163 protein-coding genes (2 of these 163 cut by a window edge) are annotated in these 230,686 nt (G+C 74.0%); 67 read left to right on the top strand and 96 right to left on the bottom strand.

Annotation, left to right across the window (positions count from 1 at the left end):
• On the bottom strand, positions 1-980 hold the 5' portion of the coding sequence (gene fadI / locus rosag_RS02725; protein ID WP_284348483.1) for an acetyl-CoA C-acyltransferase FadI. The gene continues 337 nt to the left of window position 1, outside the view; 980 of the gene's 1,317 nt are visible here — the first part of the coding sequence; it begins with the start codon at positions 978-980; its stop codon lies beyond the left edge, outside the window.
• 143 nt (positions 981-1,123) lie between these two features.
• Here fadI and rosag_RS02720 point away from each other — a divergent pair, with 143 nt between their 5' ends.
• Positions 1,124-2,062: an EamA family transporter gene (locus rosag_RS02720; RefSeq protein WP_284348482.1), complete on the top strand. Its 939-nt coding sequence runs from the start codon at positions 1,124-1,126 to the stop codon at positions 2,060-2,062.
• 86 nt (positions 2,063-2,148) lie between these two features.
• On the opposite strand, the gene rosag_RS02715 is transcribed toward rosag_RS02720, so the two are convergent.
• On the bottom strand, positions 2,149-4,998 hold the full coding sequence (locus tag rosag_RS02715; RefSeq protein ID WP_284348481.1) for a DNA/RNA non-specific endonuclease: 2,850 nt from the start codon (positions 4,996-4,998) through the stop codon (positions 2,149-2,151).
• Between the two features lie 289 nt (positions 4,999-5,287).
• On the opposite strand from rosag_RS02715, the gene rosag_RS02710 reads away from it, so the two are divergent.
• Positions 5,288-6,925: a glycerol-3-phosphate dehydrogenase/oxidase gene (locus rosag_RS02710; RefSeq protein ID WP_284348480.1), complete on the top strand. Its 1,638-nt coding sequence runs from the start codon at positions 5,288-5,290 to the stop codon at positions 6,923-6,925.
• A 6-nt stretch (positions 6,926-6,931) separates the two neighbouring features.
• On the opposite strand, the gene rosag_RS02705 is transcribed toward rosag_RS02710, so the two are convergent.
• The 3 genes from rosag_RS02705 to rosag_RS02695 all read right to left on the bottom strand — a co-directional run bounded on the left by rosag_RS02705 (position 6,932) and on the right by rosag_RS02695 (position 8,894).
• Positions 6,932-7,507, bottom strand: a complete 576-nt coding sequence (locus rosag_RS02705) for a hypothetical protein (RefSeq protein ID WP_284348479.1) — start codon at positions 7,505-7,507, stop codon at positions 6,932-6,934.
• Positions 7,508-7,614: 107 nt separating this feature from the next.
• Positions 7,615-8,040, bottom strand: coding sequence for a hypothetical protein (locus rosag_RS02700; RefSeq protein ID WP_284348478.1), 426 nt, complete (start codon positions 8,038-8,040; stop codon positions 7,615-7,617).
• Positions 8,037-8,894, bottom strand: a complete 858-nt coding sequence (locus rosag_RS02695; RefSeq protein ID WP_284348477.1) for an MBL fold metallo-hydrolase — start codon at positions 8,892-8,894, stop codon at positions 8,037-8,039. The genes rosag_RS02700 and rosag_RS02695 overlap by 4 nt, the downstream gene beginning before the upstream one ends.
• Before the next feature lie 257 nt (positions 8,895-9,151).
• Here rosag_RS02695 and rosag_RS02690 point away from each other — a divergent pair, with 257 nt between their 5' ends.
• On the top strand, positions 9,152-9,619 hold the full coding sequence (locus rosag_RS02690) for a GreA/GreB family elongation factor (RefSeq protein WP_284348476.1): 468 nt from the start codon (positions 9,152-9,154) through the stop codon (positions 9,617-9,619).
• 60 nt (positions 9,620-9,679) lie between these two features.
• Here the strand turns inward: rosag_RS02690 and rosag_RS02685 are convergent, their stop codons facing one another.
• Positions 9,680-10,780, bottom strand: a complete 1,101-nt coding sequence (locus tag rosag_RS02685) for an LOG family protein (RefSeq protein ID WP_284348475.1) — start codon at positions 10,778-10,780, stop codon at positions 9,680-9,682.
• Between the two features lie 82 nt (positions 10,781-10,862).
• Here rosag_RS02685 and rosag_RS02680 point away from each other — a divergent pair, with 82 nt between their 5' ends.
• Positions 10,863-12,341 carry an alkaline phosphatase family protein gene (locus rosag_RS02680; RefSeq protein WP_284348474.1) on the top strand — a complete coding sequence of 493 codons (1,479 nt, stop codon included), beginning with the start codon at positions 10,863-10,865 and terminating at the stop codon, positions 12,339-12,341.
• Here the strand turns inward: rosag_RS02680 and rosag_RS02675 are convergent.
• From rosag_RS02675 to rosag_RS02620, 12 genes are all read right to left on the bottom strand, one after another.
• Positions 12,338-12,943 carry an ANTAR domain-containing response regulator gene (locus rosag_RS02675; RefSeq protein ID WP_284348473.1) on the bottom strand — a complete coding sequence of 202 codons (606 nt, stop codon included), beginning with the start codon at positions 12,941-12,943 and terminating at the stop codon, positions 12,338-12,340. The genes rosag_RS02680 and rosag_RS02675 overlap by 4 nt on opposite strands.
• Positions 12,944-13,090: 147 nt before the next feature.
• Entirely contained in the window at positions 13,091-14,527 is a 1,437-nt protein-coding gene (locus rosag_RS02670) for an NAD(P)/FAD-dependent oxidoreductase (protein WP_284348472.1), read from the bottom strand.
• A 69-nt stretch (positions 14,528-14,596) separates the two neighbouring features.
• A complete protein-coding gene (locus rosag_RS02665; RefSeq protein WP_284348471.1) occupies positions 14,597-16,279 on the bottom strand; it encodes a sodium:solute symporter family protein in 1,683 nt (560 codons plus the stop codon).
• Between the two features lie 10 nt (positions 16,280-16,289).
• A complete protein-coding gene (locus tag rosag_RS02660) occupies positions 16,290-16,436 on the bottom strand; it encodes a hypothetical protein (protein ID WP_284348470.1) in 147 nt (48 codons plus the stop codon).
• Positions 16,437-16,459: 23 nt separating this feature from the next.
• Positions 16,460-17,548, bottom strand: a complete 1,089-nt coding sequence (locus tag rosag_RS02655; protein ID WP_284348469.1) for an ABC transporter ATP-binding protein — start codon at positions 17,546-17,548, stop codon at positions 16,460-16,462.
• A gap of 409 nt (positions 17,549-17,957) precedes the next feature.
• On the bottom strand, positions 17,958-20,549 hold the full coding sequence (locus tag rosag_RS02650) for a PIG-L family deacetylase (protein WP_284348468.1): 2,592 nt from the start codon (positions 20,547-20,549) through the stop codon (positions 17,958-17,960).
• Positions 20,550-20,723: 174 nt separating this feature from the next.
• Complete coding sequence (locus rosag_RS02645; protein ID WP_284348467.1) at positions 20,724-23,495, bottom strand: 2-oxoglutarate dehydrogenase E1 component; 2,772 nt, start codon at positions 23,493-23,495, stop codon at positions 20,724-20,726.
• Positions 23,496-23,675: 180 nt separating this feature from the next.
• Positions 23,676-25,373 (bottom strand): PAS domain-containing sensor histidine kinase, encoded by a 1,698-nt coding sequence (locus rosag_RS02640; RefSeq protein WP_284348466.1) that lies wholly within the window; start codon positions 25,371-25,373, stop codon positions 23,676-23,678.
• A gap of 59 nt (positions 25,374-25,432) precedes the next feature.
• Positions 25,433-26,836: an ATP-binding response regulator gene (locus rosag_RS02635; RefSeq protein ID WP_284348465.1), complete on the bottom strand. Its 1,404-nt coding sequence runs from the start codon at positions 26,834-26,836 to the stop codon at positions 25,433-25,435.
• Positions 26,833-27,429: a chemotaxis protein CheB gene (locus tag rosag_RS02630; protein ID WP_345784813.1), complete on the bottom strand. Its 597-nt coding sequence runs from the start codon at positions 27,427-27,429 to the stop codon at positions 26,833-26,835. Before rosag_RS02630 ends, rosag_RS02635 begins: the two co-directional genes overlap by 4 nt.
• A gap of 79 nt (positions 27,430-27,508) precedes the next feature.
• Complete coding sequence (locus rosag_RS02625; RefSeq protein ID WP_284348463.1) at positions 27,509-28,357, bottom strand: CheR family methyltransferase; 849 nt, start codon at positions 28,355-28,357, stop codon at positions 27,509-27,511.
• Between the two features lie 163 nt (positions 28,358-28,520).
• The gene (locus rosag_RS02620; protein WP_486666786.1) at positions 28,521-34,595 is read right to left on the bottom strand and encodes a hybrid sensor histidine kinase/response regulator; all 6,075 of its coding nucleotides are present in this window, start codon (positions 34,593-34,595) and stop codon (positions 28,521-28,523) included.
• 665 nt (positions 34,596-35,260) lie between these two features.
• On the opposite strand from rosag_RS02620, the gene rosag_RS02615 reads away from it, so the two are divergent.
• Entirely contained in the window at positions 35,261-36,403 is a 1,143-nt protein-coding gene (locus rosag_RS02615; protein ID WP_284348461.1) for an Ig-like domain-containing protein, read from the top strand.
• A 189-nt stretch (positions 36,404-36,592) separates the two neighbouring features.
• On the opposite strand, the gene rosag_RS02610 is transcribed toward rosag_RS02615, so the two are convergent.
• Complete coding sequence (locus rosag_RS02610) at positions 36,593-37,798, bottom strand: THUMP domain-containing class I SAM-dependent RNA methyltransferase (protein ID WP_284348460.1); 1,206 nt, start codon at positions 37,796-37,798, stop codon at positions 36,593-36,595.
• Between the two features lie 74 nt (positions 37,799-37,872).
• Between rosag_RS02610 and rosag_RS02605 the strand changes: the two genes are divergently transcribed.
• On the top strand, positions 37,873-39,960 hold the full coding sequence (locus tag rosag_RS02605; protein ID WP_284348459.1) for a poly(ethylene terephthalate) hydrolase family protein: 2,088 nt from the start codon (positions 37,873-37,875) through the stop codon (positions 39,958-39,960).
• Between the two features lie 278 nt (positions 39,961-40,238).
• Here the strand turns inward: rosag_RS02605 and rosag_RS02600 are convergent, their stop codons facing one another.
• The 3 genes from rosag_RS02600 to msrP are packed head-to-tail and all read right to left on the bottom strand — an operon-like array spanning position 40,239 to position 42,840.
• Positions 40,239-41,171: a PorV/PorQ family protein gene (locus rosag_RS02600; protein ID WP_284348458.1), complete on the bottom strand. Its 933-nt coding sequence runs from the start codon at positions 41,169-41,171 to the stop codon at positions 40,239-40,241.
• Positions 41,172-41,215: 44 nt separating this feature from the next.
• Positions 41,216-41,878 (bottom strand): protein-methionine-sulfoxide reductase heme-binding subunit MsrQ, encoded by a 663-nt coding sequence (locus rosag_RS02595; RefSeq protein ID WP_284348457.1) that lies wholly within the window; start codon positions 41,876-41,878, stop codon positions 41,216-41,218.
• Positions 41,878-42,840, bottom strand: coding sequence for a protein-methionine-sulfoxide reductase catalytic subunit MsrP (msrP, locus tag rosag_RS02590; protein WP_284348456.1), 963 nt, complete (start codon positions 42,838-42,840; stop codon positions 41,878-41,880). The genes rosag_RS02595 and msrP overlap by 1 nt, the downstream gene beginning before the upstream one ends.
• Positions 42,841-43,025: 185 nt before the next feature.
• On the opposite strand from msrP, the gene rosag_RS02585 reads away from it, so the two are divergent.
• A complete protein-coding gene (locus tag rosag_RS02585; RefSeq protein WP_284348455.1) occupies positions 43,026-45,335 on the top strand; it encodes a S46 family peptidase in 2,310 nt (769 codons plus the stop codon).
• Positions 45,336-45,574: 239 nt separating this feature from the next.
• Here rosag_RS02585 and rosag_RS02580 read toward each other — a convergent pair whose 3' ends face one another.
• Positions 45,575-46,828, bottom strand: a complete 1,254-nt coding sequence (locus rosag_RS02580) for a PRC-barrel domain-containing protein (RefSeq protein ID WP_284348454.1) — start codon at positions 46,826-46,828, stop codon at positions 45,575-45,577.
• 26 nt (positions 46,829-46,854) lie between these two features.
• Entirely contained in the window at positions 46,855-47,079 is a 225-nt protein-coding gene (locus rosag_RS02575; protein WP_284348453.1) for a hypothetical protein, read from the bottom strand.
• Positions 47,080-47,382: 303 nt separating this feature from the next.
• Between rosag_RS02575 and rosag_RS02570 the strand changes: the two genes are divergently transcribed.
• Positions 47,383-48,885, top strand: coding sequence for a RecQ family ATP-dependent DNA helicase (locus tag rosag_RS02570; protein ID WP_284348452.1), 1,503 nt, complete (start codon positions 47,383-47,385; stop codon positions 48,883-48,885).
• Between the two features lie 37 nt (positions 48,886-48,922).
• Here the strand turns inward: rosag_RS02570 and rosag_RS02565 are convergent, their stop codons facing one another.
• Positions 48,923-49,345, bottom strand: a complete 423-nt coding sequence (locus rosag_RS02565; protein WP_284348451.1) for a hypothetical protein — start codon at positions 49,343-49,345, stop codon at positions 48,923-48,925.
• 73 nt (positions 49,346-49,418) lie between these two features.
• Positions 49,419-50,747 (bottom strand): hypothetical protein, encoded by a 1,329-nt coding sequence (locus tag rosag_RS02560; RefSeq protein WP_284348450.1) that lies wholly within the window; start codon positions 50,745-50,747, stop codon positions 49,419-49,421.
• Between the two features lie 182 nt (positions 50,748-50,929).
• On the opposite strand from rosag_RS02560, the gene rosag_RS02555 reads away from it, so the two are divergent.
• Positions 50,930-52,021, top strand: coding sequence for a mechanosensitive ion channel family protein (locus tag rosag_RS02555; RefSeq protein WP_284348449.1), 1,092 nt, complete (start codon positions 50,930-50,932; stop codon positions 52,019-52,021).
• Positions 52,022-52,036: 15 nt separating this feature from the next.
• On the opposite strand, the gene rosag_RS02550 is transcribed toward rosag_RS02555, so the two are convergent.
• From rosag_RS02550 to rosag_RS02535, 4 genes are all read right to left on the bottom strand, one after another.
• The gene (locus rosag_RS02550) at positions 52,037-52,471 is read right to left on the bottom strand and encodes an OsmC family peroxiredoxin (protein WP_284348448.1); all 435 of its coding nucleotides are present in this window, start codon (positions 52,469-52,471) and stop codon (positions 52,037-52,039) included.
• Positions 52,472-52,544: 73 nt separating this feature from the next.
• Positions 52,545-53,687, bottom strand: a complete 1,143-nt coding sequence (locus tag rosag_RS02545; protein ID WP_284348447.1) for an ABC transporter permease — start codon at positions 53,685-53,687, stop codon at positions 52,545-52,547.
• Positions 53,684-54,448: an ABC transporter ATP-binding protein gene (locus tag rosag_RS02540; protein WP_284348446.1), complete on the bottom strand. Its 765-nt coding sequence runs from the start codon at positions 54,446-54,448 to the stop codon at positions 53,684-53,686. Before rosag_RS02540 ends, rosag_RS02545 begins: the two co-directional genes overlap by 4 nt.
• Complete coding sequence (locus rosag_RS02535; protein WP_284348445.1) at positions 54,445-55,419, bottom strand: HlyD family secretion protein; 975 nt, start codon at positions 55,417-55,419, stop codon at positions 54,445-54,447. The genes rosag_RS02540 and rosag_RS02535 overlap by 4 nt, the downstream gene beginning before the upstream one ends.
• Before the next feature lie 528 nt (positions 55,420-55,947).
• Between rosag_RS02535 and rosag_RS02530 the strand changes: the two genes are divergently transcribed.
• The 6 genes from rosag_RS02530 (at position 55,948) to rosag_RS02505 (ending at position 60,954) form a co-directional block, all read left to right on the top strand.
• Complete coding sequence (locus tag rosag_RS02530; protein ID WP_284348444.1) at positions 55,948-56,949, top strand: L,D-transpeptidase family protein; 1,002 nt, start codon at positions 55,948-55,950, stop codon at positions 56,947-56,949.
• Between the two features lie 41 nt (positions 56,950-56,990).
• Positions 56,991-57,443, top strand: coding sequence for a SufE family protein (locus tag rosag_RS02525; protein WP_284348443.1), 453 nt, complete (start codon positions 56,991-56,993; stop codon positions 57,441-57,443).
• Positions 57,444-57,531: 88 nt separating this feature from the next.
• Positions 57,532-57,888: a CDGSH iron-sulfur domain-containing protein gene (locus rosag_RS02520; RefSeq protein ID WP_284348442.1), complete on the top strand. Its 357-nt coding sequence runs from the start codon at positions 57,532-57,534 to the stop codon at positions 57,886-57,888.
• A gap of 36 nt (positions 57,889-57,924) precedes the next feature.
• Positions 57,925-58,752: a lysophospholipid acyltransferase family protein gene (locus rosag_RS02515; RefSeq protein ID WP_284348441.1), complete on the top strand. Its 828-nt coding sequence runs from the start codon at positions 57,925-57,927 to the stop codon at positions 58,750-58,752.
• Between the two features lie 25 nt (positions 58,753-58,777).
• The gene (locus tag rosag_RS02510) at positions 58,778-59,872 is read left to right on the top strand and encodes an NAD-dependent epimerase/dehydratase family protein (protein WP_284348440.1); all 1,095 of its coding nucleotides are present in this window, start codon (positions 58,778-58,780) and stop codon (positions 59,870-59,872) included.
• A complete protein-coding gene (locus rosag_RS02505; protein ID WP_284348439.1) occupies positions 59,872-60,954 on the top strand; it encodes a dihydrodipicolinate synthase family protein in 1,083 nt (360 codons plus the stop codon). The genes rosag_RS02510 and rosag_RS02505 overlap by 1 nt, the downstream gene beginning before the upstream one ends.
• A 167-nt stretch (positions 60,955-61,121) precedes the next feature.
• On the opposite strand, the gene rosag_RS02500 is transcribed toward rosag_RS02505, so the two are convergent.
• A complete protein-coding gene (locus rosag_RS02500; protein ID WP_284348438.1) occupies positions 61,122-61,499 on the bottom strand; it encodes a hypothetical protein in 378 nt (125 codons plus the stop codon).
• Between the two features lie 174 nt (positions 61,500-61,673).
• Between rosag_RS02500 and rosag_RS02495 the strand changes: the two genes are divergently transcribed.
• On the top strand, positions 61,674-63,569 hold the full coding sequence (locus rosag_RS02495) for a M2 family metallopeptidase (protein WP_284348437.1): 1,896 nt from the start codon (positions 61,674-61,676) through the stop codon (positions 63,567-63,569).
• Between the two features lie 79 nt (positions 63,570-63,648).
• Positions 63,649-64,722, top strand: coding sequence for a Vgb family protein (locus tag rosag_RS02490; RefSeq protein ID WP_284348436.1), 1,074 nt, complete (start codon positions 63,649-63,651; stop codon positions 64,720-64,722).
• Between the two features lie 16 nt (positions 64,723-64,738).
• Here rosag_RS02490 and rosag_RS02485 read toward each other — a convergent pair whose 3' ends face one another.
• A complete protein-coding gene (locus rosag_RS02485) occupies positions 64,739-66,085 on the bottom strand; it encodes an aminotransferase class V-fold PLP-dependent enzyme (protein WP_284348435.1) in 1,347 nt (448 codons plus the stop codon).
• Between the two features lie 68 nt (positions 66,086-66,153).
• Between rosag_RS02485 and rosag_RS02480 the strand changes: the two genes are divergently transcribed.
• The 6 genes from rosag_RS02480 to rosag_RS02455 all read left to right on the top strand — a co-directional run bounded on the left by rosag_RS02480 (position 66,154) and on the right by rosag_RS02455 (position 71,273).
• Positions 66,154-66,624, top strand: coding sequence for a hypothetical protein (locus rosag_RS02480; protein WP_284348434.1), 471 nt, complete (start codon positions 66,154-66,156; stop codon positions 66,622-66,624).
• 95 nt (positions 66,625-66,719) lie between these two features.
• Entirely contained in the window at positions 66,720-68,489 is a 1,770-nt protein-coding gene (locus rosag_RS02475; protein WP_284348433.1) for a sensor histidine kinase, read from the top strand.
• 18 nt (positions 68,490-68,507) lie between these two features.
• Positions 68,508-69,239, top strand: a complete 732-nt coding sequence (locus rosag_RS02470; RefSeq protein WP_284348432.1) for a response regulator transcription factor — start codon at positions 68,508-68,510, stop codon at positions 69,237-69,239.
• Positions 69,240-69,291: 52 nt separating this feature from the next.
• The gene (locus rosag_RS02465; RefSeq protein WP_284348430.1) at positions 69,292-69,609 is read left to right on the top strand and encodes a putative signal transducing protein; all 318 of its coding nucleotides are present in this window, start codon (positions 69,292-69,294) and stop codon (positions 69,607-69,609) included.
• Positions 69,593-70,660 carry a TolB family protein gene (locus tag rosag_RS02460; RefSeq protein WP_284348429.1) on the top strand — a complete coding sequence of 356 codons (1,068 nt, stop codon included), beginning with the start codon at positions 69,593-69,595 and terminating at the stop codon, positions 70,658-70,660. The genes rosag_RS02465 and rosag_RS02460 overlap by 17 nt, the downstream gene beginning before the upstream one ends.
• 7 nt (positions 70,661-70,667) lie before the next feature.
• Entirely contained in the window at positions 70,668-71,273 is a 606-nt protein-coding gene (locus rosag_RS02455) for a YigZ family protein (RefSeq protein WP_284348428.1), read from the top strand.
• Between the two features lie 138 nt (positions 71,274-71,411).
• Here rosag_RS02455 and rosag_RS02450 read toward each other — a convergent pair whose 3' ends face one another.
• From rosag_RS02450 to rosag_RS02435, 4 genes are all read right to left on the bottom strand, one after another.
• Complete coding sequence (locus tag rosag_RS02450) at positions 71,412-72,419, bottom strand: hypothetical protein (RefSeq protein ID WP_284348427.1); 1,008 nt, start codon at positions 72,417-72,419, stop codon at positions 71,412-71,414.
• Positions 72,420-72,507: 88 nt separating this feature from the next.
• Positions 72,508-74,298 carry an acyl-CoA dehydrogenase C-terminal domain-containing protein gene (locus rosag_RS02445; RefSeq protein ID WP_284348426.1) on the bottom strand — a complete coding sequence of 597 codons (1,791 nt, stop codon included), beginning with the start codon at positions 74,296-74,298 and terminating at the stop codon, positions 72,508-72,510.
• A 161-nt stretch (positions 74,299-74,459) separates the two neighbouring features.
• Entirely contained in the window at positions 74,460-75,212 is a 753-nt protein-coding gene (locus tag rosag_RS02440; protein ID WP_284348425.1) for an Ig-like domain-containing protein, read from the bottom strand.
• A 66-nt stretch (positions 75,213-75,278) separates the two neighbouring features.
• A complete protein-coding gene (locus rosag_RS02435) occupies positions 75,279-75,488 on the bottom strand; it encodes a hypothetical protein (protein ID WP_284348424.1) in 210 nt (69 codons plus the stop codon).
• Between the two features lie 180 nt (positions 75,489-75,668).
• Here rosag_RS02435 and rosag_RS02430 point away from each other — a divergent pair, with 180 nt between their 5' ends.
• Together rosag_RS02430 and rosag_RS02425 are read left to right on the top strand one after the other, a co-directional pair.
• Complete coding sequence (locus rosag_RS02430; RefSeq protein ID WP_284348423.1) at positions 75,669-76,946, top strand: VanZ family protein; 1,278 nt, start codon at positions 75,669-75,671, stop codon at positions 76,944-76,946.
• 90 nt (positions 76,947-77,036) lie between these two features.
• Positions 77,037-78,623: a M20/M25/M40 family metallo-hydrolase gene (locus rosag_RS02425; protein WP_284348422.1), complete on the top strand. Its 1,587-nt coding sequence runs from the start codon at positions 77,037-77,039 to the stop codon at positions 78,621-78,623.
• Between the two features lie 78 nt (positions 78,624-78,701).
• Here the strand turns inward: rosag_RS02425 and rosag_RS02420 are convergent, their stop codons facing one another.
• From rosag_RS02420 to rosag_RS02395, 6 genes are all read right to left on the bottom strand, one after another.
• The gene (locus tag rosag_RS02420; protein ID WP_284348421.1) at positions 78,702-79,292 is read right to left on the bottom strand and encodes a DUF5715 family protein; all 591 of its coding nucleotides are present in this window, start codon (positions 79,290-79,292) and stop codon (positions 78,702-78,704) included.
• 125 nt (positions 79,293-79,417) lie between these two features.
• Positions 79,418-80,023, bottom strand: a complete 606-nt coding sequence (locus rosag_RS02415; RefSeq protein WP_284348420.1) for a DedA family protein — start codon at positions 80,021-80,023, stop codon at positions 79,418-79,420.
• Between the two features lie 161 nt (positions 80,024-80,184).
• Positions 80,185-83,364 carry an efflux RND transporter permease subunit gene (locus rosag_RS02410; protein WP_284348419.1) on the bottom strand — a complete coding sequence of 1,060 codons (3,180 nt, stop codon included), beginning with the start codon at positions 83,362-83,364 and terminating at the stop codon, positions 80,185-80,187.
• A 22-nt stretch (positions 83,365-83,386) separates the two neighbouring features.
• On the bottom strand, positions 83,387-84,601 hold the full coding sequence (locus rosag_RS02405; RefSeq protein WP_284348418.1) for an efflux RND transporter periplasmic adaptor subunit: 1,215 nt from the start codon (positions 84,599-84,601) through the stop codon (positions 83,387-83,389).
• A complete protein-coding gene (locus rosag_RS02400) occupies positions 84,598-86,433 on the bottom strand; it encodes a TolC family protein (RefSeq protein WP_284348417.1) in 1,836 nt (611 codons plus the stop codon). The genes rosag_RS02405 and rosag_RS02400 overlap by 4 nt, the downstream gene beginning before the upstream one ends.
• Positions 86,434-86,438: 5 nt before the next feature.
• Positions 86,439-87,170, bottom strand: a complete 732-nt coding sequence (locus tag rosag_RS02395) for a TetR/AcrR family transcriptional regulator (protein WP_284348416.1) — start codon at positions 87,168-87,170, stop codon at positions 86,439-86,441.
• Positions 87,171-87,365: 195 nt separating this feature from the next.
• On the opposite strand from rosag_RS02395, the gene rosag_RS02390 reads away from it, so the two are divergent.
• The 4 genes from rosag_RS02390 (at position 87,366) to rosag_RS02375 (ending at position 96,141) form a co-directional block, all read left to right on the top strand.
• Positions 87,366-88,772, top strand: a complete 1,407-nt coding sequence (locus rosag_RS02390) for a cytochrome P450 (RefSeq protein WP_284348415.1) — start codon at positions 87,366-87,368, stop codon at positions 88,770-88,772.
• A gap of 2 nt (positions 88,773-88,774) precedes the next feature.
• On the top strand, positions 88,775-89,785 hold the full coding sequence (locus rosag_RS02385) for an NAD(P)H-quinone oxidoreductase (protein WP_284348414.1): 1,011 nt from the start codon (positions 88,775-88,777) through the stop codon (positions 89,783-89,785).
• Positions 89,786-90,072: 287 nt separating this feature from the next.
• Positions 90,073-93,315 carry a fused MFS/spermidine synthase gene (locus rosag_RS02380; protein WP_284348413.1) on the top strand — a complete coding sequence of 1,081 codons (3,243 nt, stop codon included), beginning with the start codon at positions 90,073-90,075 and terminating at the stop codon, positions 93,313-93,315.
• 318 nt (positions 93,316-93,633) lie between these two features.
• Positions 93,634-96,141 carry an alpha/beta hydrolase family protein gene (locus rosag_RS02375; protein ID WP_284348412.1) on the top strand — a complete coding sequence of 836 codons (2,508 nt, stop codon included), beginning with the start codon at positions 93,634-93,636 and terminating at the stop codon, positions 96,139-96,141.
• Positions 96,142-96,171: 30 nt separating this feature from the next.
• On the opposite strand, the gene rosag_RS02370 is transcribed toward rosag_RS02375, so the two are convergent.
• The 3 genes from rosag_RS02370 to rosag_RS02360 all read right to left on the bottom strand — a co-directional run bounded on the left by rosag_RS02370 (position 96,172) and on the right by rosag_RS02360 (position 98,204).
• Positions 96,172-96,471, bottom strand: a complete 300-nt coding sequence (locus rosag_RS02370) for a hypothetical protein (RefSeq protein WP_284348411.1) — start codon at positions 96,469-96,471, stop codon at positions 96,172-96,174.
• Positions 96,471-97,199: a DUF4142 domain-containing protein gene (locus rosag_RS02365; protein ID WP_284348410.1), complete on the bottom strand. Its 729-nt coding sequence runs from the start codon at positions 97,197-97,199 to the stop codon at positions 96,471-96,473. Before rosag_RS02365 ends, rosag_RS02370 begins: the two co-directional genes overlap by 1 nt.
• 240 nt (positions 97,200-97,439) lie before the next feature.
• A complete protein-coding gene (locus tag rosag_RS02360) occupies positions 97,440-98,204 on the bottom strand; it encodes a DUF4142 domain-containing protein (protein WP_284348409.1) in 765 nt (254 codons plus the stop codon).
• Positions 98,205-98,566: 362 nt separating this feature from the next.
• Between rosag_RS02360 and rosag_RS02355 the strand changes: the two genes are divergently transcribed.
• Positions 98,567-99,535, top strand: a complete 969-nt coding sequence (locus tag rosag_RS02355) for a glycoside hydrolase domain-containing protein (protein ID WP_284348408.1) — start codon at positions 98,567-98,569, stop codon at positions 99,533-99,535.
• A 419-nt stretch (positions 99,536-99,954) separates the two neighbouring features.
• Here the strand turns inward: rosag_RS02355 and rfaD are convergent, their stop codons facing one another.
• Positions 99,955-101,004: an ADP-glyceromanno-heptose 6-epimerase gene (gene rfaD / locus rosag_RS02350; protein ID WP_284348407.1), complete on the bottom strand. Its 1,050-nt coding sequence runs from the start codon at positions 101,002-101,004 to the stop codon at positions 99,955-99,957.
• Between the two features lie 266 nt (positions 101,005-101,270).
• Between rfaD and rosag_RS02345 the strand changes: the two genes are divergently transcribed.
• A complete protein-coding gene (locus rosag_RS02345; protein ID WP_284348406.1) occupies positions 101,271-101,570 on the top strand; it encodes a hypothetical protein in 300 nt (99 codons plus the stop codon).
• Positions 101,571-101,598: 28 nt separating this feature from the next.
• Complete coding sequence (locus tag rosag_RS02340; protein ID WP_284348405.1) at positions 101,599-102,153, top strand: RNA polymerase sigma factor; 555 nt, start codon at positions 101,599-101,601, stop codon at positions 102,151-102,153.
• 16 nt (positions 102,154-102,169) lie between these two features.
• Here the strand turns inward: rosag_RS02340 and rosag_RS02335 are convergent, their stop codons facing one another.
• From rosag_RS02335 to rosag_RS02325, 3 genes are all read right to left on the bottom strand, one after another.
• Positions 102,170-104,239, bottom strand: coding sequence for a tetratricopeptide repeat protein (locus tag rosag_RS02335; RefSeq protein WP_284348404.1), 2,070 nt, complete (start codon positions 104,237-104,239; stop codon positions 102,170-102,172).
• A 1-nt stretch (position 104,240) separates the two neighbouring features.
• Positions 104,241-105,383 carry a glycosyltransferase family 2 protein gene (locus tag rosag_RS02330; RefSeq protein ID WP_284348403.1) on the bottom strand — a complete coding sequence of 381 codons (1,143 nt, stop codon included), beginning with the start codon at positions 105,381-105,383 and terminating at the stop codon, positions 104,241-104,243.
• A gap of 321 nt (positions 105,384-105,704) precedes the next feature.
• Positions 105,705-106,868: a hypothetical protein gene (locus rosag_RS02325; protein ID WP_284348402.1), complete on the bottom strand. Its 1,164-nt coding sequence runs from the start codon at positions 106,866-106,868 to the stop codon at positions 105,705-105,707.
• A gap of 193 nt (positions 106,869-107,061) precedes the next feature.
• On the opposite strand from rosag_RS02325, the gene rosag_RS02320 reads away from it, so the two are divergent.
• Positions 107,062-108,342 (top strand): ABC transporter permease, encoded by a 1,281-nt coding sequence (locus rosag_RS02320; protein WP_284348401.1) that lies wholly within the window; start codon positions 107,062-107,064, stop codon positions 108,340-108,342.
• Positions 108,343-108,425: 83 nt separating this feature from the next.
• Here the strand turns inward: rosag_RS02320 and rosag_RS02315 are convergent, their stop codons facing one another.
• The 3 genes from rosag_RS02315 to rosag_RS02305 all read right to left on the bottom strand — a co-directional run bounded on the left by rosag_RS02315 (position 108,426) and on the right by rosag_RS02305 (position 114,069).
• Positions 108,426-108,728 carry a hypothetical protein gene (locus rosag_RS02315; protein ID WP_284348400.1) on the bottom strand — a complete coding sequence of 101 codons (303 nt, stop codon included), beginning with the start codon at positions 108,726-108,728 and terminating at the stop codon, positions 108,426-108,428.
• A gap of 158 nt (positions 108,729-108,886) precedes the next feature.
• Positions 108,887-111,145 carry a S9 family peptidase gene (locus tag rosag_RS02310; RefSeq protein ID WP_284348399.1) on the bottom strand — a complete coding sequence of 753 codons (2,259 nt, stop codon included), beginning with the start codon at positions 111,143-111,145 and terminating at the stop codon, positions 108,887-108,889.
• A 311-nt stretch (positions 111,146-111,456) separates the two neighbouring features.
• A complete protein-coding gene (locus rosag_RS02305) occupies positions 111,457-114,069 on the bottom strand; it encodes an ATP-binding protein (RefSeq protein WP_284348398.1) in 2,613 nt (870 codons plus the stop codon).
• Positions 114,070-114,331: 262 nt separating this feature from the next.
• On the opposite strand from rosag_RS02305, the gene rosag_RS02300 reads away from it, so the two are divergent.
• Positions 114,332-116,005: a PAS domain-containing sensor histidine kinase gene (locus rosag_RS02300; protein ID WP_284348397.1), complete on the top strand. Its 1,674-nt coding sequence runs from the start codon at positions 114,332-114,334 to the stop codon at positions 116,003-116,005.
• A 270-nt stretch (positions 116,006-116,275) separates the two neighbouring features.
• Here the strand turns inward: rosag_RS02300 and bla are convergent, their stop codons facing one another.
• The 3 genes from bla to rosag_RS02285 all read right to left on the bottom strand — a co-directional run bounded on the left by bla (position 116,276) and on the right by rosag_RS02285 (position 119,900).
• The gene (gene bla / locus rosag_RS02295; RefSeq protein ID WP_284348396.1) at positions 116,276-117,127 is read right to left on the bottom strand and encodes a subclass B1 metallo-beta-lactamase; all 852 of its coding nucleotides are present in this window, start codon (positions 117,125-117,127) and stop codon (positions 116,276-116,278) included.
• Entirely contained in the window at positions 117,124-119,184 is a 2,061-nt protein-coding gene (locus tag rosag_RS02290; RefSeq protein ID WP_345784812.1) for a DEAD/DEAH box helicase, read from the bottom strand. The genes bla and rosag_RS02290 overlap by 4 nt, the downstream gene beginning before the upstream one ends.
• Before the next feature lie 269 nt (positions 119,185-119,453).
• Positions 119,454-119,900, bottom strand: coding sequence for a four-helix bundle copper-binding protein (locus rosag_RS02285; protein ID WP_425607472.1), 447 nt, complete (start codon positions 119,898-119,900; stop codon positions 119,454-119,456).
• A 204-nt stretch (positions 119,901-120,104) separates the two neighbouring features.
• On the opposite strand from rosag_RS02285, the gene rosag_RS02280 reads away from it, so the two are divergent.
• Complete coding sequence (locus rosag_RS02280) at positions 120,105-120,329, top strand: hypothetical protein (RefSeq protein WP_284348393.1); 225 nt, start codon at positions 120,105-120,107, stop codon at positions 120,327-120,329.
• 237 nt (positions 120,330-120,566) lie between these two features.
• Positions 120,567-122,621 carry an Ig-like domain-containing protein gene (locus rosag_RS02275; RefSeq protein ID WP_284348392.1) on the top strand — a complete coding sequence of 685 codons (2,055 nt, stop codon included), beginning with the start codon at positions 120,567-120,569 and terminating at the stop codon, positions 122,619-122,621.
• Positions 122,622-122,704: 83 nt separating this feature from the next.
• On the opposite strand, the gene rosag_RS02270 is transcribed toward rosag_RS02275, so the two are convergent.
• From rosag_RS02270 to rosag_RS02250, 5 genes are all read right to left on the bottom strand, one after another.
• On the bottom strand, positions 122,705-123,235 hold the full coding sequence (locus rosag_RS02270) for a hypothetical protein (protein ID WP_284348391.1): 531 nt from the start codon (positions 123,233-123,235) through the stop codon (positions 122,705-122,707).
• A complete protein-coding gene (locus tag rosag_RS02265; protein WP_284348390.1) occupies positions 123,225-123,380 on the bottom strand; it encodes a hypothetical protein in 156 nt (51 codons plus the stop codon). The genes rosag_RS02270 and rosag_RS02265 overlap by 11 nt, the downstream gene beginning before the upstream one ends.
• A gap of 183 nt (positions 123,381-123,563) precedes the next feature.
• Entirely contained in the window at positions 123,564-127,337 is a 3,774-nt protein-coding gene (locus rosag_RS02260) for a PAS domain S-box protein (protein ID WP_284348389.1), read from the bottom strand.
• A gap of 177 nt (positions 127,338-127,514) precedes the next feature.
• Complete coding sequence (locus rosag_RS02255) at positions 127,515-130,205, bottom strand: sensor histidine kinase (protein WP_284348388.1); 2,691 nt, start codon at positions 130,203-130,205, stop codon at positions 127,515-127,517.
• A gap of 82 nt (positions 130,206-130,287) precedes the next feature.
• On the bottom strand, positions 130,288-132,690 hold the full coding sequence (locus tag rosag_RS02250) for a GAF domain-containing sensor histidine kinase (protein ID WP_284348387.1): 2,403 nt from the start codon (positions 132,688-132,690) through the stop codon (positions 130,288-130,290).
• 177 nt (positions 132,691-132,867) lie between these two features.
• Between rosag_RS02250 and rosag_RS02245 the strand changes: the two genes are divergently transcribed.
• On the top strand, positions 132,868-134,022 hold the full coding sequence (locus tag rosag_RS02245) for an NAD-dependent epimerase/dehydratase family protein (protein WP_284348386.1): 1,155 nt from the start codon (positions 132,868-132,870) through the stop codon (positions 134,020-134,022).
• 199 nt (positions 134,023-134,221) lie between these two features.
• Here the strand turns inward: rosag_RS02245 and rosag_RS02240 are convergent, their stop codons facing one another.
• Together rosag_RS02240 and rosag_RS02235 are read right to left on the bottom strand one after the other, a co-directional pair.
• Positions 134,222-134,851: a hypothetical protein gene (locus tag rosag_RS02240; RefSeq protein ID WP_284348385.1), complete on the bottom strand. Its 630-nt coding sequence runs from the start codon at positions 134,849-134,851 to the stop codon at positions 134,222-134,224.
• Positions 134,848-136,002 (bottom strand): glucosidase family protein, encoded by a 1,155-nt coding sequence (locus tag rosag_RS02235; protein WP_284348384.1) that lies wholly within the window; start codon positions 136,000-136,002, stop codon positions 134,848-134,850. The genes rosag_RS02240 and rosag_RS02235 overlap by 4 nt, the downstream gene beginning before the upstream one ends.
• Positions 136,003-136,108: 106 nt before the next feature.
• Between rosag_RS02235 and rosag_RS02230 the strand changes: the two genes are divergently transcribed.
• Positions 136,109-137,458 (top strand): MFS transporter, encoded by a 1,350-nt coding sequence (locus rosag_RS02230; RefSeq protein ID WP_284348383.1) that lies wholly within the window; start codon positions 136,109-136,111, stop codon positions 137,456-137,458.
• An 11-nt stretch (positions 137,459-137,469) separates the two neighbouring features.
• Positions 137,470-138,396: a hydroxypyruvate isomerase family protein gene (locus rosag_RS02225; RefSeq protein WP_284348382.1), complete on the top strand. Its 927-nt coding sequence runs from the start codon at positions 137,470-137,472 to the stop codon at positions 138,394-138,396.
• Positions 138,397-138,581: 185 nt separating this feature from the next.
• Here the strand turns inward: rosag_RS02225 and rosag_RS02220 are convergent, their stop codons facing one another.
• The 4 genes from rosag_RS02220 to rosag_RS02205 form a co-directional block, all read right to left on the bottom strand.
• On the bottom strand, positions 138,582-139,784 hold the full coding sequence (locus rosag_RS02220) for an ankyrin repeat domain-containing protein (RefSeq protein WP_284348381.1): 1,203 nt from the start codon (positions 139,782-139,784) through the stop codon (positions 138,582-138,584).
• A 202-nt stretch (positions 139,785-139,986) separates the two neighbouring features.
• Complete coding sequence (locus rosag_RS02215) at positions 139,987-141,081, bottom strand: FHA domain-containing protein (protein WP_284348380.1); 1,095 nt, start codon at positions 141,079-141,081, stop codon at positions 139,987-139,989.
• Positions 141,072-142,373: a S1 family peptidase gene (locus rosag_RS02210; RefSeq protein ID WP_284348379.1), complete on the bottom strand. Its 1,302-nt coding sequence runs from the start codon at positions 142,371-142,373 to the stop codon at positions 141,072-141,074. Before rosag_RS02210 ends, rosag_RS02215 begins: the two co-directional genes overlap by 10 nt.
• A 492-nt stretch (positions 142,374-142,865) precedes the next feature.
• Positions 142,866-144,272 (bottom strand): MFS transporter, encoded by a 1,407-nt coding sequence (locus tag rosag_RS02205; RefSeq protein ID WP_284348378.1) that lies wholly within the window; start codon positions 144,270-144,272, stop codon positions 142,866-142,868.
• Positions 144,273-144,376: 104 nt separating this feature from the next.
• On the opposite strand from rosag_RS02205, the gene rosag_RS02200 reads away from it, so the two are divergent.
• Entirely contained in the window at positions 144,377-146,200 is a 1,824-nt protein-coding gene (locus rosag_RS02200) for an alpha-amylase family glycosyl hydrolase (RefSeq protein ID WP_284348377.1), read from the top strand.
• A gap of 254 nt (positions 146,201-146,454) precedes the next feature.
• Here the strand turns inward: rosag_RS02200 and treF are convergent, their stop codons facing one another.
• From treF to rosag_RS02150, 10 genes are all read right to left on the bottom strand, one after another.
• The gene (gene treF, locus rosag_RS02195) at positions 146,455-148,146 is read right to left on the bottom strand and encodes an alpha,alpha-trehalase TreF (RefSeq protein ID WP_284348376.1); all 1,692 of its coding nucleotides are present in this window, start codon (positions 148,144-148,146) and stop codon (positions 146,455-146,457) included.
• A gap of 154 nt (positions 148,147-148,300) precedes the next feature.
• Complete coding sequence (locus rosag_RS02190; protein ID WP_284348375.1) at positions 148,301-149,716, bottom strand: alpha-amylase family glycosyl hydrolase; 1,416 nt, start codon at positions 149,714-149,716, stop codon at positions 148,301-148,303.
• A gap of 32 nt (positions 149,717-149,748) precedes the next feature.
• Positions 149,749-151,626 (bottom strand): PTS sugar transporter subunit IIBC, encoded by a 1,878-nt coding sequence (locus tag rosag_RS02185; protein ID WP_284348374.1) that lies wholly within the window; start codon positions 151,624-151,626, stop codon positions 149,749-149,751.
• Positions 151,623-154,250 (bottom strand): phosphoenolpyruvate--protein phosphotransferase, encoded by a 2,628-nt coding sequence (gene ptsP / locus rosag_RS02180; RefSeq protein WP_284348373.1) that lies wholly within the window; start codon positions 154,248-154,250, stop codon positions 151,623-151,625. Before ptsP ends, rosag_RS02185 begins: the two co-directional genes overlap by 4 nt.
• A gap of 33 nt (positions 154,251-154,283) precedes the next feature.
• On the bottom strand, positions 154,284-157,685 hold the full coding sequence (locus rosag_RS02175; protein WP_284348372.1) for a VCBS repeat-containing protein: 3,402 nt from the start codon (positions 157,683-157,685) through the stop codon (positions 154,284-154,286).
• Positions 157,686-157,690: 5 nt separating this feature from the next.
• A complete protein-coding gene (locus rosag_RS02170) occupies positions 157,691-159,760 on the bottom strand; it encodes a glycoside hydrolase family 97 protein (protein WP_284348371.1) in 2,070 nt (689 codons plus the stop codon).
• A 168-nt stretch (positions 159,761-159,928) separates the two neighbouring features.
• A complete protein-coding gene (locus rosag_RS02165; protein WP_284348370.1) occupies positions 159,929-161,302 on the bottom strand; it encodes a vanadium-dependent haloperoxidase in 1,374 nt (457 codons plus the stop codon).
• A 2-nt stretch (positions 161,303-161,304) separates the two neighbouring features.
• Positions 161,305-164,715: a VCBS repeat-containing protein gene (locus rosag_RS02160; RefSeq protein ID WP_284348369.1), complete on the bottom strand. Its 3,411-nt coding sequence runs from the start codon at positions 164,713-164,715 to the stop codon at positions 161,305-161,307.
• Positions 164,716-164,847: 132 nt separating this feature from the next.
• Positions 164,848-166,428, bottom strand: coding sequence for a RagB/SusD family nutrient uptake outer membrane protein (locus tag rosag_RS02155; RefSeq protein WP_284348368.1), 1,581 nt, complete (start codon positions 166,426-166,428; stop codon positions 164,848-164,850).
• 26 nt (positions 166,429-166,454) lie between these two features.
• A complete protein-coding gene (locus rosag_RS02150) occupies positions 166,455-169,556 on the bottom strand; it encodes a SusC/RagA family TonB-linked outer membrane protein (RefSeq protein ID WP_284348367.1) in 3,102 nt (1,033 codons plus the stop codon).
• Between the two features lie 661 nt (positions 169,557-170,217).
• Here rosag_RS02150 and rosag_RS02145 point away from each other — a divergent pair.
• The 12 genes from rosag_RS02145 (at position 170,218) to rosag_RS02090 (ending at position 184,171) form a co-directional block, all read left to right on the top strand.
• Positions 170,218-172,674 carry a hypothetical protein gene (locus tag rosag_RS02145; RefSeq protein WP_284348366.1) on the top strand — a complete coding sequence of 819 codons (2,457 nt, stop codon included), beginning with the start codon at positions 170,218-170,220 and terminating at the stop codon, positions 172,672-172,674.
• Between the two features lie 168 nt (positions 172,675-172,842).
• Positions 172,843-174,669 carry a methanol/ethanol family PQQ-dependent dehydrogenase gene (locus tag rosag_RS02140; protein ID WP_284348365.1) on the top strand — a complete coding sequence of 609 codons (1,827 nt, stop codon included), beginning with the start codon at positions 172,843-172,845 and terminating at the stop codon, positions 174,667-174,669.
• Positions 174,650-176,530, top strand: coding sequence for a PQQ-dependent dehydrogenase, methanol/ethanol family (locus rosag_RS02135; RefSeq protein WP_284348364.1), 1,881 nt, complete (start codon positions 174,650-174,652; stop codon positions 176,528-176,530). The genes rosag_RS02140 and rosag_RS02135 overlap by 20 nt, the downstream gene beginning before the upstream one ends.
• Before the next feature lie 193 nt (positions 176,531-176,723).
• Entirely contained in the window at positions 176,724-177,488 is a 765-nt protein-coding gene (locus rosag_RS02130) for a substrate-binding domain-containing protein (RefSeq protein ID WP_284348363.1), read from the top strand.
• Between the two features lie 20 nt (positions 177,489-177,508).
• Positions 177,509-178,084, top strand: a complete 576-nt coding sequence (locus tag rosag_RS02125) for a c-type cytochrome (RefSeq protein WP_284348362.1) — start codon at positions 177,509-177,511, stop codon at positions 178,082-178,084.
• Entirely contained in the window at positions 178,084-179,037 is a 954-nt protein-coding gene (gene coxB, locus rosag_RS02120) for a cytochrome c oxidase subunit II (protein WP_284348361.1), read from the top strand. Before rosag_RS02125 ends, coxB begins: the two co-directional genes overlap by 1 nt.
• A 2-nt stretch (positions 179,038-179,039) precedes the next feature.
• The gene (ctaD, locus tag rosag_RS02115) at positions 179,040-180,974 is read left to right on the top strand and encodes a cytochrome c oxidase subunit I (protein ID WP_345784809.1); all 1,935 of its coding nucleotides are present in this window, start codon (positions 179,040-179,042) and stop codon (positions 180,972-180,974) included.
• 23 nt (positions 180,975-180,997) lie between these two features.
• Positions 180,998-181,621, top strand: coding sequence for a cytochrome c oxidase subunit 3 (locus tag rosag_RS02110; protein WP_284348359.1), 624 nt, complete (start codon positions 180,998-181,000; stop codon positions 181,619-181,621).
• Positions 181,621-182,034 (top strand): hypothetical protein, encoded by a 414-nt coding sequence (locus rosag_RS02105; protein ID WP_284348358.1) that lies wholly within the window; start codon positions 181,621-181,623, stop codon positions 182,032-182,034. Before rosag_RS02110 ends, rosag_RS02105 begins: the two co-directional genes overlap by 1 nt.
• Positions 182,031-182,435: a c-type cytochrome gene (locus rosag_RS02100; RefSeq protein WP_284348357.1), complete on the top strand. Its 405-nt coding sequence runs from the start codon at positions 182,031-182,033 to the stop codon at positions 182,433-182,435. Before rosag_RS02105 ends, rosag_RS02100 begins: the two co-directional genes overlap by 4 nt.
• Before the next feature lie 3 nt (positions 182,436-182,438).
• A complete protein-coding gene (locus tag rosag_RS02095; RefSeq protein ID WP_284348356.1) occupies positions 182,439-183,341 on the top strand; it encodes a cytochrome c oxidase assembly protein in 903 nt (300 codons plus the stop codon).
• Positions 183,338-184,171, top strand: a complete 834-nt coding sequence (locus rosag_RS02090) for a formate/nitrite transporter family protein (RefSeq protein WP_284348355.1) — start codon at positions 183,338-183,340, stop codon at positions 184,169-184,171. The genes rosag_RS02095 and rosag_RS02090 overlap by 4 nt, the downstream gene beginning before the upstream one ends.
• A 210-nt stretch (positions 184,172-184,381) precedes the next feature.
• Here rosag_RS02090 and rosag_RS02085 read toward each other — a convergent pair whose 3' ends face one another.
• The 4 genes from rosag_RS02085 to rosag_RS02070 all read right to left on the bottom strand — a co-directional run bounded on the left by rosag_RS02085 (position 184,382) and on the right by rosag_RS02070 (position 187,900).
• On the bottom strand, positions 184,382-185,143 hold the full coding sequence (locus rosag_RS02085; protein WP_284348354.1) for a DUF4142 domain-containing protein: 762 nt from the start codon (positions 185,141-185,143) through the stop codon (positions 184,382-184,384).
• Positions 185,144-185,217: 74 nt separating this feature from the next.
• Positions 185,218-186,036: a LytR/AlgR family response regulator transcription factor gene (locus tag rosag_RS02080; RefSeq protein WP_284348353.1), complete on the bottom strand. Its 819-nt coding sequence runs from the start codon at positions 186,034-186,036 to the stop codon at positions 185,218-185,220.
• The gene (locus rosag_RS02075) at positions 186,033-187,175 is read right to left on the bottom strand and encodes a sensor histidine kinase (protein WP_284348352.1); all 1,143 of its coding nucleotides are present in this window, start codon (positions 187,173-187,175) and stop codon (positions 186,033-186,035) included. Before rosag_RS02075 ends, rosag_RS02080 begins: the two co-directional genes overlap by 4 nt.
• Before the next feature lie 47 nt (positions 187,176-187,222).
• Positions 187,223-187,900 (bottom strand): hypothetical protein, encoded by a 678-nt coding sequence (locus rosag_RS02070; RefSeq protein ID WP_284348351.1) that lies wholly within the window; start codon positions 187,898-187,900, stop codon positions 187,223-187,225.
• Between the two features lie 154 nt (positions 187,901-188,054).
• On the opposite strand from rosag_RS02070, the gene ppc reads away from it, so the two are divergent.
• The 4 genes from ppc to rosag_RS02050 all read left to right on the top strand — a co-directional run bounded on the left by ppc (position 188,055) and on the right by rosag_RS02050 (position 194,201).
• A complete protein-coding gene (gene ppc / locus rosag_RS02065; protein ID WP_284348350.1) occupies positions 188,055-190,853 on the top strand; it encodes a phosphoenolpyruvate carboxylase in 2,799 nt (932 codons plus the stop codon).
• 235 nt (positions 190,854-191,088) lie between these two features.
• The gene (locus rosag_RS02060) at positions 191,089-191,508 is read left to right on the top strand and encodes a P-II family nitrogen regulator (protein ID WP_284348349.1); all 420 of its coding nucleotides are present in this window, start codon (positions 191,089-191,091) and stop codon (positions 191,506-191,508) included.
• Positions 191,505-192,848, top strand: coding sequence for an ammonium transporter (locus tag rosag_RS02055; protein WP_284348348.1), 1,344 nt, complete (start codon positions 191,505-191,507; stop codon positions 192,846-192,848). The genes rosag_RS02060 and rosag_RS02055 overlap by 4 nt, the downstream gene beginning before the upstream one ends.
• Before the next feature lie 99 nt (positions 192,849-192,947).
• Positions 192,948-194,201, top strand: coding sequence for an ROK family transcriptional regulator (locus rosag_RS02050; RefSeq protein ID WP_284348347.1), 1,254 nt, complete (start codon positions 192,948-192,950; stop codon positions 194,199-194,201).
• Between the two features lie 398 nt (positions 194,202-194,599).
• Here rosag_RS02050 and rosag_RS02045 read toward each other — a convergent pair whose 3' ends face one another.
• From rosag_RS02045 to rosag_RS02030, 4 genes are all read right to left on the bottom strand, one after another.
• Positions 194,600-194,968, bottom strand: a complete 369-nt coding sequence (locus tag rosag_RS02045; RefSeq protein ID WP_345784808.1) for an acyl-CoA thioesterase — start codon at positions 194,966-194,968, stop codon at positions 194,600-194,602.
• A gap of 76 nt (positions 194,969-195,044) precedes the next feature.
• Positions 195,045-196,208, bottom strand: coding sequence for an iron-containing alcohol dehydrogenase (locus rosag_RS02040; protein WP_284348345.1), 1,164 nt, complete (start codon positions 196,206-196,208; stop codon positions 195,045-195,047).
• A 40-nt stretch (positions 196,209-196,248) separates the two neighbouring features.
• Positions 196,249-196,848, bottom strand: coding sequence for a Spy/CpxP family protein refolding chaperone (locus rosag_RS02035; RefSeq protein ID WP_284348344.1), 600 nt, complete (start codon positions 196,846-196,848; stop codon positions 196,249-196,251).
• Between the two features lie 84 nt (positions 196,849-196,932).
• The gene (locus rosag_RS02030) at positions 196,933-197,529 is read right to left on the bottom strand and encodes a hypothetical protein (protein ID WP_284348343.1); all 597 of its coding nucleotides are present in this window, start codon (positions 197,527-197,529) and stop codon (positions 196,933-196,935) included.
• A gap of 186 nt (positions 197,530-197,715) precedes the next feature.
• Here rosag_RS02030 and rosag_RS02025 point away from each other — a divergent pair, with 186 nt between their 5' ends.
• Positions 197,716-198,927, top strand: a complete 1,212-nt coding sequence (locus rosag_RS02025) for a sensor histidine kinase (protein ID WP_284348342.1) — start codon at positions 197,716-197,718, stop codon at positions 198,925-198,927.
• Positions 198,917-199,756: a LytR/AlgR family response regulator transcription factor gene (locus rosag_RS02020; protein WP_284348341.1), complete on the top strand. Its 840-nt coding sequence runs from the start codon at positions 198,917-198,919 to the stop codon at positions 199,754-199,756. Before rosag_RS02025 ends, rosag_RS02020 begins: the two co-directional genes overlap by 11 nt.
• A gap of 72 nt (positions 199,757-199,828) precedes the next feature.
• On the opposite strand, the gene rosag_RS02015 is transcribed toward rosag_RS02020, so the two are convergent.
• Positions 199,829-200,449, bottom strand: coding sequence for a Spy/CpxP family protein refolding chaperone (locus tag rosag_RS02015; RefSeq protein WP_284348340.1), 621 nt, complete (start codon positions 200,447-200,449; stop codon positions 199,829-199,831).
• A 283-nt stretch (positions 200,450-200,732) separates the two neighbouring features.
• Here rosag_RS02015 and rosag_RS02010 point away from each other — a divergent pair, with 283 nt between their 5' ends.
• From rosag_RS02010 to rosag_RS01990, 5 genes are all read left to right on the top strand, one after another.
• Positions 200,733-201,542 (top strand): intradiol ring-cleavage dioxygenase, encoded by an 810-nt coding sequence (locus rosag_RS02010; RefSeq protein ID WP_284348339.1) that lies wholly within the window; start codon positions 200,733-200,735, stop codon positions 201,540-201,542.
• A gap of 10 nt (positions 201,543-201,552) precedes the next feature.
• On the top strand, positions 201,553-203,622 hold the full coding sequence (locus rosag_RS02005) for an Ig-like domain-containing protein (RefSeq protein ID WP_284348338.1): 2,070 nt from the start codon (positions 201,553-201,555) through the stop codon (positions 203,620-203,622).
• Positions 203,623-203,866: 244 nt separating this feature from the next.
• Positions 203,867-204,640: a neutral zinc metallopeptidase gene (locus rosag_RS02000; protein WP_284348337.1), complete on the top strand. Its 774-nt coding sequence runs from the start codon at positions 203,867-203,869 to the stop codon at positions 204,638-204,640.
• A 144-nt stretch (positions 204,641-204,784) separates the two neighbouring features.
• Entirely contained in the window at positions 204,785-205,867 is a 1,083-nt protein-coding gene (locus rosag_RS01995; RefSeq protein ID WP_284348336.1) for a serine/threonine-protein kinase, read from the top strand.
• A 231-nt stretch (positions 205,868-206,098) separates the two neighbouring features.
• Complete coding sequence (locus rosag_RS01990; RefSeq protein ID WP_284348335.1) at positions 206,099-207,505, top strand: 1-acyl-sn-glycerol-3-phosphate acyltransferase; 1,407 nt, start codon at positions 206,099-206,101, stop codon at positions 207,503-207,505.
• A gap of 125 nt (positions 207,506-207,630) precedes the next feature.
• Here rosag_RS01990 and rosag_RS01985 read toward each other — a convergent pair whose 3' ends face one another.
• Positions 207,631-209,046: an MFS transporter gene (locus rosag_RS01985; RefSeq protein ID WP_284348334.1), complete on the bottom strand. Its 1,416-nt coding sequence runs from the start codon at positions 209,044-209,046 to the stop codon at positions 207,631-207,633.
• Positions 209,047-209,230: 184 nt separating this feature from the next.
• Between rosag_RS01985 and rosag_RS01980 the strand changes: the two genes are divergently transcribed.
• Positions 209,231-210,154, top strand: coding sequence for a DoxX family protein (locus rosag_RS01980; RefSeq protein ID WP_284348333.1), 924 nt, complete (start codon positions 209,231-209,233; stop codon positions 210,152-210,154).
• A gap of 210 nt (positions 210,155-210,364) precedes the next feature.
• Here rosag_RS01980 and rosag_RS01975 read toward each other — a convergent pair whose 3' ends face one another.
• Complete coding sequence (locus rosag_RS01975) at positions 210,365-213,007, bottom strand: protein kinase domain-containing protein (protein WP_284348332.1); 2,643 nt, start codon at positions 213,005-213,007, stop codon at positions 210,365-210,367.
• Complete coding sequence (locus rosag_RS01970) at positions 212,997-213,641, bottom strand: ECF-type sigma factor (protein WP_284348331.1); 645 nt, start codon at positions 213,639-213,641, stop codon at positions 212,997-212,999. Before rosag_RS01970 ends, rosag_RS01975 begins: the two co-directional genes overlap by 11 nt.
• A 138-nt stretch (positions 213,642-213,779) precedes the next feature.
• On the opposite strand from rosag_RS01970, the gene rosag_RS01965 reads away from it, so the two are divergent.
• A complete protein-coding gene (locus rosag_RS01965; RefSeq protein ID WP_284348329.1) occupies positions 213,780-214,304 on the top strand; it encodes a hypothetical protein in 525 nt (174 codons plus the stop codon).
• Positions 214,305-214,549: 245 nt separating this feature from the next.
• Here the strand turns inward: rosag_RS01965 and rosag_RS01960 are convergent, their stop codons facing one another.
• Genes rosag_RS01960 through rosag_RS01950 form a run of 3 tightly spaced genes read right to left on the bottom strand, consistent with a single transcriptional unit; the run spans position 214,550 to position 219,689 of the window.
• The gene (locus rosag_RS01960) at positions 214,550-216,145 is read right to left on the bottom strand and encodes an N-acyl-D-amino-acid deacylase family protein (RefSeq protein WP_284348327.1); all 1,596 of its coding nucleotides are present in this window, start codon (positions 216,143-216,145) and stop codon (positions 214,550-214,552) included.
• 8 nt (positions 216,146-216,153) lie between these two features.
• Positions 216,154-217,488, bottom strand: coding sequence for a M14 family metallopeptidase (locus tag rosag_RS01955; protein WP_284348326.1), 1,335 nt, complete (start codon positions 217,486-217,488; stop codon positions 216,154-216,156).
• Complete coding sequence (locus rosag_RS01950; RefSeq protein WP_284348325.1) at positions 217,485-219,689, bottom strand: penicillin acylase family protein; 2,205 nt, start codon at positions 219,687-219,689, stop codon at positions 217,485-217,487. The genes rosag_RS01955 and rosag_RS01950 overlap by 4 nt, the downstream gene beginning before the upstream one ends.
• 318 nt (positions 219,690-220,007) lie before the next feature.
• Between rosag_RS01950 and rosag_RS01945 the strand changes: the two genes are divergently transcribed.
• Entirely contained in the window at positions 220,008-223,136 is a 3,129-nt protein-coding gene (locus tag rosag_RS01945; protein ID WP_284348324.1) for a SusC/RagA family TonB-linked outer membrane protein, read from the top strand.
• On the top strand, positions 223,136-224,533 hold the full coding sequence (locus rosag_RS01940; protein WP_284348323.1) for a RagB/SusD family nutrient uptake outer membrane protein: 1,398 nt from the start codon (positions 223,136-223,138) through the stop codon (positions 224,531-224,533). The genes rosag_RS01945 and rosag_RS01940 overlap by 1 nt, the downstream gene beginning before the upstream one ends.
• 64 nt (positions 224,534-224,597) lie before the next feature.
• Here rosag_RS01940 and rosag_RS01935 read toward each other — a convergent pair whose 3' ends face one another.
• The 5 genes from rosag_RS01935 to rosag_RS01915 all read right to left on the bottom strand — a co-directional run.
• Positions 224,598-225,698 carry a hypothetical protein gene (locus rosag_RS01935; RefSeq protein WP_284348322.1) on the bottom strand — a complete coding sequence of 367 codons (1,101 nt, stop codon included), beginning with the start codon at positions 225,696-225,698 and terminating at the stop codon, positions 224,598-224,600.
• Between the two features lie 131 nt (positions 225,699-225,829).
• Complete coding sequence (locus tag rosag_RS01930; RefSeq protein WP_284348321.1) at positions 225,830-227,569, bottom strand: family 43 glycosylhydrolase; 1,740 nt, start codon at positions 227,567-227,569, stop codon at positions 225,830-225,832.
• A gap of 259 nt (positions 227,570-227,828) precedes the next feature.
• Entirely contained in the window at positions 227,829-229,157 is a 1,329-nt protein-coding gene (locus rosag_RS01925) for a hypothetical protein (protein ID WP_284348320.1), read from the bottom strand.
• An 84-nt stretch (positions 229,158-229,241) separates the two neighbouring features.
• A complete protein-coding gene (locus tag rosag_RS01920; protein ID WP_284348319.1) occupies positions 229,242-230,204 on the bottom strand; it encodes a DPP IV N-terminal domain-containing protein in 963 nt (320 codons plus the stop codon).
• 86 nt (positions 230,205-230,290) lie between these two features.
• Positions 230,291-230,686: the final stretch of an ABC transporter permease gene (locus tag rosag_RS01915; protein WP_284348318.1), read on the bottom strand. It continues 2,271 nt past the right edge of the window; the window shows 396 of its 2,667 coding nt (coding positions 2,272-2,667); its start codon lies beyond the right edge, outside the window; it ends in the stop codon at positions 230,291-230,293.

The raw sequence follows: 230,686 nt of genomic DNA, 5'->3' as shown, positions 1-230,686 counted from the left end.
GGCATCGCCAGCACGGGCCCCTGCAGCAGCTGCTCGCCCGGGTCGAGCGCGGCGTACGCGTAGCTGCGGATGTAGGCGAGCGGCTCGTAGCCGAGCGCCTCCGCCCTGTCCTCGCGCATCAGCAGCACCGCGCTCGCGCCGTCGGTCAGCGGCGACGCGTTGCCGGCGGTCACCGAGCCGTACCTGCGGTCGAACACCGGCGGCAGCGTCGCGAGCTTCTCGAGCGACGTGTCCTCGCGCACGCCGTTGTCGCGGTCCATCACCGCGCCGCCCGGCAGGTAGAGCGGCATGATCTCCTCCAGCAGCCGCCCGTCGCGCGTGCCCTGCGCCGCCAGCCGATGCGAGCGCAGCGCCCACGCGTCCTGGTCCTCGCGACGGATGCCGTTCAGCTTCGCCATCTTCTCCGCGCTCTGCCCCATCGTCTCGCCGGTGGACGGCTCGGCGATCGCGGGCGTGACGGGCACGAGGTCCTTCGGGCGGATCGTCGCCAGCGTGCGCACGCGCCCGCCGATCGACTTCGCCTTGCTCGCCGCGACGAGGATGTCGCTCATGCGGCGCGAGTGCAGCACCGGCACCTGCGACAGCGACTCGGATCCGCCCGCGATCGCGCAGTCGAGGTGGCCGAGGATGATCTGGTCGGCCGCGTCGGTGATCGCCTGGTTGGCGGAGGCGCACGCGCGGCTGACGGTGAAGCTCTGGATCCCCTTCGGCAGCTGCGGCAGCAGCGAGATCTCGCGCGCGATGTTCGGCTCCTGCACCGCCTGGATGACCGTGCCGTAGACGATCGCCTGCACCTCGCGCCCGTCGAGCTCCGTGCGCGCGAGCAGCTCCGCCACGCAGCGGCGCCCCAGCTCGGTCGCGCTGTGGCCGGCGAGCGTGCTGCCCGCCCGCGCGAACGGCGTGCGCAGCCCCGCGACGATGGCGACGCGGCGGCCGGGGGCGCCGTACGCGACGGGCTCGAGGAGGTTCGGATCGGTCATGGGCGCAAACGTAGTGGCCCGCGGCGCGGTCGCCACCGGCGGCGCGTGCGCTTGCACACGTCGGGCCGAAGATCGCGCGCGCGTGCGCCGTGCATGGCGCGTCCCGCGGCGGGCGGGGCTTCACGGCCCCGCTACCTTGCGGCGTGCCGACCTCCGAGCGCCCCACGCGCGCCCAGCTGCTGCTGGCCTTCGCGATCGTCTACGTCGTCTGGGGCTCGACGTATCTCGCCATGCGCGTGGCCGTGCGGCACATGCCGCCGTTCCTGATGGGCGGCGTGCGCTTCGTCGTCGCGGGGCTGCTGCTCGCGGCGTGGGTGGCGTGGCGCGAGCGGCCGGCGTGGCCCACGCGGCGCACCTGGTCGTGGGCCGCGCTCACGGGCGCGCTGCTCTTCGTCGGCGGGAACGGCGGCGTGGCGTGGGCCGGGCGCACGGTGCCGTCGGGCGTGGTGGCGCTGCTCGCCGCGTCGCTCGCGATCTGGATGGTGCTGCTCGACTGGCTGCGCCCCGGCGGGCGGCGTCCCACCGCGCTCGTGCTGGCGGGCGCCGCGCTCGGCCTCGCGGGCGTGGGGCTGCTGGTGGGCCCCTCGCGGCTGTCGGGCGGCGCCGGCGGCGTCGATCCGTTCGGGAGCGCGCTGGCGCTCGGCGGCTCGCTGACGTGGGCCGTCGGCTCGCTGCTCATGCGCCACCGGCACGCGCCCGCGTCGCCCTTCCTGGGCAGCGCGCTGCAGATGCTGTGCGGCGGCGCGATGCTGCTCGCGCTGGCGGCGCTGCACGGCGACCTCGCGCCGGGCGCGATGGCGTGGCTCAGCGCGGGCGACGCGGGCACCACGAGCGCGCTCGGCGCGCTCGGCTACCTGATCGTGTTCGGCTCGCTGATCGGCTTCACCGCGTACATCTGGCTGATGCGCCACGCCGCGCCGTCGAAGGTCGCGACGTACGCCTACGTGAACCCCGTCGTCGCGGTGCTGCTCGGCTGGGCGCTGGGCGGGGAGGCGATCGGCGCGCGCACGATCGCGGCGTCGGCGGTGATCGTGGCGGCGGTCGCGCTGATCACGGTGGGGCGCACGCGCGCGACGGCCTAGCGACGCCTGACGCACGAACGACGGGGGCCGGCGCTCGATGAGCGCCGGCCCCCGTCGTTCGTGCCGGTGCGATCGTCAGGCGTCGTTCAGGCGCCGGCGCTCGCGATCACGCGGCGGGCGTAGTCGATCAGCGCCGCGGCCTTCGCGTCGGCCAGGCGGCCCGACAGGCGCATCGCCTCGACCTCGTTGACGAACGCCTGCAGGATGCCGACGCCCGACGGGCGCTCCGCGTCCCTGTCGATCTGCTGCGCCGCCGCGCGGAGCTTGGCCGCCAGCGAGTTCGCCTCCGCGCGCTCCAGCGTGCCGTCGGTGCCGAGCGCCTGCACCATCGCGGCGAGGTTGCTGGTGCCCTCGCCAGCCGTCTCGACGGTCACCGTCGCCGTGCGCGTGCTCGTGCCGGCGTCATCGTCGGTCACCGCGACCGTCACCGTGAAGGTGCCGGCCGTGGCGTACACGCTGGAGAGCGCGAACGTCTTGCCCGAGAGCGTCAGCGGCGTCGCGCCGGCGCCCGCGCCGTAGTTCACGGTCGCGGTCCACGTGTCGGCGCCCGGGTCCGCGAACGAGCCCGTGGCCGTGTACGTCTCGCCGCGCAGGATGGTCGCGCCGGCGAAGGCGGTGACGACGGGCGCCACGTTCGCGACGGTGATGGTCTTCGTCGTGGTATCGGCGCGGCCAAACCGGTCGGACACGATCAGACGCACCGTGAAGGTGCCGTTGTCGGCGAAGGTGTGCGTCGCCGTCGATTGCACGCCAGCGGGCTGGCCGTTGATCGTCCAGAGGAAGCCGAGCGCGTCGTCGAGCACGCCCGCCGTCACGTCGGGATCGGTCGACGTGCTGGTAAACGTCACGGCCGTCCCCTCGACGCCTGCGGCGGGACCGCTGAACGCGGCCGTCGGCGCACGGTCGCCCGACTCCAGGATGGCCTCGAGGTGGTTGGGAAGCGCCGCGAGGAGGTCGTAGCCCGCGATCGCCTCGACAGCATCGACCGTAGTCGTGAACTTCGTCCAGTCGTCGTTGAGGCTGACGTTGGGATCCGCCGGATCATTCGGGATGTTGATCGCGAGGACCTGGACGTCATTCACCTCGTCCACCTGCTGCAGCGTGCCGTTGCGCGGCATCACGACCGCGATCTTCCAGGTCGATGCCGGAATCGCGACGCGGCCCTGGCTCTTCAGCGTCCCGATCGTGGCCTGCGAGCCACCCGCGACGATGAAGATCTCCTTGTTCTGGTTGCGCGCCAGACCGTCGAGGTGGTCCTCGAACTCGCCCCACGGCCCCTGGTTGTTCTTCCCCGACTGCGGGATGATGTTCGAGAGGTAGAACGTCACCGCGTTGTCGTAGTTCGCCGCCGTTCGATCCGCCGAGCGGACGACGTGGCCGCGGTCGTAGCCGCTGCCGGCGTAATCGAGCACCGAGGCCGTGTCGCCGCCCACGCGGATCACCGCGGTGTCCGCCGTGAAGCACTCGCACCGCTCACCCGGCGGGCCGAAGTGCGAGGCCTCGAGGTTCCACGACACCCAGTTCGGAATGCGCTTGCTGCTGTTGTACGACAGCACGTACTCGCGACGAGCGATGATCAGGTCGTCGGCGGCGTTGCCGTCGACGGGTCGGCCGAACTCCTCGTGGTTCTGATAGCTCGTCCCCGGGACCGTCACACGCGCGGCCATCGGCAGCGTCCAGGTCTCGGTGAATCCGCTGGCGGTGGTAGCGCGGAAGACTGCGTTGCCCACACCCACGGCGATGAACACGCCGCTCGTCGGGTCGATCGTCGCGATCGCGGGCGTGTCGCTGGAGTAGGTGATGGTGGTGGCGATCACCTGCCCGTTCGCGTCGCGCGCCTCGGCGCGCAGACGGTCCGAGAAGCCGACCGGCACGGCCGGATCGCTCGTCCGGCTGCGCGAGAAGAACCAGAGGTCCGTCACGCCTGGCACCGCGACCGTCAGCGAGGCCGCGGCGCTCGTGACGCTGCCCGCCGTCGCCGTGATCTGCGTGGTGCCCTCGGTCAGCCCCTGCGCGACGCCATCCGCGTCGATGGTCGCGACCGTGGCGTTCGTGCTCGCCCAGGTGAACGCCGTGGGCACCGCGCACCCTGCAGCGTCGCGGGCCGTGGCCACGAACGTGCGCGTCGTGCCCGGCGCCACCGTCGCGCTCGACGGCGCGATCTGCACCGTGGCGATCGCGCCCGGGGTGCACGGCACCACGGTCGCGTAGTTGCCCGTGCCAGGCGTGCCACGACCGTTGGTGCCGATCACCGCTGCCGTCGACGTCACCCAGAGCGAGCCGGCGCCCAGCATGTACCGGCGGCCCGCAGCGACGCTCGTCAAATGGTTGGCGGGGAGCTCCCGCGAGGCACCACCCGGCGGCGACCCGGTCGCGGGCGTGCCCGACGTCCGATCAGCCCACGACACGGAATCGACGTTGACGTAGTTAGTGGTCGACGAGGCTGGTTCCGGGCGCTGCAGCTGCAACCAATCAGTGTTGCTGTTGTTGAGCTGGATCCCGCCCGGCAACACGTAGGTGACGTTCGTGATGCCGCCCGTAAACGTCGGATCGGTGCTGCGCGCGAGGACCGCGTAGCCGCCGGACGGCACGTCGATGGGGGTCGGCGAGGTGATGACGTGGGTCTCGCTACCCGTGGGACCGCTGCGGATCCGCCAGCCGTTCAGCCGAACGCTGGTAGTGCCCGCATTGAAGATCTCGAACCACTCACCGTTGGCGTCGGTAGCCGTGTTCGGATCCGCCATCACTTCGGTGATGAAGAGCAGCGGCTCGTCGGCCGCGGCCGTCGCGAGATTACGCGACGCCGCGCCAGGCTGAAGCTCCGGAGCGACGGCGCGCTCGGCCGGCGCGCAGCCGGCGAGCAGGGTGCCGAACACGGCGAGGGCGGCGGCCGGGCGAAGGGCCGCCGACCCGCGTCGGACGAGGCGAGTGGGCATGGGAGGCAACGAGATGTGGTCGGCACCCACCAGGACGGCGGGTGTCGGAGGCAGCCAGTCTAGCCGCACGATGCGCGCTCGCCATCGTGCAGCCGTCACGACTCGGCCACGACCGGCCAGCGCCCGTCGCAAGCCTTTGCGCGGCCGGCACTTGGTCCGTTCATGACGAGGTCGTGACGAAAGAACGTATGTTTTGCGGCGCCGCGCGGCAACCACGCTTCGTGGTCCGGTCGCCACATGTGGCCCACCATCCCCGGCCGGGCTCGCTTCTCGCGGATAGCCTGCCTCCGTGACCGACCGCGCCGCCGCCCTCTCTACCCTCGCCACCACGCGCTTCGACCTCCTGGTCGTCGGCGGCGGGATCACCGGCGCGGGCGTCGCCCGCGACGCCGCCCTCCGCGGCCTCCGGGTCGCCCTCGTCGAGCGCGACGACTTCGCCGCCGGCACCTCCAGCCGCTCCTCGCGCCTGGTCCACGGCGGCATCCGCTATCTGGAGCACGGCCACCTGGGTCTCGTCTTCGAGGCCAGCCGCGAGCGCCGCATCCTGCTGCGCACGGCGCCGCACCTCGTCCGCCCGCTCGCGTTCACCTGGCCCGTCTACCGCGGCGCCCGGGTCCCGCGCTGGCAGCTGCTCGCGGGCCTCGCGCTCTACGACGGCCTCGCGCTGTTCCGCAACGTGGCCCTGCACCGCCCCCTGGGCGTCGGCGGCGTGCTGGCGCGCGAGCCGGCGCTGGCGCGCGACGGGCTGCTGGGCGGCGCGACCTACTGGGACGCGGCGACGGACGACGCGCGCCTCACGCTCGCGACCGTGCTCGACGCCGTGCAGGCGGGCGCCTGCGTCCTGAACCACGCCGAGGTGCGCGCGCTCGACCTGCCCTCGCGCGACGGCGATCCGGTGCGCGTGCGGGTCGTCGACGCGCTCACGGACGCGACCGTCGAGGCGACCACGCGCGTCGTCGTCAACGCGGCCGGCCCGTGGGGCGACGCGGTGCGGCGGATGGTCGAGCCATCCGGCGCGAACGGCGTGCTGGGCGCGAAGGGCGTGCACGTCGCGGTGCCCGCGTCGCGCGTGGGCAACCACGGCGCGGTGACGCTGCTCTCGCCGGTGGACGGACGCGTGATGTTCGTGCTGCCCGCGGGCCCCTGCACCATCGTCGGCACCACCGAGACGCCGGCCGAGCGCGGGCCCGACGAGGTGCGCGCGACGGAGGCGGACGTCGCGTACCTGCTGCGGTCGGCCAACGGCTTCTTCCCCGATGCGCGGCTGGAGCGCGCGGACGTGATCAGCGCGTGGGCCGGCATCCGCCCGCTGGCGGCGGCCGCGCGCGGTGCGCAGCGCAGCGGCGGCACGACGGCGACGTCGCGCGAGCACGTCATCGAGCGCGATCCGCGCGGCCTCGTCACCGTGAGCGGCGGCAAGCTGACGACGTACCGCGCGATGGCGGCGCAGGTCGTGGATGCCGCCGCGCCGCTGCTCTCGGGGAGGGACGTGCGCCGCCGCTCGCGCACGCACGCGCGTCCGCTCCCCGGCGGCGTGCTCGCGCCCGACGAGCAGCGGCAGGCGCGCATCGCCATCGGCGACGACCTGGTAGCCGACCGCCTCGTGCAGGCGCACGGCTCCCGGTGGCGCGACGTGTGGGCGCTCGCGGCGCGCGAGCCGCGGCTGGCCGCGCGCATCGACGCGGCGCTGCCGTACGTCGGCGCGGAGCTGGTGCACGCGGTGACGCGCGAGCTGGCGTGCACGCTCGCCGACCTGCTCGTGCGCCGCACGCCCGTCGCGTTCGAGACGCGCGACGCGGGCCGCGCCGCCGCGCGCGTCGCGGCGCCGCTCGTCGCGCCGCTGCTGGGCTGGGACGACGCGGCGGTCGCGCGGGCGCTGGCCGACTACGACCGCGAGGCCGCGCGGCTGTTCGGCGTCGATCCCTAGCGCTTCCTACAGCGAGAGCGTCGCGGCGACGGCGACCCCCGGATGGTGCGGGGACACGCGAAGGCCCACGCGCGCCCGCGCGGGCAGCCGGACATAATCCCAACGCTCCGCCGACCGCCCGCCCAGGACCGCGCCGCCGACCAGGCCCGCGCTGCTCCCGAGCAGGAAGCCGATGGCAACTCCCTTGTAGTCCGGCGCGCAGCATCCTCCGCGTTCGGTGTAGACCGCGTTGCCGAGGTAAATGCCCGCTCCGCCGCCGATGAGGAAACCGAGCGCGCCGCCCTTCAGCCGTCCGAACGCGCGTGTCCCCCGGCTGACCTCGAGGCTGCGGACCGCGGCGCGGCTGAGCCCCACCGTGTCGCCATTCGCGTCACGGCGCACGAACAGCGTGTCGGCACGTGGCGGAAGGACGGTGCCAACGATGCTCTGGCGCGTCGACGTGCCGACTCGGACACGTCGTCCGGTCAGGTCGGGCCACCCGTTGGCCTTGTCGGGCCGCACCGGCGAGGGCTGCGCATGCACCGACGGTAAAGCGATGATCAGTGTCGTGAAGGCGACGGCGACGAGCGGAGCGCGGGGCATGGGAGCTCCTGTGAAGGCGCGACCGGCGGGGCACTCGCGGCACTCGAAGGACGTCGCGAGCATCGCACCTGTGGATGGGTGCGTCAATGCCCGGCGTTCGCGACGCGCTAGGGCGCGCGCAATCGGCCCGCGTCCGAGCGGCGCGTACCGCCGTCCGCGAGGCGCGCGCGCACCGACCACTCCCACGTCGCGCCCGCGGGCGGCCGCAGCGTGTCGGGCAGCGCCATCGTCGTGTCGCGCGTCGCGGCCGCGTGCACGACGTCGCCCGCGGCATCGAGCACCTCGACGTGGTAGCGCGTCGCGCCCGGCACCGCGCGCCACGTCAGCCGCGCGCCGGCGCCAGCCGTCACGTCCGCGTCCAGCAGCGCGATGCGGTCGGCGGCCAGCGCGGCCGCGCGCAGCGTCTCCGCGTCCACGGCGTTGGGCGACGCGTGCCACGCCTGCCACCACGCCCCACCGCCGAGCGCCGCCGCGAGCGTGAGCGCGACGACGAAGAACGCGCCGGGGCGCGTCCAGATCGGCGCGCGCGTCATCCCGCGAGCCGCGCGCGGCGCACCGCGCGCACGAGGTTCGTGCGCGAGTACTCGCCGCACGACACGATCCCCGTCAGCTCCTCGCGCCCGAGGACGTGGTCGCGGATGCGGCGCGCGGGCCAGCCCGCATCGAGGAGCCGCTCGACCGCGGCGATGGTGTCCTCGATCCAGCCCGCCTTCGCCTCCAGCGCGGGCACCGGGTCGGCGACGAGGCCGCGGTGCGCATCGAACAGGCGGCGCGGGCGCAGCGCGGCCGCCATGCGCAGCGAGCGCGCGAGCGCGTGCGGGTCCTCGTAGCGGTGCGCGATGCGCACCTTCACACCCAGAAAGAGGTCGCCGCCGAACAGCGTCTCGCGCTCGGCGTCCCACACGACGTGGTGGTCGGCGGAGTGGCCGGGCGTCGCGAGGAGCACGAGCGGCGCCGGATCGAACGGCGCGACGTCGCCGCGCAGCGGCTCCATCGCGCCCCACGTCACGCGGCGGTAGAGCGCGATCGGCGCGACGTCGGCGACGGCCGCGCGCGTGGCGGCGCCCATCGCCAGCGGCACGCCCAGGCGCGCCAGCCGCGCGACGTTGCCGGCGTGGTCCTCGTGCGCGTGCGTGAGGATCGCGCCGACGAGCGCCTCGCGCGGCGCGCGGCCGCCGTGCGCGGCCTCCACCGCGCGCAGCAGCGCGTCGCCGGCCCGCGCGAAGCCCGTGTCCACCAGCACGGAGCGCGTCTGCGCACCCGTGCCCCGCGCGACGAGGTACGCGCTGGCCGAGTAGCCGACGAGGCGCCCGGCGGGCGATGCGAAGGCGAGGCGCGTGACGTCCTCGTGGCGCTCGATGCGCGGCGTGCGAAGCTCGTGGAGCATGCGGGACACGCTAGGGCCCGCGGGGCCCGCCGGGAAGCGGCGCGTCGCGACGCCGGGCGGCCGCGGCGCGACCTTTGCGCCTTCCGAGGCCAGCGCTAGATTGCGGGTCCTGGGGACGGCGCCCGGCCACTCGCGGTCGGGCGCTCCCCTTTTGCCGTTCCCGGATCTCCGAGGCGCGATCCCGCGCTCCAGTCGCCCGGGACCACGGCCCGTCTGTCTCGATGGCGCGCCGCGGCGGCGCGCAGGCTGGTATCCCGATGATCGAAGAACTGAAGCGGAAGCTCGCGAAAGAGGCGGAGCAGCTGCAGCACGAGCTGAACGTCACCCTGCCGAACGAGATCCGCACCGCGGTCGAGCACGGCGACCTCAAGGAGAACAGCGAGTACAAGGCGGCGCTCGAGCGGCAGTCGTTCGTGCAGGCGCGCCTCGGCCACCTGCACGCGCGCCTCAGCAAGCTCTCGTCGGTGGACCCCGCGCAGATCCCCGAGGACCGCGTCGGCCTCGGCTCCATCGTCGTCGTCCAGGACGAGAAGGGCGGCCCGCCCGAGACGTACTCGCTGATGTTCGGCGACGCGGTCGAGTTCCAGGAGGGCCACGTCAGCATGGGCTCCGCGATCGGGCGCGCGCTGCTCGGCAAGGCCGTCGGCGAGGTCGCGATCCTCAAGCTGCCCGCCACCACGCGCCGCCTGAAGGTCGTCGAGCTGACGACGATCCATCAGCAGTAGCGCGCCTCCGGGCGCAATGACCCGAGGCGCCGAGAGCAGTGCTCTCGGCGCCTCGTCGTGTCAGGGGACGTCGCGATGCCCGGTGCGCCCCGCCCCGTCGCCGCTCGTCTCCGCGGCCCGCTGGCGCTGCGCGCCGTAGGCCGCGACCACGGCCTCCACCGCCTCGCGCGGGTCGTCGGTCATGATCATGAGATCGAGGTCGCCGGGCGAGATCTTCCCCTCCTGCAGCACGCGCGTCTGCAGCCAGCGCACCAGCCCCGCCCAGTAGTGGCGCCCGAAGAGCACGACCGGGAACTGGTACATCTTGCCGGTCTGGATCAGCGTCACCGCCTCGAACAGCTCGTCGAGCGTGCCGAAGCCGCCGGGGAAGATGATGAACGCGACCGAGTACTTGATGAACATCGTCTTCCGCACGAAGAAGTAGCGGAAGTTGACGAGCGTGTCGACGTAGGGATTGCTCCCCTGCTCGAACGGCAGCTCGATGTTGCAGCCGATGGAGTGGCCGCCGGCGGCCTTCGCGCCCTTGTTGCCGGCCTCCATGATCCCCGGCCCCGCGCCGGTGATGACGTCGAAGCCCGCCTCGGCCAGCAGGCGCCCGACCTCCACCGCCGCGTGGTACTGCGGATCGTCCGGACCGGTGCGCGCGGAGCCGAAGATCGTCACGCCGCGCCGCACCTTGCTGAGCGTGTCGAAGCCCTCGATGAACTCGCCCATGATCCGCATCACGCGCCACGTGTCGGTGCGCGTGAAGTCGGGCGTCTGCACGCGGCCGTCGGGCAGCGCGAGCAGCTTCTCGTCCTCGGTGACGACCGGGTAGTCGCGGATCGACTCGTCCACCACGCGCGACGCGCCGGTGGAGCGCGGCGCCGGCCCGTCCTTCTGCGTCGGCGGCGTGCGGCCCGCCTTGCGGTGGCCCTCCTCGGTGCGCCGCTGCAGCCCCTCGCGGGCGTTCTGCTCCGCGGCCGCGAGCACGTCGGGGCTCGCGTGCTTGCCGCTGGCGGTGCGGGGCTTCTTCGCCGCGCCACGTGACGCCGTCTGCGACGCCGTTCGCGACGCCGTTCGCGACGCCGTGCGCGTCGTCTCGCGCGCCGGCGCCTTCTTCGCGGTCTTCGCGGCCGAGCGCGTGGTCGCCGGCCGGCGCGTCGTGCTAGGTTTCTTCATCGGTCTCCTGGCAAGTGCGGGAACACGTTACGCCGCCCGTCAGGAACCGCGCCACCTCCTCGCCCCGCCGCCCCGCCCGCCGTTGTCCCTGGTCGTCATCCTCGTCGCCGACGGCGCGCGCCCCGACGCGCTCGCGCACGCCCTCGACGACGGCTCGCTGCCGTCACTCGCGCGGCTGCGCGCGGAGGGCGCCTACCACACGGTCGCGACCGCGTTCCCGTCGGTCACCGGGCCTGCCTACGCGCCCTTCCTGATGGGCCGCTTCCCCGGCCCCATCGGGCTGCCGGGGCTGCGCTGGTTCGACCGTGCACGCACGCGCGCCACCTGGCCCGACGCGACGCGCAGCTACGTCGGCGCGGAGATGCGGCACGTGGACCGCGACCTCGCGCCCGACGCCCCGACGCTCTTCGAGCTGGCGCCGCCGGGGCTCGCGGCGCTCAACGTCATCGGCCGCGGGCTGGCCGCGCGCGACCGCATGGCGCGCGGCGCCGGCTTCGCGCTGCGCGCCGCGCGCACGCACTTCAGCGGCAACGTCGCCGGCTGGCTGCAGATCGACCGCGACATCGGCGGCCAGGTCGCGCGCCGCGTGCGCGACGCCCACGCCGCCGGAAACGGCGCGCCGCGCGTGGTCTTCGCCGCGCTCACGGGCATCGACAAGACGTCGCACGCCGCCGGGCATGGCGCCCCCCTCGTCGCCGGCGCGATGCGGATCGTCGACGAGGTGGCGGCCGAGCTGCGCGCCGACGCGGAGCGCGGCGGCTGGTGGCGCGACATGCACCTGTGGGTCGTCAGCGACCACGGGCACTCGCCGGTCAGGGCGCACGACGACCTGGCCGACTGGTTCCGCGCGCGCGGCCACCGCACGGTCGCGCACCCGTTCACCGCCGCGCCGCGCCGCGAGGTCGCCGTGATGGTGAGCGGCAACGCGATGGCGCACGTCTACCTGGAGCTCGCGCGTCGCGAGCGCCCGTGGTGGCCGGCGCTCGCGCCGCGCTGGGACGCCGCCGTGCGCGACCTGCTGCTCCGCCCCTCGGTGGACCTCGTGCTGCTGCCGCACGACGCCGACACGTGCGAGGTGCGCGGCCGCGGGCGCGGCGCCGCGCTCGTCACGCGCACGCTCGACCCGTCCGCGCCCGCGTCGCCCGCCGGCGCGGGCTCGCCGCCGGCGCACGCATTCCGCTACGCCTACCGCCCGCTCGACGGCGATCCGCTGGGGCTCGGCGGACCGCTGGAGTCGCTGGACGCCGACGCGGCCTACGACGCCTGCGCGGCCGGCGACTACCCCGACGCGCTGGTGCAGATCGCCCACCTCGCCGGCGCGCCGCGCTCGGGCGAGATCGTCGTCTCGGCCGCGCGCGACTGGGACCTGCGCTCGCGCTACGAGCCGATCCCGCACCTCTCGTCGCACGGCGCGCTGCACCGCGAGCACATGCTGGTGCCGCTGCTCACCAGCCGGCCCGTGGCCCGCACGCCCCGCCGCACCGTCGACGTGATGCCGAGCGCGTTGCGGGCGCTCGGGCTGCCGGTGCCGGCGGGGCTGGACGGCGAGTCCTTCCTCTAAGACCGCGAGCCGACGCCCGGCTCCGAGTCGAGCACCGCCTGCGCGATCGCGACCATCGGCATCGAGCGGTCCTGGCTGGAGCGCTGCAGGATGCGGTACGCCTCGGGCTCCGAGCAGCCCGTGCGGCGCATCAGGATCCCCTTCGCGCGCTCGATCACCTTGCGCGCCTCGAGCTGCGCCTTGAGATCGGTCGCGTCCTGCCGCGCCTGCGCGAAGGCGCGCGCCTGCTGCGCGGCCATGCGGATCTGCGAGTCGAGCATCTGCGGCGGCGTGGGCTTGGGGAGCATCATGATGGTGCTCAGCCCCGGCACGTCCTCGTTCCGCACCGACAGCGTCTCGTCGGCGGTGATGAGCACCACGGCCACGTCGGGCAGCTCGGTCGCGATCTGGCGCGCCACCTCCACGCCCGACCCGTCGGGCATGTGCACGTCCAGCAGCATGACGTCGGGCTTCACGATGCGGGCCTGCGCCAGCGCCTCGGCGCCACTGCCCACGTCGGCGACGACGGCGTGGCCGAACTTGGTGAGCAGCTCGACGAGGAGCTCGCGCGTGGGCGCTTCGTCCTCGGCCAGCAGGACGCGAATCGGGGCCGTATCGGACATGGCGGTGAAACGGACGGGAGGTGCGGGATCACGGTGCCGTGAGGGCGGCGAGCCGCGCGCAGCGTCGCGCCGGCTCCGGGCCCGGCTCGATGGTGCCCGATTCGCCGCCGTTCGGCAAGTACGGCGGTGCACGTGACGCAGATTCCCCTACTTCCAGCCCGGGATCGGCGGCGAGGCGGCGGGCGGCTCGGTGGGCGTGCCCGTGCTGTCGCGGCGCGACATCTCGCCGCTGATGAGCCGCACGCCGCGCTGCCAGGTGAAGTAGGCGTACATCCACTGCACCAGCACGCTCACCCGGTTGCGGAAGCCCACCAGGTAGAGGATGTGCACGAAGAGCCAGAGGAACCACGCCAGGTAGCCCTCCAGCTGGAGCTTCCCGAACGCGGCGATGGCGCGGTGCCGGCCGATGGTCGCGAGGTCGCCCTTGTTGAAGTAGCGGAACGGGCGTCGCGGCTCGCCGCGCAGCGTCGCCAGCAGGTTCTTCGCGGCGTGCTCGCCCATCTGGTTGGCCGCCGGCGCGACGCCGGGCACGGGCTTCCCCTCGCTCGTGACGGTCGCCATGTCACCGACCACGAACACCTCCGGCCGGCCCGGCACGGAGAGGTCGGACTCGACCTGCACGCGGCCCGCGCGGTCCACCGGCACGCCCAGCTGCCGGCCGAGCGGCGACGCGGCGTTGCCGGCCGCCCAGAAGACCGTGTGCGTGGGGATCCGCTCCTCGCCGACGTAGACCGCGTCGCGCTCGACGCGCGTGACGATCGACGACAGGCGCACGCGCACGCGCAGCTCCTCGAGGTCGCGCAGCGCCTCGCGCTGCAGCTTCTCGGGGAACGCCGCCAGCACGCGCGGGCCGCCCTCCAGCAGCACGACCTGCACGTTGCACGTGTCGATGTTCCGGAAGTCGGCGCGGAAGGCGCGCGCGGTGTCGGGGATCATCCCGGCCAGCTCGACGCCCGTGGGCCCGCCGCCGACGATCACGAACGTCAGCCACGCGGCGCGCTCCTCCGCGGTCGCGGCCTTCTCCGCCTCCTCGAACGCCGTCAGGAAGCGCCGGCGCAGCTCGTACGCGTCTGCGATGCTCTTGAGCCCCGGCGCGACCTCCTCCCACTCGTCGCGCCCGAAGTACGAGTGCCGCGCGCCCGCCGCGAGGATCAGGTAGTCGTACGAGAGCGTCCGCCCCTCGTCGAGCGTGAGCGTACGCGCGTCCGGATCGACGTGGCGCACCTCGGCCATCAGCACGGTCACGTTGCGCTGCTTGCGCAGCACGTAGCGGATCGGGATGGTGATGTCGCTCGGCGCCAGCACCGCGGTCGCCACCTGGTACAGCAGCGGCTGGAAGAGGTGGTGGTTCGTGCGGTCGACGAGCGTGACGTCGACGTCGGCCCTGCGCAGCGCGCGGGCGGCGCGCAGGCCGCCGAAGCCGCCGCCGACGATCACGACGTGCGGGCGGCGCGTGGCCGCGGTGCCGGCACTGGCGACGCCGGCCGGGCGGGCGACGGCAGCCGGGAGGGGCGCGCCGACCGGCGGCGCGTCGAGCCCGTCGGGCGCGTTGGCGACGCGCGGGGACGAGGAGGAGTCGGTCACGGCAGTGCTCCCGGCCGGCGGACCGGCCACAGCGGGGCGATGCCTGAAAGCTAGCGGATCAGGAGCGCGTCAGGCGGCGGGCCGGCGGGCCGGCACCACGACCCCAAGCAACACCCCGACCACCACCACCGTCACCGCGCCGATCACGTTGTGCCAGAGGAACGACACGCTCGGCGCGCCGAAGTTCACCGCCGCCACCGCCGACATCCCGGCGATCAGCCCGACGAACGCGCCCAGCGCGCGCGCCTGCGGGATCATCGCCAGCAGGAAGACGCCGAGGATCGACCCGTAGAAGAACGAGCCGAACCGGTTCACGACCTCGATCAGCGAGCCGAGGCTGACCGCGTAGGTCGCGACGATGCAGGCGAAGACGCCCCAGGCCGCCGTCGCGAGCTTGGAGACGTTCAGGAAGTGCGCGTCCTCGCCCTCGGGGCGCACCCACCGCCGGTAGAAGTCGATGACGGTGGACGTCGCGAGCGAGTTGAGCTCCGCGGCGATGCTCGACATCGCGGCCGCCATCACGCCCGCCACGAACAGCCCCGCGAGGCCGAGCGGGAGCTGGTCGAGGACGAAGCGCGGGATGATGTAGTTCACGTCGCGCGACGGCTCGCCGGTCACGCGCTCGGCCAGCTGCAGCGCCTCGCCGCGCACCGCGGTCACCGCCGACTCGCGCTCGCGCAGCGCGGCGGCCGCGGGCGACTCGGCGCCGTCGCCCGCCTGGCGTGCGGCAGCGAAGGCGCGCGCCGCCACCTGCCGGTCCGCGAGCGCGGTCGCGTAGCGCGACTCGAGCGCCTGGAACTCCGCCGGCTGCGCGGCGCGGGCGCGGCGCTCGTGCGCGGGGTTGTAGAGCAGCGGCGGCGTCTGGAACTGGTAGAACACGAACACCAGCACGCCCACGAGCAGGATCAGCGCCTGGAGCGGGATCTTCCAGTACGCGCTCATGAGCAGCGAGCTGCGCGCCTCGTCCACCGAGCGGGCGGTGAGGTAGCGCTGCACCTGGCTCTGGTCGGTGCCGAAGTACGACAGCATCAGGAAGGTGCCGCCGACGATCCCCGACCAGACGGTGTACGTGTCGGTGAGGTTGAGCGAGAAGTCGAACACGCGCATGCGGCCCGCGGCGCCGGCGATCGCCAGCGCGTCGCCGGTCGGCACCGGGATGCGCGCCACCAGCACGACGAAGATCGCGAGCACCGCGACGACGATCAGCACCATCTGCTTCACGTCGGCCCACGTGACCGCCTGCACGCCGCCGAGCACCGTGTAGATGACGGTCGGGATCCCCATCAGCGCGACCGACCAGCCGAGCGGCCAGCCGAAGATCGCGGAGAAGACGACGGCGGGCGCGGCGATGATCGTGCCGCACGACATCCCGCGCGAGACGAGGAAGAGGAACGCCGTCAGCGACCGCGTCCTCGCGTCGAAGCGCCGCTCCAGGTACTCGTACGCCGTGTAGACCTTCGCGCGGTGCAGGAAGGGCACGAGCGTGACGCCGAGGATCACCATCGCCAGCGGCAGCCCGAAGTAGAACTGCACGAAGCGCATGCCGTCGGTGGCGCCCTGCCCCGTCGTGCCGATCATCGTCACGGCGGAGAGCTGCGTCGCCATGACCGAGAGGCCCACGGCCCACCAGGGCAGGCTGCGGCTGGCGAGGAAGTAGCCGTCGAGGTTGTGCGTGTCCCGCGATCGGCGCAGGCCGTCGCCGACGACCCACACGAGGTAGACGACGACGATCAGCCAGTTCAGCCAGTGCACGGGGCGGCGGTCAGACGGTGTAGTGGCGCTGCGCGAGCCAGAGCACGACGAGGGTCACGACCTGCACGGCCATGACGCGCACCAGCGTCGCGCGAAAGCGCGCGGCGTCGTCGGGCGGCGTGGGATCGTCCGCGGAATCGTCGGCGGGATGGGTCATGGGCGCCTCATGTCGCGGCCAATCTACGTATCGGCCCCGACGACGGCGACCTGCGCGGCCGCGAGCCGCACGCGCACCGTGTCGCCCTCGCGCACGCCACGGTCGGCGCTGGCCACCTGCACGGTCACGCCGCCGTCGAGCGCCACCTGGTGGACGGTGGTGCCGCCCGCGAAGCGGCGCGACGTCACGCGCCCTGGCCAGGCCGCATCGGCCGCATCGGAGGCCAGCGCGAGCTGCTCGGGGCGCAGGACCGCCAGCACGCGATGCGCGCGGCCGTCGGCCAGCCCGTCGGCCATGCGCGCGGCCGCCCGCTGCGCGACGCCGCCGAGGGTGATGGTCACGTCGGGTGCCGCGTCCGTACCGTTCGCCAGCGTCGCCGGCACCAGCGCGCCGCGCCCGATGAACGCCGCCACCGCACGCGACGCCGGCCGGTCGTAGAGCGTCTCCGGCGTGCCGACCTGCAGCAGCCGTCCGGCCTGCAGCAGCGCCACGCGGTCCGCGACCGCGAACGCGTCCTCCTGGTCGTGCGTCACGAAGAGCGCGGTCACGCGCTCGCGGTGGAGCAGCGCGCGCAGCTCGTCGCGCGTCGCCACGCGCAGCGTCGGGTCGAGGTTCGAGAGCGGCTCGTCGAGCAGCAGCACGCGCGGCTCGATGACGAGGGCGCGCGCCAGCGCGACGCGCTGCTGCTCACCGCCGGAGAGCGCCTGCACGCGGCGCGCGCCCGTGCCGGCCAGCCCCACCGCCTCGAGCGCGCGCTGCGCGCGCGTGCGCCGCTCCGCGCGCGCGACGCCGCGCGCCTCGAGCCCGAACGCCACGTTCTCCTCGACCGAGAGGTGCGGGAAGAGCGCGTAGTGCTGGAACACCATCCCGCAGCCGCGGCGCTCCGGCGGCAGGCGCGTGACGTCCGCGCCGTCGAGCAGGATGGCCCCGGCGTCGGGCCGCTCGTAGCCGGCCACGAGGCGCAGCGCCGTCGTCTTCCCGGACCCCGACGCGCCGACGATCGCCAGCAGCTCGCCCGGCGCCGCGTCGAGCGTCACGTCCGACAGCGCGTCGCGCTCGGCGCCCGCGTATCGGTGCGTGACACGAGCGAGCTGCAGCGCGGACGCGGTCATCGGCGGCGGGCCGCGCGCGGCGTGCCGCGTGCGGCGTGCTGCGTGCCCTTCGAACCACCGACGGGATGACACGATGACCAGGAGGCCCCCTGTGGCGCATCGTTCCATGCGCCAGCGCGGAAGCTCTTCGTCATCCGGTCATCCTGTCCGATGTCGTTCAGGGCCCGGTGCGCCAGCGCCTGTGGCCTGTTGGAGGGATGCGGCTGCTCCGGATGGAGACGGATGCTGCGGATCGCTCCGCGCGGCGGCGAGGTCCCGTGCGCTCCGAGGAGCGATCCGGACGATCCGTTCCGATCCGAGACATCCGCGTCCTCCCCAGGAGGCCAACAGGTCCGGCGCACCGACGCGTCCCGAGGGCGGTCACGCAGCACGATGCACGACGCACCCAGCCAGCCTCGCGAGCCCCGGCTCACGGCGCGGCGTCCGCCTTCGCGTCCAGCAGGTTCACGAACAGCCGCGCTGCGCCCGGGTTCCCCGCGGGCAGCTGCCGGAAGAGCGCGAGCGTCACGTAGACGTAGGTCCCGCGGCCGACCGGCGCGACGAGCAACGCGCCGCGGCTCTCCGGCTCGCCCGGGTCGTGCGACTCGATCACCGGATGGAACGCCGCGTCCCACGTCGTCGGCACGTACGTCGCGCGCTCCTGCACCCAGCCGTTCCAGTCGGCGGGCCCGATGCGGTTGGGCGTCGTCAGCACGCGCGCCGCGGCATCGAGCGCGGCGACCGGCGCCTCCTCGATCGTCACGCGGCGCACCGGCCGGTCGAGCGTGATCGCGTACGGCAGGAGCCCCGGGCGCAGGTACTCGTACGTCCCGAACTGCACCACCAGCGTGCCGCCCGCGCGCGCCCAGTCCAGCAGCCGCTGGTTGGTGGCCGCCAGCGCGTCGCTCGCCTCGTAGGCGCGCGGCCCGACGACGATCGTCGTGTAGCGCGACAGGTCCACGTCGCCCACGGTCGCGGCGTCCAGCACCGTCACGTCGAGGCCGAGCTGCGCCAGCATGGGCGCGACGTTGTCGCCGACGCCCGGGACGTACGCGATGCGCGCGCGCTGCGGCAGCGCCACGCTCACCGCCTGCAGCGTCACCTCGGCCGGCCGGTACAGGCGCTGCGGCCGCACGTGCGCGTAGTCCACCAGCTGGTAGCCCTCGGCGTAGCGCTCGCCGTTCGACTCCGCCACGGCGCGAACCGGATGGGCGCCCGCGCGCAGCGTGCCCCGCACGCGGAACGCGACGGCCGCCTGCGCACCGTACTTGGGCAGCGCGACGGTGCGCGCCGCGCTGTCGGCGGTGAGGCCGGCGGGCAGCGTCAGGCGCACGGTCGCCGTGCGGGCGCTGCTGTCCGCGGAGCGCAGCCGCACCAGCACCGTGCGGTCGATGGCCACGCCGGCGCGCGCGTACTCGATCGCGCGGTCGAACGTCACCGAGATCGCCGGCACCGCCGCCGCCGGCCGCGCGACCTCGCCGAGCACCGGGTCCACCGCGCGGTGCACGACGGGCGCCTCGGCCACCGTCACGGCGCCGTCCACCTCGACGCGCGCGACGACGTCCGCGGCGCTCGTCTGGCGCCACTCCTCGGGCGTGGCGGCGCCGCCGCCGATCGTGAACACGTCGCCGGCGCGCGGCGTGCGCAGCCACCACGGGCGCGTCGCATCCGTGGGCGTGATGGTGCCGCTGCGCGACTCGGCGCCGCCGGGCGCGACGACCACGCCCTCGGTCCCCGCCAGCAGGTCGGGCGCGCGCTCCAGCCCCTCCAGCTGCAGGCTGCGCACGCGCACCGGACGCGGGCCGCGGTTGTACACGGTGACCGTCACGCGCGCGGGCTGGCCGAGCACGAGGTGCTCGCGCGCGACCGTGGCGTCGATCTCGATGCCCGCGGCCAGCTGCACCGCGCGGTGCAGGCGCTGCAGCGTCGTGCGGCGCGCGGTCGCGAGGTCCGCGTCCGCCGCCGACCCGCCGCCCTCGCACGGGCTCGCGCACACCGCCTCCAGCAGGCGCTCGGCGCGCGCCAGCGAGGGGAGCAGCGCCTCGGGATGCCGCACGTCGAGCGCCGCGCGCGCCGCCGCGAACGCCGCCGGCAGCGAGTCCAGCGCCGCGCGTCGCGCGGGCTGTGCGACCACGCCGCGGAAGCGCGTCCAGGACGTGTCCATGCCGAGGAAGAGCGGTGCCTCGCCGTTCGTCGTCGCGGCGGTGGCGCCCGCGCCGTCGCGCGACGCCTCCAGCTTCATCGACACGGTCCACGCGCCCTTCCGCTGCTGCCCGCCCTGCCCCTGCGACTTGTGCTGGTCGCGGCTCACGACCGCGAGCTCCGCGTACGAGCGCCCCATCAGCGGATCGAACGCGCCCGCGTCGTAGCGGTGCGTCGCGCCCTCGTGGTTGCGGTAGCTGGTGTTGCGGTAGAACGCCTGCGGCGCCCACGCGGGCCCGAAGCCGCGCGTCGGGAAGCGCGCCGTGTCGGCGGCCGCGTCGTACGCCTCGCGCGCCAGGATGCCGCTCGCCTGGTGATGGCCGTGCCCGTCCGCCGGCGTGCCGCTGAAGATCGCGATCATCACGTGCGGCCGCGTCGCGCGCACCACGCGCACGACGTCGCCGAGCACCGAGTCCTTCGGCCAGTGGCGGAAGGTCTCCTCGGCGCTCTTGGAGAAGCCGAAGTCGAACGCGCGCGCGAACCACTGCCGTCCACCGTCCAGCCGCCGCGCGGCCAGCAGCTCCTCGGTGCGGATCGCGCCCAGCGCCTCGCCCAGCTCGTTGCCGATCAGGTTCTGGCCGCCGTCGCCGCGCGTCAGCGAGAGGTACGACGTCTCGACGTGGCGCGCGCGCGCGAGCCAGGTGATGAGGCGCGTGTCCTCGTCGTCGGGATGCGCGCCGACGATGAGCGCGCGCGTCGTGACACCGAGTCCTGCAACCGTGCTGGCAACCGCGGCGGCACCGCGCTCCTGCGCGCCGGCGAGCGACGCCGGCACTGCCAGACAGAGTGCGAGCCGGCGGGCGATCGATGCGAACGTCATGATGTTCGGGAATGGCGGAGAACGATGTTGCGGAGAACGATACGGCGGAGGACGATGGAGCGTGAAACGAGAAGGCGGACCTTCGCTTGAAGCTTCAAGCGCGAAGGGTCCGCCTTTCCGTTTCACGCCGTATCGGTTTCCGCCGTATCGGTTTCCGCCGTTCCGTCCTCCGCCTTATCGAGCCGACGCCTTCTGCTTGGAGGGTTCGGTGATCGCCAGCGCTTCCGCCACGATCCGCGCCTGCTCCGCCTTGTGCGCCGCCTCGTAGCCCTCGGCGGGGCTCGCGCGCTCCGGCCGGCCGACGTAGCCGAGCGACGCCGACGCGGGCAGCAGCGCGCGCAGGCGCGGCGCGACGAACGTCCACGCGCCCATGTTCTGCGGCTCCTCCTGCGCCCACACGACGTCGGTCGCCCTGCCGTAGCGCTCGAACAGCGCGCGCAGCGCGTCGGCCGGGAACGGGTACAGCTGGTCCACGCGCACCACCGCGACCGAGTCGGGCACCGGCTGCGCGGTCACGTCGTACCACATCTTCGCCGTGCACAGCACCACGCGGCGCACGCGCTCCGGCGCGGCGGCGGCGAGGTCCACCACCGGCTGCCATGCGCCCTCCGCCAGCTCGCTCAGGCGGCTCGCCGCGGCGGGGAGGCGCAGGAGCGACTTGGGCTGCATCAGCACCAGCGGGCGGCGCGGCTGCCGCTTCGCCTGCAGGCGCAGGATGTGGAAGTACTGCGCCGGCGTGCCCGGATAGGCGACCGTCATGTTCCCCTCGGCGCACAGCTGCAGGAAGCGCTCGAGGCGCGCCGACGAGTGCTCCGGCCCACCGCCCTCGTAGCCGTGCGGCAGCAGCAGCACGAGCCCCGAGTCCTGCGACCACTTGGCGCGGTCGGCGACCAGGAACTGGTCGATGATGACCTGCGCGACGTTCACGAAGTCGCCGTACTGCGCCTCCCACAGCGCCAGCGTGTCCGGCGCCGCGACCGAGAAGCCGTAGTCGAAGCCCATCACCGCCGTCTCGGTGAGCGGGCTGTTGTAGACCTCGAATGCCGCGCCGCGCTCGCGCAGGCTGGCGAGCGGCGTGTGCTTGTTGCCCGTGTTCGGATCGTGCAGCACCGCGTTGCGGTGGCCGAACGTGCCGCGCTCCGCGTCCTGGCCCGTGAGGCGCACGCCCGTGCCCTCGGTGACCAGCGACGCGAACGCCAGCGCCTCCGCCTGCCCCCACTCGATCCCGCCCTTGTCGCCGAGCGTCTCCGCGCGGCGGGCGAGGATCTTGGCGAGGCGCGGATGCGGCGTGAAGCCCTCGGGATACGTCAGCAGCTCGGTGTTGAGCGCCGTCAGGCGATCGGCCGGCACCGCGGTGACGACCGGCGGCGGCGGCGCGGCGGGCGCGCCCTCGGGCGAGTCGTCGTGCGCGGCCGTCGCCTGCTGCTTGGTGCGCTGGTGCGCCGCCTCGAAGACGGCGCGCACCTCGCGGTCGACCGCCTCCACGTCGTCGCCCGTCAGCAGCCCCTCGGCCACCAGGCGGTTTCCCCACACCTGGCGCGGCGTCGGGTGCTTGCGGATCACGTCGTAGAGCTTGGGCTGCGTGAACGCCGGCTCGTCGGTCTCGTTGTGGCCCCAGCGGCGGTAGCCCACGAGGTCGATCAGCACGTCCTTGCGGAACGCGTCGCGGAACGCGATCGCGATGCGCACGGCGATGATGCACGCCTCCGCGTCGTCCGCGTTGACGTGCAGCACCGGGATGTCGAAGCCCTTCGCGAGGTCGCTCGCGTAGTGCGTCGAGCGCGAGTCGATGGGATCGGTCGTGAAGCCGACCTGGTTGTTCGCGATCAGGTGCAGCGTGCCGCCCACGCGGTAGCCCGCGAGGCGCGACATGTTCAGCGTCTCCGCCACCACGCCCTCGCCGATGAACGCCGCGTCGCCGTGCACCGCGATCGGCAGCACGAGGCGCTCGTCGCGCTCCCACGGCGTGCCGGGCAGCCGCTGCGCCGCGCGCGCCACGCCGTCGATCAGGCAGCCCACGAACTCGAGGTGGCTCGGGTTGGGCACGAGCAGCAGCGCGACGTCCTGCCCGTCGACGGCGCGCGTGCCGCGATAGCCCATGTGGTACTTCACGTCGCCCGTCTCGCTCTCGCTGGCGGCGTCCGGGTGGCGCCCCTCGAACTCGCCGAACAGCGCCTCGTACGGCTTGCCCATGACGTGCGTCAGCACGTTGAGGCGGCCGCGGTGCGCCATCCCGATCACGACCTCGCGCGCGCCGCGACGCGCGCCCTGCGCGATCGCCTCGTCGAGCATCGGCACGAGCGCGTCGGTCCCCTCGATCGAGAAGCGCTTCTTCCCCTGGTACGCGAAGCCGAGGAAGCGCTCCAGCCCGTCGACCTCGGTGAGGCGGCGCAGCACCGCCCTGCGCTCGTCGGGCGTCAGCGGCGCGGTCAGCTCCTCGGCGCGCAGCATGCGCCGGAACCACTCGCGCTCCGCGTCGGCGGCGAGGTGCGAGTACTCCAGCGCGAGCGCCTTCGAGTAGCGGGAGCGCAGCATCGCGACGACGTCGGCCGCGGTCGCGAACCGCCCGTCGTCGAAGCCGAGCGCGGTCGCGGGCACGAGGGCGAGGTCGGCCTCGGTGATCCCGTAGTACTCGGGCGTCAGCTCGCGCGCGCCCAGCGGCGCCGACCCGAGCGGATCGAGCTGCACGGCCATGTGCCCGTGCTCGCGGATTCCCTGCACGAGCGCCGCGGCCGCGGCGGCCTTGCGCAGCAGGTCGGGATCGGCCGCGCCGCCCCCGGCGGCTCCCGTCGCGCGCGCGCCGCCGACGATGCCGGCCAGCGCCTCCGCGGTCTGGAAGTACTGGCGCCAGGACTCGTCCACCGACGCCGGATCGCGACGGTACGCCTCGAAGGCCTCGGCGATGTAGGCGTCGTTGAAGACGCTCGTGATGGCTGGAGAGCTCATGCCGCAAAATAACTGGTGAGGCGGAGGACGATACGGCGGAGGACGGAACGGCGGAAACCGATACGGCGTGAAACGGAACGGCGGACCCACCAGCTCGAAGCTTCGAGCCTGGAGGGTCCGCTTCATCGTTTCACGCCGTTCCGTCGTCCGCTTCACCGTCCTCCGCCGTTCCGTCCTCCGCTAATGGGGAGTCGTCGGGAGCACGAGCGTGAACGTCGACCCCTCCCCCACCACGGAGTCCACCGTGATCTCCCCGCCCAGCAGCTGCGCCAGCCGCTGCGAGATGTGGAGACCGAGGCCGGTGCCGCCGTACCGCCGGGTGAGGCCCGTGTCGAGCTGGCTGAACGCCCGGAACAGGCGCGGCCGGTCGGCGTCGGCGATCCCCACGCCGGTGTCCGCGACCGCGAGCCGCACGTGGCCGTCGTCCGCGCACACCGTCAGCGACACGCGCCCGCGGTCCGTGAACTTCACCGCGTTCGCGCCCAGGTTCACCAGGATCTGCCGCACCTTGTCCGGGTCCGTCGTCAGCGGCGGCGGCAGCGGCGGCACCTCGACGCGGAACTCCAGCCCCTTCTGCTTCGCCAGCGGCTCCACCACCGCCACCACCGACTGCACCACCTCGGCGACGTCCACGGGGATGCACCGCACCAGCTCGCGCCCCGCCTCCAGGCTCGAGAAGGTGAGGATCTCCTCGATCATCGCCGTCAGCTGGTGGGTCACGCCGCGCATGCGCTCCACGACGTCGTGCTGGTCGCTGGTCAGCGGCCCCAGGATCTCGTCGGCCAGCAGCTCGCCGTAGCCCGTGAGCGCCGTCAGCGGCGTGCGCAGCTCGTGGCTCACCGTCGCCAGGAAGCTGCTCGACGTGCGGCTCGCGGCGTGCGCGGCCTCCACCAGCCGCGCCTTCCAGAGCGCCAGCGACGCGTGGTCTGCGACCACCCGCAGCAGCTCCTCGTCGTGCCGCCCGAACGGCGGTGCCGTCGCCCGGCGCGAGATGGCGAGCACGCCCAGCAGCTCCCCGTGCGCGGCCAGCGGCGCGAGCAGGATCGCGCCCACCGGCTGCCCGTCGGACAGCTGGCCGCAGAAGGCCGAGTCGTGCGCTTCGGAGGCCTCGACGGCGAGCAGGCTCACCTCGCCGCGCGCGCGGAACGCCTCCAGCAGCCGGCCGGTGAGCGTCCCCTCCAGCGGGAAGGTGTGGTCGAGCACCTCGGGCGGATGCCCCAGGCTGGCGATGAAGCGCCCCTCGGTCTCGCCGATCTCGGCCACCGTGGCGCCCTGCGCGTGGCAGAGCGCCATCGCCGCCTCGCACAGCGCCACCAGCAGCGGCCCCGAGTCGGCCACGGCGGCCATCGCCCGCGCCAGCTCGCGCAGCCGCTCGTTCTCCTCGCTGCGGGCGGCCAGCTCGCGCTGCTCGCGCTCGCGGCGGCCGACCTCCGTGAACAGCACGACGATCCCGCCCGCGCCGGCACCCGCCGGGTCGTCCACGGGGTAGCTGCGCGTGTCGAACCAGCCGGCCGTCGGCCCGCCGATACGCTTTGGCAACGGGACCGAGCGGAGCTCCATCTGCGCGCGCTTCTCCATCGTCGCGTGCCAGGCCGCGTCCACGGACGAGCCGGCGAGCGTCGGGAACACGTCCCACACCGGGCGCCCCACCATCTCGGCGCGCGGGGTGGCCGTGATCCGCTCGGCTGCGGCGTTGACGTAGGTGAGGCGCCAGGCGGCGTCGAGGACGAACAGCCCCTCGCCGATGCTCTCCAGCAGCCAGTCGGACGCGGCGTGCAGCGCCGGCGGCGTGCCCGGCTCGGCGAGCGCGGCCGTAGAGGGGGCGGCCGGGGGGCCGTCCGCGTCGTGCGACCGCGCGTTCTGGTCGAAGCTCGTCACGATCCTACGTTACGCCGGGCGCGGGTGGGACGTTGCTGCGTGCAAGTGCCGCAGGCCGGCTATTCGGCGACGCGCGGCGCCCGGGCGGGCAGCTGCAGACGGAAGGTACTGCCGTGCCCCAGCTGCGACTCGGCGGTCAGCTGGCCACCCAGCAGCTCCGCGAGACGCTTCGAGATCGGCAGGCCCAGTCCCGTACCCGTGGGCTGCCCGGTGTTGCCGCTGTGCGCGAGCTGGACGAACTCGTCGAAGATGCGCGGCAGGTCGTCGGGGGCGATGCCGGGCCCGTGGTCGCGGACCGCGAGCTCCAGCCCGCCGTCCTCGCGCGGGTGGCTCGTGACCGCGATCGGCTTGCCGGCGCCGAACTTGATCGCGTTCGAGAGCAGGTTGAGCAGGATCTGCCGCACGCGCCGCGGATCGGTGTCGAGCGTGACGTGCTGGGCGTCGTGCAGCAGCGTCAGCTCGCTCCCGTGCTCGTCGGCCATCGGGCGCACGGTGACGAACAGGTCCTCGATCAGCGCCGGGAACGCCGTCGGCTGCACCGACAGCTCGAACTTCCCCGCCTCGATCTTGGACAGGTCGAGGACGTCGTTCACCAGCTCCAGCAGGTGGCGCGCGGCGTGGTGCGTGCGCGCGATGCCGTGCTGCTGCTGGTCGCTCAGCGGCCCGTAGATGCCGTCGAGCAGCAGCGTGTTGTAGCCGATGATGGCGTTGATCGGCGTGCGCAGCTCATGGCTCATCGACGCGTAGAAGCGGCTCCGCGACGCCATCGCGCGCTCCAGCGCCGCCTGCCGCGCCTGCAGCTCCTCGTTGAGCCCCTTCAGCTCCGCGTTCAACGCCTCCAGCTCCGCCGCCGTGCGCGCCTCCTGCTCCAGCAGGCGCGCGCGCATCGAGAGCTCCAGCTCGCGCCGCTCGCTCTCGCGCAGCGCCTGCTCCTGCCGCCGCAGCTGCTCGCGCTTGTGGTGCATCTCGACGAACACCGAGACCTTGGAGCGCAGCACCTCGGGGTTGAACGGCTTGAACAGGTAGTCCACCGCGCCGACCTCGTAGCCGCGGTAGACGTACGCGTCCTCCTTGTTGATCGCGGTCAGGAAGATGATCGGGATCGCGCGCGAGCGCTCGCGCGCCTTGATCAGCTCCGCGGCCTCGAAGCCGTTCATCCCCGGCATCTGCACGTCGAGCAGGATGAGCGCGAAGTCCTGCACCAGCAGCCGGCGCAGCGCCTCCTCGCCCGACGTCGCGCGCACCAGGTGCTGGCCCAGCGGCTCGAGGATCGCCTCCAGCGCCAGCAGGTTCTCCGGCCGGTCGTCGACCAGCAGGATGCTCACGGGCTCGGGCGGCTCGCCGGCGTGCGGGTCGAGCAGCGGGCCCCACTCGGCCGTCGTGGCCAGGGAGGCCGGCGTCTGGGACGCCTGCGGGGCCGGGGGCAGGTCCACCTCGAGATCCTGCTCGACGTCCTGGCTCACCGCGCCTCCCACCGCGCGCGCGCCCGCTGGCTGTCCGGCGTCGTCGCCAGCGCGGCGATCCGGGCGGCGATCTCCGGCAGCGGCGCGACGCTCCACCGGTCGCGCGGCGCGCCGTCGAGCGCGCGCAGCCCGGCCTCGGGCATCGTGCGCACCTCGGCGGTCGCCGGGTCCTGGACGATCGCGCGGCCGCCCTTGTCGACGATGTGGCGCAGCCCGCGGGCCCCGTCGTCGTTGGCGCCGGTCAGGAGCACGCCGATGGCCGCCGCGCCGCCGCTGTCGGCGGCGCTGGCCAGGGCCACGTCGATGGACGGGCGGCTGTAGCGCACGGCGGCGTCCATCGAGAGCGAGAAGTGGTCGTCGTCCACCAGCAGATGATAGTCGGGCGGCGCCACGTAGACGTGCCCCGGGAGGATCGGCTCCTTGTCCTCGACGTCCCGGACGTGGAGCGTGGTGACGCTCTGCAGCAGCCCCACCAGCAGGCCGTCGCTCTCCTTCGCCCGGTGCTGGACGATGGCCACGGGGGTGTCGAAGTCCCGCGGGAGCGCGGCCAGAATGGTACTCACGGCGTGCAGCCCGCCCCAGGAGGCGCCGATGATGACCAGCGGCCGGGCCCCGGCCCCCGTCTCGGCCGCCGTCGACGGCGGCCGCCCCGTCGCCCGCCCCCGCTCCACGTCACCGCACCTTGCGGTAGACCTTCTCGGCCGGCGCGAGCTGCTCGAAGCACTCCTCGAAGGCCGAGAACCGCAGCGTCTCCTTCCCGCCCAGCGCCAGCACGCCGAACTTGGCCAGGCTGTCGTAGAAGAGCCGGTGGACGCGCGTCTGCAGCGACTTGTCGAAGTAGATGAGCACGTTCCGGCAGAGGATCGCGTTGAACTCGCTGAACGAGCGGTCGGTGACGAGGTTGTGCTGCGCGAAGACGACGTTCCGCAGCAGCGCCGGGTCGAACAGCGCGCCGTCGTAGCCCGCCGTGTAGTACTCGGAGAACGAGCGCCGCCCCCCGGCCCGGATGTAGTTGTCCGTGTACTCCTGCATCCGCTCGAGCGGGAAGATCCCGGCCCTGGCCTGGCGCAGCACCCGCTCGTTCATGTCGGTGGCGTAGATGCGGGCCCGGTCGTACAGCCCCTCCTCCTCCAGGAGGATCGCCATCGAGTACACCTCCTCCCCCGTCGAGCACCCTGCGTGCCAGATGCGGAAGAAGGGATACGTGCGCAGCAGCGGGACGACCTTCTCCCGGAAGGCGAGGAAGAAGTTCGGGTCCCGGAACATCGCGGTGACGTTGACCGACAGGTCGTCCAGCAGCCGGTCGAGCACCTCCGGGTCGTGCAGCACCGCCGCCTGCAGGTCGCTCACCGTCTCCAGCCGCTCCGCCTGGATCCGCTTCCACGCCCGCCGCCGCAGCGACGCGTACGCGTAGCCGCGGAAGTCGAACCCGTAGTGCCGGTAGACGGCTTCCAGCAGCAGCTCGATCTCGAGCCGCTCCAGGGCGGGGTCGTAGGTGGTGGGGGCGGAGGGCAGAGTCATGAACTGCGCGTTGCTGCGGAGGACGGAACGGCGGAGAACGGAACCGCGTCGAACGGAACGGCGGAGTACGCAACGGCGGGGCCGCCGGCTCGCCCCACCGTCTCACGCCCTTCCGTCATCCGCTCCACCGTCCTCCGCCATTCCGTCCTCCGCCTCACCGACCTTACCGGTAGAGCCAGACGCGCAGCAGCGACAGCAGCTGCTCCTGGTCCACCGGCTTCGTGATGTAGTCGCTGGCGCCCGCCGCGATGCACTTCTCGCGGTCCCCCTTCATCGCCTTCGCCGTCAGCGCGATGATCGGCAGCGACCGGAACTCCGGCTGCTGGCGGATCGCCCGCGTCGTCTCGTAGCCGTCCATCTCGGGCATCATCACGTCCATCAGCACCAGGTCGACCTCCTGCGGGTGCTGCCCCAGCCACGCCAAGGCGTCCTTCCCGTTCTCGGCGAACGACACCTCGACGCCGTGCTCCTCCAGCATGCTGGTGAGCGAGAAGATGTTGCGCACGTCGTCGTCGACCACGAGCACGCGCTTGCCGTGGAACACCGCGTCCGCCGTGTGCAGCCGCTCCAGCATGCGGCGCTTCTGCTCCGGCAGGTTCGCCTCCACGCGGTGGAGGAAGAGCGCCGTCTCGTCGAGCAGCCGCTCCGGGCTCTTCACGTCCTTGACGATGATCGTCTCGGCGTACTTGCGCAGGCGCGTCTCCTCGGCCGGCGAGAGCGCCTTCCCCGTGTAGACGATGATCGGCAGGTCGTGCCGCGACTCGTCGCCCTTCACCTTCTCCAGCAGCTCGAACCCGTTCATCTCCGCGAGGCCGAGGTCGAGCACCATGCAGTCGTACGGCGTGCGCGCGAGCTCCTCGAGCGCCGCCTCGGCGCTGTCGACCGCGGTGATCTCGACGTCCTCGTGGCCGATCAGCGCCACGATCGCCTCGCGCTGCGCCGCGTCGTCCTCGACGACGAGCAGCCGCTTCACGCGCGCGTCCAGGAAGCGCGAGATGCGCCCGAACGCGTCGTCCAGCGCCTCCTTCGACACCGGCTTCTCGAGGTAGGCGATCGCGCCCGCCTTGAGGCCCTCGTGCCGCCGCTCCACGCCCGAGATGATGTGCACCGGGATGTGGCGCGTGTCGGGGTGCTTCTTCAGCCGCTCCAGCACCGCGAAGCCGTCCACGCCCGGCATGTCGATGTCGAGCGTGATCGCGTCCGGCTGGTACTGGTGCGCCAGGTCCACGCCCGTGCGGCCGTCGAGCGCGACCAGCCCCTTGAAGCCCTTCTCGCGCGCCATCTCGAGCAGGACCTTCGCGAAGCTCATGTCGTTCTCCACCACCAGCACCACCGTGTCCCCCTCCTGCACCGCGTCGCGGTCGTCCTCGGCGGGGTTCGGGAGGTCGGTGGTGAGCGGCGCGCGGCGGTCGTCGTCCTCGTCCACGTCGCGGTCGGGTGCCAGCGTCGCCGTCCCCGAGAGCGCGTCGTCGTCGTCGGTCATCCCGCGCCAGCCGATGTCCTCGGGGGCCGACGCCTCCACGCTACCGGCGGCACCGGTGCCGCCGCCGCCGGTCAGCCGGCGGCGCGCCAGCGCGCGCGCGCCCGGCGACTCGAGCTTGGGCATCAGGCCGCCCGTCGGGCCGCCGCGCACCGGCGTCGGACGCCGGCCGGCCGCGTGCTGCTCCGCGTCCGGATCGACGTAGGTCGCCGGCAGGAACAGGGTGAACGTGCTCCCCTGCCCCGGCACGCTCTCGACGCGGATCTCGCCGCCCAGCAGGCGCGCGATCTCGCGGCTGATCGAGAGGCCCAGGCCCGTGCCGCCGTACTTGCGGCTGGTCGTGCCGTCGGCCTGCTGGAACGCCTCGAAGATCAGCTGCTGCTTGTCCTTCGCGATGCCGATGCCCGTGTCCGCGACCGCGAACGCGAGCACCGTCTCCGCGCGGTCCAGGATGCGGTTGGCGAAGCGGCGGCCCGTCTCGGCGCGCCGCACCGTGAGCGTGACCGCGCCGTGCTCGGTGAACTTGAACGCGTTCGAGAGCAGGTTCTTGAGCACCTGGTTGAGCCGCTGCCCGTCGGTGACGAGCGACTCCGGCGTGCCGGGCAGCATCTCGACCTTGAACTCGAGCCCCTTCGACTCCGCCACCGGGCGGAAGGTGCGCTCCGCGAAGTCGCGCACCGAGTCGATGCGCACGTCCGTCGGCACGACCTCCATCTTCCCCGCCTCGACCTTCGACAGGTCGAGCACGTCGTTGATGAGGTTGAGCAGGTCCGAGCCGGAGCCGAGGATCGTGCGCGCGAACTCGACCTGCTTCGGGTTGAGGTTCCCTTCCTTGTTCTCGGCCAGCAGGCGGGCGAGGATCAGCAGCGAGTTGAGCGGCGTGCGCAGCTCGTGGCTCATGTTCGCCAGGAACTCGCTCTTGTACTTCGAAGAGAGCGCCAGCTGCGACGCCTTCTCCTCGAGCGCCTGCCGCGCCGCCTCGACCTCGTTGTTCTTCTGCTCGACCTTCTTGTTCTGCTCCGCGAGCAGCGCGGCCTTCTCCTCCAGCTCCTCGTTGACCTGCTGCAGCTCCTCCTGCTGGTCGCGCAGCAGCTCCTCGGACGCGCGCAGCGACTTGGCCTGCGCCTCCAGCTCGGAGTTGGACTTCTTCAGCTCGTCCTGCTGGCGCCGCAGCTCCTCGGACTGGCTCTGCAGCTCGTGCGTGAGCTGCTGCGACTGCTGGAGCAGCTCCTCCGTGCGCATGTTCGCCTGGATCATGTTCAGCACGACGCCGATCGACTCCTGCAGCTGGTCGAGGAACGTCTGGTGGATCGTGCTGAAGGGGAGGAAGCTCCCCAGCTCGACGACGGCCTTCACGTCGCCCTCGAACAGGATCGGCAGGACGATGATGTTGCGCGGCGGCGCCTCGCCCAGCCCCGACGTGATCGTGATGTAGTCGTCGGGGACGTTCGTGAGGAGGATCGGCTTCTTCTCCAGCGCGCTCTGGCCGACCAGGCCCTCGCCCAGGTGCCAGACGTTGCCCAGGTGCTTGCGCGCCTTGAAGGCGTAGCTGGCGATCAGGCGCAGCGCGCTGCCGCCGTCCTCCTGCTCGACGATGTAGAACGCGCCCGTGCGCGCCTGCACCAGCGGCGTGAGCTCGTTCATCACGAGGCGCGCGACCGCGTCGAGGTCCTTCTGGCCCTGCATGAGGCGGCTGAAGCGCGCGAGGTTGGTCTTGAGCCAGTCCTGCTCCTCGTTGCGCTCGGTCGTCTCCTTCAGGTTGGCGATCATCTGGTTGATGTTCTTCTTCAGCTCATCAACCTCGCCGACGGCGGGCACCGTGACCATGCGCGACAGGTCGCCGCGCGTCACGGCGGTCGCGACCTCCGCGATGGCGCGCACCTGCACCGTCAGCGAGCTCGCCATGGCGTTCACGTTGTCGGTGAGCGCCTTCCACGTGCCCGCGACGTCCGGCACGACGGCCTGGCCACCGAGCTTGCCCTCCGTGCCCACCTCCTTCGCGACGCGCGTCACCTCGTCGGCGAAGACGCGGAGCCGGTCCACCATGTCGTTGATGGTGTCCTTCAGCTCGAGCACCTCGCCGCGCGCCTCGACGGTGATCTTCTGACTCAGGTCGCCGTTCGCGACGGCGATCGTGACGTCCTTGATGTTGCGGACCTGGCCCGTGAGGTTCTGGGCCATCGTGTTCACGTTGTCGGTCAGGTCGCGCCACACGCCGGCGGCGCCGATCACCTTCGCCTGGCCGCCCAGCTTGCCCTCGGTGCCCACCTCGCGCGCCACGCGGGTCACCTCGCCCGCGAAGGCGTTGAGCTGGTCCACCATCGTGTTGATCACGTCCTTGATCTGCAGGATCTCGCCGCGCACGTCGGCGGTGATCTTGCGCGTCAGGTCGCCGCGCGCGATGGCGGTGGCGACGCCCGACACGTCGCGCAGCTGCACGGTCAGGTTGCCGGCCAGCTGGTTCACGTTGTCGGTCAGCTCCTTCCACGTGCCGGCGACGCCCTGCACCTGCGCCTGGCCGCCCAGTCGGCCTTCCGTGCCCACCTCCTTCGCGACGCGCGTGACCTCGTCGGCGAAGGTGCGCAGCCGGTCGACCATCTGGTTGATGGTGGTCTTCAGCTCCTGCATCTCACCGCGCGCCTCCACGGTGATCTTCTGCGTCAGGTCGCCGTTGGCGACGGCCGTCGTGACGTAGGCGATGTTGCGCACCTGGTTGGTCAGGTTGCTCGCCATGGCGTTCACGTTGTCCGTCAGGTCCTTCCAGGTGCCGCTGACGCCTTCCACCTTCGCCTGGCCGCCGAGCACACCTTCCGTACCCACTTCCTTCGCGACGCGCGTCACCTCGGCCGAGAAGGCGGAGAGCTGGTCCACCATGACGTTGATGGTGTTCTTCAGCTCGAGCACCTCGCCCTTCACGTCCACGGTGATCTTCTTCGACAGGTCACCGCGCGCCACGGCCGTCGTCACCTCGGCGATGTTGCGCACCTGCGCGGTGAGCGAGCCGGCCATGAAGTTCACCGTGTCGGTGAGGTCCTTCCACGTGCCGGCCACGCCCTGCACGTTGGCCTGACCCCCCAGCCGTCCCTCGCTGCCCACCTCGCGCGCCACGCGCGTCACCTCGGCGGCGAACGAGTTGAGCTGGTCGACCATCGTGTTGATGACCTCCTTGATCTGGAGCACCTCGCCGCGCGCCTCGACCGTGATCTTGCGCGACAGGTCGCCCTGCTGAATCGCGCTCGCCACGCCGGACACGTCGCGCAGCTGCACCGTCAGGTTGCCGGCCAGCTGGTTCACGTTGTCGGTGAGGTCCTTCCAGGTGCCGGCGACGCCGGGCACGCTCGCCTGACCACCCAGGCGCCCTTCCGTGCCCACCTCGCGGGCCACGCGCGTCACCTCGCTGGCGAAGGCGTTGAGCTGGTCCACCATCGTGTTGACGGTGTTCTTGAGCTCCAGCACCTCGCCGCGGACGTCCACCGTGATCTTGCGCGACAGGTCGCCGCGCGCCACGGCCGTGGTCACCTCGGCGATGTTGCGCACCTGCGTGGTGAGCGACGTCGCCATGAAGTTCACGCTGTCCGTCAGGTCCTTCCACGTGCCGGCGACGCCCGGCACGCTCGCCTGGCCGCCCAGCACGCCCTCCGTGCCCACCTCGCGCGCCACGCGCGTCACCTCGCTCGAGAAGCCGTTGAGCTGGTCCACCATCCGGTTGATGGTGTTCTTCAGCTCGAGCACCTCGCCGCGCACCTCCACCGTGATCTTCTGACTCAGGTCGCCGTTGGCGACGGCCGTCGTCACGAGGGCGATGTTTCGCACCTGGTTCGTCAGGTTGCTCGCCATCGCGTTCACGTTGTCGGTCAGGTCGCGCCACGTGCCGGCGACGCCGGGCACCTGCGCCTGACCGCCCAGGCGTCCCTCGGTGCCCACCTCGCGGGCCACGCGGGTCACCTCGTCGGCGAACGTGCGCAGCTGGTCCACCATCGTGTTGATGGTCTCCTTCAGCTCGAGCACCTCGCCCTTCACGTCCACCGTGATCTTCTTCGACAGGTCGCCGCCGGCGACGGCCTTCGTGACCTCGGCGATGTTTCGCACCTGCGTCGTGAGCGACGAGGCCATCGCGTTCACGCTGTCCGTCAGGTCCTTCCAGGTGCCGGCCACGCCGGGCACGTTGGCCTGACCGCCCAGCCGCCCTTCGGTGCCCACCTCTCGCGCCACGCGCGTCACCTCGGACGCGAAGGCGCGGAGCTGGTCCACCATCTTGTTCACCGTCGTGCCGATGCGCAGGAACTCGCCCTGCACGGATCGGCCGCTCATCTCGAGCACCATCTTCTGCGACAGGTCGCCCTCGGCCACCGCGCTGAGCACGCGGCCGACCTCCGTCGTCGGCTGCAGCACGTCGGCGATGAGCGCGTTGAGCGCGTCGACCGTGACGCCCCAGCCGCCGGTCGCGCCGGGGAGCGCCACGCGCTCGCCCATCTGCCCCTCGCGACCCACCGTGCGGCTGACGCGCACGATCTCGTCGTTCAGCCCCGAGTGCAGCCCGGCGACGTCGTCGAACAGGTCGAAGATCTCCGCGATCTCCGGATCGTCCGAGCGGCCCAGGCGGAAGGTGAAGTCGCCGTCGCGCAGCCGACGCAGCCCCTCGCGCAGCCGGTCGAGGTCCGAGTCGCGGCCGCGGCGCGTGACCGTCGCCCCGCCGTTGCCGCGCCGCGCGCCGCGCGCGGACGGCGCGTCGGTCGCGACGGTGGCGGAGACCGTCAGCTCGGCCGGCGCGACGGTCGCGGGCCGCGCCGGGCGCCGCGCGGCGCCGGAGCGGCCGTTGCCGTTGCCATTGCCGTTGCCCGCGCCGTTGCCGTCGCCCTGCGCGGCGGCGCCGCGGCGTCGGCCGCGAGCGGGCGTCTCGGACGCACCGCCGTCACCGGCGTCGGTCGCGGCCGCCGAGCGCGGACGCACCCGGATGGCGGCGGAGGGACGTGCGGCACCGGAGCGAGACTTCTGCTTGCGGGCAGGGGACTTCTTGGCGGAGTTGCGTGGACGCACGGTCGGGTCCGGGGCAGGATGCGCGGGGCGGGAACGCCCGAGGCCGACCGCCTGGCGGGGCGGCCGGTAAGACGGAAGGCGGCGGGAAAGCTAAGCTCCCACCGAAACATGCGGCGCGATCCGGCCTCAGCAAGAAGAACGCCAGTCGAGGCCGCTTCAAACCGGGATCCGTCGCATTCAAAGGAACATGCGTGACCGCACGCCCGTGCCCAAGGTACCAGCAGCGAGAGCGTGCGTTCCGCATCCGGCGGCCGGCGCGCCACCCTCGGGGCGGCGCTGCCGCCCGTCGTCGCCCTGCCGCCGCGCGCAGGCGCCCGTGCAGGCAGCCGCCGCGTAGGGGGCGGGCTGCGCGGGGTTGCACCGCCGAAGGCCGACCCGAGGTGACCATGCGCTCCGCCTTCCGACCCCTTCCGTCCTGCCCGCTCGCGCTCGCGCTGCTCCTCGGCGCGGCCGCGTGCCGCGACGGCGAGGTGACGCCGCCCGACTCGCCGCCCACGAGCACCGTCTCCGGCTCGCCGCGCGACAGCACGCCGGCGGCGCCCGTGCCGAACGCGGTCGCCGGCATCCGCATCGCGCCGCGCGCGCTGGAGGTCGTGCCGGGCGCGCGCGCGGCGGTCAGCGTCCATCCCGTGAACGCGCAGGGGCTGCCGTCGCTCGCGTCGCTGGCGGGGCCGGTCCGGTGGCGCGTCTCGAACGTCGCGGTCGCGACCGTCAGCGACTCGGGCTTCGTGCACGGCGTCGCGGTGGGCAGCACGACGCTGTACGCGAGCGCGGGCGAGCTGCGCGACTCGATCGTCGTCACGGTCACGCCGGGCACGCCGCGTCCGCCCGTCGGCCCGGCGGTGGCACTGCGGCTCTTCCCGCGCACGCTGACCGCCGCGGTGGGCCGCGGCGCGTGGGTGCAGGCGCAGCTGGTGGACGCGAACGGCCAGCTGACGCCCACGCGCGGCCGGCAGGCCGAGTGGCACGTGCAGGACGCGGCGATCGCGCGGCTGACGTTCACGTCGGCGGCGAGCGACACGGCGATCCATGCCACGCTCACGGGCGTCGCGGCGGGCACGACGTGGCTGCACGTGGCGGTGGACGGGATGCGCGACTCGCTCGCGGTGACGGTGCTGCCGGCGCGCGACAGCATCCCGCGCACCGACACGCTGCCGCCCGCTCCGCCGCCCGCGCCCGTCGCGCGCTTCACGCTGACGACGATCGCGCTCGGCCCGGGCGCGCCGCCGGCCGCGGGGACGCGCGACACGGCCGTCAGCGTGCGGCTGCCGGGCGCGCAGGTGGAGCTGTTCCGCTACGAGCGCACGGCGTCCACCCAGCCCGCCGACTCCCTCGGCACGCGCGTGCTGGTCGGCACCGCGACGACGGACGCGCAGGGCGAGGCGCGGTTCGCCGATCTGCCGAGCGCGTTCTATCGCGTGCGCATCACGCCGCCCGCGGGATCGGGGCTCACGCCCGCGTTCACCGAGTTCGGCCCACCGCGCATCGCCGAGTACCGCATCGGACTGTTCCTGCCGCGACAGCCCTGAGGACGGCTCCGCGCGCCGGCCCCCTGCGGCTCTTGGGGGAATAACGGATGCTCCGGATCCCGACGGATTCTTCGGATCGCTCCGCGTCGTGCATGGGACGTCGCCGCCACGCGGAGCGATCCGAAGGATCCGCTCCGATCCGGAGCATCCGTATCCGCTCCAAAGGCCAAAGAGAGTCCGGCGCGTCGCTCAGGCGGGTCGCGTGTCCTGCGCCGCGTCCGCGGGGACGGTGCCGACCAGCACGCGCACCGGGATCCCGCCGTTGGTCGTGCGCAGCGCGGGCGACAGCGGCAGTCGCAGCTGCCGCTCCAGCGCCGGATCTGGACCGAGCAGCGCGACGCGCCACCCGGGTGCCACGACGCGCAGCACGTCGCCGAGCCGCGCCCACAGGTCGCGCAGCGCACCGCTCTCGCCGACGCGCTTGCCGTACGGCGGATTCGCCACCACCCAGCCCGGCTGCTCGTCCGAGAGCGCCAGCGACGACAGCGCGCGCTGCGTGAAGCGCACGTCCGCCGCCACGCCCGCCCGCACGGCGTTCTGCGCGGCGGCGGCGATCGCGCCCGCGTCGCGGTCGCTCCCCTCGATCGTCGACGGCGCGTGCGGCTTCGCGCGCGTGTCCGCGTCGGCCAGCAGCTTCGCCCAGCGCGCGGCGTCGAAGTTCGGCCACCGCTCGAACGCGAAGCGGCGATGGCGGCCCGGCGCCAGGTCGCGCGCGATCAGCGCCGCCTCGATCGGCAGCGTGCCCGAGCCGCAGAGCGGATCGACGAAGGGGGCCGAGCCGTCGTAGCCGGCGGCGAGCAGCATCGCGGCGGCGAGCGTCTCGCGCAGCGGCGCGCGCCCCACCGCCTGCCGGTAGCCGCGGCGGTGCAGCAGCGCGCCCGAGCTGTCGACGCTCACCGTGCACTCGTCGTGGAGGAAGCGCACGACGATCAGCGGCGCGAGCGCGTCGTCGCCGGCGTCGCTGCTCTCGCCCGCGTCCTGCTCATCCTCCGTCTCGGCCGCCGATGCGAAGCCGCCGCGCCCGCCCACGCGGTGCGCGATCGCGTCGGCCACGCGGCCGGCCACCGCGTCGGAGTGGTAGAGGCGCGACTTGCGGCAGGTCACGCGCAGCCGCGGCGTCACGTCGGCGGTCACGAACGTCTCCCACGCCAGCGCGCGCGCCTGCCGCTCCAGCTCGCGGAAGTCGGTCGCGCGGAACTGCCCCAGCCGCACGAGCACGCGGCTCGCGGTGCGCAGGCGCAGGTTCGCGCTCCAGACGCCGGTGTCGTGCGCGGCGAAGGCGACGCCGGCCTCCTCGACCGCGGTGGGGCGCAGGCCGATCGCGCGCAGCTCGTCGGCGACGAGCGGAGCGAGGCCGGGCGCGGCGACGGCGAAGGCGGCATGGGGGCGGGTCATGCGCGCAAGCTAACGCCCTCGCCGACGGGTCTCCGCTGCGGGCCAACCCGCGGCACGGATGGTACATTGGCGCCATGACCCCGTCCTCCGCCCCTCGCGCCGCCGGCGCCGCGCTGCTCGCCCTCGTGTTCGCCGGTTCGCTCGCCGCGTGCGCCGCGCCGCTGACGCTCGCGAAGGACGACGCGGCGACCGTGCTCGCCCGCCAGACGCTCACCGCGCCCGACCCCGGCGCGCGCGGCCCGCTGGCGGTGCGCACGCTCACCTACGGCAGCGGCACCGACCGCCGGCGCGCCGGCTTCCGCGATTCCGTGACGATGAAGACGCGCAGCGTCGACGCGTCGCCGTTCGTGTCGATGGAGCCCGCGATGGCGGCGTCGCGCAAGAAGTACTGGGGCTTCGACGCGAAGGCGTTCCCGATCAACGGGCGCGTGTGGTATCCCGAGGGCCCGGGTCCCTTCCCGCTCGTGCTGGTGGTGCACGGCAACCACGACCCCAAGGACTTCTCCGATCCCGGCTACGCCTACCTCGGCGAGCACCTCGCGTCGCGCGGCTACATCCTGGCGAGCGTCGACGAGAACTTCCTCAACGGCGCGCTGCGCAACGAGAACGACGCGCGCGGCTGGATGCTGCTGGAGCACCTGAAGGCGTGGCGCCGCTTCGCCGACAGCGTGGACAGCCCGCTGCGCGGCAAGGTCGACCTGCGCAACATCGCCCTCATGGGGCACTCGCGGGGCGGCGAGGCAGTCGCGGTGGCCGCGGCCTTCAACCGCCTCAGGCACTACCCCGACGACGCGACGGTCACCTTCGACTACGGCTTCGACATCAAGGCGCTGGTGGCGATCGCGCCCATCGACGGGCAGTACCGCCCCGCCGGCCAGCCGACGCCGCTGGAGAACGTGAGCTACCTGGTGGTGCACGGCTCGCACGACGGCGACGTGTCGTCGTACAGCGGGCTGCGGCAGTGGGACCGCGTGCGCTTCACCGACGGCGGGCCGTGGTTCAAGAGCGCGGTGTGGATGTACCGCGCCAACCACGGCCAGTGGAACACGAACTGGGGCAACAAGGACAACGGGAAGCTGAGCGCGCGCAACCTCGACCTGCGCGGCCTCATCGCGCCGGAGGCGCAGCGGCAGATGGCGCTGGTGTTCATGGGCGCCTTCCTCGACGCGTCGCTCAAGGGAAAGCGCGAGTACCTGCCGCTCTTCCGCGACCACCGCGCCGCGGGCCAGTGGCTGCCGAAGGCGATGTACCAGACGGCGTACGCCGACGCCTCGATGCACCCGATGACGGCGTTCGAGGGGCGGATCGACGTCACGCGCGGCGCGGCGCCGGGGATCACGCTGCGCGGCGACAGCCTCTCGACGTGGCGCGAGAACGAGGTGCCGATGCGCTGGCGCGACAACACCTACCGGATGTGGGGCGCGTGGCTGGGGTGGAACAACGCGCCCGCGCCGGCGCGCCGCCCCGCGGGCGACACGACGCGTGCCCGCTCGACCGCGATGCAGGCGGCCGTCTCGACGTCGGGCGCCGGCCGCGCGCGGCCCGATACCGCGAAGCCCTCGGGCGCGAAGCGCGCGCCCGCGACGCTCGAGGTCACGCTCCCCGACTCGCTGCGCCGCGCCTGGGGCGTGGGCGCGCAGTCGGCGGTGGTGCTGACGCTGGTGCCGACGCGCGACGTGCCGGGGCCGCGCAAGACGGCGCGCGACAGCACGCGCCGCGACACGACGTCCGCGCGCCAGGCCGCGCGCCGCGGGCCGACGCCGTTCGCGCGCCTCGCGAGCGTGGGCCGCGCGGTGGTGCGGCGCGTGCCGGGCCTCCGCCCGAAGGCGAAGGTGACGCCGCCCGACACGACCCCGCTCGACCTGACGGTGGAGCTGGTGGACGCCGCGGGCCACGTCGCGCCGCTGTCGCTCGCCGCCTACGGACCGGTGCGCCGGCCGCTCGAGATCCGCGTGCTGCGGCGCCCGGAGCGCGACCGCGAGAACTTCCGCACGACGTTCGAGCTCGTGCCGCAGACGTTCGTCATGCCCGTGCAGGACTTCGCGGCGGCGGCGCCGGGGTTCGATCCGGGTTCGGTCAGGGCGGTGCGCCTGAAGTTCGATCGCACGGAGAAGGGCACGGTGATCCTCACGTCGCTCGGGATCGGGGCTGCCAGGCCGTAGGCGTTTCGCAGGGTGGTTCGCGCGCGGCGGGGCGGCGGGCACGGGCTGCGGCTCCCACTGATCGCGGCCGCTGCGGAGCCACGGCACTGCGTGCCTGTCTCCTTGCTGCGATCAGAGGTCGCCTCCGCCCGCACCCGCCGTCCCGCCTCCACGCGTCGTCGCGGCGCCCTGTGGCTCGGCGCTCGGCGCTCGGCGCTCACCGTCCCCTTCGGCGTGGGCTGGACATGCGCACGCGCCGGTCGCGCCAGCTCGGAGCGCGGTGCCGCTCGCCACTGGAGCTATCGCACGCGCAGCCCGATCCGGTGCGCGTCCCGCGCCACGAACGGCTCGTACGCGTAGTCCAGCGACACGCGGTCGCGCGTGAGGCCGAAGCCCGCGGTCACGGGGCGCTCGCCGGGCGCGAGGGTGCGGCGGGCGCCGACGCGGGCGGTGATCGCGTAGCCCTGCAGCGGCACCAGCGACAGCTCGCCGCCGCCGGCGACGGCCACCTCGCCGCCGCGCAGCACCGACACCGCGGCGCTCGCGCCGACGTCGAGCCACGGGTTGAGCGGATAGCCGGCGCCCGAGAGGCCGAGCGTCACGCGCGTCGGCAGCGGGGCGCGGGCCCCGGCGAGCTGCAGCCCCGCGCCCAGGTGCTGCACCGCGAGGCCGACGACGACGTTGTCGAACAGGAAGCCCTTCGCGAGACCCACGTCCGCCGACACGGTGCCGTCGCGCGCCGCGCCCAGGCGCTCCTCCGCGTAGCGAAGCACAGCGCCCGCGCGCACGCCGAGCATCGGCCGCGCGTAGCCGATGCTGGCGGCGAGGCTGGACGCGGTGACGGGGCCGCGCGTCGGCAGCGCGCCGGTGGCGTCGCGCGTCGCGTCGGGAAGGCCGCCCGCCGTCGCGCCGTAGTCCAGGTACTGCACCGCGAGCCCGGTCGTGCCGCGCAGCGCGGACAGCGTGCTGGCGAGGACGCCCATGGTGCTCGCGGCGCCCCAGCGCTGGCCCTGCGCGCTCGCGCCGCGCGACCACGCGAGCAGCGCGGGGTTGTACAGCTGCGACTCGGCGTCCACGGCGACCGGCTGGCCGCCGCCCATCGCGAGCGCGCGCGTGCTCACGGGCAGGCGCAGGACGAGGGGCGCGCCGGTGTCCTGCGCGGCGGCCGCGGACGCGACGAGGGCGAGCGCGGCGACGGCCGCGGCGTGGCGCGGCGAGAGGTGGGCGGGCATGCGGGTAGGATGCGCCCGCGCGCGCGCGTCCGCTACGTCGCCCGTTACGCCGCGCGCTCCCGCAGCGGGCGCACCGCGGCGGCGCGGCGCTGCCACGCCCGCACGCCGCGCCAGGCGAACAGCGCCACGAACACCAGCGAGAACAGCAGCGGGTCGGTGATGTCCTTCTTCTGGCTCCAGAAGTAGTGCAGCATGCCGAGCGCCGCGACCGCGTAGGTCGCCTTGTGGAGCCGGTTCCAGCGCTTCCCGCCCAGGCGGCGGATCATCCCCTTCGTGCTGGTGAGCGCGAGCGGCACGAGCAGCAGCCACGCCACGAAGCCGACGACGAGGTACGGGCGCTTCACGATCTCCGTCGCGACCTCGCCGAGGTTCATCTCGAGGTCGAGCGCGTAGAACACCGCGAGGTGCGCGCTGGCGTAGAAGAACATGAAGAGGCCGAGCATGCGCCGGTACGGCGCGAGCCAGTTCCACCCGGTGAGCTGCCGCACCGGCGTCACCGCCAGCGTGAGCGCGAGGAAGCGGATCGCGGTCTCGCCGGTGGCGTGCTCGATCCCCTTCACGGGATCCTTGCCCAGATCGCTCGACCGGAAGTTCCAGGCGAGCCAGAGCTGCCAACCCAGGTAGAGGGCTGGCGCCGCGCTGGCGAGGAAGATCGCGAGCCAGACGAGCCGCTTGCGGAGCTTCGGCGCGAGCGCCGTCGTCGCCATCAGAAGTCCCGCCGCAGATCCATCCCGCTGTACAGCGACGCCACCTGCTCGCCGTAGCCGTTGAACGGGAGCGTGGGACGGCGGCGGAACTCGCCGATGCGCCGCTCGCGCGCCTGCGACCAGCGCGGATGGTCGACGGCCGGGTTCACGTTGGCGTAGAAGCCGTACTCGTTCGCCGCGGCGTCGTTCCACGTCGTGCGTGGCTGCTTGTCGGTGAGGCGGATCTTCACGATCGCCTTGATCCCCTTGAAGCCGTACTTCCACGGCACCACGAGCCGCAGCGGCGCGCCGTTCTGGTTCGGCAGCGCCTTCCCGTACATGCCGGTCGCGAGGAGCGTCAGCGGATGCTGCGCCTCGTCCAGCCGCAGCCCCTCCTTGTACGGCCACGGGAGCACGCCGCCGCGCTGCCCCGGCATCTGCTTCGGATCGTAGAGCGTCGTGAACTCGACGAAGCGCGCCGACGGCAGCGGCTCGACGCGCGCGAGCACGTCGCGCAGCGGCACGCCGAGCCACGGGATCACCATCGACCACGCCTCGACGCAGCGCATGCGGTAGACGCGCTCGATGGGCGTGAGGCCCTTCAGCAGGTCGTCGAGCGCGTACGTCGCCGGCCGCTTCACGAGCCCCTCGACGACGACGGACCAGGGCCGCGTGCGCAGCGCCCCCGCGTTCGCCGACGGGTCCTCCTTGTCGGTGCCGAACTCGTAGTAGTTGTTGTACGTCGTCGCCGTCTCGTACGGCGTGCGGTCGTCGGGGAGCGGCTGCGCGCCGCGCTCCACCTCCCCGTTCGCCTCGCGTACGTCGCCGGGCGCGCACGCGGAGAGCAGGCCGGGCGTCACTAGCCCCGTCGCGAGCCCGAGGCCGAGCGTGCCGGCCGCCCCCAGGAAGCGGCGCCGGTCGTGGTACACGCCCTCCGGGGTGATCTCGGCGGAGGGGATGTCGTCGGGGCGGCGGATGAGCATGACGGTCGGGGCGCGGGCGCGATTGTCGCGGAGACCGGCGCGGGATCCGGCCGGTCGGGAGACGACCTCCCCAAAGGTACAGGGTGAACCTCGTGCGGGTTCCCGGGTCTGAGAAGCTCACGGCGGCTCATGCAGGCACGGCCACGTCCTCGGCGGCCGGCCCACGCCCCATTCCGGAGGAGACCATGCGTCATCCCGCGCTCGCCGTGCTGTCCGCGCTGGCGGCGGCCGTGGCGCTGCCGGCCGCGGGTCCGGCGCGCCTGGCCGCGCAGCAGGGCACGCCGACTCCCGTCACGAAGGAGGCGCCGGCGGCGCCCACGACGCAGCCGCCGCTCACGCCCAACCCGCGGCTGCGCCCCCGCCCCGCCGCGCCGCTGCCACGTCGTCCGCTCCCCGACAGCGGCAGCCGACTGGCGCCGGCGCCCACGAGCGCCTCGGCGACTGGGCCGGCCGCGATCGACCCCGCGAAGCCGATCCCCGAGTTCGGCACGATGTGGACGTTCGACGCGCCGCCGCTCGCGTACTGGAAGGCGCGCTACGACTTCGCGCCCGACCAGGCGTGGCTCGACCACGTCCGCCTCTCGACGATGCGCATCCCGGGCTGCTCGTCGTCGATCGTCAGCGCCGACGGGCTGCTGATGACGAACCACCACTGCGGGCGCGCGTGGGTCACGCAGGTGTCGCCGAAGGACACCAACTACCACGCGACCGGCTGGGCCGCGCGCAGCAAGGCGGAGGAGAAGCGCGTCCCCGGCGCGTACGCCGAGCAGCTGCAGTCGATCGAGGACGTGACGGACCGCGTGCGCGCGGCCGTCACTGCCTCCGCGCCCGCGCGCCAGGTGGAGCAGCGCGACAGCGCGCTCGCGCGGCTGACGCGCGAGTGCCAGGAGCAGACGCGCCTCACCTGCCAGACGGTCAGCTTCTACCAGGGCGGCATGTACTCGCTGTACCGCTTCAAGCGCTACGACGACGTGCGGCTGGTGATGGTGCCCGAGGAGCAGATCGCGTTCTTCGGCGGCGATCCGGACAACTTCACGTATCCGCGCTGGAACCTCGACGTCACCTTCTTCCGCGTCTACGAGAACGGGCAGCCGCTGCGCACGCAGCACTTCCTGAAGTGGAACCCGCAGGGCGCGCAGGAGAACGACGTCGTGTTCGTCGTCGGCAATCCCGGGTCGACCGGGCGGCTGCTGACGATGGCGCAGATGGAGTACCTGCGCGACGTGCAGTATCCCGCGCAGCTGGCGGGCTACGAGCGGCAGATGGCGGCGCTGCGCGAGGTGATGAAGACGGCGACGCCGGAGCAGAAGCGCACGCTGGAGAACCAGCTCTTCTCGCTCGCCAACTCGCACAAGGCGGTGACGGGCTACCGCAGCGGGCTGCTCGACTCGACGATCATGGCGAGGAAGCGCGCGTTCGAGGCGGACTTCCGCGCCCGCATCGCGGCCGACGCGGCGCTGCGCGCGCGCTACGGCAGCGCGTGGGACGAGATCGCGCGCGCGCAGCAGGCGCGCGCACGGGTGTTCGACCGCGCGACGTACCACGGCTTCGGCGGCGGCTCGACGCTGCTCTCGGCCGCCGGCCACCTGGTGCGCATCCCCGCGGAGGCGAACCGGCCCGACTCGGCGCGGCTGGCGGCGTATCGCGGCGCGGCGCTCGAGCGGCTGCGTGCGCAGCTCGCGGGTCCGCTCCCCGTCGACAAAGCCGCGGAGAAGCTGTTCCTCGCCGCGCAGCTGGACGCGGCACGGAAGGCGCTGCCCGCCAACGATCCGTTCCTGGCGGCGGTGCTGCGCGGCCGCAGCCCCGAGGTCGCGGCCGAGGCGCTGGTGGACGGCACGCGGCTGGACGATCCGGCGGTGCGCAGGCAGCTGCTCGACGGCGGCGCGGCGGCGGTGGCGCAGTCCACGGATCCGCTCATCGTGGCCGCACGCGCGATCGACCCGCTGGCGCGGCGCGCGCTCGCCGAGACGACGCCGCTGGACGCCGCGATCTCGGCCAGCGCGGAGCGCATCGGGCAGGCGATCTACGCCGCGTACGGGAAGGCGCTGCCGCCGGACGCGACGTTCACGCTGCGCATCAGCGACGGCGTGGTGAAGGGCTACCCGAGCAACGGCACGCAGGCGCCGTGGAAGACGACGTTCTACGGGCTGTACGGCCGCGAGACCGCGTTCGACGGGCAGCCGCCGTTCGACCTCCCGCCGCGGTGGCGCGAGCGGAAGGACCGGCTGGACATGGCGACGCCGTTCAACTTCGTGTCGACCAACGACATCATCGGCGGCAACTCGGGGAGCCCGGTGATCGACCGCCAGGGGCGCGTGGTGGGGCTGATCTTCGACGGCAACATCGAGTCGCTGCCGAACCGGTTCATCTTCACGGACGCGGTGGCGCGCTCGGTGAGCGTGCACGCGCGCGCGCTGACGGAGGCGCTGCGGAAGATGTACGACGCGGTGTGGATCGCGGACGAGCTGGAGGGACGCACGACCGCGTCGCGCTGATCGATGCGCCGGATCCGGAACGGCGAACGGCTTCGACAGGATTGGACGGATTCGACGGACAAGAGCCGGATTACGCTCCGCGTGGTGCATGGGCCGTCGCCGCCAGAGGGGAGGTAATCCGGCTCTGGTCCGTTCAATCCGTTTGAATCCCGTCCGACGCCGTTCGGGTCCGGCGCGACGAGGGGCGGCACCGCGTCGCGCGGCACCGCCCCTCGTCCTAGTGCATCCGTCACGAACGATCAGCGCACGTCCGGCCGCCGGTCGTCGTAGCGGCGGTAGCGCACCTCGCGCCGGTCGTCGAGCGTGCGGTCGAGCGTGCGGTCGCCCGCATCGTCCAGGCGGCGCGACGCGTCCATCGGATCGAGCGTCCGGTCGGTCGCCCCCACGTCCGCCGGATCGTCGGCCGAGAGCGGGTGGCGCGAGACCACGCGGTCGAAGCCGATGCGCCCGCTGCCGTACTCCGGGCCGTAGACCTCGTCCGGGCGCCCGTAGTCGCGCGGCGTCGTGCCGCCCTCGTAGCGGACGCCGCCCACGGGCGTGCGGTCGTCCACCGTCGCCCCCTCGTCGATGCGCACGCGGCCGTCGAGCTCCCGCGGGTCGATCGCGCCGTCGGGATGCAGCGTGCTCGCGTCGTCGGTGCGCGCCACGCGGCGGTCGGCGTCCAGCCGCTCGCGCTCGTAGCGTTCCCGCTCCAGGCGCTCACGCTCGTGGCGCTCGCGATCGACGTCGGCCATCGCCGACGCCCCGGTCGTCATCGGCGGCACCGCGTCGCGGTCCAGCAGGCGGCGCGGCTCGTCGAGCCGGTCGCGGTCCGTGCGCGGGTCGACCGTGCGGCCCTCGACCGGGCGGCCTTCCATGATCGCGTCGATGCGGCGCGACTCCTCGAACGCCGGGCCCGAGCCGACCGCGCCCGCGGCAGCTCCCGCGGCGGCGCCCGCCGCCGCGGCGCCGAGCGTCCGGTCGTCGCGGCGCGGGGCGGCGTTCAGATCGGCGCGCGGCTCGACGCCGAAGCGCAGCTCCTCGTCGCCGCGGCGCAGCCGCCAGCCGGTGTCGCGGTCGACGCCGCGGTCGCCGTAGGCGCGCACGTAGTCGTCGTTGAAGCGGCGCACCTGGTCGTCGCTGATCGCGCCCGTGCGCGGCAGGCCGGGCAGCAGGTCGTCGCTCTGCTCCAGCTCCCGCGCGTCGAGCACGACGCGCTTCGCCGCGTGGTCGATCCACGCCGCGCGCACCGGCGCCAGCGTGTGCTGGTCGCCGCGCCGCAGGTCGATGTCGAGCATCACGACCTCGCGCGCCTCCACGTCCACCAGCAGGTCGCGCACCTTCCCCAGCTCGCGCCCCGTGGACGCGAACACCGTCCACCCGACGATGTCCGGCTCGCCGTCGGCGACCTTGAACTTGAGGTCACTGAGCCGCTTGAGCTCGCGCGCGCGGCGCGGGTCCGGCCCGACGCTCGCCTCGTCGCGCAGCCCGCGCGACGCGTGGTCCCGTGCCATGTCTCCTCCCGTGTATGGACGGCGCGTCAGGCGACGCGCATCAGGGTCGCCGGGCCGGCGACCGGCGCATCGGCCGGCGCGGCCGGCGGCAGGACCTGCTGCGGCAGCGCCGACGTCGCCGGGGTCGTCTCGACCTGGTTCACGCCATCGTTGTTCAGGTACCAGAACACCGCCGCCGCCACCGCGAGCGCGAGCAGCACCCACACCCAGGCCATGCTGCGCCGCTTCGGCTCCACGCGAATCTCCGCCATGATCCTCTCCTCGGTTCCGTCCCGGTCAGCGTCCGCTCCCGTCCCGCGGGAGGACGCGGTCCCGCGTCCGTGTCTGTGATCGAGCAGCGGGACACGCCAGTGCAACGCCGGGGCCAGCCCCGCGGCGCATCCGGAAGGCGGGACGCGTCGGAACGCCGTCCGTGCGCGCGGGTACGGCCGGAGTGCGCGGTGCTTAGGCCCCGCGCGCGGCGGCCCCGCGTCTTCCGGCGCGGCTGGGCCCGTCCGGTCCGATTCCTGCCCCTGGGCTCGTACATGACCCCGACGGACGCCCTGGCTCCGGCCATGCCTACTGGCCGTGAGCTGACGCGCGCGCGTGCGCGCAAGATCCTCGCCGATCGCTTCGGCTTCGACGACTTCCAGTACCGGCAGTACGAGCCGATCCAGACCGTGCTGCAGGGACGGGACACGCTCGTCGTGATGCCCACCGGCAGCGGCAAGTCGCTCGTCTACCAGTTCCCCGCGCTCGTGCTCGAGGGGCTGACGCTCGTCGTCAGCCCGCTGATCGCGCTCATGAAGGACCAGCAGGACAAGCTGGTGGCGCAGGGCGTCGACGCGCTCGCGTTCCACTCGCACCAGACGACGCGCGAGACGCGCGACACCGAGCGCGCGATCGCGGAGGGCGAGGGCGACATCCTCTACGTCACGCCGGAGCGCTTCAAGGACCGCGAGTTCTTCGAGATGCTCCTGCAGCGCAAGGTGAGCCTGTTCGTCGTCGACGAGGCGCACTGCGTCAGCCAGTGGGGCCACGACTTCCGGCCCGACTACCTCACCCTCGGCTCCGTCGTGAACCGGCTCGGCCGGCCGCCGGTGCTGGCGCTGACCGCGACCGCGACGGCGGAGGTGCGGGCGGACATCGTCCGGCAGCTCGGGATGCGCGACCCGCACGTGACGATCACCGGCTTCGCGCGCCCCAACCTGCGCTTCGAGGTGAAGCGCACGGTGAACGAGGTCGCGAAGGACGAGGCGCTGCGCAAGCTGCTGGAGCACACGCCGGGGACGGGCGTCATCTACGTGGCGACCATCCGCGAGGCCGAGCGGCTGCACGAGCAGCTGCGCGACCACTTCCACCGGAAGCTCGAGTTCGGGCTGTACCACGGCAAGCTGCCGCCGGTCGAGCGCAAGACGGCGCAGGACCGGTTCATGAACGACGAGCTGAAGGCGATCGTCGCGACGAACGCGTTCGGGCTGGGGATCGACAAGCCGGACATCCGCTTCGTCGTGCACTACAACTTCCCGGGCTCGATCGAGGCGTACTACCAGGAGGCGGGGCGCGCGGGGCGCGACGGCGAGCCGTCGACGTGCACGATGCTCTACCGCGTCGAGGACCGCCGCATCCAGAGCTACTTCCTCGGCGGCAAGTACCCGGAGGTGGAGGAGGCGGCGAAGGTGGCGCTGGTGCTCGAGACGTATCCCGAGCGCACGCCGGTGCACCTGGACGAGCTGGCGGAGCGCAGCGGCGTGCCGCGCCGGAAGGCGCGCATCACGCTGATGCTGCTGAAGCGGCACGGGCTGGTGCGCGAGCACCGCGGCGGCAACTGGGAGCGGCTGGCGGGGCGGCTCACGCAGGTGGACCTGAGCCACGACCTGACGGACTACGAGGAGCGCCGCGCGCGCGACCAGGCGAAGCTGCAGGCGGTGGTGGACTTCTCGCAGACGGCGCGCTGCCGGACGCGCTACATCCTCGAGTACTTCGGCGAGGAGGTGGAGGGCGACTGGCGCTGCGGGAACTGCGACGCGTGCGACGCGATGCTGCAGTGGGAGCGGCGGCAGGCGCGCGCCGACTGAGCGGAGGCTCGATCGGCGCGCACCCGACCGGCGGCCGTCACGACGCCCGCGTGAAGCCGGACGCGGCGAGCTGACGCTGCACGCGCCGCATGCGGTCGATGAAGAGGAACGCGGCGAGCAGCACGAGCGGCGTGCTGGCCAGGATCTGATTCGGACCGCCGCGCACGGAGGGCCAGGCGGCCAGCGTCGCGCAGAGCATCGCGAGGCTGAGCGCGTTGGTCCAACCGTCGTGTGGCGGCCGGGGAAGCCAGATCGGCGCCCGGCCGCCCGGCAGCGACTGCGTGACCAGGTAGGTCACGAGCGCGCCGCCCGCGCCGATGAACAGCGGCGCGCGTGCGAGCGGTGCGAGCGCGAGGACCCACCCCTCCGGGCCGAGCCAGCGCACCGCGCCCACCGCGGCACCGCATGCGCTGACGACGAGCGCGGCGAGACAGACCCACCAGTAGATGCCTCGGTTCATCGGAACCTCCCGCATTGATGCGTGGACCTGCGGTGCGCGTCGTCGCGCAGGGAGGAGGCGGCTCGCGGCGGCGTCATGCGATCCAGACGACCTTGCACCCGAGGAACTCGGTGTACATGTAGTCGCCCCACTCGTCGTAGTAGTCGATGTAGGTGCAGACCGTGGCCCAGTGCCCCGGGGCCGGCTCTCCGGTCTGACCACCACCGCCTCCGCCCGTAGCTGGCGCTTCCGGCTCGGTGCAGTCAAGAGCGAGGGGTGCCGCGGGGGGCAACGTCGGGTCGCGACGGGACGCTGGAGCGCCATCCGCCGTCCCCGCGCCATCCGCCGCGATGCCGGTGGTCGTGCAGCTGCACGGCTGCGGCGCGCTCGCCAGCAGCTTGCAGTCCAGATACGCGTCGAGCGCGATGAGCATCGTGGCGTACGCCCCAGTGGCGGCGGCGGCCGCGGTGATGCACGGCAAGCCCGTGATGACGGCGGGCGGCGTACAGGCCGCGATGGCTGATGCCGCGAGGCCGACGAACGACGTCGTCGCCCCGACGAGCGCGATCAGCTTCATCGCGCACGCCGCCTCCGCCTCCTCCTCCGTGGCGGTGCACGTCTCCTCCGCCGCGAACCGGAACGCGCCCGCGAGCTCCAGCCCCGCCAGCCCCACCGGTCCGAGCCCCACGCTCCACGGCGCCGCGACGCCCTCGCGCACCGCCGCGACCACCGGCGACGGCGGCACGTAGCCCGGCTTCGGGTTCGCGCAGCTCACGCGCGGCAGCACCTCGTCGCCCGCGGCGCGCGCCAGCGCCGACCGGTCGACCGCCAGCGTGCGCCGACTCCCGTCACCGACGGCCACGTCCTCCTGCGACACCAGCCGCCAGCTGCCGCGGTGGCGCGCCCACTCGGTGCTCGTGCGGCTCACCAGCCGTCCCGCCGACCAGACCTCGAGCGACGCCCAGGGCTCGTCGCCGCGGCCGCGTGCGATCACCGTCAGGTCGCCGACCTTCGACTCGCGCTGCCACGCCGCCGCGTTCGTGCACACCGCCGACGCGGTGCGCGCCGGGAGCTGGAGCACCACCGTCGGGACGAAGCTCGCCGCCGTCTCGGGCGTGAGCGTGTTCGGCGCCGTCCCGCGCAGCGTCACGACCCCCGCCCGACGCGAGAGCGCCGCCTCGGCCACCGACCACGACTCACGACGCTCCGTGCGCCCACGTCCCTTCGCGCCCTGCGCGGACGACGTCGTGCGACGCACCACCAGCGTGCCCGGCGCCGCCGGGGCCTCGTGCCGCACCGGCGCCGCGGCCACCCGTGCCGACGCCGGGCGCGCGACGGGCGCCGTCGACGGCTCGTCCGCGCACCCCGCCAGCACCGCGACGAGCGCGAGCCAGGCGCTCGCCGCCCGTGTGCCTGGCGGCACACTTCCGCTATCTCTCCCTGACATCTCGACCTCCGGGTCGCGCGTGGATGCAGCCACGCCACGTCCACGTGGGAGCGTCCGCCGGCTGCGGCTCCATGATCCGCCACCCGGCGCCGCACCCGATAACGCGCGCGACGCACCGCCACTCGGCCGAACGCGCCCCGAATCCCGACGCTGCCCGCATGACGCTCCGCCAGCTCCTCGCCCGCGAGTTCCTCGGCAACCCCGTCGGCGGCTGGGCCCTGGCCGCCGCGCTGCTGCTCGGCGTCTTCTTCGCGCTCGTGTTCGCGCGGCGCTTGGTCGTGCGCCGGTTGGAGCGGTCGGCCGCGGCGACCGAGACGATGGTCGACGACGTCGTGCTCGACGCGCTGCGCCGCACGCGCAAGTCGTTCCTGTTCGTCCTCGCGCTGGCCGCCGCGTCGTTCGCGCTGGAGATCCCGCCGGCGCAGCGCACGCTGATCGAGAAGCTGGCGAAGCTCGTCTTCCTGCTGCAGCTGGCCAGCTGGGGGAGCGGCGCGATCGCGTTCTGGCTGCTGCGCGTGACGCGCGCCCGCGCGGGGACCGACCGCGCCAGCGTGACGACGCTCAACGTCGTCGCCGTCATCCTGCGCATCGTCCTCTGGACGCTGCTCTTCCTGCTCGCGCTGCAGTCGTTCGGCGTCGACGTCACGGCGCTCATCACCGGCCTGGGCATCGCCGGCGTCGCCGTCGCGCTGGCCGTGCAGAACGTCCTCGGCGACGTGCTCGCGTCGCTGTCGATCGCGCTCGACAAGCCGTTCGTGATCGGCGACGCGATCACCGTCGACACCTTCCAGGGCACCGTCGAGCACATCGGGCTCAAGACGACGCGCATCCGCTCGATCACCGGCGAGCAGATCGTCGTCTCGAACGCGGAGCTGCTGAAGGCGCGCATCCGCAACTACCAGGGGCAGACGGAGCGGCGGGTGCTGTTCACGCTCCTCTTCCCGCTCGAGACCCCGCCCCAGTCGATGGCGCGCGTGCCCGAGATCGTGAAGGAGACGATCCTCGCCAACGCGCCCGTGCGCTTCGACCGCGCGCACTTCAGCGCCATCACCGACCAGGCGCTGGCGGTCGAGGCGGTGTACTTCGTCCTCGACGCGAACTACGTGCTCTACATGGACATCCAGCAGCGGATCAACCTCACGCTGCTGGAGCGGCTGGCGGCCGAGGGGATCCGGCTCGCGGTGCCGACGCGGTCGGTGGTCGTGAAGGGCGGCGCCGACGGCGAGGTGCAGGCCGCCGCCGGCGCCTGAGGGCGGCCAGGCCGCTCAGGACTCGTCGAGCTTCGCGTCGAGCTCGATCTCGACGTTCCCCATGAGCGCCGTCGAGACCGGGCAGCTGCTCTTGGTCGCCTCCGCGACGTCCTTGAAGGCATCGCGGTCGGCGCCGGGGACGCGCGCCGTGCAGTCGAGCTTCATGCGGGTGATCTTGAAGCCGTCGCCCACCTTCTCGATCGTGCACGCGGCCTTCGTCTCGATCTTCTCGGGCGTCATGCCCGCCTGCGCGAGCGCGAGGCTGAGCGCCATGCTGAAGCAGGCCGCGTCGGCGGCCGCGAGCAGCTCCTCGGGGTTGGTGCCGGGCGTGTCGCCGAAGCGCGTGCCGAAGGAGTACTCGCCGCCGACGGCGCCGCTCTCGCCGCTGAAGGTGCCCTTGCCGCTGCGGAGGTCGCCCGTCCAGGTCGCCGAGGCGTGACGCGTGGGCATGCCGTGATCTCCTTGCCGTGGTCGTGGTGATGGGGGTCGCGCTGCCGGCGCAAGAATGCGGCCGGCGCACCCCTCAGTCCAGCGTCTTGCTGAACCGCCGCACGCTCACCGCCAGGATCCCGACCGCGAACGCGGCCAGCACCGCCGCCTCGCGCCAGAGCGCCTCCAGCCCCACGCCGCGCAGCAGGATGCCGCGCAGGATGCGCAGGTAGTACGTCAGCGGCAGCGCCAGCCCCACCCAGCGCGCGACGTCCGGCATCGCCTCGCGCGGGAACATGAAGCCCGACAGCAGGATGTTGGGGAGCAGGAAGAAGAAGCCGACCTGCATCGCCTGCCCCTGCGTGCGCGCGAGCGTCGACACCACGAGCCCGAGCCCCAGGTTGGCGAGGATGAAGCCGAGCGTGAGCGCGTAGAGCAGCGCCAGCGAGCCGCGCACCGGCACGTCGAACAGCAGGTGCCCGAGCAGCAGCACGACGCTCATCTGCACGTAGCCCACGAGCACGAACGGCGCGACCTTGCCGAGCATCAGGCTCCCGCGGCCGATCGGCGTGACGATGAGCTGCTCCAGCGTCCCGCGCTCGCGCTCGCGCACGATCGCCATGCTCATGATGAGCAGCATGGTGAGCGAGAGCAGCACGCCCACGAGGCCCGGCGCGATGTAGATCGCGCTGCGCAGGCCGGGGTTGTACCAGGGGCGCACGCGCACGTCGAGCGCGGGCACGGCGGGGCGCCCCGCGCGCGCGGCGACGATCTCCGCGCCGTGCGCCGCGCCGACCAGCGCCGCGCCCGAGAGCGCGGCGCTCGACGCCATCGGATCTGCGGCGTCGACGATGACCTGCACCGGCGCCGGCCGGCCGCGCAGCAGGTCGCGCGCGTAGTCCGGCGGCACGACGACCGCCGCGCGCGCCCGCCCCGCGCCGATCGCCGCCGCGACGTCCGCGCGGCCGCGCGCCTGGAGCGCGACGTCGAAGGTGCCGCTCTGCACCAGCGCCTCGACCAGCGCGCGACTCTGCGCGGTGCGCGACTCGTCGAGGACCACCGTCGGCAGGTGGCGCACCTCGGTGCGGATCGCGTAGCCGAACAGCACGAGCTGGATCGCCGGCAGCCCGACCATCATGCCGAGCGTGAGCCGGTCGCGCCGCATCTGCACGAACTCCTTGCGCAGCATCGGCCAGAACGCCGACGCGGCGAGGCGCGCGCGGAGCGTCGCGATCACCGCGCCGCCTCCTCGCGCGCCAGCTCGCGCTCCTGCAGCAGCACGAAGACGTCCTCCACCGTCGCGAGCCCGAAGCGCGCGGTGATCTCGTCGCCCGTGCCGACCGCGATCAGCGCGCCGCGGGCCATGAACGCCAGCCGGTCGCAGCGCGCCGCCTCGTCCATGTAGTGCGTCGTCACGAGCACCGTCGTCCCCGCGGACGCCAGCTCGTGGATCGTCGCCCAGAAGCGCCGGCGCGCCGCGGGATCGACGCCGGCCGTCGGCTCGTCCAGGAACAGGAGGCGCGGGCGGTGCGCCGTCGCGCACGCGAGCGCGAGCCGCTGCTTCCATCCGCCGCTCAGCGTGCCGGCGAGCTGCCGCTCGCGCGCGCGCAGCCCGAGCCCGTCCAGCAGCTCGCCCACGCGTGCGGCGCGCACCGCGCCGCGCAGCCCGTACACGCTCGCGTAGAAGTCGAGGTTCTCCGCCACCGTAAGGTCGTCGTACAGCCCGAACTTCTGCGACATGTAGCCGATGACGCGCTTCACCGCCTCGGGCTCGCGCGCGACGTCATAGCTCGCGACGGTGGCGCTGCCCGCGGTCGGCGCGAGCAGCCCGCACAGCATGCGGATCGTCGTCGTCTTCCCCGAGCCGTTGGGACCGAGGAGGCCGAACACCTCGCCGCGCCGGACGTCGAGATCGAGCCCCTCGACCGCGACCAGCGCGCCGAACGTGCGCCGCAGCCCGCGCGTCTCGACGACCGCGTCGCCGCTCGTGCCGCTCACGGCGCGGCCGTGGCCGGAAAGGTCACGGTCACCGGCAGCCCCGCGCGCAGCGCGCCGGTGGTGTCGGCGATCGCCACCTTCACGCCGAACATCAGGTCCGCGCGCTCCTCCTCGGTGAGCGCGACGCGCGGCGTGAACTCGGCGCGATCGCGGATCGAGACCACGCGGCCGGGCACCGCGCGCGCCTGCCCGTCGGCGCGCACCTCGGCGGCCGCGCCGACGCGCAGCCGCGGCACGTCGGTCTGCGCGACGTACACGCGCACCCACGGCCGGCGCGGCTCGCCGAGCGTGATCGCCGGCATTCCGGCGGGGATGATCTCGCCCGGCTCGGCCGCGCGCACGAGCACCGTGCCGTCCACCGGCGCGAGCAGCGTGAGATCGCGCGCGGTGGCCTCCGTGCCCGACGCGACGGCGCGCGCGCCGGCCAGCTCCGCGCCCGCCGCACGCACGCGCTCCCGCCGCGGGCCCGCGCGGAGCAGCCGCAGGGTCGCCGCCGCCGCATCGCGCCGCGCGGCGGCCACGCGCGCGGTGGCGCGCGCCGCGTCGAGCACCTGCCGGCTCACGGTGCCCGCCTCCGCGAGTGGGGCGAGCCGCGCCGAATCCGAGGCCGCACGCGTCGCCTCGGCCGACGCGGCGCGCAGGTCGGCCTCCGCGCGCGCCAGCTCGGCCGCCCGCGCCCCGGCTTCCAGCTCCGCGAGCTGCGCGCGCGACGCGGCCACGCGCGCCTCGCTCTGCTGCAGCGCGGCGTCGAGCGCCGGCTGCTCCAGCACCGCCAGCGTGTCGCCCATGCGGACGCGCGCGCCCTCCTCCACCAGCACGCGCGCGACGCGGCCCGCGGCGAGCGGCGCGACCTCCACCTCGGTCCACTCGACCGTCCCGCTGGCGACGATCGGCCCCGGCGCGCCGTCGCGGCGACAGCCGGCCATCAACGACACGACCAGCGGCACTGCGAGTGACCAGCGGCGTCGCATGCGATCCTCGGCGGTGGGATGCGAGGAACTTCCGAGGCGCGGGGGCCGGCGTCAATCGTGGCGGGCGGATGCCGGAGCCCCCACGGCGGTGCTGCGTGCTGCGTGCTGCGTGCTGCGTGGTCCGCCTCATTGGGCCGGACCCTTCTGCCTATTGGGGAGGACGCGGATGCTTCGGATGCAGCGGATGCTTCGGATCGCTCCCCGTGGCGGCGAGGTCCCATGCACCACGAGGAGCGATCCGAAGGATCCGTTCCGATCCGGAGCATCCGTATCCTCCCCAACAGGCACCATCTCCGCGGCGCGCCAAAGCGTCCCGAGGCCCTGCACGCAGCGCGCAGCACGCAGCACGCAGCCGCCGACCAAGGTTGCAGCCTCGATGGCACGCGCGTCGTGCGCCCGGGTGGAACGGCCGTTGCCCATGTCCCCCGCCCCGGCACGACCTGATTGACAACCGACGACGTGGAGGCGGCGCGCATGGAGCGCTCCCTGTGGAATCATGCGCGCACCACGCGTGCGCGGACGGCATGCATGTCATGGATGGCGGCGGCGCTGACGGCGGCCTGCGCGCTGGCGCCCGCGCGCGCGCTCCCCGCGCAGGCGCTCGACGCGAGCGCGATCGGCGGCGGCGCCGCGACGGCGACGCTGCGCGCGCCGCTCGGCGCCACGAGCGCGCCCGAGGAGCTGCTGCAGCTCCAGACGCTGCTCGACGCCGCGGGCTTCGCGCCGGGCTCCATCACTGCCAAGTGGGGCGACAACACCCGCTTCGCCGTGCGCGCCTTCCGCGCGGCGCAGGGGCTCTCGCCCGCCGACGAGATCGACGCCGACGCGTACGCGCGCCTCGCGGAGGCGGCCGGCGCGCGCGAGCCGCTCACGTCGTACACGCTCACCGCCGCCGACGTCCGCGGCCCGTATCGCAAGCTGCCCGCGGGCACGTACGCGAAGGCGCGGCTCGACTGCCTGTGCTACCAGTCGCTGCTGGAGATGCTCGGCGAACGGTTCCACGTCGCGCCCGACGTGCTGCGGCGCCTCAATCCCGATGTGAGCTTCGCGAGCGCGGCGGCCGGCACCCAGATCGTCGTGCCCAACGTCGCCCGTCGCTCGCCCGCCGAGGTCGCGCCGCGGCTCGCGCGCATGGTCGTCGACCGCCGCGAGGGCTCGCTGCGCGGCGAGGACGCCGCCGGCCGCACGCTCTTCTGGATGCCCGTGAGCGTCGGCAGCCCCGAGGAGCCGTCGCCGAGCGGGCGGCTGAAGGTCGTGAGCATCACGCGCGACCCGCACTACCACTTCAACCCGCGCGTCCTCGGCGACGTCCCCGATTCGCGGCCCGACGCCCACCTGCCGCCCGGCCCCAACTCGCCCGTCGGCGTGCTCTGGATGCAGCTCTCCAAGGCGCACGTCGGCATCCACGGCACGGCGGAGCCGGAGCTGGTGGGTCCGGGCATGTCGCACGGCTGCGTGCGCGTGACCAACTGGGACGCGCGCTGGCTGGCGTCGGTCGCACGGCCTGGGCTGGAGGTGCACTTCCTGTGACGGCGCTTGACCGGGACGCGGCGACCGTCTTTCGTGCGGGCATGGCCGACGCCCCCGCCCCACCGCTCCCGCCCACCATCGAGCGCACGCTCGCACGCTTCCGCGCCCTCGGGCGCGAGGAGAAGATGCAGGCGCTGGTGGGCTACGCGCGGAAGCTGGAGCCGCTGCCGCCGCGCTACGCGGAGATGGACCGCGCCGCGTTCAACGTGCCGGAATGCCAGACGCGCGTGGACATCTTCCCCGAGCACCGCGACGACGGCACGCTCCACTTCTACGCCGACGTCAACGTGCGGCAGTCGCCCACCATCGCGGCGGTGCTGGCGATCACCTTCCAGGCGGTCAACGACCAGCCGCCCGAGGTGACGCTCGCGCTCCCGTCGGACTACGTGCGGCAGCTGATGGAAGGCGTCGGGCTGCACACGCGCGAGGTGGGGCTGCAGGCGATGGTGCAGCGCCTCAAGCGCCATGCGGCCGAGGCCCGCGCCGCGGCCTGACGGCCGCCGCCTGACGTCCGACCCGATCTCCGACCGACCGCGGCGCGCCCCGACGGCGCGCCGCTCCACTTTTCCGCCGCAGCATCCCATGGACCGCATCACGATCACCGTCCGCAACAACGGCTCGCTCTTCATCTCGGGCGACGACATGGCGAAGGTCCGCCTGGTCGACCACGAGGGCAACGAGATCTCCACCGAGGGGCGCAAGGCGATCTCGCTCTGCCGCTGCGGCGGGTCGACGAAGAAGCCGTTCTGCGACGGGACGCACAGCAAGATCGGCTTCGTGGGCGCGATCGCGGCCCAGCAGGCGTTCGACGCCGCGAAGGCCGCGGGCGCTCCGGCCGCCGCGGCGACCGAGGCGGCGACCACGGCCGCGGCCGCGTCGGTTCCCGCGCCCGACGCCCCGGCGGGCGGCACCCCGACCGGCGGCCCCGCGAACGGCTGACCCCGCGTCCCGGCCCGGCGCGAGTAGATTGCCCGCATGCAGCGTCTCGTCACCGCCTGGGTCTGGACCCTGTGGGTCCTGATCGTCCTCGTCGGCTTCCCGATCATCTGCCTCGTCTTCGCGTGCACGGCCCCGTTCGACAAGGGGCGGTACGCGCCGGGCCGCGTGTTCCGCTTCTTCGGAAGCCTGGGCGCGCGGCTCAACCCGTGGTGGCACTTCCACACCACGGGCGTCCGGATCGACGATCCGCGGCGGCCCTACGTCGTCGTCTCGAACCACGAGTCGTACGCCGACATCTTCCTGCTGTGCTACCTGCCGTGGGAGATGAAGTGGCTGGCCAAGAAGACGATCTTCAACATCCCCGTGATGGGGTGGATCATGCGCATGGCCGGTGACGTGCCGCTCGTGCGCGGGAACCGGGCGAGCGCGATCGGCGCGCTGGCGCGCTGCCGCGACCGGCTGGCGCGGCGCGCGTCGGTGATGGTCTTCCCCGAGGGCTCGCGCTCCAACACCGACGAGCTGCTGTCGTTCAAGGACGGCGCGTTCGCGCTCGCCGTCGAGTCGCAGGTCCCACTGCTCCCCATCGCCGTCGCGGGCACGCGCAACGCGATGGCCAAGCACTCGTTCCGCGTGCAGCGCGCGACGGCCGCCTGCCGCGTGCTGCCGCCGATCGACACGACGGGGCTGTCGTCCAGCGACGTGCCGGCGCTGCGCGAGCACGTGCGCACGCTGATCGACGGCGCGCGCCGCGAGCTGCTGGCCGAGCTGCGCGCGGGGCACCGGCTGCCGGCGCTCGCGCCCGCGCCGGAGCCCGCGCCGCTGCCGCTCGCGGCGTCGCTGCCGATGGCCAGCGAGGCGCGGTGACGGCGGTGACGCCGGCGCACGGGCGATGACCGACCCCACCGCGCGCGCCCCCGACGCGCCGGCCGCCCCGGATGCGCCGATGGAGGTCGCGCCGCCGGCGACGCTCGACGCGCTCGAGGAGCGCCTCTCCCGCCCCACGGGCGGCGTGCGCGCGGTCCTCGGCCGCTACCAGGGCGACGTCGTGCTGCTGGGGGCGGGCGGGAAGATGGGGCTCTCGCTGGCGCGCATGGTGCGCCGCGCGCTGGACGAGCTGGGCGGCGTGCAGGCGGACCGCCGCGTGGTCGCGGTGTCGCGCTTCGGCGATCCGGTGGCGCGGCGCGCGTTCGACGCCGCGGGCGTCGAGACCATCGCCGCCGACCTGCTCGACCGGCGCGCGGTGGCCGCGCTGCCCGACGCGCCGCTCGTCGTCTACATGGCGGGGCTCAAGTTCGGCACCGCCGACGCGCCGGCGCGCATGTGGGCCACCAACACGGTGGCGCCGCTGCTGGCCGCCGAGCGCTACGCGCGGTCGCGCATCGTCGCCTTCTCGACGGGCAACGTCTACCCGCGCACCGCGGCGCCGGGGCGCGGCGCGGCCGAGGACCATCCGCTCACGCCGGCGGGCGAGTACGCGAACGCGTGCGTCGCCCGCGAGCGCGTGCTGGAGTGGGCGTGCGAGCGCAGCGCGACGCCGCTGGCGCTGGTGCGCCTGAGCTATGCGGTGGACCTGCGCTACGGCGTGCTGGTGGACATCGCGCAGAAGGTGCTGCGCCGCGAGCCGGTGGACGTGCGCACGGGCTGGGTGAACGTGATCTGGCAGGGCGACGCGAACGCGCAGGCGCTGCAGGCGTTCGCGCGCTGCGACGTGCCCGCGTTCGCGATCAACGTCACGGGCCCGGACGCGCTGCCGGTGGCGGAGATCGCGCGCCGCTTCGGGCAGCGCTTCAAGCGGCAGCCGGTGATGGTGGGCCTCGTCGCGCCCGACGCGCTGCTGAGCGACACGTCGCTCGCGCAGCGGCTCTTCGGTCCGCCCACGGTGCCGACGGCGCGCCTGATCGACTGGGTGGGCGCGTGGCTGGAGGCCGGCAACCCGACGCTCGGGCGGCCGACGAAGTTCGAGGTGCGCGACGGCAAGTACTGATGAACGTCCGCCGCCACCTGCTCGACGGTCACGTCATCCCCGCGCACCCGCTCGCGCTCACGCCCACGCGCGAGCTGGACGAGCGCCACCAGCGCGCGCTCACGCGCTACTACGTCGCCTCGGGCGCGGGCGGCATCGCGGTCGGCGTGCACACGACGCAGTTCGCCATCCACGCGCCGCAGGTCGGCCTCTATCGCCCGGTGCTGGAGCTGGCGGCGGAGACGGCGCGCGACGCGCTGGCACGCGAGACGACGCCCGGCGGCGCGCCGCGCCCCTTCGTGCTCGTCGCAGGGCTCGTCGGCGACACGCGCCAGGCCGTGCACGAGGCCGAGATCGCGCGCGCCCGCGGCTACCACGCGGGGCTGCTGTCGCTCGCCGCGATGGCGGACGCCGACGACGCCGCGCTGGTGCGCCACGCGCGCGCGGTGGCCGAGGTGCTGCCGATCGTGGGCTTCTACCTGCAGCCCGCGGTCGGCGGGCGCACGCTCGTGCACCGCTTCTGGCGCGAGCTGGCCGAGATCCCGAACCTCGTCGCGATCAAGATCGCGCCGTTCGACCGCTACCGCACGATCGACGTCGTGCGCGCGGTGGCGGAGGCGGGGCGCGACGACGTGGCGCTCTACACCGGCAACGACGACAGCATCCTCGTCGACCTGCTGACGCCCTTCCCCGTGCACGCCGGCGGGCGCCGCGTGCTGCGCCGCATGGTGGGCGGGCTGCTGGGCCAGTGGGCGGTGTGGACGCGCGCGGCGGTCGAGCAGCTCGACGACGTGAAGGCCGCGGTGGCCGCGCAGGGCGCCGACGGCACGGGCGCGGTCGCTGCCGGGTGGCTGGCGCGCGCCGCCGCGCTCACCGACGCCAACGGCGCCATCTTCGACGCGCGCAACGGCTACGCGGGCTGCCTGCCGGGCATCCACGAGGTGCTGCGCCGCCAGGGGCTGATGCGCGGCGTGTGGACGCTGGAGCCGCACGAGCGGCTGTCACCGGGGCAGAGCGAGGAGCTGGATCGGGTGCTGCGGTCGTACCCGGAGTTGACGGACGATGATTTCGTCGCCGAGCACCGTGATGAGTGGCTCCGGTAGGGCGGAGGACGGAACGGCGGAGAACGGAACGGCGGAAGACGATGGAGCGTGAAACCGAACGGCGGACCCTTCCAGCTCGAAGCATCGAGCCTGAAGGGTCCGCCTTCTCGTTTCACGCCCTTCCGTCCTCCGCTTCATCGTCCTCCGCTGTTCCGTCCTCCGCCTCATCAGGCAGGCGGAATGTAGATCTGCACCTCATCCCCCGGCGTCACCACGATCTCGTCGCTCGTCGGCGTGCGCTGGTTGCCGATCGGGTCGGCGATGAAGCGCAGCGGCGTGATGCCGTTCATCAGGAACGACGGGATGCGCAGCACCTGCGTCGAGTTGCCCGTGACCGTGCCGAGGCGCACGCGCTGGCTGCCGCGCACCGCGTAGACGTTGACGTCGAGGAAGCCCTGGTTGCGCACGCGCAGCGTGGTCGGGCGCTCGTCCTGCTGCGCGCTCGCGGCGCCCTTGCGCCAGCAGCCCGTGGCCGGGAGCGTGACGCCCAGCGCGAGGACGGCCAGCGCGGCGGCGGCCGGCGTGCGGGCGAGTCGGGTGGCCATGGTGGTCGGGCGCCTCCGGGGCGCGGATGAGGAGTCGATCATCAGCCGGAAGCTCGGCCGTGTACACGCGGCGCGCCAGGGTCGCGCGACCGGCGCGCGCCGGTTTCGCGTGCCCGCGCGCCGGCGCACATTCCGTAGGACGCATACCCGCCAGCCGCCCCGATGGAGCCCTCCATGCGCCGCCACGTCGCCTTCCTGCTCGCCGCGCTCCTGACCGGCGCGAGCGCCGGCGCCCAGGCGCCCGCGTCCCCCGCACCCTCCCCAGCCGCCGCGCGCGCCTTCGTCGACTCCGCCGAGCGCGAGCTCGCGACGCTCGGCGAGAAGGCGAACCGCGCCTCGTGGGTGGCCGCCACCTACATCACCGACGACACCGAGCGGCTCTCCGCCGACGTGCAGGAGCGCTACGCGGTGGCCGCGCAGCGCTGGGCGCTCGGCACCACCCGCTTCGACGGCGTCCAGCTGCCCGCGGACGTGCGGCGCAAGCTCACCCTCCTCAAGCTCTCGCTCGTCGCGCCGCCGCCGAGCGACCCCGCCAAGGCCGCGGAGCTGACGCGCCTCGCGGTCGGGCTCGAGGCGGACTACGGACGCGGGACCTACTGCCGGCCGGGCAAGCTCGGCGAGCCGCTGCCCGCGGCCGGCGCGGCGCCGGTCGGCGCGGCACGCGGCGACTCGACGTGCTACCAGATCAACGCGCTCTCGCGCGCGCTGGTCGAGAGCCGCGACCCGAACGTGCTGCTCGACGCCTGGCGCGGCTGGCACTCCATCGCACCGCCGATGAAGGACCGCTACGCGCGCTTCGTGCAGCTCTCCAACGAGGGCGCGCGCGAGCTCGGCTTCCGCGACGTCGGCGTCATGTGGCGCTCCGGCTACGACATGCCGGCCGACGCGTTCTCCGCGGAGCTGGAGCGGCTCTGGCAGCAGGTGCGCCCGCTGTACGTCGCGCTGCACGCGTACACGCGCACGCGGCTCAACCAGCAGTACGGCGACGCGGCCGTGCCGAAGGACGGGATGATCCCCGCGCACCTGCTCGGCAACATGTGGGCGCAGGAGTGGGGCAACGTGTTCCCGATCGTCTCGCCCGCCGCCGCCGCCCCGACGGTCGACCTGACCAAGCTGCTGGCGGCGAAGGGGACGGACGTCCCCGCCATGTTCCGCTTCGGCGAGGGCTTCTTCACCTCGCTCGGCTTCGACTCGCTGCCGAAGACGTTCTGGACGCGCTCGATGCTGACGAAGCCACGCGACCGCGAGGTCGTCTGCCACGCCAGCGCGTGGGACATCGACGCGCAGGACGACGTGCGCATCAAGATGTGCGCGGAGCGCACCGGCGAGGACTTCGTCACGGTGCACCACGAGCTGGGGCACAACTTCTACCAGCGCGCCTACAAGGGGCAGCCGTTCCTGTTCCAGAACGGCGCGCACGACGGCTTCCACGAGGCCATCGGCGACGCGGTCGCGCTCTCCATCACGCCGGGCTACCTGCAGCAGGTCGGCCTGCTCGCGCAGGCGCCGAGCACCGCGTCGGACACGTCGCGGCTGCTGCAGCAGGCGCTCGACAAGGTAGCGTTCCTCCCGTTCGGCCTGCTCATCGACCAGTGGCGCTGGCAGGTGTTCAGCGGCCAGGTGACGCCGGCCGACTACAACAGGGCGTGGTGGGCGCTGCGCGCGAAGTACCAGGGCGTCGCGCCGCCGGTCGCGCGCACCGAGGCCGACTTCGACCCGGGCGCGAAGTACCACGTGCCGGCCAACACGCCGTACACGCGCTACTTCCTCGCGCGCGTGCTGCAGTTCCAGCTCTATCGCGCGATGTGCCGCGAGGCCGGGCACACGGGACCGCTGTATCGCTGCTCGTTCTACGGCAGCAAGGCGGCGGGCGCGAAGCTCGCGCGCCTGCTCGAGGCGGGGCAGAGCCGCCCGTGGCAGGAGGTGCTGTTCGAGATGACCGGCGAGCGCCGCATGGACGCGGGCGCGATGATGGAGTACTTCGCGCCGCTCAAGATCTGGCTCGACCGGCAGAACGCGGGACACCCGGTCGGGTGGACGGTGCCCGCGCAGGTCAGCCAGACGCGCTGAGGTTCCCGCGCGCCGGCGCGCGCGCCAGATTCTCCGCATCGTCCGGTCGCCGCCGTCGGCCGTCAAGCCAGGAGTCCGCATGTCCGCCACGCGCTCGTTGCACAACGCGCTCACCGCGCTCGCCGCCGCGGCGATTGCCGCCGCCCTGCCCGCCCTCGCGCCCGCGCGCGCCGCCGCGCAGGGCGCGCCGGTCGCGTCGCCCGCGGCCGATGCCGTCCCCGTGCGCGAGTGGAAGGTGCCGTGGGAGAACAGCCGCCCGCGCGATCCCATCGCCGACGCGCAGGGGCGCGTCTGGTTCGTCGGCCAGGCGGGCAACTACGTCGCGTGGCTGAATCCGGCGAACGGCGAGTTCCGGAAGTACGAGATCGACGACGGGACGCATCCGCACAACGTCGTCGTCGGCCCGGACGGCAACGCGTGGTACGCGGGCAACCGCAACGCGATGATCGGGCGGCTGGAGCCCGCGACCGGGAAGATCACGCGCTTCCCGATGCCCGACAGCACGGTGCGCGACCCGCACACGATGATCTTCGCGCCCGACGGCGACCTCTGGTTCACCGTGCAGAACGGGAACGCGGTCGGCCGCCTGACGCCGCGCACCGGGCAGATCCGCCTCGTGAAGATCCCGAAGGCGCAGTCGCGCCCCTACGGCCTCGTGCTCGACTCGCGCGGCCGGCCGTGGTTCGACCTGTTCGGCACCAACGCGATCGCGACCATCGACCCGGCGAGCATGCGGCTGCGCACCTTCCCGCTGCCGCACGACCGCGCGCGCCCGCGGCGCATCGCGATCACGTCGGACGACATGGTCTGGTACGTGGACTACACGCGCGGCTTCCTGGGGCGCCTCGACCCGCAGAGCGGCGCGGTGAAGGAGTGGCCGAACCCGGGGGGCGCCGCGTCGCTGCCGTACGCGATGACGGTCGACGACCGCGACCGCCTCTGGTTCGTCGAGACGGGGAAGCAGCCCAACCGGCTGATCGGCTTCGATCCGCGCGGCGAGCGCTTCTTCGGCCACACGACCATCGAGAGCGGCGGCGGCACCGTGCGGCACATGACCTTCGACCGCCGCACGGGCCAGATCTGGTTCGGCACCGACGTCGGCACGATCGGCCGCGCGACGGTCGGCGGCACGCGGCGCCCCGTCACCGAGTGACGGGCGCGATCTCGCGTCACGCCACGCCGGTGCGGATCGCCGCGACGACCGTCTCCACGAACGTGTCGAGCTCCTCGCGCGTCGTGTAGACGTTGGGCGTGACGCGGATGCCGCTGAACTCCGGGAAGACGATGGGCGTGGTGACGATGCGGTGCTTCGCCAGCAGCCACCCGCCCAGCTTCGCCGGGTCCAATCCCTCCACCGCGAAGAACCCGATCGCGCCCGCGCGCGCCGGGTCGTCCAGCGGCGTGAGCACGCGCACGCGGTCGCTCGCCGCCAGCAGCTGCTTCGCCCACCGGTCGCGCAGCCACCGCAGGCGCGCCGCCTTCCGCTCCGCCCCGATGGCCCGGTGGAAGGTCAGCGCGGCGGCGATCGCGTTGTGATTGGCCGCGGGGTGCGTCCCGATCTCCTCGAACTTCCGCACGTCGGCGTCCATCGCCTTCGGCGCGGCCATCAGCGGCCAGAGCTTCGGGATGCGGTCGCGCCGCACGTACAGGAAGCCCGTGCCCACCGGCGCCAGCAGCCACTTGTGGAGGCTCGTGCCGTAGTAGTCGCAGTCCAGCGCGTCGCGCGTGAACGGGAAGTGCGCGAACGCGTGCGCGCCGTCCACCAGCACCTCGATCCCCTTCGGCCGCGCGAGCTGCTGGATGCGGCGCACGGGCAGCACCTGCCCGGTGAGGTTGGTGATGTGCGGCAGCTCGATCGCGCGCGTGCGCGGCGTGATGGCGGCCGCGAAGCGCTCGACCACGTGGTCGTCGCTCGACGGCACGTCGAACCGCACCTGCTTCACGACGATCCCGTCGCGCCGCGCGCGCTGCTCCCACGCGGTCAGCATGCGCGGGTAGTTCTGCGTGCTGACGATCACCTCGTCGCCGCGCTTCAGGTCGAGGCCGAGGATCATCGTCTCGTTCGCCTCGCTGGCGTTGCGGACGATCGCCATCTCCTCGGGATCGCACCCGAGCTCGCGCGCCAGCTCGCGCCGCACGCTTTCCAGGCGCGGCTCCAGCACGCGCCACATGTGCTCGACCGGCAGCTCGTTCGAGAAGCGCAGGTCGCGGATCATCGCCTCCAGCACGTGCGACGGGGTGGGGCTCACGCCCCCGTTGTTGAGGTTGATCATCGTGCGGTCGGCGTCGAACGCGCGCTGGATCTCGCCCCAGTACGCCTCGTCGTCGGCCAGCGCGTCGGGCGTGCGACCGCCCGCGACGGCGTGCGCGTCCCGCAGCGCGCGGCCCGCGCGCGCGGCGAATGGCGGCGCGGGCGCGGCGGGGAGCTTGTGGACCAGCGGCGCCGCGAAGGGGGCGGCGGCGACGGCCCCGGCGGACAGGAGGAAGGAGCGGCGGCTGGGCATGTGGGGGCGCATGCGGGTGAGCGGTGGGCGGTCGGCCTGAGCATACCGCCCGATCGGGCGGCCGCCAGAAGGTCCACGCGATGACCGCGCTCCTCGCCGTCGACGTCGGCGTGCGCACCGGCTTCGCCTGCTGGGGCGACGACGGGCGCCTGCGCTGGTACCGCTCGCGCAACTTCGGCGCGCTGCCGCGCCTGCGCCGCGCCATCCCCGCCCTGCTGGACGAGGTGCCCGACCTCGCGCGCGTGGTGCTCGAGGGCGGCGGCCCGATCGCCGACGCGTGGACGCACGAGGCCGACCGTCGCGCGCTCACGGTCCAGCGCGTGAGCGCCGAGGACTGGCGCAGCGTCTTCCTCCTGCCGCGCGAGCACGGGGGCCGAACGGCGCAGCTGAAGACGATCTCGGACCGCCTCGCGCGGCGCGCGATCGCCTTCGGCGAGGGGCCGCGCCCGACCTCCCTCCGCCATGACGCGGCCGAGGCGATCCTCGTGGGGCTGTGGGGCGCGCTCTCGGCCGGCTGGATCCGCCGCCTGCCGCCGGACCTGCTGCGCTGAGCCCGCGCTGAGCCGGGCCGGACCGAGCGTCAGGACGCCGTGAACATCGCCCGCGCCCGCGTGCGGCGGCGCGGCGCGCGCCGTAGCTTCGCCTCATGCCCTCTCTGTTCCCGGGCGCCGGCCCCGGCCCCGAAGGCCGCCGCGTGGGCGTGCTCGTCGCGCTGCTGGTCGCCAGCTTCGCGCTCACCGCGGTCCTCGCCTGGCAGGCGATGGACGCCGCGCACTCGCACCGCGCCACCGCGGAGCGCACGCTGCGCGACTACGCGCAGTTCGCCGCGCTGCAGATGGCGTCTCGCGCGAAGGAGGGGATCTACGCCCGCGCCAGCGGCGTGCTCGCGCGTCCCACGGACCTGATGGGCGGTGAGCGTCCGGACGCCGCCGCGCGCCTGGCCGCGCAGCTGGACAGCGCGCTCGACATGCGGCACAAGAAGGGGTGCGTCGACCCGCGGCGCGGCTTCACGACCGCGGCCGCGAGCATCGGCCCGCACGACCGGTCGCGCTTCCTCTTCCGCCTCGACCTGCGCACGAACGAGCTGCGCCAGGTGCTCGGCTGCGCGGGAGGCCCGCCGCGCGACTGGCTGCGCGAGACGGTCGCGCACCACGCGCTCGGCGTCTTCCGGAAGTCGTGGGACCACGCCGACGTGGTGGCGGAGGCGGGCGGCAAGCGCTGGATGCTGGCGTACGCGGTGCGCTTCGACGACTGGGACAAGCCGGCGGCGGCGTTCGGCTTCGGCGCGCCCTTCCGCGACTTCGCGAAGCCCGTGTTCGTGGACGCGATGCGCTACGGCGCGCTGCTGCCGCCGTCGCTCGTGGGCGGCACGCCCAACGACTCGCTGCTGTCCGTGGTGGTGACCGACGATCGCGGCGCGGAGCTGTATCGCTCGGCCGTCGAATACGACTCGCCGTTCACGGCGCAGTATCGCCTGGACAAGTTCGGCGGGCTGGTGGTGAACCTCACGCTGCGCCCCGACGTCGCCGACCGGCTGGTGATCGGGGGGCTGCCGCGCCAGCGGCTGCCCCAGCTGCTCGCGCTGCTGGCGCTCACGGGCGCGCTGGTGATCGTCGCCATCCTGCAGATCCGCCGCGAGTACGCGCTGGCGCGGCTGCGCGCCGACTTCGTGAGCAACATCTCGCACGAGCTGCGCACGCCGCTGGCGCAGGTGCGCATGTTCGCGGAGACGCTGCTGCTCGGCCGCGTGCGCAGCGAGGCCGAGGGGCGCCGCTCGCTGGAGATCATCGACCAGGAGGCGCGGCGGCTCACGCACCTGGTGGAGAACGTGCTGCAGTTCTCGCGCAGCGAACGCCGCGTGACGCGCCTCTCGCCCGAGCCCACGCGCCTCGCCGACGAGGTGCGCGACACGGTGGAGGCGTTCACGCCCATCGCGCAGGCGCGCGGCGTGAGCGTCGCGTGCGAGCCGACGTGCGACGTGCACGCGTCGGTCGATCGCGCGGCGCTGCGGCAGGCGCTCCTCAACCTGCTGGACAACGCGGTCAAGTACGGCCCCACCGGGCAGACGGTACGCGTGGGGCTGCGCGCCGTGGGGCCGTTCGCGCACCTCTGGGTCGAGGACCAGGGCCCCGGCATCGCGCCGCGCGACCGCGAGCGCGTCTGGCTCCCGTTCTTCCGCTTGGAGCGCGACGCCGGGTCGGCGGTCGCGGGGAGCGGCATCGGGCTCGCCGTCGTGCGCGACCTCGTGACGCTGCACGGCGGCCGCGTGCGCGTGGAGGATGCGCCGGGCGGCGGCGCGCGCCTGCTGCTGGAGCTGCCCGCGGACGCCGCGCCGGCCGTGCCGCCCGTCGACGTTCCCCCGCACGCGATGCCCGCCCCGCTCGGCGTCGCGCGCGAGCCCCACTCCGTCTCGTGAAGCCCGCGTAGAGCGATCATGCCGCGCATCGTCGTCGTCGAGGACAATCCCGACCTGGCCTTCGGCCTCCGCAACAACCTCGAGATCGAGGGCTACGAGGTGGACGTCGCGCCCGACGGACCCGCGGGCCTCGCGGCCGTGCGCGCGGGCGCGCCCGACCTCGTGCTGCTCGACCTCATGCTGCCGGGGCTCGACGGCTTCCGCGTGCTGAAGACGCTGCGCGACGAGGGGCGCCAGATGCCGGTGCTGATCCTCACCGCGCGCGGCGAGGAGGCCGACAAGGTGCGCGGGCTGCACCTGGGCGCCGACGACTACGTCACCAAGCCGTTCGGCGTGCTGGAGCTGCTGGCGCGCGTGCGCGCGCTGCTGCGCCGCGCCGCGCGCGACTCGGCCGCCGCTGCCCCCGCGGACGCGGCGGCCGCACCGGGCGTCGCGGGCAGCACGGCCGCGGCGTGCGCGCGCTTCGGCGCGGTGGAGATCGAGCCGGCCGCGCGCCGCGTCACGCGCGCCGGTGCGGAGATCCCGCTCGCGCCACTGGAGTACGACCTGCTGCAGGCGCTCGTGCGCCGCGGCGGCGCGGTCGCGACGCGCCTCGACCTGCTGCGCGAGGTGTGGGGCTACAGCGCGGCGGTCGTCAGCCGCACGGTCGACACGCACATCGCGGAGCTGCGCCGCAAGCTGGAGGAGGATCCCGCGCGGCCGCGGCACATCCTCACGGTGCGCAAGGTCGGCTACCGGCTGCAGCCGTAGCGCGCGATCCCACCGCTGGCACTCGGCGGGGCCGCCCGACCATCTTGCGACCATGCGGTGGCGACGCGAGGACGGGGCGTTCGGGATGCCGGGGTCGAACACGGCGTGGGTGACGGTGGCGACGCTGGCGAGCGGCTTCGAGGCCGACGTCACCGTCGCCGTCCTCGGCGCGGCCGGCATTCCCGCGCGGGCGCACGGCAACGACTTCGTCGGGCTGTTCGGCCCCAACTTCCAGGGCGCCACCGCGCAGGGCGTGGACGTGCTGGTGCCGATCGACGCGCTGGACGAGGCGCGCGGCATCCTGCAGGCGGCGCGCGATGCCGCAGCGGAGGACGACGACCCGGATCGGCCGGATGCGCGCTCGGCCTGAGCGTGTGGCGATCGCGGCGGTCGCGCTCCTCGCGCTCGGCTGCGGCGACTCGACCGGGCCGGGCGGCGCCGGAAGCGACGCACCTGTCGTGGCGCGCGTCGGCATCGAGGCCGGCGCCCCGGCGCTGCTGGTCGAGGCGCCGTCGGACACGTGGCCGCGCGTGCTCGCGGCGCCGCCGGACTCCACCGGGCCCGCGCAGTCGCTGCAGGAGCCGCGCTGGCGCCCGGACGGCGCGCGGCTCGCCTTCGTCGCGGTGGCGCAGGGCGTGGGGCGGCTGCTCGTGGCGACGCCCGGTGGCACCGTCGACACGAAGGTCCGCATCGCGGCCGTCCCCTACTGGGGCACGCCGGTCGCCTGGTCGCCGGACGGCGGCGCGATCGCCGCCGCGGTGACGGCGCTGGGGGACCGTCGCGCGCTCACGACGCGCGTGGTGGCCGCCGACCTGGCGACGGGCACGACGCGCGTGCTGCACGAGTCGGGATCGGACGGCGGTCCGCGCGTCGAGCCCACGACCGCGGTGCGCTGGGCGACCGACGGTCGGGTGTACGTCGCCACGATCGTCGGTCAGACGGGACCCGACTCGCTGCCGACGCCCGTCTCGCGCGTGTGGGCGATCGACGGCGGCGGCGTCCGGCGCCTCGTGCGCGACTCGCTCGTGGGGCTCGTGCAGGACCTCGCGCCGGACGCGAGCTGGGTGCTGGCGCTGCGCCGCCGCTTCGTCTCGAGCGTGGCGCCCTTCCGCACCGCGGACGACTACCGCGAGCTGGCGCGCATCGACGTGCGCACCGGCGCGGCGACGGCGCTCGCGAGCCGCGAACGGCTGCCGGTCCCACTGCTCACGCCGGGCGACCCGCGCGTGACGAACGACCGCATCCGCTGGGCGCGCCTGAGCGCCGACGGCGCGCGCGTCGTGGTCGCGATCAACGTCGAGCAGGGCGATCCGTTCGCGACGCGGCTCGTGTATCGCGCACTGACGCGCGACGGCGCGGCGGTCGGCGACCTCCCGGGCGACCCGACGGAGGCGCCGGGCAGCGTGGCGCTGCTGCGGTGATGTACGCGTGAGCGACCGCTACCCCATCCCCGCCGGCGAGCACCGCGCACAGCAGGAGATCTCGCGCAGCCGCTTCATCGCCACCATCGCGCCCGCCGCGACGGTGGAGGACGCGCAGGCCTTCATCGCGCGCATGCGCGCCGAGTTCCCCGACGCGACGCACAACTGCTGGGCGTTCGTCGTCGGGCCGCCGGGGAGCACGGGCCGCGTGGGCATGAGCGACGACGGCGAGCCACACGGCACCGCCGGTCGCCCGATGCTGACGGTGCTGCTGCACTCGGGCGTCGGCGACGTGGCCGCGGTGGTGACGCGCTACTACGGCGGCACGAAGCTCGGCACCGGTGGCCTCGTGCGCGCGTACGGCGGCGCCGTGCAGCACGCGCTCGAATCGATGCCGCGCGCCGAGCGGGTGGAGTGGATCGACTGCGTGCTGACGATCGGCTACGGCGACGTGACCGTCGTGCAGCAGCTCATCGCGGGCCACGAGGGCCGCGTCGCGGAGGAGTCGTACGCGGCCGACGTGACGTACCGCGTGACGCTCCCCGACGCGCGGCGCGATGCGTTCGCGGCGGCGGTGCTGGACGCGACGCGGGGGCAGGCGCTGGTCGACTGAAGCGCTGCGTGCCGCGTGCGGCCCGGTCGGGTGTCATCCCGAGCGCAGCCAGGCATCCGCTCTCCGAGGCGAGAGGCGTCCCACGCGTGACGCATACCAGGTCCCTCTCCTTCGCTGCGCTCAGGATCGGGACGACATCTAGATCGAATCCGCGATCGCCGCGATCTCCTCCGCGTCGCGCCACGCGTCCGTCAGCACCTCCAGCTCGCCCTCCAGCGCGCGGCGCTCCTGCTCCTCGTGTAGCGCCATCTCCACCGCCAGGCGCTCCACCGGCGTGAGCGCGAGCGCGCCGACGCGGCGCCACTCGGCCATCACGCGCCCGCCCGGGCGACTGGAGCGCCGCGCGGCCGCGTGCAGCCAGCCGAGCGCGTCGCCGCGCTCGTCGATCGCGTGCACCGCGGCGCGCACCTGCCCCGCGCTCGCGCCCCACGCGTTCGCGCGCGCGAGCAGCGCGCCCAGCGCGCGCGTCGCCGATGCGCCGCGCAGGTCCGTCTCGCCGCCGTCGTGCTGCAGGCGCAGCGCGACGCCGTCGGCGCCGTCCTGCAGCAGCGTGCTCTCGCGCAGGTGGCGCACGCGGATGTCCGCGTCCGGCGCGCCGTCCGCCGGGTCGCCGAGCGAGACGCGCGCGATCACGCGCTCGGAGAGCAGCCACTCCTTCGCCATCTCGTAGGGCACCGTCACGCCGCCGGCGAGGTATCCGGCGACGAAGATGCCGCCCGACCAGAGGCCCGCCACGAGCGCCGGGACCGCGATCGGCGCCGCCACGACCGCCGCCGCCGCGCCCACGCCGCCGGCCGTCACCGCGCGCCGGCGGCGGCGCCCGAACTGGTCGCCGTAGCGCCACGCCGCGAACTCCGGCCGCAGCGGCCGCCCGATGCGCACCAGCTCCAGCCCCTCGCGCAGCTTCGCGAGCCCGATGTTGTCCGTCGAGACGCGCACGCGCGTGTCGCGGAACAGCCGCTCCGCGTCCTCGATCGCCTCCCAGCGCTGCTCCATGGGCGCCAGGTTCCAGCGCTCGCAGCGGCGGCAGACCGCCCACAGGCGCCCGCGGTCGGCGTCGAACGCCACGCGGCGTCCGACGGGGAACGACTCCAGCGCCTCGTTCCCGGGGAACGGCGCGTCGCAGAAGAGGCAGGCGGCGTACACGGCAGACTCGGGAGCACGAACGGGAAGCGGGGGCGTGCATCCTGTGATGCACGCCCCCGCTCATCCGCGCAAGACGCCGGCCGCCGCGTCAGAAGGCCGCGGCCTCCAGCTCCATCACCGTCGCCGCGCCGCTCTGCATCGTCGCCGCCAGCGCGTCCACCTGCGGCAGCAGCTTCGCGAAGTAGAAGCGCGCCGTCTTCACCTTCGCGTCGTAGAAGCGCGCCTCGCCGTTCGCGCTCGGCAGCCGGTCGAGCGCCACGCGCGCCATCTTCAGCCACATCCAGCCCGTCGCGACCAGCCCCATCATCCGCAGGAAGTCGGTCGCCGCGGCGCCCGCCTCGTCGGGGTTCTGCATCGCCTTCTGGATGACCGTCATGATGCTCTCCTGCGTCTTGCGCACCGCGTCGCCGAGCTGCGCGGCGAGGTCGGACACGCGCGCGTCCGCCTGCGCCTCCTTGAGGTCCGCCTGCACCAGCGCGAGGAAGCGGCGCAGCAGCCGGCCGTTCCCCTCCGGCACCTTGCGGCCGATCAGGTCGAGCGCCTGCACGCCGTTCGTCCCCTCGTAGATCTGCGCGATGCGCGCGTCGCGGACGAACTGCTCCAGCCCGTACTCCTTGATGTAGCCGTGGCCGCCCAGGCACTGCAGCGCGAGGTTCGCGCTCTCGAAGCCCGTGTCCGTCAGGAAGCCCTTGATGATCGGCGTCATCAGCGCGACCAGGTCCTCGGCCTCCTTCCGCTTCTCCTCGTCGGGGTGCTTCTCCTCGATGTCGATCAGCTGCCCGACCCAGTACGCGAGCGCGCGCTCGCCCTCGATGTACGCCTTCTGCGTCAGCAGCATGCGGCGCACGTCGGGGTGCACGATGATCGGGTCGGCCTCCTGCTCCGGCGCCTTCTTGCCGGTGAGCGCGCGGCCCTGGATGCGGTCCTTCGTGTAGGCGAGCGCGTTCTGGTACGCGACCTCCGCGAGGCCGAGCCCCTGCAGGCCGACGCCGAGGCGCGCGCCGTTCATCATCGTGAACATCGCGCGCATCCCCTTGTGCTCCTCGCCCACCAGCCAGCCCGTCGCGCCGTCGAAGTTCATGACGCACGTCGCGTTGCCCTTGATCCCCATCTTGTGCTCGATGGAGCCGCAGGTGACGCCGTTCGGCGTGCCGACGCCGCCCTCCTCGGTGGGGAGGAACTTGGGCACGATGAACATCGAGATCCCCTTCGTGCCCGCGGGCGCGTCGGGCAGCTTGGCCAGCACGAGGTGGATCACGTTCTCGGCCAGGTCGTGGTCGCCCGCGGAGATGAAGATCTTGGTGCCCGTGACCTTGTAGGCGCCGTCGCCCGCGGGCACCGCCTTCGTGCGGATGATGCCGAGGTCCGTGCCGGCGTGCGCCTCGGTGAGGCACATCGTGCCCGTCCACGTGCCGTCGACGATCTTCGGCATGAAGCGCTGCTTCAGCTCCGCGTTGCCCCACTTCTCGAGCGTCATCGCGACGCCGTGGCCGAGCTCCGGGTACATCGCGAACGAGAGGTTGGCGGCGCACATCATCTCGTTCAGCACGAAGCGCGTGAGGTGCGGCAGCCCCTGCCCGCCGAACTCCGTGGGCGCCGTCATCGCGGGCCAGCCGCCCTTCACGAACTCGTCGTACGCCTCGCGGAAGCCCTTCGGCGTCGTGACGACGCCGTTCTCGTAGCGGCACCCCTCGGCGTCGCCGCTCTGGTTGACGGGCGCGAGGTACTGCTCGCACAGCTTGGCGCCCTCCTCGAGGACGGCCAGCAGCATGTCCGGCGTGGCCTCCTCGTAGCCCGGCAGCCGCGAGAGCTGCTCGACGTCGAGGACCTCGGTGAGGAGGAAGCGGATGTCGTCGAGCGGCGCCTTGTAGGTCGGCATGGGACTCGGGTCCGGTGGAGGTGGCGATCGGCGCGCGGCGCCTGCCGAACGGTGTTCTGTGGTAATTGTGCGACCGCGACCGCCGGGCGGCAAGACGTCGCCAGGACGTCGCCAGGACGTCGCCAGGACGTCGCCGCCGGGCGGTCGTGGGTGTGCTGGCGTCAGCGCACGACGGCGAACAGCGCCGGGATCTCGACGCTCAGCGTCCGCCCGCCGGCCAGCTGCAGGATCGTGCGCGCCGTGTAGTAGCCCTGCGCGAACGGACGCACCGTGCTCCCCGCGGGGGGCGTGAAGCGCAGGCGCACGGAGCCACGGCCGATGGTCCCGGGCGCCCCCGGCTGCGCGAGCGTGAGCGTCGTGTCGCGCCCGCCGCCGGTGATGCGGAGCTGCGCTGCCTGCACCACTTGGTCGGGGAGCCGACCGGAGGCGTACTCCAGCGTGATGTCGATCGAGTCGCCCACCGCGCCGCCGTAGCGGATGGCGGAGCGCGTCGCGACGTCGGTCACGCCGACGACGAACGGCACCGTGCTCGAGTCGCCGCTGACGACGTCGAACGCCACCGACGCGAAGACGCTGGTGTCGCTGGCGGGGATCGCGACGATCTGCCCGCGCCCGCGTCCGACGGCCGTCACCAGCCCCGACGCGTTGACGGTCGCGACCGACGGCTGCGCGGCGCGCCAGCTGAACGGGGTCGCGACGCCGTTGCGCGTCAGCACCTCGCCCTGCAGCCGCGTCGTGTCGCCCACCAGCAGGTAGCGGCGCGTGGCGATGATCTGGATGCTGTCGATGCACTGCGCCCCGGAGCACGCGTTCTCGTCCGGGGCGCTGAGGGGCGTGCAGGCGGCGGCCGCGCCGGACAGCACGACGGCGAGCGCGCCCGTGCGGGCGCGGCGGGAGGCGGAGGGATTCTGCATCCTGCAACCTACCCGTCGTCCGGACGGGGAGTCACCACGGCTCCCACGCCCGGACGCCGTGCGCGCTCAGGACTCCCAGCGCGCGGCCTCGATCGCCGACCAGACGTGCATCACCCAGCCGAGCATGCCGAACGAGACCAGCCAGAAGGCGCCGGCGAGGACGAGGTGCCAGAGCGCCTTGCCGGGCCGACCCTGGATGAGCTGCCCCAGCCCGGGGATGAAGAAGCTGGCCAGGGCGGCGATGACGTTGCCGGCGGTTCCCTGTCGAACACTCACGTGCGGCCTCCCGAGTCTGACGGTGCGGGTCTGCGGCGGACGCGGACCCTACGAGAGAATCGGACCGCAGGTGACAGCGTGGCGATGAATCCGCTCGCCCCGACTCAACCCGCCGCCCTCCGGCTCCGAGACTCCCGCGGGTGAGCCAGCCTTCCGCCTCCCACGCCGCATGAGCGCCACGTGAGCGCCTCGCCCGGCCGTCCGCCCTACGGCGACACCGGCGCGCGCCTCGGCGCCGCCGTCCTCGCGTTCGTCGCCGCCATCGTCGGCGCGATCACGCTGCAGCCGTTCCGCTTCGCGTGGCCCGCGCGCCTCGCGATCATGGGCTGGGACACCGGCTTCGACGTGATCGCCAACGTCGCGCTCTTCGTGCCGCTCGGCTTCCTCTACGCGCTGACGCGCGCGGCGCGCACCGCGACCGACGCGCCGCGCACGCAGGAGGCGACGGCCCGCGCGCGCCGCCTGACGCTCGCGCTCGCACTCGCGCACGGCGCGCTGGCCAGCCTCGCGATCGAGGTCACGCAGGTGTTCGAGCCCGGGCGATTCCCGTCGCCCGTGGACGTCGTCACGAACGCGATGGGCGCGCTGCTGGGCGCGTGGCTGCACGCGCGCGCGTCGCGGCAGCTGGGCGCGGACACGCCGCTCGTCGGGCGGCTGGCGCTCGAGCTGCCGGTGATGGGGCTGCTCTACGTGTCGCTGCCGCTGTGCACCCTCGCCGCGGTGTCCGCCGCCGCGCCCGACGCGCCGCGCCTGGGCGGCGTGGCACCGCGCGCGCTCGCGCTGCTGCTGCTGGCGGCGTTCGGCGGATCGCTCGTGGGCACCGTGCAGCGGCGCCAGCTGGGGCCGGCGGGCGCGCTGGGGAAGCTGGCCGCGGTGCTCGTGGCAGCGGGCTGGTTCCTGGTGGGCGCGCTCCCCGCGCTGGCGACCGCGCCGCGCACGCTGCTGGCCGGCGTGGCGCTGGCCGGCGTGGCGGCGTGGGACCTGGCGCGCCGGGCGCCGGGCGTGCTCCCCATCGAGCGGCGCTTCGAGGCCGAGGCGCTGACGCTCGCCGCGCCGTTCTTCGCGGGCTACCTGCTGCTCCTCCCGCTCGGCGATCCGCCGGCGGGGCCGGACGTGTGGACGCGGCTGGGGATCCTGCGCCACGTCGAGTCGCTGGCGGCGTTCACCGTCGGCGGGTACCTGCTGGCCGAGGTGTGGGGCCGCCGCGAGCTGCGCTACCGGCACACCGCGTGGCGCGTGGCGATCGCCGCCGCCGCCGCGGTCACGACGCTGGCGGTGCTGCGCAAGGACCTGGGCGCGCTGCCGCCGTCGCTGCTCGCGCTCACGACGCACGTGTTCGCGGCGGCGTACGGCGGGTGGCTGTATCACCTGCAGCGCGCGCACGTGATGGCGCTGGTCACCGCGCGGCGCGCGCTCGCGGCGGCGCCGATCCGCCGGCGCGAGGCGCGCGCCGCGTGAGTGGTTCCTGAGCGACCGGGCGGGCTGGCGGCGCGCCGCGACGTGGCGTATTCACCGTCACCGCATCCCCGCCCCATCGCTCGCGCTCCCATGCGAATCGCCATCCGCTCGCTGGCCGCTCTCGGCCTCGTCGCCCTCCCCGCGCTCGCCTCCGCGCAGACCTTCCGCACCGCCGACCCGGTGATCCGCCGGATGTGGCAGGTGGGGATGGACTCGTCGCAGACCGAGCGGCTGGCGCAGGTGCTCATCGACTCCATCGGGCCGCGCCTGTCGGGGACGGCCGGCTTCGAGTCGGCCGTGTCCTGGCTGGAGCGCACCTACCAGTCGTTCGGGGTGCCGGCGCGGCGCGAGCGGTACGGCACCTGGCGCGGCTGGCGGGCCGGCCCCGTGCACCTCGACCTCATGGCGCCGCACGTGCGCTCGCTCGAGGCGCGCTTCCTGGCGTGGAGCCCCGGCACCGGCGGCCGCCCGGTCGACGGGACGGTGGTCGCGATCCCGGCACTCGCCGACGCGCAGGCCGCCGACGCCTGGCTGCGCACCGTGCGCGGGAGCTTCGTGCTCGCCTCCGCGCCCGAGCCGATGTGCCGCGCGCCCCAGGAGCTGGCGGCCAACGCGCGCGCGGCGACGGTGCAGCGGATCGCCGCCCGCCGCACCGAGCTGCAGCGCGAGCACGCGCAGCGCCTGCAGGCGCTGGCGCCGGCGGGGACCACGCCCAACGAGCTGTCGCGCGTGGTGCACGCGCGGCTCGAGGCGGCGGGGGTGGCCGGCATCCTCACCTCGCTCTGGTCGAACGGCTGGGGCGTCAACAAGATCTTCGGCGCGACGGCCGAGCGCGTGCCGACGCTCGACGTGTCGTGCGAGGACTACGGGCTGATGCACCGCCTGGCGTCGCGCGGGCAGGGGCCGCGGGCGCGCCTCACGGCGACCGCCGAGAAGCCCGCCGCCGAGGTGCCGATGTTCAACGTCGTCGCCGAGCTGAAGGGCACCGAGCTCCCCGACGAGTACGTCCTGCTCTCGGCCCACCTCGACAGCTGGCACGGTGCGCAGGGCGCGACCGACAATGGCACCGGCACGATCACGATGCTCGAGGCGATGCGCATCCTGAAGGCCGCCTATCCGCGCCCGCGCCGCACGATCCTCGTGGGGCACTGGGGCGGCGAGGAGCAGGGGACGATCGGCTCGCTCGCCTTCGCCGAGGACCATCCCGAGGTCGTGCAGGGGCTCCAGACCGTGTTCAACCAGGACAACGGGACCTGGCGCTTCGAGATGCTGGAGGGACAGGGCTTCATCGGCGCGAGCGCGAACCTCGCGCGCTGGGTGTCGCAGCTCCCGAGCGAGCTGTCGGACAGCCTGCGCCTCCAGGTGCCCGGCGCGCAGGCGAACACGGGAAGCGACCACACCTCGTTCGTCTGCCGCTCCACGCCGGCCTTCCGCCTGCAGTCGCCGTATGCGGAGTACCGGCAGTACACCTGGCACACCAACCGCGACACGTTCGACAAGATCGTCTTCGACGACCTGCGGCAGAACGCGACGACAGCCGCCATGCTGGCCTACGCGGCCTCGGAAGATCCGACGCGCACCTCGCACGACGTGGCGATCCTGCTCGGCGCGAACGGGCAGCCGCGCAGCTGGCCGACGTGCAACAAGGCGCGACGCAGCGCGGGCGCGCAACCCTGAGAAGGAAGCGGTGAGCGTCGAGCGTCGAGGGACGGCCGCTCGACGCTAGACGCTCGCCGCTCGCCGCTCGCGGCGCGCTCACGGCGCGCGGTAGACCACGACGTGGAAGTGCGCGGGATGCCGCTCCTCGGTCGCGTCCACGACGCCGCGGCGCTCGTAGGCGAGCAGCTCGCGGCGCATCCAGCCGCGGCAGCTGCCGCCCGGCGCGCGCAGGTCGAGCGCCATCCCGGTGGGGTGCACCGACTTCGCCGTCGAGTTCACGAGGCGGATCGACGTCGGGCGCATCGCGCTCGTGACGACGAGCGGCTCGCCGCACGACCGCTGGTAGCGCGCCGCGAACGTGCTCAGGAAGCTGCGCGTCAGCGGGCGCACGTACGGCGTGGTCACGCCCCTGAGCCGCACGTTGCGCGTGGCCGACAGCCGCACGTAGTCGCCCTCGCGGGCACGGCGCTCGATCTCGCGGCGCGAGCGCACGAACGGCAGCTCGCGGCGCTTGGCGGTGTGGAACGCGCGGTCGACGGCCGCGCGCGAGCCGCGCAGCGTCTGCGCCCCCAGCGTGGCGGCCGGCACGACGACCGGCGGGACGGCCGAGAGGAGCGCGCACGCCAGGAGGCGGCGCGCGACGGGAGCTCCGAGCGGGCGGAGAGCGGAGAGCTGGCGGGCGGACATGGTCGGACGGCGGACGTGACGGGGCGCACAATCCTACACCCGAAACGGGCCGGATGCGACACCGGGACGACGCGCGGCCCGTGCGCCGCGTCACGCCCCGGGCCAGCGCGCGCACTCCGTGCGGGTCAGCCCGGCGGGACCGCGGCGGCGGCCGCCGCCTCCGTCCGCCCGCGGCGCCGGCGGCGGAGCATCAGCCAGACGAGCGTCGCCAGCCCCGCCAGCACGCCCACCGCGTACTGGTCGTAGCGCCGCACGGCGTGCAGCGCGGCCACCGCCGCGTCGCCGAACCAGAAGCCGACGAGCGCGAACGCGGTGGACCAGACGATGGAGCTCAGCAGGCTCCCCAGCAGGTAGATGTCGAGCCGCAGGTGCGCGGCGCCGCACGCCAGCGGGAGCAGCAGCCGCGCGCCGAAGGCGAAGCGCACCGCCAGCGCGCTGCGCCACGGCCGCCGGCGCACCGCGCGCAGCCAGCGCTTCATGTGGCCGTTGACCGCGGGAAAGCGGCGGCGCACCCAGCGCCCGCGCCACCGGCCCAGCGCGTACAGCAGCCCGGTCGCGATCCACCCGCCCAGCGTGAGCGCGACGATCACGGGGCCGATCGCGAGCTGCCCCTGCGACGCGGTGAGCCCGCCGATCAGCGGCGCCAGCTCCTCGGTCACGATCGGGCTCGCGCCGAGCGTCGCGTAGGCCCACAGCCGCTGCGCGTGCGTCAGCGGCTCGCCGGCCGCCACGCCCAGCGCCGTGACGGCGTGCGCGGCGGCCGCGAACGGCGCGAGCGAGAGCAGGCTGGCGAGTCGGATGCGGGCCTCGGGACGGCGGGGACCCGGAAACTAGAGGGCGGGCCCGTCCATCGGACAGGCCCGCCCTCCTGATGCTCCAGCGTGCGTTCGACTCAGTCGCCGGAGACCGGCGTCGGCGTGGACGGCCCGCCCACCGGCAGGCGGTGCTCCGCGGTGCGCTGCGCCGGCCGACGGCCGAACATGCGCGACACGCGCTCGCGCCACCCGTCCAGGATCTCGTAGAAGGTTGGGATCGCGACGAGCGTCAGCAGCGTCGAGGTGATCACGCCGCCGATGACCGCGATGCCCAGCGGGGAGCGGAACTGCGAGCCCTCGCCGCGGCCGAGCGCCACCGGCAGCATGCCGGCGACGAGCGCGAACGTCGTCATGAGGATGGGGCGCAGCCGGATCGCGCCCGCCTCGATGAGCGCCTCGCGCAGCGGAAGGCCCCGCTCCTCGCGCGCCCACTTGGCGAAGTCGATCAGCAGGATGGCGTTCTTGGCCACGATGCCTGCCAGCAGGATGACGCCGATGAGCGACATCAGGTTGATCGTGTTCCGCGTGATCGCGAGGCTCAGCATGACGCCGATGAGCGACAGCGGCAGCGAGAACATGATCGCCAGCGGGTCGAGGAAGCTGCCGAACTGCACGACGAGGATCAGGTACATGAACAGCAGCGCCATCCCGAGCGCCGAGAAGATCTGCACGAAGACCTCGGCCTGCTGCTGCGCCTCGCCGCCTGTCGACACGCGCACGCCGGGCGGCGGCGTGAGCGCGTTGATGCGGTTCATCGCGTCGGTCGTGACCTCGCCCATCGAGCGGCCGGAGGTGTTGAACTCGACCTGCACGACGCGGTCGCGGTCGAGGTGGTTGATGATCGCCGGCCCGAGGCCGTCGGTCACCGTCGCCACCTGGCCGAGCGGCAGGGTGCGGGGCGCGCCGTCGGCGCCGCGCACCACCAGCGGCAGCTGCCGCAGGTCGGCCGCGCGCCGGCGCGACTCGGGCGACAGGCGCACGTACACGTCGCGCGTCTCGCCGCTCGGGTCCACCCAGTCGCCGACGTCCACGCCGGCGAACGCCGGGCGCAGCGCCTGCGCGACCTGCCCCACGGTGAGGCCGATGGAGCTGGCCAGCCCGCGGTTCAGCTCCACGTTGAGCTCCGGCTTCTGCCCCTTCGACGAGAGGCCGACGTCCACCAGCCCGGGCACCGAGCGCACCGCCTCCAGCGCCTGGTCCGCGAACTTCTGCAGCGCGTCGCTGTCGTTGCCGCGCAGCTCGATCGCGACCTGCTTGCGGCCGCCGCCCCAGTCCGTGGCGAGCACCGCGACCTTGGCGCCGCCCGTCGGGCCGAACTCCTGGCGCAGCTTCGACGAGAACGCCTCGACGCCGAACTGGCGCTGGTCCTTCGGCACCAGCTTCACGTACACCTTGCCGATGTCCACCGCGCCGGCCTCGCCGCTGCCGAGCGTGGTGTAGGTGTAGCGGACCTCCTTGTGGGCGCGCGTCAGCGCTGCGATCTGCTCCGTCTTGAGCCGCGTGTACTCGAGGTTCGAGCCCGGCGGCGTCTCGACGATGATGTTCAGCTCCGCGTTGTCGTCCTCGGGGAAGAAGCTGACGCCGACGAGCGCGTTGTCGCCGATCGTGATGGCCGGCATCGCGAGCGCGAAGAAGAACGTCGCCGCGGCCAGCATCGACACCTTCCAGCGATGGTCGAGCGCCCACGCGATGACGCCGCGGTAGCGCTCCGCCTGGCGGTCGAACCAGCGGTTGAAGCGGTCGAGCGTGCGCGTGATCGGGCCCTTCTCGTGCTCCTCCTTGTGCGGGTCGGGCCAGAAGGCCGACAGCATCGGGTCGAGCGAGAACGACACGAACAGCGAGACGAGCACCGAGGCCGCGATCGTGAGCGCGAACGGCCGGAACCACTGGCCGCCGACGCCCGGCATGAACGCGATCGGGATGAACACCGCGAGGATCGAGAACGTCGTCGCCGCGACGGCGAGCCCGATCTCGTCGGTGCCCTCGCGCGCCGCCGTGTAGTGGTCCTTCCCCATCTCGACGTGGCGCACGATGTTCTCGCGCACCACGATCGCGTCGTCGATCAGGATGCCGATCGCCAGCGACAGCCCGAGCAGCGACATCGTCTCGAGGCGGAAGCCGAGCATCCACACGGCGATGAACGAGGCGAGCACCGACACCGGCAGCGCGAGGCCCGTGATGACGGTGGAGCGCCACGAGTTCAGGAAGATGAACACCACGAGCACCGTCAGCAGCGCGCCCTCGACGAGCGCCTCCTGCACGTTGCGCACGGAGTTCCGCACGTTGACGCCCTTGTTCTTCACGACGTCGATCGTCGTGCCGGCGGGGAGCGTCGCCTTCACCTCGTCGATGCGGGCGATTATCTGGTCCGCGACCTCGGTGGTGCTGTAGCCCGTCGACTTCTTGATGTCGATGCCGACCGCCTCGCGCCCGTTGTAGAGCGCGAGCGTGCGCGGCTCCTCGGTCGCGTCGCGCACCGTCGCGACCTCGCCCAGGCGCACCAGCTGGCCGCCGCGCTCGGAGACGACGATGCGCGCGAACTGCTCCGGGTTCTCGAGGCGGCCGCGCAGCCGGATCGACCGCTCGTCGAGCGTGCCCGACACGCGGCCGACCGGCGTCGCGAGGTTCTGCAGCTGCAGCGCCTGCACGACCTCGCCCACCGACACGCCCGCGGCCTGCATGCGGTCCGGCTGGATCTCGACCGTCAGCTCGCGCTCCACCTTGCCCGGGATCGCGACCTCCGCGACCCCGGCGATGGAGCGCAGCTGCCGCGTGATCCCCGGATCGGCGAGCCGCGTCAGCTCGGCCGGCGTCAGCACGGTGGACGACACGGCCAGCGAGATGATCGGCTGGTCGGTGTCGTTGAACTTCTTGATGATCGGCTCCTCCATCTCCAGCGGCAGGTCGTTGCGGATGCCGGAGATCGCATCGCGCACGTCCTGCGTCGCCTCGGGGAGGGGCTTGTCGAAGTTGAACTCGATCATGACCGTCGCATAGCCGTCCTGCGCCGTGCCCATGACCTTCTTCACGCCGCTGATCGCGGAGATCGCCTCCTCGATGGGATCGAGCAGCTCGCGCTCGACGCCGTCGGGCGACGCGCCCGGATACGGGATCGCGACCGTGACGAACGGCGGCGCGACCTCCGGGAACTCGTCCGTCTGGAGCTTCAGCAGCGCGAACAGCCCGAACACCACCAGGGCCAGCATGGCCACCACGGTGATGATCGGTCGCTTGATCGCGAAATCGGAGATGAACATGCCCGCCTTCCGTGGTGGGGGGTCAGCGCTGCTTCGCGGGCGGTGCGGCCGGCGTCGCCGGCGCGGACGTCGTGGGGGCGGCACCCGCCGACGCGGTCGCGCGGTCGCCGACGCTCGACACGCGCACCGGCGTGCCGTTCGAGATCCCCTGCGCGGCGCCGCGCAGCACGGTGTCGCCCGCCGCCACGCCGCCGCGCACCTCGATCATCTCGCGCGCGTCGTCGCGCAGCCCGAGCTCGACGTTCACGCGCTCGACCTTGCCGCCCTTCAGCCGCACGACCGTCGGGCGCACGCCGCGCTGGTCGACCGCGTCGCCCGGCACCAGCAGCCCGTCGCGCGACTGGCTCGCGACGCGCCCCTCGGCGAACAGCCCACCGACCAGCGCGTTGCCCGCGTTCGGGACCGACGCGATGATCTGCACCTGCCGCGTCGCCGGATCGGCCACCGGCGCGACGCGCGTGATGCGGCCCGCGAAGGTGCGGTCGGGATAGCCCGTCACCGTGAACTGCACCGGCGCGCCGATGCGCACCGCGCCCAGCTGGTCGGCCGGCACGCTGCCCTCGAGCTGCATGCTGGACGGATCGACGACGCTGTACAGCTCCGTGCCCGGGCTCACGACGTCGCCCGTGCTCACGCGCTTGATGCCCACGATGCCCGCGAACGGCGCGCTGGCCGTCGCGTTGCCGAGCTGGCGCCCGGCGAGCGTGGACTGCGCGCGCGCGGCCGACAGCTGCGCCCGCGCCGACGCGGCCGCGGTGCGCGCCGCCTCGGCGTCGCGCTCGGCGATCGCGCCGGCGGCCAGCAGCCGGTTCGCGCGCTCGGCGTCGCGCTGCGCCGACTGGTACGCCAGCTCCGCGGCGGCGACGCCGGAGCGGGCGCTGATCGCCTGCTCCGCGAGCCCCGCCGTCTCGATGCGCGCCAGCGCCTGGCCGCGCGACACGCGCTGCCCCGGCTCGACGAGCGCCGCGGTGACGGTGCCCGACGCCTCGGCGCGGATGGTCGCCTGGCGCTCGGGGCGCAGCGACCCGGAGATCGCCGGCCCGCTCTGGATCGTGTCGCGCGTGACGACGGCGACGTTCTCGGGGCCGACGGTGACCGCGCTCGGCGCCGGCGCCGCCTGCGCGGTGTCCTCGGCCTTGCCGTCGCCGCCGCACGCGGCCAGCGCGCCCAGGGCGAGGACCGCGAGCGTCGAGGGAATGGATCGCGCGCCGGACGGGCGCGGGAGGAACGCGGTCATGGAGTGCCCCCGGTGGTGCCGGTTTGCTGGAAGCCGCCCGCGCGCTGGGCCGAGCCCTGCGCGCCCTGCGGCGAGTTAGAGCGCTGCTGCTGCGACGCGCCGGCCTGCGCGGCGGCGCCGCCCATGCCCTGCTGCGCGGCGCCCTGCGCCGACAGCGGCAGGTCCTTCAGGAGCGCGAGGCGCAGCCGCGCCACCTCGCGATCGCGCGCGGCGGTCGCCGCGTTCGCCTCCGCCTGCTGGAGCAGCAGGCGCGAGTCGGCCAGCTCCACCTGCGTCGCCAGCCCCTCGCGGAAGCGCACCTCAGCGATGGAGTAGGCGCGCGTCGCCTGGCTCGCGGTGCCCGCGCTGGCGCGCCACGTCGCCTCCGCCTGCGCGAGCTGCGACACCGCCAGCCGCGCGTCGAGCGCCGACAGCTCCTCCACCTGCCGCGACGTCTGCTCGGCCTCGCGCAGGTTCGCCTCGGCGATCATCTCGTCGCCGCGGATGCGGCCGCCCGTGAGGATCGGCACCGAGACCCCGAGGGCCACCGTCCAGTTGGGATAGAACTGGTTGAGCGCCGTCGGGAAGGTGATGCCCTCGCCGCTCGGATACGCGAAGCGCTGGTAGTTGGTCGTCAGCTGCACCGCGGGCAGCCGCTGCGCACGCGCCGACCGCAGCAGGTTGCGCTGCACCGTGATGTTCTCGCGCGTCTGCCGCGCGGGCGCGCGGCTGGCCGCCGCCGTGTCGGCCGCCGCCACGATGCTGTCGACCGCGGTCGCGACCAGCGGATCCTCGGCCAGCACCTCGGCCGGGTTCACGTTGACCGTGGTGAAGCGCTCGTTCGCGGCGACCGTGGCCACCGGCGCGCCGCCGCGCGTCGCGGGCGGGCGCGGCGTCGCGGTCGCGTCGGCGGTCGCGCGCGTCGGCACCGGCGCGACGTCGGGCGTCGGCAGCGCGGTCGTCAGCGACAGCGGCTCGTCGAGCGGCAGGTCGAGCAGCTGGCGCAGCCGCACGTACGCGACGTCGCGCTGCGTGCGCGCCTGGATCAGCAGCGGGCGCTGGTTGTCGCGCGCGACGCGCGAGCGCAGCAGGTCGAACTCGCTCACGTTGCCGACCTCGCGCGCGATCGCCGTCTGGCGGAAGGCGCGCTCGGTCTGCACGAACGACGACTCGCTGATCGACACCAGCCGGTCGGCGAGCGCGGCATCGAAGTACGCCTGCGCGACGTCGAGCGTGACCTGCGCGCGCGCGGCGCGCACGCCGATGTCGGCGCTGCGGCGGCCCGCGTCGGCGGCGCGCAGGCCGGCGGTGATGCGGCCGCCCGTGAACAGGTTCTGACTGCCCGTGACCCCGAGGATGATGTTGTTCGGGTTGGCGAACACGCGCGTGATGGAGCCCAGGCCGCCGTCCTGCGAGCAGCTCTGCGCCGCGGCCAGCGCGGCCGCGCGCGCGGCCGGCGAGGCGTCGGCCGGGATCTCGGGCGTGCAGAGCGCGACCGGCGCCGGCGGCGCGTTGGGATCGGGCTTGGGCGCCGAGTTGGCGAGCGCCTCGAACTGGCTCTGGAGCTGCTTCTGGTAGGCGCCGGTCGCGTTGACCTGCGGGAGCGCCTGGCTGCGGGCCTGCGCGTACTGGCCGCGCGCGCGCAGCACGCCCGCCTCGGCGACGCGCACCGCCTCGCTCTGCCGCTCGCCGAGGCGCACGGCCTCCTCGAGCGAGAGCGGGCGGGCGGCGCGGCCGGACGCGGCGGGCGTCTGCGCGGAAACGGGGACGGCCCACAGCGCGGCGCCCAGGAGCAGCGCGCGCGCGGACCGCGCCCACGACGGGTGCGGCGACGTCACGGGATTGGAAGGCATGAGGATCAGGACGCGCGGCGGCGCGCCCGCGGGCGCGGCCGGCCGTCGCCGGTCTGGAGGGCGTCGCGCTCGGTGCCGTGCTCGGTGCCGTGCTCGGTGCCGCGCGCGCTGTCGCGCTCCATGGCGCGATAGCCGACGGAGCGCAGGAAGAGGCGGACGTAGAGCGCCGGCGCCCGATCCGCCGGCTGGGGGAACATCTCGGGCATCATGTCGCGGCCCATCGCGTCGGAGAACAGCGACGCCATCAGCATCGCCCCCCCGACGAGCACCTCCTCGTACCGCGCGAGCGCGGGGCCGGTCACGGGGGCCTCGACCTCGAGGAAGCCCAGCTCCGCGAGCCGCACGAGGTACTGGCGCAGCGCGCCGTCGGCCGCGCACCACCCCGACGAGACGCAGGGCGCGACCTCGGGCCGCTGCTCCGCGTCGCTCATCGCCTGGCGGATGAGCGCGCGCGACGCGCGCAGCTCGGCCAGGTGCGCGGTGGCCCACGCGGTCAGCTCGCGCTCGGGATCGACCGGGTCGGCGGGGAGCGCCAGCGCCTCGACGGGCGCGTTCGCCCGCGCCCGCAGCGCCTCGGCGATCAGCGCCTCCTTCGAGCCGAAGGTGCGGAAGAGGGTGACCTCGTTGACGCCCGCGGCCTCCGCGATGCGCCGGGTGGTGGCGCCGCGGAAGCCGAGCAGGGCGTAGACCCGCGCGGCGGCGTCGAGGATGCGGCAGCGACTCTCGCGATTCTCCATGAGGGCGACAACGCTACGTCGGCCGGGAGCGGAATGCAAGCAAGTGCTTGCATGAACAGATGACGCGGCCCGTGGACTTCCGTAACGATCGCGCGGCCGCGGCCCGCTGGCGCGGGTCGATCGACCCAAACTCGGTCACGGACGCCCCAGCGCTCGATTGCGCCCGCCCGCCCCGCCGGCCAGCGTTGGACGGTCATGACCGCCTCCGCCCCTGCCTCCGCCGCCGCGCCCCTCGCCCTGCCGCCCGGCCCGCGCGCCCGCTACCCCGGCGAGTTCGTGTTCGCCATGGGCCGCGATCCGCTCGGCTTCTTCCGCGACCTGCAGCGCCGGCACGGCGACGTCGCGCGCTTCCGCGCGATGGGGCGCGACTTCGTGCTGCTCGCGCATCCCGACATGGTGCGCGAGGTGCTCGTCACCGAGCAGCGGCGCTACGCCCGCGGCTACCGCTACCACGCGCTGAAGCTGCTGCTGGGCGAGGGGCTGCTCACCAGCGAGGGCGCGTTCCACCTGCGGCAGCGGCGGCTGGCGCAGCCCGCCTTCCACCGCGAGCGCGTCGCGCACTACGCGCTCGCCATGGGCCGCGCGGCGGACGCGTGGCACGCGCGCTGGACCGCGCTGGCCGCCGACGCGGCCGGCACCGGCGCGCCCGCGCGCGTCGACATGGCCGACGAGATGGGGAAGCTGGCGCTCGCGATCGTCAGCGCGACGCTGTTCGGCAACGACGTCACCGACGAGGCGGACGCGGTCGCGCGCGCGCTCGACGTCGCACTGCACTCGGCGACCCCGGCGTTCGTCGCCGTCGCGCGATGGGCGCTGCACCTGCCGATTCCCGCCGCGCGGCGCTTCAAGCAGGCGCGCGCGGACCTCGACGCGGTCGTGTACCGCCTGATCGACGAGCGGCGGCGCGGCGGCGGCGACGGGCAGGACCTGCTCTCGCTGCTGCTGAACGCCACCGACACGGAAGGCGAGGACGGCGACGGCGCGCGCATGACCGACCTGCAGCTGCGCGACGAGGCGATGACGCTCTTCCTCGCGGGCCACGAGACGACCGCCAACGCGCTCGCCTGGACGTGGTACCTGCTGGCGCGGCATCCCGAGGTCGCGGAGCGGCTGCGCGCGTCGCTCGACGCCACGCTCGACGGCCGCACCCCGACGATGGACGACGTGCCGCGCCTGGGCTACGCGCGCCAGGTGCTGAGCGAGGCGATGCGCCTCTACCCGCCCGCGTACGCGATCGGGCGCATCGCGCTGGAGGACGTGACGTTCGGCGGCTGGCGCGTGCCGGCGCGCGCGGGCGTCATCGTGTCGCAGTGGCTGGTGCACCGCGATCCGCGCTGGTGGCCCGAGCCCGAGCGCTTCGATCCGGATCGCTGGGCGCCCGGCGCGGGCGCGGACCGTCACCGCTTCGCGTACTTCCCGTTCGGCGCGGGCACGCGCATCTGCATCGGCGAGCAGTTCGCGTGGACCGAGGCGCTCGTCGTGCTCGCGACGCTGGCCGCGCGCTGGCGGCCCGCGCTGGTGCCGGGTGTCGACGTGACGCCCGAGCCGATCATCACGCTCCGTCCGCGCGACGGCCTCCCGATGACGCTCCACGCCCGCTGACCATGCTCGCCGCCGTCATCACGCGCCCCGGCCCGCCGGACGTCCTCGAGCTCCGCGAGGTGCCGACGCCGGTCCCCGGCACGGAGCAGCTCCTCGTGCGCGTGCGCGCCTCCGCGCTCAACCGCGCCGACCTGCACCAGCGCCGCGGGCACTACCCCGCCCCGCCCGGCGCTCCCGCCGACGTTCCCGGGCTCGAGTACGCGGGCGAGGTCGCGGCGCTCGGCCCCGGCGCGCGCGAGTGGCGCGAGGGCGACCGCGTGTTCGGCCTCGTGGGCGGCGGCGGCCACGCGGAGTACGTCGTCGTGCACGAGCGCACGGCGGTGCGCGTGCCCGACGCGCTGGACTGGCCGGCCGCGGGCGCCGTGCCCGAGGCCTTCGTGACCGCGCACGACGCGCTGCGGCAGGCCGACGCGCGCGCGGGCGACACGGTGCTGATCCACGCGGTGGCGAGCGGCGTCGGGCTGGCGGCCGTGCAGCTGGCCCGCGTGCTCGGGCTGCGCGCGCTCGGCACCGCGCGCACGCCGGCCAAGCTGGGCGACGCCCGCGCGCACGGGATGGCGCACGGCGTCGCGCTCACGCGCGAGGTGGTCGCGGATCCGCCGTCGCTGGCGGCGGCGCTGTCGGAGCTGACGCACGCGCACGGCGCGCGCGGCGCGGGCGCCGACGTCGTGCTCGACCTTGTGGGCGGCGCCTACACGAACGCCTCGCTGCATGCGATGGCGCCGCTCGGCCGCCTGATGCTCATCGGCCTCGTCGCGGGCGCGGAGGGGACGCTCGATCTCGGCCGCATCCTGCGCGGACGCCTGACGGTGCGCGGCACCGTGATGCGCGCGCGTGCGCTGGAGGAGCGGATCGTGACGATGCGCCGCTTCGCCGACGAGGTGGTGCCGCTGCTGGCCTCCGGCGCCATGCGCCCGACGATCGACCGCATCTTCTCTTTGCAGGAGATCGTCGCGGCGCACGAACGGCTCGAATCGAACGAGACGGTGGGGAAGGTCGTGCTCACCGTGTGATTCGGAAGACGGAACGGGGGCCGCCGAACTGCGGAGGACGAAACGGCGGAGAACGATGAAGCGGAGAACGGAAGAGCGTGATACGGAAGAGCGGATGGGGGTTGAGGGTTGGTGAGGGTTCTCGCTCGTGCGGCGCGGGCAGCCGAGTGAGGCGTTAAGCTGCGGCCGGCGCTCCAGCCTCACCGCTCGCAGCGCCGCCGCATCGTCTCACGCCGTTCCGTCCTCCGCAGTTCGGTCTTCCGCCGTTCCGTTCTCCGCACTTCCCGTCTCCGCTTCACCCGGCCGTCATGCTCCCCCTGCTGTACCTCGTGTTCGTCGTCTCCGGCGCGGCCGGCCTGATGTACGAGTCGATCTGGAGCCGCTACCTCGGGCTCTTCGTCGGCCACGGCGCGTACGCCCAGGTGCTGGTGCTCGTGATCTTCCTCGGCGGCATGTCGCTCGGCGCGCACCTCGTGGGGCGGCGCTCGGAGCGGCTGCGCGACCCGCTGCTCTGGTACGCGGTGGTCGAGCTGGCGGTGGCGGTCATCGGCATCGGCTTCCACGACGTCTTCCAGTGGGCCACCGACGCCGCGTACGACGGGCTGTTCCCGCGCCTGCCGGCGGGCACGGTCGTGCTGCTCGTGAAGTGGACGCTGGCCGCGCTCCTCATCCTCCCGCAGTCGATCCTGCTCGGCGCGACCTTCCCGCTCATGAGCGCCGGCGCGATCCGCCGGGCGCCGGACCGGCCGGGCCGCACGCTGGCGCTGCTCTACTTCGCCAACTCGCTCGGCGCCGCGGGGGGCGTGCTGCTGGCGGGCTTCACGCTGCTCTCGGCCGCGGGGCTGCCCGGGACGCTGCTGGTCGCGGCGGCGTGCAACGCGACGGTGGCGGTGGTCGCGTGGCTGGTCGCGCGGCTCGCGCCGGCCGACGCCACGCCCGCCTCGGCAACCTCGACCGTACGCGAGCCCCCCCGGCTCACAGGGGTACAGCCGGAACCCGCGACCGAGCCAGTCGCCGCGACGCACGACGTGTCCGCGCCACGCGACGCGACGCCCCTGGGCCCGCCACCCGCGCTCGTGCGCGCGCTGCTCCTCGTCGCCTTCGGCACCGCCGTCGCCTCGTTCGTCTACGAGATCGCGTGGATCCGCATGCTGTCGCTCGTCGTCGGCAGCGCGACGCACTCGTTCGAGCTGATGCTGTCGGCCTTCATCCTCGGGCTCGCGCTCGGCGCGTGGTGGATTCGCGGCCGCGCCGACCGCCTCGACGATCCGCTGCGCACGCTCGGCCTCGTGCAGTGGATCATGGGCAGCCTCGCGATCGCGACGCTCCCCGTCTACGTGGGCACCTTCCACGCGATGGCCGGGCTGCTCGGCGCCGTGGAGCTGAACGAGGGCGGCTACCGCATCTTCACCGTCGTCCGCTACCTGTTCTGCCTCGCCGTGATGCTGCCGGCGACCTTCTGCGCGGGCGTCACGCTGCCGCTCATCACGCGCATCCTCATCGGCCGCGGCGCCGGCGAGCGCGCCATCGGCCAGGTCTACGCGGTCAACACGCTCGGCTCCATCGTGGGCGCGTCGCTCGCGGGGCTCGCGCTCATGCCGCTCCTCGGCCTCAAGTGGCTGCTCGTCGTCGGCGCGCTGACGGACGTCGCGCTCGGGATCTGGCTGCTGGCGCGGCACGGGGCGCTCGTCGCCGATGCGCGCGTCGCGACGCCCACGCCGACGCGCGCGCGCGCCGCGTGGCTCGACCGCACGGCGCGCGCGGGGCGCGGCGCGCTGCTGCCGACGGCGATCGTCGGCGTGGGCGTGCTGCTGCTGATCGCGACCGTGACGCCGTTCCACACCGCGGTGCTGTCGAGCGGCGTCTATCGCTACGCGAAGGTGTCCGACCCACGCGGCTACGACGTGCCGTTCTACCGCGACGGCCGCACGGCGACGGTGAGCGTGCGCCGCGCGCGCGGCTCGCGCATGCTGACGCTCGCCACCAACGGCAAGCCGGACGCGTCGCTGTCGCTGTCGTGGATCAAGCCGTCGCCGGCCGACACCGTGCGGCGCCCGCTCACCGGCGACCAGGTGACGCAGGCGCTCCTGCCGCTCGTCACGCTCGCGCACCACCCGCACGCGCGCAGCGCCGCCGTCATCGGCCAGGGCTCGGGGATGACGTCGCACCTGCTGCTCGCCAGCCGCGAGCTGCGCGCGCTCTCGACGATCGACATCGAGCCGCTGATGATCGAGGGCTCGCGCGCGTTCTATCCGGCGAACCGGCGCGTCTTCGACGACCCGCGCTCGACGTTCGTGGTGGACGACGCGAAGGCGTTCTTCGCCAGCGCGCGCCGCACCTTCGACGTCATCGTCTCCGAGCCGTCCAACCCCTGGGTGAGCGGCGTCTCGGGGCTCTTCACCGACGAGTTCTACCACCGCGTGCGCGGCTACCTCGCGCCCGGCGGCGTGTTCGGCCAGTGGCTGCACCTGTACGAGATCGACGACCGGCTGGTGCTGAGCGTGCTCGCGGCGCTGCACCGCAACTTCCCGTCGTACGAGATCTACATGGTCTCGAACGCCGACATCTTCGTCGTCGCCAGCACGAGCCCCACGCTGCGCCGCGCCGACTGGGGCGTGGTCGCGCTTCCCGACGTCGCGCACGACCTCGCGCGCACGCTGCCACTGGACTCCGCGACGCTCGACGCGATGCGCGTGCTCGACCGCGCGGCGCTCGCGCCCGTGCTCGACCGCTGGCGCGCGCCGAACTCCGACTACTTCCCGCTCCTCGACCTGGGCGCGGAGCGGACGCGCTTCCTCAAGGAGTCGGCGAGCGGCTTCCGCGCGCTGCACACGGGCCGCTTCGATCCGGTGGCCGGGCTGCGCGGCTGGCGCGTGGGCTTCGCCGACGCGACGGTGGCGCCGGTCGAGATGCCGCGCGCCGATGCCCGCGCGCGCGGTGCGGCGGTGCGGCAGGCGTGGCAGGCGTACGCGCCCGACGGCACGCCGGTGCGCGACGACGAGGCACCCTTCCTTCGCCTACCCGGCGGGGAGACGGCGTGGCTGCGCGACGCGATCTACCGGCGCGCGGCGTTCGAGGCGGTGCTTGCGTCCGGTCGCCCGCCCGCCGACTGGCACCGCTTCGTCGCGCACGCCTACGACGTGGAGGGCGAGCTGCACGGCGGCACCGCGGGCGTCGCCGACAGCGCGTTCTACGGCCGCCTGTTCGCGTACCTCGACGCTGCGCGCGCGCCGGCCGAGGTGCGCGCGTCGATCGCGTTCTTCCACGGGCTGGCGGCGCACGACTTCCGTCAGGCCGCCGACGCGGCCGACGTGCTCGTGGCCGCGCTGCGCCGCGGCGACCAGTGGGTCCGCCCGCAGCTCCTGCACGACGGCGCGGTGGTCTCGGCGATCCGTCTCGGCGACGCGGCGCGCGCGACGCGCATGCTGGCCGCCACGGCCCGCGACACGGAGCGCGACCGCAGCGACCTGCGCTCGGAGCTGTTCACGCACTGGATCGCGCACGTGGCCAGGTCGGGTGGCGCCGCGCGGCCCGCGGCCCCGATCGACTGAGCGCGGCCTCGCGCGCTTCGGACGGTTCCTTCACCGGGGCCGGGACGGCCCGGCGTGCGCCGGCCACGTCCGCGCCGTACGTTCCCGCGTCGTGTCCCGCCGCTGCCCGTCGCGCGCCGATTCCGCGGCCCGCTTCCGCGGGCCGCTTCGCGATCGGCGGCGTGCGGGCGGGGACGTACCGCGTGCTCGCGCTGCTCCCGCCCCAGCGCCCTGATCCTGGACCGCAGCGCTCCCCCGCTCCATCGCGTACCCTCTGGTTGCCGGCGCGCTCGCCCCTGAGCGGCGCCTCGCACTGTCCACCCGGACCGGACCCGCCCCATGATCGGATCCCCCCTCCCCCTGCTGACCGGGGGCGCACGCCGCACGCTGGTCGCGGGCGCCGTGCTCGCGCCGGTGCTCGTGCCCGCGCTGGCGTCTGCCCAGACGACGTACCAGCAGCCGCCGGCCCCCATCGCCCGCGCGCTCGACGCCGAGCCGCTCCCGGCCGTCAGCGTCAGCCCCGATCGGAAGTGGCTGCTCCACCTGCGCCGCCGCGGCCTCCCGTCCATCGAGGAGGTGGGCGCGCCCGAGATGCGCCTCGCCGGCCTCCGCCTCAACCCGCGCACCAACGGCGGCTCGCGCGACGTCTCGTTCACGGGCCTGTCGCTGCAGGCCGTGCAGGGCGGCGGCAGCACGCCGGCCATGCGCGCGATCACGGTCCCCGGCGCCACGGGCGACGTCCGGATGGGCACGCCCCTCTGGTCGCCCGACGGGAAGCGGATCGCCTTCACGGTGACGGCTCCGACGGCGATCACGCTCTACACGGCCGACATCCCGGCCAGCGCGAGCGGCCCCGCCGTCGCGGCGCGGCGCGTCAGTGCGCTGGCGCTCAACGCGACCACGGGCAGCCCGTGCTCGTGGGTCGGCAACGCCCGGCTGGCCTGCTTGACGATCCCCGCGGGCCGCGGCCCGGCGCCGAAGCAGTCGGAGATCCCGACGGGCCCGATCTCGCAGGAGTCCGAGGGGAAGGCCGCGCCCAACCCGACCTTCCAGGACCTGCTGAAGAGCCCCGCCGACGAGAAGCTGATGGAGCACTACCTGACGTCGCAGGTGGTGCTGCTCGGCCTCGACGGCAGCGCGACGAAGCTCGGCGCGCCGGCGCTGCGCACGCGCGTCGCGCCATCGCCCGACGGGCAGTGGCTGCTGGTCGAGACGACGCATCGCCCCTACTCGTACCTCGTCCCGCTCGGCGCCTTCCCGAGCCTGGCCGAGGTGTGGGACCTGAACGGCAGGGTCGTGCGGAAGCTCGACGACTCGCCGCTCGACGAGCAGGTGTCGCGGCGCTTCGACCAGGTGTCGCCGGGCCCGCGCAACATGAGCTGGCGCGCCGACGCGCCGGCGACGCTGGCGTGGGTCGAGGCGCTCGACGGCGGCGACCCGCAGACGAAGGCCGACAAGCGCGACGCGGTGAAGACGCTCGCGGCGCCGTTCGCGGGCGAGCCGACGGTGCACGCGCAGCTCGAGTGGCGCGGCGGCGGCATCACGTGGGCGCGCAGCGACCTCGCGCTCGTGACCGAGAACTGGCGCCGCACGCGCAAGACGCGCACGTGGGCGATCGATCCGAGCAACCCGGCCAAGGCGCCGCGCCTCGTGTTCGACCGCTCGTCGGAGGACCGCTACGGTGACCCGGGCCGCTTCGAGACGGCGCCGAACCAGTACGGCCGCCAGGCGCTGCTGACCACGAAGGACGGCCGCTTCGCCTTCCTCGGCGGCGCGGGCGCGTCGGCCGAGGGCGACCGCCCGTTCATCGACCGCTACGAGCTGGCGACGGGCAAGACCGAGCGCCTGTTCCGCTCCGCGGCGCCGTTCTACGAGGAGCCGGTCGCGGTGCTCGACCCGGAGGCGGGCGTGGTGCTGACGCGCCGCGAGAGCACGACCGAGGTCCCGAACTACTGGGCGCGCACCGTCGCCGGCAGCGCGCAGCCGCGGCAGCTGACGTTCTTCAAGGATCCCGCGCCGCAGTTCGCGGGCGTGACGTCGCAGCTCGTGACGTACAAGCGCAAGGACGGCGTCGACCTCTCGGCGACGGTCTACCTGCCGGCCGGCTACGACAAGGCGAAGGACGGCCCGCTGCCGTTCTTCCTCTGGGCGTATCCGCTGGAGTACGGCTCGGCCGCCGCGGCGTCGCAGGTGGTCGGCTCGCCGTACCGCTTCACGCGGCCGACGGGCGCGAGCCACCTCTTCCTGCTGTCGCAGGGCTACGGCGTGATGGACAACCCGACCATGCCGATCGTGGCGATGAACGGGAAGGAGTCCAACGACACGTACGTCGAGCAGCTCGTGTCGAGCGCGCAGGCGGCGGTGGACAAGCTCGTCGAGATGGGCGTCGGCGACCGCGAGCGGATGGGCGTCGGCGGCCACTCGTACGGCGCCTTCATGACGGCGAACCTCCTCTCGCACACGAACATCTTCCGGGCGGGCATCGCGCGCAGCGGCGCGTACAACCGCACGCTGACGCCGTTCGGCTTCCAGGGCGAGGAGCGCGACTACTGGAAGGCGCAGCAGCTCTACACGGAGATGTCGCCGTTCACGTATGCGAACCGCGTGAAGACGCCGATCCTGCTGATCCACGGCATGGCGGACGACAACCAGGGCACCTTCCCGATCCAGAGCGAGCGCTACTACGCGGCGCTCAAGGGCAACGGCGCGAAGGCGCGCTACGTCCAGCTGCCGGCCGAGGCGCACGGGTATCGCGCGCGCGAGAGCATCGGCCACACGCTGTACGAGATGGTGACGTGGCTCGACCGGTACGTGAAGCCGAAGCAGGAGAAGGCGACGGCGATGTGATCGGCGCGCCGCAGCACGCAGCTTCGTTATTCAGGGTCGCTTCGTCCCCGGCGGGGATACCGGCGGCGGGTTCTGCCCCTTCGTCGTGTCGAGCGGCGTGACCGCGGGATTCCCCGAGTCGCCCGCCGCCTGCGGCTGGCCGGTGCGGCCCTGCAGCCCCTGCGTGCTGTCGCCCATCGCGGGGTTGGGGCTCAGCGTCTGCTGCGTCGCGGGCGCGGCGGCGCCGGTGTCGCCATCGACCGCATGCTCGGAGCGCGCGTCCGCGCCGCCGCACGCGGCCAGCAGCGCGGCGGACAGCAGCGCGGCGATCGTCCTCGTCGTGGTCCGCATCAGCGCTTCCCTCCGGTGGTGGTCGGCAGCTGCGCCTGCACCCGGCGCGCCTCGGCCAGGTGGCGCTCGACGTCGCTCTGCATGCGACGCACGCGGTCGACGAGCGTGGCGTCGCCGGTCGCGGTCTCGGCGCGCTCCAGCGACTGCAGCGCACCCTCGTGCCCCTGCACCTGCGCGTTCATGTACGCGCGGTCGAACGCCGGCCCCGCCTCCAGCTTCTGCAGCTGCGCCATCGTCTTGGCGTGCGCGTCGGCCATCGGCACCAGCAGGTCGTTCGCGCTGTTCGTCCCCGCCGCCTCCACGCCGCGGTCGAGCGGCGCCTGCCGGTGCGCCGCGATCATCGCCTGCGCGTAGCGGCGCACCTCGGCGTTCTGCGCCTTCTGCAGCGCGAGCTGGCTCATCTCGGTCTCGGACGTGTTGATCGCGTCGATGAGCGAGCGCACGCCCGCGTCGCTCGGATCGCCGCTCTGGATCGTGCCCTGCCCCGGCGTGCCGATGCTGCCGCTGGGATCGGTCGACACCGCGGTGCCGCTCCCCGCCGTGCCGGGCAGCGTGGAGTCCGGGCGCGTCGCCGTGGCACCCGGCACGACCACCTCGCCGCCGCTCGCGTTGTGCGCGGGCTGCTCGTCGCGCAGCTCGTCGTTGCCACCGCCGCAGCCGGTGGTGAAGGCCGTCAGCGTCGCCAGCGCGGCGGCGGCGAGTGCGTGTCGTGCGATGCGCGCCGGCATCGCGTCGTCGATTCGTGTCCGCGCGAGCGCCCCGCGCGTGCGTCCGTGATGCATCATCCTCCTCCTCGGTCGTCTCGTCGGCGGCCGTCCCACCGGACCGGCGCGCGGGCGACTCCAGTTGCGCGGCGCATGCCACCGGACGCGCCGCGCGCGGACCCGCCCGGACCCGCCGCACACGAGAATGCCCGCCGACGCGCGAGGCGTCGGCGGGCATCGGTTCACGCGGCGTGCTGGAGCGGCTCAGGGCCGGCCGGCCGGCGGCGTCGTGCCGGTCGTGCCGGTGGCACCGGTGGTCGCGCCCGACGTGGCGCCCGAGGTCGCCCCCGGCGTGCTCGTGCCGGGCGTGGTCGTGCCCGTCGCGCCCGCGGTGCCGCCCAGGCGCCCCTGCAGCTGCTGGGCGTCCTGCAGGTGGGCCTGCACCTTCGGGATCGCGCCCTGGATCAGCGTGCGCAGATCGGCGTTGCTGGTGTTCTGCATCGCCTGGAGCTCCGCCAGCGTCTGCTGGTGCGCCTGCACCTGCCCATCCATGTACTGGCGGTCGAACGCCTCGCCCTTGGCGGTGGCCGAGAGCTGCTGCGACATCTCGTTCGACATGCGCGTCTTCTCGACCGCCGGCGCGGGGTTCCCCGGCGTGACGTTGATCCGCACCGCGAGCTCGTCGGCCTGCTTCTGCATCGCCTGGTGCTCGTCGACCATGCGCCGCGCGAACGCGCGCACGTCGCGGTTCGTCGCCTTCTCGACCGCCGATTGGCTGCTCCGGATCTCCGCCGCGTTGGAGGCACCGATGAGCGCCATCATGTCGGGCGCGCTCATCGAGGACATGTCGCCGGCGGCCGGCGCGCCGACCATCGCGCCGCTGTCCGTCGTGGCGCCGGGCGACACCTCGCCGGCCGCGGCCGCCGTGTCGCCCTGCGACGCGGTGTCGCCGCGATCGTTGCCACCGCACCCGGTCGCCGCCAGCGAGGCCAGAAGCGCCGTCGAGCCCCATCGAATCACCTGCCGCATGCCACACCTCGAGGTTCCGGTCCCGTTCGCCTGCAGGGGCCACTCGGCCCGCGCGGGGAGGGGTCGCGCAAGTCGCGTACTCTCCGACGCGCGGGAGACGGCCGTCACGGGGCGGTCGATGCGGCGTCACGGGATCGCATCGCAAGCGACGGTCGCATCCCGTGCGACCCGGCGCTGACCGGGCAGTCAGCGCCGGGTCGCACGGGCGCCGAAAGTCGCGGTTCAGAGGGGGAACGGATGCTTGATTCAGACGTAGCACGTGATGCGCGTCACGAACGTCCGTTCGCGAGTCCTGCGCGGCGCCGGGCCCTCCCGACACCGCACGCGATGACGCGCGCCGCCACCCTGCGCCTCTCCCGCCGATGAACCAGACCGCCCTCCTCGCCCGCCGCGTGCTGCGCCGCGCCCGTGCGTCGTGGATCGTCACCGTCGCGGCCGCCGCCGTCGCCACGCCGTGGGTGGTGCGCAACGGCGTCGGCGAGCTGGCGTCGATCGAGACGACGTCGACGGGCGCGGCGGTGGCCGACGCGATCGACGCGGGGCTCGAGTCGGATCTGGCGCAACTCGCGTCGAACACGACCGGCGCGACGCCTGGCCGCCACCTCGGCTTCGACACGAGCGTGTATCCGGGCGACCGCACGATGCGCCGCTGGAAGGAGGCGGGCGCGCCGTACGAGTGGGTCGGCTACTACCTCCCCGCGCCCTGCCACCGCGACGCCTCGTGGAGCGGCAAGCGCGAGACGCTGACCGACATGGGCTGGGGGCTGGCGGTGGTGTACGTCGGCCAGCAGACGTGGGACCGCACGCCGAAGCCGAGCTCGAAGGCGGCCGAGCGCGCGGTGCGCGCGGGCAAGCGCTGCGACGCGAACTTCGTCAGCGGCCCGCGCGGCGTGACCGAGGGCGCGGACGCGATCGCGCGCACGGCGGCCGAGGGCTTCGCGAAGGGCACGATCGTGTACCTGGACATCGAGCGCATGGAGCGCATGCCGCAGGCGATGCGCGACTACTACCGCCAGTGGACGCGCCAGCTGCTGGCCGACGGCCGCTACGTGCCGGGCGTGTACGTGCACGCGCACAACGCGGACGCGGTCTACGACGACCTGGTGGCGGAGTTCCGCGCCGCCGGCGTGGCGGCCGAGCCCCCGATGTGGGTGGCGAGCGGCCGCGGCTTCACGCGCGACGCGGCGCCGACGGACGTCGGGCACCAGTTCGCGGGCGTGTGGCAGGGCGTGCTCGACATCGTGGAGCACCACGGCGGCGTGTCGCTGCCGATCGACGTGAACGTCGCGGCGGTGCCGTCGCCGTCGGACCAGTACGCGCTGACCGACTGAGCGCTGCGGACGGCGGGCTGCGGATCCATGAACGGCGAACGGCAGCAAGGATGACAGTCTGAGAAGATCTGAGAAGAGCGGATGGCTCCGTGTGGTGCGAGGTCCCTCGCTGCCACGCGGAGCCATCTGACTCTTCATCAGATCTTCTCAGTTCTTCATCCTTGCTGCCGTGGTCGTCCGGGTCAGACGCGCCGGACCTGTTGACCTCTTGGGGAGGCTACGGATGCTCCGGATGAATCGGATGCTCCGGATCGTCCCGCGCGGCGACGACGTTCCATGCGCCGGTGCGGAGGAGATCCGTCAGATCCGTCTCATCCGGAGCATCCGTATCCCCCCCGAGTCGTTACGGCCCGAGCGGCGTGACGCCGGCTGCCGAGGGCCCGGAGCCAAAGGGTTCGCACTCCGCAGCCCGCAGCGCCTCACCCTTCGTCGCCCAGTCGCCGGTCGCCCACGAGGTAGTGCGTCACGTAGTCGCGCACGGCGTCGGCCAGCGGCGTGACGGGCGCGGTGTAGCCCGCCGCGCGCAGGCGCCCGATGTCGGCCTGCGTGCGGTACTGGTACTTGTCGCGGATCGCGAGCGGCATGTCCACGTACTCGATGCGCGGCTCGCGGCCCATGGCGGCGAACAGCGCCGAGGCCAGCTCGTTCCAGCTGTTCGCGACGCCGCTGCCGAGGTTGTAGAGGCCCGACGCCGACGGCGCCGCCGCGAGGTGCAGCGTCATCGCCACGCAGTCCTTCACGTACAGGAAGTCGCGCGTCTGCTCGCCGTCCCGGTAGTCCGGGCGGTGGCTGCGGAACAGCTTCACGCTGCCCGTCTCCTCGACCTGCCCGAACGCCTTGTGCACGAGCGAGCGCATGTCGCCCTTGTGCGCCTCGTTGGGCCCGAAGACGTTGAAGAACTTGCACCCCACCATGCGGTCGAGCACTCCGTGCCGCGCGGCCCACAGGTCGAGCAGGTGCTTCGAGTAGCCGTACGCGTTCAGCGGGCGCAGGCGCTGCAGCGACGCCGCGTCCTGCGCGCGGTCGTCCATCCCCGCCGCGCCGTCGCCGTACGTCGCCGCCGACGACGCGTAGACGAAGCGCACCTGCCGCGGCACCGCCCACTGCGCGAGCGCCTTCGTGAACTCGAAGTTGTTCCGCGCCAGGTAGGTCGCGTCGCGCTCCGTGGTGGCCGAGCACGCGCCCATGTGCAGCACGCAGTCGAAGTCGCCGAGCGCGCCGCTCGTGAGCCGCGGCATCAGGTCGTCGGCCTCGAGGTAGTCCTCGAACGCGAGCGGCACCAGGTTGCGCCACTTCTCGTCGGTGCCGAGGCGGTCGACGATCACCACGCGGTCCACGCCGCGCCGGTTGAGCGCCCACACGAGCGCGGAGCCGATGAACCCCGCGCCGCCGGTCACCAGCACGCGCGAGAAGGGGAGCGGCGACGGGTCGCCGGACGCGGGAAGCGGGGGGGCTGGCTGCTCGGGCATGCGCGAAAGCTAACGCGCCCCGGCGCCGCGTCGGACGTCGGCTCCGACGCCGACCGAACCCCTGGACCACTCAACGCCTCTCACCAGTGCGCGGCGCCACACCGGCGACCACGCGTCCACCCCTCGCCCGCGAGGTCCCACGTGCCGACCCCTTCCTCGCCCCTGGTCTCGACGCGCGTCGCGGTGATCGCGTTCGCCGTCGTCGAGGCGATCGTGCTCGCCTGGATGCTCTTCCCGCGCCGCTGACCTCCACCGCCCGGAGCCCGATGACCGCCCCCGCCCACACACCCGATCTCGATCGGATCCGCGAGCATGTCCTCGACCGCATGGAGCGCGGCGAGCGCGTGACGAAGCTCGCCATCCTCGGCGCCGCCGCGCTCGAGCTGCTCCTGTTCGTCGTCGCCTTCCGCCTGGTGGACTGGCGCGACCCGGTGCAGAAGCTCCTCTTCGTCTTCTCCGTCCTGAGCTACACGATCCTCGCGCTCGGGCTCATCGCCCTCGGCGGCCACGTCTCGCGCTCCGTCGCGCGCGTGCTGGCCGCGCTGGAGCCGCCCGCGCGCGACTGACGTCCCACGGCTCGCCCACCGCTCGCCCGTGCCCGCGCCGCACGACGCCCTCTCGCCGCTGCAGGTCGCGCGCGCCCAGACCGGCGACCGCGCGGCGCTCGACCGGCTGCTGCAGGCGCTCCAGGCGCCGCTCTACGCGCACGTGCGCGGGCTGCTGGACGGCGACGCGCACGCGGCGGAGGACGTGCTGCAGGACGTGCTGCTGACGATCTGCCGCCGGCTGCCCGCGCTGCGCGAGCCGCAGCTGGCGCGCGCGTGGGCGTACCGCATCGCGACCCGCGAGGCCGTGCGCCGCGCACGGCGCGATCGGCGGTTCACGACGGACGCGGATGAGGACGCGCTGGACGCGGTGGCCGCGCCGGCGCACGAGCCGGCGTTCGAGCCCGAGCTGGTGGCCGCGCTGCCTGGCGCGCTGGCCGGGCTGCCGCGCGCGAGCGGCACGGTGCTGCGGCTGCACTACCTGGACGGCCTGACGTACGGCGAGATCGCCGAGGCGCTCGAGATCCCGCTCGGCACCGTGAAGTCGCGGCTCGCCTACGGGCTCGCCACGCTGCGCACGCGACTGGGGCCGCTGGCGCGCTGACGCGGCGCGTGGGCGATCAGAGCGCCCAGCGCATGCCGAGCGTGCCCGCCGCCGAGCGCCAGCGGCTGCCGGGCGTGCCCTCGCGCGCGACGCCACCGTCGTACGCGTCCAGCTCCGCGCGCAGCGCGCGTCCGGGGCCGACGGGTACGAGCAGCTGCGCCCACGCACGCGCGGCGGCCGTCCAGCGACCCGTCGCCTCGCCGAACGGGGTCACGCGCTGCGCGCCGGCGCCCAGGTCCAGCGCCAGCGCGACGCCGCGCGCGCTCTCACGCTCGACGTACGCGCCGACCTCGGTGACGTCCGCGCGCTGCGGGGCGAAGAAGCCGAGCGTGCTCGCGTGGTCGAAGCCGAGCCGCTGTCCGCCGAGCGAGAGCTCACCCCATCCCTCGACCAGATGCACCAGCGCGCCGCCGAGCGTCGTGCGCGTCGCGCGCTCGCCGCGCGCGGTGAAGCCGGAGACGCGCCCCATCGCGCGGGCGCGCAGGCCGCGCACGACGGGCACCTCGCCCTGCACCGCCGCGTCGCTGCGGACGACGCCGTTGCGCGCCAGCAGCGGCGTCGCGTCCAGCAGCGCGCGGCCGGCCCGCACGTCGAGCTGCGGTCCGCCGGCGGGCGCGCGCCACTGCACGCGCGCGCTACCGACGGGCACGACACGATCCAGCGCGTCGGTGACGACGGTGGTCGTGGGCGTGGACGGCGTCGTGGGCGCGGGCGTCGTGGGACGACCGCCGTTACCGTTGCCGTTCCCCGGACGCGAGGGCGTGGTGGGCGTGGTGGGTACGTCGGGTGCCGCGACCAGCGTCGTGCGCGCGGGCGCATGCGCGCGCTGCACGCCGGTGCCGAGGTCCAGCCGCAGCGTCGCGCGCGGCCGCCAGGCGAGGTCCACGCGCGCCCCGTCGGTCGTCACGGTGTCGTCCACCGCCGTGCCGCGCACCAGCGACGCGGCGATCGTCGTGCGCAGCGCGCCCGCCGGCGGCAGCGTCACCGCCACGCCGCCGCCCAGGCGCACGTTGTCGTCCGAGTCGCGCGAGCCGATCGCCTGCGGCTCGACCACGGCGGCCGTCGCGCGGCGCCACGCGGTGATGCGGCGCGCCGTGCCTGCGTCCGGCTCGACGGCCTGCGCCTGCGCCAGCGCGTCGAGCGCCGTGGGGACGTTCCCCGCGCGGCGCCGCTGCTCGGCCAGCGCCCGCCACGCCTCGGCGTCGCGCGGCGCGGTCGCCAGGTGCGCCTCGTACGCGGCGATCGCGGCGTCCGTGCGGTCCGCGCGCGCGAGCACGCGGCCGCGGGTCATCGCCACGTCGCGCTCGCGCGGCGCGAGGCGGGCCGCCGCGTCCACCGCGCGCAGCGCCTCGTCGGTGCGGCCCATGCGCGACAGCGCATCGGCCAGCGCGAGGTGGCCCCATGGATCGCGCGGCTGCACCGCGACGTAGCGTCGGTACAGCCGCAGGGCCTCGTCACGGTGCGCGGCGCGCAGCTGCGCCAGTCGGAAGAGCGCGCGCGAGTCGTCGGGCGCGCGCGCCAGCACCGCCACGTACCGCTGCTCCGCGCCGGCCGCGTCGCCGTCGTCGTACGCCGCGTCGGCCGCGGCGCGCAGGATCGCCACCGAGTCGGGGGTCGCCGCGCGCGTGCGCTGCGCGTCCGCCGGTCGCGCGAATGCCGCGCACGCGACCAGCAGCGCGAGCGCCGCCGCATCGCGACCCGTGCGCCGCGCGCGCAGCGACACGCCGAGCCGCACCAGCTGCACCAGCAGCAGCACCGCCGCCAGCGTGCCGAGCGAGCCGACGAGCGCGGACACGCGCCACACCGCCGGCGTCGGCGATGCTGCATGCGCGGCGGCGCCGACGACTAGCGCGCCCGTGGTCGTCAGCTGCACGCGCGTCGCGGCGCCGAGCGCGGCGCCGATCGCCTCGCCGCTGGCCCACAGCGCCACCAGGATGCCGAGCGCGAGCCCGACCTGGCTCCAGACGACGCGCCACGCCGTCGGCCGGCCGCGCGCGCGGCGCGTCAGCTCGCGCACCGGCATGAGCAGCGCGCTCGCGAGGTAGAACAGGCCGCCGATGCCGACGCCCGGAAGTCCGGCCGCCATCCTAGTGTCCCTTCTCGAAGACGCGGAACGTGCGGCCGAGCACCCACTCGGACCACGCGGCGCGCAGGAAGAAGGCCGCGTTCACGACGCGGATGACGAGGAACGCGGGCAGGCTCGCGAGCGCCTTCCCCACCTCGCCGCGCGGCAGCGCGCCGACGACCACCGGCACCGCGAGCGCCGGCAGGTCGAGCGCGTAGCCCAGCAGCCAGCGCAGGTCGCCGGTGACGAGCGCCAGCACCGGCAGCAGGAAGAGGTACACGAGCGCCGCGACCGTCGCGTCCCACACGGAGACGGCGACTGCGGAGCGCAGGTACGGCACCTCGAGCACGCCGTCCCAGTGCAGCCGCACGTTCTGCACGAAGCCGTGCGACCAGCGCTTCAGCTGCTTGTGCAGGAACGACCAGTTGTGCGGCTCCACCGGGTAGCAGACCGCGTCGTGGACGAAGCGCACGGCGTGCCCCGCGCGGTACAGGCTCCACGTGAGGTCCATGTCCTCGGCGAGCGTGCGCATGGACCAGCCGCCCTGCGCGCGCAGCACGTCGGTGCGGTACGCGCTGAAGCACCCGGACGCGATGAGCGGCGCGCCGTAGTAGTCCTGCACCTGCTTGTAGAAGGTGAAGGCGAACAGGTACTCGACGTAGCGGCCGCGCTCCCAGATGGTGCGCACGTGGCGCGGCAGCACCAGCCCGCACGCGCAGGCGACGTTCGGGTCCGCGAACACGCGCAGCAGCCGCTCGATCGCGTCGGGCGCGAGCGTGGTGTCGGCGTCGACGGCCATCGTGAACGCCGTGTCGACATGCGCGAGCGCGAAGTTCTGCGCGCCGGCCTTGCAGCCGGTGTTCGCGGGCGGCGTCAGCACGCGCACGCCGAGCGCGCGCGCGACGTCGGCGGTGTCGTCGGTGGAGCAGTCGTCGATCACGACCACCTCGGCGACGCGCACCGTCTGCGCGAGCAGGCTGCGGATCGTGTCGCCGATGCTCGCGCCCTCGTTGTACGCGGGCACGAGCACGGTCAGCTGCGCGGCCAGCGCGGCGGCGCCGGGGTGCGCGGCGGGCGCGGGCACGGGCACTGGCGGCGCGGACGGGCGCCAGGACGCGTCCTCGTCGACCGCGGCCTCGGGAGACGGTGTGTCGGTGATCGGCATGGGCAGCAGGGCGCGTCGAACGACGGCGCGCGTAAACGGACGATCAAGGTACGTCGCCCGTCTCTGCGAGTCCCGCACCCTCGCGCACGCCAACCGCAGCAGCGAGTGACGACGGTCACGCGGGCGCACGATTGGTCGGCTCTGGCGCCGTGCGAACCGAAACGTTCCGTCATGATTGGCACGCGATCGCGGCGCGTGCGGCGACGATCGTCGGCCTCGCGCCACATCGCGTCCGCGCAACGCATCGATGCAGTGCATGCATGCAACGCGAACGGGCGGCCTCCGCGTGGAGGCCGCCCGTCGTCGCGCGTGCGCGGTCGCTTACTGGTACTGGATGTACGAGAGCTTCGGCGTCAGCTGCAGCAGCTCCTTCGGCGTGAGGAGCGCGTCGCCCTTCTTCGTGTCGTTGTGGTAGAAGAGCTTGAAGCCCGTGTACTGCACCGGCTCGTTCACGATGTAGTGGTGATACGAGTCGAACTTGAGCCAGGGCGGGCCCCAGCCGTCCATGTGCATCACGACCTGCACGTTCTTCGTCGGGCGGATGGCCTGCGCGTCCGGCACCATCAGGCGGGTGAAGCGGTGCACGACCAGGACCTTGGGCGGGAGCTTCTTCTGCGTGACCAGCTGGTCGAGCGTCTGGATCACGTAGTTGATGTCGCTCGCCTTCATCTGCCCGATCTTCGCGCTCGGCCGCACCCCTTCCTTGTCGTGGTGCATGTAGAACTCGGGGTCGACGCCGAGGTGCACGTCGGGGCGCTCGAGGTACTTGAGGAGGAGCGGCAGCTCCTCGCGCAGCGTGCTGTGCGACGCCTGGATGTCGAGAAAGAGCACGCCCTTGCGGCTCTGCGCCCAGCCGTACGTCTTCTCGATCATCTGCGGCGTCTCGCGGCGGCGCCACTTCTTGTCCGGCCCCGGATCGCCCTGCGCGACGACCGTCACGAGGTGGATGGCGGGCACCACGGGCGTCGACGGATCGGCGGCCTTCCAGCTCGCGACCGTCCGGTCGAGCATCCCGAGCATCTGCTGCTCCGGATACTCGCCGATGACGCCCATCTTCTTCGAGTGCGGGTTGCCGTAGTAGGCGACGATGCGATTGCCGGGCAGCAGCGCGCCGGGGCCGGCGGCCGGGCCCTTCGGCCACGCCGCCATCTTCTTCTCGCCCTGGCGGATGGCGGCGATGAGCGACGACATGTCGGTCTTCTTGCGCCCCGGCAGCAGCGACGCCGTGATCTTGCGCGACGTGTCGCCGGCGACGGACGCGCTCGCGGTCACGGGCGCCGAGTCGGCGGCGGCCGTCGCGTTCGTGGCCGATGCGACCGCCCCGACCTCGCCGGCCGCGGTGTCGGGCCGCACGCCGGAGTCGACCGGCGCGGGCGTGGCCGCGGCGGCGCCGCCCGCCGGCGTCGCCGTCTCGGGAGCACAGGCGGCGAGAAGGGCGGCGCCGACGGCCCACCCGAGGAACGTGGTGCGAGAGGTACCCGACATCAGCTGCGAACGACGTGGAGCGTGGAGGGCGCGGCGAGGCGCCACGAGGGAGACCGGGCAGGCAATCTAGCCGGTCGGGCGCACGTCCTCATCAGGCGCGCGCGAAGGCCGACGATGCGCCGGATCGCGCGTCACGAGCGAGCGCGACCGTAGTCGTCGAAACGCCCGCGCCCGCTCGCCCGTACTCCCCGCCATGCCCATCACCGCCTACGCCACCGCCCTCCGCACCGGCGCCGACGCCCTCCGCGCCAACCCGGTCCGCGCCCTGCTCGCCACGCTCGGCGTCGTCATCGGGGCGGCGGCCCTCGTCTCGGTCCTCGCGGTCGGCGACGGCGTGGAGCGCTTCGCCCGCGACATGGTCAGCCGCGAGGGCTACGACCTGGTGCAGGTGCGCCCGGTGACCGAGGACAGCGTGGACGGCACGATGATGCCCCGCGCGGACGTGCGCCGCTTCGCCGTCGCCGACGTGCCCGCGCTCGCCGGCGCGCTGGGCGACGGCGAGCGGGTCGCGCTGGTCCGCCGCGGCATCACCCTCGCCGACCTCGGCTCCCCTGCCCGCCGTCGCGTCATCGCCGTCACGGGCGTCGCGCTCTCGGCCCCCGACACGCTCGGCCAGGGGCTGCTCGCCGGCCGTCGGCTGACGCCGGCCGAGACGCGTGACGGCACGGCGGTGGCCGTCGTGAACGAGGCGCTCGCCCGCGCGCTCCTCGCCGACTCGGGCCGTGGCCCGAAGGGCGTGTCCGCCGCGCTCGGCGACTCGGTGCCGCTGGGCGGCCGCTGGGCGCGCGTGGTGGGGGTGACCACGAGCGAGCGCGAGTCGGCGATCCGCCCGGGTGCCCTCGCGCTCACCGCGCCGCTCGCCATCGTCGAGCCGGCACTGGTCGCGACGCGTCAGGGTCCGGCGCAGGAGGCGATGCTGGTGGCGACCGCGCGCAACGCCGAGGCGGTCGAGGCGATGCGCGGCCGCGTGGAGAAGTGGCTGGCGTCGCGCGACGCGCAGTGGAAGCGGCAGTGGCGCGTCGGCGCCGGCGCGCGCGAGCGGCTGCAGCAGGTGCGGCAGGGGATGCTCGTGTTCAAGCTGCTCATGGGCTCGATCACCGGGATCACGCTGATCGTCGGCGGGATCGGCATCATGAACGTGCTGCTCGCGAGCGTGGCCGAGCGGACGCGCGAGATCGGCGTGCGCAAGGCGGTGGGCGCGAAGCGCCGCGACATCCTGCTGCAGTTCCTGGCGGAGTCGGTGACGATCACGGCGGCCGGCAGCGCGATCGGCACCGCGCTGGGGCTGGGCGCCGCGTACGGCGTGACCGCGATCATGCGCGCGCAGACGGAGGCCCGCGTCTACGCCGCGACCACCGCCGGCACGCTGCTCGTCTCGCTGGGCACCGCGGTGCTGGTGGGGCTCGCGTTCGGCTGCTACCCGGCGCTGCGCGCGGCGCGGCTGGCGCCGATCGAGGCGATCCACACCGAGTGATGCTGCGTGTGACGTGCTGCGTGCTGCGTGAGAGGCATCCGAGGCCCTTCACGCAGCACGCAGCACGAAGCACGCAGCAGCCGTTACGGCTTCCGCCCGCCGCGATAGTACATCGTGTCGCGCGTGGTGTCGTTCGTCAGCGACTCGCGGGCGCGCGCGGCGGTGCTGTCGATGCCCTGCGCCGGGCTCACGCCGGCCGCCTTAAGGCTGTCGAGCCGGTGCTGCGCGTTGAGGTACGCGCTGTCGTCCATCTTCGACATCGAGTCGACCGACGGGCCGACCGCGGCCGCGGAGTCGGCGACGCTGTCGGCGGTGGCGTTGTCGCTGCGGCCGCAGGCGGCCAGCGCGGTGGCGGCGAGGGTGAGGCTGAGTGCGTATCGGAGCATCTGGACTTCTCCTGTATGGGGGCGCCGCGCGGGATGCGACCGGGCGCGGCGGTTCCGAACGTGAAAGGGCGGCGTCCTGGACGCCGCCCCTCCCCCGGACAAGAGCCGTGCCCCGCGCGGCCGCGCCGCGGGAGCGTTCGTCGAGCTCAGCGCGACACTCAGCGCTGCGTGCCGCCGCGCGTCGCGGTACGGGCCGCCGCGCGCCGCGGGCCGATCGTGCGCTCCAGGTAGTCGGTCACCGCCTCGTTCACGCGCACCAGGTTCGCGTGGCGCATGAAGTGGTGCGTGTCGTCGGGGATCACCAGCTCCTCGAACGGCACGCCCGCGGCCGTCAGCCGCCGCGCGAGGTCGACCGTCTGCGAGAAGCGCACGTTGCGGTCGTCGTCGCCGTGGATCAGCAGCACCGGCGACTTCCACGTCGCCATCGACGCGACCGGCGACGACTGCCAGGCGACGTCGAGCGCGCGCTGCATGTCGGGCGGCGTCTCGAAGCGGTTGCGGTCGAGCATCCCGCGCGCGCGCTCGGTGGTCCAGTCGTGCACGCCGTGCACGTCCACGCCCGCGGCGAACAGGTCCGAGTTGCGCGCGAGCGCCATCGCCGTCAGGAAGCCGCCGTACGAGCCGCCCCAGATGCCGATGCGCGACGCGTCGACGTCGGGCCGCGTGCGCAGCCAGCGCGCCGCCGCCACCACGTCCTGGTACTCGCCCGCGCCCTGCGCGCCGGTGCCGCTCGGCCGGTGGAACTCGTAGCCGTAGCCGATGCCCAGCCGGTAGTTCACCGACAGCACGACGAAGCCGCGGCTCGCGAGGTACTGGTTGACCGCGTACGTGTTCGCGTAGTAGTCGCCGTAGTGCCAGCCGAGCAGCATCTGCCGCGGCGGGCCGCCGTGGACGAAGATGACGGCGGGGCGCTTCTCTCCCGCGGCGGCCGGCGTCGTCGGCGTGAAGAGCTGCGCGTGCACCTTCACGCCGTCGGGCGCGTCGTAGACGACCTGCGTCGGCGTCACGAGCTTCGCCGCGGGGAAGTCGGACGGGATGCGGTCCGCCGCGAGGAGCTGCGGCTGTCCCGCCGTCGCGCCGTCGGCGATGGGCTGCACGGTCGGCAGCGGCGGCCGCTGCGGCGTCGCGCTGATGTACGCGACGTGGCGGCCGTCGCCGGTGACGACAGGCTGCGTCTCGATCCCGGTGCCCGGCGTCAGCACGCGCGCCGCGCCGCCGCCCACGGGCACGTACAGCACGTGGCGCCGGTCGAGGTCGAGGGCGTTCGGGCCCGTGTTCGCGGAGGCGAGCAGCGCGCGCCCGTCGGGCGCGAGCGACACGTGCTCCACCATGTAGCCGCCCGGCGTCAGCAGCGTCGGCTTCTGCCCCGCGGCCAGCCCGTCCTCGGGCAGGCTGTAGAGGTGCGGCCAGTTGTCCTCGTACGACGCGAACGCGATGCGGCCGGCCTTCGTCCAGTGCAGGTTGGTGCCGCCGTGCGTCGACGGCGGCGAGCCGGCGAGCGTCGCGGGCGCCTGCCAGAGGCGGCGCGCTGGGCAGCCCTGGTCGGCGGTGGGGGACGACAGGCACGTCGCGACGTCGGTGGTCCAGATGCCCCAGGGCTGGTGGCGCGCGACGAGGATCGAGTCGGGCGCGCCGCCGCTGCCGGGCCGCCGCACGAACGCGATGCGGCGGCCGTCCGGCGACCAGCGCGGCGAGCCGTCGCGCGACGTGGACGGCGCGACCCAGCGCACCGGCGTCGAGTCGCCGCTCCACACGCCCACGAACGCGTGGTCGCCGCGCCCCGACACGAACGCGAGCTGCCGCCCGTCGGGCGACCAGCGCGGGTCCGACGCCTCGCCGCGCGCGGTGATGAGCTTGCGCGCCGGCGTCGCGCCGTCGAGCGATGCGACCCACACGGCGCGGTCCTTCACGAACGCGACCCGCTGTCCGTCGGGCGAGAGCGACGGCTCGTCGCCGCCCTCTGCCACCACGCGAGGAGCTCCGCTGCCATCGAACGGCGCGACCATCAGCTGCAGCTTCGCGCCCGCGGGGCTCGAGGTCGGGTTCACGGGGACGAGATCGTCCCAGTTGCCCGAGTGCTCGCCGCCGCGCACGAACACGACCCACCGCCCGTCGGACGAGAGCGCGACGCTCGTCAGCTCCTGGCCGTCGTCCTCCGTGAAGCGCGTGAGCTGGCGCGCCGCGAAGCGCGGCCCCTCGGCCACCCACACGTTGCGCTTCCCCTGCTCGTCGAACGCCCAGGCGATGCGGCTGCCGGTCGCGGCGGCGGCGAGCTCGGTCGGGAACGGGTAGCCCTTGAGCTGCGCCATCGTGAACGCTGGCGCGGCCGGCTGCGCGCCGGCGCCCGTGGCCACGCTGGCGCCGAGCGTGAGCAGCGCGCCGGCGACGCGCCGGCGGGAGAGGCGGGAGGGAGACATGCGGAACCTCGGTGGCGGGTCGCGGAGGGGGACGTCGGACTACGACGGGCGCGCCCGGGACGTTGTGGCGCGACGCACGGGGGCGGAAGTCCGCGGCCGGGCGCCGCAGCGCGTCGTACGGCGCGCCGGACCCGAACGGCATTGCGAGGATGAAGATCGGAAAAAGTTCGGATAACGACGGATGGCTCCGCGTCGGGCGACGTTCCTCGCCACCACGCGGAGCCATCCGCTCTCCTATCAGATCTTCTCAGATCTCCATCCTTGCTGCCGTTGCCGTTCGGGTCCGGTCCGGCGTGAGGGTGCGGGCCGGCTCACCCCGCGCGCGGCAGCAGCAGCGTGAACGTCGACCCCTCGCCCACGACGCTGCTCGCGGTCAGGTCGCCGCCCATGCGCCGCGCCAGGTCGCGGCTGATCGCCAGCCCCAGCCCCACGCCGTCGCTCGGCGCGCGCAGGTCGCGGCCCACCTGCACGAACGGATCGAAGATGCGCTCCAGCGCGTCGGGTGGGATGCCCACGCCGGTGTCGCGCACACGGATCGCCACGCGCGCCTCGTCGCCGTCGCACGCCACCGTGATGCGCCCGCCCTCGGGCGTGAACTTGATCGCGTTGCCCAGCAGGTTGAGCAGGATCTGCCGCAGCCGCTCCGCGTCCGCGCGCACCGCCAGCCCCGGCGCGCACGGCTCGGAGTCGTAGCGCAGCGACTTGGCCGCGAGCTGCGGGCCCACCAGCGCCTCGACCTCGTGCAGCGTGTGCGCCAGCGTGACGTCGCCGAGCTCCAGCTCCACCTGCCCCGCCTCCAGCTTCGCGAACGACAGGATGTCGTTGATGAGGCCCAGCAGGTGCTGGCTCGCGCGCTTGATGCGCTCCAGGTCCGCACGCTGCTCCTCGCTCACGGGGCCGCGCAGCTCCATCAGCACGAGGTCCGCGTAGCCGGAGATCGCGTTCAGCGGCGTGCGCAGCTCGTGCGACACGGTGCGCAGGAACTGGCTCTTCGCGGTGTTCGCCTCCTCGGCGCTCTCGCGCGCGCGCTCGATCGCGCGGCGCGCCAGCACCTGGTCGGTGACCTCGGTGGCGACGGTGACGACGCCGCTCACCGCACCCGTCGCGTCGCGCAGCGGCTGGTGGACGAGGTTGAACCACCGCTCCGCGCCCGCCGCGTCGCGCCCGAACGCCATCGGGATCTCGGTGCCGAGGTACGGCTCGCCGGTGGCGAACACGCGGTCCTGCGCGTCGAGCAGCACCGGATCCACGTCGCCGAGCGCCTCGCGCACCGTACGGCCGACGAGGTCGCGGCCGCCGACCAGCCGGCGCAGCGTCGCGTTGGCCAGCTCGTACACGTGCGTCGGCCCGCGCGTGACGCTGATCGCGACCGGCGCGTGCTCGAACACGCGCGTCACCTGCTCGCGCGCCGCGCGCTCCGAGGTGGCGAGCTGCTCGCGCATGGTCTCGCTCCGCACCTGCTCCGTGACGTCGCTGAACAGCAGGTAGACGCGGAACGGCGTCTCCTCGCCGTCGCGCCGCTCGGGCACCGCGTCCACCGACAGCCAGCGCGGCTCGCCCAGCGTCGCGTTGTAGACCGACATGCGCACGCCGCGCACGACCTCGCCCGTGCGCATCGCGCGGCGCGACGGCAGCATGTCGTGCGCGATGGGCGCGCCGCTCGCGTCGGTCGCGCGCCACGTCGGGTCGGCGCTCGTGCGGGCCGTGAGCTGCGCGAGCGAGAGGCCGAGCAGCCGTTCGGCGGCGGGGTTCGCGTCGGTGATGCGCCCCTCCGCGTCCTGGTACATCACGCCCTGCGTCATGCTCTGGAAGAGCGACCGGAAGCGCGCCTCGCTCGCGCTCAGCGCGGCGTTCGACACCTGCAGGTCCTCCGCCTGCGCCTCCAGCTCCGCGGCCTGCTCCTGCAGCTGCGCGGCCTGCATCTCGAGCTCGACGGCCTGCTGCTGCAGCGCCTCGTTCTGCGCCGCCAGCTCCCGCGCCTGCTCGGCCAGCCGCGCGCGATCCGCGTCGAGCGCCGCGAGCAGGTGCGCGCGCTCCAGCGCGACCGCCGCGTGGCGCGCCAGCTCCTCGGCGTGCGCGAGGTCGCGCGGGCCGAAGCGGCGGCCGCCCTCCGCCGACACGAGCGAGATCGCGCCCAGCGTGCGCCCCGCGCCGAGGATCGGCACGACGATCGCCGACGACAGGCCGAGCGCGCGGATCAGCCGCAGATGCTCGGCGTCGCGCGCGCCGGCGGCGAGCATCGCCTCGGGGATCTCGGGAATGAGCTGCGGCGCGCCGGTGCGCAGCACGTACGGCACGCCGCTGGCGGCGTCGGACTCCGCGGGCGGATAGCGCTCCGCCAGCTCGTGCGCGAGCGCGACCTTCGCGGGATCGACGTGCGCGACGGCCACGCGCCGGCCGCGCGGACGCTCCGGGTGCGCGGCGTCGACGAGGTCGATCGCGCACCAGTCGGCGAGGCGCGGCACCACGACGCGCGCCAGCGCCGCGAGGGCCGCGTCGGCGTCGGGCGCGGCGGCCATCGCGACGCCCGCATCCGCCAGCACGCCGAGCGCGAGCTCGCCCTGCTTCGCGTCGTCGATGTCGGTGCAGGTGCCGAACCAGCGGACGATGCGGCCCTCGTCGTCGCGCATCGGCATCGCGCGCCCGAGGAACCACCGATACGCGCCGGTGGCCGCCTCGCGGAAGCGGTACTCGATCTCGTACGGATCGCCGGTCGCCAGCGCGCGCATCCATGCGGCCTGCGTGCGCTCGACGTCGTCGGGGTGCAGGTAGTCCTTCCAGCTCCACCCCTGCGGGACCTCGTGCTCCCCGCCCGGCGCCTCGGGGCGCGGCATGCCGGTATAGTCGTACCAGCGGGCGTTGAACCAGTCGTGGTAGCCGTCGGGCGTCGTCGACCAGACCAGCTGCGGCATCAGCTCTGCCATGACGCGGAAGCCCGAATCGGGTCCGTGCGCGGGAGGCACGGCACCGGTCGGCGAGCCATCGGGACCGATCAGGCGGGGCTGGGACATCGAGCCGGGCGGGGGCGAGAGCGCGAGAGGCGCGGACGCCGCTCAGCAGGGCGCCCGGACCCACGAGATCCATTCCCGGGCGTGCTTGCCAGAAGCATACCCCAGTCGCGCTCGCCGCACCTGCGCGGGGGCCGAGCTTCCCGATATCGTGGAGTGACGACCGTCCACCGGACCGATGACCCTGCGCGCCGCCCCCGCTCCCGTCCCCGCCCCCGTCCCCGACGCCGCCCTGCGCGCCGCCTTTCCCGGCGACAGCGACATGGCCGCCCGCTGCCGCGCGCTCGACTGGTCGCGCACGCCGCTCGGGCCCGTGGAGGGCTGGCCGCACGCGCTGCGCGCGGCCGTCCGCATGGCGCTCGAGTGCCCGTTCCCGATCAACCTGTGGTGCGGCGACGCGATGGTCCTGATCTACAACGACGGCTACCGCCGGGTGCTCGGCGCCAAGCATCCGGAGGCGCTGGGGCAACCGGGCGCGCAGGTGTGGGCCGAGATCTGGGAGGACATCGCGCCGATGTTCGCGGCGATCCGGGCGGGCGGGCCCGCGTACCACTTCGAGGACCAGCGCTTCGTCATGGCGCGCGGCGACGCGGAGGACGAGGCGTGGTTCACCTACGCGCTGAGCCCCGTCCGCGACGAGTCGGGCGCGGTGGTCGCGTTCCTGAACGTGGTCTCGGAGACGACCGCGCGCATCCGCGCCGAGCAGGCGACCAACGAGGCGCGCACGGCGGCGGAGCGCGCGGAGTCGCGCATGCGGGAGGTGTTCGAGCAGGCGCCGGTGGCGGTGTGCGTGCTGGAGGGCCCGTCGCACGTCTACGGGCTCGTGAACCCGCTGTACCAGCGCTTCCTCCCCGGCCGCGAGCTCCGCGGCCACGCCATCCGCGACGCGCTCCCGGAGCTGGCGGGCCAGGGCGTGTTCGAGCTGCTCGACACGGTGTACGCGACGGGACGGCCGCACGTCGCGTCGGAGTTCCCGCTGCTGGTCGATCGCGACGGCGACGGCACGATGCACGAGGCGGTGTTCAGCTTCGTCTACCAGCCGGTGCGCGACGCGACGGGCGCGGTGAGCGCGATCGCGGTGGTGGCGACGGACGTCACGGAGCTGGTGCAGGCGCGGCGCAGCGCCGACGCGCTGCGCGCGCAGGCCGAGGAGGCGAACGCGGCGAAGAGCGACTTCCTGGCGATGATGTCGCACGAGCTGCGCACGCCGCTGAACGCGATCGGCGGCTACGCGCAGCTGCTGGAGCTGGGCGTGCACGGTCCCATCCTCCCCGCGCAGCGCGACGCGCTCGCCCGCATCCAGAGCAGCCAGCAGCACCTGCTGGGGCTCATCAACGCGGTGCTGAACTACGCGAAGCTGGAGGCGGGGCGCGTGCAGTACGACCTCGAGCCGGTGCGGCTGGCCGACGCGCTGCGCGAGGTGGAGGCGCTGATGGCGGGACAGGCGCACGCGAAGGGGCTCGAGCTGACTCCGGTCGACGTCGCGGCCTGCGCGACGCTGACGGCGACGGCCGACCGCGAGAAGCTGCGGCAGGTGCTGCTCAACCTCGTCTCGAACGCGATCAAGTTCACGGACCCGAGCGGCCGCGTGTCGATGGCGTGCGCCGCGGCCGACGGGATGGTGCGCGTGTCGGTGCGCGACACGGGCCGCGGCATCCCGCCGGACCGGCTCGACGCGATCTTCGAGCCCTTCGTGCAGGTGGGGCGCAGCTTCGCGACGCCGGACGCCGGCACGGGGCTCGGCCTCGCGATCAGCCGCGACCTCGCGCGCGGGATGGGTGGCGACCTGACCGTGGAGAGCCGCGTCGGCGTGGGGAGCACGTTCACGATCACGCTGCGGGAGGCGACCTGACGCTGCGTGCTGTGTGGCCTGCATCCACGCGCCGGACCCGAACGGCAAGAGCAGCAAGGATGAAAGTCCGAGAAGATCGGATGACGACGGATGGCTCCGCGTGGTGCGCGATCCCTCGCCGCCACACGGAGCCATCCGCTCTTATCAGATCTTGTCAGATCTTCATCCTTGCAATGCCGGTCGCCGTTCGGGTCCGGCGCGGTACCGTGTCCCGAGCGGCCGTACACGCAGCACGAAGCACGCAGCACGCAGCCGCGTGACCCGCCGCCTCTACGGTCTGCGCAGCCGCTCCGCCGCCGCCGTCCCCTGCTCGGCGATCAGCCGCTCCGTCCACGTCAGCGCCGACGGGCCGCCCACCGCGCCGTGGCCCGGCACGACGAGGCGCGCGTCGGGATACGCGGTGCGCACGGCGGCCACCGCGCGCGGCCAGTTCGCGACGTCGGCGTCCGCGATGTTGCCGACGGTCGTCGCGGTGTCGGGCTTCACGAGGCAGCCGCCGAACAGCAGCCGCGCCGCGGGCACGTAGACCACGATGTTGTCCGGCGCGTGGCCCGCGCCCGGGAAGCGCAGCTCGAAGCCCGCCGGATCGCGCTGCGGCGCGGCGGCGAGACCCGGGATGCTGTCGGGCGGGGCCGCGCCGCCGGCGCGCGCGAGCGCCGCGGTGAGCGCCAGCGACACCGCGGGCACGCCGCGCACGCGCAGCGCGCTCAGCCCGCCCAGCCGGTCCTCGTGCGCGTGCGTGATGACCGCGCGCCGCACCGGCCGCCGGTGCCGCCGCTCGGCCCAGTCGAGCAGCGCCACCGTCTGCGCGTCGTTCCACCCCGTGTCGATCAGCACCATCCCGCCGTCGGGCGCGTCGAGCAGCAGCCCGTTCGACGGATACCACGTACGCCCGCTCGGTCCCGAGAAGGCGCCGAGCGAGACGTGCATCCAGACGCCGGGCGCGAGCTGCCGCACCAGCACGTCGTGCGCGACGCGCACGTCGCCGGGTCGCGCGTCCAGCGCCGCCGTCTGCGGGGCGAGGAGCGGGTCGTCGGGCGCGAGCGTGGGCTGCCGCGGCCGCGCGCAGGCCGCCGCGAGCGTCAGCACGACGCCCGCGACGACGCCACGCGCCGTGGTCACGACTCGTCGCGGTCGCGCCGCGCGTCCACCTTGCGGCCGCGGATGGTCGTGTCGCGCAGCGCGCGCACGACGCGGTCCGCCGCGTTGCCCGGCACCTCGACCAGCGCGAAGCGGTCGGCGATGTCGATCGCGCCGATCTCGCGCGCGTCCACGCCCGCCTCGTTGGCGATCGCGCCCACGAGGTCCGCCGGCCGCAGGCCCGCCTGCTTGCCGAGGCCCACGAAGACGCGCGCCGTGTCGCCGCCACCGCCACGACGCGGGCCGCGCGCGTCGCGGTCGCGCGGATCGCGGTCGCGCGGATCGCGCAGCTCGCGCCCGTCACGCGCCCGCGGGCCGCGCGCATCGTCGAAGCCGCGCTGCGGGCCACGCTCGCGCACGTAGCCGCGGTCCTCGCGCGGCGCGAAGCCACCGCGCTCCGACGGCCGCTCGAAGCCGCCGCGATCGCGCGGCTCGCGCGTCTCGCGCATCGGACGCTCGAAGCTCCGCTCGCGCGCGAAGTCGCCGCGCGGCGCGCGCTCGGGACGCTCCGGACGATCGCCGCGCGCCGGACGCTCGCCGCGCTCGAACCGGTCCCCACGGTCGCCGCGATCGCGCCCGCCGAAGCGGTCCTGCCGCGGGCCGCGGCCGTCGCGGCCGCGCGCATCGCGCGGACCGCCGCGCCCCGACGGGAAGCTGAGCGACGGGATCTCCTCCGCGTCCTCCTCCTCCGCCGTGCCGCCCTCGGCCGCGTGCGCGAGCTGCACGGCCGCCATCGCGACGTCCATGATGTCGAACTCCTCGGCCAGCGACTCGACGACCGCGCGGTACTGGTCGAAGCCGTCGGCGACGATCGCCTCGCGCAGCGACGCGCGCAGCAGCTCCAGGCGGCGCGTGCGCAGGTCCACGACCGACGGCACCGCCTCGACGCGGATCGGCTGGCCCGTGAGCTCCTCGATGTTGCGCAGCAGGCGGTGCTCGCGCGGCTGCGCGAGCGTGATCGCCACGCCCTCGCGCCCCGCGCGCCCCGTGCGGCCGATGCGGTGCGTGTAGACGTCGGGCGAGTTCGGCAGGTCGTAGTTCACGACGTGCGACAGGTGCTCGACGTCGAGGCCGCGCGCCGCCACGTCGGTGGCGATCAGCAGCTCCGTGTTCCCCTCGCGGAAGCGGCGCATCACGCGGTCGCGCTGATCCTGCGACAGGCCGCCGTGCAGCGCCTCGGCGCGATAGCCGCGGCCGGCCAGCGACTCCGTGAGCTCGTCCACCTCGCCGCGCGTGCGGCAGAAGACGATCGCCGACGTCGGCGCCTCCATGTCGAGCACGCGGCCGAGCGCCGCCAGCTTGTGCTGGCGGTTCACGACGTACGCGATCTGGCGCACGCGTGGCGCGGCGCCCGGCGCGACGCGCTCGCGCGCGATGGACACGCGCTCCGGCTCGTGCAGGTGGCGCGCGCCGATGGCCGCGATGCGCGGCGGCATGGTCGCGCTGAACAGCGCCGTCTGCCGCCCCTCCGTCGCGGGCGGCAGCTTCTCGAGGATCGCCTCCAGCTCGTCGGCGAAGCCCATGTCGAGCATCTCGTCGGCCTCGTCGAGCACCGCCGTCACGACGTGCGACAGGTCGAGCGAGCGGCGGTTGATGTGGTCGAGCAGGCGGCCCGGCGTGCCCACCACCACGTCGACGCCGCGCGACAGCGCGCGCAGCTGCTGCTCCATCGGCGTGCCGCCGTAGACGGCCAGCACGCGCGCGCCGAAGCCCTTCCCGTACTTGTGGATCGCCTCCGCGACCTGCATCGCGAGCTCGCGCGTCGGCACCAGCACCAGCGCGCCCGGGGCGCGGCGGCGCTCGATGCCGCGGTCGCCCTGCGCCATCAGCCGGTGCAGCAGCGGCAGCGCGAACGCGGCCGTCTTGCCGGTGCCCGTGGCCGCCTGGCCCAGCAGGTCGCGGCCGGCGAGCAGCGTCGGGATGGCCGCCTGCTGAATGGGCGTCGGCTCCTCGTAGCCCAGCGCGGTCAGCGCGTCGAGGATGGACGGGTGGAGGCCGAGGGCGCGGAAGCCGCCGTCGTCGATCTCGGGCGCGGTCATCGCCGCGTTCTCCTCGGCCGCGGCCTCGGCGGCCTGCAGGCTCGCCAGCGTCACGGGCTCGGGCGTACGGTCGGACATGTCGTCGGACATGGGGTCGGTCACGGGTCACCTCGCCGCGACGTGGCGCGGCTGTATTCGGTCGGCGAAGCCCCGCTCCGCACGAGCCATTCCGGGAGTTGCAATCAGCAAGACGGCGCGGGGCGGCCAGGCCCACGAACGGCCGGCCGCCCCGCGCTGGAGCCCGACGCGCGATGTGCGCCGCCGGCCCTTCAGGGAACGTAGTCGCCCCGGGCGCGCGACGCGACCGGCAGGGCGTCGAGCAGCTGCTGGCAGGCGGCCTCGCAGCGCAGGCACGCCTCCGCGCACACCCGGCAGTGCTCGTGGTGCGCGGCGTGGCGCTCGCACTCGGCGCCGCAGGCCTGGCAGGCGGCCAGGCACGCGCGCAGCAGGTCGCGCACGAACGGCGGGTCCGCCGCCGTCTGCCGGGCGAGGATCCGCCCCGCCGCGTCGCATACGTCCGCGCAGTCCAGGTTCAGCCGGATGCAGGCGCGCAGCTCGGCCACCATCTCCTCGGCCAGGCAGGCGTCGGCGCAGGCCGAGCAGGTCTGGGCGCAGTCGAAGCAGGCCTCCACGCACTCGACGAGCCCACCCTCGTCGCGGACGAGGGCGACGGGCGCGGGGTGCGCCCGGAGCATGCGGCGCATGTGGTCCTGCAGGGGCGGGGACGCGGAAGCATGGGCGGCCATGGCGCACCTCCTCTGGAAGGCGTGGGATCGGGAGCAGCGGGGCATCGGCTGCAGGCCGCGCGCCGGGCGGACGCGCCACGGCCCGGTCCCTGCTTAGGAGGCAGTCACGGCCGTGGGAGCACCTCTCGCTCCCACGCCGCGATCGCTGCCTTCCCCGCAACTGCAGAGTCCGTCATGACCAGCACCGCCACTCCGACCGTCGATCCCACCCTGCCCTCCGACGCCGACCTCGACGACCGCCGCCGGCTGCTGCGCCTGCGCGAGCTGTGTGACGAGGTCCTCGCCTCGAAGCGTGTGGAGGAGGGGCGCGACCTGCTGACCGACGCGGAGCGCGCCGAGGCGCGGGCGCTGCTGGCCGGGTTCGCGCCGCGGGCCGGGCAGCGCGAGCGCGCCCGCTGATCCAGGGCCGTGCCGCCCGCCACGGCCGCCGTGCGGTGGCGGGCGGCGACCTGAGCGCGGGGATGGACGGCGCGCGACGGTAGACATACGCTGAGAACATCCGTATCGGCGCCGGCGCCGCCTCGGCAGATGGCTCGACGTGCGCGGGGCGAGGTCGCGAGACCGCCAGCAGGATACGCCGCCCGCTGTGTGGCGCCGGTCGCGTGCGCGTGCCCCTTCCGCCTCGCCCCACGCAGCATGCTCCCCGCCCGCCTGCACCCCCGCACGCCCGCGGCGCCGCGCTCCCGCGCGTCCGCCCTCCTGTGCTTCGGCGCCCTCGTCCTGCTGGCCGCCTGCGGCGGTGGTGGCGGCGGTGACGGTGGCGGCCCGACCGGAGGCGGCACGCCGACCGCGGTCACCAAGCTGCAGCTGGCCACCGCCCCCGACTCGTTGGCCGAGCAGGAGGAGCGGCAGTACAGCGTGACCGCCACGGCCGCCGACGGCCGCACCGTCGGCAGCCCGACGCTCGCGTGGAGCTCCAGCGACACGACGATCCTCGTCGTCTCGTCCACGGGCACGGTGCGCGGCGTGCGCCCCGGGCGCGCCACGCTGCGCGTGGCGAGCGGCAGCGTGACCGCCGAGGCCTCGCTGCGCGTGGTGGCGGCGAGCGTGGCGGAAGTCCGCATCCGCGGCGCCGACAGCATCGTGGTGGGCACCTCCGTGCCGCTGCTGGCCGAGCCGGTGGACGCGACCGGGCGCCCGCTGCTGGACCGCACGGTGACGTGGGCGGTACAGGACACCAACATCGCGCGCGTCGGCGCCGATGGGATCGTCCGCGGCGTCGCGCTCGGCCGCACGACGGTGACGGCGTCGCTCGGCGCGGTGATCGGCACGCGCGCGATCGTGGTGCGCCCGTCGTTCGCCGCGTCCCTCGCGTTCGTGCGCGTGCCCGACACGCTCTACACGAGCGTGCCCGACAGCGTGCGCGCGGCGTTCTCCGACTCGGCCGGCCGCGTGGTGACCGACGGCCGGCCGATCACCTACTCGACCGACGCGCCGACGGTGGTCGAGGTGCAGCCGGACGGCCGCATCCGCCCGCTGGCCGCGGGCACGGCCACCATCCGCGCGTCCGGCGACCGGCTGGTGGCGTCGCGACAGGTGACGGTGCGCGTGGCGCCGGTGACGCAGGTCGTCGTCGCGCCGGACACGCTCACGATCCTCAACGGCTCGGGCGCGCAGCTCTATCCGATCCTGCTCGACCTGGGCGGGACGCGGCAGTTCCGCCGCGCCGTGAGCTACCAGTCGGAGAACCCGGGTGTCGCCACCGTGACGGCGACCGGCGCGGTGCGCGCGGTCGCGCTGGGCTCGACAACCGTGCGCGTGACGTCGGAGCGCGGCGAGGGGCGCGCGGTCGTGCGCGTGATCGATCCGCCGGCGGACCGCTTCCGCGTCGAGCTGCGCTTCGTCGTGCCGACCGAGAAGCCGTTCGAGGACGCGTTCCGCAACGGCGTCGCGGACTGGGAGCGCGCGATCCTGCAGGGCGGCGCCGGGCTGACGATCAACTTCCCGGAGAACGCCTGCGGCAGCGCCGACCCGGCGCGCACGGAGGCCGTGCGGCACCTGCTGATCTACGTCCGCCTCGACCACATCGACGGGCGCGGCGGCGTGCTCGGCTCGGCCGGCCCGTGCTTCCTGCGCGCCGCCGACGGCCTGCCGATCGTGGGGCAGATGCGCTTCGACACGACGGACCTGCGCGCGCTGTTGAACGCCGGCACGCTGCAGGCGGTGGTGACGCACGAGATCGGGCACGTCGTCGGCGTCAGCCGGTTCACGTGGAACAGCGCGCTGCGCACGCTGGCGCCGAACGTCGCGACGGCGCCGGACCCGCGCTTCATCGGACGGCGCGGCATGCTGGCGTCGGCCGGCATGGGCTTCACGATGCCGGGCGAGGGTGTGCCGATCGAGAGCGAGGACGGCAGCGGCGCTGCCGGCCCGCACTGGCGCGAGGCGGTGTTCACGATCGAGCTCATGACGGGCGTCATGGAGAGCCCGACGGCGCCCGGCACGCCGCTCGAGCGACGCCCGATGAGCCTCCTCACCATCGAGTCGCTGGGCGACGTGGGCTACCAGGTGGTGCAGGGCGCGGCCGACGTCTTCGGCCGCCTGCTGGAGACGCCGCTCACGGGCGCGGCGCTCGCCGATCGCCTCCCGGCGCTGCTCCGCACGACGCCCCGGTCGCCGCTCCCGCACGCCGAGCGGCTGGCGCCGGTGGGCACCGTGGGCGCGGACGGCCACGTGCGCCTGCGGCGCTGACGCGGCGGCGCCGCCACGCGACGAGGGCCGCCCACGCGACTGCGTGGGCGGCCCTCGTCACATCCGGGCTCGGGTACGCTGCCTCAGCGCTCGCCCGCGGCGGCGGCCCGCTGATCGGCGGCCGCGGCGAGCGTGGCACGGCGCGCCTCCCCCGGCCGGGTGGCGCAGGCGGCGGTGCGGCAGCCGCGGATGGTGCCCACCAGCTGCCCGTCGGGGAGCACGGCGACGACCGCGCGGCCCAGCGGCGTGAGGCGGTACCAGCCGTCGCCGAGCGCCTCCAGCATGCCGCCCTCGCGGGCGCGCCGCAGGACGTCGGCGGCGTTGCGCAGCGGGCCCGTGAGCCCCTCGCGGCGGGACGGGAAGAGCGCGCGCACGTCGGCGGCGCTCACCGCCTCGTGCCCGCGGGCGTGCAGCCAGTCGACGATGCACAGCACCGCGTAGGCGGGCTTGAGCTCGACGCACTTCTCGCGCAGCACGTCGTGCAGCGCGCGCCGCTCGTCGGGCGCGTAGCTGGGCCGGTGGCCGCGCGAGTCGCCGCGGGGGGCGTCGGGGCCCCCAGCCGTCGCGCCGCGTCGGCGTCCGCGGCGCACGCTCGGCAGCAGCTCAGCGCACATGCGTCACCACCGGGGTCGGCGCTGCGCCGGGGGCGACGTGCCACTGCCGCATCCCGAGCGCGAGGAGCAGCGGCAGCGTGAGGAACAGGGCGAGCGCGAGCCGGGGCTCGCGGCGGGCGGGCTGGGCGATGGTCGTGGACGGCACGCGACGATGGGGCTGGAATCCGACGGAGCGGAGCCGGTGACGTCCGGGAGGGACGCCGCGGACCGAAGCGTGCGCGCCTCCAGCGCAAATTCGCGGCCATACTATTGCGGTCCAAACGATTGTGGTCACCCGCGTCTGGCGCCCGCGGGCGAGCGTACGCCAGCGTACGCCAGCGTACACCCGTCAGCGCGCGTCGGCCGTGCCTCGCCGTGCCAGCTTGCGCGCGTACAGCGCGGCGTCGGCGCGCGTCAGCACCGCGTCCAGGTCGTCGCCGCCCTCCACCGCGGCGACGCCGATGCTGAAGCCCAGCGCGTACGGCCGGCCCGCGCGCGTGGCCGCCTCGTTGGCGCGCGCGAGATGCTCGCGCAGCCGCGACGCCAGCACCTCGCCCTCGTCGGTGGTCGCGGCGCCGGTGGCGTAGACCACGAACTCGTCGCCGCCCAGCCGCGCGGCCAGGTCGCCCTCGCGCACCGTGCCGCGCAGGACGTCGGCGACGGCGCGCAGCGCGAGATCGCCCTCCCCGTGGCCGTGCTGGTCGTTGATCGCCTTGAAGCCGTCCATGTCGAGGTAGAGCAGCGACCCGCGGCGTCCCACGCGGCGGCCCACCCGCAGCTCGTGCTCGGCCATGCGCCGGAAGCCGCGGCGGTTGAGGAGCCCCGTCAGCTCGTCGTGCTCCGACAGCGCCGCCAGCCGCGCCTCGAGCGCGCGCTGCTCGGTGATGTCGCGGCCGATGCTCGCCGTGCCCGTGATCGCCCCGCTCGCGTCGTGCAGCAGCGTGCTGTCCCACGCGATCAGCCGGCGCTCGCCGGTGCGCGTGAGGATCTCGCTCTCGAAGTGCGGCAGCGCGTCGACGCCGGCGAGCATCCGCGCGAAGACCTGGCGCAGCCCCGGGCCGTCGGGCACGAAGTCGGCGAACCAGTCGCGGCCCACCATCTCGTCGCGCGCCCAGCCGGTGAGCGTCGCCAGCGCGTCGTTGGCGAACGTCACGCGCCCCTCGCCGTCGAGGCTCACCGCGACGGAGCGCACGGTCTCCAGCACGCCGCGGAAGCGCGCCTCGCTCTCGCGCAGCGCGGCCTCGGCGTGCAGACGCGCGCTCACGTCGCGCGCCGAGCCGAGGACGTGCGTGCAGACGCCGTCGGCGTCGAACACCGGCGTGAGCGTCGTCTCGACCGTGAGGCGGCCGGCCGCGAGCTCCAGCTCCTCCTCGAAGCGCAGCACGTCGCCGCTGGTCGCGGCGCCGGCGTAGCGCGCCACCGCGCCCGCCGCGTCGTCCGCCGGCAGCAGCTCGCGGATCGTGCGGCCGACGATCTGGTCGACCGTCAGCCCGCTCAGCTCCAGGTACGCGGCGTTCACCGACTCGCAGCGGAAGTCCACGACCGCGCCGTCGCGGTCGCGCTCCACCGCCATCAGGAACATGAGGTCCGTGGCGCTGTCGTAGATCAGCGACAGCCGCGACTCGCTCTGCCGCAGCGCCGTCTCGACGCGGATGCGGTCGGTGACGTCGTGCAGCACGGAGTGCGCGAAGACGCGGCCGTCGAGCTCCACGCGCGTGGGGTGGAACTCCACCATGCGCACCTCGCCCGACGCCAGCCGGTGCGGCACCACGCCACCCGGCGCCTGCCCCACGCGCTCGTGCAGCGCGCGCATCGCGGCCATGGGCAGGATGTTGATCTGCCCCAGCGGCATGCCCCGCATCCGATCGAGCGAGTAGCCGTAGAAGCGCGCGGCCGACGCGTTGGCGTCGACGATGCACGCGGTCTCCATGTCGACGACCCACTGGATGGCGGTGCTGCGCTCGAACAGCGCGCGGTGCCGCTCCTCGCTCGCGCGCAGCGCGGCCTCGGCGGCCTTCTGCGCCGTCATGTCGCGCGCCGCGCACACGGAGCCGAGGAGCTCGCCGTCGGGCCCGTGGAGCACGCGCACGTTCGCCACCATCGTGCGGTGCGGACGTCCCGGCACCGCGACCACGTACTCGACGTCGTCCACGTCGGCGCGCGTGGCGAGCGCGCGCACGTGCGGCAGCTCCGCGGTCGGCAGCGGCGTCACGCCGTCGGGCCGGAGCACCCCGTAGTAGGCGCTCCACTCCTCCGGCGCGAGGTCCGGGTTCTCCGGCAGGCCGTGCGCCTCGCGCGTCGCCTGGTTGAACAGCACGAGCTGCCCGTCGGGCGAGCACACGCTGACGTTCTCCGACAGGCTGTCGAGCACCGTCGAGAGGAACGCGCGCTCGTGCGCGAGCGCGTTCTCCGCCAGCTTGCGGCGCACCACCGTGCCCACCTGCGCCGCGACGGCGGCCAGCAGGTCGACGTCGGCGTGGCGCACGCGCCGCGCGTCGCGGGTCAGGAACGACAGCACCGCGACGACCTCGCCGCGCGCGAGCACCGGCACGGCGATGCCCCCCGCCAGGCGCGCGCGCCGCGCCTCGTCCACGCGCGAGAAGTCGACGCCGGGCGCGCGCAGGTCGGGCACCGACACCGGCGCGCCGGTGGCCCACGCGCGGGCCGCCAGGCCGCCGCCGCCCCGCACCACGAGCCCCGCGCTGGCCGCCGCGAACGCGGCGAGCCGCTCGTCGCCCGGCGCGTGCCACACCGGGCCGTGCACCAGCGACGGGCTGCCGTCGCGGTCCGCGCCCACGAGCCACATCTCGCCGAACTCCCACCCGGCCGCGGCGCACATCGCCTCCAGCGCGAGCGCCCCCGCCTCCGGCACGTCGCCCGCCTCGGCGACGGCGTGCGTGACGCGCTGCAGCAGGCGCAGCTCCAGCTCCGCGATCTTCTGCGGCGTGATGTCGCGCACCATCACCGCGACGCCGTCGGCCAGCGGCACCACCTGCACCGACGTCCAGCGCGCCGTCACCCGCGGATCGCGCGACTCGCGCTCGAACTCGATCGCCCGTCCCGAATGGAGCACGTCGGCCAGCCGCTCCACGAGCCCGTCCTCGCGCGCCACCGGCCAGAGCTCGGAGAACCGTGCGCCGACCACGTCGTCGGCGACCATCCCGGTGATGCGCTCCAGCTCCGCGTTCGCCTCGACGTACTCGAAGTCCACGACCGCGCCCGCGTCGTCGCGCACGGCGCGCAGCGCGGAGTAGGCGATGCGCCCGTTGTCGAGCATCGCCCGGAAGCGCGTGTCGCTGTCGCGCAGCGCGCGCTCGACCGCGGCGCGCTCGCGCAGGTCGCGCATCACCGTCGAGAACGACGTCGGCTCCTCGGTCGTGGCACCGGGGTGCGCGGTGAGCGCGATCGACACCGGGATGCGCGCGCCCGACGCGTCCAGCAGCTCGCCGTCCCCCGTCCACTCGCCGTCGCGCAGCGCCGTCGGGAAGCCCTCGGCCTCGAGGCGCGCCATCGTCTCGGGCGGGTGGCACGCGCGGAGGTTGAGCGCGCCGACGTCCGCGTCGTCCGCGAGGCCGAGCAGTCGCCGGCCCGCGCGGTTGAGGAAGTCGAGACGCCCGCCCGGGCGCGTGATGCCGACGAGGTCCGCCGTCGCCTCGAACATCGCGACCAGCCGCGCGCGCGCCGCCTCCGCGCGCCGCTCGGCGCTCACGTCGCGATAGACCGCGCGCGTGCCGATGCAGCGCGGCTTCCCGGTCGCGGGATCGGGCGCCATCAGCGGCGTCGCGCGGCCCCGGCACACCACGCGGCGCCCGTCGCGCGCGGTCAGCACCGCCTCGAACGCCTCGATCGGCTCGCCCCGGACCAGGCGGCGCGCGGCGGCCAAGTAGGCCGCGCGATGCTCGGGCGCGACCAGCGCGACCGCGGGCAGCGACATCGCCTCCGCGCGCGAGTAGCCCAGCGTCCGCTCCCACGCGTGGTTCACGTACACGATCCGCCCGTCGCCGTCGGCGGCGCAGGCCAGCTCGGTCGAGGCATCGAGCAGCTCGGCGAGCAGGCGCGCCTCGGGCGACGCGTCGGGCGACGCGCCACCCGACGACACCGGGTCGCCGTGGGGCGTGGACATGGGCGGGACCCGGACGGCGCCGGGCGGAGGGAGGGGACACACGTGGGGCCGGAGCCCCGCCCGCGTGACCAAGGTGCGGCCCCGGTGCGGCCCCGGCGCCGCTGCCCGCAGGACGAACGACGCGCGTTTGCCGTTACGCGCGCGATCGTGACGAATCCGGCACGCGACGCGCGGTCGTCAGCCCGCGGCGGCCCCGGCGCGCGGCAGCACGAGCGCGAAGATCGAGCCCTCGCCCACGCGGCTCTCCACCGTCAGCTCGCCGCGCATCGCGCGCGCGAGGTCGCGGCTGATCGCCAGCCCCAGCCCCACGCCCTGCTGGCTGTCGCGCGTGAGGTGGCGGTCCACCTGCACGAACGGCTCGAAGATGGCGGCCAGCTTGTCGTCGGGGATGCCGCGGCCCGAGTCGCGCACGCACACGCGCACCATCGCGCGCCCGGCGTCCGGCACGTCGCAGCTGACCACGATGCGGCCGCCCTCGTCGGTGAACTTCACCGCGTTCGTCAGCAGGTTGCTGAGGATCTGCTTCAGTCGGTCCGCGTCGGCGCGCACGGCCAGCGCCTCGTCGGCCAGCTCGAGCGCGTAGGTCAGCCGGCGCGCCTGGAGCTGCGGCGCGACCATCACCTCCAGGTCCGCCAGCACGAGGTCGAGCCGCACGTCCTCGAGGTGCACGTCCACCTGCCCCGCCTCGACGCGCGCGAAGTTCAGCACGTCGTTCACCAGCGACATCAGCACCTTGGCGCCGCGGCGGATGCGCGTCAGGTCCTCGCGCTGGTCGTCGGTCACCGGGCCGCGCACGCCCATCTCCAGCAGCTCGGTGTAGCCCGCGATGGCGTTGAGCGGCGTGCGCAGCTCGTGGCTCATCGTCGAGAGGAACTGGCTCTTGGCGCGGTTGGCGGCCACGGCCTCCTCGCGCGCGCGCTCCGCCTCGCCGAACAGCCGCGCGTTGTCCAGCGCGACGGCCGCGCGCTGCGCGAGGTCCTGCGCCAGCGCGAGGTCCGCCTCGTCGTAGCGCCGCCCCGACTCGCTCATCGCCAGCGTCAGCGCGCCCAGCGTCACGCCGCGCGCCACCAGCGGCACCGCGATCAGCGACGTGAGGCCGAGCGCGCGGACCAGCCGCGCGTGCTCGGCGTCGCGTGCGCCGGCGTCGATCATCGCGTCGGTCACCACCGGCACGAACAGCGGCGTGCGCGAGCGCAGCACGGCGGCCATCCCCACGTCCGCCGACCAGTCGGTGGGGTAGCGCGCCTGCAGCTCGGCGCCGAGCGCGATCTTCGCGGGGTCGTCGTGCACGACGGCCAGGCGCTGCAGGCGCGGCGGCCACACGGGATGCATCGGGTCGTCCAGGACGTCGACCGCGCACCAGTCGCCCAGACGCGGCACGGCCGCCCGCGCGACGGTGCGCAGCGTCGTCTCGTGGTCCAGCGACGCGCTCAGCACGCGCGTCGCCTCGACGAGGAAGTCGCTCGCCTCGCGCGCGTGGCGGCGCGCCGTCACGTCCTCGAAGAAGATCGTGAGCCCGCCGCGCGCCGACGGGTACAGGCGCCCCTCCATCCAGCGGTGCAGCGTCGGCGAGAACGCCTCGACGACCTCCGGCGCGCGCGACGTCAGCACGCGGTGCGCGGCCAGCACGAACGCGCTGGCGACGCTGGCCGGGAACGCCTCCTCCAGGCGCAGGCCCAGCAGCTCGGCGGCCGGCCGACGCAGCATCTCCTTGGCGCGCGCGTTGACGAAGGTGAAGCGCCCCGCCGCGTCGAGCGCCACGAAGCCGTCGCGCACCGAGCCCACGATCTCCGCGGTGAACTCGCGCGCCTGGTGCTCGGCGACGAAGGCGCGCGCCCGTGCCAGCGCCAGCCCGCACTGCTCGCCGAGCGTGGCCAGGAAGGTGCGCGTCGCGGCGTCGAACTCGCGCGGCTCGCGGAAGCTGGCGCTGAAGCCGCCCAGCGTCTCGTCGCCGCTCGTCACCGGGATCGCGACGAACGCCTCGAACTCCAGGTCACCGGTCTCCGCGACGACCTCCGGATAGAAGCGCCGCCACGCCTCGCGCGACGACAGCCAGCGCGGCGTGCGCGTCAGCAGCGCGTCGGAGAGCGGACGTCCCGCGCGCAGCGGGAAGCGGCGGTAGTGCGCCACGAGCGCCTCCGGGTAGCCGTGCGCGCGCACGGTCTCGAACTCCCGTCCATCGGGCGTCTCGTGCAGCAGCGCCAGCGTGCCCGCGTCGGCGCCGAGGGCGGCCAGCCCCTCGGTGAAGATCACGTCGGCCACCTCCTCCGGCGTGCGCGAGCGGCTGAGGCCCGTCGTCACCGTGAGCAGGCGGCTGGCGCGGTCGGCGGCCGCGCGCTCCGCCTCCAGCGCCGCCTCGGCCACGGCGCGCGCCTCCTCGGCCTCGGTGGCGGTGAGCTGCAGCTGCTCGGTCGTGAGCTCCAGCTCCTCGGCCACCGACTGCGCGCTCTCGGCCTGCAGCTCCAGCTCCACGGCCTGCTCCTGCAGGCGCAGCGTCTGGTCCTCCGAGAGCGCCTGCGCGCGCGCGCGCGACGCCGCGAGCGCGCTCACCAGCACCGACACCGTCACGAAGACGCCGAGCGTGAGCAGGTCGCCGAGCGCGAGGGCGCCACCGCGCTCGCCAGGCGGCAGCACGACCAGGTCCACGAGGGCGACCGCGGCGACCGCTGCCGCGATGGCGGCGACGAGGCCGAGCCGCCAGGCGGCGAACAGCACCGCGGCCCAGAAGAACACGAAGGTCGCACGCGGGATGAACGGCGCGGCGACGACCGTGATGGCGGCGGCGGCCACCCATGCCGCGATCACCTGCACGATCGCGCCGGGCCGCGTGTCGCGCGTCGCGGGGCGGCGGGACCACGGTTGGAGCATCGAGCGGCGGGGGCGGGCGGTAGAGTGCGATCCGGGATGACGCGCGCTGAAAGCAAGCGAGCGGCCCGGTCCGCGCAACCGGTCAGCGCGGCGCGTCGGCCAGCGGCAGCGTGATGGTGAACGTGGAGCCCACGCCCACGCGGCTCTCCGCGCACAGGTCGCCGCCCATCGCGCGCGCCATCTCGCGGCTGATCGACAGGCCGAGCCCCGTGCCGTCGTGCGGCCGCGTGAGGCCGCCGCGCACCTGCACGAACGGCTCGAAGATCCGCTCCAGCTGGTCCGCCGGGATGCCGATGCCGGTGTCGCGCACCGCGAACGCCGCCTCGCCGCCGCGCGCCTCGCAGGAGAGCGCGACGCCGCCGCCCGGCTCCGTGAACTTCACGGCGTTCGAGAGGAGGTTGAGCAGCACCTGGCGCAGCCGCTCCGGGTCCGCGCGCACGGTGAGCGCCGCGGGCGCGGCGCGCACGTCGAGCGTCAGCGCCCGGGCGCGCGCCTGCGGCGCGATCAGCCCCTCCACCGCGCCGACGACGTCCGACGCGAGCACGTCCACGATGTCGTAGCGCAGCGCGCCGCTCTCCAGCCGCGCGAACGTCAGCAGCTCGTTGATCAGGCCGAGCAGGTGCCGCTGGCTGCGCTGGATGCGCGAGAGATCCTCGCGCTGCGCCTCCGTGACCGGCCCTCGGATCTCCATCGACAGCAGCTCGGCGTAGCCGCCGATCGCGTTGAGCGGCGTCCGCAGCTCGTGCGACATCACGGCCAGGAAGTCGCTCTTGGCGCGGTTGGCGCGCTCGGCCTCGCCGCGCGCGCGCTCGGACTCCGCCAGCGCGCGCTCGCGTTCGCGGTGCGCCGCGCGCTCGGCCTCGTGGAGGCGCGCCCGCTCCAGCGCCAGCGCTGCCTGGTGCCCCAGCGCGAGCAGGAAGCGCTGCTCGTCGTCGGTGAACGCGCGCGGCGCGCGGAACGCCAGCGACCAGCCGCCGAGCGCGCGCTCGCCCGCGTGGATCGGCACGAAGGCCGCGCTCTGGAACGTGGGCGGGGTGCCGCCCCATCGCACCACGCGCTCGGCTGCCGTCGCATAGGTGACGATGCGCCGCGTGCGCACGCTCTCCGCCATCGGGTCGGGCGCGTCCAGCGGCACGTCGCGCCAGCGCGCGAGCACGTGCTCGGGCACGTTGACCGCGAAGTTCGCCACCAGCGCCGTGCCCGAGGGATCGAGCAGCGCCATGTTGCCCGCGTCCGCGTGCAGCGCGGCCGCGCCCGACTCGATGACGATGCGCGTGATGGCCTCGGTGGTCAGCGCCTGCGACAGCGCCGCCGTCACCGACTGCAGCTGCGCGGTGCGCTCGGCCGCCGCCTCCGCGGACGCGCGCGCGACCTGCTCGTTCTCGAAGGCGCTCGCGCGGTGCAGCGCGTGCGCGCACAGCCGGCCCAGCGCGAGCAGGAACGCGGTGTCCCGGGCCGCGATCGGCCGCTCGTCCGCGAACGACAGGCCCAGCGCGCCGAGCGTGCCGTCGCCCAGCGGCAGCGGGACGGTGATCGACGCGGGGAACGCGGACGCCGCCGCCGCGAGCATCGGGAAGCGCGCGTCGCGCTCGGCGACGGAGGACACGACGACCGGCACGCCCGCGAGCGTCGCCACGCCCAGCGGCGTGCGGTCCGAGAGCGGGATGCGGTCCCACGGCGCGAGCAGGGCGCGCGCGTAGCCGATCGCGTGGCCGATCTCCAGCGACTCGCCGTCGGGCGCGCGGACCGCGAGCACGCCGGCCTGCGCGCCGAGCGCGGTGATGCCCTGCTCGACGATGACGCGCGCGACCTCGGGCGGCGCGAGCGGCGGCACGAGCGCCGCCGTGACGGCCTGCAGCTGCGCGGTGCGCGCGACCGCGCGCTCGGCGTCGCGATGGGCGATCCGCGCCTCCTCGCGCACGCGGTCGCGGTCCGCCTCGACGTGCTGGCGGCGCAGCACCGACGCGAGCACCGCGGCCACCGCCTGTAGCGCGTGCGCGTCGTCGGGGCCGAACTGCGCGGGCCGCGCGCCGTAGGCGACCAGCAGCCCCGCCGGGTCGACGCCGAGGCCGGGCACCGGCGCGAGCGCGGCGCTCGCCGCGTCGTCGGCGCGGCCGTCCCGCAGCGGCGCCGGCGCGTCGCGCAGGTCGTCGACCAGCCGCAGGGCGTCGATCCACCAGGCGCGGCCCGCCGAGTCGAGGAGCGTCAGCGTGGCGGGCGGCGCGTCGGGCGGCTCGTCCCACCCCGTGCCCGCCAGCCGCACCAGCGTCCCCTCGCGCGGCGCCAGCACCTCGGCGCGCTCGGCGCCGAGGACGCGGGCCACGGTGTGGACCACGTCGTCCAGCACGGGCGCCGTCGGCTCCGCGGACAGCACCCGCCGGGCCAGCGCCGCGAGCTCCTCGAGCGCGGATGGGCGGTGCGGGCGCGCGGCCGCCGTGCGCGGGGCGCGGCCGGCGGTGGCCGCCATGCTGTGGGGGTCCGACACGTCGCGGGTGAGGTCCGACGGAAGCAGGGCCGGCGCGCCCCCCGATCGGTGGGGGCGCGCGTCGTGGGTGGCAGACTACGGGCGCGAGGCGTGACGGGGAAGAGCGCGCGACCTTGACGCCCGCGGGTCCAACCCGCATGACTGCCCGGTCCCGTCCCTCGATCCGTGGAGCCCCGCATGTCCCTTCCCCGCCGCACGTTCGTCAGGCTCGCCGCCACCGCCGGCACCGCGCTCGGCGTCGCGCCGGCGGCCGCCGCGCGCGCGCTCGCCAGCCCGCACGGCCCGACGATCCACGTCCCCACGCGGCGCGCGCCGCGCCGCATCCTGATCCTCGGCGGGACGGGGTTCATCGGGCCCTACCAGGTGCAGTACGCGCTCGACCGCGGGCACACGGTGACGCTGTTCAACCGCGGGCGCACGAATCCGCAGCTCTTCCCGACCGTCGAGAAGCTGCAGGGCGACCGCGCGAGCGACCTGAGGTCGCTCGAGGGGCGCGACTGGGACGTCGTCATCGACAATTCGGCCACCGACCCGACGTGGGTCGAGCGGTCGGCGAAGCTGCTGGCGCCGCGGGTGAAGCGCTACTTCTTCGTCTCGACACGGTCGGTGTACTCGGACACGAGCCGCGTGCCGATGACGGTGGACGCGCCGGTGTTCACGCGCGAGAACACGCCCGTCGAGGCCGGGAAGCCGCTGCCCTACGGGCTGTCGAAGGCGCTCGCGGAGAAGGAGGCGCAGAAGTACTTCCCGGGGCGCGCGCTGATCGTGCGACCGGGGCTCATCGTCGGGCCGGGCGACCTCACGGACCGCTTCACGTACTGGCCCGTGCGCATCGAGCGCGGCGGCGAGGTGCTGGCGCCGGGCGACGGCACCGACCCGGTGCAGGTGATCGACGCGCGCGACCTCTCGGAGTGGCTGATCCGGCTGGCCGAGGGCGACGCGACGGGCGTCTACAGCGGCGTCGGCCCGCGCAACCCGCGCTCGATGGCGGAGCTGCTGCACGGCATCAAGGCGGTGACGACGTCCGAGGCGACCTTCACGTGGGTGGACACGGACTTCCTCGACGCCAACAAGGTGCGCGGCTACGCCGAGATGCCCGTGTGGCAGCCCGCGCGCGGCAACCGCGCGGGCTTCGCGCGCTTCGACCTGTCGCGCGAGATCGCGCTGGGGCTGACCTTCCGGCCGCTGGCGGTGACGGCGAAGGACACGCTCGACTACTACCACGCGCAGACCCCGGAGCGGCAGGCGACGCTGAAGGCGGGGATCACGCCGGAGCGCGAGGCGGAGGTGCTGGCGCTGTGGAAGGCGCGCAAGGGCGCGGCGGGGCGCTGACGACGGACGTCCGAGGCCATCGCCGAATCGGCGGTGGTACTGCGAACGGCATTTGCAAGGATGAAGATCGGATAAAGTCTGATGACGACGGATGGCTCCGGTGGAGTGCGCCGATCCTCGCACTCCACCGGAGCCATCCGTCGTCATCAGACCTTCTCGGACTTTCATCCTTGCTGCTCTTGTCGTTCGGGTCCGGCGCCTACAGCCGCTGCCCGCCCGTCGCAGCGCGCGCGACGCGGAACTCGGGGTCGATGACGACATCCGCCAGCGCGGCCTGCGGCGCGATGAGCGCGTGCTCGATCTCCAGCACGCGCTCCACGAACGGCGCGTCGATGTCGCGGTTGCGCAGGCGGCGGCGCTCGCGCGTCTCGTCGTGCGTCGCGGCGCAGAAGACGCGCACGTCCAGCCCGTCCAGCGCGAGCACGTACGTGCCCTCCACCACCAGCGCGGCGAGCGGCGCGAAGTCCACGACGCGCTCCAGGAAGCGGTCGTTCGGGTAGTCGACCTGCGGCACGCGCACGCCGTCCCGGCCCGCGCGGAAGGCGGCGACGTGCTCGCGCAGGCGGGCGAGGTCCACCTCGCGCGGTCCCACCGCGGACAGATCGCGCTCGCGATGCAGGTGGTTCGTGCGCGGCGGGCGCACGAAGTAGTCGTCCTGGTGCAGCACGGCGGCCGGCATGCCCGCGGCGGTGAGGGCCGCCGCCAGCTCGGTGGCCGCGGTCGTCTTGCCGCTCCCCGACTCGCCCGCGATGCCGATCACGGGACGCGTGCGGCGCGCGAGGCCGAAGTCGGCCTGCAGCAGCGCGAGCAGCGGAGCGCCGACGTTCATGCGTCCAGCAGGCGCTGCGCGGGCGTGCCCGCGCAGCGGAGCAGCACCAGCCCCGTCGCCGTGTAGGCCATGCGCGGCGTGCCGCCGGGCGCGCCGGTGAGGCCGTGCAGGTACTCCTCGAAGTCGAACGCGGGCAGCGCGGCGAGTCGCGCGTCCACCGCGTCGCGCAGCCGCGCGAGGTCGTCGTCGCGGCCCGCGCGCCCGAACGCCAGCGCCAGCCAGCCGAGCCACACCGGCCACACGCCGCCGTTGTGGTACTCGTGCGGGCGGTTGCGGAACTCGTAGAGGTGGTAGCGCACGAGCGCCGGCCAGTCGGGGTGCGACTCGTCGATCACCGGATGGAACGCCGGCGGCAGCACGCCGCGCCGCACGAACCGTTCGGCCGCCCACTCCAGCGCGGCGCTGCCCGTGTCGTCCGCGACGCCCGAGGCGCCCAGCAGCCCGCACGCCGCCAGGTCGAACATCTCGCAGGTGCGCACCGGAGAGAACGCCGCCACCGGATGGCCGCGCCGCGCCTCGGCGCCGGGCCAGAAGCGCGCGTCGATCGCGCGGCCGATGCGCGCCGCCTTCTCCGTCCACGCCGGCTGGCCGTGGAGCGCGCCGAGCAGCCGGAGGGCCCAGGCGCGGAGCACCTGGTCGTAGAGGATGTAGCCCTCGTACGGGTACTCGTCGGCCCAGTTGCCGCCCGCGGGCACGTACAGCAGGTCGCGGCCGTTGTACTCCAGGGCGTCGAGCAGCCGCACCGTGGCCCGCACCGAGTCGGCGAACGCGGCCGGATCGAGCGCGCCCGCGCGCGCGGCGAGCGCGACGCCCACCAGGTACCACGTCGCCGCGTCGAGGCGCGGTGCGAGCGTCCCGAAGCTGACGTGCGGCGGCCCCCCGTCGCGCGGCTCGAAGTTGGACGCGATCTGTCCCTCGGCGCCCTGCAGGTCGCGCAGCCGCTCCAGGGTGCGCACCAGGCCGCCGGCGACGGTCGCGTCGTCCAGCAGCAGCCCCGCGATGCCGGCGATCACCGCGTCGCGGGCGAACACCGCGCGGTAGTTGGCCGTCGCGGCCAGCGACGCGTGGATCCCGTCCGGCCCGCACAGCGCGCGCAGCAGCGCGACGGCGCGGTCGAACGGCGTGGCCAGATCGCTCACCGGCTCGCTCATGGGGCGGGAAGGTGCGCCCTGGCTGCGGCCGCGGCCAGGGCTATCTTCGCGAGCGGGACCTGCCCCCCTCACCGACACGCGCGTGCCACACGCCTCAGGGTCGTCCATGATGTCGGGCCCGGCGCGGCCCCACCTCACGTTCGGGCAGATCGTGAACATGAACGTGGGGTTCTTCGGCATCCAGTACAGCTTCGGGCTGCAGCAGAGCAACATGAGCCCGATCTACCGCTACCTCGGCGCCGACGAGGCCAGCCTGCCGCTGCTCTGGCTCGCGGGGCCGATGACCGGGCTGCTCGTGCAGCCCATCATCGGCGCGATGAGCGACCGCACGCTGAGCCCGCGCGGCCGCCGCACGCCGTACTTCCTGGTGGGCGCCGTGCTCTGCAGCATCGCCCTGCTGTTCATGCCGTTCAGCCCCACGCTCTGGATGGCGGCGAGCCTGCTCTGGATCCTCGACGCCGGCAACAACGTGACGATGGAGCCGTACCGTGCCTTCGTCAGCGACCGGCTTGACCCGAGCCAGCACTCGATCGGCTTCCTCACCCAGAGCGCGTTCACGGGGCTCGGGCAGACGCTCTCGTACCTGACGCCGTCGCTGCTCGTGCTGCTGGGGATGAACCGCGACCTCGTGAACGGGCGCGGCATCCCGTACATCACGGTCGGCGCGTTCCTCATCGGCGCGCTGTTCTCGATCACGTCGATCTGGTGGACGGTGCGCACGACGCCCGAGCTGCCGCTGGCGCCGGAGGAGCGCGCGCGCATCGCGGCGCTGCCGCGCGGCCTGGGCGCGGCGCTGCGCGAGGTGGCCGAGGCGATGCGCGAGATGCCGGCGACCATGAAGCAGCTCGCGGTGATGAAGCTGTTCCAGTGGTACGCGATGTTCTGCTACTGGCAGTACATCGTCCTCTCGCTCTCGGTGACGCTCTTCGGCACGTCGGACGCGTCGTCGCACGGCTTCCGCGAGGCGGGGCTCGTGAACGGGCAGATCGGCGGCTTCTACAACCTCGTCGCCTTCCTAGCCGCGTTCGCGATGGTGCCCTTCACGCGACGGCTGGGCCCGAAGGTGATGCACGCCGTCTGCCTGTCGCTGGCCGGGCTGGCGATGCTGGCGATCCCGTCGATCACCGACCGCGCGCTGCTCTTCGTCCCGATGATCGGCGTGGGGCTCGCGTGGGCGAGCATCATGGGCAACCCGTACGTGATGCTGGCCGGCTGCATCCCACCCGATCGGGTGGGCGTGTACATGGGGATCTTCAACATGTTCATCGTCATCCCGATGATGATCCAGATCTTCACGCTGCCGCTCTACTACCGCGCCTGGCTCGGCGGCAACCCGGAGAACGTCGTGCGGCTGGCGGGCGCGCTGCTGCTGTGCGCGGCGGTGACGGTGCTGTTCGTGCGCACGGGCGTGGCGCGGCGCGCGCACGGCGTGCCGGAAGAGGTGAGCGTGGCCTGAGAGGAGGACGCATGCATCGCAGGGAGTTCGTGAAGCTGGGCGCGGTGGGCGCGGGCGCGGCGGCTCTGGGGCTCGACGCCATGGTGGCGGATGCCGCGGTGGCGGATGCCGCGGTGGCGGATGCCGCAATCGCCGACGCCGCCGAGGCGGCGCGCGACGCGGCCGCGCGCGCGCCGTTCCGCCACTCGGTCACGCGCTGGCCGTTCGCGAAGCTGAGCGTCGACGAGCTGGCGCGCGCCGCGAAGCGCATCGGCATCCAGAGCGTGGAGCTGCTGGAGCCGTCCGAGTACGCGACCGTGAAGGCGCACGGGTTGACGTGCGCCGTCGGCTACGCACCCGCCGGGGAGGCGCGCACGCGGCTGACGAAGGGCTTCAACCGCGAGGCGCACCACGAGTGGCTGCTGCCCGGCTACGAGGAGGGCATTCGCCTCGCGGCGGCGGCGGGCGTGCCGCAGGTGATCTGCTTCTCCGGGAACCGCGAGGGCCTGAGCGACGCCGCGGGGCTCGACGCCTGCGCGAAGGGGCTGCGGGCGCTGATGCCGGCGGCGGAGCGGCACGGGGTGACGGTGATCATGGAGCTGCTGAACTCCAAGGTGGACCACGCGGACTACCAGTGCGACCGCACGCCGTGGGGCGTGGCGCTGGTGGACCGCGTGGGCTCGCCGCGCTTCAAGCTGCTCTACGACATCTACCACATGCAGATCATGGAGGGCGACGTGATCCGCACCGTCCGCCAGCACCGCGAGCACATCGCCCACTTCCACACCGCGGGTGTGCCGGGCCGCCACGAGATCGACGGCTCGCAGGAGCTGCACTATCCCGCGATCGTGCGCGCGCTGGCGGACATGGGGTTCGGCGGTTACGTGGCGCAGGAGTTCATCCCGACGCGCGACCCGCTGCCCGCGCTCGCGGAGGCGATCCGGATCTGCACGGTGTGAGGACACGCCACTGGTGCGCTCGGACCGTGTGGCCGTTGGGGGGAGATGCGGATGCTCCGGATCGAAACGGATTCTCCGGATCGCTCCCCGTGGCGCACGGAGCGTCGCCGCCACACGGAAGGACCCGTGAGATCCGCTCCATCCGGAGGATCCGCATCCCCCCAAAGGCCGGCAGGGGACCAGCGTCAGTGCGCGTCGGCGCGGAGCATCGTCGCGATCGCCGGCTGTCCCGCATGCTCGGCCCACCCCGCGGGATCGCTGTCGTGCATGCTGTCGTGGATCGTGGTGTCGGCGCCGGCGTCCAGCAGCGCGCGCACGACCTCCGCGTGCCCGTGCAGCGCCGCGAGATGCAGCGGCGTGACCTCGGCGCCCCAGTGGCTCCAGCGCGCGTCCGGATCCGCGCCGCGCGCCAGCAGCGCGCGCACGCCGGCGACGTCGCCTCGCTTGGCCAGCAGGTGGAGCGTGCCAGCCGCACGTGTGCCGTCTTCGCGCACCGCGCGCGAGACCGGGTCCCACTCTGCGAGCAGCAGCGCCGACTGGGGCGTCGTCGCATAGGCCGCGGGCGGATAGCCGTCGCCGTCGGTGCCCTGCGGGTCGGCGCCCAGCTCCAGCAGCAGCGCGACCATGCGCGGGCGGTTCATGCGCACCGCGAAGTGCAGCGGGCGCTGGTGGCCCTCGTTGCGGCTCATCGGCCGCTCGAGCTGCGACGGGTCGGCCGCGACGATGCGCCGCAGCTCGTCCTCGCGCTCCATCGCGATGGCCGAGAAGACGTGGTGGCGCGCGCCGCGCGAGACGAGGAAGTCGGCGACGGCGCGATGTGCGTCGTCGTCGCCGCCGTGCCAGCAGGTCGCCCAGCCGATGACCTCCAGCTGGTGGTCGTCGCCGTGCCCGACGACGTCGCCGCCCGCGTCGGCCAGGCGCCGCACGACGTCGAGGTGACCGGCCGCCGCGGCCCAGTGCATCGGGTACGTGTCGTCGCCGCGCTCGCGCGCGTTCGGGTCGAGGCCGCGCCGCAGCAGCACGTCCACCGCGGCGAGGTGTCCTCCGTGCGCCGCGACGTGCAGCAGCGTCATGCCGTGCTGGCCGACGCGCGCGTCCAGCCGGTCGGGGTGCGCGTCGAGCAGCGCGACCAGCGCATCCGCGTCGCCCGCCCTCGCGGCGGCGGCGAGGCGTCCGTCGACCGTCAGCGCGTCGACGTGCGCCTTGAGCGCGCGCCAGCTGCGGAAGCCGTACTGGCGTGCGAGGGCGAGCTGCGCGCGCGCCAGCGTCGCGTCGGGATCGGTGTGACGCAGCTCGTGCAAGCGGCGCTTCGCCTGCTTGCGGAGCCACTCGAGGTCGGGCGCGTCGGGCAGGGGCGCCGGCGCGGACGCGGAAGTCTCGTCGCTCATCACGCACCTCCATTCCTTCGAGAGGGCGTGCGCCCTCTCCGGCCGCCCGTCGTCCGCACGCTGGGCGAAGAATGGAAGGTGACCTGCAGGCGGGAGAGGGTGGGTTGAACCCTGCACGCGGACCGTCGGCCGCCCTCGCGGCGCGTGGCCACATCGTAGCCCGGCGCGCGGCGGGCGGCAAGGCGCCGGCGCCGCGCGTCGCCTAGCGTCCGGCCGAGTCGGCGGGCGGCGCGCTCTCGCGCTCGGGCGCCTGCTGCGCCGCCAGCTCGTCGGCGTCCTTCCGCAGCTCGCGCATCACGCTCCCGAACTCGTCGACGCTCTGTGTCGGGACCCAGGCCGCGGGCATCGGCTTCAGCACGCCCGGATACGACGGCACGTCGGAGAACGCGTCGTCGTCGCCGGCGAGCGACGCGAGCGCGCCGATCCCGATGATCACGCCGACCGCGATGCCCGCGTTGCGCCAGCGGCGCCGCGGCGCGAGCGTCGACGCGAGCGCGAGGTGCCCCGCGATCACGGCCACGACGAGCGCCGTGACCAGCACCGACGACAGCAGCTCGACGGCGGTGCGATCCGGGAAGAGGAAGGTGAGCCATCCGATGGCGATGCTCGTCGCGAGCGCGCCGAGCGCGCCGGCGGCGGCGACGCCGACGTGTCCGACGAAGCGCAGGCGGTGCACGGCCACGCGCCCGGCGAGCGCCCACGCGCCGGCCCACAGCGCGCCCATCGCCGCGAAGGCGAACGCGCCGCCGAAGGCGTCGCTCGCGCTGGCACGCGCCGAGCTGCCGAGCCACCCGTTGAAGGCGAACGCGCCCATCGCGACGACGACCAGCGCGAGGCTGCCGACGGGCGTCGTGATCCAGGCACCCAGCGCGTCGACGCCGGCGCGCGCGCGCGTCGGCGCGGGCAGGGGCGCCGGCGGCACGTCGGTCCGTGGGAGCGGCAGCGCCGCCACCGGCGCGATCGGGGACGCATCCACCAGCGCGGGCGCGACCGCCTCGTCGGCGGCGCGGAAGCGCAGCGTCGTGCGACCGACGCGCACCTCCCTGCCCGGCTCGACGACGAGCGGCTGCCCGCGCACGGTCGCGCCGTCGGCCACCACGCCGTTGACGCTGCCGAGGTCCTGCAGCACGAGCACGCCGACGGCGTCGCGCGTGAGCAGCACGTGCCGCGCGTCGACGTACGGGTCGTCGAGGATCACGTCGTTCGCGTAGCCGCGCCCCACGTGGAGCGGCAACGACCGGAGGCGGTGCCAGCTGCGCGCGCCGTCGGCGCGCTCGACCTCGAGGATCACTTCCACGAGACGCGCTCCAGGTAGCGGCGCGACACGCGCTCGACGTTCTCGAAGGTGACGCCGGTCATCGTCAGCGTCGAGACGAGCCCCGTGTCGCCGCGGCCGAGCACCGCGACCTTCAGCACGCCGTCGTAGAGCGCGCCGAGCTTGCGGTAGCGCCGCAGGCACAGCACCGCGCGCATGCGCGTCTCGGCCTGCCGCACGTTGCGGGTGCCGCACTTCCAGCTCGTGACGTGCTCCTCCTCCCCGCCCGGCGTGTCGTCGCGCCCGAAGACGGTCCCGTAGAGCGCGTAGAAGCGCACGGGGTTGAGCGTCGTCGTCGTGATCAGGTCGTGGCGGAGCGAGACGACGCCCGACGTCTGGTCGCCCGAGATGAAGACGTAGTCGTCGGTCGAGCAGCGGTGCTGCACCTGCTCGTAGGGGCGCTGCGGGCGGCGCGTGGCGTCGGCCCAGCAGCGGAAGAAGGGCGCGGGCTGCGTCACCAGCCGGTACGGCCCGAGGTCCACCGTCTTCGTGGGGCCGGCGAACATGTCGCGCAGGTACAGCTCCTGGTAGTCGCGGAGCTGGCGCCCCACGTCCGCGAGCGTGCGCGCGGGCGGCGTGGCGCCGGGCGCGAGCACGCCGCGCAGCAACGCCACCGCGCGCTCCACCGGGACGAGGAAGCTGAGCTGGTTGCCGGCCGTCGAGACGTTGACGCCGATCACGCGCCCGTCGGCCGCGATGGTGGGGCCGCCGCTCATCCCCGAGTTCAGCGAGCCGGTGAAGTGCAGCCGCGGATAGAGCGTGTGCTGCAGCAACCCGTTGTACGTCCCCTCGACGATGCTGAGCCCGAGGTCCTCGGGGTGGCCGAGCGCGTACAGCCGGTCGCCCTGCACGGCCTTCGACTCCGCGATCGGGAACCAGGCGGCCGGACGCACCGCGGCGCCGATGACCGCGAGGTCGTGCACGACGTCGACGCCCAGCACCCTCACCGGCGTCACCGTGCCGCGCGCGTCCACGATCTCGGCCCGATAGCGCTCGGGGGCCAGGATCAGGTCCGAGACGACGTGGTAGTTGGTGACCACGTGGCCGTCGGCGGTCGCGAAGAAGCCGGAGCCGATGCGTGCCTTGGCCGCCGATCCGGTCTCGATGACCTGCACCTTGATGACGCGGTCGCTGAAGCGGCGGAACACCTCCGCGGCCGCGCCCTCCTGGGCGGCGGCGACGCGCGGCGCGAGCGGCGTCAGAGCCAGTGCGGCGAGGACCGCGCAGCGCGCGAGCGCACGCGCGGCGTGAGCGAACCGTGGGAAGGGGTGCATCGAGAGACGGGAACGTCGGCGGGCCGCGCGGGGCCGCAAGCTGGGGGCGGCGTCGCCCGCGTGCAAGACGGTCCGCGGAGCGCGATGTCACACGGAGGCGGCTGCGTGTCGCGTGCTGCGTGCTGCGTGTATGGCCGCTCGGGATACCTCGGCGCGCCGGACCTGTTGGCCCCTTGGAGGGATGCGGATGCTGCGGATCGGAACGGATGAGACGGATCGCTCCTCGGAGTGCATCGGACGTCGCCCCCGCGAGGGACGATCCGAAGGATCCGTTCTCATCCGGAGCATCCGGATCCCTCCCAAAGGCGAAAGGGCCCGGGCGCGCCGGACCCTGAACGGCAGTTGACAGGATGACAGGATGACGAGGAGGCTCCGCACCGGCGCTTGGAACGTCGCGCACCGCGGAGCTTCCTCGTCATCCTGTCATCCCGTCCTGTCGTTGCCGTTCGGGCCCGGTGCGCAAACGTCGTGGACGCAGCACACAGCCGCCTCTCAGGCCTCCAGCCCGGAGCTCGGCACCGGCTGCGCCGACTGCGGCACCGTCATCCGCTCGTGCGCGTCCGCGTCGATCACCGCGCGCTCCGGCACGTGGCGGTCGCCCAGGTCCTGCACGCGCGACACCAGCGCCGCGGCCGCCAGCAGGCTCACGCCGCCCAGCATCACCACGTAGAGCGGCGCCTGCGGGTTGTTCTCGCCGAACGCCAGCCGCGTCAGCGGCCCGAAGCCGAGCGACGCGACGATCTCGGGGATGACGATGAAGAAGTTGAACACGCCCATGTAGACGCCCATCCGGTGCGCCGGCAGCGCCGTCGACAGGATCGCGTACGGCATCGACAGGATCGACGCCCACGCGATGCCCACGCCCACCATGCTGAGGAGCAGCAGGTACTGGTTGTGGATCGCGTAGACCGAGAGCAGCCCCACGCCGCCGCACACCAGCGCGCCCGCGTGCACCGCCTTGCGGCTCGTCGCCGCGGCCAGCTTCGGCAGCGCGAGCGCCACCACGAAGCAGGTGATCGAGTAGAAGGCGAACGCGAAGCCGCCCCACTCGATGCCGCGCGTGTAGAGCGCCGACTGCGGGTCCGTCGCGCCGAAGACGTGCCGCGCCGTCGCCGGCACGAAGAACAGCCACATGCAGAACAGGCCGAGCCAGGTGAACGTCTGCACGACCGCCAGCTGGCGCATCGTCGCGGGCATCTCGCGCACCGCCGCCGCCACCTCGCCGAAGAGCGCGCCCAGCCCGCCGCGCCCCTTCTTCGCGCGCTCGAACGCCGCCATGTCCTCGGGCGGGAACTCCGACGTCGTCACCACCGTCCACAGCACCGCCGCCATGAACACCACCGCGCCCGCCTGGAACGAGTACTTCACCGACAGCGGGATCCCGCTCGCCGTGTTGCCCACGACGCCCATCTGCCCCAGCACGAACGGCAGCGCGTTCGCGAGGCTGGCGCCGATGCCGATGAACAGCGACTGCATCACGAAGCCCGCGGTGCGCTGCGACACGTCCAGCTTGTCGGCGACGAACGCGCGGAACGGCTCCATCGAGATGTTGATCGACGCGTCGAGCACCCAGAGCAGCCCGGCCGCCATCCACAGCGTGCCCGAGGTGGGCATGAAGAAGAGCGCCAGCGACGCGAGGATGGCGCCGGTCAGGAAGTACGGGCGCCGCCGCCCCAGCGGGCCCCACGTGCGGTCGCTCAGCGCGCCGACGATCGGCTGCACCAGCAGCCCCGTCACCGGCGCCGCGAGCCAGAGCAGCGGCACCTCGTCGGGACGCGCACCCAGGCGCTCGTAGACCGCGGACATGTTCGCGAGCTGCAATCCCCAGCCGAATTGTATGCCGAGGAAGCCGAAGCTCATGTTGAACAGCTGCCAGAAGCTCAGTCGGGGCCGCGTCATGCGGACGATCCCTCGGCGTCGGGGTGGGGGCTGGCGACGGGGCGCTGCGGGGTCAAGTTGTGGCCCGTGCTCCACCTTGTGAAGGACTCGCCGCCCCCTCCGCCATGACGCGCGCCCTCCTGCTGGCTGCCCTGCTCGTCGCCGCCCCCGCGTGGGCCCAGGCTCCGACGGTCGAGAAGGTGGAGCCCCCCGACTGGTGGGCGAGCCACTCGATCAATCCCGTGCGGCTGCTCGTCCGCGGCCGGCAGCTCGCCGGCGCGCGCCTCGAGTGCGGACGCCTCGCGTGCGGCACGCCGACCGTGAACGCGGCCGGCACGTACCTGTTCGTCGACGTCACGGTGCCGCGCGACGCCGCGCCGGGGTCCTATCCGCTGACGCTCCGCACCGCGGCGGGCCAGGCGTCCGTGCCGTTCGCCATCGCGCCGCCGCTCGCCGCGGCCGGGCGCTTCGGCGGCTTCGGCCCGGACGACGTGCTGTACCTCCTCATGCCCGACCGCTTCGCCAACGGCGACCGCGCGAACGACGAGCCGGTGGTCTCGCGCGGGCTGCTGGACCGCGCGGAGCCGCGCCGCTGGCACGGCGGCGACCTCGCGGGCGTGCGGCAGCGCCTCCCGTACCTCAAGTCGCTCGGGATCACCACCATCTGGATGAACCCGATCTACGACAACACGAACGTGCTCGACACGAAGGAGGTCTACGACGGGAAGCCGACGACGGCCTACCACGGCTACCACGCGATCGACTACTACGCGGTGGACGAGCGCTTCGGCGACCGGGCCGAGCTGCGCCGGCTGGTGGACGCCGCCCACGCGCAGGGCATCAAGGTGGTGCTCGACATGGTCGCCAACCACACCAGCGCCTACCACCCGTGGGTGCAGGACCCGCCGACGCCGACGTGGTACAACGGCACCGCGCAGCGGCATCTCGCCAACACCTGGCAGACGTGGACGCTCGCCGACCCGTACGCGACGCCCGAGATGCGGCGGGCGACGCTCGACGGCTGGTTCATCGACATCCTGCCGGACCTGAACCAGAACGATCCCGAGGTCGCGCGCTACGTCGTCCAGAACACGCTCTGGTGGGTGGGCACGAGCGGGATCGACGGCATCCGCCAGGACACGTGGCCCTACGTGCCGCGGTCGTTCTGGCGCGACTGGATGGGCGCGATCAAGCGCGAGCACCCGATGCTGTCGGTCGTCGGCGAGGTGCTCGACGGCGATCCGACGATGATCGCCTTCTTCGAGGGCGGCCGCGTGAAGTTCGACGGGATCGACGACGGCGTGGATGCGCTGTTCGACTTCCCGCTCTTCTACCCGATCCGGAACGTGTTCGCGAAGGGCAGCTCGATCCGCGAGGTCGCGCAGATGCTCTCGCGCGACCGCCTCTACCGCGACCCGCAGTCGCTCGTCACGCTGCTCGGCCTCCACGACGTGGGGCGGTTCATGGGCGAGCCGGGCGCGACGCACGCGGGGCTCCGGCTGGCGTACACCTTCCTGCTGACCGCGCGCGGCACGCCGCTGCTCTACTACGGCGACGAGCTCGGGATGGCGGGCGGCAACGACCCGGACAACCGCCGCGACTTCCCGGGTGGCTTCGCGGGCGACGCGCGCGACGCCTTCACGGCCGCCGGCCGCACGCCCGACGAGCAGGCGACCTGGACCCACGTGCAGTCGCTGCTGCGGCTGCGCGCCGCGCGCCCCGAGCTCCGTCGCGCGCGGCCCGAGCACCTGCACGTCGGCGAGCAGACCTTCGTCTACCGCCGCGGGCGCTCGTTGATCGCGCTCAACAACGATGCGACGAGGCCGGCCGAGCTGCGCGTGCCCGCGATGGAGCTGCCAGCGGCCGCGATCGGCGGCTGCGCGGCGCCGCGACGCGACGGCGGCGAGATCGTGATCACGGTGCCGGCGCGGACGGGGTGCGTGTTCTAGAAGCTGCGCGCTGCGGATCCTGGCTCCGTGCGCCGGACCCCTGTTGCCTCTTGGAGGGATGCGGATGCTCCGGATGACGCGGATGCTGCGGATCGCTCTGCGTGGCGGCAACGCGTCGAGCGCCACATGGAGCGATCCGGATGATCCGTTCTGTCATCCGGAGCATCCGCGTCCAAACGCGTAGTTCGTGCAGGCCGGGTGCGACGTCCGTCGCCGAGGGCACGGAGCCAATGAGAGCAGCAGCCCGCAGCGCCCTACCGCGTCATCACCGCGCACGGCGCCGACACGTGCGTGCGCTGCTGGTCCGCGGGCGGTGCCGTGACGCCCGCGAGCTGCGCCGACAGCGCGAGCGCGACGCCGTTCGTCCAGCCGAAGCCGTCCTGGTTGGGATACTCGCCGCCGCCCGCGCGCCGGTTCGGATCGACGACGTCGTACTTCTCGGTCATCTTGCCGGTCGTGCGATACGTGCGGCGGTTGAGGTCCAGCCACCGCGCGCGCGCCGTGTCGGCGAGGTCCGCGCGGCCGTAGCAGCGCACGCCCTGCATCGACAGCCACTGCAGCGGGGGCCAGCCGTTGGGCGCGTCCCACTGCTGCCCCGACGCGACGAGCGTCGTCACGAAGCCGCCCGAGCGCGAGAACTCACGCTCCAGCCGCGCCGCCACCGCGCGCCCCTGCTCGGGCGTCGCGAGGCCGAAGTAGAGCGGCGCCGCGGCGGCGAGCGTCGGCCGGTCGGTCACGCGCTCGCCGGTGCGCCAGCGCACGTCGTAGAAGAAGCCCGACGCGGCATCGTACGCGGCCGCGAGCAGCGCGGTGCGCCGCGCCGCGGCCGCCGCGTCGAAGCGCGCCGCCACCGCGGCGTCGCCGGGCTGGTTGCGGACGCGCCGCAGCGCCGCGATGGTGCGCTCCTGGTGGTAGAGCAGGCTGTTGAGGTCCACCGGCGCGAGGTCGGTGGTCTCCAGCGTCCGCAGGTCCTTCGGGTCGCGCATCCACCGGCTGGAGAAGTCCCACCCGCTCTCGGCCGCCGCCCGCACGTGGCGGTAGAACGCCTCGCGCGCCGCGCCCTGGAACGCGCGGCCCAGCTCCTCGTCCTCGCGGTACGACTCGGGCCGCGGCTCGGGGATGTCGTCCCAGTAGCGGTTGAGCGTCGCGCCGTCACGCAGCCGCACCACGCGCCGGTGCGCGCCGCCCGGCGCCACGCCCGAGGCGCCCTCCATCCAGAACGCGTGCTCCGCCTCCAGCGCGTCGAGCCAGCGCAGCGCCTGCGCGCTGTCGGTGGCCGTCGCGTAGAGCCCCACCATCGCCGCGAAGAACGGCGGCTGGCTGCGGCCCAGGTAGTACGTGCGGTTGCCGTTGGGGATGTGGCCCACGGTGCGCACGAGGTGCGCGAAGTTGTCGAGCATCGAGCGCACGAGGTCCGTCCGCCCGCTCTCGACGAGGCCGAGCATCGTGAAGTACGAGTCCCAGTAGTAGACCTCGCGGAAGCGGCCGCCCGGCACCACGTACGGATGCGGCAGCGGGATCAGCGACGAGCGCGGGTCCTCGACGTCGGCCTGCCGCGTCAGCACCGGCCAGAGCGCGCGGATGTGCGCCTCCATCGTGCGCGTCGAGTCGGGGCGGAAGTCGGCGCCCACCGGATGCGGCGCCTCGAACGTGCGCCGCACGAATGCCGCGAGGTCGAAGCCCGCGGTCGCGCGCTCGGCCGCCCACCTCGCGCGGATCGCCGCCGGGTCCTCGAGCGGCCGCGCGTCGACGAACGTCTTGCCGTCGGGGAAGACGCGCGCGCGCTGCACCTCGCCGAACAGCTCCCCGAGCGCGCGCGCCGGCTCGTAGCGCCCCTCCGCCGCGCGTACCGCGGCTGGCGCGGGCGTCGGCGGCGCGGAGCGGCAGGCACCGAGCGACAGCGTGAGGAAAAGAAGTCGTGTGGAGCGCGACGCGAGACGTGGCATCGAGACAATCGTTGCGAGTGGGACACGCGCGCGATCGCCCGACCCGCGCGCTGCAACCAATCCTGTCAATCGTGTAAATCCTGTCGAATGCTCTTAGACAGGATTAGCAGGATTGACAGGATTTACAGGATTCACGGCTCCTCGCAGGGTGGGCTCAACGCACCAGCACACGGTAGCCGTGCGCCGGAATCGTGAGGCTGCCGCTCGCCGCGAGCTCCGCGCGCTTCCGGTCGAACCAGTCGGTGTACGCGCCCGGCTGCGGCAGCCCCTCGTACGTCACGTTCGCCGCCGCGTCGCCGAAGTTGACGGCCACCAGCACCGTGTTCTCGCCCTGCGTGCGCGTGAAGGCGTAGACGCGGTCGCCGCCGTTCGTCTGCAGCGCGACCTGCCGGCCGCCCCAGCCACCGTTCGCCAGCGCGGGCTGGCTGTCCTTGAGCGCCAGCATCCGCCGGTAGAAGCCCGCCAGCGACGGCCCGCTCCAGTTCACCGTGTCCTTCTCGAAGAAGCGGAGGCGCTTGTTCATGCTCACCTCCTGCCCCGTGTACACCAGCGGCATCCCGTTCTGCATCGTCGCCGCGAGCACGAACGCGGGCAGGTGGTTCGCCTTCATCCGCTCGAACTCCGTGCCCTGCCAGCTGTTCTCGTCGTGGTTGCTGGTGAAGTACATGCGCATCGCCTCGCGCGGATACGCGCTGTCCTGCTTCGCGAGGTACGCGTCCAGCGCCGACGTCGGCTTCTTCCCCTTCGCCAGCTCGTTCAGGAGGTGGTGCAGCTCCCAGCCGTACGTCATGTCGAACGCCGCGTGCGCCTTCGGCGACTCCGCCTCGGCCAGCAGGAAGACGTCCGGCTTCGCGGCCTGCAGCGCCTGGCGCGCCTCCGCCCAGAAGTCGTCCGGGACGCCGCCCGCCACGTCGCAGCGGAAGCCGTCGACCTTCATGCTGTCGATCCAGTAGCGCATGTCGGCCAGCATCGCCTGCCGCATCGCGGGTTTGGTGTAGTCCAGCTCCGCGACGTCGGTCCAGTCGGTGGGGCGGCCCTCGTTGTCGCGCGCGTTCGAGATCGTCCCGTCGGGGTTCTTCACGTACCAGTCGGGATGCTGCGTGATCCACGGATGGTCGAACGCCGTGTGGTTCGGCACCCAGTCGAGGATCACCTTGAGCCCCTGCGCGTGCGCCGCGTCCACGAGGGCGCGCATGTCCGCCGTCGTCCCGAACTCCGGGTTGATCGCGCGGTAGTCGGCGATCGAGTAGTAGCTGCCGAGCGGCCCCTTGCGGTTCTTCTTCCCGATCGGCTGCACGGGCATCAGCCACAGGATGTCGACGCCGAGCGAGTCGAGGCGCGGCAGGTGGCGCTGCAGCGCGGCGATCGTGCCCTCAGGCGTGAACTGGCGGACGTTCACCTCGTAGATCGAGGCGGTGCGCGTCCACTCGGGGTGCGCGACGCTCGTGACGGCGGGGGTGGCGCCGGGCGCCGGCGTGGCCGCGGCGCTGTCGCGCACGTCGGCGGCGGGCGGGCCGCCGCACGCCACGAGCGCGAGGGCGGCGGCGAGGGCGAGCGTCAGCGATCGCATGGACGTACCCCGAGGGGATGGGTGAGGTGGCCCTACCGGCCGTCGGTCTCCGCGAGCGCGGCCGCGTAGCGCGGCGCGTCCTCGCCGACGATCACGTGCACGACGTCGTCCGACACGCGCCACACGCCCGTCGCGCCCGCCGACTCGAGCGCGGCGTCGTTCACCGCGCCCGCGTCGCGCACCTGCACGCGCAGCCGCGTCAGCGCGACCGGCTCCACGGCGACGATGTTGCGGCGGCTGCCGAGTCCCGTCGCCAGCGCCGTGGCGCGCGCGCGATGCTCGGCCGTCACCGGGGTAATGGCCGCGGCAGGCGCGCGAGCCGGAGCCGCCGCCGGCGCGGGCGCCGCCGGTGCCGCCGGCGCAGCGGCAGCCGCCGCGGCGGCCGGGCTGCGCATGTACTCCTCCATGTCCGTCTTCAGGTTCTCGGAGCGCGTGCCGAAGATCGCCTGCACGCCGCTCCCCACGCGCATCACGCCCGCGGCGCCGAGGGCGCGCAGCGCGGCGTCGTCGGCGCGCGCGGGGTCGTTGACCTCCACGCGCAGCCGCGTGATGCAGGCGTCCAGCGCGCGGATGTTCCCGGCCCCGCCGAACGCGGCGACGAGCTGCGGCGCCATCCCGCCCGCCGCCGACGCGCCCACCGGCACCGCGCCCGGCAGCGGGTCGCGCGCACCGGGGATCCGTCCGCGCTCGCCGGCCATCGCCTCGGGCGTCACGGTGTCGCCCGGGATCCCCTCGTCGATCTCGCGCCCCGGCGTCTTGAGGTTGAGGCGCGTGATCATCACGCGGAACAGCCCGTAGTACAGCAGCGCCCACAGGGGACCCAGCCAGAGGAACCAGAGCCCGCGCGTCGAGTTCGGGAAGAGGACGATGAAGTCGATCAGCCCGTTCGAGAACGTCGTGCCGTGGCGGATCCCGAGGACCACGCAGACGAAGTACGCGACCGCGGCCAGCAGCGCGTGCACGACGTACAGCACCGGCGCCACGAACAGGAACGCGAACTCGATCGGCTCCGTGATGCCGGTGAGGAACGACGTCAGCGCGGCGGAGATCATGATGCCGCCGATGCGCTTGCGGTTCTCCGGGCGCGCCGTGTGCCACATCGCGAGCGCCGCGGCCGGGAGCCCCCACATCTTGAACAGGTAGCCGCCCGCGAGGTAGCCGGCGGTCGGGTCGCCGGCCGCGTAGCGCGGGATCTCGCCGTGGTAGATCTGCCCGGTGAGCGGGTGGACGTAGGTGCCGATCTGGTTCTGGAACGGCACGTTCCAGATGTGGTGCAGCCCGAACGGGATGAGCGAGCGCTCGACGACGCCGTAGATCGAGAACGCCGCCGCCGGGTTCCCGGTCGCCGCCCAGTGCGAGAACACGTCGATGCCGCGCCCGATGGGCGGCCACACGAGGCTCAGCACGATGCCCGTGCCGATGGCCGCGAACGCCGTCAGCAGCGGGACCGAGCGCTTGCCGGCGAAGAAGCCGAGGTACGGCGGGAGCTTCACCCGGTAGAAGCGGTTGAACAGCGCCGCCGCGATCGCGCCGATGATGATGCCGCCCAGCACGCCCGTCTCGATCGACGGCATCCCCATGATCGGCTTCGGGGTGTAGCCGACGAACGGCGCCATCACGCCCATCGTCGCGGTCATCACCGCGAAGCCCACCACCGCCGCCAGCGCCGCGACGCCGTCGTTCGCCGTGAGCCCGAGCGCGACGCCGATCGCGAAGATCAGCGCCAGGTTGCCGAACACCGCGCCGCCCGCCTGCGCCATCACGTTCGCGACCGCGGGCGAGAGGTCCTGCATGAACTTCGCGCTGCCGACGCCGAGCAGGATGCCGGCCGCGGGCAGCACGGCCACCGGCAGCATCAGCGCCTTGCCGATCTTCTGCAGGACGCCGAACGCGGACTTGAGCGGATTCATCGCGTGCCTCCCGGGTTCGTCTGCGCGTGCGACGGCGCCTGCACCTGCGCGTGCCGCTCCTCGACGATGCGGCGCACCTCGGCGCCGTCCTGCGCGCCCAGCGCCAGCCGCGCCGTCTCCTGGCACTCGGCCAGCGACAGCGTGCGCACGCGCGCCTTCACCGCCGGCACGATGGGGACGTCGGCGCTCAGCTCGTCCACGCCGAGGCCGACGAGCACCGGCACCGCGGTCAGGTCGCCGGCCAGCGCGCCGCACACGCCCACCCAGCGGCCGTGCGCGTGCGCGCCCGACACGGTGCGCTCGATCAGGTGCAGCACGGACGGATGGAGCGCGTCCACCTGCGGCGCGAGCCGTGGGTTGGTGCGGTCCATCGCCAGCGTGTACTGCGTGAGGTCGTTCGTCCCCACCGAGAAGAAGTCGGCCTCGCGCGCGAACCGCTCGGCCAGCAGCGCCGCCGCTGCCGTCTCGACCATGATGCCGACCGGGATCGCGGGCACGCCGAGCGCGGCGCGCTCGCGCTCGACCAGCTCCTTGCCGGCGCGCCACTCGGCCATGGTCGCGACCATCGGGAACATCATCGCGACGCGGCCGGCGCTGGACGCACGCAGGATCGCGCGCACCTGCGCGCGGAAGACGTCCGGACGGTTGAGCGTGAGCCGGATGCCGCGCTCGCCCAGGAACGGGTTGGCCTCGGCGCCGATCGGCATGTACGGCAGCGGCTTGTCGCCGCCGACGTCCAGCGTGCGGATCACCAGGATCCGGTCGGGGCCCAGCGCGCGCGCGATCGCCTCGTAGATGCGGGTCTGCTCGTCCTCGTCGGGCGCGGTGCGGCGCTCCATGAACACGAACTCGGTGCGCAGCAGCCCCACGCCCTCGCCGCCGACGCCCGGCACGCGCCGCGCCTCCTCCACGTCGCCGATGTTGGCGACCACCTCCACGCGGTGGGCGTCGCGCGTCGTCGCCGGCTGGCCCGCGGCCGCGAGCTCGGTCGCGCGCCGCTCCTCGTCCGCCGCGCGGCGGGCCGTGATCGCGGCCTCCTCCTCGGCGCTGGGTGCGGGCTTGAGCGTGCCGGCGTCGCCGTCGAGCACCACGCGCGTGCCGGGCGCGAGGTCCAGCACGCGCGGGTCGATCCCCGCCACCGCCGGGATGCCGAGGCCGCGCGCGAGGATCGCGACGTGGGAGGTGGCGCTCCCCATCGTCGTGCAGAAGCCACGCACGCGCGAGCGGTCCAGCGACGCCGCGTCCGACGGCGCGAGGTCCTCGGCCACCACGATCGAGCCCTCGGGCACCTCGCGCGCCGAGTCGTCGCGGCCCACCAGCAGGTGCAGCACGCGGCGCCCGACGTCGCGCATGTCGGTCGCGCGCGCGGCCAGCAGCTGGTTGCGGAGCGCCAGCAGCCGCTCCGCCTGTCCCGTGTACGCCTGCCGCCACGCGTACGCCGCCGACGCGCCGCCGCGGATGTCCGCCGCCGCGCGGTCGAGGATCTCGGGATCCTCCAGCAGCTCCTGGTGCGCGGCGAAGATCGCGGCCTTGTCGGTGTCCGCCTCCGCGGCCAGGCGCGTCTGCAGCGCCTCCAGCTGCAGGTGCGCGGAGGCGATCGCGGCATCGAGCGCGCGCCGCTCCTGGTTCGGGTCCGCGGCGCGCTCGTCCAGCACGAGATCGTCGTGCTTCAGCTGGAACACCTGCCCCACCGCCACGCCCGGCGACGCCGAGACGCCGCGCAGCACGCCGTCGGCGGCGGGCGGTCGCGCGGGAGCGACGGGCGCCGTGGCCGTCGCGGCCGTCGCGGCCGTCGCGGCCGCGGGCGCCGCCTCGTGCGGGCCCGCGAGGTCGGTCGTGAGCGTGCGCGTGAGCGCCGCGACCGCCTCCGCCGCGTCCACGCCGCGCGCCACCAGCGTCACCGAGTCGCCGCCCATCACCTCCAGCGCCATGATCGACACGACGCTGCGCACGTTCGCCTCGCGGCCGTCCTTCACCAGCCGGACGTCGGCCGTGAACTTCCGCGCCGCCGCCGCGAGCGTCGCCGCCGGCCGCGCGTGGAGCCCCGTGTCCGCGGTGATCACGATCGGGCGCGACTCGACCGTCGCGCCCTGCGACGCCGCCGCGACGGACGGGGAGCCCGCCGGCGCGTGCACGACGACCTCCATCAGCGCGTCGCGGCCCGCGGTCACGCGGCCGGCGCGCGGGCGGATGTCGGCGACGCGGTCCATGTTCGTGACGACGACCTGCGTCAGCAGGCTGCGCGCACGGCGCGCCACCAGGTCGGCGTCGAAGTCGATCAGCGCGTCGCCCGTGCGCACCACGTCGCCCGCCTTCACGCGTGGCGTGAAGCCGTCGCCCTTCAGGTCGACCGTGTCGAGCCCGATGTGGATGATGATCTCGAGCCCCGCCGCCTCCAGCGTCAGCGCGTGGCCGGCGCGGTGCACCTGCAGCACGCGCCCGTCGCACGGCGCCAGCAGGCGCGCGCTCATCGGGTCGATCGAGATGCCGTCGCCCGCCAGCTTCTGCGCGAACGCGGGATCGGGCACCTGCTCCAGCGGCACGATCACGCCGGACAGCGGCGCGACGAGCGTCAGCACGTCGCCGGCGGGGCCGCCGCCCTGCGGCGCGGAGGGTTGCGTCATGGACGTCATGGACGTGCGCTCATGGACGTGTGCTCATGGACGTGCGCTCTCGGCGCGGAGCGGTCGGAGGAGTTGGAGCCGGTCACCATTCCGCGCGACGGCGATCATCCAGCCGCCGTCCGCGCGCCGCATCGCCTTCAGGTCCCGTACCTGCCCCTCGATGGCGACGCCCGTCTCGGCCAGGTCCACGGGCGTGAAGCGCCCGTCGCCCGCGCCGCGCAGCAGCAGGCCGTAGCTGGCGTCGTAGCGCCCCAGCATCGGCGGGACACCGTGCTGGTTGCCGCCGAGCAGCAGGTCCACGTGCCCGTCGCCGTCGAAGTCGCGCGCCAGCGAGGCGTACACCGGCGCCAGCTGCGCCTCGCGCGGCAGCGGTCGCAACGTGAATGCACCATCCGCGCCCGCCAGCGCCACCGCGCTCGCCAGCTGGCGCGCCTCCAGCCTGCGCGCGGCGCGCAGCTCCGAGGCGTCGAAGACGTCCTCCAGGCGCGCGGCGCCGAAGGAGTGGTAGCTGGGATAGCGGCTGCGCAGCGGCGGCACCAGGCGGACGATGTCGTCGCGCCCGGCCAGCGGATAGCTCACGCCGTGCTTGTAGAAGGTCAGGAGCTGCTTCTGGACGCCCGTCCCGCCGAAGTCGTGGACGTACATCCGGGCGGGCTCGCCGTCGCTGGCGGTGACGTAGGCGTTGAGGCCCAGGTTCCCGAGCACGAGGTCCTGCCGCCCGTCGCCGTTCAGGTCCGCGACGGTGACGCTGTTCCACCACCCCTCGGTGCTGGCCAGCCCGGCCTCGCGCGTGCGGTCCACCAGCCGGCCGCCCTGCGGCGCGAAGACGCGCACCGGCATCCACTCGCCGACGACCACCAGCTCGAGCTTCCGGTCGCCGTCGCGGTCGATCCACGCGGCCGACGACACCATCCCGGCCTCCAGCAGCGCCGGCGCGACCTCGCGCGTCACATCCGTGAAGCGGCGTCCCGAGCCGTCAGGCGAGGGATCATTCCGCAGCAGGTGGCTCGGTGGCGTGAGCCCGTAGGAGCGCGACACGACGCGCGAGCCCACGAACAGGTCCACGTCGCCGTCGCCGTCGTAGTCGCCCGGCGCGACCACGCCGCCGTTCTGCGCGATGGGCGGCAGCGCGTCCGGCGCGTGCCGGAAGTGCCCGCGGCCGTCGTTCAGGTACAGCCGGTCGCGCAGCTGCGGCGCGTCGCCCCAGAACTCGTTGCCCGCGGTGACGACGTAGAGGTCCGGCCGCCCGTCGCCGTTGGCGTCGAAGAACGCCGCGTCCACGTCCTCGGTGACGCTGTCGGCGGCGAACACCGCGTCGTCCCGCGACGCGAAGCGGCCGTCGCGCTGCTGCACGAACAGCCGGCTGGGCTGCCACTTGGCGCCGCCCACGAACACGTCGTCCAGCCCGTCCCCGTCCACGTCGCCCACCGCCAGCGCCGGCCCCTCGGCCGACAGCAGGTGCGGCATCAGCGGCTCGCGGTCCGTGTCCAGGAAGTCGTTCTCGGCGTGCCGGAAGTCGATCGCGGACGCGGGGTCGGCGAGGGCCAGCAGCGGCGGCGCCGAGTCGCGCGGCGGCGCCCAGCGGCCCGCGGCGTCGCGCTGCGACAGCGTCAGCGTGCGGTTCGCCGCGACGTTCGTGAGCACCTGGAAGCGGCGGTCGGGCCAGACGACGATCAGCGAGTCCACGCGCGCTGCCTTCCCCAGCCCGAAGTGCAGCCGCGGATCGACCGACGACTGGAAGCCGCGCGTCGGCTGCTGCTCCAGCAGCTGCGTCGCGCCGCCCTGCTTCAGCATGACCCTCGCGCCGAAGCCCGCGGTGTTCGCGCCCTCGCCCTGCAGCCGCACGGTGAGGTACGCGTTCCCGTTGGCCGCGCGCGCGCCGTTGCGGTAGATCGCGGCGGGCGCGCCGAGCGTGTTGACGACGAGATCGAGCGCGCCGTCGTCGTCGAGGTCCACGTACGCCGCGCCGTTCGAGAAGCCGGGCTGCCCCAGCCCCCACTGGTCGGCGACGTTCGTGAAGTGCAGGTCGCCGTCGTTGCGGAAGGCGTGGTTGGGGAGCGGCACCTGCGGCATGCGCTGCAGCAGCGCCAGCTCGCGCGCCGTGATCCCCTGCGCCAGCGCCGCCTGGTTGGCGTCGTTGCCGACGTAGTTGATGTAGTCCAGGTCGTTCGGGCGGCGGTAGATCCCGTTGGTCACGAAGAGGTCCTTCCGCCCATCGTTGTCGAGGTCCGCGAACAGCGGCGCCCAGGTCCAGTCGCTGGCGTGCACGCCGGCCAGGTAGCCGATCTCGCTGAAACGGAGCGTGCCGCCGGCCTCGCCGCGGTTGAGCTGCAGCGTGTTGCGCGCGTACTGCGGCTGGTAGCCCGCGCGCAGCCGCAGGTTGAACAGGTTGAACGTCTCGGAGCTCGCCGACGTCTTGAGCACGTCCTCGCGCTCGGGGAGCATGTCGCCCACGAACAGGTCGGGCCGCCCGTCGTCGTTGATGTCGGCCGCGTCCACGCCCATCGAGAAGCGGCTCGTGTGGCCCGTCGCGCGGCCGAGGATCTCGGTGAAGGTGCCGTCGCAGCGGTTGTGGTGGAGCTGGTCGTTCCCCTGGAAGTCGTTGGCGACGTAGAGGTCGACGCAGCCGTCGCCGTCGAAGTCGCTCGCCACCACGCCCAGCCCGTAGCCGTCGACGCCGTCGCGGATGCCCGCGGCTTCCGTCACGTCAGCAAAGCGCCGCCCTGAGCCGTCAAGCGAAGGGTCGTTGCGGAACAGCCGGTCCGCCGCGGGCACGGTGCCGTCCGCGCGCGCGCCGTTCCCGATCGACCGCTCGCTGTGCGTCGAGTGGTTGAGCAGGAACATGTCCAGGTCGCCGTCGGCGTCGTAGTCGAGGAAGGCGGCCTGCGTCGAGTAGCCGACGTGCTCCAGCCCCATCTCGCGCGTGCGGTCGGTGAACGTGCCGTCGCCGCGGTTCACGTACAGCACGTTGCGGCCGTGCATCCCCAGGTAGCTGACGGCGGAGACGTAGATGTCGACGTGGCCGTCGCCGTCGACGTCGGCCATCGTCACGCCCGTCTTCCACCCCGGCGGCCCGGCGACGCCCGCGCGCGCGGTCACGTCCTCGAAGCGGAAGTTGCCGAGGTTCCGATAGAGCCGGTTCTCACCGAGGTTGGACGAGAAGTAGAGGTCGGGCCGCCCGTCGCCGTCGACGTCGCCCACGGCGACGCCGCCGCCGTTGTAGTAGTACAGGTAGTTGAGGATGTTGAAGTCGGCCGTCTCGGGGAGCCGGTTCTCGAACGTCACGCCAGTGGCGCGCGGCGCGAGGCGCTCGAACAGCGGCGGCGCCGCCGGCTGCTGCGCCGCACACCCCGCGAGCACCAGCGCGCACAGCGCCCCCACCGTGCGGGAGAGCGGATCCCTCGCTGCGCTCGGGATGACGTTCGACCAGCGCACCCGCCTTACCGCTCGGGGCGGATGCGCACCGCCACGCCGCCGCTTGGCGCGAGGCGCAGCGTCTGCCGCGACGCGGCGGTCACCGGCTGGCGCGAGATCGCGACCGGCAGCGGGTTGTCGCGCCAGTTGGCCCCCGGGCCGTCGGCGTAGACCTCGGCCACGTAGCGCCGGCCGGCCGGCAGGAAGTCGAGCCGCACGTCCAGCGTGCGCGCCTCCTCGTCCGTGATGGCGCCGAGGAACCACTCGTCCCTGCCCTTCGCCTTGCGCGCCACCGCCACGTAGTCGCCGATGCGCGCGTCGAGCACGCGCGTCGTGTCCCAGTCCACCGCGACGTCCCTGATGAACTGGAACGCGGGCTGGTTCGCGTAGTTCTCGGGCAGGTCGGCGGCCATCTGCAGCGGCGAGTACAGCACGACGTAGAGCGCCAGCTGCTTGGCGAGCGTCGTGCGCGGGCGCGACTCCTCGGGCGTGCGCGGGCGGCCGCTGCTGGCGAGCATCAGGTCGAAGATGCCCGGCGTGAAGTCCATCGGGCCGGCCAGCAGGCGCGTGAAGAAGAGGATCGTCTCGTGCTCGGGCGGGTTGCCGCTGTCGCCGCTCCAGGCGTTGTACTCCTGCCCGCGCGCGCCCTCGCGGCTCATCATGTTCGGCCACGTGCGGCGCTCGCCGGTGTCGTGGATCGGCTCGTGCGCGTTCACCATGATGCCGTACTTCGCGGCGGTCTCGATGACCTTGCGGTGGTGCCGCACGGCGAACTGCCCGTAGTGGGACTGCCCGCCGCCCACGGTGTCGGCCACGTAGCCCGACTTCAGCGTCGTGATGCCGAGCGACTGGTAGAGCCGGAAGGCGTCCTCCAGCTGGCGCTCGTAGTTGGCGATGCCGCCCGACGTCTCGTTGTGCGCGATCAGGCCCACGCCCCTGGACTTCGCGTAGGCCGCCAGCCCGCGCAGGTCGTAGTCGGGATACGCCTCCGTGAACGAGAAGGCGTTCTGGTTCTTGATCCAGTCGCCGTCCCAGCCGGTGTTCCACCCCTCGACCAGCACGCCCCTGAAGCCGTTCGCGGCGGCGAAGTCGATGTACTTCCGCGTGTTCGCGGTCGTCGCGCCATGCTTGGGCCCCGACGACCAGGTCATCGTGTTGAGGTGCATCCCCCACCAGATCCCGACGTACTTCTGCGGCTGGATCCAGCGCGTGTCGGCGATCCGGCTCGGCGGGTTGAGCTTGAGGCCGAGGACGGATGGCGCGAGCTGCTCGACGCGGTCGGCGAGCTGGATGGTGCGCCACGGCGTCACGAAGGGCGTGCGCCCGCGGACCTTCAAGCCGTCGTTCCACGGGGCCAGCGCAGCGCGCAGCGTGCGGCCCTCCATGCGCGGCCCGGCGAGGAACATGCGCGGGTAGTCGACGAGGTCCGCCTCGTGGATGACGACCTGCGTGCCGCTGCTCATGGCCATCGTGAGCGGCGTCTGCACGCTGTCGAGGGTGCTCACGGGCCCCGACGAGTAGAGCTGCTCCGAGCGGTCGAGGCGCGGGCGGTTGGAGGCGATCCACCACGCGCGCGCGTTGTCGGCCAGGGTGAACTCGGTCAGCTCGTCGCTGATCTCGAACTCGCCCAGGGCGGCCTGCTGGGGCAGCTCGTAGCGGAAGCCGACGCCGTCGTCGAACACGCGGACGGCGAGCACGAAGCGGCGTCGCGGCGCGGACTGCTCCTCGACCGTCACGCGCAGCTCGTTGTGCTGGTCGCGCACGCGCGCCACCTCGCCCCACGGCTGCGTCCAGGTCGTGTCGAACGACCGGCGCTCGTTGCCGACGATGCGCAGGCTGTCGCGCAGCGCCGGCGCGCCCCGGAAGGCGAAGCCGAGCAGCGACGGCTGGATGATCCACCGCCCGCCGCGCTGGACGTAGTAGGCCAGGTGGCCGTCCTGCACGCCGACGCCCGCGACGTTCTTGCCGTCGGGCGAGGCGACCGTGAGCGCGCCGGGCGGCGCGGTGACCTGCGCGTGGACGGCACTCGCGCTGAGCAGCGCCGCGGCCAGCGCGCCGACGATGCGCGCGGCGGCATTGCGACGGACGGGACGCATCGTGAACGGCATTGGACAGGATTGACAGGATTGACAGGATTCGATCTTCCACGTCACGCGGAGTCCCACGCGCCATGCGGAGGCCGGACAGGTCACGGGATCAATCCTGTAAATCCTGCTAATCCTGTAATCCTGTCGGAAGCTTTTCCGGCGCCGTCCCAGGAGGAGCTAGGGCGCGCGCGCCGCTGCGACCGTCGTCGGCACACGCGTCTGCACGCGCGCGAGCACCAGCTCCCCCACCTTCCGTCCCTGCTTCACCCCCTGCTCGATCGCGCGACGATAGTGGATGCCGCCGTACAGCCGGCTGATCGCCGCCTCCGCCGCCGCCTGCTCGAACGACGTGAACGAGCGCACCGGGAGCCCGTACTCCAGCTCCGTCGAGTCGGTGAACGCGAACCGGTCGCCGAACTGCTGCGTCAGCACCACCGCCGCCGCCGTCGAGATCACGCTGTGGCCGCTCGTGTACTCCGGGAACGGCGGCGTCTGGAGCAGCGGCTCCCACGCGGGATCGATGTACGTGTTGATCATCGACTCCGGGCGGATCACGTTGCTCCGGAACTTCTCGTCCCAGCTGCTGATGAAGCCGTCCGCGAGCGCGACCGACGTCCGCGCGTACGCCTCGGCCGACCGGAGCGCGTCGGCGTTCGACTTCCGCGCGGCGATGGCGACGATGCCCATCCAGTGCCCGCCCGGCGTGATCTTCTTGCTCGCGAACATCGCGTGCCCGCGCACGTTCATCACGTACGGGTTGCAGTCCCAGAACGCCGTGATGTCGCGCTGCTCCGCCGTCAGCGCCTTGCGCGTCTCGTAGACCTCGCGCGCCTCGCGGTAGAACGCGCTCGTCGGCAGCGTGTCGAACGGGTGCGGCGGCTCGGGGCGGAACTGGCTCGACGTGTCCATCACGAACGGCCGCAGCATCGCCCAGTTGGGCTCCACGGCGTCCATGTACGCGGGGGGCGTCGGCACCCAGCGCCCCGGCGCCGTGGTCACCGTGTACTTCGGGTAGCCGCGGCTCTGCTTGAACCGGTCGCCGCCCGCCCACTTCAGAACGTGATCGGCGACGCGCTCGCCGTACGCGATGGAGCGCGCGTACACCGAGTCGGACAGGCCGCGCCGGCGGTACTCGAGGTCCATCGCCTCGCGCAGCGAGTCCATGCGCGCGCGGCTGAAGGTGAGCGCGCGGCCCACCGTCATGAACGCGTGCACGCCGGCCAGCGGCAGCGACAGCTCCGCACCGGAGTCGGGCGCCGGCACCGGCGTCAGCCCGTGCAGCTGCCCCGCGAGCGAGCGGTAGCCGGGCTGCCCCTGCCGCAGCGTCTCGTAGGCGGCGACGCTGGCATAGGCGTAGACGCGGCTCGCCTGCGGCGGGCTGAAGATGTCGTAGACGATGACGTTCGTGAGCTGCCGCATCGCGCCGTGCAGCAGCTCCGCGTCGGTGGCGGCGGGGCGCGAGGTCGCCGTCGCGTGGCCGCACGAGGCGGCGCCGACGACGGCCGCGGCGAGGAGGGCGAGCCGGAGGAGGGGACGGAGAGCGGGGCGCATCGTCAGTCGCGGGAAGCGGGTCGGAAGACGAGCGGACGGGCGTTGTTGCGCATCACCACGTAGGCGTCGCCGTCGCGGGTGCGGAGGCGCTGGATGTCGCGCGCCTGGCCCGGGACGCGGAAGCCGGAGCGTCGCGCTGGCAGCGGCGTGAAGCCGCCCTTGCCATCCCCCCGCAGGAGGAGGCCGTAGCTCGCGGCCATGCGCCCGATCTCGGGCTTCACGCCGTCGAAGTTGCCGGCCAGCAGCAGGTCGGTGCGGCCGTCGCCGTCCACGTCGTCGGCGAGGATGCCGTACACCGGCGCCAGCTGCGCCTCGCGCGGGAGCGGCACCAGCGTGAAGCTGCCGTCGCCGTTGTTGCGCGCGAGCGCCGTCTCGAACGTGCGCGCGGTGCGCACGACCGCGCCGGCCAGCGCCGAGTCGGGGAAGACGTCGGCGACCGTGCGGCGCGCGTAGTCCTTGTAGTTGAGGAAGCGCGCCTTCAGCGGCGGGATCGCCTTGATCAGGTCGTCCCGCAGCGGGAAGGGGTACGCCTTCCCCTCGTTGTACGTCGCCAGGATCTGCTCCGCGAAGCCGTTCCCGTCGAAGTCCTTCACGTACATGGTCACCGGCTGCGCGGCGCTGGCCTGCAGGCGCGTGTTCAGCCCCAGGTTGCCGAGCACGAAGTCCACCCTGCCGTCGCCCGTGAAGTCGCCGGCGACGATGCGGTTCCACCAGCCGTCGCTCTGCGCGAGCCCCGCCACCGCCAGCGGCGCGAGCTTCCCGCCGCCGGCGTTGCGGAAGACGGTGATCGGCATCCACTCGCCGACGACCACCAGGTCGGGGCGCGCATCGCCGTCCACGTCGCGCCAGACGGCGTCGGTCACCAGCCCCGCGCGCGCGAGCGCGGGCGCCAGCCGGTCGGTGACGTCGGTGAAGCGCCCGCGCCCGTCGTTCTGCAGGAGCAGGCTGCGCGGGCTCGCGCCGTACTTCCAGGGCACCACGCGCCCGCCGACGAACAGGTCCACGTCGCCGTCGCGGTCGTAGTCCGCGGCCACCACGCGCGAGCCGCTCTCGTACTCCTCGGGCAGCTGGCCGGTCGTCTTGCGGAAGCCGCCGCGCCCGTCGTTGACGTAGAGGCGGTCCTGCAGCGCGGGCGCGAGCTCCGAGAACTCGTTGCCGCCGCTCACGACGTAGAGATCGAGGTCGCCGTCGCCGTCGGCGTCGAACAGCGCCGCGCCCAGGTCCTCCGAGATCGCGTCTGGCTCGAACACGCCGGGGTTGCTGCGGCGGAAGCTCCCATCGCGCGCCTGCAGCATCAGCTGGCCGGGCTGCTCCTTCGCGCCGCCCACGTACGCGTCGTCCAGGCCGTCGCCGTTCACGTCGCCCACTGCCATGTACGACCCCTCGGTCGAGAGGAGCTTGGGGAGCAGCCGCTCGCGGTCGAAGTCCACGAAGTCGTTCTCGCGGTGCACGAAGTCGAACGGCGTGCGGTCGGTGACGTCGGCGAGCAGCGTGGTCGACGGCGACGCGGCGCGTGGCGGCGCGGGCGCGGCGGCGGGCGCCGGGGCGTCGGCCTGGCGCACCGTCAGCCGCCGGTCGGCGGCGACCTGCCGCAGTACGCTGGTGCGGCCGTCCGCCCACGCCACGGTGACCGAGTCCGCGGCCGCGCGCGCGCCGAGCCCGAACGTCAGCACCGGGTCCACGCTCGACTGGAAGCCGCGCGCGGGCGCCTGCTCCTGCACCTGCTGCGCGTCGCCCTGCCACAGTGTCACGCGCGCGCCCACGCCGAAGCGGTTGAGCCCCGCGCCGTCCAGCCGCACCTGCAGCCAGTGCCGGTCGCGGTGCAGCGTGCGCGCGTTGTTGCGGTAGACGAACGCCTCGGCGTTGACGTTGTTCACCACCAGGTCGAGCGCGCCGTCGCCGTCCAGATCCCCGTACGCGGCGCCGTTCGAGAAGCTCGGCGTGTCGAGCCCCCACGCCTTCGCCTCGTTCGTGAAGCGCAGGTCGCCCGCGTTGCGGAACGCGTAGTCCGGCAGCGGCGTGGACGACATCGCGCGGATCAGCTGCATGTAGTCCACCTTCCCGCCGCGCACGGTGCGCTCGCGCGTCGCGTCGTTGGCGAGGAAGGCGATGTAGTCCTGCGACGTGACGTCGTGCAGCAGCCCGTTCGTCACGTAGACGTCCTTCAGCCCGTCCAGGTCCAGGTCCGCGATCAGCGCGCTCCAGCTCCAGTCGGTCTTGTCGACGTGTGCCATCTGGCCGACGTCGCTGAACGTCCCGTCGCCGTTGTTGCGCTGCAGCATGTTGCGCATGGCCTGGTGCCCGTAGCCGTTGCGCAGCTTGGTCTGGTAGACGTCCCACCCCTCGAACGACGACGTCGTCTTGAAGCGGTACTCGTCCTCCGGCAGCATGTCGGTGGTGTAGACGTCCGGCCAGCCATCGTTGTCGACGTCGGCCACGTCCATCCCCATCGAGAAGTAGCTCATGACCGGCATCTGCCGGTCGCCCGCCTCGTCGAACGTGCCGTCGCCGCGGTTGACGTACAGGTGGTCGCGCTCGAAGAAGTCGTTGGCGACGTAGACGTCCGGCCAGCCGTCGCGGTTCACGTCGCCCACGCCCAGCCCCAGCCCGAAGCCGATCTCGCTGCCGTAGATGCCGGCCTGCTCGCTCACGTCGACGAACTTCCCGGCATCGTTGCGATACAGGCGGTGCCCGCCCAGCGAGTCCCGCACGTGCCGCGTGTTGCGCATCCCGAAGCTGCTCACCGGGCGCGGCGAGTTGTTGATCACGAACAGGTCGAGGTCCCCGTCGCGGTCGTAGTCCAGGAACGCCGCGTGGCTCGAGTAGCCGCGGTCCGCGATCCCGTGCTCGGCCGCGCGCTCCACGAACGTCGGCACGCCCGACGCGTCGGTCCCCTGGTTGACCCACAGCTCGTTGGCGCGGCGGTCGGCGTCCGGGCCCGCGTGCGACACGTAGACGTCCAGCCGCCCGTCGCCGTTCACGTCGGCCATCGTCACGCCGGTCGTCCAGCCGCCCTTCCCCTTCATGCCGGCCTTCGCGGTGACGTCGCGGAAGCGCAGCCCGCCCTCGTTCAGGTAGAGCGTGGCCCCGCCCAGGTTGGACGTCAGCACGAGCTCCGGCAGGCTGTCGCCCGTGAGGTCCCCGATCGCGACGCCGCCGCCGTTGTAGAAGTTGCGGTAGGTGAAGACGTTGAGCGTGTCGCTGTCCTCCAGCCGGTTGACGAAGTGGACGCCCGTGTACGACGCGGGGAGCCGCGTGAACAGGTGCCCGTCCACCGGCGGGGCCTCGCCGCGGGGCGCGGCAGCGGCCGTGGAGTCGTCCGCGGAGCCGGCAGCGCCCGCGCAGGCGAGGGTGCCGGCGAGCAGCGCGGCCGCGGCGAGCGCGCGCGGCCAGGCGGCGTACGTCTGGGTCATGCCCTTCGGAGGGATTCGGCGGGAGGTGGTCCCGGCGGCGCGCCGCGGGACACTGCGTCTCATATACGTCATCGCCTGCCCCCTGGACAGGAGCAGGCGATGACGGGAGGCCGTGGGGCGGGTGTCGCCCCCTCAGTAGCCGGCGTTCTGGACCAGCAGCGGGTTGTTCTGGAGCTGCGTGGCCGGGATCGGGAAGAGCACCTTGTAGGGCGACTGCGCCGTCTTGAACTGGCGCGCCCCCGTGAAGGTCAGCGTGACGCCGGGCAGCCCGCCCATGCGGATCAGGTCCTGGCGGCGCTTCGCCTCGCCGGCGAACTCGAACAGGCGCTCGCTCAGGATCGCCTGGCGCGCCTGCGCCTGCGACAGGCCGGTGCTGAGCGGCTTGTCCGGCTCGAACGCGCGCTCGCGGATCCGGTTGACCAGCGCGATCGCCTCCGCCGTCCGTCCCAGCTCGTTCAGCGCCTCGGCCTTGATCAGGTACATCTCGGCCAGGCGGAAGTACACGAAGTCGTTCGGGAAGGAGTCGCCGTTCGGCGCCGACAGCAGCGGCGGGTACTTGAGCAGGCGCGGGCCCTCGTTCTCGTTCGCCTTCGTGATGTCGCCGATCGTGTCCGTGAAGACCAGCGGCGCGCCCTGGCGGTCCGTCGTCGGCTGGCCGGTCACGAAGCTGATCTGCGGGCCGGTGAGCCACACGCTGCGGCGCACGTCGGCCTGGTCGTAGGTGCGGTACGTCTCCGCCAGCCCGGCGAAGCCGTTCCACGGGCCGCCCTGCACGCCGTGCTGGTTGTAGTGCAGCGTCCGCATCTGCAGGCTCATGCCGAGCCCCGGCGGCGCCGACGTGTTGGCGATGACGAAGATGTTCTCGGGCGACGTCTCGTTGTTGACCGCGAAGTTCGCCTTGTAGTCCGACGCCAGCGAGTACACGCCCGAGTTGATGACGCGGTCCGCGGCGTCGATCGCGTTCTGGTAGCGGCCGGCCGCGCGCTGCAGCCCGCCCGCCGTCACCGTCCCCTGGAACACCGGGGCGTTGATGTACATGTTCGCGAGGATCGCGTTCGCCACGCCCTTGCTCACGCGGCCGTACTGCGCCGGCTTGTCGGGCAGCACCGCGCGCGCCGCGTTCAGCTCGGACTCGATGAACTTGAAGATCGAGTCGCGCGAGACGTTCGCCCGCGGCTCGACCTCGGTCGTCGTCACCAGCGGCACGCCGCCGAAGAAGTCCATCAGCACATAGTAGAACCACGCCCGCAGCGTCCGCAGCTCGGCGAGGTTGGCCTCCTTGTTCGCGCTGTTGCTCGCCTCGACGACGCTGATCATCAGGTTCGCCTTCGCGACCCCCGAGAACATGTCGTTCCAGACGCCGTTCATGTCCTCCAGCGCGGAGCCGGAGTTCGAGTTCCACGACTGGCGGTAGATCTCGAGCCAGCGGCCGTTGTCGAACCAGTCGCTGCCGCGCGTCGGGACGAGCTGCTCGTCCGACGTGATCTCGCTGAGGTTGTAGTAGCCCCACTGCGTCGAGCGCAGCTGCGCGTACACGGCCGCCGCGCCGGCCAGGATCTCCTGGTCCGTCTTGAACGCGTTGGCCGGCGTCAGCGCGTCGCGCGGCGTCTCGGTGAGGTCGGTGCAGCCCTGGACGGCGCCCAGGGACCCCGCGGCGAGCAGCAGGGCCCCGAGGGCACTTCGACGGAGGGTCTGCGAGAGATAGGTCGGCATGGGCTCCGGATGACTGACTCGAGGGATCAGAACTGGATGCGGGCGCCGGTCGTGAAGGTCCGGGCGCGCGGATACGCCAGGTAGTCGATGCCGCGCGACGCGGTGCCGGTCACGCCGTCGCCGGCGCGCACGAACACCTCCGGATCCAGCCCCTCGTAGGGCGTGAAGAGCAGCAGGTTGTCGCCCGAGAGGAAGACGCGCGTCTCGCGCCCACCGGCGAAGCCGCTCGGCAGCCGGAAGCGGTAGCCGATCGTCACGTTCTGCAGGCGGACGAACGAGCCGTCCTCGATCCAGCGCGACGAGTAGATCGCCGGCTCGCCGAACGCGTCCCCCTGACTCAGCGCCGACGACAGGAAGTTGCGCCCCTGCTTGGCGTTCGCCGTCGTCGAGTAGACGAGCGCCGTGTTGTTGAAGACGTCGCGGTTGAACTCGCCCCGCCACAGCCAGCTGGCGTCGAAGCGGTTCCACGTCGCGTTGCTGCGCAGGCCGAGGCTGAAGCCCGGGTTGGCGTTGCCGATGATGCGCTCGTCGTCGCCCGTCGGCGTCGTCGTCGTGCCGTTCAGCGTGCGGCCGGTCTCGCGGCCCTGCGCGTCGCGCGTGACCGTGTACTTGTTGAAGATCTGCTGGCCCTTGTCGTTGAAGCCGACGAACTCCGCGCCCCAGAAGGTGCCGATCGGCTCGCCGGGGATCAGGCGCTGCGCGAACTTGCCCGACTGGCCCTGGCCGCTGACGACGCCGGTGATGATGAACTGCCGGTCGAGGCCCAGCTCCACCACCTCGTTGCGCTCCACGCTCAGCACGAGCCCCGACGACAGGCTGCGCGTCGCGCCGTCGAAGATCCGCGCGTCGAGCGACAGCTCCATCCCGCGGTTGCGGATCGACCCGACGTTCTCGATGCGCGTGCTCACCACGGCCGGCTGCGCCACCGGCACGTCGAGCAGCAGGTCCTTCGTGTCCTTCTGGTAGAAGTCGAGGACGCCCGTGAACCGGTCGTTCGAGAAGCCGTAGTCGAAGCCGACGTTGATCTGCTCCGACGTCTCCCACTTCAGGTTCGGGTTGGCGACCTGCGACGCCGCGAAGCCCGTGATGACCTGGTCGCCGAACGGATAGCGCGCGCTGTTGTTGGTCTTCAGCAGCAGCTGCGTCGCGTACGGCTTCACGGCCTGGTTGCCCTGGCGCCCCCAGCCGGCGCGGAGGCTCAGGTTCGAGAACGGGCCGTCCTTCAGGAAGCCCTCCTCGCTCAGGCGCCACGAGCCGGAGATGGCCGGGAACACCGACCACTTGTTGCCCGGCGCCAGGCGCGACGAGCCGTCGTAGCGCAGCACGCCGGTGAGGAAGTACCGGTTGCGGAAGCCGTAGTTGGCGCGCCCGAAGAACGACACCAGGCGGCTCTGCTCGATGTACGACGTCGGCGCGGGCGCGCCCTCGAGCGTGCCGGCGCCCAGGTTGTTGAACGAGAAGGCGTCGGTGCGGAAGCCGCGCGCCTCGGCCTCGAAGCCGCGGTTGTCGAAGCGCGAGAACTCGTAGCCGCCCAGGACCTCGATGTCGTTCGACTCGCTGATGTCCGGCGCGAAGGTCAGCAGCCCCTGGAAGTTCACGTTCTGCAGGTCGCGCTCGGCCTGGCGCGCGCGGCCGTTGGTCGAGGCGCCGACCGGGTTCGTGAGCGGCAGGTAGGTCTGCCGCACCGAGTTCGCGAAGTCGATGCCGACCGTCGTGCGCGCCGTCAGGCTCGGGAGGAGGCTGTACGACGCGTTGACGTTGCCGAGGACGCGGTTCTCGGGCGCGACGTCGTTGATCTGCCGCGCCAGCGCCACCGGGTTGCGGATCGACTGCGCGCCGGTGCCCACCTCGTAGAACGTGCCGGTGGACGTGAGGACCGGCTGCGTCGGGTTGAACACGGCCACGTTCGTGAACACGCCGCCGTCGAAGCCGGCGGTGTTGTCGAACGGCAGGTACTTGTTGTTGACCCGCGACGCCGTGAGGTTGACGCCCGTCTGCAGCTTGCCGCCGATCGCCTGGTGGTTGGCGTTCACGCGGCCCTGGTAGCGCGTCAGCCCGTTGGCGATGACGACGCCCTGCTGGTCGAAGTAGTTGAGCGCCGCGCGGTACTGCGTCGTCTGCGACCCGCCCGAGAACGCCAGGTTGTGGTTCTGCGTGTACCCGACGCGCGTCATCTCGTCCTCCCAGTCCGTGTTCGCCGTGCCGAGGCTGGCGTTCGCGGTGGCCGGGAGGTTCCCGTTGCTGATCTGCGACTGGACGAAGCTGCGGTACTCGCTGCCGTTCAGGACGTCGAGCTTGCGGGCCGCCGTCGCGGCGCCGACCGCCACCTCGTACTCGATCTGCGAGGTGCCGCCGGCGCCCTTCTTGGTCTCGATGAGCACGACGCCGTTGGCGCCGCGGCTGCCGTAGATCGCCGTCGCCGCCGCGTCCTTGAGGACGGTCATCGACGTGATGTCGCTCGGGTTGAGCGAGTTCAGCGGGTTGCGGTCGAGCGCCGCCGTGTTGCCGATCGCGACGCCCGTAGCGACGGTGTTGTCGTTCTGGATCGGCACGCCGTCGATCACGTAGAGCGGATCGTTGCTGGCGCTGATCGACGTGCCGCCGCGGATGCGGATCTGCGCCCCGCCGCCCGGCTCGCCGTTGTTGACCGTGATGTTGACGCCCGCCACGCGCGCGTTGAGCAGCGCGGTCGGGTTGGCGATGACGCCGAGGTTGGCGGCGTCGGCGTCGACCTTGGCCACCGACCCGGTGATCGCCTCGCGGCGCTGCGTGCCGTAGCCGACGACGACGACCTCGGAGAGGCTCGCCGCGACGGACGGGAGCGAGATGCTGACGGTCGCGGTCGCGCCGGCGTTGACCGTCACCGCCTCCTCGCGCGACGCATAGCCGATGCGCGCCGCGCGCACCCGGGCGGCGCCGGCGGGGACCTGGGCGATGACGAAGCCGCCGTCGTTGCGCGTCAGGGCGCCGCGCTGCGTGCCCACGATGGAGACCGTCACGTTCGCGAGCGGTTGCTGCGACGTCGAGTCGACGACCCGCCCGCTGATCGTGCCCGTCGGGGCCTGCGCGCCCAGTGAGCCGGCGAGCAGCAGGCCGCCGACGAACACCGGGAAGAGGCCACGAGCCACTGCTGCCATACGTCTGCCCTCCATTGGAGGCTGCGGAGTTTGGACATCGCCCTCGGTCGGCGTGGACACGACGCGGAGGGGTCCTGGGCGCGGCGGGCGGCCGGTCGGCCACGCTGCCGGTTGCGACGGCGCGGCCCGTGGGCGCGCCGGAAAGCTCGGCGAGGCGTCAGCGCACGGGTGGTCGGGCCCGGGGTGAGGCGAGGGGCCACGCCGCGCGGGCCCACGAACGTGCGTGCTGCTGGGAGTCGGACTGCATCCACCCTCCACTGCCACCCGGTCCACCTGCCCTGGTCGGTCATCGACGTTCCGGCATGCGTGACGCCGTCGCCCGCTCCTGCGGGAGACCGCGCCTCATGCCGAACCGGACCTCATGCACCGCACCGCCGGCGGCCCGCGCGCATCCCCATCGCGCCGCGTGCAGCCGCCGTCCCCACCGTCCCGCATGCCCCAGCGGACCACGGAATCGTCCCGCACGTCACGCGTGCTCCACCGTACGCCGGAGCACGTTCCACCCGCGGTCGCCCCGCGGTCCACCCTGCTGGCTTCGGGTCGCGCGGCCAGATATCCCTTCCGGCCGGCGCATTGTCAAGGTCGTGTACGAACGACGCGACCCCGGTAGCGGAATGGAACGTTCCTACGCCGACCCTCACCCCGACGCCGCATGATCCCGCTCACGCTCGCGCTGCTGACGCAGCTGGCGCAGAACGCCGACAGTACGCGGACCGTTCCAGCCGTGCTTTCATTCCCCGAAACGGGGATGGACGACAGCGCCGCCTACCGGGGCTACCGCACGCGCTTCTGGCGCGACGCCGCGGGCAACACGGTCCAGGTCTACCTCGACCGGCGCGAGGGGCGCGTCGTGCACCTGTGGGCCGACGCCGACAACGAGAGCCTCGGCTTCACGGCCCGCGACGCCGGCGGCCGCCCGGCGCCGCTCCGCTGGACGTCCGACTCCGCACGGGTCGGCGGGCCGCCGCGCGCGCGCACGCTCGCGCACGCCCTCGAGGCCGAGTCGCCCACCGTGCGCCTCGGCTTCTTCCTGCTCGGCTCGATGCGCGTCGAGCGCGACTTCCAGGCGTGGGGGAAGCACCGCGCCCCGTACGGCGGCGCGCCGTTCGCGCTCGAGGAGACCGAGCGCCTGCTGGCCGCGCTCGATCGCCTGCCGGCCGACGTGCGGCGCGAGCACCTGGCGCTGGTGCACGCCCCCGACGTCGCCACGCTGCGCGCCCGGCTGCGCCCGACGATCGCGGTGACGACCGGCGCCGACGCCTGGGTCGCGCGCGTCACGCAGCTGTCGCTCGACGCGCGCGACACGCTGCGCCTCGACGTCGCGGTCGATCCGCGGCGGGTCACGGCGACGCGCGCGGGCGACGTGCTGACGCTGCGCGCGCGCACTGGACGCACGGTGCCGTTCACGGTGCGCATCGCCACCACCGCGGCGCCGCTCGGCCGCCTGTCGCGCCAGGAGATCTTCACGCCCGAGTTCCTCGCCTTCGTCGCCGCGGCGCAGCACGGCACGGGCACCGACACGGCCGCGCTGCGCGGGCGCTGGATGGAGCGGCAGGTGCGCGGCGTCGAGCTGCTGTCGTCGCGCGACAAGCTGATGGCGGGGCTGCCGACCTACGCCACCTACTTCGGCCGCGACATGCTGGTGACGGCGCTCATGATGCGGCCCATCTGGCGCGACGAGATGTCGGAGTTCGTGATCGCCAGCGCGCTGCGCAAGCTCTCGCCCACCGGACAGGTGAGCCACGAGGAGGCGCTCGGCGGGCAGGCGGTGCGCGAGGCGGCGTCGGAGTACGTCGCGCTGCTGGACGAGCGGCGCCGCGCGACGGCCGCGGGCAACGCGGCGGCGGCCGACAGCCTGCTGGCGCGCGCGGCCGCGGTGCTGCGCGACCATCGCCGCGTGCGCGAGAACTACCACATGATCGACGACGAGCTGCAGCTGCCGGTGGTGACCGCGCGCTGGCTCGCCGACCCCGACGTGCCGGCCGCGCGCAAGCGCGCCTTCCTCCTGGACGCGACGGACGGCGGCGAGCCGCGCCTGACGCGCATGCTGCGCGAGCTCGCGCTCGTCGCCCGCATGACCGCGCCGTACGCCGCCGCGCCCACGCCCGACCACCTGATCGGGTTCGCCGCGCGCGACTCCGCGCGCTGGGCCGCGCTCAGCTGGCGCGACAGCGGCGTGGGCTACGCGAACGGCCGCTACGCGATGGACGTGAACGCCGTCTGGGCGCCGCACGCGCTGGAGTCGATGGCCGAGATCCTCGCCGCGCTGGGGACGCTCGGCTTCCGCAGCGACTCGCTGGCGGGCGCGCTGCCCGAGCTGGCCGCCGGCACGCCGCTGGGCGCGTGGGTGCGCGACACCGCGGCGCTGCGCCGCGCCATCGACACCTGGTGGGGCGCCGAGCGGCACTTCGTCGTGCGGCTGGGGCCCGAGGCCGTGCGCCGGCAGGTCGCGGCGCGGCTGGCGATCATGCCCGCGGCGGAGCGCGCGCACTGGACGCGCGTGCTCGCGCGCACCGGCGCCGACCGCGACTCGCTGCGCTTCCTCGCGCTCGCGCTCGACGCCGACGCGCGGCCCATCGGCGTCGCGAACTCGGACCCGGGCACGCGGCTCTTCCTCGGCGAGGGCGCAGCGCGCGCCGGCGCCCCCGATTCGGCGACGGCGGCCGGCGTGCTGCGCGACGTGCGGCTGTTCGTGCGCGCGTATCCCGTCGGCCTGTTCATCGACCGCGTCGGGCCGGTGGTGGCGAACGACGCGTACGCGACGCCGGCGGTGTGGCGCGCGTTCGTGCGCGACGCCTATCACGGCCCGCGCGTGGCGTGGGGGCGCGAGGTGAACCTCTTCCTGCTGGGCGTGGCGGGCCGCATCGCGGACGCAGGCGCCGATGCGGGCACCGATCCCGCGCGCGCGGCGTACGTGCGCGAGCTGCGCGACGCGGCCGATCGCGTGGTCGCGGCGGTCGAGGCGTCGGGCTTCCAGAGCGAGCTGTGGAGCTACGAGTTCCCGGGCGGCCGGCTGACGCCGGTGCGCTACGGCTCCGGTGCCGACGTGCAGCTGTGGAGCACGACGGATCTCGCGGTGCAGTTCGCGCTGTCGCGACTGCGGAGGTAGCGCACTCGTCGCGTCTGGTGCCGCTTTCCGACTCTGGTACGCGATCTGCTAGCCGACGCGCAGGGTCGAGCGCGCATGGGGTGATGGGGATCGACGGGATGCGCCCGACTCGGCGTCCCGGGTCCACCGCGGCCGCCGCCGTACGCCATCGTACACACGGCCCTGCACTTGACGCTCGCGTTCGACCACACCGCTGCCCGGCGCGCGCACACCCTCGCGCGCCGCGCGACCTGCGCCGCCGCCCTCGTCCTCGCCGCGTGCGACGCCGACGGCGCGCCAGCTGCGCGCGCGGCGGCGACCGACCCCGCCGCCGACGACGGGCAGTGGACGATGCCGGCGAAGAACTACGCGAGCACGCGCTACAGCGCGCTCGCGCAGGTCACCGCGGCCAACGTGCGCGGGCTGCGGCTCGCGTGGACCTTCACCACCGACGTGCGGCGCGGGCACGAGGCGGCGCCGCTGGTCGTCGGCAGCACGCTCTACGTCGTCAGCCCCTTCCCCAACGAGCTGTACGCGCTCGACCTGGCGAACGGCGGCGCGCTCAAGTGGACGTACCGCCCGCCGCACCTGCGCGCGGCGCCCGGCGTCGCCTGCTGCGACGTCGTGAACCGCGGCGCCGCGTACGCCGACGGGAAGCTCTTCTTCAACACGCTCGACAACCAGGTCGTCGCCGTCGACACGAGCGGGAAGGAGGCGTGGCGCACCACCGTCGGCGCCATCGAGCGCGGCGAGACGATGACCATGGCCCCGCTGGTCGTGAAGGGAAAGGTCCTCGTCGGCAACAGCGGCGGCGAGTTCGGCGTGCGCGGATGGCTCACGGCGCTCGACGCGAACACCGGCAAGATCGCGTGGCGCGCGTACAGCACGGGACCCGACAAGGACGTGCTGATCGGCCCCGACTTCAGGCCGTTCTACGCGTCGGAGCGCGGGCGCGACCTCGGCGTGCACACGTGGCCCGCGGGGATGTGGCGCCACGGCGGCGGCGCGGTGTGGGGCTGGCTCTCGTACGATCCGGAGCTCGATCTCGTCTTCTACGGCACCGGGAACCCCGGCCCGTGGAACGCCGACATGCGGCCCGGCGACAACAAGTGGACGGCCGGCCTGTTCGCGCGCGACCCCGACACCGGGCAGGCGCGCTGGTTCTACCAGTGGAACCCACACGACGTGTGGGACCACGACGGCGTGAACGAGCCGCTGCTGCTGGAGCTGCCGATCGGCGGGCGACAGCGCCGGGTGATCGTGAGCCCGGAGCGCAACGGCTACGTCTACGTGCTGGATCGCGCCACCGGACAGGTGCTGTCGGCCACGCCGTACGCGCACGTCACGACGACGCGCGGCGTGGACACCGCGACGGGGCGGCTGCGCCTCGTGAGCGGCAAGGAGCCCGGCGTGGGCCGCGTGGTGCGCGACATCTGCCCCGCGGCGCCCGGCGCGAAGGACTGGCAGCCGTCGGCGTTCTCGCCGCGCACGGGGCTCGTCTACCTGCCGCACCAGAACCTCTGCATGGACTTCGAGTCCACGGAGGCCAACTACATCGAGGGCACGCCGTACGTGGGCGCGAACGTGCGCATGTATCCGGGGCCCGGCGGCCACCGCGGCGAAGTGACCGCGTGGGACCCGGTGCGCGGCCGCGCCGCGTGGAAGCTGCGCGAGCCCTTTCCCGTGTGGAGCGGCGCGCTGGCGACGGCGGGCGACGTCGTCTTCTACGGCACGATGGACCGCTGGTTCAAGGCGGTCGACGCGCGCACCGGCGCGCTGCTCTGGCAGTTCCGCACCGCGTCGGGGATCATCGGCCAGCCGATCACCTTCCGCGGGCCCGACGGCAAGCAGTACGTGGCGATCCTCGACGGCGTGGGCGGCTGGTCCGGCGCGATCGTCGCCGGCGCGGCCGACCCGCGCGACTCCACGGTGGCGCTGGGCTTCGCCGGCGCGATGTCCGACCTGCCCGCCGTGACCAACCGTGGAGGGACGCTCTATGTCTTCGCGCTGCCCTGAGCGCCGCGCGGCCCGCGCGCTCCTCGCGGCCGCGCTCCTCGCATCTCCGCTGCTCGCCGCCGCGTGCCGCGGCAACGAGACGCCGAACTTCGAGGCGGCCGTCAACAAGGCCGGCGCGATGGAGATGCGCACGCTCGCCGCGCCCAGCGGCACCGTCGCCACCAACCTGCCGGCGGAGGACGGCCAGTGGACGATGGCGGCGAAGGACTACGCGAACACGCGCTACAGCGGGCTCGCGGAGATCTCCGCCGCCAGCGTGAAGAACCTGCACGTCGCGTGGACCTGGTCCACCGGCAACCCGTACGGCCACGAGGGGACGCCGCTGGTGGTGGGCACGACGATGTACGTCGTGACGCCCTTCCCCAACGAGCTGTACGCGCTCGACGTGGGGGCGCAGGGCGCGATCAAGTGGAAGTACGCGCCGCCGTTCATCCCCGCGGCGCCCGGCGTGAGCTGCTGCGGGCACATCAACCGCGGGCCCACGTACGCCGACGGCCGCGTCTTCTTCACCACGCTCGACAACCAGGTGGTCGCCGTCGACGCGGCCACCGGGCGCGAGGCGTGGCGCACCACGCTCGGCGCGATCGAGCGCGGCGAGACGATGTCGATGGCACCGCTGGTCGTGAAGGGCAAGGTGATCGTGGGCAACAGCGGCGGCGAGTTCGGCGCGCGCGGGTGGCTCACGGCGCTCGACGCGGCCACCGGGAAGATTGCCTGGCGCGCGTACGGCACCGGCAGCGACAAGGACGTGCTGATCGGCCCCGCGTTCAAGCCGTTCTACGCCAAGGACCAGGGGAAGGACCTCGGCGCGACGACCTGGCAGCCGGGCGGCTGGAAGAACGGCGGCGCGACGTCGTGGGGCTGGCTCTCGTACGACCCCGAGCTCGACCTGCTGTACTACGGCACCGGCAACGCGGGCCCCTGGAATCCCGACCTCCGCCCCGGCGACAACAAGTGGGCGGCGACGCTGTTCGCGCGCGACCCCGACACCGGCGAGGCGCGCTGGGCGTACCAGATCTGGCCGCACGACCGCAACGACTACGACGCGATCAACGAGAGCGTGCTGCTCGACCTGCCGGTGGGCGGTCGGCCGCGCAAGCTGCTGCTGCGCGCCGAGAAGAACGGCTACATGTACCTGTTCGACCGCGCGACGGGCGAGGTCGTGGCGGCCGACTCGTTCGCGTACAGCACGGTGATGCACGGCGTCGACCTCAAGACCGGCGCGCCGCGCGAGAACCCCGAGCGCTGGGTGCGCCACGGCAAGGTGACGCGCGAGATCTGCCCGTCGGTGCAGGGCGCGAAGGACCACGAGCCGACCGCGTACTCGTTCCGCACGGGCCTCGTCTACGTCCCCGGGAACAACCTCTGCGAGGACGTCGAGGGGACGGAGGCGAACTACATCGAGGGCACGCCGTACCTGGGCGCGATCTCGCGCGCCTACGCCGGGCCGGGTGGCCACCGGGGCGAGTTCTTCGCCTGGGATCCGGTGGCGCGCCGCAAGGTGTGGTCGCGGCGCGAGCGCTTCCCGCTGTGGGGCGGCGCGCTCGCGACCGCCGGCGACGTCGTGTTCTACGGGACGATGGACCGCTGGTTCCGCGCGGTGCACGCGCGCACGGGCCAGCTGCTGTGGCAGTTCCGCACCGGCGCCGGCATCGTCGCGCCGCCGATCACCTTCCGCGGGCCGGACGGCAAGCAGTACGTCGCCGTCATGGACGGTCCCGGCGGCTGGATGGCGGCGACGGTCGAGGCCCACGCCGACCCGGCCGACTCCACCGGCAGCGACGGCGCGGTGGGCGCCTCGGCCGACCTGCGGCAACACACCGTGCGAGGAGGGACGCTGTATGTCTTCGGGCTCCCCTGACGAGCGTCGAGCGTCGAGCGGCGAGCGGCGAGGTGCATCCACGCCGCCACGGCTCGGGCTCCGCGACGTCGTCGCGCTGCTGCTACCGGCACTCGCACTGGCGCTCGCGACGGCCGCGGAGGCGTATTCCGCGCCGGCCGCTCAACGCTCGACGCTCGACGCTCGACGCTCGGCGTCCGCGGCCCGTGGGCGCGTGCTCCGGGTCTGCGCCGATCCGAACAACCTCCCGTTCAGCAACGACCGCCGCGAGGGCTTCGAGAACAGGCTGGCCGAGCTGCTGGCGCGGGAGATGGGCGCGCGGCTGGAGTACACGTGGTGGGCGCAGCGGCGCGGCTTCTTCCGCGAGACGGTGAACGCCAGCAAGTGCGACCTCGTCCCCGGCGTGCCGACGCGGCTCGACATGGTGCTGACGACGCGGCCGTACTACCGGTCGTCGTACGCCTTCGTGCAGCGCCGCGACGCCGCCACGCGCGTGACGTCGCTCGACGATCCCGCGCTGCGCCGCCTGAAGGTCGGCGTGCAGTTCATCGGCGACGACTACGCGAACACGCCGCCGGCGCACGCGCTGGCCGCGCGCGGCATCGTCGAGAACGTCGTCGGCTTCAGCATCTACGGCGACTACCGCGAGCCCAACCCGCCCGCGCGCATCATCGACGCGGTGGCCGACGGCACCGTGGACGTGGCGATCGTGTGGGGCCCGCTGGGCGGCTACTTCGCGCGTCGCGGCCGCGTGCCGATGACGGTCGTGCCGGTCACGCCGCAGGTGGACCCGCGCTCGCTGCCGCTCGCCTTCGACGTGTCGATGGGCGTGCGGCGCAAGGACGCGGCGCTGCGCGACGAGGTGCAGGCGGTGCTGACGCGCCGCCACGACGCGGTGGCCGCGATCCTCGACGCGTACGGCGTGCCGCGCGTCCCGACGCCGCCACGCGCGACCACGGTCGCGGGAGCGCGCCCATGACCCACTCCATGCGTCATCCCATGAGACGCGCCACGCGCGCCGCGCTCCTGCTCGCCCTCGTCGCCGCCGGCGCGTGCGACCGCGAGAAGCGCGACTTCCAGACGATCCCGCCCGGCGCCAGCGACGAGACGCTCGTGCGCACCAGCGCGCTGCACGCGGGCCCGCCGGTCCCCGAGCCGACCGCCGGCACCTACCAGGACAACGCGTGGGCGATCGGCGAGGGCCAGCGGCTCTACAACCAGATGAACTGCTCCGGGTGCCACGCGCCGGGCGGCGGCGGCGGCATCGGGCCGGCGCTGAGCGACGACGAGTGGATCTACGGCAGTGAGCCCGAGAACGTCTTCGACACGATCGTGAAGGGGCGCCCGCACGGGATGCCCTCGTACCGCGGCCGGATGGGCAACTCGGAGGTGTGGAAGCTGGTGGCCTACGTGCGCACGCTGGGCGGGCTGACGCGCAAGGACGCATGGAGCCCGCGGGGCGAGCACCTGGGCGAGAGCACCCCCGATCCGAACACGCGCGGCCACGGCCTGGACGACAGCTCGCGCGTGCACCCCGAGCAGCTCCCGCCCGCGCCGCCGGGCGGCGGGGACTGATGCAGGGCGCGCTCGACGCCGCGGGCCCGCAGGCCGCGCACATCGCGCGGCTCTGGTGGATCGCGCTCGGCGTCTCGGCCGTGGTGTACGCGCTCACGATGGCCGCGCTGTTCGTGGCCGTCACGCACCGCAAGCGGGCGCCCGCCGTGCCGACCATCGAGCCCGCGCCCGACGCGGAGCGTCGCGGACGGCGCTGGGTGGGCGCGGCGGTGGGCGCGACCATCGTGGTGCTCTTCGCCTTCCTGTTCGCCGACCTCGTCACGACGCGCGCGCTGGCCGCGATCGAGCGCCCGCGCGAGATGCTGACGGTGCGCGTCACGGGCATGCAGTGGTGGTGGCGCGTGGAGTATCGCGACACCGTCTCGGCGCGCACGGTCACCACGGCGAACGAGATCCACGTCCCCGTGGGCCGCCCGGTGCTGCTGGAGCTGGAGTCGGGCGACGTGATCCACTCCATCTGGATCCCGACGCTGCACGGGAAGCGCGACCTCGTGCCGGGCCAGCGCAACGTGCTCACGGTGCAGGCGGACCGTCCGGGGATCTACCGCGGCGAGTGCGCGGAGTTCTGTGGCCACCAGCACGCGAAGATGGCGCTGGTGGTGGTGGCCGAGCCCGAAGCGCAGTTCCGCGCGTGGTACGCGGCGCAGCACGCGGAGGCGCGGCCGCCCGCCGACTCGCTGCAGCTCGCCGGGCAGCAGGTCTTCATGTCGAAGGCGTGCGCCGTCTGCCACCAGATCCGCGGCACGCCGGCCGGCGGACGCGTCGCGCCCGACCTGACGCATCTCGCCAGCCGCCGCTCGCTCGCCGCCGGCACGCTGCCCAACACGCGCGGCCACCTGGCCGGCTGGATCATCGACCCGCAGAGCCTCAAGCCCGGGACGCGCATGCCCGCGAACGAGATGCGCCCCGACGAGCTGCGGGCGCTGCTGGCCTACCTGGAGTCGCTGCGATGAGCATGCCGGCGAGCATCCCGCCCCTCCCGGCCGCTGAGCCGGCCGACGTGCGCGAGGTGCGCGAGCTGGCCCGCACCTGGGCCGATGCGAGCGGGCTGCGCGGCTGGCTGACGACGGTCGACCACAAGCGCATCGCCAAGCGCTACGTGATGACCGCGTTCGCCTTCTTCGCGCTCGGCGGCATCGACGCGCTGATCATGCGCACGCAGCTACTGCGGCCGGAGAACCAGCTGGTGGGGCCCGACCGCTACAACCAGCTCTTCACGGTGCACGGCACGAACATGATGTTCCTGTTCGCCGTCCCCGTGATGCTGGCGATGGGGCTCTACATGGTCCCGCTGCTCGTCGGCGCGCGCAACGTGGCCTTCCCGCGCCTCAACGCGCTGGGCTACTGGGTCTACCTGTTCGGCGGCATCCTGCTGTGGGTGGCGCTGCTGTCCGACACGGGCCCCGACACGGGCTGGTTCAGCTACGTGCCCCTCAGCGGCCCGGAGTTCTCGCCCGGCAAGCGCGTGGACGTGTGGGCGCAGATGATCACGTTCACGGAGATCTCGGGGCTCATCAGCGCGGTCGAGATCATCGTCACGGCGCTCAAGTGCCGCGCGCCCGGCATGACGCTGGGCCGGATGCCGATCTTCGTGTGGGCGATGCTGGTCACCGCGTTCATGGTGATCCCGTCGCTGTCGATGATCGCCACCGCGAGCCAGATGCTGGCGATGGACCGGCTCGTCGGCACGCACTTCTTCAACGTGGCCGAGGGGGGCGACCCGCTGCTCTGGCAGCACTTCTTCTGGTGGTTCGGGCACCCCGAGGTCTACATCATCTTCATCCCGGCCACGGGGTTCATCTCCGCGCTGCTGCCGGCGTTCACGCGGCGGCCGGTGTTCGGCCACAACGCCGTGGTGCTGTCGTCCATCGCCACCGCCTTCCTCGGGTTCGGCGTGTGGGTCCACCACATGTTCGCGACCGGGATCCTGCAGCTCGCCTCCAGCTTCTTCACGGCGACGAGCATCATGATCACGATCCCGACGGCGGTGCAGATCTTCTGCTGGATCGTGACCATCTGGACGGGGCGGCTGCAGTTCACGACCTCGTTCCTCTTCATCCTCGGATTCTTCGTCACGTTCATCATCGGCGGGCTGACGGGCGTGATGCTGGCGTCGGTGCCGTTCGACCAGCAGGTCCACGACAGCTACTTCGTGGTCGCGCACCTGCACTACGTGCTGCTCGGCGGCGGCGCCTTCCCGCTGTTCGCGGCCATCTACTACTGGTTCCCCAAGTGGACCGGGCGGATGCTGAGCGAGCGGATGGGCAAGCTGCACTTCGCGCTCTGGCTCGTGGGCGTCAACCTGACGTTCTTCCCGATGCACCTGCTGGGGCTCGACGGGATGCCGCGGCGCGTCTACACGTATCCCGACGGGATGGGGTGGACGGGCAACAACCAGCTGGCGACGGCGGGCGCGTACGTCATCGCGCTGAGCGTGCTCGCGTTCGTCGGCAACGTGCTGTGGAGCGCACGGCGCGGCGTGCGCGCGGGCGACGACCCGTGGGTGTCCGACTCGCTGGAGTGGGGCACCAGCTCGCCGCCGCCGCCGTACAACTTCGCGCGCCCGCCCGTCGTGCAGGGCCGCGCGCCACTGTGGGACCGCACGCCCGACGCACCCGTCGTCGTCGGGCTCGCGACCGACCGCCGCGAGATCCTCGTCACGACCGCGATGGACGCGGAGCCGGACCACCGCCATCCGGATCCCGAGCCGACGATCTGGCCGTTCGTCGCGGCGATCGCGGTGAGCGTGTTCTTCATCGCGCTGATGTTCACGCCGTGGGCGGTCGTCTTCGGCAGCGCGCTGCTCTTCCCGCCGCTGGTGGCGTGGGGCTGGCCGCGGCGGCCGAACCAGGCGCCGGGCGTGACGACGCCCGCGGAGGGCGGCGCATGAGCCCCCTGAGCCCCCTGAGCCCCGTGCCCCCCGACCGCCGCTCGCCCGACCGGCTGACGATCGACGTGTCGGTGCTGCCGGACACCGTCTTCGGCCACCGCGGGCTCGTGTGGTGGGGGACCGTCGGCTTCATGGCGATCGAGGGGACGACGCTCGCGATCGCGGCCGCCGCCTACCTGTACCTGCGCACGAACGCCGCCGAGTGGCCGCCGCGCCCGACGGCGAACCCCGACCTGCTGATCCCGACGATCACCCTCGCCGTGCTCCTGCTGAAGCTGATCCCGTACGGCCTCGCCGAGCGCGCCGCCAAGCGCTTCGACCTCGCGGGCGTGCGGCGCTGGCTGGTGATCGGCTCGGCGGTCGGGCTGCTGGCCCTCGTGCTGCGCTGGTTCGATCTCCAGGCGCTCAACGTGCGCTGGGACACCAACGCGTACGGCTCCGGCGTGTGGCTGGCCCTGGTCGCCCACACGTCGCTGATGGCCACCGACGTGCTCGAGAGCGCGGTGCTGACCGCCATCTTCTTCACCGACCGGGTGCAGCCGCGCCACTTCTCCGACGTCGAGGACACGGCGATCTACGAGCGCTTCCTCTCGGTGGCGTGGCTGCTGCTCTACCTGCTCGTGTTCCTCGGCCCGCGGGTGCTCTGATGGACCACGCCTCATCCTCCGAGCAGGCACGCCGCGAGGCCGGCTACTCGCGCTGGCCCGCGCGCGGCGACGTCGCGCAGACCATCGGCGTGGTCGGCGGGCCGCTGGCGCTGCTCTTGGGCCTGCAGGTGAAGTACACGATCGCGCAGATGTGGGCGTGCGAGTCCGGCACCGCCGTGGCGATGGTGCACGTCACCGCGCTCGTGGCGCTGCTGCTCGCCATCGGGTCGGGCGTCGCCGCGGCGTCGCAGTGGCGCCCCGCGGCGCGCGGCGCGGACCCGGGTGACGAGGGCGGGCCCGTCGGCCGCACCCGTACGCTGGCGGTCGTCGGCGTCGGGATCAGCGCGCTCTCGGCGCTGGTGATCGTGAGCCAGTGGCTGCCGCAGCTCTTCCTCGACCCGTGCCGGCAGTGAGCGCCGCGCCCCGCATCCGCACGCTGCTCGCGGCGGCGGTCGCGCTGCTGGCAATCGCTTCCGCCTGCCGCCGTGACGTGGACTACGAGCGCGAGGCCTCGCTGATGACGCACGGCGGCGACCCGCGGAAGGGGCGCGCGCTGATCCAGCACTACGGCTGCGGCTCCTGCCACAAGATCCCGGGCGTGCCCGGCGCCACCGGTGGCGTGGGCCCGTCGCTGCAGGGCCTGCAGACGCAGTCGTACATCGCGGGCGTGCTGCAGCACACCCCGGACAACCTCGTGCGCTGGGTGCGCGACCCGCAGGGCGTGGACCCGCGCACCGCGATGCCGAACCTCGACGTCTCCGAGCGCGACGCGCGCCACATCGTGGCGTACCTCTACACCATCAAGCCCAACTGACGCGTGGCGACGCTGCCACCGCTCCTGCTGCACGCCGGCGCGCCGCTGGCCCCGCACGACCTGTGGTCCGCGTGGAGCGCGGAGCCGCTGTTCGCGCTGCCGCTGGCCGCGTCGGCGGCACTGTACGCGCGCGGCGTGCACGCGCTCTGGGCGCGCGCCGGCCGCGGGCGCGGCGTGCACGGCGGCGCCGTCATGGCGTTCGCGCTGGGCTGGCTCGCGCTCGCCCTCGCGCTGCTGTCGCCGCTGCACCCGCTGGGCGGCGTGCTCTTCTCGGCCCACATGGCGCAGCACGAGCTGCTGATGGTGGTGGCCGCGCCGCTGCTGGTCGCGGGGCGTCCGCTCGTCCCCACGCTGTGGGCGCTGCCGCGGCGCGCGCGCACGCGACTGGGCGCCGCGGCGCGGACGCCCGCCGTCGCGTCGGCGTGGCGCTGGCTGCGCACGCCGCTCCACGCGTGGTGGCTGCACGTGGGCGCGCTGGTGCTCTGGCACCTGCCGGTGCTCTACCAGGCGACGCTGCGCCACGAGGGCGTGCACGCCGCGCAGCACGTCAGCTTCTTCGGCTCCGCCCTGCTCTTCTGGTGGGCGCTGCTGCACGGACGCGCGACGCGGCGCGGGGCGGCCGTCACGTACCTGTTCGCGGCGATGCTCGCGACCAGCGTGCTCGGCGCGCTGCTGACCGTGTCGACGCGCCTGTGGTATCCGGCGTACGCCGCCACCACCGCACCGTGGGGGCTGATGCCGCTCCAGGACCAGGAGCTGGGAGGGATCATCATGTGGATCCCGGGCGGGATGAGCTACCTGCTGGCCGCGCTCTGGCTGCTCGCGCGGCTGCTGCGCGACGGCGCGGTGCGTGAGCGCTCCCCGCGTCCGCCGCGCGCGGCGGCGCCGCTCGGACGGCCCGCATGAGCGCGGACGACCGCGGCCACGACGCCGCACAGCTCGAGCCCGACGAGGAGCAGAAGGCGATCGAGCAGGAGGCGCCCGGGGCGGGCGTCAACCACGAGGCGATCCGGCGCGAGGGGATGAAGGAGCTCGACCGCGCGCCGTCCGCGCTCGCGTGGTCGGGGCTCGCCGCCGGGCTGTCGATGGGCCTCTCGATGGTGGCCGAGGGCGCGCTGCGCACGCACCTGCCGGCCGAGGTGTGGCGGCCGCTGGTGACGAAGCTCGGCTACCCGATTGGATTCCTGGCGGTGATCCTCGGCAGCCAGCAGCTCTACACGGAGAACACGCTGACGCCGATCGTCCCGCTCATGAGCACGCGCAGCGGCGAGATGCTCGGGCGCGTGCTGCGGCTGTGGGCGATCGTGCTGGTGACGAACCTCGTCGGCGCGCTGCTGTTCGCGCTGGTGGTCGCACACACCGACGCGTTCTCGTCCGACGTGCGCGCGTCGTTCGTGGACATCGGCCGCGAGGCGGTCGCGGGCGGGTTCGGGACGCTGTTCATCCGCGCGGTATTCGCGGGCTGGATCATCGCGCTGATGGTGTGGATGCTCCCGGCGGCCGAGGCGGGCGCGAAGCTCCTCACCATCGTCGTGATGACGTGGCTGGTGGGCGCCGGCGAGCTGGCGCACGTGATCGTCGGCTCGGTGGAGGTGCTGCACCTCGCGGCACGCGGCGAGATCTCGTACGCGACCTACCTCACCGGCTGGCTGCCGCCGGTGCTGCTGGGCAACACGCTGGGCGGTGTGGTGCTGGTGGCCGCGGTGAACCACGCGCAGGTGACGAGCGGCGAGTGACGCGTCAGTGCCGATCCGCCGGACCCCTTCGGCTCTTGGGGAGGACGCGGATGCTCCGGATCGAGCGGATCATGCGGATCGCTCCTCGGAGCGCATGGGACGTCGGCGCCACGCGGAGCGATCCGTCGAATCCGCCGCATCCGGAGCATCCGCGTCCTCCCCAATAGGCAGAGGGGTCCGGTGTAGAGACGTGCACCGAGCGCACGCGCGCTACGGCCGGCGCACGCCCGTGGCGCGCGCGCTGTCGCGGCGCGTGGTGTCGGGCCGCACCTGCCGCTGGGAGCGCGCGGTGGCCGTGTCGGGGCGCTGCTGGTCGAGCTGCGCGGGCGCCTGGAAGATCTCGGCGGGCCGGAGCTGCGGCACGGGGCGCGGCGAGCCGGCGCTGTCCACGCCGCCGCCGAGCGCGGACTGGATGGCGCGCGCCTCGTCGAGGTGCTCCTGCACCTTCGCCAGCGCGCCGTCGAGCGCCGTGCGCAGCCCGCCGTCCCGCACGGCGCCGCGCCAGTGCCGCAGGCTGTCCATCGCCTGCGAGTGGTCGGCCACCTGGCTGGCGACGTACGCGCGGTCGAGCGCCGGACCGGCCGGCATCGCGCCCAGGACGGCCGAGAGGTGCGACGACGCCGCGTGCATCGTGATGAACTGCGCGGGCGGCACCGGCAGCGGCGTGTCGTTCAGCGGCAGCGCCTTCACGGCGGAGTCCATCGCGCCGTGGTCGGCGACCATCGCCTGCGCGTAGCGGCGCACGGTCGGGTCGCCGATCCGGGACATCACGCCCTTCGCGGCGCCGATCTCGGCGCCGTTGAGCGCCGACATGAGCGTGAGCACGCCACGTTCGGTCAGCGGGCCGCCGGCGACGGCCGCCGTGTCGCCGACCGCGGCGCGGTTGGTGTCCGCGGGCACGTCGCGCCCGGCGGGCCCGCAGGCGGCGCTGGTGGTGGCGAGGATCGCGGCGAGGACGGTCGTTCGGCGCATCGCGGGGCTCCGGTGGCGTGCGGTGGACGGGCTCGCGACGCCAACGCGCAAGAAGCGCGCACCGCGCGTGGGCGTCAGCCCGCCTCGGCGAGCGCGCGCGCGACCAGCTCCCGTCGGCTGCGGCTGAGCGGCAGGCGCGTCCCGTCGCGCAGCACGACCTCGTGCCGTCCCGCGGCGGCCGAGCGCAGCTCGCGCACGCGGGCCACGTTCACGATGGCCGAGCGGTGCACGCGCACGAAGCGCCGCGGGTCGAGGCGCGCCTCCATCTCGTCCATCGACTCGCGCAGCAGGTGCGAGGTCCCGGCGACGTGCAGGCGCACGTAGTAGTCGGCGGCCTCCACCCAGTCCACGTCGTCGAGCCGCACGAAGGCGGTCCGGTTGCCCAGCCGCACGGCGACGCGCGCGGGCGCGGCGGGCGTCGGCGGCGTGGCGGGTGCTTCCGGCACCCCGCCCGACGCGAGCAGCGCCGCGAGCTGCGCGGCCAGCTGCGCGCCCCGAGCGCCCACGCGCCGCTGCCGCACCTGCTCCTTGGCGCGCGCGAGCACCTCGCGGAACCGCTCGTCGGTGAAGGGCTTGAGCAGGTAGTCCAGCGCGCGCGCCTCGAACGCGCGCAGCGCGTACTGGTCGAACGCGGTCGCGAACACGACGACGGGCATGCGGTCGACGCCGATCTCGCGCACCACGCCGAAGCCGTCGAGCCCCGGCATCTGCACGTCGAGCAGCACGAGGTCCGGCGCGTGCGCGCGCAGCGCGTCCACCGCCTCGCGCCCGTTCGCGCACTCCGCCACCACCTCGACCTCGGGATCCTCGGCCAGCAGCGCGCGCAGGCCGGCGCGCGCCAGCGGCTCGTCGTCGACGACGATCGCGCGGACGACGTTCGATGCGGCGCTCACGCCGCCGCTCCCGCGTCCGCCGGACTCGCCGCGTCCGCGCGGCGCAGCGGCAGCTCGACGACCGCGCGCGTGCCGTCGGTGTCACCGCTCACGCGCAGGCGCGCGTCGGCGCCGTAGAGCCGCGCCAGCCGCGCGCGCGTGTTGGCGAGGCCGAGGCCGGGGCCCGCGGGCGCCTCGCGCCCGGCGAGCGCGCCGCCATCGTCGTGCACCTCGACGCGCAGCACGTCGCCGTCGGCGCGCGCGCGCAGGGTCACGCTGCCGCCGTCGGGGCGCGGCGCGACGCCGTGCTTGAGCGCGTTCTCCACCAGCGGCTGGAGCAGCAGGTTGGGCACCGCCGCGTCCATCGCGTCCGGCTCCACGTCCACCGCCACGCGCAGCCGGTCGCCGAAGCGCACGCGCTCGATCGCGAGGTAGCGCTCCACGAACGCCAGCTCCTCGCGCAGCGCGACCTCGGGCGTGCCCCGTCCGTACAGCACGTGCCGCAGCAGCTCGCCCAAGCCCGCGAGCACGCGCACCGCTTCCGAGCGTGCGCCCGCGCGCACCAGCATCGCCACCGAGTTGAGCGCGTTGAACAGGAAGTGCGGGTTGAGCTGCGCCCGCAGCGCGTCGAGCTGCGCCTGCACCAGCTGCGTCTCCAGCTCCGCCTCGCGCTGCGCCGCGTGCGTGTCGCGCGCGTGGTAGCGCCGCGTCATGTCGAGCGCGACGACGGCGCCCGCGACGGCCGCGTACAGCAGCATCCCCACGCCGAGCCACTCGTCCAGCAGGATCGCGCGCACGCTGCTGCCGAGCGTGCGGTACTCGGGCGGGATGAACGCGCCCTCGAGGCGCCGGATGACGCCGTAGAAGAGCTGCGACGCGATCGACACGACGACCGACGCCGCGAGGTGCACCGGGATCGCGCGCGTCCACTGCCCTGGCGCCGGCGGCACGCGCCGCACGAGCCACGCGATGAGCGGCGCGGCGACGATCCAGAACGACCAGAACGCGGCGCCCCGCACCACGATCGATCCCAGCGACGCCGCGCTGCCTGCGGCCGCCCACGCCTGCCCGGTGGTCACGAGCACCGGGACCGCCCACAGCGCCAGGAGCGCGAGCCCGATGGATGGACGCGGAGAGCGGAGCGGTGGGCGGACGGGCATCGCGCGCGGCGGGTGGGGGGACCCGCACAAGCTACCGCGCGCGCCACTCAGGCGGGCGTCGGGGACGGCGTGCCATGCGACACCGCGCGCGCAGGCGCGGTCTCCGGCGCGCGCCAGAGGGACGCGCCGACGACCAGCAGCGACACGTACGGGAGCGCGACGTCCGCACCGGCCACCACCGGGAAGACGAAGCGGAGTGGGAAGAGCGCCCAGCAGGCGGCGAGCAGCACGGCCGCCGCGCGCGGCAGCCGCGTCGCCGCCGCGCCGCGGAAGAGCGCCACGCCCAGCGTGACACAGCCGAGGATCATCACCGGCACGCCGAGGTCGGTCAGCACGCCGAGCGGGCCGTTCTGCACCGCGGTGACCAGTGGGACCGGGTCGACGTTGCCGGCGTGCGCGGCGTGCACCACCGCGGGCAGCACGGCGCCGTCGACGATGCCGTGGGTGCCGTCCAGCAGCCACTCGCCGACGAACACGCCGGCGGCGCCGAGCGCGGCCCAGCGCCGCAGCGCCTCGGGCTGACGGGCGACGAGCCCCGGCAGCCCGAGCGACACCAGCAGCACCGCCGCCAGCAGCAGCAGGTGCGACGGCCCGGTCATCGGGTGCGAGTAGTAGCCGGTGACCTTCATCGGGTGGACGACAGGCACCGCGGCGCCGAGCAGGCCGCCAGTGACGAGCAGGGCGCCGGAGACGAGATCGCGGGAACGCGAGTCAGGACGCGACATGGGTTCGGAGAGTGAGGGGACGCTTGCGCGGCGGGGACCGACGCGCACACGGTAGCCCGGCCGGCACGCGACGCGCAGACGCTCCGCCCATCCCTGCAGCCAACCGTCGATCCGTGCAGCGAACGGCACGTCCCGTCTTCCCTCCTCCACCGCCATGACCGCCGCCGCGACGCCCGCCCCGGCCACGCCGCCATCCACGCGTCCAGAGGACCTCCCGCTCCACGAGGACGTGCGGCGCCTCGCGGCCACCCTCGGCCGCGTCATCCGCCGGCTGGAGGGCGAGGAGGCGTACGAGACGGTGGAGACGATCCGCCGCGCCTCGCGCGCCCGCCGCCGCGGCGATCCGGACGCGCCCGCGCTGGAGGCGCTGCTGGCGCGCGTGGAGGCGCTGCCGCTGCCCCTCGCGGCGCTGACGGCGCGCGCGTTCACCCTCTTCTTCCTGCTGATCAACACGGCCGAGCAGGTGCACCGCGTGCGGCGCCGCGACGCGTATCGGGGGCAGGACGTCGCGCCGCAGCCGGCGTCCGCACGCTGGGCGATGCAGCAGCTGCGCGCGCAGGGCCGCACCGCCGACGAGGTGCGCGACGCGATCGCGGGGCTCGACGTGCGCCCCGTGCTCACCGCGCACCCCACCGAGAGCACGCGTCGCACGCTGCTGTCGCTGCAGGCGCGCGTGGCCGACGTGCTGCTGCGCCGCGAGCACGCGTCCGCCGACGAGCAGCGCGCGCTCGACGACGCGCTGGAGGGCGAGGTGGAGCTGCTCTGGCTGACGGCGGAGGTGCGCCGCGACCGCCCGTCGGTGCTGGACGAGGTGAGCACGGTGCTCTGGTACCTGGAGACGCGGCTGCTGGACGCCGGCGCGCGCACGCACGACGTGCTGGTGCGCGCCTTCGAGGAGGAGTTCGACACGACGGCCGAGTCGCTGCGGCTGCAGTCGCCGGTGCGCATCGGGACGTGGGTGGGCGGGGACCGCGACGGCAACCCGTTCGTCACGCCCGAGGTCACCCTCGCCGCAGCGCGCCGCGCGAGCCACGTCATCCTCGGCCGCTACCGCCAGGCGCTGGACGGATTGATCGAGCGCGTGTCGATCGCCGCGCACCTCGCGGCGCCCGATCCCGCGCTGGTGGCGTCGTTCGACGCCGACCGCGCCGCGCTTCCCGACGTGTGGGAGGCGAACCGCCGCCGCAACGCCGACGAGCCGGTGCGGCTCAAGCTCACCTTCATCGCCGCGCGCATCGACGCGACGCGGCGGCGCGTGGCGGCGCGCGACGCGGGGCGCCCGGACGTGGAGCCCGCGGCCTATGCGGATGCTGCGGCGTTCGAGCGGGACCTGCTGCTGGTGCGCGCGTCGCTGCTGGCGGCCGGCGCCACCGAGGCGTGCCGCACCGCGTTCGATCCCTTCCTCGCGCTGGTGCGCGCGCACGGCTTCCACGGCTTCCTGATGGACGTGCGCGACCACGCCGACGTCCACAAGGCGGCGCTCGACGACGTGGCCGAACGCCTCGGCCTCGGCCCGATGGACGGCCACGCGCTCCGCCGCGAGCTGCTCGGTCGGCGCCCGCTGGTCGGCTCCCATGTTCCGATGGAGGATGCGACGCGGCGCGCCTTCGACACGCTGCGCGCCGTGCGCACGGTGCAGGACGAGGCGGGCGAGGCCGCCGCGCGGACCTACGTGATCTCGATGACGACGGGGCCCGAGGACCTGCTGCGCGTGCTGCTGCTGGCGCGCGAGGCGGGGCTGGTGGACCTGGCCGCGGACCCGCCGGTGTCGCGGATCGACGTGGTGCCGCTGTTCGAGACGCTGGCCGACCTGGAGGCGGCGCCCGACGTGCTGCGCGCCCTGCTGGCCGACGAGGTCTACGCCCGCCAGCTGGCCGCCCGCGGCCGGCGGCAGGAGGTCATGCTCGGCTACTCCGACAGTGGGAAGGACGCCGGGATCCTGGCGTCGAGCTGGGCGCTGTACCGGGGGCAGGACGCGCTGGCGGCGGTCTGTCGCGACGCAGGCGTGGAGCTGCGCCTCTTCCACGGGCGTGGCGGGAGCGTGGGGCGCGGCGGCGGGTCGCCGGTGGCGCGGGCGCTGGCCGCGCTCCCGCCCGACACGGTCGAGGGGCGCGTGAAGATCACCGAGCAGGGGGAGATCATCTCGCAGCAGTTCGGCCTCGCGCCCATCGCGGAGCGCACGCTCGAGGTGACCGTGGCGGGGACGCTCCTGCAGGCGTTCGACGACTGGCGGCAGGGGGTCGATCCGGCGACGCCGGCCCGCTTCGCCGCGGTGATGGAATCGCTCTCCGAGCGGTCGCTGCGGGTCTACCGGGAGCTCGTGCACGAGGACGCCGCGCTCTTCCAGCTCTTCCTGCAGGCGACGCCGGTGGCCGAGCTGGCGGCGGCGCGCTTCGGGTCGCGGCCGGCGTACCGGCCGGGGGCGGGCGCCGGGATCACGGGGATCCGCGCCATCCCGTGGCAGTTCGGCTGGACGCAGATCCGGCTCATGCTCCCCGGCTGGCTGGGCGTCGGGACGGCGCTGGAGGAGGCGTCGGCGACGCCCGAGGGGCTGGCGACGCTGCGCGAGATGACGCGCGTCTGGCCCTTCTTCGACGACCTGCTGGCGAAGATCGAGATGGTGTGCGCCAAGGCGGACCTGGAGGTGGCGCGGGCGTACGTGGCACGGCTCGGCGCCGACATCGGCCTCCTGGACCGGTTGGAGGCGGAGTTCGCGCGGACCGTCGCGGCCGTGCTGCGCATCCGCCAGACCGACGAGCTGCTGGCGGACACGCCCGTGCTGCGGGCGGCGATCGCGCTGCGGAACCCGTACGTGGACCCGCTCTCCCTGCTGCAGATCGCGCTGCTGCGCCGGCGCTGGGAGGAGGGGACGCCGGAGGACGACGCGGCCGTGGGCGAGGCGCTGTCGGCGACGCTGAGCGGGCTGGCGCAGGGGCTCCGGAACACGGGTTGACCCGCGCGCCAGGAGTTTGTCGCGCGCGTTGCCAAATTCGCACGACGAAATGCGCAGTCGGATCACTGGAACGATCCAGACGTCACGACTGTGCGACGAAACGTGCTCGGTGCGCAGAATTTCGTTGACAGGGCGACCCGGGCCCGACTAACCTGCGAGCCAGGAGCCCCGCCGGGGGCGCGCCCCGGCGCGCGCCCACCGACCGGCGGGGCGCCCCTGCGCGGGAGGCCCGTCGGTGAAGCTCATCATCGCCATCATCCGCCCCGACCGGCTGTCCGAGGTCAAGGCCGCGCTCTTTCGGGCCGGCGTCACGGGCATGACCCTGACCCCTGTCAGCGGCCACGGCGGCGAGCGCGAGGTCGTCCACAGCTACCGCGCCGAGCGCGTGCTGCTGGAGTTCCACGACAAGGTGCGGATCGAGATGGCGTGCTCCGAGCCGTTCGTCGAGCCGACCATCCAGGCGATCCTCGAGGCGGCGCGCACGGGCGGCGTCGGCGACGGCAAGATCTTCGTGCAGCCGCTGGAGCAGGTGATCCGCATCCGCACCGGGGAGCGCGACAACTCCGCGCTCACGCCGGTGACCGCCGACGCGGTGCAGCTGGCCGCGCGGTCGGCGTTCGCGACGGCTGCCGCCGCGGCGGAGCTGGACGCATGAGCGCGGACGCGGCGCTGGCCGCGCTCTCCGCCGGCGACACCGCCTGGGTGCTCGTGTCCACCGCGCTCGTGATGCTGATGGTGCCCGGCCTGTCGCTCTTCTACGGCGGCTTGGTGCGCGAGAAGCACTCGCTCAACACGCTGATGATGAGCCTCGCCGCCCTCGGCGTCGTGGGCGTGCAGTGGGTGCTCGTCGGCTACTCGCTGGCGTTCGCGCCCGGCTCGCCCGCGATCGGCGGGCTGGCGCACTGGGGGCTGGGCGGCGTCGGCGCGGCGCCGAACGCGGCCTACGCGGCGACCATCCCCCATCTCGCGTTCGCGGCCTACCAGGGGATGTTCGCCGCGATCACCGTGGCGCTGATCTCGGGCGCGGTGGTGGAGCGGCTCAGCTTCCGCGCCTACCTGCTGTTCGCGGTGCTCTGGTCGACGCTCGTGTACGCGCCGCTCGCGCACTGGGTGTGGGGCGACGGCGGCTGGCTCCGCGCGCTCGGCGCGCTCGACTTCGCGGGCGGCACGGTGGTGCACGTGAGCGCGGGCACCGCGGCGGTGGTCGCGGCGGCGAGGCTGGGCCGGCGCACGCGCGTCGGCCGCGCGCCGATCGTGCCGCACAACGTGCCGTTCACGCTCGTCGGCGCGGGGCTGCTCTGGTTCGGCTGGTTCGGCTTCAACGGCGGCTCGGCGCTGGCGGCCAACGGCGTCGCCGCGGGCGCGCTGGCGACGACGCACACGGCCGCCGCCGCGGCGCTGTTCGCGTGGATGCTGCTCGACCTCGCGCGCACGGGCACCTGCACCGCCGTGGGCGCGGCGACGGGCGCGGTGGTGGGGCTGGTGGCGATCACGCCGGCGGCGGGCTTCGTGACGCCGCGCGCGGCGCTCGCGATCGGCGCGCTGGCCGCGGGCGCGAGCCACGCGATGATCCAGCTGCGCGCGCGCACGCGCATCGACGACGCGCTCGACGTCTTCGCCTGCCACGGCGCGGCGGGGATCGTGGGCGCGCTGCTGACGGGCGTCTTCGCGACGAAGGCCGTCAATCCCGCGGGCGCCGACGGGCTGCTCGCCGGCCACGCGTCGCTGGTGGGCGTGCAGCTGCTCGCCGTGCTGGCGACGATGGCGTTCGTGGGCGCGGCGACCCTCGGCATCCTCGCGCTCGTGCAGCTCGTGCAGCCGCTGCGCGTGTCGCTCGACACGGAGCTGGCGGGCGTGGACGTCGCGGAGCACGGCGAGACGGCGTACCACGGCGGCCTGGGCGCGCTCACCGGCGGCCGCGTGCCGCTGGGCGACGGCGTGCTGGTGCCCGCGCACGAGATCGTGAGCGCGCCGCGGCCCGCCTCCGCCGCCTGAAGGCGTCCCACCGTCTCACGCCCCATCGTTTCACGCCCTTCCGTTCTCCGCGGTTTCGTTCTCCGCCGTCTCGTCCTCCGCCCCACCGTTCCCGCCCCCATGCGCAAGATCAACACGCGCAACTTCCGCGTCGCGACGCGGACGACCACGCGCGAGGTCAACCGGCAGATCGTCCTCAACCTGATCCGCGAGCTGCAGCCCATCTCGCGCGCCGAGCTGGCGCGGCGGATGGACGTGAGCCGCAGCCTGCTCACGCCGCTCGTGCGCGAGCTGGTGACGCGCGGCTCGGTGGTGGAGGGCGGGACCGCGCGCGCGCAGCGCGGCCGGCGTCCGACGCTGCTGCGCGTGCGCACCAACCGGAACCTCGCGGTCGCGGTGGACGTGCGCCCGGGCCACACGTCGGTCGCGCTGGCGGACTTCGGCGGGCAGGTGATCGCGCGCGAGGCCTTCGAGACGCCGGCATCGCCGGAGGCGCTGATCGACGCGCTGGCAGCGTGCGTCCCCGCGCTGGTCGCCGCGCACGTGGGCGAGGAGGACGCCGACGGCGAGGACGGGCCGACGGTGCGCGGCGTGGGGCTGGTGGTGCCGGGCATGGTGGACCGCCGCACGGGGCGCGTGATCTACGCGCCGCGCCTGGGCTGGCGCGACGTGGACCTGCGCGATGGGCTGGCCGAGCGGCTGGGCTACAAGGTGCGCATCGAGAACGCGCCGATCGCGTGCGCGCTGGCGCGCCTGTGGCTGTCGCCGGACGGGCTGGGCGGGAGCCAGAGCTTCGCCTACGTCAGCATCTCCGAGGGCGTGGGCGTGGGCCTCGTGGTGCGCGGCGAGGTGCTGCGCGGCGAGACGCACACGGCCGGCGAGTTCGGGCACGTGTCGCTGGACCGCAGCGGGCCGCCGTGCATCTGCGGGAAGCGCGGATGCTGGGAGGCGCTGGCCGGGAACGCGGCGACGCTCGCGCGCTACGAGCAGCGCGCCGCCGCGGCCGCGCGCGAGGCGGTGCAGCCGCCGCTCCGCCGCGCGCCCGCGACGACGGTGGAGGAGGTGGTGCGCCGCGCCCACGACGGCGAGCGCGCCGCGCTCGAGGCGCTGGAGGAGACGGGCACGCACATCGGGCGCGGGCTGGCGGCGCTGGTGAGCGTGTTCAACCCGGGGCGCATCTTCGTCGGCGGCGAGATCACGGCCGCGTGGGACCTGCTGGACGCGCCGGTGCGTCGCGCGCTGGTGGAGGACACGCTCACGGACGCGGCGCGCGCGACGTCCGTGGTCCCCGATCGCAGTCCCGCGGAGTACCGCCTGCTGGGCGCCGTCGCGCTGCTGGCGGCGTCGACGTACGCGGCGCCGAGGGTCGGATAGGACACTGCGTGCTGCGTGCTGCGTGCTGCGTGTCTTCAACCCTTCGGCGCGCCTTTCAGGTGTCGCCCCGAGCGCAGCGAGGGGCCTGCTCTCCCCGGCGAGTGGCCAGTCGATGCGCGCCGGACCCTGCACGGCAACTGCAGCAAGGATGAAAGTCCGACAAGATCGGATAACGACGGATGGCTCCGTGCGGGTGCGAGGTACGTCGCGCCACGCGGAGCCATCCGTCGTTATCCGATCTTGTCAGATCTTATCCCTGCCAATGCTGTTGCCGTTCGGGCCCGGCTCACCAACTGCAGGCCACGCGGCACGCACCGTAGATTCCTCGCTGCGCTCGGGATGACAACCGCACGACGTCGTGTCCCGAGGCCGTGCACGCAGCACGATGCACGCAGCCGTCAGATCCTCAGCGCCTCGAGCGCGCGACGGAGATCCTCAGGCAGCGGCGCCGGTCGGCGCGACACCCGGTCCACGTACACGTGCACGAAGTGCCCCGCCGCCGCGGCCTCCACGTCGTCGTCGCGAAAGAGCGCCAGCTCGTAGCGCACGCTCGACGTGCCGACGTGCGCCACGCGCAGCCCCGCGGTCACGCGGTCCGGGAACGACAGCGGGCGGAAGTAGCGGCACTGCGTCTCCACCACGAGGCCGATCGTGTCGCCGGCGCCCGGGTCGAGCACGCCCTGCGCGATCAGCCACCGGTTCACCGCCGTGTCGAAGAAGCTGTAGTAGACGACGTTGTTGACGTGCCCGTACACGTCGTTGTCCATCCACCGCGTGTCGAGCGTCGTCAGGTGCGGATAGCGGTCGCGCGGCTCGGGCGCCTCGCGCGCGGTCACGCGGCCCTCACAGAGCCTGCCGGTAGATCGCCAGCGCGTCGTCGTACGTGACGTCGCGCGGGTTGTTCACCAGCAGCCGCTGCACCTGCATCGCGTCGCGCGCGAGCATCGGCAGGTCGTCCTCGCGCACGCCCACGTCGCGCAGCGTGCGCTCCAGCCCCAGCTCCGCCGTCAGCTCGGCCAGCCCGTCGAGCAGCGCGCGCCCGGTCGCGGGCCGCGCCGCCGCGCTGCCCTCCACGCGCAGCACCGCTGCCAGCTCGGCGTAGCGCGACTCGCAGGCGGGGAGGTTGAACTCCAGCACCGGCAGCAGCACCAGCGCGTTGCTCAGGCCGTGCGGCACGTGGTAGTGCCCGCCCAGCGGATAGGCCAGCGCGTGCACCGCGGCCACCGGCGCGTTGGCGAACGCCATCCCCGCGAGCATCGCGCCCTGCAGCATCGCACGCCGCGCGTCGAGGTCCGCGCCGTCGGTCACCGCCGTGCGCAGGTGCCGCGACAGCAGCGCCAGCGCGCGCAGCGCCAGCGTGTCGGAGAGCACGTTCCTGCGATGCCGCGACGTGTACGCCTCGATCGCGTGCACCATCGCGTCGATGCCCGTCATCGCGGTGACGCGCGGCGGCAGCGCGACCGTGAGCGTGGCGTCGAGCACCGCGACGTCCGCGTACAGCAGCGGCGAGACGACGCCGACCTTCTCGTGCGTCGGCGTGGTGACGATCGCGATCGGCGTCACCTCGGAGCCCGTGCCCGCCGTCGTCGGCACCTGCAGCAGCGGCAGCCGCGGCCCGCGCGCCTTCCCCACCCCGAACACGTCGTCCAGGGCCTCGTCCGACCCGGCGAGCAGCGCCACGAGCTTCGCGGTGTCCAGCGAGCTGCCGCCGCCGAGTCCGACCACGCCGTCCACGCGGCGATGGCGCGCGAGCGCGACGGCCTCCTCGACCGACGCCTGCGGGGGGTCGGCGAGCACGCCGTCGAACAGCACCACCTCGACGCCCGCGTCGTCGAAGCTCGCCAGCGCGCCCGCGAGCACGCCCGCGTCCACCAGCCCCCGGTCGGTGACGACGAGCGCGCGCCGCACGCCGCGCTCGTGCGCCATCGCGCCCAGGCGGTCCGCCGCGCCGTCCTCGCAGACGATGCGCGGCGTGGTCTCGAAGGTGAAGCCGACGGAGGCGCTCATGCGCGACGAATCTACCGCACGCGCGCCGCCGCGGCTGCGGTCACTCGCCCCGTGGACCTGGCCGGCGCATGCGCGCGCCAGGGCCGTCCGGACCACCCGTCGGGCGGCGCATCCCACGCCCCATCGCGCGCCCCATCGCGCGCGGCGCGCCGCCGCCCGCGTCGCGCATCGTCCACGCCATCGCCTGCTGGTCCGGCGTCAGCACCGCGAGCGCATCGCGCAGGTCCACGCGCGCCTGCTCGCGCAGCGCCTGCATGCGCGCGACCATCTCCGGCGCTGGAGCACCAGGGCCCATGCGCCGCGGCATGCCCGGGCGCATGCCGGGACGCATGCCCGGACGCGCCGCCGAATCGCCCGGCGCGACGCGCGGCGCCGCGGCGCGCTGCCGCTCCAGCGTGTCGCGCAGCGCACGGCGCCGCGACTCCGCGCGGCGCGCGATGGCCGCCAGCCGCACGACCTGCTGATCGGTCAGCTGCAGCTCGCCCGTGTGCGCGAGCAGGAACTCGGCGCCGCCGCGGCCGGCCGGGCCGCCGCGTACCTCGCGCATGCCGGCCGGCGGCTGCGCGCCGGCCGTGAGGGCCGCGCCGCCGAGCAGCGCGAGCGCGCCGCCCAGGATCCAGCGCTTCGTGATCTGTCGCATCGTGTCGATCTCCGTGAACGGTTCTGCCGGGACGTCGTGGTCCCGTCTCCTTCCGCGCCGTGAGACGCTCGACCGCGCCGCGCGTTAGCGCGTGCCCGTGCTGTCGGCGCGCGCGCCGCCGAACGCGCCCCAGCCGCCGCCGCGCGTGCGCCGCAGCCGGTCGTCGGCCGAGCGACGGGTCGCCGCCTCGATCGCGAGCGCGGAGTCGCGCTGCGGCGCGGTGAGCAGCGCCAGCGTCGCCGTGCGCGCCTCCTGTCGCGCGTCGTGTCGCGCGGCGACGAGCGCGCCGCGCCGACGGGCCTGCTCGCGCAGCGCCGCGGCGCGCGTCGCGTCCACCAGCCGCCAGTCGTCGACGGTCGCGCGCACGCGCAGCGCGCCGATCTCCGCGTCCAGCGGCGGGAGCACGGAGTCGAGGTGCGCGGCGAGCGCGCCCACCTGCGCGAGCTGCGGCGCCGTGAGCCCGAGCGCGACGCGGTGCGCGAGCACGAGCACGGCGAGCGGCACCTCGTCCTCCGCGTTCGCGAGGCGGTCCTCGCCCGCGACGACGGAGGGCTGCTGGCGCGCGACCGGCGCGACGGCGCCGAGCGCCACGCCGACGCCACCCTGCGCGGTCGCGGTGCGCGCGGCGAGGACGAGCGCGCCGCCGACGAGCAGGCGCGGGAGGACGGGTCGGGATCGCATGGGCGGATTCGGGTCGGAGGACGGAGCTGCTCGTGGAACACGCGAGCGTCGCGCGCCCCCAGTCCCGCCACGCGCGCCGTTCGTGGCGCGTCGATGCCACTCGTGCCGCGCGGGATGCCATCCGCATCCGCAGCTCTCGCCCCGGCGTGGCGCCCCCGGTACGATCCCGGCATCTCCCGACCTCCGATGCCGTCCACGCCGACCGACTCCCTCGCCGCCGAGCGGCGCCTCCACCTGACGCGCCGCGAGCTGGCGGTGATCGTCGGGGTGTGGGCGCTGTACGCGTTCCTCTCGATCGCCAGCCGGCTGTTCGACGAGCGGGGGAACGACATGGACCGGCTGCGCGGTCCGATCATGGTCGCGCTGCTGGAGGCGCTCGGCTGGGCGCTGCTGACGCCGCCCATCCTGCTGCTCGCGGACCGGCTGGGCGTGGACGCGCGGCGCGGCGCGCGGCTGCTGGCGTTCGCGGGCGTCGGGATCGCGGTCGCGGCGACGATGGGCTGGGCGAGCACCGAGCTGCGGCACGCGTTCGGCCCGCCGCCGGGATCGCGCGGTCCGCGCGGTGGTCGCGGCGGGCCGGGCGGGGGCCGCGGCGGGCCGCCCTTCTGGTTCGCGTTCCTCAATGCGCTCGTCCTCTACCTCACAGTGCTCGCGGCGGGCGTCGCGCGATCGCTCTCGCGGCGCTATCACGCGCGGCGCGAGGAGGCCGCGCGGCGCGAGGCGCGCCTGGAGGCGCAGCTGGCCGAAGCGCGGCTGGACGCGCTGCGCCGGCAGCTCGATCCGCACTTCCTCTTCAACACGCTCAACGCCGTCTCGGCGCTGGTGGAGCGCGACCCGCGCGGCGTGCGCCGCATGATCGCGCGGCTCAGCGACCTGCTGCGCTTCAGCTTCGAGGGCGCGGACCGCGCCGTGGTGCCGCTGCGCGAGGAGCTGGCGCTGCTCTCGCGCTACGTCGAGATCATGCAGGTGCGCTTCCAGGGACGGCTGACCGTCGAGACGACGGCCGACGACGCGGCGCTCGACGTCCTCGTGCCGACGCTCGTGCTGCAGCCGCTGGTGGAGAACGCGATCAGGCACGGCGTCGAGCGGATCGCTGGCCCTGGCAACGTCGCGATCGACGCGCGGCTGGAGGGCGAGTCGCTGGTGCTGCGCGTGACGGACAACGGCCCGGGCGTCGCGCCGGATGCGCCGACCGCCGGCAGCGGCGTCGGGCTGCGCAACACCGTCGCGCGGCTGGAGCAGCTGTACGGCGCCGCGCAGCGCTTCACCATCGCCGCCGCGCCGCAGGGCGGGACGGTGGCCGAGATCCGGCTGCCGCGGCGCATCGCGCCGAGCACACCCACACCCGACATCCCGGCCCGGCCCGTTGCCGTGGGAGCGAGCATCGATGACCGTTGACGGAGGGGGACGCGCGCTGCGCGTGCTGATCGTGGACGACGAGCCGCTGGCGCGCATGCGGATCGAGGACCTCGTGCGCCACGAGCCGGACGTGACGATCGTCGGCGCGGTGGGCGACGGCACCGCCGCGATCGCCGCCATCCGCGCCGAGCGGCCCGACCTCGTCTTCCTCGACGTGCAGATGCCGGAGAAGACGGGGCTCGACGTCGTGCGCGAACTGGGCGCCGAGATGCCGATGACGATCTTCGTGACGGCGTACGACCAGTACGCGCTGCACGCGTTCGACGTCGCGGCGGTGGACTACCTCGTCAAGCCGTTCGACGACGAGCGGTTCGAGGAGGCGTTCCGCCGCGCGCGCCGCCGGCTGTCGCTGGAGGGGATGGCGCAGCTGCGCGAGCGGCTGCTGGGCGTGCTGCAGGGCGACGCGCCCGCGACCGCGCCCGCGCCGTCCGTCGCCCCTGCGCCGACGGCGACGCCGGCCGCCCAGCCGCGCTACCTCGAGCGCATCGCCGTCGAGGTGCGCGGCAAGGTGCGCCCGGTGCCGGTGTCGCAGATCGACTTCATCACCGCCAGCGGGCCGTACGCCGAGCTGCACGTCGCGGGACACCGCTACGTCATCCGCGAGGCGATGCAGACGCTCGAGGAGCAGCTCGACCCCGACCGCTTCATGCGCGTGCACCGCTCCGTCATCGTGCGGCTCGACCTGATCGAGACGATGCACCGCGGCGCGGGCGGCGACTACTCGGTGCAGCTGAAGGGCGGCGGCAAGCTGCGCGTCAGCCGCTCGCGCCGCGAGGCGCTCGAACGCTGGCTCGGCGTCTCCTCCTGAGTTGAAGCGCAGACGACACGAGCCCCCGGCGCGACCATCGCGCCGGGGGCTCGGGCGTTCGGGTGGAGTCGATCAGCGGCGGAAGTCGCTCCGCTCGCCGCGCGCGCCGTCCCGGCCGCGCTGGCCGTCCCTGCCGCCACGGCCGCCACGGCCGAAGCCGCGCTCCTGCGGGCGGTCCTGCTCGCGCTGCTTCAGCTCCGCGACGTTGGCGTCGAACTGCTTGCGCTGCTCGGCCGTCAGGACGTTGCGCATCGCCGCGACGTCGCGGTCGCGCTGCTGCTGCATCTGCGTCCGCAGCTGCGTGAAGCGGGCGTTCGCCGCGGCCGTGTCGCCGCGCTGACGCGCCGCGCGCGCCTCGTCCATCAGCTTGCGGGTCTGCTCGCGCGCCGCGTCGTTCTGCCCGCCGCGCGCCGGCCGCAGCGCCTGCAGCTGCTGCTTCTGCGCATCGGTCAGCGTGATGCCGCGGAGCAGCATGCTGCCGGGGCCGCCGGGGCCGCCACGCCCGCCGCGCTCACCGCCACGCTCGCCACCACGCGGACCGCCGCGCTCGCCGCGCGCGTGTCCGTCGTGACGGGCGGTGTCGCTCGCCGCGGGCCGCGAGCCGCTGCCGGCCGGCGCCTGCGCGATGGTGGCCGTGGCGGCGCCCACGACGAGGGCGAGACCCGCGGCGGTCGCGATCGTGAACTGTCGCATCGTGTTCTCCATACGTGGATCGTGATCGTGGCCCGCGCCGGATGCGGCGGGCGAAGCGTCGGTCGTTGTCCCCATCGGCTTCGGGGGATGTCTACGCCGCGGCGCCAGGCCCGATCCGCCCGCTCGCACGAACGGCACGCCGCTGTCACGAACCGCACGCGGCGCGTCACGAGCCGGCTGGGGTGCCGCACCGGTGCCGTGTTCTCATGGGCGTGCATCGCGACGCAGCCGCCTCTCGCCGCCGCGTCGCCGAATCGATCACCGCCGTCCGGAGCACCGTCCGATGTCGAACGACCGCAGCCGCACGCCGTCCGTCCTCCGCAACAACCTGTCGCGCCGCGACCTGCTGGGCTTCGCGGCCCGCGGCGCGGCCAGCGTGGTCGTCTCGTCGTCGCTCGTCGCGTGCGCGACCGACGGCCTGACCGGTGCCACCGTCGACACGGGCACCAGCACGCCCACGACGCCGAGCACCACGACGACGCCGTCGTGCGTGCTGACGGCGGCGCTGACCGAGGGCCCGTACTTCGTCGACGAGAAGCTGAACCGCTCGGACATCCGCGCCGATCCCGCGACGGGCGTGCTCTCGCAGGGCGTGCCGCTGTCGCTGCAGTTCAACGTGCAGCGCGTCGGGAACAACGCCTGCACGCCGCTGACCGGCGCGTACCTCGACGTCTGGCACTGCGACGCGGCCGGCGTCTACTCGGACGTGACGGCGGCGGGCAACGCGGGCGGCGGCCGGAAGTTCCTGCGCGGCTACCAGATCACCGATGCCGACGGCATCGCGCGCTTCCAGACGATCTACCCGGGCTGGTACACCGGGCGCGCCGTGCACGTGCACTTCAAGCTGCGCCTGTTCGCCGGCACGACGAAGACGTACGAGTTCACGAGCCAGTTCTTCTTCGACGAGACGCTCACCGACACGGTGCACGCGCAGGCGCCGTACAGCAGCAAGGGGCGCCGCAACACGCTCAACTCGACCGACGGCATCTACAACGGCCTGTCGGCCGCGGCCAAGGCGGCGCTGACGCTGCAGACCGCGCAGGCGGCGAGCGGCTACGCGGGCATCATCTCGCTCGGCGTCAACGTCGGCTGAGGACCCCACGATGCGCCGCCTCCTCCTCCGCGCGACGCTGCTCGCCGCGCTGCCCACGCTGCTCGGCGGCTGCGCCGCCGACGGCACCACCGCCACCACGCTCGACGCCCGCCCGACCGCGCTCGGCGTCGTGCGCGGCGGCGACCAGAGCGCGACCGTCGGGAGCGCGCTGCCGACCGCGCTGACGGTGCGCGTCACCACGGCGCAGAGCACGCCCGTGGCCGGCGCGACGGTGACGTTCGCGGTCACGGCGGGGAGCGCGACGCTCTCGCCGGCCAGCGCCACCACCGACGCCGATGGCCTCGCGTCCACGCAGCTCACGCTCGGCGCGACGCCGGGCACGGTGCAGGTGACCGCGTCGGTCGCGAGCGTGGGGCTGACGGCGACCTTCCTCGCCACGGCGACCGCCGCCGTCACGACGCCGAGTGCCTCGGTCGCGTGCGCGGCGGACGCGGCGGCGCTGATGGCGGTGGGCCAGGTGACGGTGCTGGCGTCCGTGACGTCGCTCTGCCTGCCGGGCGGCGCGGCGGGCGCGGAGTACGCGCTCGTCCCGTTCAATGGCTCGACGAACGCCGCCAGCCGCGCGTCGCTGTCGGTGCAGGCCAGCGGCGTCACCGCGCCCGGCGCCGTCACGGCCGCGGACCTCACGGCCCCGCTGTCGGACGAAGGCGGGCTCGCGGCGCTGACGACGACCGGCGCCGTCGCCTCGCGAGCGCTCGTCGCGCGCACGCCGCTCGCCGCACTCGAGGCGCGGCAGCGCGCCGTCGCCGCGCGCGAGCTGGCGCCGCGGCTGGGCGCGGCCCGCAGCTGGTTCGCGACGCGTAGCAGCGCCCGCACCGGGCTCTCGCGCGCCGTCATCCCGCGCACCGCGGCGGTCGGCGACCTGGTGTCGCTCAACGCCAACGCGGACGACGCGTGCACGAACGCGCGCATGCGCGTGGCGCGGGTGGCCGCGATCGGCAGCAAGTCCGTCGTCGTCGCGGACACGGGCAACCCCGCCGGCGGCTACACCGACGCCGACTACGCGTCGATCGCCGCGACGTTCGACACGCTGATCGCGCCGGTGGCGAGCGAGAGCTTCGGCGACCCCACGGACATCGACGGCAACGGGAAGGTCGTGCTCTTCTTCACGCGCGCCGTGAACGAGTTGACGCCGGCGAGCAGCGGGTGGTACGTCGGCGGCTTCTTCTGGTCGCGCGACCTCTTCCCCACGACCGCGGCGACGGCGGGCGACGCCTGCGCCGCGAGCAACGCGGGGGAGCTGTTCTACCTCATGGTCCCCGATCCGTCGGGCACGATCAACGACAATCGCTTCTCGAAGGCGGGCGTGTCGTCGGTGGTGATCGGGACGGTGGCGCACGAGTACCAGCACCTCATCAACGCGTCGCGCCGCATGTACGTGAACACGAGCGCGGCGGACTGGGAGGACACCTGGCTGGACGAGGGCCTGAGCCACGTGGCCGAGGAGCTGGTGTTCTACCGCGCGGCGGGGCTGGCGGCGCGCGCGAACCTCGGCGCCGCGGCGCTGCGCCGCTCGAGCGTGTCCGTGGACGCGTTCAACGAGTTCCAGCTGGAGAACTTCGGGCGCTTCGGCGACTACCTGGCCGCCACGGCGGTCAACTCGCCGTATGCCAGCGACGACTCGCTCGCCACGCGCGGCGCGGCGTGGGCCTTCCTGCGCTACGCGGCCGACCAGAAGGGCGGCACGGAGTCGGCGACGTGGCGCGCGCTCGTGAACTCCACCGCGAGCGGGATGGCGAACGTGCGGCAGGTGTTCGGCACGGAGAGCGTGGCGCTGTTCCGCGACTGGGCGACGTCGCTGTTCGCCGACGACCTGACGGGCGTCGCCGCGCGCTGGCAGCAGCCCAGCTGGGGCTACCGTTCCATCTTTGGCGCGCTGGGCGGCAGCGGCTTCCCGCTGGCGACCACCACGCTCACCGACGGGGCCACCCGCAGCGTGACGCTGGTGGGCGGCGGGGTGGCGTTCCTGCGCGTCGGCGTGGCGGCGAACGGCGCGGGGAGCGTCGCGTGGGGCACGCTGCCGACCAACGTGCAGATGACGGTCGTGCGCACGCGCTGACGAGCATCGGCGCACCAGCCCCTCTTGCCATTGGTGAGGATCCGGATGCTCCGGATGCAGCGGATCCGACGGATCGTTCCGCCTGGTGGCGACGCTCCATGCACCCGAGCGGAGCGATCCGTCGGATCCGTTCAGATCCGGAGCATCCGGATCCCCTCCAATAGGCCACGGTCCCGGCCGCGGATGGGTGGGAAATCCGCAACACCTGCCGCCCACCGGGGTAGACCATGGCGGAGGTGAATCGATGACGACTCGGTCCGTCCTGCTGCATGCCCGCACCCTCGTCGCCGCCGCGCTCGTCGCGGGGCTGACCACCGCCGCCGCGCCCGACGCGCCGCTGCCCCTGCAGCGCATGGGCGCGGGCGACACGCCCACCGTCACCGTCACGCTGGCCGACGTGCAGGCGTCCAACGCCAAGGCCGCGATGGCGTACGGCGCGCTCGTGCCCATGTGGCGCGCCCACTTCGCCGACGTCGGCGCGCGCTTCGTGGCGCCGCAGGTCGCGCGCTTCCGCGGCGCGGGCGTGCGCACGCCCTGCGGCGCGGTGACCGCCAACAACGCGGCCTACTGCCCGCGCGACAACCGCATCTACTTCGACGAGATCTTCCTCGCCGCGCAGGCCAAGCGTGCGGCCATGCAGCTCGGCACCGACGGCGACATGGCCGCGGTCGGCGTGATCGCCCACGAGATGGGCCACGCGGTCGCGATCCAGCTCGGCCAGATGTCGCGCTACACCTACCAGAACGAGCGCACCGCCGACTGCCTGGCGGGCGCGTTCGCGCGGCAGGCCGACGCCGACGGCCAGCTGGAGCCCGGCGACATCGACGAGGCATTCTTCGGCATGGCGGCCGCGGCCGACCCGACGCCCGAGCTCACCGGCGACCGGCGCGCCGACCGCGCGATCCTCGTGCGCGCGGCGCTCATGGGCCACGGCACCGAGGCGCAGCGCACCGCGAACTTCCGCGCGGGGCTGGAGAGCGGCCCCGGCGCCTGCCTGGAGGTCTTCCGCGACGGCTGAGGCGTCCGCCTCGCGCCGAACGGCAGGACGGCCCGCGCTCCCCACTGGAGCGCGGGCCGTCTCTTGTTCGAGGCGCGTCCGCGCCCCTACCTTGGCGCGCCGTCCACCGCCGCTTCCGCCCGCCGACCTCCTCCCCTCCCCGCGGTGCCCGACGTCAGCGACCGCTTCCAGACCATGCTCGCGGGGCGCTACACGATCGACCGCGAGCTCGGGCAGGGGGGCATGGCCACCGTCTACGTCGCGCGCGACGTGAAGCACCACCGCATGGTGGCGCTCAAGGTCATGCACGCGGGCCTCGCGGCGTCGATGGGCCCCGACCGGTTCGAGCGCGAGGTGATGGTCGCCGCGCGGCTGCAGCATCCGCACATCGTCACCGTCTACGACTCGGGCGAGACCGCGGGCCGCTACTGGTACACGATGCCGTACGTCGCCGGCGAGAGCCTGCGGCAGCGGCTCGCCCGCGAGGGGTGGCTGTCGGTGGCGGAGGCGGTGCGCATCACGCGCGAGATCGCGCGGGCGCTGGACTACGCGCACCGCCGCGACATCGTCCACCGCGACGTGAAGCCGGAGAACGTGCTCCTCACCGAGGAGGGGCAGGCGCTGCTGACCGACTTCGGCCTCGCGCGCGCGCTCCACGCGACGCCCGACTCCACGCTCGGCCGCGGCGCGGGCACGGGCGCGGGCTTCTTCGTCGGTACGCCGACGTACATGAGCCCCGAGCAGGGCACGGGCGAGCATCCCGTGGACGCGCGCGCCGACATCTACGCGCTGGCGTGCGTGACGTTCGAGATGCTGACGGGTGAGCCGCCGCACCCGGGCGCGAGCATGGAGGCGATCTTCGCCCGCCGGCTGGAGGAACCACCGCCGTCGGTGCGCGAGCGGCGACGCGACGTGCCGGAGCACGTGGACGCCGCGCTGCGGCGCGCGATGTCGCGCCATCCGGCCGAGCGCTTCCCGACCGCGTTCTCGTTCGGGCAGGCGCTGGACGCGCAGGCCGCCGACGGGTGGACGGGCGCGACGCCCACGCCGCCGGGCATGCCGGCCGTCCCCACGACGCCGGCCGCCGCGGCATCGGCGTTCGCGCCCGCGACCGCGACCGCGACCGCGACCGCTGCGATGAATGCCGAGTCGCCCGCGCTGCTCCGCTGGAACCGCACGCTGCTGGCGCTCGCCGGCATCGTCACGCTCGGCGCGCTGGCGGTGCTGGGAGCGGTCGTGCTGCGCTGATACGTGGCGCCGGACATCGGTGCGTCGGATGTTGACGAGCGAACTGCATGAGACAGGATTCGACGGATTGAACGGACAAGAGCCGGATTACGTCCCATGTGGCGGCGACGTCCTTCGCGCCACGCGGAGCGTAATCCGGCTCTTGTCCGTCGAATCCGTTGTAATCCTGTCCAATGCAGTTCGGGTCCGGCCGCCGGTAGCCGAGTCGGCGGTCGAGTGCCATCATCCGGCATGCCCGTCCACCATCAGGTCGGCCGTTTCGGCGCGTTCGTCGCGCGCACGTTCTACCGGCTGGAGATCGCCGGCGAGCGCCCCGGCGCGGACGGACCGCTGCTCGTCGTCGCCAACCATCCGAACTCGCTGCTCGACCCGGCGCTGGTGACGCTCGCCGTCGGGCGGCCCGCGCGCTTCCTCGCGAAGGCGCCGCTGTTCACCGACCGCAACGTCGGCTGGCTGGTGCGCGCGAGCGGCGCGATCCCGGTGCACCGGCGGCAGGATGGCGAGGCGCCGCCCGGCGGCAACGACGACACCTTCCGCGCGGCCGAGGCGGCGCTGCTCGCGGGCGACGCGATCGCGCTCTTCCCGGAAGGCATCAGCCACGCGCAGCCCGGCCTCGCGCCGCTCAAGACCGGCGCCGCGCGGCTCGCGCTGCAGACGGCCGCGCGCCTCGGCCGTGCGTTCCCGCTCGTGCCGGTGGGCATCACGCTCGACGACCGCGCGATCTTCCGCTCGCCCGGGCTGCTGGTGATCGGCGCGGGGGTGCCGTGGGACGACCTCGCCGCCGACGCCGTGCGCGACGCGCAGGCCGGCGGCGCGGCGAGCGAGCCCGCGCGCGTGCGCGAGCTGACGGCGCGCATCGGCGCCGCGCTGCACGGCGTGACGGTGAGCTTCGCGTCGTGGGAGGACGCGCGCCTCGTCGCGCTGGCCGACGAGGTGCACGCCGCGGACGCGCTGCCCGGCGAGACGCGGCTCGAGCGGCGGCGCCTGGGCGCGGAGCTGCTCGCGCGAATGCGCGACGACGCGGCCGCGCACGACGCCGCGATGCAGCTCGGCGACGACCTGCGGCGCCACCGCCGCCTGCTCGGCGCGCTGCGGCTGTCGCCCGCAGACCTCGCGGTGCCGACCGACGCCGGCACCGCGGTCACGTGGGCGCTGCGTCGCCTGCACCTGCTCGTCCTCGGCGCGCTGGCGGCCGTCGGCACGGTGCTCGGCTGGGTGCCGTACCAGGCGACGGGGCGCATCGCGCGGCTCTTCCCCGGCGCCGAGTCCGTGGACGTGCGCGCCACGGCGAAGGCGCTGGTGGGCGCGGCCTGCTTCCTCCTCTGGACGCTGCTGCTGACGGTCCTCGCGGGCGTCATCGGCGGCTGGTGGGCCGCGCTGGCGACGCTCGTCGGCGTGCCGCCGCTGCTGCTGCTCGCGCTGCTGACGGCGGAGGGGTGGCGCGACGCGTGGCGCGACGCACGCCGCTTCCTCACGCTGCGCCGGCGCAGCGGCCGGGTGGCCGAGCTGCGCGCGCGGCAGGCGGAGCTCGCGCGCCGCATCGAGGCGATGGTGGCGCGCGCGGAGGCGCTGCCGAGTGGCGACGGGCACGTCATGCCGGGACCTGAACGGCCAACGGCAGCAAGGATGAACGTCTGAGAAGATCTGATGACCGCCGATGCTCCGCGTGGTGGCGACGAACGTCGCCCAACGCGGAGCATCCGTCGTCATCAGATCTTGTCCGATCTCATCTTTGCAATGCCGTTCGGGTCCGGCACGCCACGTCAGACCGGCGTCGCGCCCTCCGCCTCGTCCAGCGCCACCGCCTGACCGCGGCCGCGCGCGACGTCCACGCGCGACAGCACGAACGCGCCCGCCGCGAAGAAGAGCACCACCGAGACGATGCCGAGCCGGCTGGAGCCGGTGAGCGTCGTCACGAGCGCCATCGCCAGGGGGCCCATCATCCCGCCGAAGCGGCTGAAGACGCTGAACAGCCCGAAGAATTCGCCCGAGCGCGACGCGGGGACGAGGCTCGCGTAGAGCGAGCGGCTGAGCGCCTGCGCGCCGCCCTGCACCGTCGCGACGAGGATCGCGAGCACCCAGAAGTCGCGCTCCGTGCGCAGCGCGTACGCGATCGCGCTGATGACGCCGTAGACCGCGAGCGCGCCGAGGATCGACCGCTTGGCGCCCACCTTCCCCGCCAGCCAGCCGAACGCGAACGCGAACGGGATCCCGAGGAACTGCACGACGAGGATCGCGCCGATGAGCGACGTCTGGCCGAGCCCCAGCTCGGAGCCGTAGACGGCGGCCATACGGATGATCGTGTTGATGGCGTCGTTGTAGAGCACGAACGCGATCAGGAAGCGCCACGCGTCGGGCATGCGGCGCAGCGTGCGCACGGTGTGCGCGAGCCCGCGGAACGCCTCGCGCACGACGACCACGGTGCCGGGCGACGCGTCGGTCGCGGGCGCAGCCGGCGGCTCGGGCACGCGACGCAGCAGCGGGAGCGTGAACAGCGCCCACCACGCGGCCACGCCCACGAACGCGACGCGCGTGGGCGCCGACGGCTCGCGCGCCGCCAGCGCGCCGAGCCCCAGCCACTCGGGCTTGAGGATCGCGAGCAGCGCGACCGCCAGCGCGACGCCGCCGCCCAGGTAGCCGATCGCGTAGCCCGCCGCCGACGCGCGGTCGAGGTCCTCGCGCGGCGCGAGGTGCGGCAGGAGCGCGTCGTAGACGACGGTGCTCGCGTTGACCGCGACGTTGACGACGCCGAACGCCAGCAGCGCGAGGCGCCAGTCGCCGTCGCCCGCGAGGCCGAGCGCCGCCGTCGCCAGCGCGCCGACGCCGACGCAGAGGCCGAGCAGCCGCTTCTTCACCGGCCGCGCATCGCCGATCGCGCCGACGACCGGCGACAGCACGACCGCGACCAGCAGCGCGATGGTGGTGGCGAGCGAGTAGCGCGCCGTGGCCGTGGCGCCGGGCAGCGCGCTCGCGGGCACGCGCGCGAAGTACGTCGGGAAGACCGCCGTCACGACGACCGTGAAGATGGCCGAGTTGGCCCAGTCGTACATCGCCCACGCGCGCAGCGCCGGCGTGCCGAGGCCGAGGCGCGCGAGCAGGCCGGCCGGGCGCTCCGGAGTCGGCGGAGCAGGCGGCGCGTACGGGGTGGGCGGCGCGGTCGGCGCCGGGACGGCTTCCATGGAGGCGGGCGGGCGCGGGGAGGGGCCGAGAAGAAGCCGAGGTCGTCGCGACGTGGCGCTACAAGGCTGGCAGCCGGCGGCGTCTGGCGCCACTCCCGATCGGGGCGCACATATCCGGGCATCGGCATGCCGCGTGCGGCGACGTCGGTCGGTGGTCGCCGCTCCACGATCCCGGAGGTCAGTCATGCGCCGCGAGTCCAGCCCTGACGCCGTCCTCATCTGGGCACTGAGCATCGTGCTCGCCGCCGTGTTCCTGCTCGACGGCGCCTCGAAGCTGCTCGGGCTCCAGATCCTTCCGGTCGCCGCCGCCGCGGCGGTGCGCGGCTTCCCGGTCGGCATCCCGTACCTCGTGGGGCTGCTGGAGATCGCCGGCGGCGTCGCGCTGCTGATCCCGGCCAGCGCGACCTTCGGCGCGCTGGCGCTGGCGGGCCTGATGGTCCCGGCCGCGCTCACCGAATGGATGCGCGGCGGCGGCCAGGTGTGGCTGCCGCTGCTGATCCTCGCGCTGCTGCTGGTGGTCGCGTGGCGCCGCAACGCCACCAGCGTGCGCGCGCGCGGCGCGGCGTTCGCCGCGGCGCCGCACCGCACGCTCTACGACGGGATCCTCGCGGGCCTCGTGGGCGCGGCGGTGATCGCGCTCTGGTTCCTCGTCATCGACACGATCGACGGACGCCCGCTGTTCACGCCCGCCACGCTCGGCCGCGGGATGCTGGGCGTGCTGGCGCCGGGCCGCGAGGACCTGAGCGTCGGCACGCTGGTCTCGGCGTACACCGTCTTCCACGTCGCGGCGTTCATCGTCGTCGGGCTGCTGGCGGCGTTCGTGGCCGACGTGGCGGAGCGCGAGCCGTCGATCCTGTTCGGCTTCCTGCTGCTGTTCGCGGTGGTGGAGGTCGGGATCTACGTCCTCGTCGCGATCCTCGACGTCGCCTCCCCGCTCGGCTCGCACGCGTGGCTGCCGATCATGGTCGGCAACCTGATCGCGGTGCTGACGATGAGCGCGGTGTTCTGGCGCCGCCGCCCCGCGCTGCGCGAGCAGTTCCGTCGCTCGCTGGACCTCGAGCCGGGGCACGCGGACCGGTTCCTGACGCCGCCGCCGGCGCCCCGCTAGGGCACGCGCGCCGGCCACCGGACTGCAAGAGCAGCAAGGATGAAGATCTGAGAAGATCGGATAGGTGCGGATGGCTCCGCGTGTCGCGACGTTGGTCGCCGCCACATGGAGCCATCCGCCGTTATCCGAACTTTTCAGATCTTCATCTTTGCAATGCCGTTCGCCGTTCGGGTCGCTCGCGTCGATGCTGGCCGCGAGGCCCGACGTCGCTCAGCGCGCGGCCAGATAGCGTCGCAACATCGCCGGCCATCGGGCGTCGGTGTGCAGCGGTGCCAGGGCGATGGTGCCGGACACCGCGTCCGGGAAGACGTCGCGCGCCGTCAGTGCGCGGTCGATCCACGCGAACGCCGCGTCCGCATCGCCCAGCCCCGTGTGCGCGATGGCCAGCTCGAACGGTGGCACGAAGCGCCGCGCGGTGGACGCCTCCAGCGCCGCCACGATGCGCCGCGCCGCCGTCCGATTGCCCGTGACCGCGAGCCCATACGCCAGGGTCGCCGAGTCGCGCGCTCCGGTGAGCGCCGCCGCGCGGCGCAGCGCGTCGAGCGCCTCCGCGGCCATGCCCTTCTGCAGGTAGGCGTGGCCGAGCTGCTGCCACGCGAGGTCGGCACGCGGGTTGAGCTCCAGCGCGGCGCGCATGGCGCGGATGGCGTCGTCCGGCCGGCGCGCGTTCACGTACGCGCGGCCGCGCACCGTGCCCACGATGGACGCCAGCGGATCGAGGGCCGCCGCCGTGTCGAGCTGCGCGTGCGCCTCGGCGAAGCGGCCCTGGAACTGGAGCATGATCGCGAACATCGTGCGGCCCAGCACGTAGCCCGGATCGAGCGCGATCCCGCGGCGGATCGTGCGCTCGGCGGAGTCCGGCGCGAAGTCGTGGACGTACAGCGTGTGCGCCAGCGCCACGTGCGCGGCGGCCAGCGTGCCGTCCAGCGCGAGGGCGCGCAGCGCCGCGGCCCGCGCGCGCGGCATCTCGTCGCGCGCGCGGCCGTAGCCGAACACCGACAGCCGCGCATGGACGTCGGACAGCCCGGCGTGCGCCGGCGCGAAGGTCGGGTCGCGCGCGATCGCGGCGTCGAAGAAGCGCGCGGCCTGCAGGAGCTCGTCGCGACCGGTGCCCGCGTTGAACACGTAGCGCCCCTTCAGGAACAGCTCGTACGCGACCGGGTCGGCGATCGCGCGGGCCCCGAAGCGCGCGGCGCCCGCGCCGGTCAGGCGCACCTGCAGCGTCGCGGCGATCGCGCGCGCGATCTGCTCCTGCATCGTGAGCACGTCGCGCAGCTCGCGGTCGTACGACTCCGTCCACAGCACCGTGCCGTCGGCCGCGCGCACCAGCTGCGCGGTGACCTTCAGGCGGCTGCCCGCGCGGCGCAGGCTGCCCTCCAGCACGGTCGCGACGCCGAGCGTCTCGGCGACGGCGCGCACCCCGAGCCGCCGCCCCTTGAGCGCGAAGACGGAGGTGCGCGCGATCACGTCCAGCCCCGGCACCTTGCCGAGCGTGGCGATCAGCTCGTCGGTCAGGCCGTCCGACAGGGGCTCGTCCGAGGCGGCGCCGCCCGTGTTCACGAACGGCAGCACCGCGACCGACGGGCGTGTGGCGGAATGCGCGGCGACGACGGCCGACCGCGCGTCGCCGCGCGCCGCCAGCCGCTGCACGGCCAGCGCGCCGACGACCGCCAGCGCCGCCGCCCAGAGGCCGAGCGCGATGCGTCGCGAGCGCGGCCTCCCGGGTGCGCGCGCATCGACCGCGTCGAGCGCACGCACGACGTCGGCCGCGCTCCGCGGACGCGCGGCCGGCTCCTTGGCCAGCAGCCGCGTCACCAGCGCGGCCAGCGCGGGCGGCACGTCCGCGCGTCGCGTCGCGAGGGGCGCCGGCGTCTCCGCGCAGTGCGCCGCCCGCATCGCGTCCGGCGTGCGGGCGCCGAACGGATGCGCGCCGGCGAGCGCCTCGTACGCGATCACGCCCAGCGCGTAGAGGTCGACGCGGTGGTCGGTCGCCGGCTCGCCCCGCGCCTGCTCCGGGGCGAGGTACGCGGGCGTGCCGAGCATGCGGCCGGGCTGCGTGCGGAACGCGTCGTCCGCGGCCCCGGCGACACGATCGGTGCGCGCCCGGCTGACCGCGCGCGCGATCCCGAAGTCGGCCACGACCGCGTGCCCGTCCACCAGCAGCACGTTCTCCGGCTTCACGTCGCGGTGGACGATGCCCTGGCGGTGCGCGTAGTCCAGCGCGCCCGCGATCTCGCGCAGCAGCTGGATCACGACCGGCACCGGCAGCGGACGCTCGCGCGTCATGCGCTGCCGCAGCGTCTCGCCGTCCACGTACGGCATGACATAGTACAGGCGTCCGTCCGCCTCGCCCGACGCGTGCAGCGGCAGGATGTGCGGATGCGTCAGCCCCGCCGTCACCCGGATCTCGGCCAGGAAGCGCCCGGCGCTCACGGCGGCGCGCACGCGGCGCGGCAGCACCTTGATCGCGACCGGCCGCGCGTGCCGGCGGTCGTTCGCGAGGTAGACGACCGCCATGCCCCCGCGCGCCAGCTCGCGCTCCACCGCGTAGCCCTCCGCATCGAGGGCGGCACGCAGCGCCTCCGGGACGCCGTCCGCGTCGTCGTCGCCGGGCGACGTCACGCGGTCGAGCATCGGCGACGCGAAGGCCGCCGCGGGCTCGCGCAGGAAGCCGTCCGCGGCCGCCGCGTCCTCGCAGGCCCGCACGAGGCGCTCGACCTCCGCGCGCAGCTGTGCGTCGCCGCCGCAGGCGCTCGTCAGGTAGCCGGCGCGCTCGTCGGGCGACAGGTCGAGCGCCGCCTCCGCCGCCGCGCGCACCGCCGCCCAGCGCGCGGGCGACGACTCAGGCGGCATCGCCGCGCAGCTCGCGGTACAGCCACCCGCGCGCGGTCGTCCAGTCGCGCGACACGGTGCGCTGCGACACGCCGAGCGCCTCCGCCGTCTCGACCTCGCTCAGGCCCGCGAAGAAACGGCACTCGACCACCCGACACAGCCGCTCGTCCACGAGCGCCAGCCGCGCGAGCGCCTCGTCGAGCGCCAGCAGCTCGTCGGCGCGCTGCGCCGCCACCACCGCTCCCGCGTCGTCCGCGTCCTCGAGCGCCACGCGCTGCCGCTCCGCCCCGCCGCGCCGCTCGGCGCGGTGCCGGCGCGCGTAGTCGACGAGCACGCGACGCATCACGCGCGCGGCGATCGCGAGGAAGTGGCCGCGGTCCACCCACTCCGCGCGCGACTGGTCGGCCAGCCGCAGATACGCCTCGTGGACGAGCGCCGTCGTGCTCAGCGTGTGTCCCGACGGCTCGGCCGCGAGCTGCCGGTGCGCCATGCGGCGCAGGTCGTCGTAGACCAGCGGCAGCAGGCGGTCCATCGCCTCGGGCGCGCCGCGGCGCAAGGTGGCCAGGGCGGCCTCGATCTCCTGCGCGTCGCGCTGCGCGTCGGGCTGCGCGTCGTGTCGCGTGTCGGGTGTGCGCTCCGGTCCCTGCGTGGCCATGGCGTCTTTCGCGCGCCCACTGCGCGTCTGCGGATGGAGCCCCTCGCACCGTCGGTCGAAGGTACGGGTGGGGCTCTCGTCCGGCAAACCGCACGGCCGCGTCCGGCCGTCCCCTCGCGTCACGCTCCAGGAGGCTCCATGCGCGCTCCGATCCTCACGCCCGCCCTGCTCGCGACCGCCCTCGCGGCCTGCGCCGGCCCCGCACCCGTCGAGGTCCCCGAGGCGACGCGGCTCGCGCCGACCGACCGCATCGCCGCGTCGGCCGTGCCGCGTCCGATGAGCGGCACGTGCGAGACGACGTTCGTCCCGCCGCCGTTCCCGCTGCCGGCCTCCTTCCGCCAGGTGGACGAGGGCACGTGCCAGCTCGCGCACCTGGGCCGCGCGACCCTGTACTCGGACAAGACGATCACCTTCGCCACCGGCACGCAGGTCACGCACCTGCTGCGGCTCACGGCGGCCAACGGCGACGAGGTGCACGCCACCGGCGAGGGGCGGAACGCGCCCGCCGGCCCGGGGCAGATCGCCTTCACGGCGACGATGACGATCGTCGGCGGGACGGGCCGCTTCGCCGACGCGACCGGCGAGCTGCGGATCGCCGGCACCGCGACGCTCGCGACGCGGAGCTCGACGTTCCGGATCGTGGAGGGGTGGATCGACTACTGAGCGCCGGGTGCTGCGTGGCCGGCCCCTTCGCGCCGGACCCCATCTGCATCTGGCGGGGTGCGGATGCTCCGGATCGGGACGGATGCTGCGGATTTCTCCGCGTGGCGGTGACGCCCCATGCACCGAGCGGAGCGATCCGCAGCATCCGAGTCATCCGAAGCATCCGCATCCTCTCCACAGGCCAAACGGCCCTGGCGCGTCGTCGCGTGCCAGGGCCGTTCGCACGGTGCGCTGCACGCAGCCGCCTAGCGCTTCAGGACCACCCCACCCCGCGCGTCCGTCGCCTTCCCGTCGTCCACCGCGACCGCGCCGTTGACGATCACGTACGCCATCCCCTCGGCCAGCTGGTGCGGCTGCGTGTACGTCGCGGCGTCGCGCACCTTCGCGAGGTCGAACACCACGACGTCCGCGTAGGCGCCCGGGCGCAGCAGCCCGCGGTCGTGCATGCGGAACACCGCCGCGGGCAGGCTCGTCATGCTGCGGATCGCCTGCTCCAGCCCCACCGTGCGCTCGTCGCGCGCGTACTTGCCCAGCTTGCGCGGGAAGGTCCCGTAGGCGCGCGGATGCGGGACGCCCTGCCCCATCGGCACCAGGTCGCCGTCCGACGCCGTCATCGTCCACGGCTGCCGCATCAGCGTCGCGATGTCCGTCGAGTCCATGTTGAACGACGTGATCCCGGCGCTCCCCTTCGCGATCAGCGCCATCGCCAGGTCCACCGGGTCCTGCTTGCGCTCGTCCGCCACCTGGCGGAGCGTCTTCCCCTCGACGGTCGGGTCGGGCGTGTAGCGCTGGAACTGCATCCGCTCCGCGCCGCCGCGGCGCGCGAGGTTCTCCACCATGCCCGCGCGCAGCCGCACGCGCGCCACCGGATCCGCGATGCGCGCGCGCAGCGAGTCGCCGCCGCCCACCTCGGCCCACCGCGGCACCAGCGAGGCCGAGAGGCTCGTGCCCGACGCCTCGTACGGATACTGGTCGGCGAACACCTCCACGCCCTGCGCGCGCGCGCCCTCGATGTGCTCGACCAGCGTGCGCGACTTCCCCCACACGTTGGGGCCGAGCGCCTTGATGTGCGTGACGATGCCCGGCAGCCCGCCCTCGCGCGCGACGCGGATCACCTCGTCCACCGCGGCCACGACGCCGATCGTGTAGTCCGACTCGTCGCGGATGTGGCTCGTGTAGACGCCGCCGCCCGCGCCCGCGACCTTCGCCAGCTCCACCAGCTCCTCGGTGGGGGCGAAGCTGCCCGGCGCGTAGAACGGTCCGCTCGACAGCCCGAACGCGCCCGCCGCCATCCCCGCGCGCACGATGCCGCGCATGCGCTCCAGCTCCGCGTCGGTCGCCTTGCGGTCCTGGGACCCGAGCACCGCACCGCGCACGGAGCCGTGCGGCACCATGAGGCCGACGTTGACGCCCGGCTTCGCGGCGACGAGGCGCGCGCGCTGCTGCACGAGGTCCGTCGGACCGCCGCCGTCGGGGTTCACGACGACCGTCGTGATCCCCTGCGCGAGCAGCGGCGTGCCCGCGCTCAGCGCGGGGTTGGCGAGCCCGGGCCCCGCGTGCGAGTGCGTGTCGATGAAGCCCGGCGCGACGTAGCGGCCGGCGGCGTCGATCGTGCGCGTCGCACGCGCCGCCGACAGGTCGCCGATGGCCGCGATGCGGTCGCCGCGGATCGCGACGTCGGCGCGGATCCACGGGTTGCCCGCACCGTCCAGCAGGCGGCCGTTGCGGATGACCAGGTCGTAGCGGTCGGATGCCCCACTCGCCGCACCGTTCTGCGCGGCGGCGGGCGTGGCGAGGACCGCCGTCACCAGGACGGCGGCGAGGCGGCGAGCGAGGGTCACGGCGGGCGTCACGAGGGATCGGGAGAGAGGGACGGCGGCACCGGCACCGCCTCGCTGGTGGCCTCGCGGCCGCGGCGCAGCGTGAAGGTCGCGGGCGCGCCGATGCGCAGCCGGCGCGCGCCGCCGCGCGAATCGTCGAGCATCGCGGGCGACGGGTGCAGGAAGAGCCCCGCGCCCTCCACCGTGTCCATCGCGACGACGAGCGACAGGTCGCCCACCTCGCGCACGCGCGGGCGCGTGCGGGTCAGCGGCTCGTCGTAGTTGAGCGCGAGGTCCGCGCGCATGGGCGGCGCGCCGGGGAGCACCACCATCGCACCGCGCACCAGCACGTCCACCGCGGTGCGCGCGTTCATCGGCAGCCGGTCGTAGATGAGGGGATCCGCGGCGCGATACCGCCCGCTCCCGATCGCGTCGAGGGCCGAGAGGATGGCGACGACGTTGATCGCGCGCAGGCGCTGCTTCTCGGGGTCGTTCGGCAGCGCGCCGCTCTCGATCAGCACCGTGCTCGTGCCCCAGCGCTGCATCAGGTCCCCGAACGCGCGCGGGTTGAAGTCGTCCTCGTACTTCGCGACGCGCCCCGGGATCTCCCCCTCGACCACCGTCACGAGGCCGCTCGCCACCAGCCGCGCGGCGCCGCGCGCGCCGGTGTAGCCGCGGCTCTCGTCGGCCGCGGGCGCCAGCAGCGCGATGCCCACCTGCCGCCCGCTGCGCCCGGTGAGGATGCGCGCGCCCTGGTCGTGCAGGTTGAAGCCGAACTGCGGGCGGACGGAGTCGCGCAGTGCCTTCAGCGTGCGCGCCTCGGGCGTCGCCAGCCGCGCGGCGTCGCGGTTCACGTCCACGCCCAGCGCGTTCTCGCGCTGGAACACCTCGGCGCCGTCGGGATTGAGCATCGGCACCATCACGATCGTCAGCTCGCGCGCCAGCCGCGCGCGCAGCGCCGCGTCGACGTCCGACGCGTCGCCGAGCCACGCCATGAGGTCCGCGAGCGACATCGTCGCGGTGGACTCGTCGCCGTGCATCTGCGACCAGAGCAGCACGCGCGTCGGCCCGCTGCCGTAGGTGACCGCGCGGATCGGCCGCCCCTGGATCGAGCGCCCGATCTCGGTGACGCGGAACGCCGGCGCGCGCACGATCGGGTCGAGCGCCGCCCACAGCTGCGCGTGCGTGAAGCGCCGCGACGCCAGCGCCGCCACGCGGAACCGCTCGGCCACCCGCTTCCCGACGGTGACCGCGCTCTCGGTCGACCCGGCCGCCGGCACGGGCGCAGCCGCCGCGCCGCTCGTCGTGCCGCGCGCGCAGCCCGCGAGCAGGAGCGCCACCGTCGCGACGCGTGCGCGCCTCACGGCTCCGCCCCCGGCACGTAGCGCCGCACCGTCTGCGCGTCCACGTCGGCCGGCGTGAAGGCCACGCGCTTCATCTCGCCGCGCGCGAACATCGCCGCCTGGTCGCCGTAGAGCGGCGACTCCGGCCGCGCGCTCTGGCCGTACGCCAGCACCGAGAACGCGCGCGGGATCTCGCGCCCGAACTCCACCGCCAGCACCCAGCCGTCGCCGCCGATCACCGAGCGCTTGCCATCGGGATCGGTGCGGAAGTTCAGCACGCGGAAGCAGCCCAGCGCGCCGCCGCAGCCGCCCACCGGCACGTCGGTCCTGCCCATGCGCACGCGGTGCACGTCGCCCCACGCCACCGCCGCGTCGCCGTGGCGGCGCGCGGTCTCGGTCACCGCCCACGTGAACGCCTGCGCGGCGCGCGCCGGGTCCTTCAGCCCGCGCGGCGTCGTCGCCGGCTCGGCCACGGTCCACGCCTTCGCGAACATCGAGTCCGCGTTCTGCCCCTCGGTGTAGCGGCGCCACCAGGTCTCGAACAGCACCGCGCCGCGGCTCGTGGGGCCGGCCGTGTTGTCCCAGCGCGCCAGCACGTCCGCCGCCTGCGCCGTCGCCGCGTCGGGCGACGCCGCGCGCACCGCCGCCAGCAGGTCCGCCTTCACGCGGTCCGCGAGCAGCATCCGGTACGAGTGCTTGAGCGCGATCGCGTCCTCGAGGCTGAGCTTCTGCTTCGTGTCCACCAGCGCGAGGCTCAGCTGGCTGCGCAGCCGCAGCGACGGCTCGGGGAAGTTGGCCGGATACTTCGACCGGTCGAGGATCCGGTGGAGGTTGGTGTGGTACGGCGCGTCGTTCTCGTTGCGCACGTAGCCGCCCGGCGGATTGAGGAGCTGCGGCAGCGAGTCGAACGGCACGTAGCGCGTCCACACGTCGCTCGTGCGGTGCGCGGGCACGGACGCCGTGTCGCCGCCGCTCGGGTGCGGCAGCGACGGGATCGACGCGTTCCAGACGTAGAGGATGTTCCCCGCGCGGTCCGCGTAGGTGAAGCTCGAGTTGATGCGGGCGCGCGTGCGCATCGCCTGCTTCCACTCCGCCAGCGACGACGCGCGCATCATCTGCAGGAACTGCTCGCCCGCCCGCCACTCGCCCTCGGCCGCCGCGCGCAGGATGTGGATCTTGCCGCCGTCGCGGTGGATGACGGGGCCCAGCGGCGTGCGCCAGAACTCGCGCGTCTCGGTCGAGACGCCGTCGCCGTTCTTGAAGGCGACGGTCACCAGCTCGCGCTGCAGCGGCAGCGACGCACCGTCCAGCAGGTAGTGGTCCGGCTTCGCCGGGTCGACGTCGAGCGCGTAGATCTCGTCGAGGTCGGGCGCGTTGTTCGTCGTCGACCAGCCGAGGTCCTTGTTGAAGCCCCCGATGACGCCGAACGGCCCGCCGATGCGGAAGTCCCCGTAGAAGTCGAGGACCGCCGGAACCGAGACGTGGGCCTCATAGTAGCCCGCGGTCCACGCGAGGTGCGGGTTGCGCACGAGGATCGCGCGGCCGGACTTGGTGCGCGACGGCGCGAAGGCCCACGCGTTGGAGCCCTCCTCGATGCGGTCGACGCCCGGCGTGGGCTCCCCTTCCTCGGACGGATCGTTCGCCGCCGTCGCGGCGTTGCGACCACCGGCCCGCGCCTCCGCCGGCGCCACGCGCGCCAGGAAGCGGCGCGCCTGGTTGGCCGAGGCGAGGTTCACGTCGCGCGTGGCGACGTCGTAGCCCGTGAAGCGCGGCGCGAAGCCCGCCGGGAACTCCTGCGGATGCAGCGCGACGTAGCGGTTGACGCCCTCGGCGAAGCCCTCGTAGACGTCGCGCGTGGCCTGGTCCAGCTGCGCGTAGCGCTCGACGGCGACGGCCCGCGCGCGCTGCGCGAGGAAGTCGCCGGCCATCGAGTCGCGGCCGAACCAGCGTCCCATCTCGCCGCGCGCGCGCAGCAGGCCGAGGGCGACGCCGGCGCCGTGGTCCTCGAGCTGGACCCACGCTAGCCCGTACGCCGCGCCCTTGAGGTGCGGCGCGCGGATGTGCGGCACGCCGTGCGCGGTGCGGCGCACCTCCACCTGGCGCGCGAACTCGGGCACCGGGCCCGCCGCGGTGGGCGTCTGGGCGCGCGCGGCCACCAGCGGGGCGACGAGCAGCAGGGGCGCGGCGCGGACGGCCGCACGGGCGGGAAGGCGGAGAGACACGGCGGGGGCGCGGGAGGCGGGACGGCTGGTGACGAATGGCCACCGGCTGGTGGTCTCTCTACGCGTCATGTCCCCCGTGCGCTGCGGCTGGTCCCATCCAACGTCCGCGTGGCGCCTCGCGTTTCACCGAGTAGCTTTGCCGCACCGCCGCCCAGACGGCGTCCCGCCTCCGCCCGCCGTCCCGTGCGCGCCCGCGCACGGCCGCTCGTGCCCGACGTCCCGCCTTCACCCCCCGCCGCCCGTCGGCGACCGGGGGCCCACGCCGAGGAGACGCATGTGATGCCTGGCCCGTCCCACTCCCCTCATCGCCGCGAGCCGATGACCATCCTGCGCCATCCCGCGCGCGCGTTCACGCGCGCCGCCGGCGGCCTGCTGCTCGTCGCCGGCGTCGCCGGCACGGCGGCGGCGCAGGCGCCACAGCAGGCGACCATCACCGGCCGCGTCACCGACGCGGTGAGCGGCCAGCCGATCGTGGCGGCGCAGCTCAACGTCGTCGGCTCCAACCTCGGCACGCAGACCAACGCGGCCGGCCAGTACACGATCCGCGGCGTCCGCCCCGGCCCCGCCGAGGTGCGCGTCCTGCGCGTCGGATTCGCCGAGCAGAAGTCGTCGGTGACGCTGACGGCCGGCCAGACGGCGACGCTCGACTTCCAGATGCGCACCGTCGCCACGACGCTCACGCCCGTCGTCACCACCGCGACCGGCGAGCAGCGCCGCGTGGAGGTGGGCAACGCGATCGCGCAGGTGAACGCCGCCGAGGTGGTGAGCACGCGCGCGGTCGGCAACGTCGGCGACCTGCTGACGGCGCGCGCCGCCGGCGTGCAGGTGCTCCCCGGCACGCAGACCGGCGCCGGCACGCGCGTCCGCATCCGCGGCACCAGCTCGCTGTCGCTGTCGAACAACCCGATCTACGTCATCGACGGCGTGCGCATGGAGAGCTCCACGGGCTCCTCGACGCTGAGCGTGGGCGGCACGACGCCGAGCCGCGTGGGCGACCTCAATCCCGAGGAGATCGCCAACATCGAGATCGTGAAGGGGCCGTCGGCGGCGACGCTCTACGGCACCGACGCCGCCAACGGCGTCATCGTGATCACGACCAAGCGCGGCACCGCCGGCCGTCCGCAGTGGACGTACTACACCGAGCAGGCGGCGATCCGGGACAACAACCAGTACCCGACCGCCTACCGCGGCTGGCGCACCGGCACGTCGGCGACCACCAACTCGACGGCGGCGAACTCGGTGCAGTGCTTCCTGACGCAGGTCACGTCGAACGCCTGCAAGCAGGACAGCGTGACCGCGTACAACCTGCACGACGACAAGGAAGCGACGCCCTACGGCACCGGCTACCGCCAGCAGCACGGCCTGCAGCTCGGCGGCGGCTCGGACGTCATGCGCTACTTCCTGCACGGCGAGTGGGAGGACGAGGACGGCGTCACGCAGGTGCCGGAGTTCGAGCGCCGCTACATGGCGTCGCACAACCGGTCGCTGCTCCCCGAGCAGGAGAGCCCGAACCGGCTGACGCGCGTCACGACGCGCGCGAACCTGAACCTGAACCTGCCGCGCAACGCCGACATCGCGGTCAGCGCCGGCTACACGACGCAGGACCTGCGGCTCCCGATGAGCGACGACTCGGGCGTCAGCGGCATCGCCGCCAACGTGTACGGCGGCCCCGGCTTCAAGTACAACCTCTCGCCCGCCGGCGACACGCTGTACGGCTGGCGCCAGTTCACGCCGCGCGACATCTACCAGGCCGTCAGCAACCAGGCGATCGAGCGCCTCATCGGCTCCACGGCCGCCAACTGGCGCCCGCAGGAGTGGCTGGCGCTGCGCGGCAACGTGGGTCTCGACTACACGAACCGCCGCGACACGCAGCTCTGCCGGTTCGCCAACTGCCCCGACGTGGGCACGGACCGCCTGGGCTACAAGCGCGACAACCGCGCCAACTTCTTCATCTACACGGTGGACGCCGCCGGCACGGCGACGCGCCAGCTGACGTCGGCCATCGCGTCGAAGACGAGCGTCGGCTTCCAGTTCTACCGCAACATGTTCAACCGCAACGGCGCCAGCGCGACGCAGCTGCCGCCGGGTGCCACCACCGTCACCGCCGGCGCGATCCCCTCGGCCGACGAGACGACGACCGAGAGCCGCACCCTCGGCGGCTACGTCGAGCAGAACCTCGCGCTCAACGACCGCCTGTTCCTCACGGCCGCCGTGCGCTCGGACCGCAACAGCGCGTTCGGCGCGGACTTCAAGACGGTGTTCTACCCGAAGTTCTCGGCCTCGTGGGTGCTGAGCGAGGAGCCGTTCTTCCCGAGCATGGGCTGGCTGAACCAGCTGCGCCTCCGCTCGGCCTACGGCGCGTCCGGCGTGCAGCCGGGCACCATCGACGCCGTGCAGTACTTCTCGACCACGGCGGCGCGCATCCTCCCGACGGCGACGGCGGGTGAGGCGGCGGTCGAGTCGCCGGGCCTCGTCTACTCGACGCTCGGCAATCGCAACCTCAAGCCCGAGCGCTCGGCGGAGCTGGAGCTCGGCTTCGACGGCACGTACTGGAACAGCCGCATCACGACCGAGCTGACGTACTACAACAAGACGTCGTCGGACGCGCTGTTCAGCCGCATCCTGCCGCCGTCGGCTGGCACCGGCGCCACGGCGCGCCTGGAGAACCTCGGCAAGGTGCGCAACTCGGGCTGGGAGGCGCTGATCAACGCGCAGCTCCTGCAGCGCCGCGCGCTCGGCTGGGACGTGACGTTCAACGGCTCGATGAACAGCAACGAGCTGGTGAGCCTCGGCGGGCTGCCGAACATCGTGTCGAGCAGCACGCTGCAGCAGCGCGAGGGCTACCCGCTCAACGGCTGGTGGACGCGCCGCCTGACGGGCTACAACGACGCGAACGGCAACGGCATCGTCGAGCTGAGCGAGATCACCGTCAGCGACACGGCGGAGTTCCTCGGCTACTCGCAGCCGCGCCGCGAGATCGCCGTCACCAACGGCTTCGACTTCTGGAACCGCCGCCTGCGCCTGGCTGCGATGGTGGACTACAAGGGCGGCCACAAGCAGTACAACAACACGGAGCGCATCCGCTGCGCGAGCCGCCTGAACTGCGCGGGCCTCATCGACCCGAACGCGTCGCCGTTCGAGCAGGCGCGCACGGTCGCGGTGCGCGAGCACTCCAGCCGCACGGTCGGCGGCTACATCGAGGACGCGGACTTCATCCGCTGGCGCGAGCTGGCGCTGAGCTTCAACGCGCCCGAGACGTTCGCGCGCCGCGTGAAGACGCGCACCGTGACCGCCACGCTGGCCGCCCGCAACCTCGGCGTGCTCTGGACCAAGTACAGCGGCGTCGACCCCGAGGCCACCGGCACCGCGACCGGCGACGCGCCCTCGGAGTTCCAGGCCTTCGCGCCGACGACGTACTACACCTTCCGCATCAGCCTCGGCTTCTGATGACTCCTCGCCACAACGCACCCGCCCCGATCTGGCGCCGCGCCGCCTCGGTGGCGTCGCTCGTCGCGGCGGCCGCGGCGCTCCCGCTCACCGGCTGCACGTCCACCAGCGACGCGCTCTCGGTCACCGATCCGGACATCATCAACCCCGTCGACGTGCAGTCGCAGGCGGGCGCCAACGCCGTCCGCCTGGGCGCGCTCGCGCGCCTGAACGCCGCCACCAGCGGCGGCAGCTCGGCCTCCGAGGGCCTGTTCCTGCTCAGCGGCCTGTTCGCCGACGAGTGGGAGAACGGCGACTCGTTCATCGCGCGCCAGGAGGTCGACCAGCGCGTGATCACGCCGCAGAACAACTTCCTCACGGACGTCAGCCGCCTGCTGCACCGCGCGCGCCTGTCGGCCGAGCAGGCGACGATCCTCCTCAAGCAGTACAACCCCGGCGGCCCCGCGGCCGAGCTGGCGGAGATGTACTTCGTCGAGGCGTACGTCGAGAACGCGGTCGGTGAGCACTACTGCAACGGCCTGGTGTTCAGCACCGTCACCGACGCGGGCGAGCAGTTCGGCACGCCCACGACGACGACGGCGGCGTTCGAGCGCGCGCTGGCGCACGCGGACTCGGGGCTGGCGCTCATCACCGGCTCGTCGGCGCTGGACGTGCGGGCGCGCAGCGCGCTGCGCGTGCTGAAGGGCCGCATCCTCCTCAACCTCAACCGGCCGGCGGACGCGGCGACGGCCGTCAACGGCGTCGCGACGACGTTCCGGTACGAGATGCTGCACTCGGCGACGACCAACTCGAACGCGATCTGGTCGTACAACAACCTCAATCGCCGCTACAGCGTCGGGAACAGCGAGGGGACGAACGGCCTGAACTTCGCCACGGCCGCCGACCCGCGCCTGCCGACGTGCCAGGGCGGCGACGCGACGTGCCGCACCAACGGCGTCACGCAGACGCGCCGCGACGACGGCGGCCCGCTGCGCTTCGACGTGCAGCTGCTGTGGAACGCGCGCGAGTCGTCGGTCGCCATCGTCACCGGCACCGAGGCGCGCCTGATCGAGGCCGAGGCGCAGCTGCGCGCGGGCAACGCCGCCGCGTCGCTGGCGACGCTGAACGCGATCCGTCCCGCCGGGCTGCAGCCGCTGACCGACGCGGGCACGGAGGCCGCGCGTGTCAACCAGCTGTTCCGCGAGCGCGCCTTCGCGCTGTTCGGCACGGGGCACCGCGTCGGCGACCTGCGCCGCCTGATCCGCCAGTACAACCGCCCCGCGAACTCGGTCTTCCCGACGGGCACGTGGAACAAGGGCGGCACGTACGGCGGCGACGTGAACTTCCCGGTGCCGCAGGCCGAGGAGAACAACCCGAACGTGACGCAGGGCAACACCTGCATCGACCGGAACGCGTAGGCAAGCGTTCCATCGCACGACGAGAACGGCCCGGTCACCGCATGGTGGCCGGGCCGTTCTTCGCTCACTGCAGCTTGTTGAACAGGCGCGCCTGGCGCTGGAACTTCGCGTCCAGGTCCTGCCTGGTGCCGTAGTTCATCCCCATGCCCTTCAGCTTCCGCGCCGACGGCTGCCAGTCGGACGCGGTCGCGAGCGGGACGAGCTGCTGCGTCGTGGGCGTCGCGCCGACGGGGATGGGCAGCTGCGCCGTCGTGGGCGTGGGCCTGGCCGGGCTCCACGCGCGCTGTGTCGGCGCCGTCACGTTCGGGTACGGAATCGGCACCGGTTGCGGTGGCGACGGCGGCGGCTCGAACGCGATGACCTGCAGCTTCGGCTTGTCCCAATCCACGCCGAAGTTGCCGAGGATCGGAAGTGTCGAGACGAAGCCGCGCCCGAGGCGCTGCTGGTGGTCGGTCTGGAAGTCGACGAACACGATGCTCCCGTCGCGCTTGATCGCGTTCGACCAGTGTCCCCAGCTCGTCGCGGCGACCCTGGCGCCACCGCGGGTCATCCCGCCGGTCGTCGAGATCACGAACACCGTCTCGTCGGGGCGGCCGCGCATCCAGTCGAGCGCCGCCTCCAGCTCCAGGCGCTGGGAGTCGGAGCCGCGCACGACGCAGGTGTAGCCGGGGAGGTTCGCGCTCACGAACGCGATGATCTTCTGCTCCTGCTCCTCGCGCATGCCCAGCGCCTTGTAGCCGTCCTCCTTGCCGTGGAGCTTGGCCACCTTCTTCGTCGTGAACTTCACGTAGCCGACCGCCAGGTTCACGCACCCCGCGCACGAGCAGAGCGCGCAGTTCTGGTCGCCCGCCGAGCGCTCGAGCAGGTCGAGGTCGATGGTGTCGCCCCTGACGGCGGCGCGGTTCACGTGCTTGTGCGGCTTGGCGGGCTTGGTGAGCGTGGCCGGCCGCCCGGGATTCATGGGCAGCGCCGGCATCGGCCCGCGGGCGAGCGCGGCGTCCAGCGCCGCGGCGCGCAGCTCGAGCGACGGACGCACCTGGGCCGCCCCGAGGACCGCGACCATCGCCTGCAGCTCCTGGTCCTGCTCGAGCAATCGGCAGAACCCACACTGGTTGACGGGCGTGCCGAGACCGGGACAGTCGGCGCTCTCGAATGGGCAGGCCATGGTCGATTCCGGACGAGGGAAGTCGGACCGTGCGCGGGCGGTGCGCCACGATACGCCGTCCGGGTCCGACCGGCCATCGGGTCGACCGCCTAAACTGTTGGCCTGCCGGACTCTACGACGCGCACGACCGCTCAGCCCTTCACCACCACCCTGCCCTTCGTCACGCCGCCCTCGTTGAACGCGTCGACCGTGAAGTGGTACGTCACGCCGAGGTTGAGCGTGTTCATCGTCAACGCGTCGACGTCGCCCACCTGGAACTCGCCGTACAGCTTGTCCGGCGCGACGCCCCAGCGCACCACGTAGCCGCGCGCGCCCGGCGAGCGCCGCCAGCGGATGGTCGCGCCGCGCGCGTCGACCGAGTCGCGCTGCACCGTCACGCCGCCCACGACGGCCGGCCGCGCCACCGGCGCCGTGCCGAACACGCGCAGGTCGCGCACCGAGAAGGTGCCGCGCGCCGCCGCGTGGCCGTTCGTGAGGCGCACGTGGCGCACCTCCACCGGCGCGTCGAGCTGCACGTAGTCGTGCGGCACGTCGGTCGTGTTGCGCCGCTTGTCGACCAGCGGGCGCCACGTGCGGCCGTCCAGCGAGCCCTCCAGCAGGTACTGGTGGTACAGCGTGCTGTCGCGGCCCCGCACCCGCGCGCCCTGCTCGGCGAAGTTCACCTGGACGGCGAACACGCGCGACGGGCGGCCGAGGTCCACGCGCAGCCACTCGCCCGCGTCGGCGGTGCGCGCGCTCCACCAGGTGCGGATGTCCTCGTCGAACGCGAGCGCGGGCGCGCGGCCGTCCAGCGACGACGACGCGGTCGCCGTCTTGCCGCCCGAGAGCAGCATCCAGCCGGCGCGGTTGTCGTCGAGCGGCGCGCGCGCGACCCCGGGCAGCAGCTGCGGCAGGTCGCCGAGGTAGGTGTTGGTGCGCAGCACGCCGTCGCGGTCCCACCCGGCCGGGAAGATGCCGAGCCGGCGCTCGAACTTGTGCGCGACCGAGATGATCATCGTCGTCACGCGCCACCAGCTGCCGTCCTTCGCGCGGAACATCCCCGAGTGCCCCGCGCCGCCGATGAAGCCACCGGGCCGGTACGAGAAGGGGCTGTACGGCTGGTAGGTGAAGCCGCTGGTGGGGGACTTGGACGTGTAGACGCCGTCGCCGTACGTCTTCCACACCGTGCCGGGCGCCGCGTACTGCAGGTAGTACGTGCCGTCGTGCTTCGTCATCCACGACCCTTCCACGTACGGCCCGATGCGGAAGCCCTCCGCCATCACCGCGCCCAGGTGGTCGGGGCCGGAGCGCTCCCACCCGTGCCGGAGGTAGTCGGCGGCGAACAGCACGTGCGGGCCGCCCCTCACGCGGAAGCCGTCGGCGGGGTCCAGCTCCACCACGGTGATCGAGCCGTTGAGCCCCGAGCCGTGGTACAGGTACACCCGCCCGTCGTCGTCCACGAAGAGCGCGGGATCGGCGTAGCTGTCGAGGTCCGCGACCTTCTCCCACTTGCCGCCCTTGGGATCGTCGCTCGCGTACAGCGCCTTCATCTTGTGCGCCGTGTAGTACATGCGCGTCCCGATCACCATCACGGCGGGCGCGTAGTCCTCGGGCGTGAAGCCCTGAGGGACCACGAGCGTCCACGTCTTCAGGTCGGGCGAGTGCCAGTAGCCGCCGGAGCGCGACGCGAACAGGTAGTAGTCGTCGCCGTGCAGCACGATCAGCGGGTCCGCCGCCGTGCGGTGCACGGCCAGCGACTCGATCACGAACCGGTAGTCGAGGTTCAGCGGGTTCGTGAACGTCGAATTCGGCGGAACGGGCGCCTGCGCGCCGAGCGACGCGACGACCGCGGCGAGACCCACCGCGGCGAGGAGGAGAGGACGGGAGCGCATGGGCGAATCGTAATGCGCCGCCTGTCCAACCGCGCTGCCCCACGACTGCGGTTCACTGTGCCTTTGGGGAGGATACGGATGCTCCGGATGCAGCGGACGCTCCGGATCGCTCCGCGTGGAGCACGACACCGCGCCGCCGCGAGGAGCGATCCGAATGATCCGCCCATTCCGGAGCATCCGTACCCTCTCCAGAGGCCGAACAGGTCCGGCGCAGCGCACCCGAACGGCCCGCTGCGGCGGTCGCCTTCGCCGCATCTCCCTAGAAGGTCACGCTCGACGTCGGCGAGCAGGTGGTGGTGCCCGCGACGCACACGCGGTACGCGAACGTCCCCGTCAGCTTCCCCAGCACGTCGGTGTGCGCGCCGTCGTTGGGCGTCGTCAGCACGACTACCCCGTTGCGCTGGACGTCCACGCTCGCGCCCTCGGCCCCGCTCCACGTGAGGTCCACGCGCGCGCTCCCCTTCACCTTGTAGCCGCGCGTCGCGAGCGTGATCGCGCTGGGCGGCGGGGGCGGTGCGTCGCCGAGCTGCAGCCCCCAGTGCGCGGCGAGATACTGCTCCAGCACCACCGCGGTCGCGTCGCCGAAGCGGTCGCGGTTCGTGGCGTTGTCGCGCACGCCGGTGTAGTTGGCCTCGATCTGCACGCCGCAGATCATCCCGCCCGTCACGCCGCCGAGCGGCGTCGCCTCGGCGCCGCAGGTGTGGCGGCGCGTGTTGTCGCCGCCGCTGAAGTACGTGTCGCCGTTGGGACTCGGGTCGCTGCTGCTGGGGATCGACGGGAAGCCGTTGCCCGCGTACAGCGTGCCTAGGCTCATCGGGCCGCGCAGCAGCGCGGAGAACGACGGCGCCGCGGTCTCGGAGATCGTGCGCACGCTGGCCGTGTCCTCGTACGCCGCGTTGGCGTCGAGCGACGCGTCCGAGAGGTCGAGCTGCGCGCCCGTCAGCAGGTAGCCGATCTCCAGCCGCTGCACGCTGTGCCCGTGCCCGTGCATGTCCATGTACCAGCCGCGCCCCGTCGCCTCCAGCACCGCCGCCTTCGCGGCGTCGATGAAGTCGTGCCACTCGGCCAGCGCGATCTGCGCCTCGGGGTCGCCGCACGCCGCCTCGGGCTCCAGGCGGTTGGCGTCGAGCTTCAGCCGCGCGAGGTGCATCAGCACGACGTGCGGACGCCGCCCGAAGCGCGCGAGGTAGCGCGCCTGCATCGCGCGCGCGAGCTCGCGCGTGTTCAGGTCCGTCGTCGTCGTCGCGGAGCCGCCGCACCGGCTGGCGCTGCGGTCGGGGATCTCGGACGGGGTGAGGTTGCCGCCGTGCGGCGCGGTGAGGATGATCGGCGCGTCGCCCGCGACGTACTCCACGTAGTCGTTGCGCCCGAAGTACGACTGCCCGGCGACGTACGGCCCGGCGGGGATCGCCAGCGCCTGCGGGCGCGCCGCGACCTCGCGTGCGCTGGGCGCGCTCGGCGCGCTCGGCGCGCTCGGCGGCGTGGGCGCGTCGGCGCAGCCGGTCAGCAGCGCCGCGCCGGCCAGCAGCAGCACTGCCGGCCGGCGCACGAGGGACCGCGGGAAGCCATCGGCGGGCATCATCGTCATGTCGTCTCCGGGAAGGGGGCGAACGGCGCGACGAACTTCCCGCCCGTGCCCGCGGTCCGCAACCACCCCGGGACCGGCCGCGTGTCAGCGCGCCGTCGGCATCCCGTCGTCGCCCGGGGCCGTGGTCAGGCGGGTCAGGTCACTGCCGTCGGGGGCGATCGAGAAGATCTCCGCGCTCCCACCGGTCCCGGGGCGGAGCGACATGAAGAGGATCCGCTGCCCGTTCGTCGACCACGACGGCGCACGGCTGCACCACGCGCTCGCCGGATCGGCGGGTGCCTTCGGCGTCAGGTTCACCTGCCCGCTGCCGTCGGCCTCCATGAGGAACACCGAGCAGTAGCCCTCGCGCAGGCTCATGAACGCGAGCTGCTTCCCGTTCGGGGACCACGCCGCCATCTGGTCGAGCGCCGGGTGCGTGGTGAGCTGCGTCAGCGCGCCCGTGCGCAGATCGAGCGTCCAGACGTCCATGTCGCGCCGCAGCACGAGGGTCTTCCCGTTCGGGGACCACTCGGGGTACTGGTCGACGCCCGCGTACGTCGTCACGCGCGTGAGCTCGCGCGTGCGCAGGTCCAGCACGTAGAGCTCGAAGTTGCCGTCGCGGTTCGACTGGAAGGCGATCTGCTGGCCGTTCGGCGACCAGCGCGGCCACCCCTCGGTGGCCGTCGTGTTGGTGAGATTCTCGAGCGCGCCGGTGCGCAGGTCGAGCAGCCAGATGTCGGCGTTCCCGCTGCGCGTCGAGGTGAACACGATCGACTGCCCGTTCGGCGACAGGTCCGGCTCGACGTCCGACGCGGGATGGACGGTGACGCGCGTCTGGTCGCTCCCGTCCGGATCCATCAGGTAGATCTCGGCGTTGCCGTCGCGGTTGCTGTAGAAGGCGATGCTCTGCGGCGGGCCCGCCCCCTCGCCCCCACGCGCGAACAGCGGAGCGCCGGGGCTCGGCGCACGGGCACGGGTCGGCGGATCCGTGCAGCCGGCCGCGATGGCGACCGCGCAGGCGAGGACGGCGGAGCATCGAGCCGAGGGCACGTTGATGGCGCCACGCATCGAGACCTCCGTGCTGGAGTCGGTCGATCACTTGCGGGGCGCATCTGATACGCGACGCCAGCGGCGGAGGCAAGCTGTGCGGGCGCCTACTCGGCCCGCAGCGACAGCGCCGGATCGACGCGGCTGGCGCGTCGCGCAGGGATCGCGGCCGCCGCCGCGGCCACCACCGCCAGCAGCAGCGCGACGGCGCCGTACGTGGCCGGATCGGTGGCGCGCACGCCGTACAGCATCCCCTCCGCGCGCGTCGAGAGCGCGACCGCGAGCAGCAGCCCCGCGCCGATGCCCACCGTCGCGACGACCGCCACGTGGCCCACCACCAGCGCGATCACGCTGCGCGACGAGGCGCCGAGCGCGATGCGGATGCCCAGCTCGCGCACCCGCTGCGCGACCGCGTAGCTCACGACGCCGTACGTGCCCACGATCGCCAGCACCAGCGCCGCCGCCGCGAACGCGCCGAGCAGCAGCAGCGGGAAGCGGCGCAG

The sequence above is a fragment of the Roseisolibacter agri genome, from assembly GCF_030159095.1.
Lineage (GTDB): Bacteria > Gemmatimonadota > Gemmatimonadetes > Gemmatimonadales > Gemmatimonadaceae > Roseisolibacter > Roseisolibacter agri.
The sequence above is the reverse complement of the archived record's forward strand: the minus strand, read 5'-3'. Positions and strand labels throughout refer to the sequence as shown.

What these genes read in the sequence shown, in the direction of transcription:
- rosag_RS02715 (WP_284348481.1), bottom strand. Translation starts at nt 4,998, where the DNA reads ATGCCCACTCGCCTCGTCCGACGCGGGTCGGCGGCCCTTCGCCCGGCC.
- rosag_RS02705 (WP_284348479.1), bottom strand. Translation starts at nt 7,507, where the DNA reads ATGCCCCGCGCTCCGCTCGTCGCCGTCGCCTTCACGACACTGATCATC.
- rosag_RS02700 (WP_284348478.1), bottom strand. Translation starts at nt 8,040, where the DNA reads ATGACGCGCGCGCCGATCTGGACGCGCCCCGGCGCGTTCTTCGTCGTC.
- rosag_RS02695 (WP_284348477.1), bottom strand. Translation starts at nt 8,894, where the DNA reads ATGCTCCACGAGCTTCGCACGCCGCGCATCGAGCGCCACGAGGACGTC.
- rosag_RS02690 (WP_284348476.1), top strand. Translation starts at nt 9,152, where the DNA reads ATGATCGAAGAACTGAAGCGGAAGCTCGCGAAAGAGGCGGAGCAGCTG.
- rosag_RS02685 (WP_284348475.1), bottom strand. Translation starts at nt 10,780, where the DNA reads ATGAAGAAACCTAGCACGACGCGCCGGCCGGCGACCACGCGCTCGGCC.
- rosag_RS02675 (WP_284348473.1), bottom strand. Translation starts at nt 12,943, where the DNA reads ATGTCCGATACGGCCCCGATTCGCGTCCTGCTGGCCGAGGACGAAGCG.
- rosag_RS02660 (WP_284348470.1), bottom strand. Translation starts at nt 16,436, where the DNA reads ATGACCCATCCCGCCGACGATTCCGCGGACGATCCCACGCCGCCCGAC.
- rosag_RS02655 (WP_284348469.1), bottom strand. Translation starts at nt 17,548, where the DNA reads ATGACCGCGTCCGCGCTGCAGCTCGCTCGTGTCACGCACCGATACGCG.
- rosag_RS02650 (WP_284348468.1), bottom strand. Translation starts at nt 20,549, where the DNA reads ATGACGTTCGCATCGATCGCCCGCCGGCTCGCACTCTGTCTGGCAGTG.
- rosag_RS02645 (WP_284348467.1), bottom strand. Translation starts at nt 23,495, where the DNA reads ATGAGCTCTCCAGCCATCACGAGCGTCTTCAACGACGCCTACATCGCC.
- rosag_RS02625 (WP_284348463.1), bottom strand. Translation starts at nt 28,357, where the DNA reads ATGACTCTGCCCTCCGCCCCCACCACCTACGACCCCGCCCTGGAGCGG.
- rosag_RS02615 (WP_284348461.1), top strand. Translation starts at nt 35,261, where the DNA reads ATGCGCTCCGCCTTCCGACCCCTTCCGTCCTGCCCGCTCGCGCTCGCG.
- rosag_RS02610 (WP_284348460.1), bottom strand. Translation starts at nt 37,798, where the DNA reads ATGACCCGCCCCCATGCCGCCTTCGCCGTCGCCGCGCCCGGCCTCGCT.
- rosag_RS02605 (WP_284348459.1), top strand. Translation starts at nt 37,873, where the DNA reads ATGACCCCGTCCTCCGCCCCTCGCGCCGCCGGCGCCGCGCTGCTCGCC.
- rosag_RS02600 (WP_284348458.1), bottom strand. Translation starts at nt 41,171, where the DNA reads ATGCCCGCCCACCTCTCGCCGCGCCACGCCGCGGCCGTCGCCGCGCTC.
- rosag_RS02595 (WP_284348457.1), bottom strand. Translation starts at nt 41,878, where the DNA reads ATGGCGACGACGGCGCTCGCGCCGAAGCTCCGCAAGCGGCTCGTCTGG.
- msrP (WP_284348456.1), bottom strand. Translation starts at nt 42,840, where the DNA reads ATGCTCATCCGCCGCCCCGACGACATCCCCTCCGCCGAGATCACCCCG.
- rosag_RS02585 (WP_284348455.1), top strand. Translation starts at nt 43,026, where the DNA reads ATGCGTCATCCCGCGCTCGCCGTGCTGTCCGCGCTGGCGGCGGCCGTG.
- rosag_RS02580 (WP_284348454.1), bottom strand. Translation starts at nt 46,828, where the DNA reads ATGGCACGGGACCACGCGTCGCGCGGGCTGCGCGACGAGGCGAGCGTC.
- rosag_RS02575 (WP_284348453.1), bottom strand. Translation starts at nt 47,079, where the DNA reads ATGGCGGAGATTCGCGTGGAGCCGAAGCGGCGCAGCATGGCCTGGGTG.
- rosag_RS02570 (WP_284348452.1), top strand. Translation starts at nt 47,383, where the DNA reads ATGCCTACTGGCCGTGAGCTGACGCGCGCGCGTGCGCGCAAGATCCTC.
- rosag_RS02565 (WP_284348451.1), bottom strand. Translation starts at nt 49,345, where the DNA reads ATGAACCGAGGCATCTACTGGTGGGTCTGTCTCGCCGCGCTCGTCGTC.
- rosag_RS02555 (WP_284348449.1), top strand. Translation starts at nt 50,930, where the DNA reads ATGACGCTCCGCCAGCTCCTCGCCCGCGAGTTCCTCGGCAACCCCGTC.
- rosag_RS02550 (WP_284348448.1), bottom strand. Translation starts at nt 52,471, where the DNA reads ATGCCCACGCGTCACGCCTCGGCGACCTGGACGGGCGACCTCCGCAGC.
- rosag_RS02535 (WP_284348445.1), bottom strand. Translation starts at nt 55,419, where the DNA reads ATGCGACGCCGCTGGTCACTCGCAGTGCCGCTGGTCGTGTCGTTGATG.
- rosag_RS02530 (WP_284348444.1), top strand. Translation starts at nt 55,948, where the DNA reads ATGTCATGGATGGCGGCGGCGCTGACGGCGGCCTGCGCGCTGGCGCCC.
- rosag_RS02525 (WP_284348443.1), top strand. Translation starts at nt 56,991, where the DNA reads ATGGCCGACGCCCCCGCCCCACCGCTCCCGCCCACCATCGAGCGCACG.
- rosag_RS02520 (WP_284348442.1), top strand. Translation starts at nt 57,532, where the DNA reads ATGGACCGCATCACGATCACCGTCCGCAACAACGGCTCGCTCTTCATC.
- rosag_RS02515 (WP_284348441.1), top strand. Translation starts at nt 57,925, where the DNA reads ATGCAGCGTCTCGTCACCGCCTGGGTCTGGACCCTGTGGGTCCTGATC.
- rosag_RS02510 (WP_284348440.1), top strand. Translation starts at nt 58,778, where the DNA reads ATGACCGACCCCACCGCGCGCGCCCCCGACGCGCCGGCCGCCCCGGAT.
- rosag_RS02505 (WP_284348439.1), top strand. Translation starts at nt 59,872, where the DNA reads ATGAACGTCCGCCGCCACCTGCTCGACGGTCACGTCATCCCCGCGCAC.
- rosag_RS02500 (WP_284348438.1), bottom strand. Translation starts at nt 61,499, where the DNA reads ATGGCCACCCGACTCGCCCGCACGCCGGCCGCCGCCGCGCTGGCCGTC.
- rosag_RS02495 (WP_284348437.1), top strand. Translation starts at nt 61,674, where the DNA reads ATGCGCCGCCACGTCGCCTTCCTGCTCGCCGCGCTCCTGACCGGCGCG.
- rosag_RS02490 (WP_284348436.1), top strand. Translation starts at nt 63,649, where the DNA reads ATGTCCGCCACGCGCTCGTTGCACAACGCGCTCACCGCGCTCGCCGCC.
- rosag_RS02485 (WP_284348435.1), bottom strand. Translation starts at nt 66,085, where the DNA reads ATGCGCCCCCACATGCCCAGCCGCCGCTCCTTCCTCCTGTCCGCCGGG.
- rosag_RS02480 (WP_284348434.1), top strand. Translation starts at nt 66,154, where the DNA reads ATGACCGCGCTCCTCGCCGTCGACGTCGGCGTGCGCACCGGCTTCGCC.
- rosag_RS02475 (WP_284348433.1), top strand. Translation starts at nt 66,720, where the DNA reads ATGCCCTCTCTGTTCCCGGGCGCCGGCCCCGGCCCCGAAGGCCGCCGC.
- rosag_RS02470 (WP_284348432.1), top strand. Translation starts at nt 68,508, where the DNA reads ATGCCGCGCATCGTCGTCGTCGAGGACAATCCCGACCTGGCCTTCGGC.
- rosag_RS02465 (WP_284348430.1), top strand. Translation starts at nt 69,292, where the DNA reads ATGCGGTGGCGACGCGAGGACGGGGCGTTCGGGATGCCGGGGTCGAAC.
- rosag_RS02460 (WP_284348429.1), top strand. Translation starts at nt 69,593, where the DNA reads ATGCGCGCTCGGCCTGAGCGTGTGGCGATCGCGGCGGTCGCGCTCCTC.
- rosag_RS02445 (WP_284348426.1), bottom strand. Translation starts at nt 74,298, where the DNA reads ATGCCGACCTACAAGGCGCCGCTCGACGACATCCGCTTCCTCCTCACC.
- rosag_RS02440 (WP_284348425.1), bottom strand. Translation starts at nt 75,212, where the DNA reads ATGCAGAATCCCTCCGCCTCCCGCCGCGCCCGCACGGGCGCGCTCGCC.
- rosag_RS02425 (WP_284348422.1), top strand. Translation starts at nt 77,037, where the DNA reads ATGCGAATCGCCATCCGCTCGCTGGCCGCTCTCGGCCTCGTCGCCCTC.
- rosag_RS02420 (WP_284348421.1), bottom strand. Translation starts at nt 79,292, where the DNA reads ATGTCCGCCCGCCAGCTCTCCGCTCTCCGCCCGCTCGGAGCTCCCGTC.
- rosag_RS02410 (WP_284348419.1), bottom strand. Translation starts at nt 83,364, where the DNA reads ATGTTCATCTCCGATTTCGCGATCAAGCGACCGATCATCACCGTGGTG.
- rosag_RS02405 (WP_284348418.1), bottom strand. Translation starts at nt 84,601, where the DNA reads ATGACCGCGTTCCTCCCGCGCCCGTCCGGCGCGCGATCCATTCCCTCG.
- rosag_RS02400 (WP_284348417.1), bottom strand. Translation starts at nt 86,433, where the DNA reads ATGCCTTCCAATCCCGTGACGTCGCCGCACCCGTCGTGGGCGCGGTCC.
- rosag_RS02395 (WP_284348416.1), bottom strand. Translation starts at nt 87,170, where the DNA reads ATGGAGAATCGCGAGAGTCGCTGCCGCATCCTCGACGCCGCCGCGCGG.
- rosag_RS02390 (WP_284348415.1), top strand. Translation starts at nt 87,366, where the DNA reads ATGACCGCCTCCGCCCCTGCCTCCGCCGCCGCGCCCCTCGCCCTGCCG.
- rosag_RS02385 (WP_284348414.1), top strand. Translation starts at nt 88,775, where the DNA reads ATGCTCGCCGCCGTCATCACGCGCCCCGGCCCGCCGGACGTCCTCGAG.
- rosag_RS02380 (WP_284348413.1), top strand. Translation starts at nt 90,073, where the DNA reads ATGCTCCCCCTGCTGTACCTCGTGTTCGTCGTCTCCGGCGCGGCCGGC.
- rosag_RS02375 (WP_284348412.1), top strand. Translation starts at nt 93,634, where the DNA reads ATGATCGGATCCCCCCTCCCCCTGCTGACCGGGGGCGCACGCCGCACG.
- rosag_RS02370 (WP_284348411.1), bottom strand. Translation starts at nt 96,471, where the DNA reads ATGCGGACCACGACGAGGACGATCGCCGCGCTGCTGTCCGCCGCGCTG.
- rosag_RS02365 (WP_284348410.1), bottom strand. Translation starts at nt 97,199, where the DNA reads ATGCCGGCGCGCATCGCACGACACGCACTCGCCGCCGCCGCGCTGGCG.
- rosag_RS02360 (WP_284348409.1), bottom strand. Translation starts at nt 98,204, where the DNA reads ATGCGGCAGGTGATTCGATGGGGCTCGACGGCGCTTCTGGCCTCGCTG.
- rosag_RS02355 (WP_284348408.1), top strand. Translation starts at nt 98,567, where the DNA reads ATGAACCAGACCGCCCTCCTCGCCCGCCGCGTGCTGCGCCGCGCCCGT.
- rfaD (WP_284348407.1), bottom strand. Translation starts at nt 101,004, where the DNA reads ATGCCCGAGCAGCCAGCCCCCCCGCTTCCCGCGTCCGGCGACCCGTCG.
- rosag_RS02345 (WP_284348406.1), top strand. Translation starts at nt 101,271, where the DNA reads ATGACCGCCCCCGCCCACACACCCGATCTCGATCGGATCCGCGAGCAT.
- rosag_RS02335 (WP_284348404.1), bottom strand. Translation starts at nt 104,239, where the DNA reads ATGGCGGCCGGACTTCCGGGCGTCGGCATCGGCGGCCTGTTCTACCTC.
- rosag_RS02330 (WP_284348403.1), bottom strand. Translation starts at nt 105,383, where the DNA reads ATGCCGATCACCGACACACCGTCTCCCGAGGCCGCGGTCGACGAGGAC.
- rosag_RS02325 (WP_284348402.1), bottom strand. Translation starts at nt 106,868, where the DNA reads ATGTCGGGTACCTCTCGCACCACGTTCCTCGGGTGGGCCGTCGGCGCC.
- rosag_RS02320 (WP_284348401.1), top strand. Translation starts at nt 107,062, where the DNA reads ATGCCCATCACCGCCTACGCCACCGCCCTCCGCACCGGCGCCGACGCC.
- rosag_RS02315 (WP_284348400.1), bottom strand. Translation starts at nt 108,728, where the DNA reads ATGCTCCGATACGCACTCAGCCTCACCCTCGCCGCCACCGCGCTGGCC.
- rosag_RS02310 (WP_284348399.1), bottom strand. Translation starts at nt 111,145, where the DNA reads ATGTCTCCCTCCCGCCTCTCCCGCCGGCGCGTCGCCGGCGCGCTGCTC.
- rosag_RS02305 (WP_284348398.1), bottom strand. Translation starts at nt 114,069, where the DNA reads ATGGCAGAGCTGATGCCGCAGCTGGTCTGGTCGACGACGCCCGACGGC.
- rosag_RS02300 (WP_284348397.1), top strand. Translation starts at nt 114,332, where the DNA reads ATGACCCTGCGCGCCGCCCCCGCTCCCGTCCCCGCCCCCGTCCCCGAC.
- rosag_RS02290 (WP_345784812.1), bottom strand. Translation starts at nt 119,184, where the DNA reads ATGACCGCGCCCGAGATCGACGACGGCGGCTTCCGCGCCCTCGGCCTC.
- rosag_RS02280 (WP_284348393.1), top strand. Translation starts at nt 120,105, where the DNA reads ATGACCAGCACCGCCACTCCGACCGTCGATCCCACCCTGCCCTCCGAC.
- rosag_RS02275 (WP_284348392.1), top strand. Translation starts at nt 120,567, where the DNA reads ATGCTCCCCGCCCGCCTGCACCCCCGCACGCCCGCGGCGCCGCGCTCC.
- rosag_RS02270 (WP_284348391.1), bottom strand. Translation starts at nt 123,235, where the DNA reads ATGTGCGCTGAGCTGCTGCCGAGCGTGCGCCGCGGACGCCGACGCGGC.
- rosag_RS02260 (WP_284348389.1), bottom strand. Translation starts at nt 127,337, where the DNA reads ATGTCCACGCCCCACGGCGACCCGGTGTCGTCGGGTGGCGCGTCGCCC.
- rosag_RS02255 (WP_284348388.1), bottom strand. Translation starts at nt 130,205, where the DNA reads ATGCTCCAACCGTGGTCCCGCCGCCCCGCGACGCGCGACACGCGGCCC.
- rosag_RS02245 (WP_284348386.1), top strand. Translation starts at nt 132,868, where the DNA reads ATGTCCCTTCCCCGCCGCACGTTCGTCAGGCTCGCCGCCACCGCCGGC.
- rosag_RS02240 (WP_284348385.1), bottom strand. Translation starts at nt 134,851, where the DNA reads ATGAACGTCGGCGCTCCGCTGCTCGCGCTGCTGCAGGCCGACTTCGGC.
- rosag_RS02235 (WP_284348384.1), bottom strand. Translation starts at nt 136,002, where the DNA reads ATGAGCGAGCCGGTGAGCGATCTGGCCACGCCGTTCGACCGCGCCGTC.
- rosag_RS02230 (WP_284348383.1), top strand. Translation starts at nt 136,109, where the DNA reads ATGATGTCGGGCCCGGCGCGGCCCCACCTCACGTTCGGGCAGATCGTG.
- rosag_RS02225 (WP_284348382.1), top strand. Translation starts at nt 137,470, where the DNA reads ATGCATCGCAGGGAGTTCGTGAAGCTGGGCGCGGTGGGCGCGGGCGCG.
- rosag_RS02220 (WP_284348381.1), bottom strand. Translation starts at nt 139,784, where the DNA reads ATGAGCGACGAGACTTCCGCGTCCGCGCCGGCGCCCCTGCCCGACGCG.
- rosag_RS02210 (WP_284348379.1), bottom strand. Translation starts at nt 142,373, where the DNA reads ATGCACCCCTTCCCACGGTTCGCTCACGCCGCGCGTGCGCTCGCGCGC.
- rosag_RS02205 (WP_284348378.1), bottom strand. Translation starts at nt 144,272, where the DNA reads ATGACGCGGCCCCGACTGAGCTTCTGGCAGCTGTTCAACATGAGCTTC.
- rosag_RS02200 (WP_284348377.1), top strand. Translation starts at nt 144,377, where the DNA reads ATGACGCGCGCCCTCCTGCTGGCTGCCCTGCTCGTCGCCGCCCCCGCG.
- treF (WP_284348376.1), bottom strand. Translation starts at nt 148,146, where the DNA reads ATGCCACGTCTCGCGTCGCGCTCCACACGACTTCTTTTCCTCACGCTG.
- rosag_RS02190 (WP_284348375.1), bottom strand. Translation starts at nt 149,716, where the DNA reads ATGCGATCGCTGACGCTCGCCCTCGCCGCCGCCCTCGCGCTCGTGGCG.
- rosag_RS02185 (WP_284348374.1), bottom strand. Translation starts at nt 151,626, where the DNA reads ATGAATCCGCTCAAGTCCGCGTTCGGCGTCCTGCAGAAGATCGGCAAG.
- ptsP (WP_284348373.1), bottom strand. Translation starts at nt 154,250, where the DNA reads ATGACGCAACCCTCCGCGCCGCAGGGCGGCGGCCCCGCCGGCGACGTG.
- rosag_RS02170 (WP_284348371.1), bottom strand. Translation starts at nt 159,760, where the DNA reads ATGCGTCCCGTCCGTCGCAATGCCGCCGCGCGCATCGTCGGCGCGCTG.
- rosag_RS02165 (WP_284348370.1), bottom strand. Translation starts at nt 161,302, where the DNA reads ATGCGCCCCGCTCTCCGTCCCCTCCTCCGGCTCGCCCTCCTCGCCGCG.
- rosag_RS02160 (WP_284348369.1), bottom strand. Translation starts at nt 164,715, where the DNA reads ATGACCCAGACGTACGCCGCCTGGCCGCGCGCGCTCGCCGCGGCCGCG.
- rosag_RS02155 (WP_284348368.1), bottom strand. Translation starts at nt 166,428, where the DNA reads ATGCCGACCTATCTCTCGCAGACCCTCCGTCGAAGTGCCCTCGGGGCC.
- rosag_RS02145 (WP_284348366.1), top strand. Translation starts at nt 170,218, where the DNA reads ATGATCCCGCTCACGCTCGCGCTGCTGACGCAGCTGGCGCAGAACGCC.
- rosag_RS02135 (WP_284348364.1), top strand. Translation starts at nt 174,650, where the DNA reads ATGTCTTCGCGCTGCCCTGAGCGCCGCGCGGCCCGCGCGCTCCTCGCG.
- rosag_RS02125 (WP_284348362.1), top strand. Translation starts at nt 177,509, where the DNA reads ATGAGACGCGCCACGCGCGCCGCGCTCCTGCTCGCCCTCGTCGCCGCC.
- coxB (WP_284348361.1), top strand. Translation starts at nt 178,084, where the DNA reads ATGCAGGGCGCGCTCGACGCCGCGGGCCCGCAGGCCGCGCACATCGCG.
- ctaD (WP_345784809.1), top strand. Translation starts at nt 179,040, where the DNA reads ATGCCGGCGAGCATCCCGCCCCTCCCGGCCGCTGAGCCGGCCGACGTG.
- rosag_RS02105 (WP_284348358.1), top strand. Translation starts at nt 181,621, where the DNA reads ATGGACCACGCCTCATCCTCCGAGCAGGCACGCCGCGAGGCCGGCTAC.
- rosag_RS02090 (WP_284348355.1), top strand. Translation starts at nt 183,338, where the DNA reads ATGAGCGCGGACGACCGCGGCCACGACGCCGCACAGCTCGAGCCCGAC.
- rosag_RS02085 (WP_284348354.1), bottom strand. Translation starts at nt 185,143, where the DNA reads ATGCGCCGAACGACCGTCCTCGCCGCGATCCTCGCCACCACCAGCGCC.
- rosag_RS02075 (WP_284348352.1), bottom strand. Translation starts at nt 187,175, where the DNA reads ATGCCCGTCCGCCCACCGCTCCGCTCTCCGCGTCCATCCATCGGGCTC.
- rosag_RS02070 (WP_284348351.1), bottom strand. Translation starts at nt 187,900, where the DNA reads ATGTCGCGTCCTGACTCGCGTTCCCGCGATCTCGTCTCCGGCGCCCTG.
- ppc (WP_284348350.1), top strand. Translation starts at nt 188,055, where the DNA reads ATGACCGCCGCCGCGACGCCCGCCCCGGCCACGCCGCCATCCACGCGT.
- rosag_RS02055 (WP_284348348.1), top strand. Translation starts at nt 191,505, where the DNA reads ATGAGCGCGGACGCGGCGCTGGCCGCGCTCTCCGCCGGCGACACCGCC.
- rosag_RS02050 (WP_284348347.1), top strand. Translation starts at nt 192,948, where the DNA reads ATGCGCAAGATCAACACGCGCAACTTCCGCGTCGCGACGCGGACGACC.
- rosag_RS02045 (WP_345784808.1), bottom strand. Translation starts at nt 194,968, where the DNA reads ATGGACAACGACGTGTACGGGCACGTCAACAACGTCGTCTACTACAGC.
- rosag_RS02040 (WP_284348345.1), bottom strand. Translation starts at nt 196,208, where the DNA reads ATGAGCGCCTCCGTCGGCTTCACCTTCGAGACCACGCCGCGCATCGTC.
- rosag_RS02035 (WP_284348344.1), bottom strand. Translation starts at nt 196,848, where the DNA reads ATGCGACAGATCACGAAGCGCTGGATCCTGGGCGGCGCGCTCGCGCTG.
- rosag_RS02030 (WP_284348343.1), bottom strand. Translation starts at nt 197,529, where the DNA reads ATGCGATCCCGACCCGTCCTCCCGCGCCTGCTCGTCGGCGGCGCGCTC.
- rosag_RS02025 (WP_284348342.1), top strand. Translation starts at nt 197,716, where the DNA reads ATGCCGTCCACGCCGACCGACTCCCTCGCCGCCGAGCGGCGCCTCCAC.
- rosag_RS02020 (WP_284348341.1), top strand. Translation starts at nt 198,917, where the DNA reads ATGACCGTTGACGGAGGGGGACGCGCGCTGCGCGTGCTGATCGTGGAC.
- rosag_RS02015 (WP_284348340.1), bottom strand. Translation starts at nt 200,449, where the DNA reads ATGCGACAGTTCACGATCGCGACCGCCGCGGGTCTCGCCCTCGTCGTG.
- rosag_RS02010 (WP_284348339.1), top strand. Translation starts at nt 200,733, where the DNA reads ATGTCGAACGACCGCAGCCGCACGCCGTCCGTCCTCCGCAACAACCTG.
- rosag_RS02005 (WP_284348338.1), top strand. Translation starts at nt 201,553, where the DNA reads ATGCGCCGCCTCCTCCTCCGCGCGACGCTGCTCGCCGCGCTGCCCACG.
- rosag_RS02000 (WP_284348337.1), top strand. Translation starts at nt 203,867, where the DNA reads ATGACGACTCGGTCCGTCCTGCTGCATGCCCGCACCCTCGTCGCCGCC.
- rosag_RS01990 (WP_284348335.1), top strand. Translation starts at nt 206,099, where the DNA reads ATGCCCGTCCACCATCAGGTCGGCCGTTTCGGCGCGTTCGTCGCGCGC.
- rosag_RS01985 (WP_284348334.1), bottom strand. Translation starts at nt 209,046, where the DNA reads ATGGAAGCCGTCCCGGCGCCGACCGCGCCGCCCACCCCGTACGCGCCG.
- rosag_RS01980 (WP_284348333.1), top strand. Translation starts at nt 209,231, where the DNA reads ATGCGCCGCGAGTCCAGCCCTGACGCCGTCCTCATCTGGGCACTGAGC.
- rosag_RS01975 (WP_284348332.1), bottom strand. Translation starts at nt 213,007, where the DNA reads ATGCCGCCTGAGTCGTCGCCCGCGCGCTGGGCGGCGGTGCGCGCGGCG.
- rosag_RS01970 (WP_284348331.1), bottom strand. Translation starts at nt 213,641, where the DNA reads ATGGCCACGCAGGGACCGGAGCGCACACCCGACACGCGACACGACGCG.
- rosag_RS01965 (WP_284348329.1), top strand. Translation starts at nt 213,780, where the DNA reads ATGCGCGCTCCGATCCTCACGCCCGCCCTGCTCGCGACCGCCCTCGCG.
- rosag_RS01945 (WP_284348324.1), top strand. Translation starts at nt 220,008, where the DNA reads ATGACCATCCTGCGCCATCCCGCGCGCGCGTTCACGCGCGCCGCCGGC.
- rosag_RS01940 (WP_284348323.1), top strand. Translation starts at nt 223,136, where the DNA reads ATGACTCCTCGCCACAACGCACCCGCCCCGATCTGGCGCCGCGCCGCC.
- rosag_RS01935 (WP_284348322.1), bottom strand. Translation starts at nt 225,698, where the DNA reads ATGGCCTGCCCATTCGAGAGCGCCGACTGTCCCGGTCTCGGCACGCCC.
- rosag_RS01930 (WP_284348321.1), bottom strand. Translation starts at nt 227,569, where the DNA reads ATGCGCTCCCGTCCTCTCCTCCTCGCCGCGGTGGGTCTCGCCGCGGTC.
- rosag_RS01925 (WP_284348320.1), bottom strand. Translation starts at nt 229,157, where the DNA reads ATGACGATGATGCCCGCCGATGGCTTCCCGCGGTCCCTCGTGCGCCGG.
- rosag_RS01920 (WP_284348319.1), bottom strand. Translation starts at nt 230,204, where the DNA reads ATGCGTGGCGCCATCAACGTGCCCTCGGCTCGATGCTCCGCCGTCCTC.